The sequence below is a fragment of the Mesorhizobium sp. WSM4904 genome, from assembly GCF_029674545.1.
GTDB lineage: Bacteria > Pseudomonadota > Alphaproteobacteria > Rhizobiales > Rhizobiaceae > Mesorhizobium.
The window spans coordinates 3,635,573-3,858,564 of sequence record NZ_CP121354.1; the positions used below are offsets into that span (position 1 = coordinate 3,635,573).

The 222,992-nt window shown below is 63.6% G+C and carries 213 protein-coding genes, 4 tRNA genes, 3 pseudogenes and 1 riboswitch (2 of these 221 running past the window's edge); of the genes and pseudogenes, 119 read left to right on the top strand and 101 right to left on the bottom strand.

The window, feature by feature from the left end:
• On the bottom strand, positions 1 to 34 hold the 5' portion of the coding sequence (cbiB, locus tag QAZ47_RS17305) for an adenosylcobinamide-phosphate synthase CbiB (RefSeq protein WP_278201950.1). Its footprint begins 956 nt before the window's first position; the window shows 34 of its 990 coding nt (coding positions 1-34); the start codon lies at positions 32 to 34; its stop codon lies beyond the left edge, outside the window.
• Here cbiB and cobD point away from each other — a divergent pair.
• Both cobD and QAZ47_RS17315 read left to right on the top strand, forming a co-directional pair.
• Positions 33 to 1,088, top strand: coding sequence for a threonine-phosphate decarboxylase CobD (gene cobD / locus QAZ47_RS17310; protein WP_278201952.1), 1,056 nt, complete (start codon positions 33 to 35; stop codon positions 1,086 to 1,088). The genes cbiB and cobD overlap by 2 nt on opposite strands.
• Entirely contained in the window at positions 1,085 to 1,594 is a 510-nt protein-coding gene (locus QAZ47_RS17315) for a tyrosine phosphatase family protein (RefSeq protein ID WP_278072887.1), read from the top strand. Before cobD ends, QAZ47_RS17315 begins: the two co-directional genes overlap by 4 nt.
• Positions 1,595 to 1,694: 100 nt before the next feature.
• Here the strand turns inward: QAZ47_RS17315 and QAZ47_RS17320 are convergent, their stop codons facing one another.
• Positions 1,695 to 2,492 (bottom strand): creatininase family protein, encoded by a 798-nt coding sequence (locus QAZ47_RS17320; RefSeq protein ID WP_278201953.1) that lies wholly within the window; start codon positions 2,490 to 2,492, stop codon positions 1,695 to 1,697.
• Positions 2,493 to 2,560: 68 nt separating this feature from the next.
• The gene (locus QAZ47_RS17325) at positions 2,561 to 2,944 is read right to left on the bottom strand and encodes a RidA family protein (protein WP_278201955.1); all 384 of its coding nucleotides are present in this window, start codon (positions 2,942 to 2,944) and stop codon (positions 2,561 to 2,563) included.
• A 253-nt stretch (positions 2,945 to 3,197) separates the two neighbouring features.
• On the opposite strand from QAZ47_RS17325, the gene QAZ47_RS17330 reads away from it, so the two are divergent.
• The 7 genes from QAZ47_RS17330 (at position 3,198) to QAZ47_RS17360 (ending at position 10,390) form a co-directional block, all read left to right on the top strand.
• On the top strand, positions 3,198 to 4,202 hold the full coding sequence (locus tag QAZ47_RS17330) for an ABC transporter substrate-binding protein (RefSeq protein ID WP_278230157.1): 1,005 nt from the start codon (positions 3,198 to 3,200) through the stop codon (positions 4,200 to 4,202).
• A gap of 15 nt (positions 4,203 to 4,217) precedes the next feature.
• On the top strand, positions 4,218 to 5,036 hold the full coding sequence (locus tag QAZ47_RS17335) for an ABC transporter ATP-binding protein (protein ID WP_278201958.1): 819 nt from the start codon (positions 4,218 to 4,220) through the stop codon (positions 5,034 to 5,036).
• Positions 5,023 to 5,874, top strand: a complete 852-nt coding sequence (locus tag QAZ47_RS17340; RefSeq protein ID WP_278230158.1) for an ABC transporter permease — start codon at positions 5,023 to 5,025, stop codon at positions 5,872 to 5,874. Before QAZ47_RS17335 ends, QAZ47_RS17340 begins: the two co-directional genes overlap by 14 nt.
• Before the next feature lie 450 nt (positions 5,875 to 6,324).
• Complete coding sequence (locus QAZ47_RS17345) at positions 6,325 to 7,623, top strand: cytosine deaminase (RefSeq protein ID WP_278230159.1); 1,299 nt, start codon at positions 6,325 to 6,327, stop codon at positions 7,621 to 7,623.
• 2 nt (positions 7,624 to 7,625) lie between these two features.
• Positions 7,626 to 9,023 (top strand): FAD-binding oxidoreductase, encoded by a 1,398-nt coding sequence (locus tag QAZ47_RS17350; protein ID WP_278230160.1) that lies wholly within the window; start codon positions 7,626 to 7,628, stop codon positions 9,021 to 9,023.
• Between the two features lie 198 nt (positions 9,024 to 9,221).
• The gene (locus QAZ47_RS17355) at positions 9,222 to 9,803 is read left to right on the top strand and encodes an NAD(P)H-dependent oxidoreductase (RefSeq protein ID WP_278201963.1); all 582 of its coding nucleotides are present in this window, start codon (positions 9,222 to 9,224) and stop codon (positions 9,801 to 9,803) included.
• Positions 9,803 to 10,390, top strand: coding sequence for an NAD(P)H-dependent oxidoreductase (locus QAZ47_RS17360; protein WP_278230161.1), 588 nt, complete (start codon positions 9,803 to 9,805; stop codon positions 10,388 to 10,390). The genes QAZ47_RS17355 and QAZ47_RS17360 overlap by 1 nt, the downstream gene beginning before the upstream one ends.
• Positions 10,391 to 10,556: 166 nt before the next feature.
• Here the strand turns inward: QAZ47_RS17360 and QAZ47_RS17365 are convergent, their stop codons facing one another.
• The 4 genes from QAZ47_RS17365 to QAZ47_RS17380 form a co-directional block, all read right to left on the bottom strand.
• The gene (locus tag QAZ47_RS17365) at positions 10,557 to 13,004 is read right to left on the bottom strand and encodes an FAD-dependent oxidoreductase (protein WP_278230162.1); all 2,448 of its coding nucleotides are present in this window, start codon (positions 13,002 to 13,004) and stop codon (positions 10,557 to 10,559) included.
• Entirely contained in the window at positions 13,001 to 14,182 is a 1,182-nt protein-coding gene (locus QAZ47_RS17370; RefSeq protein ID WP_278230163.1) for a pyridoxal phosphate-dependent aminotransferase, read from the bottom strand. Before QAZ47_RS17370 ends, QAZ47_RS17365 begins: the two co-directional genes overlap by 4 nt.
• A gap of 164 nt (positions 14,183 to 14,346) precedes the next feature.
• Positions 14,347 to 16,800 carry an FAD-dependent oxidoreductase gene (locus QAZ47_RS17375; protein WP_278230164.1) on the bottom strand — a complete coding sequence of 818 codons (2,454 nt, stop codon included), beginning with the start codon at positions 16,798 to 16,800 and terminating at the stop codon, positions 14,347 to 14,349.
• A gap of 23 nt (positions 16,801 to 16,823) precedes the next feature.
• Positions 16,824 to 17,411 (bottom strand): XRE family transcriptional regulator, encoded by a 588-nt coding sequence (locus tag QAZ47_RS17380; protein WP_278230165.1) that lies wholly within the window; start codon positions 17,409 to 17,411, stop codon positions 16,824 to 16,826.
• Positions 17,412 to 17,640: 229 nt separating this feature from the next.
• Here QAZ47_RS17380 and QAZ47_RS17385 point away from each other — a divergent pair, with 229 nt between their 5' ends.
• Positions 17,641 to 18,345 carry a nitroreductase gene (locus tag QAZ47_RS17385; protein WP_278230166.1) on the top strand — a complete coding sequence of 235 codons (705 nt, stop codon included), beginning with the start codon at positions 17,641 to 17,643 and terminating at the stop codon, positions 18,343 to 18,345.
• Between the two features lie 35 nt (positions 18,346 to 18,380).
• Here QAZ47_RS17385 and QAZ47_RS17390 read toward each other — a convergent pair whose 3' ends face one another.
• The 5 genes from QAZ47_RS17390 to QAZ47_RS17410 form a co-directional block, all read right to left on the bottom strand.
• Positions 18,381 to 19,823: an MFS transporter gene (locus QAZ47_RS17390; RefSeq protein WP_278230167.1), complete on the bottom strand. Its 1,443-nt coding sequence runs from the start codon at positions 19,821 to 19,823 to the stop codon at positions 18,381 to 18,383.
• 149 nt (positions 19,824 to 19,972) lie between these two features.
• The gene (locus QAZ47_RS17395) at positions 19,973 to 20,560 is read right to left on the bottom strand and encodes a sarcosine oxidase subunit gamma (RefSeq protein WP_278230168.1); all 588 of its coding nucleotides are present in this window, start codon (positions 20,558 to 20,560) and stop codon (positions 19,973 to 19,975) included.
• Positions 20,553 to 23,546: a sarcosine oxidase subunit alpha gene (locus QAZ47_RS17400; RefSeq protein WP_278230169.1), complete on the bottom strand. Its 2,994-nt coding sequence runs from the start codon at positions 23,544 to 23,546 to the stop codon at positions 20,553 to 20,555. Before QAZ47_RS17400 ends, QAZ47_RS17395 begins: the two co-directional genes overlap by 8 nt.
• Positions 23,543 to 23,836, bottom strand: coding sequence for a sarcosine oxidase subunit delta (locus tag QAZ47_RS17405; RefSeq protein ID WP_278201975.1), 294 nt, complete (start codon positions 23,834 to 23,836; stop codon positions 23,543 to 23,545). The genes QAZ47_RS17400 and QAZ47_RS17405 overlap by 4 nt, the downstream gene beginning before the upstream one ends.
• Before the next feature lie 12 nt (positions 23,837 to 23,848).
• On the bottom strand, positions 23,849 to 25,108 hold the full coding sequence (locus tag QAZ47_RS17410; RefSeq protein WP_278201976.1) for a sarcosine oxidase subunit beta: 1,260 nt from the start codon (positions 25,106 to 25,108) through the stop codon (positions 23,849 to 23,851).
• A 205-nt stretch (positions 25,109 to 25,313) separates the two neighbouring features.
• On the opposite strand from QAZ47_RS17410, the gene QAZ47_RS17415 reads away from it, so the two are divergent.
• The 22 genes and pseudogenes from QAZ47_RS17415 (at position 25,314) to QAZ47_RS17525 (ending at position 49,622) form a co-directional block, all read left to right on the top strand.
• Positions 25,314 to 27,800 (top strand): mechanosensitive ion channel family protein, encoded by a 2,487-nt coding sequence (locus tag QAZ47_RS17415; RefSeq protein ID WP_278230170.1) that lies wholly within the window; start codon positions 25,314 to 25,316, stop codon positions 27,798 to 27,800.
• Positions 27,801 to 27,954: 154 nt separating this feature from the next.
• On the top strand, positions 27,955 to 28,218 hold the full coding sequence (locus QAZ47_RS17420) for a hypothetical protein (RefSeq protein WP_278072907.1): 264 nt from the start codon (positions 27,955 to 27,957) through the stop codon (positions 28,216 to 28,218).
• A gap of 198 nt (positions 28,219 to 28,416) precedes the next feature.
• Positions 28,417 to 29,856 (top strand): UbiA family prenyltransferase, encoded by a 1,440-nt coding sequence (locus tag QAZ47_RS17425; RefSeq protein ID WP_278201978.1) that lies wholly within the window; start codon positions 28,417 to 28,419, stop codon positions 29,854 to 29,856.
• Positions 29,853 to 31,211 carry an FAD-binding oxidoreductase gene (locus tag QAZ47_RS17430; RefSeq protein ID WP_278230172.1) on the top strand — a complete coding sequence of 453 codons (1,359 nt, stop codon included), beginning with the start codon at positions 29,853 to 29,855 and terminating at the stop codon, positions 31,209 to 31,211. Before QAZ47_RS17425 ends, QAZ47_RS17430 begins: the two co-directional genes overlap by 4 nt.
• Positions 31,212 to 31,336: 125 nt before the next feature.
• On the top strand, positions 31,337 to 31,771 hold the full coding sequence (locus tag QAZ47_RS17435) for an EamA family transporter (RefSeq protein ID WP_278201981.1): 435 nt from the start codon (positions 31,337 to 31,339) through the stop codon (positions 31,769 to 31,771).
• Positions 31,768 to 32,775 (top strand): NAD(P)-dependent oxidoreductase, encoded by a 1,008-nt coding sequence (locus tag QAZ47_RS17440; protein ID WP_278201982.1) that lies wholly within the window; start codon positions 31,768 to 31,770, stop codon positions 32,773 to 32,775. The genes QAZ47_RS17435 and QAZ47_RS17440 overlap by 4 nt, the downstream gene beginning before the upstream one ends.
• Before the next feature lie 22 nt (positions 32,776 to 32,797).
• Positions 32,798 to 34,267: an aspartate aminotransferase family protein gene (locus QAZ47_RS17445; protein ID WP_278201983.1), complete on the top strand. Its 1,470-nt coding sequence runs from the start codon at positions 32,798 to 32,800 to the stop codon at positions 34,265 to 34,267.
• An 8-nt stretch (positions 34,268 to 34,275) separates the two neighbouring features.
• The gene (locus QAZ47_RS17450) at positions 34,276 to 35,508 is read left to right on the top strand and encodes a hypothetical protein (RefSeq protein ID WP_278201984.1); all 1,233 of its coding nucleotides are present in this window, start codon (positions 34,276 to 34,278) and stop codon (positions 35,506 to 35,508) included.
• Positions 35,505 to 36,260 (top strand): annotated as a pseudogene (locus QAZ47_RS17455) (FkbM family methyltransferase). Before QAZ47_RS17450 ends, QAZ47_RS17455 begins: the two are co-directional and overlap by 4 nt.
• 92 nt (positions 36,261 to 36,352) lie before the next feature.
• Positions 36,353 to 36,469: riboswitch (TPP riboswitch) on the top strand.
• 104 nt (positions 36,470 to 36,573) lie between these two features.
• A complete protein-coding gene (thiC, locus tag QAZ47_RS17465; RefSeq protein ID WP_278230175.1) occupies positions 36,574 to 38,418 on the top strand; it encodes a phosphomethylpyrimidine synthase ThiC in 1,845 nt (614 codons plus the stop codon).
• 33 nt (positions 38,419 to 38,451) lie between these two features.
• On the top strand, positions 38,452 to 39,429 hold the full coding sequence (thiO, locus tag QAZ47_RS17470) for a glycine oxidase ThiO (protein ID WP_278230176.1): 978 nt from the start codon (positions 38,452 to 38,454) through the stop codon (positions 39,427 to 39,429).
• Positions 39,398 to 39,595 (top strand): sulfur carrier protein ThiS, encoded by a 198-nt coding sequence (gene thiS, locus QAZ47_RS17475; RefSeq protein WP_278072910.1) that lies wholly within the window; start codon positions 39,398 to 39,400, stop codon positions 39,593 to 39,595. Before thiO ends, thiS begins: the two co-directional genes overlap by 32 nt.
• 3 nt (positions 39,596 to 39,598) lie before the next feature.
• Positions 39,599 to 40,372 carry a thiazole synthase gene (locus QAZ47_RS17480; protein ID WP_278230178.1) on the top strand — a complete coding sequence of 258 codons (774 nt, stop codon included), beginning with the start codon at positions 39,599 to 39,601 and terminating at the stop codon, positions 40,370 to 40,372.
• Positions 40,369 to 40,974, top strand: coding sequence for a thiamine phosphate synthase (locus QAZ47_RS17485; RefSeq protein ID WP_278230179.1), 606 nt, complete (start codon positions 40,369 to 40,371; stop codon positions 40,972 to 40,974). Before QAZ47_RS17480 ends, QAZ47_RS17485 begins: the two co-directional genes overlap by 4 nt.
• A complete protein-coding gene (locus QAZ47_RS17490; protein ID WP_278230180.1) occupies positions 40,965 to 41,744 on the top strand; it encodes a hydroxymethylpyrimidine/phosphomethylpyrimidine kinase in 780 nt (259 codons plus the stop codon). Before QAZ47_RS17485 ends, QAZ47_RS17490 begins: the two co-directional genes overlap by 10 nt.
• Positions 41,745 to 41,889: 145 nt before the next feature.
• Positions 41,890 to 44,451, top strand: a complete 2,562-nt coding sequence (locus tag QAZ47_RS17495) for an FAD-dependent oxidoreductase (RefSeq protein WP_278230181.1) — start codon at positions 41,890 to 41,892, stop codon at positions 44,449 to 44,451.
• 88 nt (positions 44,452 to 44,539) lie between these two features.
• Positions 44,540 to 45,388 carry a DUF1194 domain-containing protein gene (locus QAZ47_RS17500; protein WP_278230182.1) on the top strand — a complete coding sequence of 283 codons (849 nt, stop codon included), beginning with the start codon at positions 44,540 to 44,542 and terminating at the stop codon, positions 45,386 to 45,388.
• A 145-nt stretch (positions 45,389 to 45,533) separates the two neighbouring features.
• Positions 45,534 to 46,154: a class I SAM-dependent methyltransferase gene (locus QAZ47_RS17505; RefSeq protein WP_278230183.1), complete on the top strand. Its 621-nt coding sequence runs from the start codon at positions 45,534 to 45,536 to the stop codon at positions 46,152 to 46,154.
• 279 nt (positions 46,155 to 46,433) lie between these two features.
• Entirely contained in the window at positions 46,434 to 46,775 is a 342-nt protein-coding gene (locus QAZ47_RS17510) for a beta/gamma crystallin-related protein (RefSeq protein ID WP_278072916.1), read from the top strand.
• A 168-nt stretch (positions 46,776 to 46,943) separates the two neighbouring features.
• Positions 46,944 to 47,894 (top strand): ABC transporter substrate-binding protein, encoded by a 951-nt coding sequence (locus tag QAZ47_RS17515; protein WP_278230184.1) that lies wholly within the window; start codon positions 46,944 to 46,946, stop codon positions 47,892 to 47,894.
• Between the two features lie 163 nt (positions 47,895 to 48,057).
• Positions 48,058 to 48,834, top strand: coding sequence for an ABC transporter permease (locus QAZ47_RS17520; protein ID WP_278230185.1), 777 nt, complete (start codon positions 48,058 to 48,060; stop codon positions 48,832 to 48,834).
• The gene (locus tag QAZ47_RS17525) at positions 48,831 to 49,622 is read left to right on the top strand and encodes an ABC transporter ATP-binding protein (protein ID WP_278230186.1); all 792 of its coding nucleotides are present in this window, start codon (positions 48,831 to 48,833) and stop codon (positions 49,620 to 49,622) included. The genes QAZ47_RS17520 and QAZ47_RS17525 overlap by 4 nt, the downstream gene beginning before the upstream one ends.
• Positions 49,623 to 49,635: 13 nt before the next feature.
• On the opposite strand, the gene QAZ47_RS17530 is transcribed toward QAZ47_RS17525, so the two are convergent.
• The 3 genes from QAZ47_RS17530 to QAZ47_RS17540 all read right to left on the bottom strand — a co-directional run bounded on the left by QAZ47_RS17530 (position 49,636) and on the right by QAZ47_RS17540 (position 51,573).
• Positions 49,636 to 50,637 (bottom strand): GlxA family transcriptional regulator, encoded by a 1,002-nt coding sequence (locus QAZ47_RS17530; protein ID WP_278072920.1) that lies wholly within the window; start codon positions 50,635 to 50,637, stop codon positions 49,636 to 49,638.
• A gap of 278 nt (positions 50,638 to 50,915) precedes the next feature.
• Positions 50,916 to 51,050, bottom strand: a complete 135-nt coding sequence (locus tag QAZ47_RS17535; RefSeq protein WP_082980636.1) for a hypothetical protein — start codon at positions 51,048 to 51,050, stop codon at positions 50,916 to 50,918.
• 337 nt (positions 51,051 to 51,387) lie between these two features.
• Entirely contained in the window at positions 51,388 to 51,573 is a 186-nt protein-coding gene (locus QAZ47_RS17540) for a hypothetical protein (RefSeq protein WP_278230187.1), read from the bottom strand.
• A gap of 220 nt (positions 51,574 to 51,793) precedes the next feature.
• On the opposite strand from QAZ47_RS17540, the gene QAZ47_RS17545 reads away from it, so the two are divergent.
• Positions 51,794 to 52,693 carry a LysR substrate-binding domain-containing protein gene (locus tag QAZ47_RS17545; protein ID WP_278072921.1) on the top strand — a complete coding sequence of 300 codons (900 nt, stop codon included), beginning with the start codon at positions 51,794 to 51,796 and terminating at the stop codon, positions 52,691 to 52,693.
• Between the two features lie 2 nt (positions 52,694 to 52,695).
• Here QAZ47_RS17545 and QAZ47_RS17550 read toward each other — a convergent pair whose 3' ends face one another.
• The 9 genes and pseudogenes from QAZ47_RS17550 to QAZ47_RS17590 form a co-directional block, all read right to left on the bottom strand.
• The gene (locus QAZ47_RS17550; protein WP_278230188.1) at positions 52,696 to 53,661 is read right to left on the bottom strand and encodes an alpha/beta hydrolase; all 966 of its coding nucleotides are present in this window, start codon (positions 53,659 to 53,661) and stop codon (positions 52,696 to 52,698) included.
• 243 nt (positions 53,662 to 53,904) lie between these two features.
• Positions 53,905 to 54,090, bottom strand: coding sequence for a hypothetical protein (locus QAZ47_RS17555; RefSeq protein WP_164772365.1), 186 nt, complete (start codon positions 54,088 to 54,090; stop codon positions 53,905 to 53,907).
• 185 nt (positions 54,091 to 54,275) lie between these two features.
• Positions 54,276 to 56,449 (bottom strand): annotated as a pseudogene (locus QAZ47_RS17560) (ASKHA domain-containing protein).
• Positions 56,388 to 57,362 carry a methyltetrahydrofolate cobalamin methyltransferase gene (locus QAZ47_RS17565; protein ID WP_278072923.1) on the bottom strand — a complete coding sequence of 325 codons (975 nt, stop codon included), beginning with the start codon at positions 57,360 to 57,362 and terminating at the stop codon, positions 56,388 to 56,390. Before QAZ47_RS17565 ends, QAZ47_RS17560 begins: the two are co-directional and overlap by 62 nt.
• A 143-nt stretch (positions 57,363 to 57,505) precedes the next feature.
• Positions 57,506 to 58,597 carry a methylenetetrahydrofolate reductase gene (locus QAZ47_RS17570; RefSeq protein WP_278230189.1) on the bottom strand — a complete coding sequence of 364 codons (1,092 nt, stop codon included), beginning with the start codon at positions 58,595 to 58,597 and terminating at the stop codon, positions 57,506 to 57,508.
• The gene (locus QAZ47_RS17575) at positions 58,594 to 59,193 is read right to left on the bottom strand and encodes a methylenetetrahydrofolate reductase C-terminal domain-containing protein (protein ID WP_278230190.1); all 600 of its coding nucleotides are present in this window, start codon (positions 59,191 to 59,193) and stop codon (positions 58,594 to 58,596) included. The genes QAZ47_RS17570 and QAZ47_RS17575 overlap by 4 nt, the downstream gene beginning before the upstream one ends.
• A complete protein-coding gene (locus QAZ47_RS17580; RefSeq protein WP_278230191.1) occupies positions 59,186 to 59,488 on the bottom strand; it encodes a virulence factor in 303 nt (100 codons plus the stop codon). The genes QAZ47_RS17575 and QAZ47_RS17580 overlap by 8 nt, the downstream gene beginning before the upstream one ends.
• 134 nt (positions 59,489 to 59,622) lie before the next feature.
• On the bottom strand, positions 59,623 to 60,405 hold the full coding sequence (locus QAZ47_RS17585) for a formyl transferase (RefSeq protein ID WP_278230193.1): 783 nt from the start codon (positions 60,403 to 60,405) through the stop codon (positions 59,623 to 59,625).
• A 63-nt stretch (positions 60,406 to 60,468) separates the two neighbouring features.
• A complete protein-coding gene (locus QAZ47_RS17590) occupies positions 60,469 to 61,044 on the bottom strand; it encodes a DUF4893 domain-containing protein (RefSeq protein ID WP_278230194.1) in 576 nt (191 codons plus the stop codon).
• A 120-nt stretch (positions 61,045 to 61,164) separates the two neighbouring features.
• On the opposite strand from QAZ47_RS17590, the gene QAZ47_RS17595 reads away from it, so the two are divergent.
• A complete protein-coding gene (locus QAZ47_RS17595) occupies positions 61,165 to 62,079 on the top strand; it encodes an NAD(P)-dependent oxidoreductase (protein ID WP_278230195.1) in 915 nt (304 codons plus the stop codon).
• Positions 62,080 to 62,084: 5 nt separating this feature from the next.
• On the opposite strand, the gene QAZ47_RS17600 is transcribed toward QAZ47_RS17595, so the two are convergent.
• Positions 62,085 to 62,714 (bottom strand): DUF1638 domain-containing protein, encoded by a 630-nt coding sequence (locus QAZ47_RS17600; protein WP_278202005.1) that lies wholly within the window; start codon positions 62,712 to 62,714, stop codon positions 62,085 to 62,087.
• Positions 62,715 to 62,766: 52 nt separating this feature from the next.
• On the opposite strand from QAZ47_RS17600, the gene QAZ47_RS17605 reads away from it, so the two are divergent.
• Positions 62,767 to 62,904, top strand: a complete 138-nt coding sequence (locus tag QAZ47_RS17605; protein WP_081296086.1) for an entericidin A/B family lipoprotein — start codon at positions 62,767 to 62,769, stop codon at positions 62,902 to 62,904.
• An 81-nt stretch (positions 62,905 to 62,985) separates the two neighbouring features.
• Here QAZ47_RS17605 and QAZ47_RS17610 read toward each other — a convergent pair whose 3' ends face one another.
• Positions 62,986 to 63,684, bottom strand: a complete 699-nt coding sequence (locus tag QAZ47_RS17610; RefSeq protein WP_278072931.1) for a B12-binding domain-containing protein — start codon at positions 63,682 to 63,684, stop codon at positions 62,986 to 62,988.
• Between the two features lie 270 nt (positions 63,685 to 63,954).
• Here QAZ47_RS17610 and QAZ47_RS17615 point away from each other — a divergent pair, with 270 nt between their 5' ends.
• The 5 genes from QAZ47_RS17615 to QAZ47_RS17635 all read left to right on the top strand — a co-directional run bounded on the left by QAZ47_RS17615 (position 63,955) and on the right by QAZ47_RS17635 (position 70,027).
• Positions 63,955 to 65,529 (top strand): trimethylamine methyltransferase family protein, encoded by a 1,575-nt coding sequence (locus QAZ47_RS17615; RefSeq protein WP_278072932.1) that lies wholly within the window; start codon positions 63,955 to 63,957, stop codon positions 65,527 to 65,529.
• A gap of 89 nt (positions 65,530 to 65,618) precedes the next feature.
• A complete protein-coding gene (locus tag QAZ47_RS17620; RefSeq protein WP_278202006.1) occupies positions 65,619 to 66,308 on the top strand; it encodes a 4Fe-4S dicluster domain-containing protein in 690 nt (229 codons plus the stop codon).
• Between the two features lie 103 nt (positions 66,309 to 66,411).
• Complete coding sequence (locus QAZ47_RS17625; RefSeq protein WP_278202007.1) at positions 66,412 to 67,143, top strand: dienelactone hydrolase family protein; 732 nt, start codon at positions 66,412 to 66,414, stop codon at positions 67,141 to 67,143.
• A 179-nt stretch (positions 67,144 to 67,322) separates the two neighbouring features.
• Positions 67,323 to 67,886, top strand: a complete 564-nt coding sequence (locus QAZ47_RS17630) for an RNA polymerase sigma factor (protein WP_278230196.1) — start codon at positions 67,323 to 67,325, stop codon at positions 67,884 to 67,886.
• A gap of 2 nt (positions 67,887 to 67,888) precedes the next feature.
• Positions 67,889 to 70,027 (top strand): VWA domain-containing protein, encoded by a 2,139-nt coding sequence (locus QAZ47_RS17635; protein ID WP_278230197.1) that lies wholly within the window; start codon positions 67,889 to 67,891, stop codon positions 70,025 to 70,027.
• A gap of 157 nt (positions 70,028 to 70,184) precedes the next feature.
• Here QAZ47_RS17635 and QAZ47_RS17640 read toward each other — a convergent pair whose 3' ends face one another.
• The gene (locus tag QAZ47_RS17640) at positions 70,185 to 71,645 is read right to left on the bottom strand and encodes a winged helix-turn-helix domain-containing protein (RefSeq protein ID WP_278230198.1); all 1,461 of its coding nucleotides are present in this window, start codon (positions 71,643 to 71,645) and stop codon (positions 70,185 to 70,187) included.
• Positions 71,646 to 71,814: 169 nt separating this feature from the next.
• Between QAZ47_RS17640 and QAZ47_RS17645 the strand changes: the two genes are divergently transcribed.
• Both QAZ47_RS17645 and QAZ47_RS17650 read left to right on the top strand, forming a co-directional pair.
• On the top strand, positions 71,815 to 72,033 hold the full coding sequence (locus QAZ47_RS17645; RefSeq protein WP_278230199.1) for a hypothetical protein: 219 nt from the start codon (positions 71,815 to 71,817) through the stop codon (positions 72,031 to 72,033).
• Between the two features lie 189 nt (positions 72,034 to 72,222).
• Entirely contained in the window at positions 72,223 to 72,501 is a 279-nt protein-coding gene (locus QAZ47_RS17650; protein WP_278230200.1) for a hypothetical protein, read from the top strand.
• 9 nt (positions 72,502 to 72,510) lie between these two features.
• Here QAZ47_RS17650 and bmt read toward each other — a convergent pair whose 3' ends face one another.
• Together bmt and QAZ47_RS17660 are read right to left on the bottom strand one after the other, a co-directional pair.
• A complete protein-coding gene (gene bmt / locus QAZ47_RS17655) occupies positions 72,511 to 73,533 on the bottom strand; it encodes a betaine--homocysteine S-methyltransferase (protein ID WP_278230201.1) in 1,023 nt (340 codons plus the stop codon).
• 115 nt (positions 73,534 to 73,648) lie between these two features.
• The gene (locus tag QAZ47_RS17660) at positions 73,649 to 74,506 is read right to left on the bottom strand and encodes a helix-turn-helix transcriptional regulator (protein ID WP_278202015.1); all 858 of its coding nucleotides are present in this window, start codon (positions 74,504 to 74,506) and stop codon (positions 73,649 to 73,651) included.
• Between the two features lie 229 nt (positions 74,507 to 74,735).
• Between QAZ47_RS17660 and QAZ47_RS17665 the strand changes: the two genes are divergently transcribed.
• Both QAZ47_RS17665 and QAZ47_RS17670 read left to right on the top strand, forming a co-directional pair.
• On the top strand, positions 74,736 to 75,746 hold the full coding sequence (locus tag QAZ47_RS17665) for a fatty acid desaturase (RefSeq protein ID WP_278230202.1): 1,011 nt from the start codon (positions 74,736 to 74,738) through the stop codon (positions 75,744 to 75,746).
• A 75-nt stretch (positions 75,747 to 75,821) separates the two neighbouring features.
• Positions 75,822 to 76,667, top strand: a complete 846-nt coding sequence (locus QAZ47_RS17670; protein ID WP_278230203.1) for a PhnD/SsuA/transferrin family substrate-binding protein — start codon at positions 75,822 to 75,824, stop codon at positions 76,665 to 76,667.
• Here the strand turns inward: QAZ47_RS17670 and QAZ47_RS17675 are convergent.
• The 5 genes from QAZ47_RS17675 to QAZ47_RS17695 form a co-directional block, all read right to left on the bottom strand.
• Positions 76,629 to 77,975, bottom strand: a complete 1,347-nt coding sequence (locus tag QAZ47_RS17675; RefSeq protein ID WP_278230204.1) for a Xaa-Pro peptidase family protein — start codon at positions 77,973 to 77,975, stop codon at positions 76,629 to 76,631. The genes QAZ47_RS17670 and QAZ47_RS17675 overlap by 39 nt on opposite strands.
• Before the next feature lie 15 nt (positions 77,976 to 77,990).
• On the bottom strand, positions 77,991 to 79,400 hold the full coding sequence (locus tag QAZ47_RS17680; protein ID WP_278230205.1) for a glycosyltransferase family 39 protein: 1,410 nt from the start codon (positions 79,398 to 79,400) through the stop codon (positions 77,991 to 77,993).
• 221 nt (positions 79,401 to 79,621) lie between these two features.
• Entirely contained in the window at positions 79,622 to 82,192 is a 2,571-nt protein-coding gene (locus QAZ47_RS17685; RefSeq protein ID WP_278230206.1) for an FAD-dependent oxidoreductase, read from the bottom strand.
• Positions 82,189 to 82,650: a DUF559 domain-containing protein gene (locus QAZ47_RS17690; RefSeq protein ID WP_278233818.1), complete on the bottom strand. Its 462-nt coding sequence runs from the start codon at positions 82,648 to 82,650 to the stop codon at positions 82,189 to 82,191. The genes QAZ47_RS17685 and QAZ47_RS17690 overlap by 4 nt, the downstream gene beginning before the upstream one ends.
• 420 nt (positions 82,651 to 83,070) lie before the next feature.
• Positions 83,071 to 84,648: a trimethylamine methyltransferase family protein gene (locus tag QAZ47_RS17695; protein WP_278202022.1), complete on the bottom strand. Its 1,578-nt coding sequence runs from the start codon at positions 84,646 to 84,648 to the stop codon at positions 83,071 to 83,073.
• A 212-nt stretch (positions 84,649 to 84,860) separates the two neighbouring features.
• Between QAZ47_RS17695 and QAZ47_RS17700 the strand changes: the two genes are divergently transcribed.
• Together QAZ47_RS17700 and QAZ47_RS17705 are read left to right on the top strand one after the other, a co-directional pair.
• Positions 84,861 to 86,930, top strand: coding sequence for a prolyl oligopeptidase family protein (locus QAZ47_RS17700; protein WP_278230207.1), 2,070 nt, complete (start codon positions 84,861 to 84,863; stop codon positions 86,928 to 86,930).
• Positions 86,931 to 87,136: 206 nt separating this feature from the next.
• Complete coding sequence (locus QAZ47_RS17705) at positions 87,137 to 88,516, top strand: aspartate aminotransferase family protein (protein ID WP_278230208.1); 1,380 nt, start codon at positions 87,137 to 87,139, stop codon at positions 88,514 to 88,516.
• 472 nt (positions 88,517 to 88,988) lie between these two features.
• Here QAZ47_RS17705 and mmsB read toward each other — a convergent pair whose 3' ends face one another.
• Both mmsB and QAZ47_RS17715 read right to left on the bottom strand, forming a co-directional pair.
• On the bottom strand, positions 88,989 to 89,873 hold the full coding sequence (gene mmsB / locus QAZ47_RS17710) for a 3-hydroxyisobutyrate dehydrogenase (RefSeq protein ID WP_278230209.1): 885 nt from the start codon (positions 89,871 to 89,873) through the stop codon (positions 88,989 to 88,991).
• 25 nt (positions 89,874 to 89,898) lie between these two features.
• Entirely contained in the window at positions 89,899 to 91,065 is a 1,167-nt protein-coding gene (locus QAZ47_RS17715; protein ID WP_278230211.1) for an isobutyryl-CoA dehydrogenase, read from the bottom strand.
• Between the two features lie 138 nt (positions 91,066 to 91,203).
• On the opposite strand from QAZ47_RS17715, the gene QAZ47_RS17720 reads away from it, so the two are divergent.
• Both QAZ47_RS17720 and QAZ47_RS17725 read left to right on the top strand, forming a co-directional pair.
• Positions 91,204 to 91,809 (top strand): dimethylsulfonioproprionate lyase family protein, encoded by a 606-nt coding sequence (locus QAZ47_RS17720; protein ID WP_278230212.1) that lies wholly within the window; start codon positions 91,204 to 91,206, stop codon positions 91,807 to 91,809.
• A complete protein-coding gene (locus QAZ47_RS17725) occupies positions 91,809 to 93,281 on the top strand; it encodes a cobyric acid synthase (protein WP_278230213.1) in 1,473 nt (490 codons plus the stop codon). Before QAZ47_RS17720 ends, QAZ47_RS17725 begins: the two co-directional genes overlap by 1 nt.
• A gap of 310 nt (positions 93,282 to 93,591) precedes the next feature.
• On the opposite strand, the gene QAZ47_RS17730 is transcribed toward QAZ47_RS17725, so the two are convergent.
• The 4 genes from QAZ47_RS17730 to QAZ47_RS17745 form a co-directional block, all read right to left on the bottom strand.
• Positions 93,592 to 94,011, bottom strand: coding sequence for a VOC family protein (locus QAZ47_RS17730; protein ID WP_278230214.1), 420 nt, complete (start codon positions 94,009 to 94,011; stop codon positions 93,592 to 93,594).
• An 89-nt stretch (positions 94,012 to 94,100) separates the two neighbouring features.
• Complete coding sequence (locus tag QAZ47_RS17735) at positions 94,101 to 94,934, bottom strand: AraC family transcriptional regulator (RefSeq protein ID WP_278230215.1); 834 nt, start codon at positions 94,932 to 94,934, stop codon at positions 94,101 to 94,103.
• Positions 94,935 to 95,018: 84 nt separating this feature from the next.
• Positions 95,019 to 95,189 (bottom strand): hypothetical protein, encoded by a 171-nt coding sequence (locus QAZ47_RS17740; RefSeq protein WP_278202032.1) that lies wholly within the window; start codon positions 95,187 to 95,189, stop codon positions 95,019 to 95,021.
• Between the two features lie 52 nt (positions 95,190 to 95,241).
• Entirely contained in the window at positions 95,242 to 96,027 is a 786-nt protein-coding gene (locus tag QAZ47_RS17745; RefSeq protein WP_278073057.1) for a TSUP family transporter, read from the bottom strand.
• 110 nt (positions 96,028 to 96,137) lie between these two features.
• On the opposite strand from QAZ47_RS17745, the gene QAZ47_RS17750 reads away from it, so the two are divergent.
• Positions 96,138 to 96,569 (top strand): TerB family tellurite resistance protein, encoded by a 432-nt coding sequence (locus tag QAZ47_RS17750; RefSeq protein WP_278230216.1) that lies wholly within the window; start codon positions 96,138 to 96,140, stop codon positions 96,567 to 96,569.
• Positions 96,570 to 96,584: 15 nt separating this feature from the next.
• Here the strand turns inward: QAZ47_RS17750 and QAZ47_RS17755 are convergent, their stop codons facing one another.
• The 5 genes from QAZ47_RS17755 to QAZ47_RS17775 all read right to left on the bottom strand — a co-directional run bounded on the left by QAZ47_RS17755 (position 96,585) and on the right by QAZ47_RS17775 (position 102,940).
• A complete protein-coding gene (locus tag QAZ47_RS17755) occupies positions 96,585 to 98,207 on the bottom strand; it encodes a dipeptide ABC transporter ATP-binding protein (protein WP_278230217.1) in 1,623 nt (540 codons plus the stop codon).
• The gene (locus QAZ47_RS17760; RefSeq protein ID WP_278230218.1) at positions 98,204 to 99,073 is read right to left on the bottom strand and encodes an ABC transporter permease; all 870 of its coding nucleotides are present in this window, start codon (positions 99,071 to 99,073) and stop codon (positions 98,204 to 98,206) included. Before QAZ47_RS17760 ends, QAZ47_RS17755 begins: the two co-directional genes overlap by 4 nt.
• Positions 99,070 to 100,017, bottom strand: coding sequence for an ABC transporter permease (locus tag QAZ47_RS17765; RefSeq protein WP_278230220.1), 948 nt, complete (start codon positions 100,015 to 100,017; stop codon positions 99,070 to 99,072). Before QAZ47_RS17765 ends, QAZ47_RS17760 begins: the two co-directional genes overlap by 4 nt.
• A 50-nt stretch (positions 100,018 to 100,067) precedes the next feature.
• Complete coding sequence (locus tag QAZ47_RS17770; protein ID WP_278230221.1) at positions 100,068 to 101,546, bottom strand: ABC transporter substrate-binding protein; 1,479 nt, start codon at positions 101,544 to 101,546, stop codon at positions 100,068 to 100,070.
• Positions 101,547 to 101,662: 116 nt separating this feature from the next.
• A complete protein-coding gene (locus QAZ47_RS17775) occupies positions 101,663 to 102,940 on the bottom strand; it encodes an acetylornithine deacetylase/succinyl-diaminopimelate desuccinylase family protein (RefSeq protein WP_278230222.1) in 1,278 nt (425 codons plus the stop codon).
• A gap of 270 nt (positions 102,941 to 103,210) precedes the next feature.
• Between QAZ47_RS17775 and QAZ47_RS17780 the strand changes: the two genes are divergently transcribed.
• The gene (locus QAZ47_RS17780) at positions 103,211 to 103,642 is read left to right on the top strand and encodes a L,D-transpeptidase (RefSeq protein ID WP_278072964.1); all 432 of its coding nucleotides are present in this window, start codon (positions 103,211 to 103,213) and stop codon (positions 103,640 to 103,642) included.
• A gap of 125 nt (positions 103,643 to 103,767) precedes the next feature.
• Here the strand turns inward: QAZ47_RS17780 and QAZ47_RS17785 are convergent, their stop codons facing one another.
• From QAZ47_RS17785 to QAZ47_RS17815, 7 genes are all read right to left on the bottom strand, one after another.
• On the bottom strand, positions 103,768 to 104,760 hold the full coding sequence (locus QAZ47_RS17785) for a lipid A biosynthesis lauroyl acyltransferase (RefSeq protein ID WP_278230223.1): 993 nt from the start codon (positions 104,758 to 104,760) through the stop codon (positions 103,768 to 103,770).
• A gap of 6 nt (positions 104,761 to 104,766) precedes the next feature.
• A complete protein-coding gene (locus QAZ47_RS17790) occupies positions 104,767 to 105,795 on the bottom strand; it encodes a zinc-binding dehydrogenase (RefSeq protein WP_278230224.1) in 1,029 nt (342 codons plus the stop codon).
• 139 nt (positions 105,796 to 105,934) lie between these two features.
• Positions 105,935 to 107,206, bottom strand: coding sequence for a beta-ketoacyl-ACP synthase (locus tag QAZ47_RS17795; RefSeq protein WP_278230225.1), 1,272 nt, complete (start codon positions 107,204 to 107,206; stop codon positions 105,935 to 105,937).
• Positions 107,207 to 107,223: 17 nt separating this feature from the next.
• Positions 107,224 to 108,411 (bottom strand): beta-ketoacyl-ACP synthase, encoded by a 1,188-nt coding sequence (locus tag QAZ47_RS17800; protein ID WP_278230227.1) that lies wholly within the window; start codon positions 108,409 to 108,411, stop codon positions 107,224 to 107,226.
• A 113-nt stretch (positions 108,412 to 108,524) separates the two neighbouring features.
• A complete protein-coding gene (locus tag QAZ47_RS17805; RefSeq protein WP_027167184.1) occupies positions 108,525 to 108,806 on the bottom strand; it encodes an acyl carrier protein in 282 nt (93 codons plus the stop codon).
• A 177-nt stretch (positions 108,807 to 108,983) separates the two neighbouring features.
• Positions 108,984 to 110,024 (bottom strand): slipin family protein, encoded by a 1,041-nt coding sequence (locus QAZ47_RS17810; protein WP_278230228.1) that lies wholly within the window; start codon positions 110,022 to 110,024, stop codon positions 108,984 to 108,986.
• Between the two features lie 349 nt (positions 110,025 to 110,373).
• Positions 110,374 to 110,441: transfer RNA gene (locus QAZ47_RS17815), tRNA-Ile, on the bottom strand.
• 349 nt (positions 110,442 to 110,790) lie between these two features.
• On the opposite strand from QAZ47_RS17815, the gene QAZ47_RS17820 reads away from it, so the two are divergent.
• Both QAZ47_RS17820 and QAZ47_RS17825 read left to right on the top strand, forming a co-directional pair.
• Positions 110,791 to 111,009, top strand: a complete 219-nt coding sequence (locus tag QAZ47_RS17820; RefSeq protein WP_278230229.1) for a hypothetical protein — start codon at positions 110,791 to 110,793, stop codon at positions 111,007 to 111,009.
• Positions 110,993 to 111,460, top strand: coding sequence for a hypothetical protein (locus QAZ47_RS17825; protein ID WP_278230230.1), 468 nt, complete (start codon positions 110,993 to 110,995; stop codon positions 111,458 to 111,460). Before QAZ47_RS17820 ends, QAZ47_RS17825 begins: the two co-directional genes overlap by 17 nt.
• Here the strand turns inward: QAZ47_RS17825 and QAZ47_RS17830 are convergent.
• Complete coding sequence (locus QAZ47_RS17830) at positions 111,457 to 112,005, bottom strand: histidine phosphatase family protein (protein WP_278230231.1); 549 nt, start codon at positions 112,003 to 112,005, stop codon at positions 111,457 to 111,459. The two genes, QAZ47_RS17825 and QAZ47_RS17830, sit on opposite strands and share 4 nt — an antisense overlap.
• A 164-nt stretch (positions 112,006 to 112,169) precedes the next feature.
• Between QAZ47_RS17830 and QAZ47_RS17835 the strand changes: the two genes are divergently transcribed.
• The 3 genes from QAZ47_RS17835 to QAZ47_RS17845 all read left to right on the top strand — a co-directional run bounded on the left by QAZ47_RS17835 (position 112,170) and on the right by QAZ47_RS17845 (position 115,870).
• Positions 112,170 to 113,120 carry an AEC family transporter gene (locus QAZ47_RS17835; protein WP_278207872.1) on the top strand — a complete coding sequence of 317 codons (951 nt, stop codon included), beginning with the start codon at positions 112,170 to 112,172 and terminating at the stop codon, positions 113,118 to 113,120.
• Positions 113,121 to 113,281: 161 nt separating this feature from the next.
• On the top strand, positions 113,282 to 114,739 hold the full coding sequence (locus tag QAZ47_RS17840) for an NAD-dependent succinate-semialdehyde dehydrogenase (RefSeq protein WP_278230232.1): 1,458 nt from the start codon (positions 113,282 to 113,284) through the stop codon (positions 114,737 to 114,739).
• Positions 114,740 to 114,841: 102 nt separating this feature from the next.
• Positions 114,842 to 115,870, top strand: a complete 1,029-nt coding sequence (locus tag QAZ47_RS17845) for an aldose epimerase family protein (RefSeq protein ID WP_278230233.1) — start codon at positions 114,842 to 114,844, stop codon at positions 115,868 to 115,870.
• A 79-nt stretch (positions 115,871 to 115,949) separates the two neighbouring features.
• Here the strand turns inward: QAZ47_RS17845 and QAZ47_RS17850 are convergent, their stop codons facing one another.
• Positions 115,950 to 116,870 (bottom strand): sugar kinase, encoded by a 921-nt coding sequence (locus QAZ47_RS17850; RefSeq protein ID WP_278230234.1) that lies wholly within the window; start codon positions 116,868 to 116,870, stop codon positions 115,950 to 115,952.
• Positions 116,871 to 117,025: 155 nt separating this feature from the next.
• Here QAZ47_RS17850 and QAZ47_RS17855 point away from each other — a divergent pair, with 155 nt between their 5' ends.
• Genes QAZ47_RS17855 through QAZ47_RS17870 form a run of 4 tightly spaced genes read left to right on the top strand, consistent with a single transcriptional unit; the run spans position 117,026 to position 119,376 of the window.
• Complete coding sequence (locus tag QAZ47_RS17855; RefSeq protein WP_278230235.1) at positions 117,026 to 117,469, top strand: FixH family protein; 444 nt, start codon at positions 117,026 to 117,028, stop codon at positions 117,467 to 117,469.
• A 7-nt stretch (positions 117,470 to 117,476) separates the two neighbouring features.
• Positions 117,477 to 118,682, top strand: a complete 1,206-nt coding sequence (locus tag QAZ47_RS17860; protein WP_278230236.1) for a cytochrome c peroxidase — start codon at positions 117,477 to 117,479, stop codon at positions 118,680 to 118,682.
• On the top strand, positions 118,679 to 119,065 hold the full coding sequence (locus QAZ47_RS17865) for a type II toxin-antitoxin system RelE/ParE family toxin (protein WP_278230237.1): 387 nt from the start codon (positions 118,679 to 118,681) through the stop codon (positions 119,063 to 119,065). Before QAZ47_RS17860 ends, QAZ47_RS17865 begins: the two co-directional genes overlap by 4 nt.
• The gene (locus tag QAZ47_RS17870; RefSeq protein WP_278230238.1) at positions 119,062 to 119,376 is read left to right on the top strand and encodes a helix-turn-helix transcriptional regulator; all 315 of its coding nucleotides are present in this window, start codon (positions 119,062 to 119,064) and stop codon (positions 119,374 to 119,376) included. Before QAZ47_RS17865 ends, QAZ47_RS17870 begins: the two co-directional genes overlap by 4 nt.
• Here the strand turns inward: QAZ47_RS17870 and QAZ47_RS17875 are convergent, their stop codons facing one another.
• Positions 119,377 to 119,829, bottom strand: a complete 453-nt coding sequence (locus tag QAZ47_RS17875; protein ID WP_278202054.1) for an Lrp/AsnC ligand binding domain-containing protein — start codon at positions 119,827 to 119,829, stop codon at positions 119,377 to 119,379. It abuts the gene before it with no gap.
• Between the two features lie 164 nt (positions 119,830 to 119,993).
• Between QAZ47_RS17875 and putA the strand changes: the two genes are divergently transcribed.
• A complete protein-coding gene (putA, locus tag QAZ47_RS17880; RefSeq protein WP_278230239.1) occupies positions 119,994 to 123,602 on the top strand; it encodes a bifunctional proline dehydrogenase/L-glutamate gamma-semialdehyde dehydrogenase PutA in 3,609 nt (1,202 codons plus the stop codon).
• Between the two features lie 41 nt (positions 123,603 to 123,643).
• On the opposite strand, the gene QAZ47_RS17885 is transcribed toward putA, so the two are convergent.
• Genes QAZ47_RS17885 through QAZ47_RS17900 form a run of 4 tightly spaced genes read right to left on the bottom strand, consistent with a single transcriptional unit; the run spans position 123,644 to position 127,768 of the window.
• Positions 123,644 to 123,958, bottom strand: a complete 315-nt coding sequence (locus QAZ47_RS17885; protein WP_278230240.1) for an antibiotic biosynthesis monooxygenase — start codon at positions 123,956 to 123,958, stop codon at positions 123,644 to 123,646.
• A gap of 58 nt (positions 123,959 to 124,016) precedes the next feature.
• Positions 124,017 to 125,105: a TonB family protein gene (locus tag QAZ47_RS17890; protein WP_278230241.1), complete on the bottom strand. Its 1,089-nt coding sequence runs from the start codon at positions 125,103 to 125,105 to the stop codon at positions 124,017 to 124,019.
• A 2-nt stretch (positions 125,106 to 125,107) separates the two neighbouring features.
• Complete coding sequence (locus tag QAZ47_RS17895) at positions 125,108 to 125,572, bottom strand: hypothetical protein (RefSeq protein ID WP_278230242.1); 465 nt, start codon at positions 125,570 to 125,572, stop codon at positions 125,108 to 125,110.
• Between the two features lie 6 nt (positions 125,573 to 125,578).
• Positions 125,579 to 127,768 carry a TonB-dependent hemoglobin/transferrin/lactoferrin family receptor gene (locus QAZ47_RS17900; protein ID WP_278230243.1) on the bottom strand — a complete coding sequence of 730 codons (2,190 nt, stop codon included), beginning with the start codon at positions 127,766 to 127,768 and terminating at the stop codon, positions 125,579 to 125,581.
• 199 nt (positions 127,769 to 127,967) lie between these two features.
• On the opposite strand from QAZ47_RS17900, the gene hemP reads away from it, so the two are divergent.
• Genes hemP through QAZ47_RS17925 form a run of 5 tightly spaced genes read left to right on the top strand, consistent with a single transcriptional unit; the run spans position 127,968 to position 132,095 of the window.
• Complete coding sequence (hemP, locus tag QAZ47_RS17905; protein ID WP_278230244.1) at positions 127,968 to 128,174, top strand: hemin uptake protein HemP; 207 nt, start codon at positions 127,968 to 127,970, stop codon at positions 128,172 to 128,174.
• A 57-nt stretch (positions 128,175 to 128,231) separates the two neighbouring features.
• On the top strand, positions 128,232 to 129,287 hold the full coding sequence (locus QAZ47_RS17910) for a hemin-degrading factor (protein WP_278233819.1): 1,056 nt from the start codon (positions 128,232 to 128,234) through the stop codon (positions 129,285 to 129,287).
• 11 nt (positions 129,288 to 129,298) lie between these two features.
• Positions 129,299 to 130,192, top strand: coding sequence for a hemin ABC transporter substrate-binding protein (locus QAZ47_RS17915; protein ID WP_278230245.1), 894 nt, complete (start codon positions 129,299 to 129,301; stop codon positions 130,190 to 130,192).
• 6 nt (positions 130,193 to 130,198) lie between these two features.
• Entirely contained in the window at positions 130,199 to 131,299 is a 1,101-nt protein-coding gene (locus QAZ47_RS17920; RefSeq protein ID WP_278230246.1) for an iron ABC transporter permease, read from the top strand.
• 7 nt (positions 131,300 to 131,306) lie between these two features.
• Positions 131,307 to 132,095: a heme ABC transporter ATP-binding protein gene (locus tag QAZ47_RS17925; protein WP_278230247.1), complete on the top strand. Its 789-nt coding sequence runs from the start codon at positions 131,307 to 131,309 to the stop codon at positions 132,093 to 132,095.
• Between the two features lie 115 nt (positions 132,096 to 132,210).
• Here QAZ47_RS17925 and rirA read toward each other — a convergent pair whose 3' ends face one another.
• On the bottom strand, positions 132,211 to 132,672 hold the full coding sequence (gene rirA / locus QAZ47_RS17930) for an iron-responsive transcriptional regulator RirA (protein WP_278072988.1): 462 nt from the start codon (positions 132,670 to 132,672) through the stop codon (positions 132,211 to 132,213).
• 212 nt (positions 132,673 to 132,884) lie between these two features.
• On the opposite strand from rirA, the gene QAZ47_RS17935 reads away from it, so the two are divergent.
• The 3 genes from QAZ47_RS17935 (at position 132,885) to QAZ47_RS17945 (ending at position 135,374) form a co-directional block, all read left to right on the top strand.
• Positions 132,885 to 134,180, top strand: a complete 1,296-nt coding sequence (locus QAZ47_RS17935) for a DUF445 domain-containing protein (RefSeq protein WP_278230248.1) — start codon at positions 132,885 to 132,887, stop codon at positions 134,178 to 134,180.
• 68 nt (positions 134,181 to 134,248) lie between these two features.
• Positions 134,249 to 134,677, top strand: coding sequence for a TIGR01841 family phasin (phaP, locus tag QAZ47_RS17940; RefSeq protein ID WP_278202065.1), 429 nt, complete (start codon positions 134,249 to 134,251; stop codon positions 134,675 to 134,677).
• 199 nt (positions 134,678 to 134,876) lie between these two features.
• Positions 134,877 to 135,374, top strand: coding sequence for a MaoC family dehydratase (locus QAZ47_RS17945; RefSeq protein WP_278230249.1), 498 nt, complete (start codon positions 134,877 to 134,879; stop codon positions 135,372 to 135,374).
• A gap of 9 nt (positions 135,375 to 135,383) precedes the next feature.
• Here the strand turns inward: QAZ47_RS17945 and QAZ47_RS17950 are convergent, their stop codons facing one another.
• Complete coding sequence (locus QAZ47_RS17950; protein ID WP_278230250.1) at positions 135,384 to 136,820, bottom strand: PLP-dependent aminotransferase family protein; 1,437 nt, start codon at positions 136,818 to 136,820, stop codon at positions 135,384 to 135,386.
• Between the two features lie 102 nt (positions 136,821 to 136,922).
• Here QAZ47_RS17950 and QAZ47_RS17955 point away from each other — a divergent pair, with 102 nt between their 5' ends.
• The gene (locus QAZ47_RS17955; RefSeq protein ID WP_278230251.1) at positions 136,923 to 137,816 is read left to right on the top strand and encodes a DMT family transporter; all 894 of its coding nucleotides are present in this window, start codon (positions 136,923 to 136,925) and stop codon (positions 137,814 to 137,816) included.
• 16 nt (positions 137,817 to 137,832) lie between these two features.
• Here the strand turns inward: QAZ47_RS17955 and QAZ47_RS17960 are convergent, their stop codons facing one another.
• The 4 genes from QAZ47_RS17960 to QAZ47_RS17975 are packed head-to-tail and all read right to left on the bottom strand — an operon-like array spanning position 137,833 to position 140,751.
• Positions 137,833 to 138,873: a zinc-dependent alcohol dehydrogenase family protein gene (locus QAZ47_RS17960; protein ID WP_278230252.1), complete on the bottom strand. Its 1,041-nt coding sequence runs from the start codon at positions 138,871 to 138,873 to the stop codon at positions 137,833 to 137,835.
• A gap of 55 nt (positions 138,874 to 138,928) precedes the next feature.
• Entirely contained in the window at positions 138,929 to 139,408 is a 480-nt protein-coding gene (locus QAZ47_RS17965; RefSeq protein ID WP_278202070.1) for a DUF4262 domain-containing protein, read from the bottom strand.
• Complete coding sequence (gene maiA / locus QAZ47_RS17970; protein ID WP_278202071.1) at positions 139,398 to 140,048, bottom strand: maleylacetoacetate isomerase; 651 nt, start codon at positions 140,046 to 140,048, stop codon at positions 139,398 to 139,400. Before maiA ends, QAZ47_RS17965 begins: the two co-directional genes overlap by 11 nt.
• A gap of 4 nt (positions 140,049 to 140,052) precedes the next feature.
• On the bottom strand, positions 140,053 to 140,751 hold the full coding sequence (locus QAZ47_RS17975; protein ID WP_278202072.1) for a fumarylacetoacetate hydrolase family protein: 699 nt from the start codon (positions 140,749 to 140,751) through the stop codon (positions 140,053 to 140,055).
• A 206-nt stretch (positions 140,752 to 140,957) separates the two neighbouring features.
• Here QAZ47_RS17975 and QAZ47_RS17980 point away from each other — a divergent pair, with 206 nt between their 5' ends.
• A complete protein-coding gene (locus QAZ47_RS17980; protein ID WP_278202073.1) occupies positions 140,958 to 141,641 on the top strand; it encodes a response regulator transcription factor in 684 nt (227 codons plus the stop codon).
• 111 nt (positions 141,642 to 141,752) lie between these two features.
• Here the strand turns inward: QAZ47_RS17980 and QAZ47_RS17985 are convergent, their stop codons facing one another.
• Both QAZ47_RS17985 and QAZ47_RS17990 read right to left on the bottom strand, forming a co-directional pair.
• Complete coding sequence (locus QAZ47_RS17985; RefSeq protein WP_278202074.1) at positions 141,753 to 143,093, bottom strand: hybrid sensor histidine kinase/response regulator; 1,341 nt, start codon at positions 143,091 to 143,093, stop codon at positions 141,753 to 141,755.
• 6 nt (positions 143,094 to 143,099) lie between these two features.
• Entirely contained in the window at positions 143,100 to 144,164 is a 1,065-nt protein-coding gene (locus QAZ47_RS17990) for an FIST signal transduction protein (RefSeq protein WP_278230253.1), read from the bottom strand.
• Positions 144,165 to 144,551: 387 nt separating this feature from the next.
• Here QAZ47_RS17990 and QAZ47_RS17995 point away from each other — a divergent pair, with 387 nt between their 5' ends.
• From QAZ47_RS17995 to QAZ47_RS18010, 4 genes are all read left to right on the top strand, one after another.
• Complete coding sequence (locus QAZ47_RS17995) at positions 144,552 to 145,052, top strand: (2Fe-2S)-binding protein (protein WP_278202076.1); 501 nt, start codon at positions 144,552 to 144,554, stop codon at positions 145,050 to 145,052.
• 107 nt (positions 145,053 to 145,159) lie between these two features.
• Entirely contained in the window at positions 145,160 to 147,508 is a 2,349-nt protein-coding gene (locus QAZ47_RS18000; RefSeq protein WP_278230254.1) for a xanthine dehydrogenase family protein molybdopterin-binding subunit, read from the top strand.
• Positions 147,509 to 147,624: 116 nt separating this feature from the next.
• Positions 147,625 to 148,422, top strand: a complete 798-nt coding sequence (locus QAZ47_RS18005) for a xanthine dehydrogenase family protein subunit M (protein WP_278230255.1) — start codon at positions 147,625 to 147,627, stop codon at positions 148,420 to 148,422.
• Positions 148,423 to 148,626: 204 nt separating this feature from the next.
• The gene (locus QAZ47_RS18010; protein ID WP_278230256.1) at positions 148,627 to 149,649 is read left to right on the top strand and encodes an acyltransferase; all 1,023 of its coding nucleotides are present in this window, start codon (positions 148,627 to 148,629) and stop codon (positions 149,647 to 149,649) included.
• A 57-nt stretch (positions 149,650 to 149,706) separates the two neighbouring features.
• Here QAZ47_RS18010 and QAZ47_RS18015 read toward each other — a convergent pair whose 3' ends face one another.
• The gene (locus tag QAZ47_RS18015) at positions 149,707 to 150,195 is read right to left on the bottom strand and encodes an SRPBCC family protein (RefSeq protein WP_278230257.1); all 489 of its coding nucleotides are present in this window, start codon (positions 150,193 to 150,195) and stop codon (positions 149,707 to 149,709) included.
• A gap of 197 nt (positions 150,196 to 150,392) precedes the next feature.
• On the opposite strand from QAZ47_RS18015, the gene QAZ47_RS18020 reads away from it, so the two are divergent.
• Positions 150,393 to 151,058 (top strand): class I SAM-dependent methyltransferase, encoded by a 666-nt coding sequence (locus QAZ47_RS18020; protein WP_278230258.1) that lies wholly within the window; start codon positions 150,393 to 150,395, stop codon positions 151,056 to 151,058.
• Between the two features lie 49 nt (positions 151,059 to 151,107).
• On the opposite strand, the gene QAZ47_RS18025 is transcribed toward QAZ47_RS18020, so the two are convergent.
• Positions 151,108 to 151,605: a GNAT family N-acetyltransferase gene (locus tag QAZ47_RS18025; protein ID WP_278233820.1), complete on the bottom strand. Its 498-nt coding sequence runs from the start codon at positions 151,603 to 151,605 to the stop codon at positions 151,108 to 151,110.
• A gap of 14 nt (positions 151,606 to 151,619) precedes the next feature.
• On the bottom strand, positions 151,620 to 152,381 hold the full coding sequence (locus QAZ47_RS18030) for a copper homeostasis protein CutC (protein WP_278230259.1): 762 nt from the start codon (positions 152,379 to 152,381) through the stop codon (positions 151,620 to 151,622).
• A 307-nt stretch (positions 152,382 to 152,688) separates the two neighbouring features.
• On the opposite strand from QAZ47_RS18030, the gene QAZ47_RS18035 reads away from it, so the two are divergent.
• Together QAZ47_RS18035 and QAZ47_RS18040 are read left to right on the top strand one after the other, a co-directional pair.
• Positions 152,689 to 153,120, top strand: coding sequence for an SRPBCC domain-containing protein (locus tag QAZ47_RS18035; RefSeq protein WP_278230260.1), 432 nt, complete (start codon positions 152,689 to 152,691; stop codon positions 153,118 to 153,120).
• 106 nt (positions 153,121 to 153,226) lie between these two features.
• Positions 153,227 to 153,682, top strand: coding sequence for a carboxymuconolactone decarboxylase family protein (locus tag QAZ47_RS18040; protein ID WP_278230261.1), 456 nt, complete (start codon positions 153,227 to 153,229; stop codon positions 153,680 to 153,682).
• A gap of 64 nt (positions 153,683 to 153,746) precedes the next feature.
• Here the strand turns inward: QAZ47_RS18040 and QAZ47_RS18045 are convergent, their stop codons facing one another.
• On the bottom strand, positions 153,747 to 154,178 hold the full coding sequence (locus QAZ47_RS18045) for a cupin domain-containing protein (protein ID WP_278230262.1): 432 nt from the start codon (positions 154,176 to 154,178) through the stop codon (positions 153,747 to 153,749).
• Between the two features lie 294 nt (positions 154,179 to 154,472).
• Between QAZ47_RS18045 and QAZ47_RS18050 the strand changes: the two genes are divergently transcribed.
• Positions 154,473 to 155,087, top strand: a complete 615-nt coding sequence (locus QAZ47_RS18050) for a hypothetical protein (protein WP_278202087.1) — start codon at positions 154,473 to 154,475, stop codon at positions 155,085 to 155,087.
• Between the two features lie 101 nt (positions 155,088 to 155,188).
• Here QAZ47_RS18050 and QAZ47_RS18055 read toward each other — a convergent pair whose 3' ends face one another.
• Complete coding sequence (locus tag QAZ47_RS18055) at positions 155,189 to 156,922, bottom strand: hypothetical protein (protein ID WP_278230263.1); 1,734 nt, start codon at positions 156,920 to 156,922, stop codon at positions 155,189 to 155,191.
• 1,962 nt (positions 156,923 to 158,884) lie between these two features.
• Here QAZ47_RS18055 and QAZ47_RS18060 point away from each other — a divergent pair.
• The gene (locus tag QAZ47_RS18060) at positions 158,885 to 159,208 is read left to right on the top strand and encodes a hypothetical protein (RefSeq protein WP_278230264.1); all 324 of its coding nucleotides are present in this window, start codon (positions 158,885 to 158,887) and stop codon (positions 159,206 to 159,208) included.
• Positions 159,209 to 159,814: 606 nt separating this feature from the next.
• On the opposite strand, the gene QAZ47_RS18065 is transcribed toward QAZ47_RS18060, so the two are convergent.
• A tRNA-Asn gene (locus tag QAZ47_RS18065) sits at positions 159,815 to 159,889 on the bottom strand.
• A gap of 14 nt (positions 159,890 to 159,903) precedes the next feature.
• Here QAZ47_RS18065 and QAZ47_RS18070 point away from each other — a divergent pair.
• The 7 genes from QAZ47_RS18070 (at position 159,904) to QAZ47_RS18100 (ending at position 166,992) form a co-directional block, all read left to right on the top strand.
• The gene (locus tag QAZ47_RS18070) at positions 159,904 to 160,110 is read left to right on the top strand and encodes a hypothetical protein (protein ID WP_278230265.1); all 207 of its coding nucleotides are present in this window, start codon (positions 159,904 to 159,906) and stop codon (positions 160,108 to 160,110) included.
• The gene (locus QAZ47_RS18075) at positions 160,097 to 160,357 is read left to right on the top strand and encodes a hypothetical protein (protein WP_278230266.1); all 261 of its coding nucleotides are present in this window, start codon (positions 160,097 to 160,099) and stop codon (positions 160,355 to 160,357) included. Before QAZ47_RS18070 ends, QAZ47_RS18075 begins: the two co-directional genes overlap by 14 nt.
• A 175-nt stretch (positions 160,358 to 160,532) precedes the next feature.
• A tRNA-Cys gene (locus QAZ47_RS18080) sits at positions 160,533 to 160,606 on the top strand.
• 125 nt (positions 160,607 to 160,731) lie between these two features.
• Complete coding sequence (locus QAZ47_RS18085) at positions 160,732 to 161,406, top strand: protein-L-isoaspartate O-methyltransferase (protein ID WP_278202092.1); 675 nt, start codon at positions 160,732 to 160,734, stop codon at positions 161,404 to 161,406.
• Between the two features lie 185 nt (positions 161,407 to 161,591).
• Complete coding sequence (locus tag QAZ47_RS18090) at positions 161,592 to 162,974, top strand: TolC family outer membrane protein (RefSeq protein WP_278073014.1); 1,383 nt, start codon at positions 161,592 to 161,594, stop codon at positions 162,972 to 162,974.
• A 237-nt stretch (positions 162,975 to 163,211) separates the two neighbouring features.
• Positions 163,212 to 164,030, top strand: a complete 819-nt coding sequence (locus tag QAZ47_RS18095) for a PopZ family protein (protein ID WP_278207875.1) — start codon at positions 163,212 to 163,214, stop codon at positions 164,028 to 164,030.
• Positions 164,031 to 164,208: 178 nt separating this feature from the next.
• On the top strand, positions 164,209 to 166,992 hold the full coding sequence (locus tag QAZ47_RS18100) for a valine--tRNA ligase (RefSeq protein WP_278230267.1): 2,784 nt from the start codon (positions 164,209 to 164,211) through the stop codon (positions 166,990 to 166,992).
• Positions 166,993 to 167,028: 36 nt separating this feature from the next.
• Here QAZ47_RS18100 and QAZ47_RS18105 read toward each other — a convergent pair whose 3' ends face one another.
• On the bottom strand, positions 167,029 to 167,262 hold the full coding sequence (locus QAZ47_RS18105; protein ID WP_278230269.1) for a hypothetical protein: 234 nt from the start codon (positions 167,260 to 167,262) through the stop codon (positions 167,029 to 167,031).
• 90 nt (positions 167,263 to 167,352) lie between these two features.
• Here QAZ47_RS18105 and QAZ47_RS18110 point away from each other — a divergent pair, with 90 nt between their 5' ends.
• From QAZ47_RS18110 to QAZ47_RS18120, 3 genes are all read left to right on the top strand, one after another.
• A complete protein-coding gene (locus QAZ47_RS18110) occupies positions 167,353 to 168,582 on the top strand; it encodes an OmpP1/FadL family transporter (protein ID WP_278230270.1) in 1,230 nt (409 codons plus the stop codon).
• Positions 168,583 to 168,873: 291 nt separating this feature from the next.
• Positions 168,874 to 170,598, top strand: coding sequence for a dihydroxy-acid dehydratase (gene ilvD, locus QAZ47_RS18115; protein WP_278230271.1), 1,725 nt, complete (start codon positions 168,874 to 168,876; stop codon positions 170,596 to 170,598).
• Positions 170,585 to 171,412 (top strand): tetratricopeptide repeat protein, encoded by an 828-nt coding sequence (locus QAZ47_RS18120; RefSeq protein WP_126088767.1) that lies wholly within the window; start codon positions 170,585 to 170,587, stop codon positions 171,410 to 171,412. Before ilvD ends, QAZ47_RS18120 begins: the two co-directional genes overlap by 14 nt.
• Before the next feature lie 41 nt (positions 171,413 to 171,453).
• Here the strand turns inward: QAZ47_RS18120 and QAZ47_RS18125 are convergent, their stop codons facing one another.
• From QAZ47_RS18125 to erpA, 4 genes are all read right to left on the bottom strand, one after another.
• Complete coding sequence (locus tag QAZ47_RS18125) at positions 171,454 to 171,753, bottom strand: hypothetical protein (RefSeq protein ID WP_278202098.1); 300 nt, start codon at positions 171,751 to 171,753, stop codon at positions 171,454 to 171,456.
• Between the two features lie 82 nt (positions 171,754 to 171,835).
• The gene (gene xth, locus QAZ47_RS18130; protein WP_278230272.1) at positions 171,836 to 172,630 is read right to left on the bottom strand and encodes an exodeoxyribonuclease III; all 795 of its coding nucleotides are present in this window, start codon (positions 172,628 to 172,630) and stop codon (positions 171,836 to 171,838) included.
• A gap of 7 nt (positions 172,631 to 172,637) precedes the next feature.
• Positions 172,638 to 173,030: a VOC family protein gene (locus QAZ47_RS18135; protein ID WP_278230273.1), complete on the bottom strand. Its 393-nt coding sequence runs from the start codon at positions 173,028 to 173,030 to the stop codon at positions 172,638 to 172,640.
• Positions 173,031 to 173,039: 9 nt separating this feature from the next.
• On the bottom strand, positions 173,040 to 173,387 hold the full coding sequence (gene erpA, locus QAZ47_RS18140; protein WP_278073023.1) for an iron-sulfur cluster insertion protein ErpA: 348 nt from the start codon (positions 173,385 to 173,387) through the stop codon (positions 173,040 to 173,042).
• Between the two features lie 70 nt (positions 173,388 to 173,457).
• Between erpA and QAZ47_RS18145 the strand changes: the two genes are divergently transcribed.
• On the top strand, positions 173,458 to 174,675 hold the full coding sequence (locus QAZ47_RS18145) for a deoxyguanosinetriphosphate triphosphohydrolase (protein ID WP_278230274.1): 1,218 nt from the start codon (positions 173,458 to 173,460) through the stop codon (positions 174,673 to 174,675).
• A 62-nt stretch (positions 174,676 to 174,737) separates the two neighbouring features.
• Entirely contained in the window at positions 174,738 to 176,495 is a 1,758-nt protein-coding gene (gene argS / locus QAZ47_RS18150; protein WP_278230275.1) for an arginine--tRNA ligase, read from the top strand.
• Positions 176,496 to 176,513: 18 nt separating this feature from the next.
• Here the strand turns inward: argS and QAZ47_RS18155 are convergent, their stop codons facing one another.
• Positions 176,514 to 177,440: a hypothetical protein gene (locus QAZ47_RS18155; RefSeq protein ID WP_278230276.1), complete on the bottom strand. Its 927-nt coding sequence runs from the start codon at positions 177,438 to 177,440 to the stop codon at positions 176,514 to 176,516.
• On the opposite strand from QAZ47_RS18155, the gene QAZ47_RS18160 reads away from it, so the two are divergent.
• From QAZ47_RS18160 to QAZ47_RS18210, 11 genes are all read left to right on the top strand, one after another.
• On the top strand, positions 177,405 to 180,272 hold the full coding sequence (locus QAZ47_RS18160) for an SPOR domain-containing protein (RefSeq protein ID WP_278230277.1): 2,868 nt from the start codon (positions 177,405 to 177,407) through the stop codon (positions 180,270 to 180,272). The genes QAZ47_RS18155 and QAZ47_RS18160 overlap by 36 nt on opposite strands.
• Before the next feature lie 132 nt (positions 180,273 to 180,404).
• Positions 180,405 to 181,424, top strand: a complete 1,020-nt coding sequence (nagZ, locus tag QAZ47_RS18165; protein ID WP_278202105.1) for a beta-N-acetylhexosaminidase — start codon at positions 180,405 to 180,407, stop codon at positions 181,422 to 181,424.
• A gap of 62 nt (positions 181,425 to 181,486) precedes the next feature.
• Positions 181,487 to 182,287: a ScpA family protein gene (locus QAZ47_RS18170; RefSeq protein ID WP_278233821.1), complete on the top strand. Its 801-nt coding sequence runs from the start codon at positions 181,487 to 181,489 to the stop codon at positions 182,285 to 182,287.
• Positions 182,284 to 183,039: an SMC-Scp complex subunit ScpB gene (gene scpB, locus QAZ47_RS18175; RefSeq protein WP_278230278.1), complete on the top strand. Its 756-nt coding sequence runs from the start codon at positions 182,284 to 182,286 to the stop codon at positions 183,037 to 183,039. The genes QAZ47_RS18170 and scpB overlap by 4 nt, the downstream gene beginning before the upstream one ends.
• A gap of 181 nt (positions 183,040 to 183,220) precedes the next feature.
• Positions 183,221 to 183,439, top strand: coding sequence for a twin-arginine translocase TatA/TatE family subunit (locus tag QAZ47_RS18180; RefSeq protein ID WP_278073029.1), 219 nt, complete (start codon positions 183,221 to 183,223; stop codon positions 183,437 to 183,439).
• A 44-nt stretch (positions 183,440 to 183,483) separates the two neighbouring features.
• Entirely contained in the window at positions 183,484 to 184,197 is a 714-nt protein-coding gene (tatB, locus tag QAZ47_RS18185) for a Sec-independent protein translocase protein TatB (protein WP_278230279.1), read from the top strand.
• Positions 184,194 to 185,057 carry a twin-arginine translocase subunit TatC gene (gene tatC / locus QAZ47_RS18190; protein WP_278230280.1) on the top strand — a complete coding sequence of 288 codons (864 nt, stop codon included), beginning with the start codon at positions 184,194 to 184,196 and terminating at the stop codon, positions 185,055 to 185,057. Before tatB ends, tatC begins: the two co-directional genes overlap by 4 nt.
• A 109-nt stretch (positions 185,058 to 185,166) precedes the next feature.
• Positions 185,167 to 186,471, top strand: a complete 1,305-nt coding sequence (gene serS, locus QAZ47_RS18195; protein ID WP_278230281.1) for a serine--tRNA ligase — start codon at positions 185,167 to 185,169, stop codon at positions 186,469 to 186,471.
• Positions 186,472 to 186,475: 4 nt separating this feature from the next.
• Positions 186,476 to 187,234 carry a 5'/3'-nucleotidase SurE gene (surE, locus tag QAZ47_RS18200; RefSeq protein ID WP_278073033.1) on the top strand — a complete coding sequence of 253 codons (759 nt, stop codon included), beginning with the start codon at positions 186,476 to 186,478 and terminating at the stop codon, positions 187,232 to 187,234.
• On the top strand, positions 187,231 to 187,878 hold the full coding sequence (locus QAZ47_RS18205) for a protein-L-isoaspartate(D-aspartate) O-methyltransferase (protein ID WP_278073034.1): 648 nt from the start codon (positions 187,231 to 187,233) through the stop codon (positions 187,876 to 187,878). Before surE ends, QAZ47_RS18205 begins: the two co-directional genes overlap by 4 nt.
• Before the next feature lie 288 nt (positions 187,879 to 188,166).
• Complete coding sequence (locus QAZ47_RS18210) at positions 188,167 to 189,696, top strand: peptidoglycan DD-metalloendopeptidase family protein (protein WP_278230282.1); 1,530 nt, start codon at positions 188,167 to 188,169, stop codon at positions 189,694 to 189,696.
• Between the two features lie 101 nt (positions 189,697 to 189,797).
• On the opposite strand, the gene QAZ47_RS18215 is transcribed toward QAZ47_RS18210, so the two are convergent.
• Positions 189,798 to 190,670 carry an ATP-binding protein gene (locus QAZ47_RS18215; RefSeq protein WP_278230283.1) on the bottom strand — a complete coding sequence of 291 codons (873 nt, stop codon included), beginning with the start codon at positions 190,668 to 190,670 and terminating at the stop codon, positions 189,798 to 189,800.
• 266 nt (positions 190,671 to 190,936) lie between these two features.
• Between QAZ47_RS18215 and yajC the strand changes: the two genes are divergently transcribed.
• The 6 genes from yajC (at position 190,937) to QAZ47_RS18245 (ending at position 196,809) form a co-directional block, all read left to right on the top strand.
• Positions 190,937 to 191,275 carry a preprotein translocase subunit YajC gene (gene yajC / locus QAZ47_RS18220; protein ID WP_067000009.1) on the top strand — a complete coding sequence of 113 codons (339 nt, stop codon included), beginning with the start codon at positions 190,937 to 190,939 and terminating at the stop codon, positions 191,273 to 191,275.
• Between the two features lie 55 nt (positions 191,276 to 191,330).
• Positions 191,331 to 193,880 carry a protein translocase subunit SecDF gene (gene secDF / locus QAZ47_RS18225; protein WP_278230284.1) on the top strand — a complete coding sequence of 850 codons (2,550 nt, stop codon included), beginning with the start codon at positions 191,331 to 191,333 and terminating at the stop codon, positions 193,878 to 193,880.
• Positions 193,881 to 194,111: 231 nt separating this feature from the next.
• Entirely contained in the window at positions 194,112 to 194,501 is a 390-nt protein-coding gene (locus QAZ47_RS18230) for an Mth938-like domain-containing protein (RefSeq protein WP_278202114.1), read from the top strand.
• Positions 194,502 to 195,356 (top strand): phytoene/squalene synthase family protein, encoded by an 855-nt coding sequence (locus QAZ47_RS18235; RefSeq protein ID WP_278230285.1) that lies wholly within the window; start codon positions 194,502 to 194,504, stop codon positions 195,354 to 195,356.
• 77 nt (positions 195,357 to 195,433) lie between these two features.
• A complete protein-coding gene (locus tag QAZ47_RS18240; protein WP_278202117.1) occupies positions 195,434 to 195,859 on the top strand; it encodes a hypothetical protein in 426 nt (141 codons plus the stop codon).
• Positions 195,859 to 196,809: a sterol desaturase family protein gene (locus tag QAZ47_RS18245; protein ID WP_278230286.1), complete on the top strand. Its 951-nt coding sequence runs from the start codon at positions 195,859 to 195,861 to the stop codon at positions 196,807 to 196,809. The genes QAZ47_RS18240 and QAZ47_RS18245 overlap by 1 nt, the downstream gene beginning before the upstream one ends.
• Positions 196,810 to 196,817: 8 nt before the next feature.
• Here the strand turns inward: QAZ47_RS18245 and QAZ47_RS18250 are convergent, their stop codons facing one another.
• The 5 genes from QAZ47_RS18250 to QAZ47_RS18270 all read right to left on the bottom strand — a co-directional run bounded on the left by QAZ47_RS18250 (position 196,818) and on the right by QAZ47_RS18270 (position 199,731).
• Entirely contained in the window at positions 196,818 to 197,141 is a 324-nt protein-coding gene (locus QAZ47_RS18250; protein ID WP_278202119.1) for a type II toxin-antitoxin system RelE/ParE family toxin, read from the bottom strand.
• Positions 197,125 to 197,415 carry a type II toxin-antitoxin system ParD family antitoxin gene (locus tag QAZ47_RS18255; RefSeq protein ID WP_278202120.1) on the bottom strand — a complete coding sequence of 97 codons (291 nt, stop codon included), beginning with the start codon at positions 197,413 to 197,415 and terminating at the stop codon, positions 197,125 to 197,127. The genes QAZ47_RS18250 and QAZ47_RS18255 overlap by 17 nt, the downstream gene beginning before the upstream one ends.
• Before the next feature lie 69 nt (positions 197,416 to 197,484).
• Complete coding sequence (trmFO, locus tag QAZ47_RS18260) at positions 197,485 to 198,894, bottom strand: methylenetetrahydrofolate--tRNA-(uracil(54)-C(5))-methyltransferase (FADH(2)-oxidizing) TrmFO (RefSeq protein WP_278230287.1); 1,410 nt, start codon at positions 198,892 to 198,894, stop codon at positions 197,485 to 197,487.
• A gap of 506 nt (positions 198,895 to 199,400) precedes the next feature.
• A complete protein-coding gene (locus tag QAZ47_RS18265; RefSeq protein ID WP_071096637.1) occupies positions 199,401 to 199,541 on the bottom strand; it encodes a DUF1127 domain-containing protein in 141 nt (46 codons plus the stop codon).
• Between the two features lie 49 nt (positions 199,542 to 199,590).
• Positions 199,591 to 199,731: a DUF1127 domain-containing protein gene (locus tag QAZ47_RS18270; RefSeq protein ID WP_071031999.1), complete on the bottom strand. Its 141-nt coding sequence runs from the start codon at positions 199,729 to 199,731 to the stop codon at positions 199,591 to 199,593.
• A gap of 233 nt (positions 199,732 to 199,964) precedes the next feature.
• On the opposite strand from QAZ47_RS18270, the gene QAZ47_RS18275 reads away from it, so the two are divergent.
• Together QAZ47_RS18275 and QAZ47_RS18280 are read left to right on the top strand one after the other, a co-directional pair.
• Complete coding sequence (locus QAZ47_RS18275; RefSeq protein ID WP_278230288.1) at positions 199,965 to 201,080, top strand: DUF2157 domain-containing protein; 1,116 nt, start codon at positions 199,965 to 199,967, stop codon at positions 201,078 to 201,080.
• A complete protein-coding gene (locus QAZ47_RS18280; RefSeq protein ID WP_278230289.1) occupies positions 201,077 to 201,658 on the top strand; it encodes a GDYXXLXY domain-containing protein in 582 nt (193 codons plus the stop codon). The genes QAZ47_RS18275 and QAZ47_RS18280 overlap by 4 nt, the downstream gene beginning before the upstream one ends.
• Before the next feature lie 139 nt (positions 201,659 to 201,797).
• Here QAZ47_RS18280 and QAZ47_RS18285 read toward each other — a convergent pair.
• Positions 201,798 to 201,882, bottom strand: a tRNA-Leu gene (locus tag QAZ47_RS18285).
• A gap of 356 nt (positions 201,883 to 202,238) precedes the next feature.
• Here QAZ47_RS18285 and tig point away from each other — a divergent pair.
• The 3 genes from tig (at position 202,239) to QAZ47_RS18300 (ending at position 205,087) form a co-directional block, all read left to right on the top strand.
• The gene (tig, locus tag QAZ47_RS18290) at positions 202,239 to 203,738 is read left to right on the top strand and encodes a trigger factor (RefSeq protein ID WP_278202124.1); all 1,500 of its coding nucleotides are present in this window, start codon (positions 202,239 to 202,241) and stop codon (positions 203,736 to 203,738) included.
• Positions 203,739 to 203,911: 173 nt separating this feature from the next.
• Positions 203,912 to 204,427, top strand: coding sequence for a hypothetical protein (locus tag QAZ47_RS18295; protein ID WP_278077658.1), 516 nt, complete (start codon positions 203,912 to 203,914; stop codon positions 204,425 to 204,427).
• Between the two features lie 279 nt (positions 204,428 to 204,706).
• Positions 204,707 to 205,087 carry a cytochrome c family protein gene (locus tag QAZ47_RS18300; RefSeq protein ID WP_278077657.1) on the top strand — a complete coding sequence of 127 codons (381 nt, stop codon included), beginning with the start codon at positions 204,707 to 204,709 and terminating at the stop codon, positions 205,085 to 205,087.
• 92 nt (positions 205,088 to 205,179) lie between these two features.
• Here the strand turns inward: QAZ47_RS18300 and QAZ47_RS18305 are convergent, their stop codons facing one another.
• Positions 205,180 to 205,455, bottom strand: coding sequence for a hypothetical protein (locus QAZ47_RS18305; protein WP_278230290.1), 276 nt, complete (start codon positions 205,453 to 205,455; stop codon positions 205,180 to 205,182).
• Positions 205,456 to 205,675: 220 nt separating this feature from the next.
• On the opposite strand from QAZ47_RS18305, the gene QAZ47_RS18310 reads away from it, so the two are divergent.
• Positions 205,676 to 206,494, top strand: a complete 819-nt coding sequence (locus QAZ47_RS18310; protein WP_278230291.1) for a DUF2189 domain-containing protein — start codon at positions 205,676 to 205,678, stop codon at positions 206,492 to 206,494.
• Between the two features lie 45 nt (positions 206,495 to 206,539).
• On the opposite strand, the gene QAZ47_RS18315 is transcribed toward QAZ47_RS18310, so the two are convergent.
• From QAZ47_RS18315 to QAZ47_RS18345, 7 genes and pseudogenes are all read right to left on the bottom strand, one after another.
• Entirely contained in the window at positions 206,540 to 207,013 is a 474-nt protein-coding gene (locus QAZ47_RS18315) for an aminoacyl-tRNA deacylase (protein WP_278202127.1), read from the bottom strand.
• Between the two features lie 129 nt (positions 207,014 to 207,142).
• A complete protein-coding gene (locus QAZ47_RS18320; protein WP_278202128.1) occupies positions 207,143 to 207,532 on the bottom strand; it encodes a cytochrome C oxidase subunit IV family protein in 390 nt (129 codons plus the stop codon).
• 25 nt (positions 207,533 to 207,557) lie between these two features.
• On the bottom strand, positions 207,558 to 208,277 hold the full coding sequence (locus tag QAZ47_RS18325) for a heme-copper oxidase subunit III family protein (protein ID WP_278202129.1): 720 nt from the start codon (positions 208,275 to 208,277) through the stop codon (positions 207,558 to 207,560).
• A gap of 10 nt (positions 208,278 to 208,287) precedes the next feature.
• Positions 208,288 to 208,992 (bottom strand): cytochrome c oxidase subunit 3, encoded by a 705-nt coding sequence (locus QAZ47_RS18330; protein WP_278230292.1) that lies wholly within the window; start codon positions 208,990 to 208,992, stop codon positions 208,288 to 208,290.
• On the bottom strand, positions 208,989 to 210,758 hold the full coding sequence (gene ctaD, locus QAZ47_RS18335) for a cytochrome c oxidase subunit I (protein WP_278230293.1): 1,770 nt from the start codon (positions 210,756 to 210,758) through the stop codon (positions 208,989 to 208,991). The genes QAZ47_RS18330 and ctaD overlap by 4 nt, the downstream gene beginning before the upstream one ends.
• A 21-nt stretch (positions 210,759 to 210,779) precedes the next feature.
• Positions 210,780 to 211,658, bottom strand: a complete 879-nt coding sequence (locus tag QAZ47_RS18340) for a cytochrome c oxidase subunit II (protein ID WP_278230294.1) — start codon at positions 211,656 to 211,658, stop codon at positions 210,780 to 210,782.
• Between the two features lie 153 nt (positions 211,659 to 211,811).
• Positions 211,812 to 212,004 (bottom strand): annotated as a pseudogene (locus QAZ47_RS18345) (hypothetical protein); the annotation flags it as partial.
• A gap of 412 nt (positions 212,005 to 212,416) precedes the next feature.
• Here QAZ47_RS18345 and QAZ47_RS18350 point away from each other — a divergent pair.
• Positions 212,417 to 213,421, top strand: coding sequence for a zinc-binding dehydrogenase (locus tag QAZ47_RS18350; RefSeq protein ID WP_278230295.1), 1,005 nt, complete (start codon positions 212,417 to 212,419; stop codon positions 213,419 to 213,421).
• 7 nt (positions 213,422 to 213,428) lie between these two features.
• On the opposite strand, the gene QAZ47_RS18355 is transcribed toward QAZ47_RS18350, so the two are convergent.
• Together QAZ47_RS18355 and QAZ47_RS18360 are read right to left on the bottom strand one after the other, a co-directional pair.
• Positions 213,429 to 213,923, bottom strand: coding sequence for an SDR family NAD(P)-dependent oxidoreductase (locus QAZ47_RS18355; RefSeq protein ID WP_278230296.1), 495 nt, complete (start codon positions 213,921 to 213,923; stop codon positions 213,429 to 213,431).
• 57 nt (positions 213,924 to 213,980) lie between these two features.
• Positions 213,981 to 215,252 (bottom strand): epoxide hydrolase family protein, encoded by a 1,272-nt coding sequence (locus tag QAZ47_RS18360; RefSeq protein ID WP_278230297.1) that lies wholly within the window; start codon positions 215,250 to 215,252, stop codon positions 213,981 to 213,983.
• 81 nt (positions 215,253 to 215,333) lie between these two features.
• On the opposite strand from QAZ47_RS18360, the gene QAZ47_RS18365 reads away from it, so the two are divergent.
• Entirely contained in the window at positions 215,334 to 216,245 is a 912-nt protein-coding gene (locus QAZ47_RS18365; protein WP_278230298.1) for a LysR family transcriptional regulator, read from the top strand.
• Positions 216,246 to 216,713: 468 nt separating this feature from the next.
• Here QAZ47_RS18365 and radC read toward each other — a convergent pair whose 3' ends face one another.
• From radC to map, 3 genes are all read right to left on the bottom strand, one after another.
• The gene (gene radC / locus QAZ47_RS18370; protein WP_278230299.1) at positions 216,714 to 217,466 is read right to left on the bottom strand and encodes a DNA repair protein RadC; all 753 of its coding nucleotides are present in this window, start codon (positions 217,464 to 217,466) and stop codon (positions 216,714 to 216,716) included.
• A 246-nt stretch (positions 217,467 to 217,712) separates the two neighbouring features.
• The gene (locus QAZ47_RS18375; protein WP_278230300.1) at positions 217,713 to 218,411 is read right to left on the bottom strand and encodes an OmpW family protein; all 699 of its coding nucleotides are present in this window, start codon (positions 218,409 to 218,411) and stop codon (positions 217,713 to 217,715) included.
• A gap of 455 nt (positions 218,412 to 218,866) precedes the next feature.
• Positions 218,867 to 219,694 (bottom strand): type I methionyl aminopeptidase, encoded by an 828-nt coding sequence (gene map / locus QAZ47_RS18380; RefSeq protein ID WP_278202141.1) that lies wholly within the window; start codon positions 219,692 to 219,694, stop codon positions 218,867 to 218,869.
• A 211-nt stretch (positions 219,695 to 219,905) separates the two neighbouring features.
• Between map and QAZ47_RS18385 the strand changes: the two genes are divergently transcribed.
• From QAZ47_RS18385 to QAZ47_RS18395, 3 genes are all read left to right on the top strand, one after another.
• Positions 219,906 to 220,307, top strand: coding sequence for a hypothetical protein (locus tag QAZ47_RS18385; RefSeq protein WP_278230301.1), 402 nt, complete (start codon positions 219,906 to 219,908; stop codon positions 220,305 to 220,307).
• Between the two features lie 113 nt (positions 220,308 to 220,420).
• Complete coding sequence (locus QAZ47_RS18390; protein WP_278230302.1) at positions 220,421 to 220,657, top strand: hypothetical protein; 237 nt, start codon at positions 220,421 to 220,423, stop codon at positions 220,655 to 220,657.
• A 206-nt stretch (positions 220,658 to 220,863) separates the two neighbouring features.
• A complete protein-coding gene (locus tag QAZ47_RS18395) occupies positions 220,864 to 221,169 on the top strand; it encodes a DUF982 domain-containing protein (protein ID WP_278077646.1) in 306 nt (101 codons plus the stop codon).
• Between the two features lie 4 nt (positions 221,170 to 221,173).
• Here QAZ47_RS18395 and QAZ47_RS18400 read toward each other — a convergent pair whose 3' ends face one another.
• Positions 221,174 to 221,860 carry an aspartyl/asparaginyl beta-hydroxylase domain-containing protein gene (locus QAZ47_RS18400; protein WP_278230303.1) on the bottom strand — a complete coding sequence of 229 codons (687 nt, stop codon included), beginning with the start codon at positions 221,858 to 221,860 and terminating at the stop codon, positions 221,174 to 221,176.
• A 100-nt stretch (positions 221,861 to 221,960) separates the two neighbouring features.
• Positions 221,961 to 222,992: the 3' portion of an efflux transporter outer membrane subunit gene (locus tag QAZ47_RS18405; protein WP_278230305.1), read on the bottom strand. 462 nt of this gene lie beyond the right edge of the window; 1,032 of the gene's 1,494 nt are visible here — the last part of the coding sequence; the start codon falls outside the window, past its right edge — the gene reads right to left on this strand; the stop codon is at positions 221,961 to 221,963.

Here is a 222,992-nt window from a genome sequence, read left to right on the forward strand (position 1 = left end):
CGGCGAGTGACAGGAAAGCGATCAGGATCGACATGAAGCTTCTTGACGGAGCGGTTGCTGCAGTGGATCACGGCGGATCCCTCGGCCGGGCGAGCGCGCTCTTCCCCCACGCGCCACGGCCTTTCGTCGACCTCTCGACAGGTATCAATCCGCACTCCTATCCGCTTTTTGAATTGCCCGCCACCGCCCTGTCACGATTGCCGGAATCCGAACGGCTGCGTGAATTGGCCGAAATTGCGGCCAAGGCCTATGGCGCGCCGTCGGCTGCGCATGTCGCGGCTGGGCCTGGCACGCAAATCCTCCTGCCGCGCGTCGCTTCACTGGTGAGGCCCGGCAAGGCGCGGGTGCTCGGTCCGACCTATGCCGAACACGCCAGGGCTGCCGCGATCGCGGGCCATGCGGTCGCGGAGGTGAACGAATTCACAGCGTTGGCGGACGCCGACCTTGCGGTGCTGGTCAATCCGAACAATCCGGATGGACGGGTGATCGAACGGGACCGATTGCTCGATCTCGCCGTGCGGCTTCGCGCGAGGGGCGGCCTGCTGGTCGTCGACGAAGCGTTCATGGATGTCGGCCCAATAGAGCACAGCCTGGCCGGCGATGTCGGGGAGGGCGGCATCGTGGTGCTGCGCTCCTTCGGCAAGTTCTTCGGCCTTGCGGGCGTCAGGCTCGGCTTCGCGCTTGCCGATACGCTGACGGTCGAGCGGCTCGACGTACAACTCGGGCCTTGGGCCGTTGCCGGCCCGGCGCTCGAATACGGTATCCGCGCGTTGGCGGACACCAAGTGGCAGGGCGACATGCGACGACGCCTTGCAGGCGATGCCGAGCGTCTCGACGCGTTGCTCGGCCGATTCGAGGTTCCGGTCGCCGGCGGCACCAGTCTGTTCCGCTATTTGTCTTTCCCTGACGCTCCAAACCTGTTTGCGGCACTTGGGCGGCGTGGTGTGCTGGTTCGCCATTTCGCCGCGCGGCCCCATGTTTTGCGCATCGGTCTGCCGGGCAGCGAGGAGGAATGGCAGCGCCTCGAAAGCGCGCTTGCCGACTGGGCCGCGCGGCGCGACGATGCGGCGAAGGAGACCGCGCCATGATTCACGTCTGCTCGCTGTCGAAGCTGGAAGAGACGGTGGCGAGGACTGGCGCCGAGCGGCTGCTGTCGCTGCTCGCGGCGGGCACCGAAGTGACACGTCCGGCCTCCATCCTGGCGGAGAATCATCTGCATCTGGTCATGCACGATATCGCAGTCGCGCAGGAAGGCATGACCATGCCGGGCGAGGAGCATGTGCGCGCGCTGCTCGACTTCGCCTATCGCTGGGATCGGGTAAAGCCCATGGTCGTGCACTGCTATGCCGGCATCAGCCGCTCGACGGCATCGGCCTATATCATCGCGGCAGCGCTGGCGCCCAAGCGCGACGAGGCGGAACTGGCGAAGACGCTACGCTTTCTCTCGCCGTCAGCGACGCCCAATCCCCGGCTGATTGCCGTCGCCGATACCTTGCTCGGACGTGACGGCCGGATGATTGCGGCGATCGAAGCAATCGGGCGCGGCGCCGACGCGTTTGAAGGGACGCCGTTCGAGCTGGATATCCAGGCTTAAAGCGCGTCGCGTTGAAACGGAGTCGGGCGACGCGCTTTAAACTCTTGTTTTTATGCATGTCGTTTCCGCAAAACCGCTGCGCACTTTTGCGCGACATGCATTAAAGCAGCCAGTCCGCAAGCTTCGCCTTACGAACGTCCCTGACAAGGCTGATGAAACCATCCGCCTGATGCTCTGCGGTCAGCCGGCCTTTTTCGGCGGTGGCGATGCTGGCGTCGCCGACCACGCCGTTCGGATTGAGGTCGCTGGCGATCCAGGCGAAGGCGTGCGTTCCGGTGTGGCGCAGCAGGGCGAATTCCTTTTCGGCGCGACCCACATGCGAGACGAAATTATCGGCCTTGGTCATGTCGACGAGGTCGGGCCGGAAGTGCAGCATCAGCGAGGTCTCGACATCGCCGCCATGGATGCCGTGGCGGTCTTCCAGCTCGGTATACATGCCGGCCGGCCGGCCGAAGCGCTGCCAGCTCGTCTTTACCGCCAGCATTTTTGCGCGCACGCGCAGTTCGCGCGTGATGATGCCCATGATCTCTTCGTTGCCGCCATGCGAGTTGACGACGATCAGTTTTCTCACCCCGGCGCGCGCGATCGACAGACCGAGCTCGGTCCATGCATCCACCAGCGTCGTGGCCGGCAAAGTCAGCGTGCCCGGCGCATGCAGATGCTCGTTCGACTTGCCGACAGCCTGGACCGGCAGGATGCGGATATCGAGTTCGCCGGGCAGGCGCGCGATCACCGTCTCCAACATGCCCATCATGATCGAGGTGTCGGTCGAGACCGGAAGGTGAGGGCCATGCTGCTCGATCGCCGCCACCGGCAGCACGGCGATCGTTGCCTCCGCGTCGATCGAGGCGTATTCGGTCGTCCGGTAATCGCCCCACCATACCCGTCTTTTTGTCATGTCGTCTCCCGAAGGTCTGTTTGTCCGGACTGGAGCGGTCTAAAGCGCTTGGCGTCCGCGGGCAACCGCTAGCCGGCTGCCAGCACTTCCACCTCGACCTTGAATTCCGGGCGGGCAAAGCCCGAAACGATCATAAGCGTCGAAGCGGGCGCCGGATCGGAAAAGAGGCGGTTGCGGACATCCATATAGGCTTGCAGATGCGTGCGATCGGTGACGAACGCATTGATGCGCACGACATCGTTCAGCGTCAGCCCGGCTTCGCTTAGGATTGCGGCGATGTTCTTGAAGCAGAGCTCGGTCTGCGCGCCGACATCGTCGGGGACGGTGTCATCCGCAGCGATGCCCAGCTGGCCCGAGCACAGGACAAGACGCTTCCCCACCGGGATTTCGACGCCGTGACTATAGCGGGCAAAGGGCGGCTTGATCGATTGGGGGGCGAGGTATTTGAGCATGCCATTCTCCTGTCCGCCGGCAGACTAAGGCCGGATTCACGAAAGCTTCAAGATGCGGTGCATGCCGCCCGGGCGATTATGGACAGGCGTCCAAAAAATAGGCACGATGCCTCCCGTACAGCATGACCCGTCCGGTCTCGGCAATGACTGCCGCGCAAGCAGGCGGCCCAGGCGGTGGCATGTGTCTTGCTTCTTGAACCAATGGTGTCGAGCCCAGCGCACAGCGCGCCGGAGCCAAGAGAGGGTGATGTTAATGTACGGAAAAGAAAAGATCCTGGCGGGTGCGATCGCGCTGCTTGCAGCCAGCACGCTGGGCGCCGCGGCCAACGAGAAGGTCACCTTCGGCACCAACTGGCTGGCCGAGCCGGAACATGGCGGCTACTACCAGGCGATCGCCGACGGCACCTATGCCGCCTGTGGTCTCGATGTCACCATCATGCAGGGCGGCCCTCAGGTCAGCGGCCGCCCCATGCTGCTTGCCGGAAAGATCGATTTCTACATGGGTGGCAACCTGCTCTCGGCCTTCGACGCCGTGCAGCAGGGCATTCCGATGCGCGTCGTCGCCGCCGACTTCCAGAAGGATCCTCAGGTCATCATGTCCCAGCCGGGGCAGGGGCTGGATAAATGGGAGGACCTCAAGAACGCCGACCAATACATCCTCGGCGACGAGGGTGCGCAGACCTTCTTCCAGTGGATGGTGACCGATCTCGGCTTCGATGCCGCCAAGCGCGTACCCTACACGTTCAATCCGGCGCCCTTCATCGCCAACAAGAAGTCGATCCAGCAAGGCTATGTCACATCCGAGCCTTTCGCCGTGCAGAAGCAGGGCGGCTTCGTGCCGAACCAGTTCCTGCTCGCCGACAACGGCTGGGATACCTACGCGACGACCATCGAGGTGATGCAGGACACGATCGACAAGCGGCCGGAGGTGGTGCAGTGCTTCGTCGATGGCTCGGCCAAAGGATGGTACAATTATCTCTACGGCGACAACAAAGCCGCCAACGAGATGATCAAGAAGGACAATCCGGACATGACGGATGAGCAGATCGCCTTCTCGATCGAGCAGCTGAAGAAGTTCGGCATCGTCGATTCCGGCGATTCGGAAAAGCTCGGTATCGGCGGGATGACCGATGCGCGCATCCAGAGCTTCTACGACAAGATGGTCAAGGCCAAGGTCGCGCAGCCGGGCATCGATATCAAGAAGGCCTATACCCTCGCCTTCATCAACAAGGGTGTCGGGCTGGAGCTGAAGAAATAAGGCGGCCTGCCTGAGATGATCCAGGAGAAAGTGGCGCAGAAAGCAGCATCGAGCGAGAGCCCGATGCTGCTTTCGCTGCGCAATGTCGGCAAGGTCTTTTCCAACGGCGTGACGGCGCTGAGCAAGGTCGATCTGGCGATCCGGGAAGGCGATTTCCTCAGCCTGCTCGGCCCGTCGGGCTGCGGCAAGTCGACGGCGCTGAGGCTGATCGCCGGCTTGTCGACGCCGACCTCCGGTCAGCTCGACTGGCGCGGCTCGATCGACCGGTCGAATATCGGCTTCGTCTTCCAGGAGCCGACGCTGCTGCCATGGGCGAGCGTCTTCGACAATGTCTGGCTGCCGCTCAGGCTGAAGGGCGTGTCGCGCGCAGGGGCCAAGCCCGCCGTGATGGAGATGCTGTCGCGCGTCCACCTCACCGGCTTCGAGAATGCCGTGCCGCGCGAGTTGTCCGGCGGCATGAAGATGCGCGTTTCGATCGCTCGCGCCATGGTGACCAAGCCGCGCATCCTTCTGATGGACGAACCCTTCGCGGCGCTCGACGAGATCACCCGCTTCAAGCTCAATAACGACCTTCTAGAGCTTTGGCAGGACGAGCGCTTCACCGTCGTCTTCGTCACGCACAGCGTCTTCGAGAGCGTGTTTCTGTCGAGCCGCGTCGTTGTCATGGCGGCACGACCGGGCCGGGTCCACGGGGAACTTGCCATCGAAGCGCCTTATCCGCGCGACGAGGCGTTCCGGACCTCGCCCGACTATGCCGCACTTTGCCGGCAGGCCTCGGACGTGCTGGTGAATGCCATCAACTCAACCGCCGGACCTCACCATGACGGCCACTGAAGACACCGCAATGCAGCTCGACGCGGAAGAGGCGCGCCGCGTTCGCCAGGAGCGGCTGGAGCGGATCGGCAAATGGGTGCTGCCCTTGGCGATCATGGTGCTGGCGATCTGGCTGTGGGACCGCATCTGCGTCTGGAACGAGATCCCGCAATACATCCTGCCGCGTCCTGGCGTGGTGCTGCAGACGCTGCATGACGATGCCGGCCTGTTGTTCTCGTCGCTCCTGGTGACGCTCAGGATCACCTTTCTCAGCCTGCTGCTTGCCGTCATCGGCGGCGTCGGGCTGGCGGTGCTCTTCGCGCAGTCGAAATGGGTGGAGATGTCGTTCTTCCCCTTCGCCATCGTGCTGCAGGTGACGCCGATCGTCGCGATCTTCCCGCTGATCAACATCTACATCAACAATCAGACGACGAAGCTTCTGCTCTGCGCCTGGATCGTCGCTTTCTTCCCGATCCTTTCCAACACGACGCTCGGGCTGAACTCGGTCGACCGCAATTTGCGCGACCTGTTCAAGCTCAACGGCGCGACGCGCTGGCAGCAATTGCGCTATCTGCGCCTGCCGGCGGCGATGCCTTATTTTCTCGGCGGGCTGAAGATCGCCGGCGGCCTGTCGCTGATCGGTGCGGTGGTGGCCGAATTCGTCGCCGGCGCGCAGGGACAGTCGTCCGGGCTTGCGTCCCGCATCATCGAGGCCGGCTACCGGCTCAACGCTCCCAGGCTGTTCGCGGCGCTGATCCTGATCTCGCTGACCGGCATCCTCATCTTCCTGGTGCTGTCGCTGGTGTCGCATCTCATCCTGCGCCGCTGGCACGAGAGCGCGTTGAAGCAGGAGCGGTAGGGTGCGTGATGTGATTGAGAATAGTGAGGGGCTGGTTGAGCCGAAGACACAGCGAACAGGCGTGCGGAGACATCGCGAACAGTTTTGTGCCGCCGCATTCTGGGGCGATCGTAACGGAATGGATCCTCGGGTCTACGCGTCCGCTTCGCTTCCGCTCCGCCCGTGGATGACGAAGGACAAGAAAGCGGATGCAATTCGCCAACGCTGGAGATTGGTAGGAGCTGCGGTATCCCCGACGTTTGCGATTGGTGCGGGCATCCTTCCTCTTCGTCATCCTAGGGCGGAGCGGGAGCGAAGCGGACGCGCAGACCCTAGGATCCATGCCGTTCCTTTCGAGCTTAGCGGCGGTGCAAAACTGTTCGCGATGTCTCCGCACAGCCGTTCAGCGTGTCTCCGACCCAACCGACCCCTTTGGGGAACTATGTTGCATAGGACAGCGGGGGGCAGGCCTTGATACCAACCTCTGGTTCTTATCGCCTGGCCAACGTTCGGCTTCATCGATCCCTCACGCCGGGTCTTGCCGCCGCTTTCGACCCGGACGGGTTTGCACTGGCCGCCATTACCATCGCCGATGGCAAGATCGCCGACCTTGCCGCGCACGACCGGGCAGTGGCACCGGCCGAGGCGATCGACCTTGGCGGCCGCATCGTGCTGCCGTGCTTCGTCGACTGCCACACCCATATCGACAAGGGCCATATCTGGCCGCGAAAGCCCAATCCCGACGGCACCTTCATGGGCGCGCTCAATGCCACCGGCGCCGACCGCGCCGCCCGCTGGAGCGCGGAGGACGTGGCGCGGCGCATGGATTTCTCGCTGCGCTCAGCTTACGTGCATGGCACCAAGGCCGTGCGCACGCATCTCGACAGCGTGCCGCCGCAGGAGGAGATCTCCTGGCCTGTGTTCGAGACGATGCGGGAAAAATGGCGCGGGCGCATCGAGCTGCAGGCCGCCTGCCTGCTCGGCATCGAAGGCGTGCGCGACAAGGCCTGGTTCGAGCGGCTGGCGAAACGCGTCGCCGCGGCCAAGGGCGTGCTTGGCGTGGTCACCTATATGGTGCCCGACCTCGAAGAACTGCTCGACAAGGTGTTTGCTGAAGCCATCAAGCACGGGCTCGACCTCGATTTCCATGCCGACGAAACCGACGATGTCGCGGCGATGTCGCTGAAGAAGATCGCCGAAGCTTCGCTGTGGAACGGTTTCGACGGCAACATCCTGGTCGGCCATTGCTGCTCGCTCTCGCGCCAGCCGGACCTGGAGGTGCTCGACACGCTGGACAAGGTGGCGAAGGCCGGACTGGCGGTCGTGTCGCTGCCGATGTGCAATCTCTATCTCCAGGACAGGCGCGGCAACAACACGACCCCGCGCTGGCGCGGCGTGACGCTGCTGCACGAGATGAAGGCGCGCGACATCAAGGTGGCGGTCGCTTCCGACAACACGCGCGATCCGTTCTACGCCTATGGAGATCTCGACATGCTTGAGGTCTATCGCATGGCGACCCGCATCCTGCATTTTGACCACCCGGTCGGCGACTGGCCGAAGGCGATAGCGGCGACGCCGGCCGAGGTGATGCGGCTCGACGGCGCCGGCACGCTTGCTGCCGGCGGCAGCGCCGACTTCGTCGTCTTCAAGGGACGGAGCTGGACGGAATTGCTGTCGCGGCCCGAATCGGATCGCATCGTCGTGCGCGACGGCAGGGCGATCGAACGCCAACTGCCCGACTATGCCGAACTCGACGAACTGATGGTGTAACGATGGATATCGCAGCGCTGAAGCGCGATCTGGAAGGGCTCAAGATCGACGATCATCCTGCGATCGTCCAGCAGAAGAGCCGCGACTTCTACTGGTACAGCCCGGTTCTGAAGCAGCAGCTTGACCACATCAAAGGCGACCTGATCGTCACGCCGAAGAATGAGGGCGAGGTGATCCGCGTGCTTGCCGCCTGCCACCGCCACGGCGTGCCGGTCACGCCGCGCGGCAGCGGCACCGGCAATTATGGTCAGGCGATGCCGCTGTCCGGCGGCGTGGTGCTCAATCTCGCCGAGATGAACGACGTGAAGACGATCGCGCCGGGCCGCGTGGTGACCGGACCAGGCGCGGTTCTGGCTGAGATCGACAAGGCGACGCGGGCGCACTCCAGCCAGGAACTGCGCATGTCGCCGTCGACCTACAATACCGCTTCGATCGGCGGCTTCGTCGCCGGCGGCTCCGGCGGCGTCGGCTCGATCCGCTGGGGCGGGTTGCGCGACCTCGGCAATGTCATACGGCTGAGGACCGTGACGATGGAGGCCGAGCCGCGCGTCATGGACCTCACCGGCGAGGAGGTTCTCAAGGTGATGCACGCCTACGGCACCAACGGCATCATCACCGAGGTCGAGATGCCGCTGACCGCCTCCTACGACTGGATCGATGTCATCGTCGGTTTCGACGATTTCATGGACGCGGCCGGCTTCGGCAACGACCTCGCCGTGCAGGACGGCATTTTGGCGAAGCTGATCACGCCGATCGCCGCGCCCATCCCTTACGACTATTTCAAGCGACACCAGAAATTCTTCCGGCGCGAGCAGAGCATCGTGGTGTGCATGATCGCGCCGCATGCCATGGACGCCTTCCGCGCCTTCGTCCGCAGCGGCAAGGGCGAGATCGTCTTCCGCGCCGACCAGGAGGCTGACCTCAAGGGGCTGCCGCCGGCTTACGAGCTGACCTGGAACCATACGACGCTGCGCGCCATCCGGGTCGATCCGACCATCACCTATCTGCAGGCGCGCTATCCGTCGCCGGACCATCTCGTCCACGTCAAGGCGATGGTCGACCGTTTCGGCGACGAGGTGCCGGCGCATCTCGAGTTCATCCGCTTCGATGGCGCCATCGGTGCAGCCGGCCTGCCGCTGGTGCGCTACACCACGGAAGAACGGCTCGACGAGATCATCCGCATCCATGAGGACAATGGCTGCTGGATCTTCAACCCGCACCGCTACACGCTGGAAGAAGGCGGCATGAAGCAGACCGACGAGGTGCAGCTTGCCTTCAAGCGCGAGACCGACCCGCAAGGCCTTCTCAACCCCGGCAAGATGATCGCCTGGGAGAATCCCGGTTACGACTACCGCTCGGGCAAGCCCTTCCTGTTCAAGGGCCTGCAAAAGGCGAGCTAGGTCGATGAGCGTGCGGCGCTGTACCCCCCTCTGGCCTGCCGGCCATCTCCCCCTCAAGGGGGGAGATTATTCGCTTCGCCGCCTTCGCCAATCTCCAACGTTGGAAGCGAGGCGCCGAAGCTGCCAATCTCCCCCCTTGAGGGGGAGATGCCCGGCAGGGCAGAGGGGGGTGCCTCGCGCTGATCTGCGAGTTTCTTTATGAACATCCTCATCCTCTACGCGCATCCGGTGGAGACCAGCTTCAATGCCGGCCTGCACCGGACGATCGTCGAGCGGCTTTCCGTGGCCGGCCACACCATCGACGACTGCGATCTCTATGCCGAGGACTTCGACCCGCGGCTCACGCGCGCCGAGCGGCTCGGCTATCATGGCCAGCGTGAGCCGAACGATGCGGTCGCCGGCTACATCGAAAGGCTTCAGACAGCGGAAGCGTTGGTGCTGTCGTTTCCGGTCTGGAACTACGGCTATCCGGCGATCCTGAAAGGCTTCTTCGACCGCGTCTTCCTACCCGGCGTGTCGTTCAAGCTGGTCGACGGCAAGGTTCGGCCGACGCTGCACAACATCCGCAAGCTCGCGGCCGTCACGACCTATGGCGGCAGCCGTTTTCGCGCCATGCTGATGGGCGATCCGCCGCGCAAGATCGTGAAGCGCATGCTGCGTGCCACCATCAGGCCCGGCGCTCCCGTCTCCTATCTCGCGCATTACTCGATGAACCTTTCGACCGATCAGACCCGCAAAGCCTTCATGAGGAAGGTGGCCGCCAGCATGGACGCCTTCTGATGCGCGTGCTGGTGGTCTATTGCCATCCGGTTCCGGAGAGCTATTGCGAGGCGATCCGCGACACGGCGATAGAAGTGCTGACACGACGAGGCTGGGACGTGCGGCTCCTCGACCTCTATGCCGAGAATTTCAATCCGGTGATGAGCTGCGAGGAGCGACGCTCTTACAACGATCGTGCGCCTGAGGATCCGGCTCTCGAGCCGCATTTCGAGCACCTGCAATGGGCTGAGGCGATCCTCTTCATCTATCCGACCTGGTGGTATGGCCTGCCGGCCATGCTGAAGGGGTGGTTCGATCGCGTCTGGGCAACCGACATCGCCTTCAAGCTGCCGGTCGGCAAGGGACGGATCACGTCGCTGATGCGGCATGTGACCAAGGTCGGCGTGATCACCACTTGCGGCGCGCCGACCTGGTGGAGCGTCGTTGTCGGCCAGCCCGGCCGCAAGACGATCCTGCGTGGCATGCGCGCGCTCTGCGCCACGCGCTGCAAGACCTTCTTCCTGGCGCATTATCTGATGGATTCCTCGACGCCGAAGAGTCGGGCGGCTTTCCTCGGCAAGGTAAGGGCGAGGCTGGAGAGGTTTTGAGCGCCGCTTCTCCCTTCTCCCTTGTGGGAGAAGGTGGCCGCGTCGCGGCCGGATGAAGGGTGCTCCAGGGAAAGCCAGCGTCTCATTCCGCTGGAACACCCCTCATCCGTCTCGGCGCTGCGCGCCGATCCACCTTCTCCCACAAGGGGAGAAGGGGAAGGCTGCGCTACATCTTCACCCTTTCCGCTTTCGGATCGTACATCGGCTTCAGCGATGCTTCCGCGGCGAAACGCGCACCGGCGATTTCCACCTCGTAGGACGAACCCAGCATGTCCGCCTCGCTCTCGCCCTGGCACGGCACATAGCCGAGGCCGATCGCGCCGCCGAGATGGTGGCCGTAATTGCCGGAGGTGATCGGGCCGACGATCCTGCCGTCGCGCAGGATCGCTTCGTTGTGGAAGAGCAGGGGCTCAGGATCCTTCAGGCGGAACTGCACCAAGCGGCGGCTTAGCCCGGCTTCCTTCTTTCGCAGCACCGCGTCGCGGCCGATGAAATCGGGCTTGCTCGTCTTCACCGCAAAGCCGAGGCCGGCCTCCAGCACGTTGTCCTCGTCGGTGATGTCGTGACCGAAATGGCGGAAGGCCTTTTCGATGCGGCAGGAATCGAGCGTATGCAGGCCGCAAAGCTTCAGGCTGACATCGGCGCCGGCTTCAGTGATCGCTTCGAAGACGTGGGCAGCCTGGTCGCTCGAGACATAGAATTCCCAGCCGAGCTCGCCGACATAGGTGACGCGATGGGCGCGGGCGAGCCCCATGCCGACCTCGATCTCTTGAAAAGTGCCGAACGGATTGGCCTCGTTGGAGAAATCGTTGGGGCTGACCTTCTGGATCAGCTTTCGCGAGTCCGGACCCATCAGGCAGATGACGGCTTCGGCGGCGGTCACATCGGTGATGACGACGAACTCGGCGGCCACATGCCGCCTCAGCCAAGCAAGGTCGCGCTGAAGCGTGGCGCCCGGCACCACGAGGAAATAGGCCGTCTCCGACAGCCGTGTCACGGTAAGATCGCTCTCGATGCCGCCCTTGGCGTTGAGCATCTGCGTATAGACGATCCTACCGGGCGCGACGTCCATGTCGTTGGCGCAGAGCCGCTGCAGGAAAGAACAGGCGTCGCGGCCCTCGACACGGATCTTGCCGAAGGAGGTCATGTCGAACAGGCCGACGCCGTTGCGCACGGCGAGGTGCTCCTCGCGCTGGTTGTCAAACCAGTTCTGCCGCTTCCAGGAATAGCGGTATTCGCGCTCCTGTCCGTCGCGGGCAAACCAGTTGGCCCGCTCCCAGCCCGCCACCTCGCCGAAGACTGCGCCGCGTACCTTCAGATGCTCGTGCAGGGGCGAGCGACGCACGCCACGCGAGGTCGCCATCTGGCGGTAAGGGAAATGATCGGCATAGAGCAGGCCGAGCGTTTCGGAGACGCGCTTCTTGAGGTAGCGGCGGTTCTTCTGGAAGGGCTGAGCGCGGCGGATGTCGACCTCCCAGAGGTCGAAGGGCGCCTCGCCGTCGTTGATCCACTGCGCCAGCGCCATCCCGGCGCCGCCCGAGGAGACGATGCCGATCGAATTGTAGCCGGTCGCCATCCAGTAGCCGGAAAGCTCCGGCGCCTCGCCGAGATAGTAGCGGTCGTCGGGTGTGAAACTTTCGGGACCGTTGAAGAAGGTATGGATGCCGGCCGTGCCCAGCATCGGCATGCGGTTGACGCCCATTTCGAGGATCGGCTCGAAATGGTCCATGTCCTCGGGCAACTGGTCGAAGCAGAAATCCTCGCGAATGCCGTCCATGCCCCAGGGCTTCGCCACCGGTTCGAAGGCGCCGAGCATCATCTTGCCGGCGTCCTCCTTGTAGTAGGCGCACTCGTCCGGCACGCGCAGCACCGGCAGGCGAGAGAGACCCGGGATCGGCTCGGTGACGAGATAGAAATGCTCGCAGGCATGCAGCGGGATGGTGACGCCGTTCTGCCGTCCAAGCTCGCGCGCCCACATGCCGGCGCAGTTGACGACGATGTCGGTCTCGATCGTGCCCTGATCTTCGCCCTGCGCCCAGGAGACGCCGGAGACGCGGCCATTTTTGGTGTGGACCTTGGTGACTTTCATGTTCTCGATGATCGTGGCGCCGCGCTGGCGCGCGCCCTTGGCCAGCGCCATGGCGATGTTGGCCGGATCGCACTGGCCGTCGAGCGGCAGATGCACGGCGCCAACCACGTCGGAGACGTTGAGATGCGGATACATCTCCTTGACTTCGCTCGGCGAAATCTCGCGAACGTCGACATCGAAAGCGCGGGCGAGCGATGCCTGCCTATAAATTTCGTGCTTACGCTCCTGGGTGAGCGCCACCGTGGTCGAGCCGACCTGGCGCATGCCGGTGCCGACGCCGGTTTCGGCTTCGAGCTTGACGTAAAGATCGGCGGAATACTTCGCCAGCCGCGTCATGTTCTGCGAGGCGCGCAACTGGCCGATCAGGCCGGCCGCATGCCAGGTCGTGCCGCAGGTGAGCTGCTTGCGTTCGAGCAGCACGATGTCGGTCCAGCCGAGCTTGGCCAGATGATAGGCGACCGAGCAGCCCGAGACGCCGCCGCCGATGATGACGGCGCGGGCTTTGCTGGGAATGGTCTTGGTCATGCGGCCTCGCGGCGATAGTTGGAAGCGAAGCGGCGTACGCGAAGCGCTGCTTCCTGAAGGACAGGTTCGGGTTGGCAGAGGCTGATTCGGATGTGGCCGGCTGCGGCCTCGCCGAAGCTCGAGCCCGGCATGACGCCGACCTTTTCCTTGTCGAGCAGCGCCCAGGCGAATTTCTCATCGTCAGGCTCGACGGCCGAGATGTCGAGCATGACATACATGCCGCCTTCGGAGCCGTGCACGGTGAGTTCATTTGCGCCGTGTATGGCATTGAGGAAGACGGTGCGGCGTGCGGCGTAGCGCTCGGCGATTTCCTTCACGCCGTAGTGGTTCTCCAGCGCCTCGGCGCAGGCGATCGAGATGAACGCCGGCAGGCCGTAGGTCGTCACCAGGTTGAGGTCGGTTATCAGCGCTATCATCGCTTTCGGGCCGGTCAGCCAGCCCATGCGCCAGCCGGTCATGCCGTGGCTCTTCGACATCGAATTGATGACCAGCGTGCGCTCGGCCATGCCGGGCAGCGAGCGCGGCGAGATGTGCTCGCCGCCGCCAAGCGTCCAGTAGACCTCGTCGGACAGCAGCCAGAGATCGCGTTCCTTGCAGATTTCGGCCAGCTCTTCGAGCCGTTCGCGCGAATAGACCGCCCCGGTCGGGTTGTTCGGCGTGTTGATCAGGATGGCGCGCGTGTTGGGCCTGAGCGCCGCGCGGATCATGTCGGCGTGCGGCTGGAAACCGTCCTCGGCCGGCGTCTCGACCACGGTGAAGCCGGCGCCGGCGGCACTGAAGGTGTTGGGATAGGTGGCGTAGTAAGGCGCGACGACGATGGCGTGATCGCCGGCATCGAGCACGCCCTGCACGGCGGCGTAGAGCGCGCCCTGGCCGCCAGCCGTGGCGATGATCTCGTCCGGTTCCGTCGGGATGCCGGTGCAAGCGGTGGAGGCCGCCGCCATCGCCTTGCGCAGGCGCGGCAGGCCTGGCAGAGGGGTGTAGTGATGGTTGCTGCCGCGGACGGCGTTGACGCAGGCCTCGATCGTCTCAGAGGGCGTGTCGAAGTCGTGATCTCCGACCGAGAGCACGATGATGTCCTCGCCGGCCGCCCTGCGGGTCCAGGCGGCGAAATGGACTTCCCAGCCATCCTTGCCCGAAGGCACGATGCCGGTAATGCGCTTCGATGGTTTTGGCATTCTAGAACCTTTCCCGACCATATCGGCCGCATTCTGACGGGCTATTTTGCGCCAATTCCGGCGCAAAGCCCCTTGTGCGTACCGCCGGTACGCCCTGCGGTTCTTCGCTTGATCTTGTCACAAAATTCCTCCGCCAGAATGGACCGCCACGGCCGGGAAAGGTCCTAAGCTCTCAACCTCTCATTCTTCGGATCCCAGAGCGGCTCGTCCTTCTGCACCACCGCCTTGAAGCGGTCGCCGAAGATCTCGACCTCGATCGCCGTGCCCGGCTCGGCAAGGTCGGCGCGGAGCATGCCGAGCGCGATGGATTTGTCGACACGGTGACCCCAGCCGCCCGAAGTCGTCTCGCCGACGATGCTGCCGCCATGCCAGAGCGTCGACATATAGGGCGCATCGCAATCGCCGGGGTTCTCGACGACAAGCGTGACGAAGCGCTTCTTCACGCCCTGCTGCTTTTCATTGAGCAGCGCCGCCTTGCCGCGGAAGTCGGGCTTGTCCCATTTGACGAAGCGCTCCAGCCCGCCCTGCAGGATCGAATAGTCGGTCGACAGATCGCCCTTCCAGGCGCGGTAGCCTTTTTCCAGCCGCAGCGAATCCAGCGCATACATGCCGAAGGGTTTTAACCCATGCTTCTGGCCGGCGGCCCAGACCGCGTCGAACACGGTGGCTGTGTCTGCCACCTTGGTGTGGATCTCCCAGCCGAGCTCGCCGGCGAAGGAGACGCGCACCAGCTTCGCCCAGCGCCCGGCGACGGTCGTTTCCTGATGGGTCAGCCAGGGCAGCGTCAGATCGGCGGCGCAAACCTCGGCAAGGATGGCGCGCGAGTTCGGGCCGGCGAGGATCTGTGTCGAGTATTCCTCTGTGCGATCGGTCAGCGTGAAGGCCGCATCGGCCGGCATGCGCGACTTCAGCCATTCGAAATCGTGCCACTGCGCCACCGCCGCGGTGATCAGCGTCATCTGGTCTTCACCATGGCGCACGACCGACATTTCGGTGACGATGCGGCCCTTGTCGTCGGCAAAATAGACGAGGCCGATACGGCCGGGTTTCGGCACGGGGCCGGTGACCTGCAGCGCCAGCCATTCGGCGGCGCCCGGACCTTCGAGGTTGAAGCGCGAGAAGCCGGGCAGGTCGAGGATGCCGGCGGCGTCGCGCACGGCCAGGCATTCCTCTCGCACACGCTGCTGCCATGGTCCGTCGCGGCGGAAGGTCAGCGTCGATTCCTCCGAAATGTCGTCGCCGGGCTTCGCATACCAGGTAGCGCGCTCCCAGCCGTTGTAGGCGTCGAACTGGCCGCCGAGCGCCTTGATACGATCATGCAGCGGTGAGTGTTTGCGGTCGCGCCCGGCCGGCCAGGCATGGCGCGGGAACTGGATGGCGTATTCATTGCCGTAGATCTCCAGGCCCTTGGCGACACAATAGTCAGGAGCGGACGCGAAGGCGGTGAAGCGGCGTGGGTCGCAGGACCACATGTCCCATTCCGTCTGACCCTCGGTCACCCATTCGGCCAGCACCTTGCCGGCGCCGCCGCCTTGCGCGATGCCGAAAGTGAAGACGCAGGCCTCGAAGGCATTCGGCACGCCGGGCATCGGTCCGATCAGCGGGTTGCCGTCGGGCGCGTAGGGGATCGGGCCGTTGATGACCTTGGAGAGGCCGGCGGTGCCAAGGATCGGCACGCGGGCGACGGCGTCGGCGAGATAATGCTCCAGCCGGTCGAGGTCGTCGGGGAAGAGCTGGAAGGAAAAATCCTCCGGCATGGGATCGTTATGCGTCGCCCAGTGCGCGCGGCAATTGCGCTCATAGGGGCCGAGATTCATGCCGGTCTTTTCCTGGCGCAGATAATAGGACGTGTCGACATCGCGCAGCAACGGCAGCTTATGCCCCTGTTCCTTCGTCCAGGCGGCCAGCTCAGGGATCTCCTCGAACAATATGTACTGATGGCTCATCACCATCATCGGCACTTCGCGGCCGAACATTTTTCCAACTTCGGCGGCGCGGTAGCCGGCCGCGTTGATGACGATCTCGCAGCGGATTTCGCCCTGCGGCGTCGCGACCACCCATTCGCTGTTCTCGCGGCGAACGCCGGTGACCGGGCAGAAGCGGATAATTTTGGCGCCCATGTCGCGCGCGCCCTTGGCAAGCGCCTGCGTCAGCTGCGCCGGGTCGATATCGCCGTCGCTCGGATCGTAGAGCGCGCCCTCCAGCTCGTGCGTCTCAATGAAGGGATAGCGCCGCTTGATCTCGTCGAGGCCGACGACATCGATGTCCATGCCCTGGTAGCGGCCCATGCCCTTGGCGCGCTGGAACTCCTGCATGCGCTCCTTGGTGTGGGCGAGTCTGAGCGAGCCGGTGACATGGTAGTTCATCGGATAGTCGACCGCTTCGGCCAAACCCCGGTAGAGCTCTGTCGAGTAGCGCTGCATGTTCATCAGCGACCATGACGAGGAAAAGGTCGGCACATTGCCGGCGGCGTGCCAGGTCGAGCCGGAGGTCAGCTCGTTCTTCTCCAACAGCACGCAGTCGGTCCAGCCGGCCTTGCAGAGATGGTAGAGCGAGGAGGCGCCGACGACACCGCCCCCGATGATCACCACGCGCGCCGTGGTCGGCAAACCGGCCATGTTTCTTCCTCCCAAGCTCCAACTCAATATACCGGCGGCGAAACCACCCAGATGACTACTGCCGGCTCGGCGCCCGGATTGCGCCAGCGAAACGGCTTGCCTTCGAAGCGGAACGAGTCGCCTTCGCCGAGCTGATGCCAAATGCCGCCGATCTCGATCTCGAAGGTGCCCGACACGACATAGCCCGCTTCCTCGGTCGGACGGCGCGCTTCGGTCTTCAGTTCGGCGCCCGGCGCGAAGACCGAGCGCAGCATCTCGAAGCTACCGCCGAGGTCGGGCGACAGAAGCTCCTCCACGAGGCCTGATTCGCTTGTGCCAAGCGAGCGGCGGCTGCCCGCGCGCACAACCACGCCGCGTTCCTTCTCGACAGGCACGTCATGGCTGAAGAACAGGCTGAGCGGCACGCCGAAGAGCTCGGCGAAGGCTCTGAGATCGCCGAGCGAAGGAACCGAAAGTCCGCGCTCGACCTGGCTGACCCAGCCGACGGAGCGGCCGAGCTTGAACGCGATCTCGCTGAGCGTCAGCCCGCGCGCCTTGCGCAGCGCACGGATATCGCCGGCAAGCAGCCGCTCGCCATTGTCCTGCTCCGGTCTGACGGCGGTCGAGGCCAATCGTGAACTCGTGAAAAAATATGAACAATTTTCATGTGAGGACAAACCAGTGAAAAAATCAAGCGGATTTTCATACGCTGCAAGATTTGCTTGCGCGATTTTGGCGCTTGATGCAAAGGCTGCCCTACGAACGGAGGGTGGGGCGTCCGATCGGGACCAATCTAGTTCTTGTGTCTGCGGATGGTCGTTTGCGGAAACCGGGTTCCGGCCATGCCTGAAGGGACGGCCCATGCTGGATAAGAATAGCCGGATCGCGCTCGATGCGGCGATCGTCGACGAGGCGATCATTTCGCGCCGATCCGTGCGCGCGTTTTTGCCCGACATGGTCGACGACGAGACGATCCGCGCCATCCTGACGGTGGCGGCGCGGGCGCCGTCAGGCACCAACATGCAGCCTTGGCGGGTCTATGTGACCAAGGGCGAGGTGAAGCAGCGCATCAGCGACGCCATCCTCAATTCCGGCATTCGTGCCGAGAAGGCGGAGTGGGACGAGTACCGCTACTATCCCGACCAGTTCTTCGAGCCTTATCTCAGCCGGCGCCGGGCCAACGGCTTCGGTCTCTACGGCGCGATCGGCATCGGCCGGCGCGAGGTCGACAAGATGCGCGCGCAGCACGATCGCAACTTCATCTTCTTCGACGCGCCGGTCGGCATGATCTTCACGGTCGACCGGCGGCTGAACAAGGGGTCGTGGATCGACTACGGCATGTTCCTGCAGAACATCATGGTCGCGGCGCGGGGCAGGGGGCTGCATACCTGTCCGCAAGCCGCCTTCGCACCCTACCACCGGCAGATCCGCCCGGTGCTCAACATTCCCGACGAGGAAGTCGTCGTCTGCGGCATGGCGCTGGGCTATGAGGACAACTCCAAGCCCGAGAATGAATTCCGCACCGACCGCGCGCCGCTCGAAGAATGGGTGACGTTCGCTGAGTAGCGCGGACAGGGACTGGTCGCCCTGACTGCTAGACTCTAGTCCGTGCTCATATGGGCACCGTGGCCGCTGACATGGGCGCCGTCCTGCGGTGTCAGCCTGAGATAAGCGAGCAGCGCGCAAAGCGTGATCAGGGCCTCGACGATGAACAGGATGCGGTAGTCGTTGACGCTGGCCTGGCCGCCTCCGGCAAGCAGCGACAGCAGCGCCGCCGCCAGGCCGACGCTGATCGCGACCGCCAGCTGCCAGAGGATGTAATAGAGCGCGCTGAAGCGCGAGAGCTGCTCCGGCGCGATGTCCGAGTAGGCGAGATTGCCGGTCGAGGCCCACTGCACGGAGCGGAAGAGGCCGAAGACGAAGATGTAGGTAAGCACGATCCAGGCGGGCGTGCTTTCCTGCATCAAGGCAAACCCCGCGACCAGCAGGGCGACGATCGGCGTGTTGGTGACCAGCACGCGCCTGAAGCCGAAGCGGTTGAGGATGCGCGGCATGAAGAAGCGCATCAGCACCGACCCGATCGCCGCCACGAAGGTCAGCGATCCGGCCTGGACGGCGCTCATGCCGAAGCCGAGCTGGAACATCAGCGGCAAGAGGAAAACCACCGAACTCAGCCCGATCGTGTCGAGACCGCCGCCGGTCAGGAAGCTGACGCGAAAGGTGCGGATGCGCAGCAGGTTGAGGTCGAGCAGCGGGTTACGGGTGCGCAGGCAGTAAAGCGCGGCGACGGTCAGGATGGCGATCGCCAGCCCGAGCTCCATGGCGATGCTGGCGCTCGCCGCATCCTTCGCGGCAAGCGAATCCATGCCGAAGACGAGCAGCGCCATGCCGCTGCCGACGAGCAGGAAGCCCGGAAAATCGAAAGGCGTGCGGACCGGCTTGGTGGTCGTGGGGAACAGCGAGGCGGCGAGCAGCGCGGCCGTCAGCGCGATCGGTATGTTGATGTAGAAGATCCAGCGCCACGACACGTAGGTGGTTAGCGCGCCGCCGACGAGCGGCCCGACCAGCGGGCCCGACTGGCCGGCGAGCGAGATATACATGTTGATCTTGAGCGTGCGGTCGCGCGGGAAGCTCGACAGGATTACGACCTGGCCGAGCGTGCCCATCAGTGCGCCGCCGAAACCCTGCAGCGCGCGCGAGCCGACCAGCATCCAGATGTTTTCCGACAGGCCGCAGAGCGCCGAGGCACTGGCGAAGACGAGCAGCGCAAAGCAGTAGACGTTGCGCAGCCCGAAGCGATCGGCCAGCCAGCCGCCGAGAGGCATCGTGATGATCAGGCTCGCGACATAGACGGTGATCAAAAGACCGAGCTGGCTCGGCGGGCGGTCCAGGCTTTGGCCTATGCCCGGCAGCGCGGTCACAATGACGTTCTGGTCGAGACTGGTCATGAACACGCCGCAGGCGACGGTTGCCGGCAACAGCAGCGACGGGTCGCCCGTCGGAGCAAAGCGGGTCGTGGCTGTCGCCGTAGTCTCTGCGGTCATGGAAGGAATTGTCGAAGTGGTTGCCTGAGCGGACTCCGACCAGAGCCCGTTCCTCATCTATCGTCTTCGCTGGTCCAAGGCTCAAGCAGCAGTTGTAGCCGTCGATAGTGCCAGGCACCTGCTGGACCAGTCGACTGGTCCTATTTGCTCTACTGAACCTCGTAGCCGACTTCCTCGCCGGCGTGGCACAAGGCTTTCCAGAACGACCGAGCAAACGATCGGAAGACGTAGATGTCGAACTGATCCGCGCCGGTGCGCTGGATCTGGGCGAAAACATCGTGATGGTTGGTCGAGCGGCCTGCGCCCAACGGGAAGGCCGGCAAGGCAAAATCGATGGCGAAGAATTTCGCCAGCACCCATTCCGCTTTCGGTCCGGCGACGCGGATCGCCGTGCGGCCGTGCGACAGGTCGGTGAGCGTGCCGACCGAAGGCGTGATCACTCCCGTAAACGCGGCGGCCAAGCCCTCCGCCTCGTCGACCACGGTGAACTTGCCCGGCGCGAAGCCGAACGCCGACTTCGCGCCATTGCTGACGCCGCCGCCGGCGCCGTCCGGAAGGGCAAGGCCCGTCACCTTGTATATGCCCGACATCAGGCGCTTCTCCTCGCCTGGCCACGCGGCAAGCTGCAGGATCGAGCCTGGCCGCGTTTCGGACAGGATGACATCGACGCCATGTTCGAAATTGCCATGCGAGCCTGGATGGTAGACGGGCTCCAGCGGCGATTGACGTTCAACCATGCATGCGGCTCCCGTCCGGATCGTAGAAATGGTTGGAGACGATCTCGACCGGCCCGAACCGGTTGCGCAGCGGGTCGGAAACGAAGGCGCGCGTGCCGTGGCGCGCCTTGCCGCCCCTGACCAGCGCCAGAGCGATGTATTTGCCGAGCGCCGGCGAATAGCAGCAGGCGGTGATGTGGCCGATCGAATCGTGCGGGTTCTCTTGGTCCAGTTCATCGACGATATGTCCGCCACCGTTGAGCGCGCGGTTGTCGAGAGCGATCACGCCGACCAGTTCCAGCCGGTCCGGAGCGATCAGCCCCTCGCGGTCCATCATGGCGGAACCGATGAAGGGTTTCTTCTTCGACAGCATCCAGTCGAGATGGAGGTCGCGCGCGGTGGTGCGGCCGTCGATCTCGGCGCCGGTGACGTGACCCTTCTCGATGCGCATGGTGCCCAGCGCCTCGAGCCCGTAGGTGACAAGGCCGAACGGCTTGCCGGCCTCGATGAGCGCTTCCCACACCCGTGTGCCGTAACCGGCGCCGGAATAGACCTCGAAGGCCATTTCGCCGGAGAAAGAGAGGCGGCAGATCATCACCGGCACGCCGGCGATCTGGCCATGGACGATGCCCATGAAGGGAAGCGTGGCGTTGTCGACGGCTGTGCCTTTGACACAAGAGGCAAGGATGGCGCGGGCCTTCGGGCCGCCGATCGCGGCACCAGCCCATTCGTCGGTGACCGAGGTGACGGTGACCTTCAGTTCCGGCCAGATGACGTCGAGGAAATATTCCAGATGCTGCATCACCTTGCCGGCATTGGCGGTGGTGGTGGTCATCAGGAATTCCTGCTCCCCGAGCCGCCAGGTGGTGCCGTCGTCGAAGGCAAGACCGTCCTCGCGCAGCATCAGGCCGTAGCGGGCCTTGCCGACGGCGAGGGTGGAAAACATATTGGTGTAGACGCGGTCGAGGAATTCGGCCGCGTCCGGTCCTTGCACGGCGATCTTGCCGAGTGTCGAGACATCGACGATGCCGGCGCTCTCGCGTGTCGCCTGGGCTTCGCGTACGTAGGCCTGCTCTACGGTCTCGCCGGCGAGGCCGTAGATCATCGGGCGATACCAGAGTCCGGCCGCATACATGGTCGCGCCGTTGGCGATGTGCCAGTCATGCATCGGCGTCAGCCGCTCCGGCTTCAAATCGCCGAAGCGCTCGGCCGCCAGCGAGCCGATCGAGACCGCCGTGTAGGGCGGGCGGAAGCGTGTCGTGCCGACTTCCGGTATCGGTTTGCCGAGCGCCTCGGCCATGATGGCTAAGCCCGGCACGTTGGAGTTCTTGCCCTGGTCGGTCGCCATGCCGAGCGTGGTGTAGCGTTTCAGATGCTCGACCGAAACGAAGCCCTCGCGATGCGCGAGCCGAACGTCCTCGGCGGTCACGTCGTGCTGGAAGTCGACGAAACTCTTGCCCTTGGCCTTGATCTCGAAGACCGGCGCCGGGTCGGGATCGCCAGGAACAGCCTCGACAACGGGCAGGGGCGCCGAGGACGGCGTTCCGCCGGCGGCCTGGAGGCCGGCCGCGCGGCCCTCGGCGATGGCTTCGGCAGTGGAAAAACTGCCGGTGAAGGCGCCGGCGCCGATCCAGCGCTGCGTCGGCTGCGGCGGCAGGAAGGCCTGCCTGGCAGTGTCCCATATGGCCTTTGCACCGGCCTGGCTGGCGAGATGGATTGTCGGCGACCAGCCGCCCGACATAGCCAGGCAGTCGGCATGGATGCTGCGTTCTTCGCCGCTGAGCGCACCGCTCATCATGTCGAAGCGTTGCACCTTGAGGCCGGTGAGCGCCTTGCCGCCTTCGGTCGCGATTACGGCATGGCCCGCAAACAATTCGGCCTCGGCTTCGCTCGCCAGCCTGCGCATCTCGTTCGAGACGTCGCCGCGGACATCGATGACGGCGACGACGGCAGCGCCTGCCTTCTTCAGGGCGACCGCCGAGCGATAGGCGCTGTCGTTGTTGGTGAACATTGCGATCCGTTCGCCAGGCAGCACGCCATATTCGTTGGCGTAGCGTTCGGCCGCATGTGCCAGCATGACACCCGGACGATCGTTGCCCGGAAACACCAGCGGCCGCTCGAAGGAGCCGGTGGCGAGAACCGCTGTCTTGGCGCGGATCGCCCAGTAGCGCTGGCGCGGCTCGCCTTTGGCCGGCACTTCCTTATGGTCGGTCACCCGTTCGAGGGCGGCCAAAGTGTTGCCGTCGTAGTAGCCCCAGACGGTCGTGCGCGGCAGCAGGCGGACATTGTCGTTGCCTTCGAGCTGGCCGACGACGCGCGCCGCCCAGTCGGCGGCCGGCGCGCCGTCGATGGTTTCGCCAGACCAGTTGGCCGAGCCGCCGAACTTTGCCTCGAGATCGGCCAGGATCACGCGCGCACCCTGGTCGGCGGCGGCCTTCGCTGCCATCAGGCCGGCCGGGCCGGAGCCGACGACCAGCACGTCGCAAAAGGCGTTCATGCGCTCGTAGCGCGCAGTGTCGGGCGCAACACCCGCCTTGCCGAGGCCGGCGGCGCGACGGATGAAATGCTCGCAGAACATCCAGAACCGCGTGCCCTTCAGCGGGCCGAATACCGGTCCCATGAAGGTCTTGTAGTAAAAACCGGCCGACAGGATCTTGCCGCCGAGCTGGTTGAGCGCGCCGATATCCAAAGCGAGCGAGGGGGAGCGGTTCTGGCTGACAGCGACCAGCCCGTCATAGATCTCGACCATGGTGGCGGGGATGTTGGGCTCGCGCACTTCACCGCGCAGCACCGTCAACAGGGCATTCGGCTCCTCGACGCCGGCGGCGAGCAGGCCGCGCGGGCGGTGGTACTTGAACGAACGACCGAACAGCGTCACGCCATTGGCGAGCAGCGCCGAAGCCAGCGTGTCGCCGGCATGGCCGGTATAGGGCGCGCCGTCGAAGGTGAAGCGGATGGTGCGCAGCCGGTCGATGCGGCCGCCGGTTTCCGTGCGGCGAGGGCTCACTGGTTGCCTCCCGCTTTATGGCCCGCGGATTTGTGTCCGCCACGGGCGAACGCCGTACTCAGGATTTCATGGGTCAGGGTATTGCGCACGACCCGCAGATGCGCGCGGCAGCCGCCGGAATGCTGCCAGATCTCATTGTGGTCTCCGGCCGGGTTCAACCGGTCGTAGACATAGGCATTCCAGGCATCGAGATCCTGCGAGGCCGGCTGCGGCCGCTCGCGGTTGCCGTCGCCCTGGTAGGTGAATTCGACGACGTCGCGCGGGCCGCAATAGGGACAAGTGATCAGCATATGATTGAAACCCTAATGCAGCCGCGGATTCGCGCCCTGGCCTTTGTCGTCGATGATCAGGCCACGATAAAAACGGTCGAGCGTGAAGGGGGCGTTGAACTCGTGCGGCTCGTCCTTGGCGATGGTCCAGGCGAAGCACCAGCCCGAGGCTGGCGTAGCCTTGAAGCCGCCGTAGCACCAACCGCAATTGAGATACATGCCGGGCAGCGGGCCGGTGGTGATGATCGGCGAGCCGTCCATCGTCATGTCGCAAAGCCCACCCCAGGAACGCAGCATGCGCACCCGCGCAAGGCCCGGGAACAGCGCCAGCATCTCGCTCATCACCTCATCGACGATCGGCAGGCTGCCGCGCTGGGCGTAGCTGTTGTAGCCGTCGAGGTCGCCGCCATAGACGAGGCCGCCCTTGTCGGACTGCGAGATGTAGAAGTGGCCCATGCCGAAGGTGAGAACGGTGTCGACGATCGGCTTCAGCGATTCCGAGACGAAGGCCTGCAGAACGTGGCTTTCGATCGGCATGTGCGAAATGCCGGCAAGCTGCATGACATGGCCGGTGCTGCCGGCGACGGCAAGCGCCACTTTCCTGGCGCGGATATCGCCGCGTGTCGTCGTCACGCCAATGACCTGGTCGCCGTCGCGCAGGAAGCCGGTGACCTCGCAATTCTCGATGATGTCGACGCCGCGCCGGTCGGCGCCGCGCGCATAACCCCAGGCGACCGCGTCGTGCCGGGCGGTGCCGGCACGTGGCTGCATCAGCCCGCCAAGGACGGGAAAGCGCGCCGAGCCCGAGACGTCCAGCGCGGGGACTAGCCGCTTGATCTGGTTGACGGTCATCAACTCGGCATCGACGCCGAGATGGCGCATCGCGTTGCCGCGCCTTGCATAGTCGTCGAGCTGGGCCGGCGTGTGCGCGAGATTGAGGCAGCCGCGCTGCGAGAACATGACGTTGTAGTTGAGGTCGTGCGAGAGGTTCTCCCACAGCTTCATCGAATGCTCGTAGAAGCGGGTGTTTTGCGGCAAAAGATAGTTGGAGCGCACCGCCGTGGTGTTGCGGCCGACATTGCCCGAGCCCAGCCAGCCTTTTTCCAGCACCGCGACATTGGTGATGCCGTGTTCCTTGGCAAGGTAATAGGCGGTCGAGAGTCCGTGGCCGCCGCCACCGATGACGATCACATCATAGGACGCCTTCGGGTCCGGCTTGCGCCACGCCGGCTTCCAGTCCTTGTTGCCGTTCAGCGCGTTCTTGAGCAGCGAAAAGGCCGAATATTCCGCCATTCTTCCTGTCGTCCTGTTGGTGCGAGGCGGCACACTATAGAGCAGCCCACAACCGCAAAGCCAAGATTGCGCCATCGCTTTTCGACAGGCCGACTTCGATCCATGCCATCGCTCCACGGATCGGGACGGCTTGCCGCCTGATATGGCGGTCTTTATCAAGGATGGAATTTTCGAAGATTTTTCGGCCGCGAGTCGCCCGTCCGTCATGATTTCCCGACTGCTACGCCTGATCCTGGTCGCCATCGTCGTCGTCGCGACGCAGCCGTCGTCCCACGCCATTGCGCAGGCGATTGGCCAGGGCTCCGCACAGCTCATCGCCGATCAAACCAAGGCCATGCAGGACCTGACGGCCAAGACCGACGGCCTGGAGAAGAAGATAAGCGATCCCGATGAAGACGATGCCGGGCTCGTCGATATCCGCCTGCAGCTCGAGGATATATCGCGAGCGGCGCTGAACAGCGCGCTGGCGTTCCGTTCGCGCCTCAACGACATCAACGATCGCGTCGAGGTTCTGGGGCCGCCACCCGCGCAAGGACAGCAAGAGCCCGCGATCGTCGCCAATGAGCGCGCGGCGCTCACGGCCGAGAAGGCCGAGATCAACGCGGTGGTCGCCAGCGCGCAGAACCTGTCGATCCGCATCAGCGGCCTGGTCGACAATATCGCCATCAAGCGCAGCGAGCTTTTCCGCAGCGTTCTGACGAAACGCTACGAATTGACCGATGTGCTGAGCCCGCAGGGCTTTTCCGACGCGCATGACCAGTTCACCGGCCTCTACAAGGCAGTGGCGTCCTGGCTGACCTTCGCGTTCAAGTTCAAATTTCAGGCAATCCTTGCCGCGACGCTGATGGCGCTGGCGCTGGCGGCCGTGCTCCTGATAGGCGGGCGGCGGCTGTTCGGCCGCATTTTCGAGCCCAATCCATCCGTGGAGGATCCATCCTACCTCAGCCGGCTGTCCGTGGCGTTCTGGTCGACGCTGCTGCCGACTGCGGCGCTCGGCGCGTTCTTGGCCTCCGCAGTGTTCTTCTTCAACTATTACAACGTGCTGCGCGGCGATATCGGCACATTCCTCAATGCGCTGCTCGCCGTAATCGCAGTGGTGTTCTGCGTCAACCGGCTGACCAATGCGGCGCTCGAGCCGCGGCTGCCTAACTGGCGGCTCATTCCAGTTGCAACCGGCCCTGCGCGCTGGCTGGTGAGGCTGACCACCGCCATGGCCGTGGTTCTCGGCATCAATTACTTCCTGTCGGTCGTCAACGAGAAGATGGGTTCCCCGCTTTCGCTGACGATCGCCAGGGGTTTTGTCGCCACCATCATCGTCGGCGTCATCCTGATCCTGATGGGGCTGCTGAGACCATTCAGGACGGCTGACGGCGCATGGCGTCCTTGGCCGGCATGGCTTCGCTTCATCGCGATCGGGCTCGGCCTGTTCACCATCGCTGCGGCGCTGCTCGGTTATATCGGCCTCGCGCTGTTCGTCTCGTCCCAGGTCGTGGTCACCGGCACCATCCTGGTCACCGCCTATATCGGCTTCCTGTCGGCGCGGGCGATCGGCGAGGAGGGCGGGTTCGCTGATACGTCGGTCGGGCGATGGCTGTCCGCCAATTCCAGCTACGAGGACACCGCGCTCGATCAGCTCGGCCTGGTGGCCAGCATCGCAATCAACCTGATGATCGTGCTGGTGTTCCTGCCGCTGATCCTTCTGATGTGGGGCTTCCAGCCCGGCGACATCGAGGCCTGGGCCTACAAGCTGGCAACGGGCGTCACCATCGGCTCCGTCACCATCTCGGTGCTCGGCATCCTCACCGGCATCGTCGTCTTCGTCATCGGCTATTTCCTCACGCGCTGGTTCCAGGGCTGGCTCGACGGGTCGGTGATGGCGCGCGGCAAGGTCGACACCGGCGTGCGCAACTCGATCCGGCTGGCCGTGGGCTATGCAGGCGTGGCGCTCGCGGCACTTATCGGCATATCGGCGGCTGGTATCGATCTTTCCAATCTGGCGCTCGTTGCCGGTGCGCTGTCACTTGGTATCGGCTTCGGCCTGCAGAACGTGGTCTCGAACTTCGTCTCCGGCCTGATCCTGCTTGCCGAACGCCCGTTCAAGGTGGGCGACTGGATCGTCGCCGGCGACATCAGCGGCACGGTGAAGAAGATCAGCGTGCGTGCGACGGAAATCGAGACGTTCCAGCGGCAGTCGGTGATCCTGCCCAATTCGAACCTCATCAACAATGCGGTCGGCAATTGGACGCATCGCAACAAGCTCGGCCGCGTCGACATCAGGGTCGGCGTCGCCTATGGCAGCGACGTCAAGCGGGTGCACACGCTTCTGCTCGATATCGCCCGCGCCCATCCGATGGTGCTCAAGAACCCCGAGCCCTTCGTGCTCTTCGCCAATTTCGGGACGGCCGCGCTCGAATTCGAAATCCGCGTGTTCGTGGCCGACGTGATGAACGGCAGCATCGTCCAGAACGACATACGCTTCGCGATCTTCGATATCTTCGAGGACGAGCACATCGAGATCCCGTCGACGCCGCGCGCCGTGGTCGAGACAACGAAGCACGAGTCGTGGCCGATCGACGACGACAAGATCGAGGCGGAATTTGCCGAGCGCGAGCGGCTGGAAGCGGAAGCAGCGGCCGAACGCGAACGGCTCGCCAAGATGAAGCGAAGGGGCCGCAAGCCCGATCCAGGCTAGACGTTGCGCCATTTTCCGGTCGGTGAAACCAATTGCGGCATGAATGCGGCATTCAGTTGCGGTTCAGCTTGCATCTCATATAAGCTCTCATGCAAAGGGCGAGAATGCCTTGCGAAAATGCAACAGAGGCGGTGTGGAAACACCGGAAATTGCAATGTGGAAGTCTGTCGTTACCGCCATCGCTTTCTTGGCCCTGGGCGGTTCGGCTTTTGCCGCCAGCGCGGTCAACAAGGACGCTCAGACGCGGACGTTGATCGTGACCGAAGGCGGCGGCAAGACCGAGCTGGCGCTGGCCGCCGGCGAGACGGTGGAGTTCTGCCCGAATGGCTGCTTCGTCACCCTGCCCAATGGTGACCTCGAAGCGCTGACCGGTTCAGAAACGGTCGAGATCTCGGGCGGCGTTGCCCGGATCAAGTAAAATCCTTAGACGCGATCGGCGAAGGCCGGGCGAACGCCCGGCCTTTTATCGTTTCCGGTAGCCGCTGCTTAACGATAACACCGGAAATACCCCCGCACAGCGCGCCGCAACCGGGCGTTTTAACGTTCGCTCCGTCATGCCCCGTTATATCCATCGCGTAGGCGCCGAAATGCGGCGCGGGGTGAGCAGGGCGGGGCAATGGACGCGCGGTCGGACGGGAACGCAATTCCGCTTGCGGTCGATCTCGACGGCACGCTGATTGCAACGGACCTTCTGTGGGAAGGCCTGTTCATCCTGCTCAAGAAGAATCCGCTCTATCTCTTTGTCCTGCCGCTCTGGCTGACCGGCGGTCCGGCGCGGCTCAAGCAGGAAATCGCAGCGCGCATCGACATCGATCCGGCATCGCTGCCTTACCGGGTTGAATTGCTCGAGCGGCTTCGCGGCGAACACGAGGACGGCCGCAGGATCGTGCTGGCGACGGGCACGCCGCGCAAATTCGCCGAGGCGATCGCGGCGTATCTCGGCATCTTCGAGCGCGTGCTGGCGACCGACGGACCGCACAATTTGACTTCGGCCAGGAAGCGCGCCTCGCTGGTCGCCGCCTATGGCGATGCCGGTTTCGACTATGCCGGCAACAGCCGCCATGATCTCAATGTGTTCGATGCCGCGCGCAACGCCATCGTGGTGGCGCCGGACCGCAGCGCGCAGCGCTGGCAGGCGGCGCGCGGCGCCGAGACGATGCCGGCGCCGAAGCGAACGCTCAAGACCTACGTCAAGATGCTGAGGGCGCATCAGTGGCTGAAGAATTCACTGATCGCGGTGCCGATGGTGCTGTCGCACGAGTATTTCAACATCGGCATGATCTGGCAGTGCCTCCTGGCCTTCGTTTCGTTCAGCGCCGTGGCCTCCGCCATCTACATCGTCAACGACTTCTTCGACCTCGCGCTCGACCGTAAGCATCCGACCAAGCGCAACCGCCCGTTCGCCAGCGGTGTTCTGTCGATCCCGTTCGGCCTCGGCGCCGTCTTTGTGCTGCTCGCGATCGGCATCGCCACCGGCTGCCTGCTGCCGATCGAGTTCCTCGGCGCGCTCGGCGGCTATATGGTCGTCACCACGGCCTATTCGCTGTCTTTCAAGCGCATGCTGTTGATCGACGTGCTGACGCTCGCCGGCCTCTACACCATTCGCGTGCTGGCGGGAGCGGCGGCTACGGGCGTCGATGTCTCCTTCTGGCTGCTCGCCTTCTCGATCTTCTTCTTCCTGTCGCTGGCGCTGGTGAAGCGTTTCGTCGAATTGCGCACGACCGCCATCCCGGTCGGCGAGCGCATCGCCGGCCGCGGCTACCGCACCGAGGACCAGGAGATCGTCGCCCAGGCGGGCATGGCCTCGGCCTTCTCCTCGGCGCTGGTGCTGGCGCTCTACATGGACAGTGTCGCGGTGCGGGAGCTTTATCCGCACCCGTGGGTAATGTGGCCCTTGGCGCCGATCGTGCTTTATCTCACCATGCGCGTCTGGATCCTCGCGCGCCGCGACGAGATGCATGACGACCCGGTCGTCTTCATCATCCGCGACTGGCGTAGCCAGATCGTGGTGGCCATCGGCGCCGTGCTTCTGATCGCAGGAGGCTGGGGCTGGTGAGCGCCGGCGGCGAATATTTCGGCAGCTTCGGGCTGGCGACGCCGCCGGCGCGCCGGGCGATCCCGGCGGAAGAAGCCATCGCGCTGTTGAAAAGCGGCACGGCCAAGCCGGGCTCGCTTCTCGGCTACGGCAATGGCCGCTCCTATGGCGACAGCTGCCAGAACGACGCCGGCATGGTAGTCGACATGCGGCCGCTCGGCCACATTCGCGGCTTCAACGCCGAGACCGGCGTGCTCGAGGCCGATGCCGGCGTGCTGCTTTGCGACATCATCGCCCATGCCGCGCCTTACGGCTTCTTTCCGGCCGTGGTTCCCGGCACGCAGTTCGTCACCCTTGGCGGCGCCATCGCCAATGATGTGCATGGCAAGAACCACCACCGGCGCGGCACGTTCGGCTGTCATGTCGAATCCTTGACCTTACTGCGGTCCGACGGCCGGACCTATCGCTGCTCCGAGACCGACAACGCCCATCTGTTCAGGGCGACGGTCGGCGGCATGGGGCTGACCGGACTGATCTTGTCGGCGTCGATCCGGCTGATGCGTGTGCCCTCGCTCGACATCGTCGAGAAAACGACGCGGTTCCGCGATCTCGCCGAATTCTTCGATCTTGCCGACGCCGCCGACCAGGCCAATGAATATGCCGTTGCCTGGATCGATCAGCTCGCCGGCGGCCACGGGCGAGGGCGCGGCCTGCTGTTCACCGGCAACCATGCCGAGCACGGCTCGCATGCCGCCATGCGCGCAGGCAGTCGGCTCTCGGTGCCCGTGCAGCCGCCCTTCAACGTGCTCAACCGGCCGTTCCTGGCTGCCTTCAACGCTGCCTATCGATGGAAGAAGGGTCGCACGCCGGCTGCGCGCCAGGCGGGTTACCAGGGCTTCTTCTTTCCGCTCGACGGTGTGCGCGACTGGAATCGGCTCTATGGCCCGCGCGGGCTTTTCCAGCACCAGTGCGTGGTGCCTGAGGCCATGGCGCGGCGCACCGTGCCGGCACTGCTTGAAGCGGCGCGGCATGCCGGGCAAGGCTCGTTCCTGACCGTGCTGAAGCGGTTTGGCGCCGTCGGTTCGCCGGCGCTGCTCTCGTTTCCGCGGCCGGGCTATACGCTGACGCTCGATTTCCCCAACAGGGGCGAAAGGACGCTGCGGCTGTTAGCCGAACTCGACCGCATCACGATCGAGGCCGGTGGCGCCGTCAACCCCTATAAGGATGCCCGCATGAGGCCCGAAACCTTCGCGGCGTCCTTCCCGGAATGGCAACGGCTGGAGGCGCTTCGCGACCCGGCCTTCCTGTCGGATTTCTGGGCGCGCACAGCGAAAAAACTGGAGGCTCGGCGAGAGGCCGTGGTGGCCGCAGAATAGGTCGAATTTGAGTAAATCTTGGTAAATGAAGCGTTCATATCCGGGTTTTTACTAAAAATATACATGTGATTTCACGAAATATTTGCAGGTTTGTAGTAGGACCGCCCAAGGGCGGGGTGGCAACAATGAAATACATCTTCTTCATTCTCTTCACGGTCATGACCAATGCCGCTGCTCAGCTCATGCTGAAGCAGGGCATGATGTCGATGGGGCCGATCTCTTTCGACAACATCAATCCGCTCGTCAAGCTGCTGCAGATCGTCTTCAGCCCCTGGGTCTTCCTCGGCCTCTGCACCTTCGTCATCTCGATGGCCTCGCATCTCTACGTGCTGTCGAAGGTCGAGCTCAGCTTCGCCTATCCGTTCCTCAGCCTCGCCTATGTCGCGGTCGCCGTCTTTGCCTATTTCGTCTTCCGCGAGGACCTCAATGGCTGGCGCATCGCCGGTATCGCCTGCATTTGCGTCGGAACGATTTTGATCGCTCAAAGTGGCCGCGGGCACGAGAACCAGACCGCTTCCATCACTTCCGACAAGATCGGCACAAACGAGATCCTTCGATGAGACATGTGATTTTCGGCGGCGACGGTTTCGTCGGCCGGCATCTTGCTCCCAAGCTTGCTGCGGACGGCGAGAACGTCGTCGTTGCCGACATCGTCAAGAGCGACCTGCCGCACTATCGTTCGGTGCGCTTCATCACTTGCGATGTGACCGATCCGGCTTCGGTCGCGGCAGTGGGCCTCAAGGCGGGCGACATGGTCTACAACCTGTCGGCCAAGATGCTGTCGCCGATCCAGGTGCGCGCCAATCGGCACGACTTCTTCTTCCCGGTGAATTTCCACGGCACAGAGCACATCATCCAGGCGATGGACAAGGCCGGCGCCTCGAAGCTGGTCCATTACACGACCGACATGATCTACGGCCATACCGTGGTGCTGCCGATGACCGAGGACCATCCGGTCGCGCCGCTCGGCGAATATGGCCTGTCGAAGCTGAAGACCGAGGAGCTCGCCGCCGAATGGCGCAGGCGCGGCATGTCGATCTCGCTGTTCAGGCCGCGCCTGATCATCGGACCCGGCCGTCTCGGCATCCTGGAGAAACTGTTCAAGCTGATCGACTGGAACCTGCCGGTGCCGATGATCGGCTCAGGCAGGAATCCCTATCAGTTCATCTCGGTGTTCGATTGCGCGGAAGCCGCGCACGCAGCCTGGAAGGCCGGCGTGCCGAACGAGGCTTACAATCTGGGCTCGCTCAATCCGCCGCCGGTCAGAAAACTGCTCGGCGACCTGATCAGGCATGCCGGCTCCAAGTCGATCCTGCTGCCGACGCCGGGCTGGGCGGTCAAGCGCACGCTCGACCTGCTCGATCTCATGAACATGCCGATCATGGATCCGGAGCAGTATCTGATCGCCGACGAGGAATGCGTGCTCGACGTGTCCAAGGCCGAGCGTCAGCTCGGCTGGGTGCCGCAATATCGCGACGAGGACATGCTGATCGCCGCCTACAGCGAATACCGCGCCAAGAAGGACGGCCACGCCGTCGCCACCGAACACGTACCTGCCGAATAAGGCGACGAAGGGGGATTTCGAGATGACCGTCATTGCCAAGCCGGAACCCGGCGTGCACGCGCTGCTCGAAGCGCCGGCGCTGCTGCCCGCCACCGTCGCCAAGCCCGAGCTGATCAGCGTCGAGCAGGCCAAGGCGATGGACGTCGCCCGCATCACGGACCTGTTCAAGGCCCACCTCAACCCGGGCCAGCTGCATTTCATGAAGCTGCTCGGCTTCCACAAGGTCAAGATCGAGCGCGCCGAAGGCATGTTCTACATCGACCAGAACGGCCGCAAGATCCTCGACTTCTTCGGCGGCTTCGGCTCGCTGGCCTTCGGCCACAACCATCCGCGCATCCTCGAGGCCCGCAAGAAGTTCCAGGAGGAGAAGCGCCAGGAGATCGCCATCGCCTTCATGTCGCAATATGCGGCGGCGCTCGCGCACAACATCGCCAAGTGCTCGCCCGGCGATCTCGACATGGTGTTCCTCGGCTCCTCCGGCTCGGAGGCCATGGAAGCGGCGGTGAAGCTTGCCGAACGCGCCGCAGGCCCGAAGCGGCCGAAGGTCGTCTATGCCGAGAACTCCTTCCACGGCAAGACCAAGGGCGTGCTGGCGATCACCGACGGCCAGCTCTACCGCGCCGAGTTCAAGGTGGCGGACAATGCCGTGCGCGTGCCCTTCGCCGATATCGCGGCGGTCGAACGCCTGTTCAAAAGCGATCCGGAGATCGGCGTCATCGTGCTGGAAACCATCCAGGGCGGCGGCGGCATCATCCAGGCGCCGGCCGACTACTGGCGAAAGCTGCGCGCGCTTTGCGACCAGCATGGCGTGCTGTGGGTGGCCGACGAGGTGCAGTGCGGTTACGGCCGTTCCGGCCGTTTCTACGCCTTCGAGCACTACGGCGTCGTGCCGGACGTGACGGCGCTGGCGAAATCGCTCGGCGGCGGCAAGGCCGCGGTCGGCGCCATGATCGCCAGGCGCGATGTCTACATGAAAGCCTATGGCACGCCGAAGACGGCAATGATCCACGCCATGGCGACCTTCGGCGGCATGGGCGAGGCCTGCATCACCGCGATCGAGGCGCTGAACGTGCTCTATGACGAAGGGCTGATCGACAATGCTGCGTCGACCGGCGACTACCTTTTGCAGCGGCTGCAGACGCTGAAGGCGAAATATCCGAAGATCATCAAAGGTGTGCGCGGCAAGGGTCTTATGATCGGGCTCGAGTTCCACGATTTCTCGCAGACCTTGCCGATGGTGCTGCGTCCTGTGGTGAGTGTGCTCGACGACAAGCTGAAGGGTTCGCTCTCGGGCTTCGTCGGCTCGCTCTTGCTGCGCGACTACGACGTGCTCGTCGCCTTCACCGAGTATAATCGCAACGTCATTCGGCTCGAGCCGCCGCTGATCTGCCAGCGCGAGCATGTCGACCGCTTCGTCGACGCCTTCGACAGCCTCCTGTCGCGCGGCATCGTGGCGATCGTGAAGGATTTCGTGAAAAGCCAGGTCCGCTGAGACAGACGATGCTGACCAGGCCACCCGTCGCTCCCGCCAATCCGCTCGACCGGCTGACCGGCGCCGGTCTTGCCTGGGGCGAGGGGACTTACGCGAGATGGGCAGCCCCGATCGGCGCGGCGACCTTCTCGCTCTACATCCTGCTGACCGCCGTGACGGCCTGGTTCATGCCCGACGTCAATTGGGACATGCTGCCTTATCTGGCGATCGCCGAGGAGGGCCGCTATCCCGATCCGCAGGCGCTGCATGATTATGCCTACAGCACGATCAAGGCCGGCGTGTCGGCCGGCGACTACAAGACGCTGACCGACGATGGCGGCGGCTTCCGCAACCACATGGCGGAGAATGCCGCCGACTTCCACTCGCTGCTCGGCATGTACCGGATCAAGTTCCTCTATGCCGAAATCCTGTCGAGCCTCAGCCATGTCGTGGCGCCGGTTAAAGCGATGCGTCTGGTGCAGGTCTTCTCGGTGCTCTTGTTCGGCGCCGTCACGCTCATTTGGCTGCGCGCGGAAGGCGCGCTGGCGCTGGCGCCGGTCGCCGGCGCCATCCTGATCATGGCCGATTTCGGCGATGCGGCGCGGGCCTCGACGCCTGACCTTCTCTGCTCGGCGCTGTTCCTCGGCGGGCTGTTTGCCTATGTCCGCAAACACGAGGCAGCGACGGCTATCCTGCTTTTCCTGGCGTTCATGGCACGGCCGGACAACATTGTGTTCCTCGCCATCTTCGCCGTGCTGCTCGTGGCATTCCGGCAGAAGGCGTGGGGGGCGCTGGCCGGTTTCGCCGCCTCCTTCATCGCCTATTTCGCCATCTCGCACTGGGCCCAGCATCCCGGCTGGTGGCCGCATCTGTGGTTCTCCAGCATCGAGCAGCACTACAATATGGACAGCTTCGAACCGCCATTCTCGGTGGCCGCCTATCTCAAGGCCTTCGCCGCCTCGGTGGTGCGCGCCATTACCGTAGACAGCTGGGTCGGGATCTCGGTGCTCGCGCTCGCGGGCTGGTATGGGCTCGACCGTACAGGCTTCCGGTTCGACCGCCGCGCCGGCATCCTGCTTGCGGCGCTCGTGCTCGGCGTGCTCGCCAAGTTCACGGTCTTCCCGATCCACGACACGCGCATCTATTTCCCCAATCTTCTGCCGCCCTTCCTGATGCTCGCCGCGCCACTGATGGCGCTGTGGACCTCGGCGAGGCAAGGCCGGCACCGCGAGGCGCAGCAAGTTGCCGGAGACAAGTCATGAGCTCGGCTTCCAACCTAGCGCGCGTTCTGCTGTCGCTCGGATTGCCGGCCGGGCTGCTCGACCGCGGACCCGCGCTGCACGGGACGAAGTTCCTGGCCAAGGCGGCGCTCAAGGCGCGGTTCGGCGGCGGACGACCGTTCCAGATGGTCAATGTCGGGGCTTGCGACGGCGCGCTGTTCGATGACGTGACGCCTTGGCTGCACCGTATCAAGGGTGCTCGGGCGATGCTGGTCGAGCCGATCCCCTACAACCAGAAGCGGCTGCGCGCCAACTATCCGGATACGAGCCGCTTCGTCATCGAGCCGGTGGCGGTGACCAGGACAAAGGGCACCATCACCGTCCACACTTTCGACGCAGCCGCGCTCGAGGCCGGCACGCTGCCGATCGAGTTCATCGGCTGCTCCTCGGTCACCGACACCAATCTGATGTCCGGCAAGAACGCCTGGGGCGAGGCGGACGCCAACTTCAACAAGTTCGCGCCGCATCTGAAAGACATCGAGGTGCTGTCGGAGACATTGCAGACGCTGCTCGACCGCAATCGCATCACCCATATCGACGCTTTCCTGGTCGATTGCGAAGGCGCCGACTGAATGGTGTTCGACCAGCTCGACCTCCAGCGCTATCGCCCCGGCATGATCAAGATCGAGGTCGGCGCGCTGCCGGCTGCCGAGATCGGCCAGGTCGTCATCAAGCTCAAGACCGCAGGCTATCAGGTCGGCTTCCAGGCCGAGGACATTTGGGCTTTCGCCTGAGTTTTCGCTACCGAGCTTCCATGCACGATGGCGTTGAGCCGCAATGCCGGCCAAACGCGCTTGACAAGATGGCGCTGGCCCGTTCAACCTAAGCCATTCACCAGGGGAGTCCCGGCAAGGGGCTGAGATACTGCTGGCTTTTGCGGCGCAGTGACCCGTTGAACCTGATCCAGTTCATACTGGCGTAGGGACGGTGCAAGCGCTTTGCGGGCGTTCATGCCCGAAGACCTGTCTCAGGCAGGCAGACCGAAGCGTCTTTTCATCCTTCCGGCACAGAACTGGGTCTCCAATGCAACGAGCAAAGGAGCCTCAAATGAATGCCCTGACCCCCACCGTATCGACTGGACCGCTGCCGGCGTCGCGGAAGATCCACAAATCCGGCGCCATCCACCCGCAGATCAGGGTGCCGATGCGCGAGATCGCCGTTCACCCGACTGCCGGTGAACCGCCGGTGACGGTCTACGATCCGTCAGGCCCCTATACCGACCCCGCAATCGAAACCGATATCGAGAGGGGGCTTGCCCGCCTTCGGCAAGACTGGATCGTGGCGCGTGGCGATGTCGAATCCTATGACGGCCGCCATGTCAGGCCGGAGGACAATGGATTTGCGACAGGAGAGCGCCTGACGCGGGAGTTTCCGATCCGCAACCGTCCGCTGCGGGCCAAGGCCGGCAAGGCGGTAACGCAGCTTGCCTATGCGCGCGCCGGGATCATCACGCCCGAAATGGAATTCGTTGCCATCCGCGAAAACCTCGGCCGCGAGATCAAGCGGAGCGGGCTGCAACGGGACGGCGAGGCGTTCGGCGCATCGATACCGGACTTCGTCACACCGGAATTCGTACGCGACGAGGTGGCGCGCGGCCGCGCGATCATCCCCGCCAACATCAACCATCCCGAGAGCGAGCCGATGATCATCGGCCGCAATTTCCTGGTGAAGATCAACGCCAATATCGGCAATTCCGCCGTCACCTCTTCGATGGCCGAAGAGGTCGAAAAGATGGTCTGGGCGATCCGCTGGGGTGCCGACACGGTCATGGACCTGTCGACCGGCCGCAACATCCACAACATCCGCGAATGGATCGTGCGCAACTCGCCGGTGCCGATCGGCACGGTGCCGCTCTACCAGGCGCTGGAGAAGGTGGGCGGTGTCGCCGAGGATCTGAGTTGGGAAGTCTATCGCGACACGCTGATCGAGCAGGCCGAGCAGGGCGTCGACTACTTCACCATTCATGCCGGCGTGCGGCTGCATTACATCCCGCTCACCGTCGGCCGGGTTACCGGCATCGTCAGCAGGGGCGGCTCGATCATGGCGAAATGGTGCCTGCACCATCACCGTGAAAGCTTCCTCTATGAGCATTTCGCGGAGATATGCGACATCGCCAGAGCCTATGACGTGTCTTTCTCGCTCGGCGACGGCCTTCGTCCCGGCTCGATCGCCGATGCCAATGACCAAGCCCAATTCGCCGAGCTGGAAACGCTTGGCGAATTGACGAAGATCGCCTGGGCAAAGGACTGCCAGGTGATGATCGAAGGCCCCGGCCATGTTCCCATGCACAAGATCAAGCAGAACATGGACAAGCAGCTCGCCGTCTGCGGCGAGGCGCCTTTCTACACCCTGGGACCGCTGACCACGGACATAGCGCCGGGCTATGACCACATCACGTCCGGCATCGGCGCCGCCATGATCGGCTGGTTCGGCACGGCCATGCTCTGCTACGTGACACCGAAGGAACATCTCGGCTTGCCGGATCGCAATGACGTCAAGACCGGCGTCATCACCTACAAGATCGCGGCGCACGCCGCCGACCTCGCCAAGGGGCATCCCGCGGCGAAGATCCGCGACGACGCGCTTTCGCGGGCACGGTTCGAATTCCGCTGGGAAGACCAGTTCAACCTGTCGCTCGATCCCGAAACCGCGCGCTCGATGCACGACGAGACCTTGCCCAAGGAAGCGCACAAGGTGGCGCATTTCTGCTCGATGTGCGGACCGAAATTCTGCTCCATGCGCATCTCCCACGACATTCGCGCCGAAGCGCAGAAGGAGGGGATGGCGGCGATGGCGCAGAAATACCGCGCGGGCGGTGATCTCTACATGCCGGTCGAAACGCCCGGGGCGGAAGAACAAGCTTTGGCGCAGGACGATCAGGGGACGGACTGAGCCGTGCGCCGTGTCCTTGTCAAAGGCGCCGGTGTGGCAGGCCTCACCGTCGCCCATGAATTGGCCGCGCGGGGTGCGTCGGTCACCATTGCCGAAATTCGCAGCCAGATAGGCGGCAATGCCTCCTGGCTCGCCGGCGGCATGCTCGCCCCCTGGTGCGAACGCGAAAGCGCCGAAGAGACGGTTGTCACTCTCGGCAGAATTTCGGCCGACTGGTGGGAAAGGGTGCTGCCCGGGCTCGTGACGAGGGCCGGCACTCTCGTCGTCGCCCATGTGCGCGACGCCTTCGAGCTTGCCCGCTTTGCGGCCCGTACCCGTAATCACGAGTCCGTCGACGAAGAGGCGATCGCCGCCCTCGAACCCGATCTCGCCGGTCGCTTCCGCAAGGGCCTGTTCTTCGCCGGCGAAGCTCATCTCGATCCCCGTCGGGTTCTCGAAGCCCTCGCCAGCAAGCTGTGTGCGATGGGCGTCGTCTTCCTTTTCGAGGTGGACGAAGTGGCCCTTTCCGGCTTCGATCAGGTGATCGACTGCACGGGCATCGCGCGGGGCGAAGACGATTTGCGCGGCGTGCGCGGCGAGATGCTGATCCTCCACACGCGGGAGGTCTCGCTCACCCGGCCGGTTCGTCTCCTCCATCCGCGTCATCCGATCTATGTCGTGCCGCGGGCCGATCATCACTTCATGGTCGGCGCGACCATGATCGAAAGCGACCATGACGGGCCGATCACCGCCCGTTCGCTGATGGAGCTCCTCAATGCGGCCTACGCGCTCCATCCAGCGTTCGGTGAGGCCGAAATCATCGAGACAGGAGTGGGTGTGCGCCCCGCCTATCCCGACAATCTGCCGCGGGTGAAGCGTCGGAAGGAGGGCGCGATCACGATCAACGGCCTCTACCGGCACGGTTTCCTGCTCTCACCGGCCATGGCCGAGCAGGCTGCCGGCCTTCTTTTCAATTCATCTGCCGACCTGGAGTCTGAAAATGAAGCTGATCGTCAATGGCGAAGCGCTTGAGGTCAGGGCGACGACGCTCGCCGCTCTTTTGAAGGAGCTCGACTATGAAGGCGGCTGGCTCGCCACCGCGCTGAACGGCGATGTCGTGCCCGCGGCCGAACGGGCAGAATTGCGGGTGAACGAAGGCGATCGGATCGAAATCCTGTCGCCCATGCAGGGAGGCTAACCGATGTTCGATCTTCTCGGGACAAAATTGGCCTCGCGCCTGCTGCTGGGCACCGCCCAATATCCTTCGCCGGCGATCCTTGCCGATGCCGTCAAGGCGTCGGGCACCTCGGCGGTCACCGTTTCGCTGCGCCGGGAAATGGCCGGCGGCAGGGCCGGCGAGCAATTCTGGTCGCTGATCCGCTCGCTCGGTGTGAGGGTGCTGCCCAACACCGCCGGCTGCCATTCCGTCAAGGAAGCCGTGACGACCGCGAAGATGGCGCGCGAGGTCTTCGGCACGTCCTGGATCAAGCTCGAAGTGATCGGCAACCACGACACGCTGCAGCCCGATGTGTTCGGTCTGGTCGAGGCCGCGCGCATCCTTTGCGAGGACGGATTCAGCGTGTTCCCCTATACCACCGACGACCTTGTCGTCGCCGAGCGGCTGCTGGAGGCAGGCTGCAAGGTTCTGATGCCGTGGTGCGCGCCGATCGGCTCGGCGCTCGGGCCGGTCAACATCATGGCGCTGCGCTCGATGCGCGGGCATTTCCCCGACGTGCCGTTGATAGTCGATGCAGGTCTCGGACGACCGTCGCACGCGGCAACCGTCATGGAGCTCGGCTTTGACGCCGTGCTCCTCAACACGGCGGTCGCCAAGGCTGGCGATCCGGTGGGCATGGCGCGCGCTTTCAGCAAGGCGGTCGATGCCGGCCGCGAGGCCTATGGTTCGGGACTGCTCGAGCCGCGCGACGTCGCCGTGCCATCGACGCCTACAATTGGCAGGGCGGTTTTCTCATGAAGCTCGATCCCTTCTACCTGATCGTCGACAGCGCCGCCTGGATCGAGCGCCTGGTGCCGCTCGGCGTCAGGCTGGTGCAGCTCCGCATCAAGAACATGGACGAGGGCGGGCTGCGTGCGGAAATCCGCAAGGCAAAAACCTTGTGCGCACGGCACGATTGCCAGCTCATCGTCAACGATTATTGGCGGCTGGCGATCGAGGAGAGCTGCGACTTCGTCCATCTCGGCCAGGAGGATCTGCAGGCTGCCGACCTCCCGGCGATACGGACGGCCGGCATCAGGCTCGGGCTGAGCACGCACGATCATGCCGAACTGCAGACGGCCATGGCAGCCAGGCCCGACTACGTCGCGCTGGGTCCCGTCTATCCGACCATCCTGAAGAAGATGAAATGGGCGCCGCAGGGGCTCGAAAGGGTTCGCGCCTGGAAGGGCGCCGTCGCACCCACTCCACTGGTAGCCATCGGCGGCCTCAATCCCGAGCGGCTCGATGGCATTTTCGAGGCCGGCGCCGACAGCGCCGCGGTGGTGACGGACATAACCTTGAACCCGGATCCCGAGGCGCGCAGCAGGGAATGGATCGAAAAGACCGACCCATGGCGCTGAACCGAGACCCGCACGTGCTCGTCGTCGGCGGGTCGGATTCCAGCGGGGGCGCCGGAATTGCGCGCGATATCGAGACGATCTCTTCAATCGGCTTGCGCAGTTGCGTTGCCGTCACCGCGGTGACGGTGCAGACACACCAATCCGTTACGGCAATCCACCATATGCAACCCGGCCTGGTTGCCGATCAGATGCGCGCGGCGCTGAGAGCCAACAAAGTGTCGGCGATAAAGATCGGCATGCTTTCAACGGGACGCGTCATCGCGGCGGTTGCCGCCGTGCTGCGCGAAAATCCGCGGATACCGACAGTTCTCGATCCGGTGCTGGCTTCCTCGTCGGGCAGGCAGTTGCTGGAGCCGGGTGCGATCGGAGCCTTGAAGCGCGATCTCATGCCGCTCTGCCGTCTTGCCACGCCGAACCTCATCGAGCTGGCGATCCTGACCGGTTCGGATTTGGCTGTGGACGACGATGATGCGCTGCGGCAGGGAGGGCGATTGCTTACGGAAGGGCTGCGGGCGCTGCTCATCAAGGGCGGCCACGCGACGGGGTCCAAATCAACGGATATCCTGTTGAATTCTGGACGAGAGCCTATCCACTTCGACATGCCCAGGCTCGCCGGATCGATGCGCGGGACGGGCTGCATGCTGGCAAGCGCGATCGCCGCGCATATGGCCGGCGCAAAACCGCTCGAGGACAGCGTGCGCGAAGGCAAGCGTTTTGTCTTCGAGAAGCTTGTGCGAGGTATCGAGCGCGAATTCGGCCCCGGCGCATAAGGAAATCCTCACCGGAGACACCCCGGACGAGGCGCGTTCGGCTGTCAGGGTCGCTCGGCCTTTTCCCAATGTCGCAAACAGGCTTCATTCACCCCACCGCTCGGCCCTATAGTCCGCCCGCTTTACCACTTTGGAGTCGCGGGCAATGGCAGAGTTTCCGAAAAAAGCGAAGGTCGTCATCGTCGGTCTTGGCGGTATCGTCGGCGCGTCGGTCGCCCATCACCTGATCGAGCGCGGCTGGGACGACATCGTCGGCATCGACAAGTCGGGCATCCCGACCGATATCGGCTCGACCGCGCATGCCTCCGACTTCTGCTACACGACCAGCCACGACTTCCTGTCCTGCTGGACGACGCTCTACTCCATCGATTTCTACGAGAAGATGGGCCACTACGCCCGCATCGGCGGCCTCGAAGTCGCCCGCGTCGGCGATAATGGCCGCATGGACGAGATCAAGCGCAAGATCGCTTCCGCCAAGGCTTTCGGCACCCGCGCGCGCCTGATCGAGCCGGCCGAGATCAAGGAGAAGTTCCCGCTGATCGAGGAGCATCTGGTGCAGGGCGGCCTCTGGGATCCCGACGCCGGCCTCGTCATCCCGCGCTCGCAAACGGTCGCCGGCAAGCTGGTCGATCAAGGCGTAGCCTCCGGCAAGCTCCAGGCTTTCGCCAATACCTCGGCCAAGGAGCTGATCGTCGAGAATGGCCGCATCAAGGGTGTGGTGACCGAGCGCGGGACGATCGAAGCCGACTATGTTGTCGTCTGCACCGGCATCTGGGGGCGGCTCACCGCGGCACTGGTCGGCGAGGACCTGCCGGTCATGCCGATCGACCATCCGCTGACCTTCTTCGGCCCCTACAACGAGTTCGCCGGCACCGGCAAGGAGATCGGCTGGCCGCTGCTGCGCGACCAGGGCAACTCGGCCTATATGCGCGACACCGGCGATCCGAAGACCGCCGAAGGCGGGCAGATCGAATGGGGCTATTACGAGGAGACCAATCCGCGCCTCTGCCATCCGCGCGACCTCTTGGAAAAGGACCAGGCGCGGCTGTCGCCGTCGCAGCGCGACCTCGATATGGAGCAGATCATGGCGCCGCTGGAGCGCGCCATGGAGCTGACGCCGATCCTCGGCGAGCTCGGTTACAATGAAGGCCATTCCTTCAACGGCCTGCTGCAGGTGACCACCGATGGCGGCCCGTCCATGGGCGAAAGCCAGAAGGTGAGGGGGCTGTGGTATGCCGTCGCCATCTGGGTCAAGGACGGCCCGGGCATGGGCAAGCTGATCGCCGACTGGATGACCGACGGCCGCACGTCGATCGACCATCACGCCATCGACTATTCGCGCTTCTACCCGCACCAGATGAAGGAGCAGTTCATCTGGGATCGCTGCACCGAGACCGCGATGAAGGTCTACAATCCGGCCGTGCATCCGCGCGAACCCTTCTCCAAGGGCCGCAACATCCGCCGCTCGCCATTCTGGGAGCGTGAGAAGGAGCTCGGCGGCTATTTCATGGAGCTGGGCGGCTGGGAGCGGGCGCACGGCTACGCCGCCAACGAGCATCTGCTCGAGAAATACGGCAACCGCGTGCCGGTACGCGAGAACGAATGGGACAACCGCCATTTCTGGCGCGTCTCCAATGCCGAGCACCTGGCAATGAGCGAGGATTGCGGCATCGTCAACCTCTCGCATTTCTCGATGTACGACGTCGAAGGGCCGGACCACGTCGCGCTGCTGGAATGGCTGTGCGCGGCCAAGATCGGCGGCGACAACAATATCGGCAAGGGCATCTATACCCATTTCCTCGACGAGGAAGGCATGGTACGCGCCGACTTCACGGTGATCCGCATGGCCGACCGCTGCCGGGTGATCGACGGCGCCGACGCCGGGCCGCGCGACTTCCGCTACATGCAGCGCACCGCGCAGGACAAAGGCTTCGATGTCACCGTCACCGACGTGACCGAGAAATACGTCACCATCGGCATTTGGGGGCCGAACGCGCGCACGACGCTCCAGAAGGTGGTCGAGGACCCGAATGGGCTGACGCCGGAGAACTTTCCCTTCGCGGCGATCAAGCCGATCAGGATCGGCGGCATGGATGTCACCGCCTTCCGCATCTCCTATGTCGGCGAGCAGGGCTGGGAACTCCATATGCGCTACGAGGATGGCCTGGCCGTCTGGGACGCGCTGCGCTCGACCGGCGTCATGCCGTTCGGCGTCGAGACCTACGCCAACACGCGCCGCATGGAGAAGAGCCTGCGGCTGCAGAATGCAGACCTCTTGACCGAGTACAATCTGCTCGAGGCCGATCTCGCCCGCCCGAAGGTCAAGGAGAACGACTTCTGCGGCAAGGCCAAACATCTGGAGTATCGCGCCCGCGAGCATCAACCGGCGATGCTCTGCACGCTGGTGATGACCGAGAACACCGATTCCAAGGGCGTCGCGCGCTACCCGGTCGGCACCATGCCGGTGATGGACCCGGCGACGGGCGAGACGCTGGTCGACGAGCTCGGCCGCCGCTCCTTCACCACCTCGGTCGCCTATGGCCCGACCATCGGCAAGAACATCGCGCTCGCCTACCTGCCCTGGGCCTACTGCCAGGAAGGCCGCAGGCTGCAGGTGGAGTATTTCGGCGAGACCTATCCGGTGGAAGTCGCAAGCGTCGGCTACAAGCCGCTCTACGATCCGGAGAACCTCAAGCCGAGAAGCTGAGCCTATGTTCGCCTGAACAGGCAAAAGGCCCGGTCGACGCCGGGCCTTTTTACTTTGTTCATGCCCAATTATCGCTTACCGTCACGTCATGTCCGCTTCCCGCCGAACAGGGCATTGGCTTTCGGGCGCCGCCGCGCTGGCGCTGCTCCTCGGCCTGACCGCGCGATCCGCCGCTGTCGAACCGGTCGATGTCGAGTTGGTGCTGGCGGTCGATGTGTCGCTCTCCATGTCGCCGGCCGAACTCGAGATCCAGCGCCACGGCTATGCGGCCGCGCTGACGCATGACAACGTGCTCAAGGCCATCGCCGACGGCGCCCACGGCAAGATCGCGGTCACCTATGTCGAGTGGGCCGGCACCCGATGGCAGCGGGTCGTCGTGCCGTGGACGGTGATAGCCAATCGCTCCGATGCAGAGAGGGTCGTGGCCCAGCTCAATGCCAGTCCGCCGGACAGCGCGCGGCGCACCTCAATCTCGGGCGCGCTTGAATTCGGCAGCGACCTTTTCGCCGAAAGCGGCTTTCAGGGCACCAAGCGCGTCATCGATGTTTCGGGCGACGGACCCAACAACCAGGGTGCCCCGGTCGACATCGCGCGCGACGAGGTGGTGAGGCAAGGCATCACCATCAATGGACTGCCGCTGATGACAAGGGGCGGTTTCAGCGGCGCCTTCGACGTCGCCAATCTCGACCGCTACTACAGTGACTGCGTTATCGGCGGGCCGGGCGCCTTCATGATTCCGGTCAACGACTGGACGCAATTCCCAGAGGCAATCCGCCGCAAGCTGGTGCTGGAACTTGCCGGTCCGGCATCGAGGCAATGGGCGGCCGAAGAGGCGGCTCACCCGCCTGTCGTGCAGGCCGACGACAGGCCGGCCGCCGATTGCTTGGCCGGCGAGAAGATGTGGCGCAACCGCGGTTGGATGCTGGACAACCGCTAGCAGCAATTCGTAGCGTTTCAGATCGAACTTCTGCTATGGCTGGAAAGCAAATCGCCCACGATGTCACCAGCAGCAGCAGTGTGAAGGCGCAACAGGCTGAGGGTCTCTCGCTTGTCGGCCCCTGTTGTCTTGGAGGAGCGCTAGGATGAGCACCGACCGAGACACAGTGCGGTCCTATGATGCGGTTGCGGCGGAGTACGCTGCCGAGGCCGCGGCGATGCCCGGATGGGTCGCGACAGAGATCGATGCCTTCGTGACCGGACTGGGTGGCTCCGGCAGGGTGCTGGAGATCGGAAGCGGGGGCGGGCGGGATGCACTCGAACTTGAGAAGCGGGGGATCAGCGTCCGGCGCACCGACATTTCAAAGGGTTTCGTCGAACTGCTTTGCGAGAATGGCTTCGAAGCCGACTTGTTGGATCCGCTGACCGACGACCTGGCCGACCCGCAGCGCCCCAGCACGCCATATGACGGCGTCTGGGCCTGCGCCTGCCTGATTCACGTCGCGCGCGAGGATTTCGGTAAGGTCCTTGGACGGCTTGCCGAGGTGACCCGAACCGGTGGGCGACTGCACGCCTCGGTTCGAGACGGCGATGGCGAGGATGTATCCACACATGGTGCCGCGCCCCGCCGCTATGTCGAGACGTACTGGCGCGAACCTGCCCTGCGGTCCGCACTCACGGACGCCGGCTGGGTCGTCCGCGGGATACGTCGGTGCATGGGAAGGCCTGATGATTGGTGGCTGAGTGTTCGGGCGAGTCGGGCGTGACGCGCACAGAGTTCTGGGCCCGCATGGAGGCGGTGTATCACGTCCGCATGCGGCACCAAAGCGGGGTCAGCTCGAAGTTCCGGTTCGGGTCGAGAGCCGAAATCAACTACCAAACAATTCCGGGAGAAGCGCAGCGGTTTTCCGTCTGGAACGTTATAGCAGGGCCGAGGTTGGCGGCTGGACGATCAGGCGCGAGTTTGCCTCCGCGCGCGGCACGATGGCAAAGTGCTCCTGGGGCCGGCGGCATCGCTCGAAGTCACTGAACGAGGAAGAACGACAATGAAACGCCTGCTCATTCCGACCGTGTTTGCGTCTCTGCTTTGCGCCGGCAGCGCCAGCGCTCAATTCTACGGCGAGGCCGCCTGCGTGCTGTTCGAGAATGCGAACTTCCGCGGACGCTCGCTCGAAATGGGTCCCGATGACGCCACCAGTTTCGGGGGCGGGTTCTGGAACGACCGCGTCTCCTCGGTGCTTGTGCGCCCGGGCTGCACGCTCGTCGCCTACGAGCATTCCGGGATGCGCGGCCGCTCGATCGAGCTCGACCGCAGGGTTCGCAATTTCGGAGGTTCCGGCTGGAACGACCGCATCTCATCGGCCGAGTGCTATTGCGACCGATATTGAAGCCGACAGCCCGGGCGGCGACCGCAACCGGTGAGGCGTGCAGGGCTTTTCAGGAGTTTTCCGGGCTCTGAGTTGGGACCATGGTCGATGACCGGTCCTGCTTCATTGACAAGCCTTTTGGGCTCTGTGAGACAATTTCGCCTCACCAGACAAAAAAGGGGAACCAAAATGAACAGGATCAGCATTTTCGCGGCGGCACTGACGGCTATCGTCGGATTGTCGGCGCCGGCGATGGCCGCGACGTCGCTCACCATCGGCATCAGCGGCTGGACCGGCTTCGCGCCGCTGACTTTGGCCAAGCAGGCCGGGCTTTTCGAGAAACATGGGCTCGATGTCACGCTGAAGAAGGTTCCGCAGGCGAGCCGTCCGCTGGCGATTGCGAGCGGCGACCTGCAATGCGCGGCGACCACGGTCGAGACCTGGATGGTGTGGAACGCCAGCGGCGTCACCACCAAGCAGATATTCCAACTCGACAAATCCTATGGCGCGGACGGCATCGTGGTACGCAACGACATCAAGACGGTCGCCGACCTCAAGGGCAAGAACGTCGCGTCCTCGGCCCCCGGCACGTCGCCCTATTTCCTGCTTGCCTGGGTGCTCAACAAGAACGGCATGTCGACCAAGGACGTGACGGTCGTCAATCTGGAGCCGGATGCGGCCGCACAAGCCTTCCTCGCTGGGCAGAACGATGCCGCCGTCACCTATGAGCCCTTCATTTCGGCGGTTCGCGACAAGGCCGACCAAGGCCATATCCTGGCGACCACGCTCGACTATCCGATGGTGATGGACACTGTCGGCTGCACGCCGGACTTCCTCAAGGCCAATCCCGATGCCGCCAAGGCGCTGGCCGACAGCTATTTCGACGCGCTCGAAATGATCAAGAAGGATCCGCAGAAGTCCTACGAAATCATGGGCGCCGACGTAAAACAGTCGGCCAAGGAATTCGAGGATTCCGCCAAATACCTGAAATGGGCTGATCGGGAAGCGAACAAGCAATTCTTCACCAAGGACTTCCAGGATTTTTCCAAGACGGCGGCGGAACTGCTGCTGCAGATGGGGCTGATCAAGGAAGCGCCCGATGTGACGACGCTTGCCGACACCAGCGCGGTGGCCAACTGACCGCGCATCTCCCGATCGACGGCGGCGACAAGCCGCCGTTCTTTCTCCTTGAAGCGCGTCACGATCTTTCAGGTTCGCTCCCTGCGCTTTTTTTATTTTGCGCATGTCTTTGTCCCGAAACCGATTCCAACTTTCGTGAGACATGTTTTAAGGACAGTGCCTGATGCTGCGTCCCTTGCATCCCGTTCCGCCGGGCGCCCGAACCGCGCTCGGCATCGCCTTCTTCGTGCTCTTCGTGGCGTTCTGGGCGTGGATCACGCTTGGCGGCCATGTGAACCGGATATTCCTTGCCGACCCGCTGTCGATGCTGAAGGACGGCTGGCGGCTTCTGGTCGAGGACCGTTTCTGGCTCGACATCCTGATCACCATCTGGCGCGTCTTCGGCGGCTTCGTGCTGGCCTCGATCATTGCCGTGCCGATCGGCATAGCCATGGGTGCCTGGAAGCCCGTCGAGGCGTTTCTGGAGCCGTTCGTGTCCTTCGCCCGCTACCTGCCGGCGTCCGCCTTCATACCGCTGCTCATCCTGTGGGCCGGCATCGGTGAACTGGAAAAGCTGCTGGTGATCTTCGTCGGCTCGGTCTTCCAGGTCATCCTGATCATCGCGGTCAAGGTCGGCAGCACTCGTCGTGACTTGGTCGAAGCCGCCTATACGCTAGGGGCGACCGACAACGGCATCGTCAAGCGGGTGATCATGCCGGCCAACGCGCCCGAGATCGCCGAGACGCTGCGGCTGGTGCTCGGCTGGGCATGGACCTATGTCATCGTCGCCGAGCTGATCGGCTCGTCGTCGGGCATCGGCTATATGATCATCAACAGCCAGTCGCGGCTGGCGACGGGGCAGATCATCTTCGGCATCATCGTCATCGGGCTGATCGGGCTCTTGTCCGATTTCGCCTTCAAGGCGCTCAACCGCTGGCTCTATCCATGGAGCCTGGCGTGAGCAAGCTTCTGATCGAAGGCGTTTCCCGGACCTTTGCCGGGGTGAGCGGCGGACAGCCGGTGCAAGCGCTCCAGCCTGTCGACCTCGCGGTCGCGGCCAATGATTTCATCACCATCCTCGGCCCGTCCGGCTGCGGAAAATCGACCTTGCTCAGGATCGTCGCCGGGCTGGAGGCGCCAAGCACCGGCCGCGTGCTGCTCGACGGCAAAGCCGTCACGCGTCCGGGCTCGGATCGCGGCATGGTGTTCCAGTCCTACACGCTGTTCCCCTGGCTGACGGTCGCTGAAAACATCGGCTTCGGCTTGCGCGAGCGGAACATGCCCGAGCGCGAGCGCAACGACATCGTTGCATCCTATGTCGATCTCGTCGGGCTGAAGGGCTTCGAGAACCATTGGCCGAAGCAGCTTTCGGGCGGCATGCAGCAGCGCACGGCGATCGCGCGCGCGCTCGCCAACGACCCTGCAATCCTTTTGCTCGACGAGCCGTTCGGCGCGCTGGACAACCAGACGCGCGGCCTGATGCAGGAATTGCTGCTGGGCATCTGGGAGCGGCGCAAGAAGACGGTGCTGTTCGTCACCCACGACATCGAGGAAGCGATCTTCATGGCTTCGCGCGTGATCGTAATGAGCGCGCGTCCCGGCCGCATCAAATCCGATGTATCGGTCGACCTGCCGCACCCACGCCACTACACGCTGAAGACCAGCCCGGAATTCTCCACGCTGAAGGCGCAACTGACCGAAGACATCCGCATCGAGGCGATGCGGACGGCGCAGACGCAATCCGTTTAGGTTTTGGACGGCCTCAAGCCGCCAAAAGTTGCTTGCGGTCGACGCGTTCCTGCTGCGGCGAGCGCGCGTAGAGCTCGCGGTAGCATTTGGAGAAGTGCGAGGCGGAGACGAAGCCGCAGGCCACCGCCACTTCCACCACCGGCATCGACGACTGGATGAGCAGATGCCTGGCGCGGTCGAGCCGGATTTCCAGATAATAGCGGGCAGGTGAACGCCCCATCTCGGTGCGGAACAGGCGCTCGATCTGCCGGCGCGACAGGTCGACATGGTCGGCAATCTCGATCAGCGACAACGGCTCGGCAAGGTTCGCCTCCATCAGTTCGATGATGGTGAGCACCTTGGAATTCTGCACGCCGAGACGGGCGCGCAGCGGCAGGCGCTGGCGGTCGGTCGGGCTGCGCACGCGGTCGGTCAGAACCTGCTCGCAGACGCGGTTGACGAGGCTCTCGTCGAAATCGTCGCCGATCAGCTTCAGCATCATGTCGAGCGCCGCAGTGCCACCGGCACAGGTGTAGACGTTCTGATCGATCTCGAAGAGGTCGGCAAAGACATTGGCTTTCGGGAATGCTTCGGAGAAGCCCGGCAGGTTCTCCCAATGGATGGCGCAGCGCTTGTTTGACAACAGGCCTGCGGCTGCCAGGACATGCGCGCCGGTGCAAAGCCCGCCGACCGCGACGCCGCGGTTGTATTCCTCGCGCAGCCAGGCGAAGGCCGACTTGTTGTGGTAGCGCTCGACATTGATGCCGCTGCAGACGATCGCCATGTTCGGCCTGTCCGGCCCGGCCATCTTCTTGCGCTCTTCCTCGAGCGAGGTGTTGACGGCGCATTCGACGCCGTTCGAGGCGCGCACTGGTTTGCCGTCGATGCTGGCCAAACGCCAGCTATAGGCCTCGTAGCCGAGCATCCGGTTGGCCGAGCGCAGCGGGTCGAGCGCCGTCGCGAAGGCGATCATGGTGAAGTCGGGGATAAGGAAGAATACAAACGATCTCTTGATCGGGTGCTTTACGGCATTCACGGGTGAACCTCACGCGGCCATGACGCGAACAGAATGTCGCTAATAGCATAGCGACATCAGGAAAAATAATTCTTGTCAATCGGGTAGGCGGCTAAGTGAAGATTAAATTTGCGACACGGGTCGCAAATGGGCAATCGCCGATGGCGCGCGCCTCTGCGGCTACCACCTCAGATACCCAATGAAGGCGCCGTCAAAATAAAAACGCCGCCTCGGCGAAGCCGGGCGGCGTCGAATTCCATACACGACGACGGCATCAGGTGCCGTCGGCGACAGCTGTCTCAGGCAACGAAGCCGAGGCGAGCGGCAGCCATGGCGCCCGTCTGGCCGGGCATGGTCTTGGCGAGGCGCTGACGCTCGAGGGCGGTCGTCAGGTTCATTTCGCGACGAGGGAACAGGCGGGCAAAGAGCTTCATCATCATCTCCATTTGGTTGCTCAGACGGGTCGCCTTCGCTTAATGGAGTGGGGCAGCTCGTTTTTGCTGCGGTCGATATAGGCTTGCTTGAGCAAAAACTAAATCGCAAAAGCGAAGCGCTTGACATGAAAAGCGACACGGATTGCGACATATTTGGGCAAAATGCCCGAAATCTACTATTGTTTACAACGCGTTAAATGGAAATCTGCCGTGCTATGCGAGTGGTTCATATGCGTCATGCGGCAGCCGCATGGCTGGGAAGAACCGTTTGAGTGCAAACAAAAAGGCCCGCCGGTCTGACGCCACGGCAGGCCTTCAGTACTCGATACACACTTAGCTACTTCGCTCCGGCCCAGGTTCCGACGCCGAGGCGCACACCGGTCTTGGCATCGGCGGCTTCCGGCCAGCCAATATCCTTCTGCAGCTCGATCGGCAGCGAATGGATTGCGCGTTCGGTCTGGTAGCGGGCGCGGGCGGCACTGAGTTCGGTCGCGAGCCGACCAATAGACGACAAGATAGACATTTTCTTTCTCCTCGATTCGGGCAGGGAGGCGCCCGGCAAATGCGTTACGTCAGGTCTGTTTCAGCTTCATTTCACGTCGATTGCAGGTCTGTGTCGTGGTCGCTTGATGGCTGCTTTTGGCAGCATCCTGCATCGATCGGTTGACTATGCGCCCGAAGTGATGTTCAATCAAACGAAATGGGATGATCGTTTGCATCAGAAAAATTGAAGGCATGCCCTAATGAACGCCCCACTTAACCACCCCCTTCCACTGCTCGACCTCGACGTGCTGCGCACTTTCGTGGCGATCGCCGAGACCGGCAGCTTCACCACCGCCGCCAATGCCGTGTTTCGCACCCCCTCGGCCGTCTCCATGCAGATCAAGAAGCTGGAGGACATCCTCGGCCGATCCGTCTTCGCGCGCGACGCGCGTTCGGTGACGTTGACCACCGATGGCGAGATGCTGCTCGGCTATGCCCGGCGGCTGCTGTCGATCAACCGCGAGGTGGTGTCGAAGTTCATCATTCCCGACATTGTCGGCGTCGTGCGGCTGGGTTCCCCGGACGACTATGGCGAACGTATCCTGCCGCATGTGCTGAAGCGCTTCGCGCAGTCGCATCCGTCGATCGCCGTCGATGTCACCATCGACCAGAGCATCAATCTGCGCCGCCGCATGGACGACCGCGCGCTCGACCTCACGCTGCTCACCAATTCCTACAAGACCAGCGCGCTCGGCGCCGAGGTGCTTTTGACCGAGCCGATCGTCTGGGCCGGCGCCAAGGGCGGCTGCGCGCATCTGCGCGAACCGCTGCCGGTGTCGCTGTGGGAAGAAGGCTGCGCCTGGCGGGCGGGGGCGCTGGAAGCGCTCGGCCGCGAGGGCCGCAACTACCGCGTCGCCTATATGAGCGCCCACACCGCCGGCCAGCGCGCGGCGATCATGGCGGATCTCGCCGTGGCGCCGCTGCCGAAGTCGTTCCTCGGCGACGATATGGTGGAGCTCGGCCAGAAGGACGGCATGCCCGATATCGGCACCTACAATCTCGCCATGGTGGTGGCGCCCGACGCCAGCGCGCCGGTGAAGGCCGTCGCCGATCACATCCGCGCGACGTTCGAGCTGTTCCGGGAAACCGGCAAGTTCTGAGGCTATTCGGCCGCCGGCGCGGTGCTGGCTGCGATCGTGGCCCTTGTCCTGCGCCGTGCGCCGAGGCGGCGTGGCATCGGGTCGCCAATGAGGAAGTCGACGATGCTGTCGCGCGCGCGTCGCGCTTCCGGCATCTCGATCAGCGGCCAGACATGGAACATGCCTTCCTCGTAAACGACGTCGACCTCGACGCCGGCAAGGCGTGCCCTTTCCGCGAAGATCAGATTGTCGGGGCTGAGCAGGTCGCGCGAGCCTGTGAGCAGCAGCGTCTTCGGCAGCACGGAGAGATCGCCGTAGAGCGGGCTGATGTGCCAGTCGGAGCGATCGATGCCGGCGCTGTAGAGCCGAATCGCCTCGAGCCCGCCGGGAATACCGAGCCAGGGATCGTTGCGTTCGGCCTCAAACACCTCCGGATTGGACAGCGACATGTCGAGGCCGGGCGAGATCAGCACGTGGCGCGACGGTGAGGGAAGGCCTTCCTCGGCGGCCATCATGGTGAGCACGACGGCCATGTTGCCGCCGGCGGAATCGCCCATGAAGATGATGTCCTCGGCATCGGTCTCTTCGAGCATGCGCCGGTAGACGTCGCCGACCATCCCGAACATGTCGTGGAAATTGTGCTCAGGCGCGATCGGATAGATCGGCACGGTGACGCCGAAACCCAGCCGCTCCGCCATCTCGGCGATCAGCACCCAGTGATAGGACGTCATCTGAAAGACGAAGGCGCCACCATGCAAATACAGGATGCGCCGGTTCTCGCCGGCTTTTGGCGCGATCTCATAGACCGGAAAGCCATCGACGCTTGTTTCGGAGATGTCGAGCCGGGCCTTCAGCAAGGCCGGCGGATGATAGTCTTCGGTCTTGCGGGCGTAGGCGATCCAGCGCTGCAGATTTTCGGGACTGGAAAAGGCCTTCTTGCGGCTGTGCCTGAGAATGAACGAAACGACGTGGCTTTTCAAACTGGGCATGTGAATACACGGACTTCGGCAGAGCCGACTAAGAGAGTTCCCCGCTATTCGAAGATTGTATCTCGGTTAAAAATGTCAAGGTTCGTCACGGGCACATCGGCGTGATGCGAGCCCTGAATCCATAGCAGGCGCGTCACCGTCGCCCTGGCAGCAACGCGGCGCGCAGCCTGTTGTCGCCGATCGCCGAGGCCGCGCGCCGGCCTCGGCGCTTGCCGAGCAGCTTGCATTTGTCGGCGAAGGTCATCAGCGCGGCGTGCCCAGGAGCAGCTTGTGAAGGGCAGCCTGCGGGTCGCTCGGCGGCGAGGCCGGCCAGCCAATATCCTTCTGGACATGCGCCGGCAGGTCGTTGAGCGCGCGGATAGCCTTGTTCCTGGCATGGGCCTGCCTGATGGTCACGCCGAAGCGGCTGAGATTGTCGAACATCGACATTGTGGTTTCCTCCGGAAGGTCGCGCCGGCCTGAAGACATTTCACGCCAGCCCTTCGATGGCGGGCTAAATGCACCCGACACGTTTCCAGCGGATTTCACGAAAACAGCGTTTCGGTTTCCGGATCCGGCGATCCGGAAACATTTGCATGCAAATGAAATCGAAGTACGTTTGGCGAGAAGCAGGCCTATTCGCGGCCGCGGCGTGCCGCGCGCTCCTCGCGTGAGCGCCGGCGCGGGGTGGCATCGCCGGCAGCACCGTCCTCGCTCGTTGCCTTGCGCGGCGGCAGCTTCACCGCGGCCGCAAGCTTCGGGAACGGGTCGACCTTGTTCGGCAGCGCCATGGCGTAGACGAAGTGCTCCTGGAACTTTGGCTCCAGCGCGGTCTCGATCTTCTCGATGCTGCTCACCGTCTCCTCGATCTCGCGGCGGTAGCCACGATTGAGGAGCGCCATGCGCGCGCCGGCGCCGGCGGCGTTGCCGACAGCCTTGACCTTGTCGAGGTCGCAGTCGGGGATCAGCCCCAGCACCATGGCGTATTTCGGATCGATGAAGGAGCCGAAGGCGCCGGCGAAATGGATGCTGTCGACATGGTCGGTGTGCTGCTTTTCCATCAAAAGCTTGGTGCCGGCATAAAGGGCCGCCTTGGCAAGCTGGATGGCGCGCACATCGTTCTGGGTGATGGTGATCTTCGGCTCGCCGTCCTTCAGCACGTAGGAGAAGGTACGGCCATTGGGGACGATACGCGGCGAGCGCGCGGCCAGCGATCCATCGACGACGCCGTCCTCGGAAATGATGCCGGACAGATACATTTCGGCCACCACTTCGATGATTCCGGACCCGCAAATGCCGGTGACGCCGGTCGCCTGCACGCTCTCGGCGAAGCCGGGCTGATCGGACCAGAGTTCCGAACCGATGACGCGGTAGCGCGGCTCCAGCGTATCAGGGTCGATGCGCACGCGCTCGATGGCGCCAGGCGCGGCGCGCTGGCCGCCGGAGATCTCCGCCCCTTCGAACGCCGGCCCGGTGGGAGAGGAGGCCGCCACCACGCGCGTGCTGTTGCCGAGCACGATCTCGGCATTAGTGCCGACATCGACGATCAGCATCATCTCGTCCTGGCGGTGCGGGCCTTCAGAGAGCGTGACAGCGGCGGCATCGGCGCCGACATGGCCGGCGATGCAAGGCAGCATATAGAGACGCGCGCCCTGGTTCAGCTTCAGGCCGAGGTCGGAGGCCTTGATGCGCACGGCGCCAGAGACGGCGAGCGCAAACGGCGCGCCGCCGAGCTCGGTCGGGTCGATGCCGAGGAACAGGTGGTGCATGATCGGATTGCCGACGAACACCGCGTCGAGGATGTCGTTGCGCTGGACGTTGCCTTCGGCGCAGACCTTGTCGACGAGGCCGGAAACGGCCTCGCGCACGGCGACCGTCATGCCTTCGCGGCCGTCGGGATTCATCATCACGTAGGAGACGCGGCTCATCAGATCCTCGCCGAAGCGGATCTGCGGATTAGAGGTGCCGGATGAGGCCGCGACACGGCCCGAGAGCAGCGATACCAGATGCATGGCAATCGTGGTCGAGCCGATATCGCAGGCAAGCCCGTAGGCCTCGTTCTTCAAGCCGGGCCACAGCGCGATGACGCGCGCGATATCGCTGTCGGCATCCTTGTGGATGGCGGCGGTGGCGGTCCAGTTGCCCTTGCGCAGGATGCCCTGCACCTGCGGCAGCAGATAGAAGTCGAATTCGAGGTTCTTGAGGCCCCAGTCCTTCATCAAGGCAATCTTGAGCCGGTCGAGGTCGCCGAGCGGCTTGTGCATGTCGGGTTCTTCGATCTCGACATAGCACATACGGATCGCCGTATCGCGGGCGATGACCCTGGTATCGGCGTCCTTGCGGATGGTCTGCGCGTTGATGACCGTATCCTGCGGCACGTCGATGACGAGGTCGCCGAGGATCTGCGCCGAGCAAGAGAGGCGACGGCGCTCCGGCAGGCCGCGCACGCGTTCGTAGCGCTCTTCCTTGGCGCCCTTCTGCGAAATGTGGTCGTTGGACGATATGATCTTGTGCTTGGCGAAATTGCCTTCCTGCACCTCGATCTGGCAGCGCCCGCAGGTGGCGCGACCGCCGCACACGCTCTCGACATAGACGCCGAGCTGGCGCGCGGCGTCGAGCACCGGCGTGCCGACAGGGAACCGCCCGCGCTTGCCTGACGGCATGAACAGCACGAGCGGATCGGTTATGTTCGGGGGAGGGTTCATACGCGAATACCTCCCTCTGTCGAAAAAGTCACAATCTCTACCTTATGCCCTCGCCATGCGGGCTTCACGGCCGCCGCGGCGACGGCCGCCAGCAGCGGCGCCATCGCCGGGGGCGGTTACCGCCACCGGCGCGGCAACCGCATGACCGCCTTCGGCCGGTTTGTAGTCCTTGTAGGTGCGGATCCAGTTGGTGCAATTCTCGTCGGTACCGTTGAGAACGTTGGCGCCGCGTACGGCTTCCATTTCCTGCGGGCGGACCGGATTCATGATCGCCGACGTCATGCCGGCGCCGATCACCATCGGGATGAAGGCGGCGTTGATGCCGTGGCGGTGCGGCAGGCCGAAGGAGATGTTGGAGAGGCCGCAGGTGGTGTTGACCTTCAGCTCCTCGCGAAGGCGCCGCAGCAGCGCGAACACCTGGCGGCCGGCATCGCCCAGCGCGCCGATCGGCATGACGAGCGGGTCTACGACGACGTCGTGCGCGGGAATGCCATGGTCGGCGCAGCGCTCGACGATCTTTTTGGCGACCGCGAAGCGGACATCCGGGTCCATCGAGATGCCGGTCTCGTCGTTGGAAATGGCGACGACCGGAACGTTGTATTTCTTGATCAGCGGCAGGATGGCTTCGAGCTTTTCTTCCTCGCCGGTGACGGAGTTGACCAGCGGGCGGCCCTTGGCCACTTTGAGCGCAGCTTCGATCGCGGCGGTGACCGAAGAGTCGATGGACAGCGGCAGGTCGACGAGGTTCTGCACGATCTCCAGCGTCTGCACCAAAAGCGCCGGCTCGGTCGCATTGGGGTCGACGGCGGTGACGCCGGCATTGACGTCGAGCATGGTGGCTCCGCAGGCGGCCTGCTCCAGCGCATCCTTGATGACGGTCTCGAAGTTGCCGGCCACCATCTCGGCGGCCAGCTTCTTGCGGCCGGTCGGGTTGATGCGCTCGCCGATCACGCAGAAGGGCTGATCGAAGCCGATGACGATTTCTCGGGTGGCCGAGGCGACGATGGTGCGGGTCATGCGATCTCTCCGTCGGGATATAAAGAGTTCTTTATATCGTTATCTGATTTTGTTCAAGGCGGATGGTGTCAGCCGCGCTCCTGGACTCTAAGTTCATGTATGTCGTTGCCCCAAAACCGGTTCCCACTTTTGGGCGACATACATCAGTGCGCGGTCTTCACCATATCCACCTGGGTTTCGGTAATCTCGTCGTGCAGTATGTGGTCGAGCCGCTCGGCAACCAACTGATCGTCGCGGCGGATCTCCCGCTTCCAGGGCTGGCGGCCTTTCAGCACGCCCGATTCATCGACGATCTCGGCGACATACTCCTCCTGGCGATAGGCCATCACATGGACGCCGGCGATGCCCGGAATTTCCTTCACCTCGTTGATGATGTCGATGCAGAGCTGCTTGCCTTCCTTCTTCTGGTCCTGCGCGCCCTCGAGCCGCTTGATCACCGCATCGGGGATATGGATGCCCGGCACGTTGGAGCGGATCCATTTCGCCGTCTTGGCGGAGGCGAGCGGTCCGACGCCGCACAGGATGAAGACTTTTTCCGTATGCCCCAAGTCCCGCGCCTTCTGCATGAAGCTTTTGAACATCGGCACGTCGAAGCAATATTGCGTCTGGACGAATTGCGCGCCGGCGGCGATCTTCTTGCCGAGGTGGATCGGGCGGAAATCGTAAGGCGGTGCGAAGGGGTTGACGGCAGCACCGAGGAAGACCTGCGGCGGCGTCGTCAGCTTGCGGCCGGACAGGAACTTGCCGTTGTCGCGCATGATGCGGATGGTTTCGAGCAGCGACATGGAATCGAGATCGAAAACCGGCTTGGCGCCCGGCTGGTCGCCGGCCTGAACGCCGTCGCCGGTGAGGCAGAGCATATTGGCGACGCCCATCGCCGCCCCGCCCAGCACGTCGCCCTGGATGGCGATGCGGTTCTTGTCGCGGCAGGCGATCTGCATGATCGGGGCGTAACCCATGCGGGTCAAAAGCGCGCAGATGCCGACCGACGACATGTGGCAGTTGGCGCCGGAGGCGTCGACCGCGTTGATGGCGTCGACCCAGCCGTCGAAGATCTTGGCGCGGTTGTAGACGTCTTCCGGATCGGCGCTGTCGGGCGGGTTGAGCTCGGTCGTCACCGCGAACTCGCCGCGGCGCAGCACGCGCTCCAGCCGGCCGCGCGAAGTGTGGCCCGGCAGGGGATCGAGCGGCAGGTGGATGCCCGCCGGATTCTCGTCGCGCTGGCGGGAGGTCATGCCGAAGCTCCGGGGTTCTGCACGTTCCGAGCCGCTTCACGCGCGGCGGCAGCCTGCGCGGTCACTCGCAGCCAGGCCGAGGTTTCGCGCAGCGACTGATCGACCGGCTTCTGCACGGTGAGGATCTTGTCGCCATGCACCATGTTGCGCGAACCTTCCCAGGCCTTGACCCAGACGCAGGGCATGTCCGGCTCGACCTCGCAATTGCCGTTGGCGCGCACGCCGCCGCACGGGCCGTTGCGAAGCTGCTTGGGGCAGTTCATCGGGCAGGACATGCCGGTGGAGGAAAGCACGCACTGGCCGCACATGCGGCAGTCGAACATGAAGCCCTTGACGCGCTTCTCGACGAATTTCACCGGAGCTTCGACACGACCATAGCCGATGCCCTTCCACAGAGGATGCAAAAGCAGGAAGACGTCGGCGAACCTGCTGTAGAACCATTCGAGCAACCGCGAGTGGCGGATAGACCATAATCTCACGGCAAAAGTGCGCTGGACGCGCCGCTGCGGCGACACGTCCGCAGGCTTGTAGTCGGACTTCGGCGCTGCCTTCTTGACCAATGTGGCCTGGGTAACCGCCGGCTGTTTCTCAGACATTTTCTTTCCCGCCAGCCTTGACCAGAGCGACCAGCCGCTCGCGGTCATATTTCGCGTCGAGTTCCTGATAGGCCTTCTCGACCTCGGCCTCGATGTCGTCGCCGACCGGAACCGGATCGGCCTTGCGCCATTCGGCCAGATAATCGTCGGTGCCGCCGGCCCCGGTGCGCATGGCGCACATGTCGATCGCCTCGGTGAAGCGCAGCGGCAATTCGCGCTTGGCGCTCTGCCGGCCCTTCTTGACGATGACCTGCGCAGGGATGTCGCGCCAATAGACGACGATCAGATCGGCCATGAATTCTCAACTCCTCGATGTTGGGAGCATTGCCGCATGCGCCCTTGGGCCGCTTGTTATGGGACGACGCGCGCGCCTTCAAAAGCGACGCTGTCGATGACGCAAAGCGAACGCTGGAAGCCGCAGCCGGCTGACTACCAGACGCGCTTCGTCAGGCCGGTCCAGAGATAGAACCAGATTGTCGGGTGAAACCACTGCTTCGAGGGCAGGCCGGGATTGATCGTCGCGAGCTTTCCGGCCAGCGCGTCGCTGACCGTCTCGACGCAGACGTCGCGCGAAAACGCGGCCTGCCTCAGCGCGTAGCTGGCGATGGTGTCGCCATGTTTCGGCTTGCCGCGCGCCTGCTTCAGCACGCCGCCGGTGTCGACGCCGGCATCGACCAGATGCACGGTGGTGCCGAAATTCCCTTGATCGCCGGAGGCAAGCGCCCAGTATCCGCCATTCATGCCGCGATATTTCGGCGCGATGCCGGCATGGTAGTTGAGCACCGGGCAGGGCATCTTCGCGAGCGTGTCTTTCGACAGCAGCCGGCAGCCGGCGAGCAGCACGACGCCCGGCTTGAGGTTTGCAATTTCTTTAAGGCATTCCGGCCCGTTGGCCGATGGGACATGGATGATCGCCTGCCCGGGGCGAGGCTCTGTCTCGAGCTTCTCCTCGGCTATCAGGCGCGCCGCATGGCCGGCGAGGAACCGCTTGCCGAGCCTGGTCAGCACCATGGTGCCCAGCTGGCCGATAGCGGAGACCCAGCCCTGGCGGCGGGCGCGGCCGAGCAGCAAACGTTTTTTGGATTCAGGGGTTTCGAGGATGACGCGGACGGGGCCGACGCGATCGGCGATGGCGTTGACGATCGCCCAGATATGCGGGCCGCCCTCGGTGACGACCACGATCGGTCGCGGACTGGATTCCGACGCTGCCATGGCAAGCACCCCCTCTCAAGTCGGGCGCATGCTAGTGCGAGCGGGTTAACCCTTGGTGAGCCGTCAGCGCTTGAATTCCATGATGTCGAGCTTCGATTCGTAGTAGGGCGCGGGGAATTCGATACGCCATTCGGTGGCGCTGTTGCGGAAGGCGTAGCCGACCTGGTCGCTTTCGGGACCGCTGCCATAGGGCTTGGCCTTGTCGTCATTGACCGAGAACGAGCCGAGATAGATGGCGCGCTTCTCGCCATCGTCGAAGAAGCGGCCGGCGGTGCGCTGCGAGCCGCTGATCTTTTGCAGCCGCCAGCCGGAGCCGTCGTCGGTCACCTTGCATTTGAACCAGCCATAGATGACGAGCGGGCTCAGGCCGCCGGCCTTGATGGTGCGGCATTTCCAATTGCCGGTCAGGTCCTTGTCGGAGAAAGCGACCAGCGGCTTGGCGAGCAACAGGTCGAGTTGCTTGACCTCGACCGGATTGCCGGCCTTCGCTTCCTCGAGGGCCGCCTTCCGCGTCTCGCCATATTTGTCGAGCCGCGCCTTGTCGGCGGCGGTGATCAGCTTCTGCACCTCGCCGTCGGCATGGGCCGGCAGGGCAAAGCCGATGAGGCAAAGGGCGGCAAGCAGCAGGCGAGGGGTCATGGATGGTTCCCGGATCGGAGGCTGGAATAGCGGTTTCTCGGTCTGGCGCACAACTTACCCGTTCGCCGATCGTTGTCATCCGTGCTTAACAGCGTGACGTCGGAAATGACGGTTTGATCGATGCGTATCTTGCTCACAGGATCATCGGGCTGGCTGGGCAGCGCGCTGGCGCCGAGGCTGCGCGGCCTTGGCCATCAGGTGATCGGCCTCGACCCGGTTGCGTCGTCGCAGACCGAGGTGGTCGGCTCGGTTGCCGATCGCGAGCTCGTGCTGAGGACCGTCGGCGAGAAGGGCATCGAGGCCATCGTCCATAGCGGCGCGCTGCACAAACCGAACATCGAGCGCTATGAGAATTCGGACTTCGTCGCGACGAACGTGCAAGGCACGCTCAACCTGCTCGACGCGGCGGTGGCGCATGGAATCCAGCGTTTCGTCTTCACCTCGACGACATCGCTGATGATTTCACAGGCGATCCGCGCCGGCTTCCAGGGCGGCGCGCGCAAGGCCGCCTGGCTGACGGAGGAGATGTCGCCCGAGCCGCGCAACATCTACGGCGTCACGAAGCTTTCCGCGGAGCATCTCTGCCGCCTCTATCATATCGAGCACGGCCTGCCGGTGGTGGTGCTGCGTACGGCCCGCTTCTTTCCCGAAGCCGACGACATGGCGCATGCGATCGAGCAATCCGACGCCAACACCAAGGCCAACGAGCTGCTGTTCCGCCGGCTGACGGTAGAGGACGCGGCGGAAGCCCATGTCGCGGCGCTGGAGAAGGCGCCGAGCCTTGGCTTCGACATCTTCATCGTCTCGGCGCCGACACCGTTTCGGCCGCAGGATTGCGCCGAGCTGATCGCCGACGCGCCTTCCGCCGTGGCACGTTATTTTCCTGATTATCCCAGACTCTATGCGAGGAAAGGCTGGACGATGTTCTCCTCGATCGACCGCGTCTACGATCCGTCGCGAGCGAGGGACAAGCTGGGCTTCGTCTGCAAGACGAGCTTTGCCGATGTGCTGGCGGCGCTCGAAGCGGAGGCGTGAGGCCGTCAGGCGCCGGACGCCGCCCGCGCCAGTTCGCCGGTCAGATCTCCATAGCCGGTCGAGCGGCGCTCATAGGCGAGGCCGAGCAGGGCAGCGGCTTTCTCGGCAACCTTGTCGAGCTCCGGATCGTCGGTCTGGGCGAGATAGATCAGCTTCTCGTAATTGCCGAAATAGTCCTTGATCAGCTCGGGATGCCGGTCGAGGCCGAGCGGCTTGATGAAGAAGGCATCGAACTGGCGGCAGAGGAAGTCGGTCATGTAGAACGACATCATGTCGCCGTCGGCGACCTTCGCATAGGCGTCCATGCCTTGGTAGAAGGCAAAGCAGTGCGGGCCGGCCATGCGCTCGACGCCGTGCTTTGCGATCACGCGGTCGAGCAAGCCGCCGGTGCCGCAGTCGGCATAGCCGACGAAGATATGCTGGTAGCCCTGCGCTTTGGCCTTCTCGATCGCCTTGTCCATCGCTGGCGCGATGCGGTCCGGATAGAAGTGGAACTCGGCCGGCAGGCAGGTCAGTTCGAGATGATCGAGCTTTAGCTGTTGCTTGACGGCCAAAATTTCGCGCGCAATCATCCCGCAGGCGATGACGAGCAGCCTGTCCGTTTGATTCGGTTCCGTTTTTTGCGTTTTGACCAAGTCTGACCGGCTTTCGCTGCGGGGCTAATATCTGTCGAGGGAGACACCGTTCATGAAACTGCTACGCATCGCGCCGATGGCCATCCTTGCCTGCGCGCTTGCACTCACCGCCTGCGCCAACACCATTCGGGGCGTCGGCAAGGATGTCAAATCGACGGCAAGGGCGGTCAAGGACACTGTCGCCAACTGATCGGCAGCCTTTCCATCATCTGGGAACAAAAAAGCCGCGCTGCAAGGCGCGGCTTTTTTCGATCCATCCTGATGCCTTGGGTCAGGCAGAAGCGCGCACGTTGTGCTTGCGCTTCATGAAGTCCTTGGCGGTCTCGACCGCCACGGCCGCGTCGCGGCAGTAGGCGTCGGCGCCGACGGCCTTGCCGAACTCCTCGTTGAGCGGGGCGCCGCCGACCAGCACGACATAGTCGTCGCGGATTCCCTTTTCCTTCATCGTGTCGATGACGACCTTCATGTAGGGCATGGTGGTGGTGAGCAGCGCCGACATGCCGATGATGTCGGGCTGATGCTGCTCGATCGCGTCCAGATATTTCTCGACCGCGTTGTTGATGCCGAGATCGATGACGTCGAAGCCGGCGCCTTCCATCATCATGCCGACGAGGTTCTTGCCGATGTCGTGGATGTCGCCCTTGACGGTGCCGATCACCATCTTGCCCTGCTTGGGCGCGCCCGTGGCAGCAAGCAGCGGGCGCAGGATGGCCATGCCGGCCTTCATGGCGTTGGCCGAGAGCAGCACTTCCGGAACGAACAGGATGCCGTCGCGGAAATCCTCGCCGACGATGCGCATGCCTTCGACCAGGGCTTCGGTCAGCACCGTATAGGGCTGCCAGCCGCGCTCTAGAAGGATATGCGTGCCTTCCTCGATCTCTTCCTTCAGCCCGTCATAGAGGTCGTCGTGCATCTGCTGCACGAGTTCCTCGTCGGAAAGCTCGGAAAGGATGATCTCGTCGTCGGACATTTTTTCTCGGGCTCCTTGCTGCTCGGAATGCTTGCTGCAGCTTATAAATCGATGCGCCAATACCTAACCCGCGAGGGCAAGGTAGCCATAGCTGATTTGCGACTTCCCGCAAAAGGAAAGCGACTGAAAAGTTGGCGCTTTTCTTGTCGATTTTGCGACAGGCGTTGGCGCTGGCGGGCCGTTTCCAGTAGGGTGCATGGCTACGATCCGGCAAGAAGCGGCGACAAACCGGCCGCGAGCCAATTCAGGTCAAATCTAGGATGGACGATCATGAGCGATAACGCGTCAGTCGAGCAGGAAGCGTCGGGCGGAAGACGCGGACGCGGCGCCAGCGGCGGCGCGGCGGCCAGACGCGCGGCACGCGCCGGCGGCGGCCCGGGCACCCAGCTCACTTATATCAAGCGCAAGATCAACGTCTACGAGGTCCTCGACGAGGAAGGCCTGGCGCTGATCGAGAAGAACACCGACACCGTGCTGGAAGAAATCGGCATCATCTTCCGCGACGACGCCGAGGCGCTCGCACTGTGGAAAGAGGCCGGCGCCGACGTGAAGGGCGAGCGCGTGCATTTCCCCAAGGGGCTCTGCCGCTCGCTCTTGAAGACCGCGCCCTCGATCTACACCCAGCATGCGCGCAACCCCGAGCGCTCGGTGCAAATCGGCGGCAAGGCGACTGTGTTCGCGCCGGTCTACGGCCCGCCCTTCGTGCGTGACCTCGACGGCAATCGCCGTTACGCCACACTCGAGGATTTCCAGAATTTCGTGAAGCTCGCCTATATGGCGCCGTCGATCCATCACTCGGGCGGCACGGTGTGCGAGCCGGTTGACGTGCCGGTCAACAAGCGACACCTGGATATGGTCTACAGCCACATCCGCTACTCGGACAAACCGTTCATGGGCTCGGTGACCGCGCCGGAACGCGCCGAGGACACGGTGGCGATGGCCAAGATCGTGTTCGGCGACGACTTCGTCGAGAACAACACCGTGCTGACTAGCCTGATCAACGCCAACTCGCCGATGGTGTTCGACGAGACGATGCTCGGCGCGCTGAAGGTCTATTCGCGCCATAACCAGGCCTGCATCGTCACGCCCTTCATCCTGGCCGGCGCCATGAGCCCGGTGACGGTCGCCGGAACGCTGACGCAGATCCTGGCCGAGGTGCTGGCGGGCGCCTCATTCACGCAGCTGATCAGGCCCGGCGCGCCGGTGCTGTTCGGCACGTTCGCCTCGTCGATCTCGATGCAGTCCGGCGCGCCGACCTTCGGTACGCCGGAGCCGTCGCTGGTCTCCTACGGCGCGGCGCAGCTCGCCCGCCGGCTCGGCCTGCCGTTCCGCACCGGCGGCTCGCTCTGCGCCTCGAAGATCCCGGATGCGCAGGCGGCGTATGAGAGCGCCAACACACTGAACTCGACGATCCTTGCCGGCACCAATTTCGTGCTGCATTCGGCAGGCTGGCTCGAGGGCGGTTTGGCCTCCTGCTACGAAAAATTCATGATGGACATCGACCAGCTCGGCATGACCCAAAAATTCTCCGAAGGCGTCGACCTGTCGGAGAATGGTCAGGCGATGGATGCCATCCGCCAAGTCGGTCCAGGCAGCCACTACCTCGGCTGTGACCACACGCAGGCGAATTTCCAGACCGCCTTCTACCGGTCCAACATCGCCGACAACAATTCCTACGAGCAGTGGCTGGCCGAAGGCGAGAAGACGGCGCCGCAGCGCGCCAACGAGCTCGCCCGCCGCTGGCTGGAAAGCTACGAGGCTCCGCATCTCGATCCGGCGATCGACGAGGCGCTGAAAGACTTCATCGCCAAGAAGAAAGCCTCGATGGCCGACGCCTTCACTTGAAAGGAGCCCGAGTCAGGCCGGGCTAAAGTCGCCAACATCATCCACAAGGAAGTCTGGCGGAGCGCGTTCTCCGACCCGGACCGGAAGGGATGATTCTTTCGCGCGGCACGATTGAAGGGGTCGCGGCCGCGCTTGCCGCCCATGGCCTGATCCCTCGCGGCGGCTTCCACTTCGCAAGCGACGAAGCCGCGCCTGCCGGGCTTTCGGGTGCGCCCGCAAAGTCCGCCCTCCTGGTCGGACAGGCGGGCGCCGCACCCTGGCCGCATTTCCAGCGCTGGCTCGAGGGGCAATCGCAACCCATCGCCGATCCGCTCGACACGTGGTCGCGCGAAGTGATCGGCAGGGTCGCGCAACAGTTCGCCGCCCGCGCCGTGTCGCCCTCCGATCGGCCCTATCTGCCATTCCAGCAATGGGCGATGCGGGCCGAAGGGCTGAGGCCGTCGCCGCTCGGCATCCTCATGCATCCCAAATACGGGCTCTGGCATGCCTACCGCGGCGCGCTGCTGTTCGAGGAGGAGGTTTTCCTCCCCGAGCCTCACGAATCGATTCATCTTTGCGACACATGCCTCGAAAAACCCTGCATGAAATCCTGTCCGGTCGATGCCTATTCCGAGCAGGGTTTTGCCCATGATGCCTGTCTCGGCCATGTGCGTGGTCCCAGCGGCGAGCCTTGCCGCACCGGCGGCTGCCTGGACCGCAAAGCATGTCCCTACGGCACGGACTATCGCTATCCGCCGGAGGTTCAGGCCTTTCACATGGCAGCGTTTGCGCGCCTTTAGGATCAAAGCCGCCAGCACGAAATCTTGAACGGCGGGCTCCGGGATTGTCTTGCCGGAGCGCTCCAGCCGGATATCCATCCCGCGACCGTCGACGGAGAGCATCATGGCCCGAAAAGACATCGAGATCGAAACCGAGGACGGCAAGGCAAAGGCCCGGCTTTTCCGACCGGCTGCCACGGCCAGAGCCGGCGTCGTCCTCTACATGGATATTTTCGGTCCGCGCCCTGCTCTCGACGAGATGGCCGAACGCCTGGCGGGGCACGGCTATGGCGTGCTGGTGCCCGACTTGTTCTACCGCAGTGCGCCCTACGGACCGTTCGATCCCAAGACCGCTTTTGGCGAGGAAAGGACGAAGGCTGAACTGACGGCGTTGAGAAGTGCGACGACGCAGGACATGACGACCAGTGACGGCGAGGCCTTCCTCGATGCTCTGGCGGCCGAAGGCTTTGCCGGACCTGTCGGCGTCGTCGGCTATTGCATGGGCGGCGCGCGGGCGTTGAACGCTGCGGCGGCTTATCGTGGCCGCATAGCCGCCGCAGCCAGCTTCCATGGCGGCAATCTGGCAAGCGACGCGCCCGACAGTCCGCACCTCAAAGCGGCGTCGATCAAGGCGCGCGTCTATATCGGCGTCGCCGGCGTCGACGGCAGCTTTCCGCCGGAGCAGTCGGCGCGGCTGGCCGAGGCCTTGCGCGTGGCGGAGGTCGACCACGTGATCGAGAACTATGTCGGTATGGCGCATGGCTGGTGCGTACCGGACCATGGCGTCTTCGACAAAGCCGGCGCCGAGCGGCACTGGAAGCGACTGACCACGTTCTTTGGTGAAACACTCGGATAGGCTTCGCCTTCAGATTGCGAAGATGGCGCGCTTGGCGCGAACCTTCGGATGTTCGCCCTGCCCCTCATCCGTCCTCCGGACACCTTCTCCCCCTGATTGGCGGGAAGGAAGTTATGCCTTCGCAAAAAAATCTTTCCATCGCCCCAAGGATTGGCCATTAGCCTTCGTCCAACAGGCAAATGACGGCGATGATGCTGGACGACAGCGAAGCCTCCGATGCCGAATTGATCGGGCGGGCGAAGGGCGGAGACAGGGGGGCTTTCGGCAAACTGCTCGAAAGGCACTACGGCTTCGTCTATCGCGCCGCCTATCGTTGGTGCGGCCGGAAGGCCGACGCCGAGGACATCGCCCAGGATGTCTGCGTGCGGCTCGGCCGGGCGATCCGCGACTATCAGGGCAACGGCGCCTTCACGACATGGCTCTACGCCATGACGCTGAACGCGTCGCGCGACATGATGCGCAAGCGCGCCCGCGACGCCGCCAAGACAGAAGCCTTTGGCACCTATGCGCTGATTGCGGGGGAGGACTCGGCGGAAAGCCAGGACCCGATCGAGGCGCTGTGGGCAGCGGTACGCATGCTGCCCGATAAGCAGCGCGATGCGGTTCTGCTCGTCTATGGCGAGGGCATCACCCACGCTGCGGCGGCGGACGTGATGGCGATCTCGGAGGCGACGGTTTCCTGGCACATCCATGAAGCGAAGAAACGGCTGAAGGTGCTGATGCGTTCAGCCGGGGAAGTGTGACCATGGTCGATGACAACGAACTCGACAGGCTGCGCGATCTGGCAGTTCCGGCGCCTGATGTCGAAGCGAAAGCGCGTACCTTAGCCGCGGCGATGCACGCCTTCGACGGCCAAGAAAATATTTCGACCGTCCCCCAAGGAACGCCGGCAGGTCTTCGTCTCACGGAGCGAGCAAGAACGCTCTGGAGAGAGATCATGCAACGGAAACTCATTGCCACGCCGGCCATCACCGCGCTGGTCGCGCTGCCTATCGCCGGATATGTCGCTTTTGAGATGTTGAAGGAGCAGCCGCCAGTCATCGGCGGCAACGAAGGCAAGGTGACCGAGACAGTGGCCGACAAGCCGGTGGCGCAGAAGCCTGCGAGCAATGGGCTGGCGACCAACGAACCGCTGGCGGCCGCGCCCGCCAAGAAGAAGACCGACGGCGATAGCGAGGATCGCGTCAAGGATGAGGCGCAGATCGCGCCGGCGGCGCCGAAGCCGGCAACCGAGGTGGACAGCCTGCTCAAGCAGGAGGCGGCGCCGGAAGCTATGCCAGCACCACCGCCCGCGCCGGCGGAGAGCGGCCAGCTTGCAGCCGGCGGACGCGCCAATGCGCAAGCACCCGCAGCCACCATGCGGTCTGCCGAGATGCCTGCCGGCACGGTCGCCGATTCCAAGCTGATGGTGCAGCCTTCGCCCATGCCGGCCGACCAGTTGCAGCCGCAGGAGGAAAACCGCGACCGCATCGAGACCTTCAAGACCAATCCGGTGCACGCAACCGCCCAGGATCCGGTCTCGACCTTCTCGATCAATGTCGACACCGCCTCCTATTCCTTCGTCCGGCGTTCGCTGAAGGAAGGTATTCTGCCCGACCCGGACACTGTCCGCGTAGAGGAGATGATCAACTACTTCCCCTATGACTGGAAGGGTCCGGATTCAGCTTCGACGCCGTTCAACTCGACCGTCACCGTCATGCCGACGCCCTGGAACCAGCGCACCAAGCTGATGCATGTCGCCATCAAGGGCTTTGACGTGAAGCCGGCCGAGCAGCCCAAGGCCAATCTGGTGTTCCTAATCGACGTGTCGGGCTCTATGGACGAGCCGGACAAGCTGCCGCTGCTGAAGTCCGCCTTCCGGCTGCTGGTCAGCAAGCTGAAGCCCGACGACACCGTCTCCATCGTCACCTATGCCGGCAATGCCGGCACGGTGCTGATGCCGACCAAGGCGGCGGAGAAGCAGAAGGTCCTTGCGGCCATCGACAATCTCGAGCCCGGCGGATCGACGGCCGGCGAGGCGGGCATCAAGGAGGCCTACAAGCTTGCGCAGCAGTCCTTCGTCAAGGACGGCGTCAACCGCGTGATGCTCGCCACGGACGGCGATTTCAATGTCGGCCAGACCGATGACGACGATCTCAAGCAGCTGATCGAGAAGGAGCGCAAGACCGGCGTGTTCCTCTCGGTGTTCGGCTTCGGCCGCGGCAATCTCAACGACCAGATGATGCAGACCATCGCCCAGAACGGCAATGGCACGGCGGCCTATATCGACACGCTTGCCGAGGCCGAGAAGGTGCTGGTCGAGGACGCATCCTCGACGCTGTTCACCATCGCCAAGGACGTCAAGATCCAGGTCGAGTTCAACCCGGCCAAGGTCTCGGAATATCGCCTTGTCGGTTATGAGACCCGCGCGTTGAAGCGCGAGGATTTCAACAACGACCGCGTCGATGCCGGAGACATCGGCTCCGGCCATTCGGTGACGGCGATCTATGAAATCACGCCCAAGGGCAGCGGCGCCGAGCAGGTCGATCCTCTGCGCTACGGCGAGGCGAAGGTCGACAATGGCGGGGTCGCCAATACGGACGAATATGCGTTCGTCAAGATCCGCTACAAGCTGCCGAGCGAGGACGTCTCCAAGCTGATCACCACGCCGGTGACCGCCGCCAACGAGGTGTCGTCCTTCAACGAGGCGGGAGCCGACCAGCGATTTTCGGTCGCGGTCGCCGCCTTCGGGCAGAAGCTCCGCGACGAGGATCAGGCGGCGAATTTCGGCTACGACCGCATCCTGGAGATCGCCAACGCGGCCAGAGGCGCCGATCCGTTCGGCTACAGAGCCGAATTCCTGTCGCTGGTGCGACTGGCCTCGTCACTGGGAACCAGGCCGTGAATCGATAGATTTGCGGGCGGACGGCTTGCCAATGTCCGCCCTCCACCTATGGCGAACAAAATTCTGCAGCGCAGTTGAATGACGCAACGAAACGCAGGCAGGTATCGATGCCTCGATGGGCAGCTATTGCACGTAACTGGTCGCAGCCCGGCGAATCCTATTGCTCTTCGTCGACGCGCCGCAGGATTGCGCGATAACGGTTGCATACGTCGGGATCCTCATAGAAGTCCACTTCCGTATCTACGATGTCGTCCAGGCTTAGTCCGCGATAATGCGCCTTTACCTTTGCCAGGACGTCTTGCGCTTGCCTGATTTCGCCGAGTTCGGAATGGCAGATGATAAGACGAATGAGCGACCACGGTGTTACAGTCGCCATTTTCGCGTAGCAGGCCGCCGCCTCGCGATATCGCCCGGCCGTCGTCAGCAGGACGCCACGGAAGTCGTCATACCATCCCACGGCGTATGGGTCGCGGCGCTGGGCTTCGGTTATTTCATCAAGCCCTTGCTCCGGCCTGTTCGTATGATTGAGGAAAATAGCGCGGATACTGAGAATGAATGGGTCGTTCGGATTGAGCGCAACCGCCCGGTCAAGGCTGAATTCAGCCTGCTTGAATTGGCGCAGGTACAAGTGAGCGAAGCCGGTGGCGAGATGCCCATAGGCTTCGTCGGGATCAAGGTCCAATGCTGTTCTGGCGATCTCCAGTCCGGAATGCAAATGACCGGGATTGTTGTAGTCCCAATAGTATTTGATGGACTCCACAAAGCTCAGCATGGCGTGGGCGGCGGCAAACTGCGGATCGAGCTTCACCGCCTGGCGCAGAAAGGGTTCTGCTTCAAGCACGGTTTCATAGACGGCCGCGAGTTGCAGCGCCCGCAGGTAGAACTCATAGGCCGACATATTGTTGGTCGGCCTGGCCCTGGCGCGCGACGCAATCGCGGTTCTGGCCTGGCGGGCCAGACGGGCTGCGATCATCCGGGTGATTTCGTCCTGGATGGCGAAAATGTCGTCGAGTTCCCGGTCGTAGTGCTCGCCCCAGACATGAGCCATCGCGGGCGCATCGGTCAGCTGTACGGTGATCCGTACCCGGTTGTTGATCTTGCGCACGCTGCCTTCGACAACGTACTGGACGCCAAGTTTCCTTGCCACCTCCGCCAGATCATTCGCCTTGCCGCGGAACTGACGGGAGGAGTTCCGTGCAGTAACCAGGAACTCCTTGAACTTGCCGAGCTCAGCGATGATGTCTTCGGTAATTCCGTCGCTGAAATAGTCTTGCTCCGGGTCGCCGCTCAGGTTGTCGAAGGGAAGTACGGCGATGGACGGTCTGGACGGCGCCGTAGCCTCTGCCAGAGCTAGGCAGGGCTTGGGACCGGCATATTTATAACCGCGCCCATGCACGGTCACGATCATCTCGGCAGGCAGCAGCTTTCGAAGCGCCGAAATGTGGACCTGCAGCGTGTTCTCCTCCACCACAAGGCCCGGCCAGACCGTAGCGAAAAGTTCGGTCTTGCCGATCACTTCATCCGGCTTATCGAGCAGCATGGCGAGGATGTCGAAGGAGCGGGCCGAAAGCTCAACCGGCCCATTTGGCCCCAGCAACCGCCGTTCGGCGCGCTTCAAACGATAGTTCCCAAATTCCAAGTCCATTGGCCAAGAACCCGTCCCCTCGCGGCCAGGATAGTCGAAGATGACCCTGAAGGCGAACTTCAGGGCTGTTCAGGACTCTTCAGGTCCGCGCCAAGGACCTGAGCGGGAAGCGGTGTCATTCTCACCATTGCGGGAGGACACCATGGCTGACATCCCCACCACCGCCCCGACTGCCCGCCGACGCCTCAATCTGCCGCGGCTGGTCTTTCCAAGGCTCGCAATCGGCGTATCGCTCAATGCCATGTCCAGCTTGATGGGCGATGCGCTCAAAATGGCCTACGTGGACTCCTACGCCAGTGTTCGCCGCCAGGCGCCGGCCGCCCCGGACGACGATCTCGAAGGCCGAGATCCCGCCTGGTGACCTGCAAGGTCCTCACCGAGTGGTGGTTCAGCGGGAGCTTCCGGTCAGCGCGGGATATATGGCTTGGGCCATTCGCGACAGGGCAGACCTGCCGGCCTCGCCGATCGTTAAATTGCGTGGCTTTTCCGGAACCTCGTCGCAATGACCTTCTGTTAGTCGAAACTGATAGAGGACTTTGAGGGGCTGGAATTGCATATCACCGGGAACGTGTCGTCGACTGCGGGCAATCTTCAGGCGCGAGCGCCATCCGCTCCATCGGCTGAATCCGCGCGTATCAGGAACGATGTCGATGCTGCCCGCAACACGGCGCTCTCCGCGCTGAACAACGACCGCTTCCGCGTGATGCTGGAGCAGATCAGCGACCCGCGCGCATCCGGCACGTTGATGACGATGAGCGCCGACAGCAACAACACCGTCGGTACCGACCTCAATACGGCGCTGTCGCGCTACGACGAAAACAGCAAATAGAAAGGAGCGTCAGGCGCGGCTGCGCCGGCGTTCGCGACGGCCTTCGCCAGCCTCGGCCGAACCGGCCGAGGCGATCTTGTTGCGCATCGGACCGATGCGCTCGACGATGGTCTCGACGGTCGGGCGCACGGACTTGGTGTGACCGTCGAGCGCCTTGCGCATCGCGGCGAGGTGAGCGAACGAGGTGCCGCAGCAGCCGCCAACGATTTTCGCGCCGGCATCGACCGCCAGCCGGACATAATCGGCCATCAGCTCGGGCGTGCCGGAATAGTGGATCTCGCTGCCGCGGAATTCCGGAATGCCGCAATTGCCCTTGACGATCACGGTGGCCTCCGGCTTGGCGTCGGTCATGTCGAGCAGCGAGGCCAGGATGTCGGCCGCGCCGACACCGCAATTGGCACCGACGCCGAGCGGAGCCTGAGACAGCCCATCGGCAACGCCGTGGATGTCCTTCGGCAATAGCCCCATCATGGTGCGGCCGGCCGTGTCGAAGGAGCCGGTGTAGGTATAGGGCAGGCCGACGCGGATCGCCGCTTCGGCCGCGGCGCGGATCTCGTCCGGCGCCGACATGGTCTCGATCCAGGCGACTTCGGCGCCGCCGGCCTTGAGACCCTCGATCTGCTCGGCAAACGCATCGACCGCGTCCTCATAGGTCATGGCGCCGAGCGGCATCAGCAGCTCGCCGGTCGGGCCGACGGAACCGGCGACGATCACCTTGCGGCCGGCCTTGTCGGCGACCGAGCGGGCGATTTCGGCGGCGCGCTTGTTCAATTCGCCAACCCGGTCCTGGGCATGATGCAGCTTCAGCCGGTGACGGGTGCCGCCGAAGGAATTGGTCAGGATGATGTCGGCACCGGCGTCGACGAAATTCTGGTGGAGTGTGGCGATGGTTTCGGGCGAGGTCTCGTTGAGCAGCTCGGGCGCTTCGCCGGCCTCGAGTCCCATCGCGAACAAATTGGTGCCGGTGGCGCCGTCGGCCAAAAGCACGCCCTTTTCGGCAATCAGTGCGTCGATCGGATTGGTCGCGGTCATGGCTTTGGCTTTCGTATCCTGAATTCGGATAACGATATAAAGAAGTCTTTATATCTAGTCAATGAATTTGCAGGTCGCGACAGCATCCTTGCGGCCACCTTCGCGATGGCAGCGTTCAGACAGAGCCCGAGGGGAAGGACATACCGGCCAGCCTCTGCGTGAAGCTCGCCGCCTCATGCGCGTTGATGTCGGCGGCGCGGATCAGATTGTCGAAATGGCTGGTCAGGGTGCGGACCGGCTGGGTGGCGTTCAACACCAGATACATGTCGCCGACATAGATCGCGGCGCGATAGGGACCGAAGATCGTGTAGGGGATCGAATAGCGCATGCGGCCGTCGTAGAGGAACAGCCGGAAGGTCGGGTAAAGGTCGTCGAGGAGCGTTGCCATGTGCAGCAATTGCCTGCGACGCTCGGCTTCCGGAAAACGGTCCCATATGCCGAGACCGCGCGCGAAGATCTCCAGCGTGTGGCGCGGCATGCAGACTTCCATGTCGGTCTCGGGCCGCCTGTTGTAGTCGATGCGGTACTGTGTTTCGCCCGCCTGCGCCTCGCGGCTCTTATTGGCGATGCCCGCCTCGTACTCGACCAGCGCCTCGGTGCGTAAGAGATCCGGAATGCCCGCCGGGACGTAGCGGATCTTCGTGCCGGCCGCCTCGGCATGCCATTTGGCAAGCAGCGTGCGGTCGAAGCCGTCCGGCGCCTCTTCGATCTCCAGGCTTTCTCTTATTTCGCCGGTGACGCCTTCGTCCTGGCTCAAGCCCAGCAGCCAGTCGAGCGACACCTTGAACTCGGCGGCGATGTTGAGGAGCGTCTCGGCGCGAGGCAGGCGGGTCGAGGCGCCTGACAGCAGTTGCGACAGCGCCGAACGGTCGATGCCGACAGCCGTCGCGAAGGCGGACTGATTCAAGTCGGAGCGTGTCAAGAGCAATTTCAAACGCTCCCGGAAGATCGTCGACAGATCACGCTTGTCCATGCCGCAGCTCCTGCCTGAGGGAGGAAAAATTTGCGCCAGCACAGCATTCGGCTGCTGCGAAGGCGCAAATGAATCTCCGAATTTGTTTACAATCTATAACATCTGCGGCCAAAAATGCGCAATCGCAACAGTTTGTGCGCTTTGTCGCGTTGCGACAACGAAAGCCTCCTGACACAATGTTGTCAGGAATCAAACTGGTTCCGGCGACTGGAAGGCAGTGGTCGATAGCATGACTGGCATAAGCAAGAGACGTAGCACCAAACCGGCCGTGGAATGGCCGACCGTATTCCTCGCACTCTTCTGTTACGGCGCGTGGCTCGCCACGGGTTTCCTGCTTTGGCCTTCCTATCCGCTGCTGGCGCTCGCCGTCCTGGCCGTGATACTGGCCCTGCAGTCCTCGCTCATGCACGAAGTTTCGCATGGCCACCCGACCCGCAACGCCAGGATCAACGAAGCCTTCGTCTTCCTGCCGATCGGCTTCGTCTGGCCGTTCCGCCGCTTCAAAACGATCCACCTTCGCCATCATGCCGACGAGCGGCTGACCGATCCGCTGGACGATCCGGAAAGCTATTACCAGGCGCTCTGGATGCATGAGGAACTGCCGCCGGCGATGAAGTTCCTGCTCAAGATCAACAACACCATGGTCGGCCGCTTCATTCTCGGCCCGTGGCTGTCGTCGATCGGCTTCTTCATCGACGACGCCAGGCAGATTGCCGCCGGCGACAAGACGATCCGCAACGCCTGGCTGCTGCATGCCGTCGGCCTTGTCGTGGTTGTGCCGATCGTGACGTTGGCCTTCGGCATCCCGCTCTGGCTCTACATACTGGTGCCGGTGTGGTTCGGCCAGTCGCTGATCTCGGTGCGCACCTATGCCGAGCACCAGTGGTCGGAACATCCGGAGGGGCGCACGATCATCGTCGAGCGGTCGCCGCTGTCGTTCCTGTTCCTCAACAACAACCTGCATTTCGTGCATCACAAGAGCCCGACGGTCGCTTGGTACAAGCTGCCGAAGATGTTTCGCGATCGCCGCGAAGAGTGGCTGCGGATGAACAACGGATATGTCTATCCGAGTTATTTCGCGCTGATCAAATCCTTCGCCTTCAAGGCCAAGGAGCCGGTGGTGCACCCGGTGCTGCGCCGTGCGCCGGAGCCCGGCCGCGCCTTCAAGCCGCGCATCAGGGCGCGTAATGTGAATGGACTTGGAACGGCTCCAGTGCCGGCCGAGCCGCCCAAAGAGTAATTTCGACTTTCCGCGACGGCTTTTTCTCGCGGAACGCAGGCGCCGATGGGTGCCTGTCATTGAAAGCTATTCGTCATGAGCAAGTTGGTTGCGGCCTTGCCGATGTATGACTGGCCCGAGGTGCATGGCGAGGTCGACGCGCAATGGGCGCAGCTGCGCGACGCTTTCCGGCAGAGGGGTATCGATGCGCCGAAGAAGATGGCGCGCAGCAATCGCGATTTGCCGCCGGTGCCAGACGGTATCCGCGACGATGCCGGAAGACTGATCGCGCCCGACCCGGCGACATTGCCCCCGGACGAGTTCGATTTTCACCAGCTTTGGCTGAGCCCTGCGCTGCTCTTCGGGCAAACCTGCTGGGGACCGATGGGACTCGGCCTGGCCGCGCATGTGCAGGTGATTGCCCAGCCAAGCTATGACGAGTTCGAAGGCGGGCAGGGCGAGCTCTATTCCAGCGCGCTGGTGATGCTGGCCGATGGCGGGCCGTCGGTCACCTCGCCCGAGGATGGCAAGGCCGTCATCCCGCTCGATCTCGTCCGCGGCAAGCGCTTCATCTTCAACAATCCGGATTCCATGTCCGGGCTGCTGGGGCTGACGCATGACCTGGAGGCGATCGGCGAAACTCTAGACATTTTCGCCTCGCGCAGCGAAAGCGGCGGCCACCGGTCGTCGATCGTCGCCATCGCCGAGGGCAGGGCCGACGTCGCTGCAATCGACTGCCAGAGCTGGGCGTTGGCGCAGCGTTTCGAGCCGGCGGCGAAGCATGTCAAGGTCGTCGGTTGGACGGCAAGGCGCAAGGGCCTGCCGTTCATCACCGCGAGGATTACGTCGGCCAATGTCGTCGCATCCATGCGCGAAGTCATCGCCGAGCTTGGCCTGGAAGGTTCAGTCGCCAAGCAGCCTTTCGTCGAGCGGATAGGCTGAGAGCTTTTCATTGCCGGTTTCGGTGATCAGGATCTGCTCCTCGATCTTCACGCCCTCGCGTCCACCCATCCTGCCGATGTAGCTTTCCACGCAAAGCGCCATGCCGGGTTCGAGCACGCCGTCAGGCGTGTCGTCCGTCCAGTCAACGGCATGCGGCAAGGTTGGATATTCGTCCGCCAGGCCGACGCCGTGGTAGAGCACGCCGTAGCGCGTCGGGAAGGAGTCTCCGGGCGGCACCGCCGAACGCTTGACGAGGTCGCGAAACGAGATGCCTGGCCGCAATAGGCTAGTGTTGTGCGCAATCTGGTCGGCGGCGATGCGGAACAGGTCTCGCTGCTCGTTCGATGGCCTCCCGTCGCCACAGAGCCAAGTGCGCGAAAGATCGGCGCAAAATCCATAGGGGCCGATGAGGTCGGTGTCGAAGGCGACGAGGTCGCCGTCCTCGATCACGCGCGACGAGCATTCCTGGAACCAGGGATTGGTGCGCGGCCCGGACGACAGCAGCCGGGTCTCGATCCATTCACCGCCGCGCGCGATGTTGCCGCGATGGAGCTCCGCCCACAACTCGTTCTCGGAAATGCCCGGCTTCAGCGCCGCTTCCATCTCGCCCATTGCCGCCTCGCAGGCGACGATCGCTCGGCGCATGGCAAGGATTTCGTCGGGCGACTTGATCAGGCGCGCGTTCTCCATCACAGCCTCCCCGTTGCCGACCGTGATGCCGCGGCGGGCAAGCTCGTCGACGCCGTCGGGGTTGATGTGGTCGACGGCGATGCGGCGATTGCCGCCGCCGTGCTCGGCAAGGAGTTCGGCGATGCCGGCTCCCCAGCGGCGAACCTTCTTGTGGGTCAGCTCGCCGCTATAAAGATACATCCACGACACAGCCGGTCGCACCTCGTCGACGACCCCGGCGTGATCCGACAAGTGCTCACAGGAGAAATAGTCGAACAGCACCACCGGGCCTTCGGTGGCGACGAAACAGTGGCGGGTCGGGTTGTGCGCGACCCAAAGCTGCATGTTGGTCGTATCGGTCGCGTAGCGGATGTTGACCGGGTCGTAGAGCAGGGCGCCGGCATAGTCGCGACGCCTGAGCTCGGCGCGGATGCGCTCGAGCCGGTATTCTCGCATCGCCGGCAGGTCGGGAACGGCAATGCCTGCGGCCGCCCATTCGGCTTCGGCCTGTGCGCCATAGCCCAGGACGTGCTGGTTGAGCGCGGCAGCCTTCTCGCGGGAAGCCTCGCGCAGCGCTTCGACGGAGCCCGGTTCGAACGGCATGATCTTGCGGTGGCGGCCGAAGCGAAATTTGTCCATGTGGTCCCCCTGCGCCTATTGCACCGCGATCTTGTGAAGCCTGGTGATCGTCACCTGACGGGTTCGCGGCGTGCCTCCGAGCAGCTGCGGCACCTCGATGCGCCGATGGATGGTGTCCATCACGTAGCCCGCCTTGGCGATCCTGTCGAAGATGACCCCGACGGGCTCCCTGTCATCAGCCAGGACGAGCACCGCCGGCTCGCGGATCGACTGGCTGAAGTCAGGTATCTCGTCGTCGAGTACGACAAGATCCGGATCGACCAGCCGCAGATTGCCGACCCAGAACCAGCTTGAGACCACTGTGCCTACCGGTCCGTCGGCGGTGATCTGGTCGTAAAGCGAACGATAATCCATCCGCACGATACGGCCGCGGTTGTCGCCGCCGTTCAGATGCATGTACCAGCTTGCCGGCAACGCCAGAATGGCAAGGACGGCGCCGACGAAGACGATCGTGCCTTGCGTCTTCCGGCCCCTGTCTCCCATGGCGTCGAGCCGCATGGCAAGAGCGACAGGCAGCAGAACAAAAACAGGGAGCATCCAGCGATCGCGAAATTGCGTCACGCCGCCAACAAGAACCACGACGAGCGTGAGCAACAAGGCGAGGGCAATCGCCCGCCAGACCAACTTTTCGGGCCACGATGCCGCCAGGGGCGGTGGCGTGGATTCCTTGCGTGCCAGGAAGAAGGCGAGGGCAAAGACTGCGATCGGAAGTCCGGCGAAGTTGAGTATCGCGTTGCCAAGGCCAAGAATGCCGAGAGATGCCGTTTTCGCCACGCGGCCGCCCTCAACGCCATCGAAGCTCCCGCCGTGCGCCAGCAGGTCTCCCAGATGCGTGAGGCTCCAGTAGAATGTCGGCAGGCAGGCAAGGATCGCCACAACCACGCTGATCAGGAAACGGCGATCGAAGATCGCCTCACGTGTCTCGCGAAGCGACAGCGCCGCAAGGAACAGCGCGGCGAGAAAGATCACGACATTGTATTTCGACAGCGTTGCCGCTGCCGCCGCCAGGCCAAGCAGCACATAGGCGGCCGTCGAACGCTGTTTCTGCAGCTCGACCACCGCCAGAAGCAGCAGCGACGAAAAGCAGAAAACCGCGATCGAATGGGTGAGGGCGTGCTGCATCTCCCACACGATCTGAGGAAAAAGCAGCAGGCCGAACATCGCCGCGGCGGCCGCGCGGTTCGAGTAGCCGAAGCGGCGCACCGCTGCAAAGGACGCGATCAACCCACCGGCCAGCAGGGTGTATTTGACGATCTTGAGCGCGAAGATGTCGGTGCCGACCAGCGATGCAGTGAGGATGCCGAGCCAGGTGTATAAAGGCGGCTGCGAGCTGCCATAGCCGGCCGCCAGAAAGCGCATCGCCATCAACTGTTCGGCGTCGTCGACGCCGACGCCCGTGCCCACGACGTGGGACGAGAGCGTCATCACCGCGATCTGGACAAGACAGTATGCAAGAGCAAACGCGATCGCGGCGCTGAATGGGCCGACCCGTTCATCGCAGAGCCAGTCGGTCCATTTCTCTAGCTGCCGCAAAGGGGTCGTCTTCTCACTGATGCGTTGGTGGCCGGTTGTTTATATAGCCGGCCACCGGCGCGATCCGAAAGCGGTACATTCGGGGCGAAACCGCGCACACTCCTGGAGTTGCTCTAGGCGCGCATCTTCTCGCCGCTCGGGTCGAAAGGCGGCTCGACATTGATGCGGGCCGGGCGGCGGTGGCCGAGGATCTCGATCTCGAACAGACCGGCGCTCTCGTCCTCGGCAAGGGCGGCCGGCACATAGCCCTGCGCCATCGATTTCTGGACATAGTGCGCATAGCCGCCCGAGGTGACCCAGCCGACGACGCGCCACTCACCGTCGACGATGCCGCGCACGGCCGAAGCGCCCTCGGCGGCCCTGGAGCCGCGCACTTCCTTGCCGGTCTCGTCGAAGCGCGGCGCGCCATAACCATGCGGCTTTTCTACCGTGCCGTAGTCCTTGCCGACCTTGGCCCAGATCGGCTCGTCGCCCATCACGTCGGCGTCCGCCGCATCGACGATGAAGGAGACACGGCGCAGCTTCGGCCCCTGCGCCTGCTCCTTGGCTGACGCCTCACGGCCGATGAAGTCGTTCTTCTCCAGCTTGATGAAGCGGTCCATCGAACCTTCGAACGGTCCGTAGATCGGGCGCAGTTCGCGGAACCAGGTCGGGAAGTTCTTCTCCAGGCGCATCGACAAGAGCGCGCGCATGCCGAAATCGACGATGCCGAATTCGGCGCCGGCGTCCTTGATCGCGTGATAGACCAGACGCTGGTAAGCGGGCGCCATCCAGATCTCGTAGCCCAAGTCGCCGGTATAGGTGATGCGGTTGACCATGCAGGGCGCGCCGCCGACCGCCATCTCGCGGAAATCCATGAAGCGGAAGGCCTTGGTCGAGACGTCGACATCGACAAGCCTCTGCAACAGGTCGCGTGATTTCGGTCCGGCGATGGACAGCCCGACCAGCGTCTGGTCGAAGCGATGGATGCGTACCGAACCGTCCTTCGGCAGGTGCTTCTCGAACCAGCGCATATGATATTTCTGTGCGGCCGACGAGCCCCAGATCATGAAGCGGTCCTCGCCGGTCTTGGCGATGGTGAAGTCGCCGATCAGCTTACCGAACTCGTTGACCATCGGGGTCAGCACGATGCGGCCGGCCTTCGGCATGCGGTTGGTCATCAGCCGGTTGAGGAAATCCTCGGCTGCCGGTCCCGACACCTCGTATTTGGCGAAGTTGGCGATTTCGGTGACGCCGACCCTTTCGCGCGTGGCGCGCACTTCTTCGCCGATCGGGGCGAAATCGTTGGAGCGGTGGAAGGAGACGATGTCCTTCGGCTCGGTGCCCTTCGGCGCAAACCAGAGCGGGGTTTCGAGTCCCCATGAATCGCCCATGACGGCGTTGTTGGCGAGCATGGTGTCGTAGAGCGGCGTCGTCTGCGCCGGACGGGCGGCAGGCAGTTCCTCGTTCGGGAAGCGGATCGAGAAACGCCGCGAATAGTTCTCGCGCACCTTGGCGTTGGTGTAGCGCAGCGTCGCCCATTCGCCGAAGCGGGCGACGTCCATGCCCCAGACGTCGAAGCCCGGATCGCCATGCACCATCCAGTTGGAGAGCGCGAGGCCGACGCCGCCGCCCTGGCTGAAGCCGGCCATGACGGCGCAGGCGCACCAGAAATTGGTCAGGCCCTGGACCGGACCGACCAGCGGGTTGCCGTCGAGCGCGAAGGTGAAGGGGCCGTTGATGATCTGCTTGATGCCGGCCTTCTCGATGCCGGGGAAATGCTTGAAGCCGATCTCCAGCGACGGCGCGATGCGGTCGATGTCGGGCTGCAGCAACTCATGGCCGAAATCCCACGGCGTGTTCACCGGCGACCACGGCTTGCAGGCCTTCTCATAGGTGCCGAGCAGGATGCCGTTGCGCTCCTGGCGGGTGTAGATCTCGCCCTTGAAATCGAGCACGCCGATCATCTCGCGGCCGGTAGACTTGTTGAATTCCTCGACCTCCGGCATCGGCTCGGTGAGCAGGTACATGTGCTCCATCGCCAGCACTGGCAGCTCAACGCCGACCATGCGGCCGATCTCGCGCGCCCACAGTCCGCCGCAGTTGACGACATGCTCGGCCTTCACCGTGCCCTGCTCGGTGACAACGTTCCAGGTGCCGTCGACCTCCTGCGTCAGCTCGATGACGCGGTTGCGCAGCACGATCTCGGCGCCGAGTTTGCGCGCGGCCTTGGCATAGGCATGCGTGGTGCCGGACGGATCGAGATGGCCTTCGACCGGGTCCCACATGGCGCCGACGAAATTCTTCTCGTCCATCAGCGGGAACATCGCCTTCGCTTCCGCAGGCGTGATCAGTTCGGTGTCCATGCCGAGATAGCGGCCCTTGGCGTGGGCAAGGCGCAGGAAGTCCATGCGCTCCGGCGTGTCGGCCATCATGACGCCGCCGGTGAGATGCAGCGAGCAGGACTGGCCGGAGAGCTCCTCGATCTCCTTGTAGAGCTGGACGGTATAGGCCTGCAGCTTGGCGACGTTGGGGTCGCCGTTGAGCGTATGGAAGCCGCCCGCCGCGTGCCAGGACGAGCCGGAGGTCAGCTCCGAACGCTCGATCAGCATGATGTCGGTCCAGCCGGCCTTGGCGAGGTGGTAGAGCACCGAGCAGCCGACGACACCGCCGCCGATAACAACCGCTTTTACGTGGGATTTCATGAAGATAGGTCCGTTTTTGAAGATACTGAATCGAGTGATTGAGGCGTGAAGACAAAGCGCAGATCGGGGGCGACGATGTTTTCCGCCAGCCTGCCGTCAAGCGCGGCAAGGATGGTTTCGCAGACGGAAGCGCGATGTTTCAGGCCGTCATGGTTCCAAAGGCGCAGGATCGAATAACCTTGCGCGCGCATGAAGTCGTCGCGGCGGCGGTCATAGGAACTGTCGGCGTGTTGGGACCCATCGACCTCAACGACCAGCCATTTTTCGCGGCAAGCGAAGTCCGCGAAATAGGGGCCGATGGAAAATTGACGCGTGAACCGGTAGCCGCCGAGCTTGCGCGCCTTCAGCTCAAGCCAAAGCAGTGCTTCGGCCTGATTGCCTGTCTGACGGAGGTCTCTTGCTCGCTGGGTGGTACCTTGTTTGCGGCGGCTTCGCGTTTGAGCAGCGCCTTCCCCCACTCCGTCGCCGCTTCGCGGCGCCACCTGTCCCCCCTCCGGAGGGAGAGGAAGGGTGCCACCGAGAGGAAGGGCGCCGGCTGGAATCGCCTCGCGCCTTTCCTCTCCCCCGTCGATCGGGGGAGGTGTCGAGCGAAGCTCGACGGAGTGGGGGTCGACCGTGCACCAAATCCGCTTGATTTCCTGCTCGCTGGGTCGCGCCCGCTTTGCGGCGGCTTCGCGTTTGAGCAGCGCCTTCCCCACTCCGTCGCCGCTTCGCGGCGCCACCTCTCCCCCCTCCGGAGGGAGAGGAAGGGTGCCACCGAGCGGAAGGGCGCCGGCTGGAATCGCCTCGCGCCTTTCCTCTCCCCCGTCGATCGGGGAGAGGTGTCGAGCGAAGCTCGACGGAGTGGGGGTCGACTATTCATCAGCCAACACAGAGGATCAGAAGTCCGTCGGCGCGCCGCCTTCGGCGCGGCGCTTATCGACGAAATCGTTGAGCTCTTCGCGAATGGCAGGGTCCATATAGGGCTCCTCGTAGGAAGCAAGGCGCTCCTTCCAGACCTTGTTGGTGCGCTCCAGCGCCGTCGGCGAGCCGGCCTCGGTCCAGGTTTCGAAATTACGCCAGTCGGACACGATCGGCGAATAAAAGGCGGTCTTGTAGCGCTCCTGCGTGTGCTGGGTGCCGAAGAAATGACCGCCCGGTCCGACCGACTGGATGGCGTCGAAGCCGAGAGCATCCTCGGAGAGATCGAGCGGGGTGAGGAATTCCGCCACCATCTGCAGAAGATCGATATCGAGGATGGTCTTTTCGTAGGAGCAGCGCAGGCCGCCTTCCAGCCAGCCGGCGCCATGCATCATCAGGTTGCCGCCGCCCTGGATAGCGCCCCACAACGAGAAGACGCTTTCATAGGCGGCCTGCGCGTCGACCGTGTTGGCCGCGCAGGTGTTCGAGGTGCGATAGGGGATGCTGTAACGGCGGGCGAGCTGACCGCCGACGAGCTGAGCCTTCATGTATTCCGGCGTGCCGAAGGCCGGCGCGCCGGACTTCATGTCGACATTCGAGGTGAAGCCGCCATAGCCGACCGGCGCGCCCTTCCTCACCATCTGCGCGAACGCGATGCCGGAGAGCGCCTCGGCGTTCTGCTGCACCAGCGCTCCGGCGATGGTGACGGGCGCCATGGCGCCCGACAGCGTGAACGGCGTGACGATCACCGCCTGGCCCATGCTGGCCATCTGGACGATGCCTTCCATCATCGGCACGTCGAGCTTGAGCGGCGAATTGGTGTTGATGATGGTGAAGACCGAGGGCTCTTCCATCAGCTGCTCTCGGCTGATGCCGCGCGCGATGCGGGCGATCTCGATGCCGTCGACATTGCGCTCCTTGCCGAGCGAATAGATGTGGAAGACCTTGTCGGTCAGCATGGCGAGGTCGCGGATGCATTCGAGGTGCCGGACCGAAGGATGGATGTCGATCGGTTCGACCGGATAGCCGCCGGTGCATTGCAGGATGTTGTGCATCTGCGCCAGGCGCAGGAAATTGCGATAATCGGCCTGGTTGCCGGGGCGCCGGCCGCGATCGAGGTCGGAGCAATTGGGCGCCGAAGCCATCATCGACAGGATGACATTGTTGCCGCCGAAACGCAGATTGTGTGCCGGATTGCGGGCGTGCAACGTGAATTCCGGCGGGCAGTGCGCAATCAGCTCCAGGATCATGTCGCTGTCGAAGCGGACGCGCTCGCTGCCTTCGCTGACGTCGGCGCCATGCGCCTTCATGATGCGGCGCGCTTCCTCATGCAGCACGTCGACGCCGATTTCCCTCAAAACGCGCAGCGAGGCGAGGTGGATCGATTCCAGCTCGTCGTCGGAGACCAGCTTGGTCGGCGTCAGCGGATTCTTCAGCTGCCGAAAGGGCGGCTGCTCGAAGGCCGCCGATCCGCCAGCGCGCTTCCCCGCACGGCCGCCGCGGCGGGCGCGATCTGTTGCCAATGCCGGTTCGGCGGGATGAAGGGCGGCGGTCATGAGAAGCCTCGTGAGGATGCGAAAGTGGCCGGCATAATGGACCGGCGGCAATGCTGCCGGTGAGGAGGCGGCGACCACTAGGGCGAGGGAAGCGACATGACGGAACGGCAGCCGTCGCCCCGGTCTGCTGACCCAGGTTCGGGGCGACGCTGCTCTTGAATGTTGGCGCGACGAACGCGATGTAGGCAAAGCCCCAGACGCCGGAGACCCGCATGACCAGCACAATGACCAAAACCCAGCCCGAACTGGCGGCCGAGGATCCCTTCCTCTGGCTGGAGGACCGCAATAGCAAGGAGGCGCTCGACTGGGTTCATTGCCAGAATGCGGTGACGGTTGCAGAATTGCAGGGCGACCCTTCCTATCAGGGCGCGTTCGAAACCGCGCTCGACCTGATGACCGCCGAGGACAATATCCCGGTCGGTGCGGCGCTCGCCGGCCATGTCTACAATTTCTGGCAGGACAAGACCAATGCGCTTGGGCTGTGGCGCCGCGCGCCTGTCGCTTCCTACAAGACCGCCAAGCCGGAGTGGGAGACGATCATCGACTTCGACCTGCTCTCGGCCAAGGAAGGCGTGAAATGGGTGTTCGGCGGGGCGAGCCGGCTCTATCCCGATTTCGACCTCTGCCTGCTCTCCATGTCGCCCGACGGCGGCGACGCCAGCGAGATGCGCGAGTTTGACATCGCGACGAAATCCTTCGTCGAGGACGGTTTTCGGGCACCCGCCTCGAAGTCGGGTTTTTCCTGGCTGGACAAGGATACGGTGATCGTCTCGGCGGCTTTCGAGGAGGACGACAAAACGCAGTCAGGCTATCCGCGTGTGATCAAGCTCTGGCGGCGCGGGACGAAGCTGGAGGACGCAACGCCGATCTTCGAAGGCGAGAAGCATCATCTCGCGGTCGGCGGCGGCGTGGAGTTCGACGGCGACAAGAAGCATGTGCTGCTTGGCAAGACGATCGACTTCTTCACCTCGCACAGTTTTCTGCGGCTGGCTTCGGGCGAGAACCGACGCATCCCGCTGCCCGATGACGCCACCGACACGGCGATCTTCAAGGGACAGCTCGTTTTCGGCGTGCGCAGCCCGTGGACGGCGCCGGACGGCACACGCTGCCTGCCCGACGGGCTCTATTCCGTCGATTTCGACCGCTGGATCGAAACCGGTACGTTCGAACCGATCGAGACGCTGCTCAAACCGGAGTACCGCGTTTCCATCGCCGGCCTCGCGAGGACAGAGGACCGCCTGTTCATCAACCTGATGGACAATGTGCGCGGCAAGGTCGTCGTTTGCGATCGCACGGACAAGGGCTGGTCGCTGAAACCGGTCGGCCTGCCCGATAACGGCAATGTCGGCATCAGCCATGCCGAGCATTTCGGCGCAAGCGTCTCGTTCACCTTCACCGATTTCCTGACGCCGAGCTCGATCATCTGGTCGGACGACGATGGCGAGACGCTGACGACCGTGAAGGCGCAGCCGGCGCGGTTCGATGCCTCGCCTTATGTTTCGGAGCAGTTCGAGGCGCGCTCGAAGGACGGCACGATGATCCCGTATTTCGTCGTGCGGCGCCGCGACCAGACAGGGCCGGCACCGGCGCTGCTCTATGGCTATGGCGGCTTCGAAGTGCCGCTCCTGCCAGGCTATGCCGGCATCCGCGGCAGGCTCTGGCTGGACAAGGGCAACGCCTATGTGCAGGCCAATATCCGCGGCGGCGGCGAATTCGGTCCGGCCTGGCATCAGGCCGCTCTCAAGGGTAAGCGCCAGAACGCCTTCGACGATTTCGCGGCGGTGGCCGAGGATGTGGTCAGGCGCGGCATCACCACGGCGGCGCAACTCGGCATCCAGGGCGGCTCGAATGGCGGCCTGCTTACCGGCGTGTCGCTGACGCAGCGGCCCGAGCTGTTCGGCGCCGTCATCATCGATGTGCCGCTGCTCGACATGCTGCGTTACACCGAACTACCGCCGGGCGCGTCCTGGATCGCCGAGTATGGTGATCCCTCGAAGCCGGAGGAGGCAGCCTGGCTCGGCGCCTATTCGCCCTATCAGCATGTCGCCCCGGGCACCGGCTATCCGCCGGTGCTGCTGATGACGTCGACCGCCGACGACCGCGTCCATCCCGGCCACGCGCGCAAGATGGCGGCGCGGCTGCAGGAAGCCGGTCACCGCAGGACGCTGTTCTTCGAAGAAACCGAAGGCGGTCACGGCGGGCGCGGCGACCGCCGGCCGCAAGCGGCACAGACGGCGATGCGCTATGTCTTTCTACAGCGCGCGCTCGCCGGCACAGCTTGAATTTATGGCCATGGGCGGCTTAATGTGCCGCCATGGTCCGTATCAGCACATCAGGCGCCTTCGGGGTCGCGGTGACGCCGTCACCGCGCACGCTACGTGCCGAACTGTTGCGGCTGTGCGCCCGCATCGGCTACTCGCCGCCCCGTTTCCTCTGACGAATCCGCCCCGGCTTCTGCCGGATTGGTTCCAGAGGAAAGATCAAATCCATGACCTATCAGAACTATTCGCTGAAGCAGCTTCAGCAAATCGATGCCGCGCATCACCTTCATCCCTTCACCGACCACAAGGAACTGCGCGAGATCGGCTCGCGCATCATCACCCGCGCCGACGGTCCGTTCATCTACGATTCCGAAGGAACGGAGATCCTCGACGGCATGGCGGGCCTTTGGTGCGTCAATATCGGCTATGGCCGTGACGAGCTGGCCGACGCCGCTTATGCGCAGATGAAGGAACTGCCTTACTACAATTCCTTCTTCAAATGCTCGACGCCGACGCCGGTGCTTTTGTCGAAGAAGCTGGCGGAGCTGGCGCCCAAGCATGTCAGCCAGGTCTTTTACGGCTCGTCCGGCTCGGAGGCGAACGACACGGCGCTTCGGCTCGTGCGCCACTATTGGGCGTTGGAAGGCAAGCCGGAGAAGAACCGCATCATCTCGCGCAAGATGGCCTACCACGGCTCGACCATCGCCGGCACCTCGCTCGGCGGCATGGAGCCGATGCACAAGCAGCTCGGCGGCGCGGTGCCCAACATCGTCCATGTGATGATGCCCTATGCCTATGAGCTCGCGCTGCCCGGCGAAAGCGACCATGATTTCGGCATACGCGCGGCCAAGGCGGTGGAGGACGCCATCCTCGAAGCCGGCGCCGACAAGGTTGCCGCCTTCATCGGCGAGCCGGTGATGGGTGCGGGCGGGGTGAAAATCCCGCCGATGAGCTACTGGCCGGAAGTGCAGCGCATCTGCCGCAAATACGATGTGCTTTTGATGCTCGACGAAGTGATCACCGGCTATGGCCGCACCGGCGAATGGTTCGCGGCGCAGACCTTCGATGTGGAACCCGACACCATCACCACGGCGAAGGCGCTCACCTCCGGCTACCAGCCGCTGTCGGCGCTGCTGGTCGGCGACCGCATCAGCAAGACGCTGGTCGAGAAGGGCGGCGAGTTCTATCACGGCTACACCTATTCCGGTCATCCGGTGGCCTGCGCGGTGGCGCTGAAGAACCTCGAGATCATCGAGCGGGAAGGCCTGGTCGACCGGGTCAGGACCGACACCGGTCCCTATTTCGCGCAGGCGCTGCAGGAGCGCATCGCCGGCCACAGGCTGGTCGGCGAAGTGCGCTCGATCGGCCTGATGGGGGCGATCGAGATCGTCAAGGACAAGGCGACCAAGGAACGCTACCTGCCGTCGGGCAGCGCCGCCGTGGTCGTCCGCGACCATGCGATTGCGCAAGGCATGATGCTGCGCGCCACGGGCGACACGATGATTTTGTCGCCGCCGCTCATCTGGACGCGCGAGACCATCGACATGGCTTGCGAGCGCATCGCCAAGGCGCTCGACCTTGCCGATGCGGATCTGCGGAAGCGTTGAACGAAGCGGGTCGTCTCGTCGTCATCCTGGGGCGGAGCAAGGAGCGTAGCGACGAGCGCAGACCCCAGGATCCATGCCGTGACCTCGACTGAGGGGTGCAGCGCTGCAGAGTTCTGCGCCATTGCACCGCTTCGAAGTCACGGCATGGATTCCAGGGTCTCCGCGACGGAGCTTCGCTCCCGCTGCGCCCTGGAATGACGAGGTGAAGGGGCATTGCATAAACGCAAAAACCGCGCCCCAACGGGAACGCGGCTTTGCCAGATACGCATGGCGCTTCGCTACGAGAGACTTGCGAAACTTACGGGCTCCGGTACGCGAGACCTGATCCGGAGCGCCGGGCGGTTGCGATGTCCGCCTCGCAGTCCGTTTTAAAGGCACATCGTTACCGGTGCGTTATCGAGAGCTTAAGCAAATCTAAATTTGCCGGCTTTGCGTCGAAAAAATCCGCTGATAAGCCTTTGAAAGCAGTGGTTTAGATTTTATCGCCGCGCAGGAAATTAATAATGCCGGAAAAATCGACTCCGGCATTTCCTTGCGCGTTGAACAGCGCGTAGAGCTGCGTCGCCTCGGCGCCCAGAGGCGTCACCGCGCCGGCACTTTGCGCGGCTTCCTGCGACAGTTTCAGGTCCTTCAGCATCAGCGCTGCGGCAAAGCCTGGCTTGTAGTCGCGGTTTGCAGGAGATGCCGGAACAGGACCGGGCACCGGGCAGTAGGTGGTGAGCGACCAGCACTGGCCGGAAGAGGTGGAGGCGACGTCGAACAGCGCCTGATGCGAGAGGCCGAGCTTTTCGGCAAGCACGAAGGCTTCGGCGACGCCGATCATCGAGATGCCGAGGATCATGTTGTTGCAGATCTTGGCGGCCTGGCCGGCGCCGTCGCCGCCGCAATGGACGATGCGGCCGGCCATCGGCTTCAGGATCGGCTCGGCGGCGGCGAAAGCCGCGTCGGAACCGCCGGCCATGAAGGTCAGCGTGCCTGCGGCGGCGCCACCGGTGCCGCCGGAGACCGGGGCGTCGATCGAGGGCAGGTCATGCCTGGCGGCAATCGCATGCGCCTTGCGGGCCGATTCGACATCGATGGTCGAGGAATCGATGAGCAACGCGCCTTTCTTCGCCTTGGGCGCGATGTCCTCGTAAACCGACAGCACATGCTTGCCGGCCGGCAGCATGGTGATCACCACATCGGCGTCCTTCACCGCGGCGATGGCATTGGCCATGACGGTGACGCCATGCTCTTTCGCGACGGTGAGGTTCTCCGGAACTAGATCGAAGCCGTTAACAATGTGCCCCGCCTTTACGAGGTTGGCAGCCATAGGGTTGCCCATATTGCCGAGGCCGATGAAGGCAATAGTGGTCATCGTTGTTTCTCCGGACTCTTCGCCTTCAGCGGCCTATCAGCGCGCGCGCGATGATGACGCGCATGATCTCGTTGGTGCCTTCGAGGATCTGGTGGACGCGCAGGTCGCGCACCAGCTTCTCGATGCCGTAGTCATGCAGATAGCCGTAGCCGCCATGCAGCTGCAGCGCCTCATTGGCGACGTCGAAGCCGATGTCGGTGACGAAGCGCTTGGCCATCGCCGACCATTTGCCGGCATCCGGCGCCTTGCGGTCGAGCTTCGAGGCGGCGGCGTAGAGGAAGATGCGCGCCGCCTGCAGCTCGGTCTCCATATCGGCCAACCTGAACTGCAATGCCTGGAACTGGTTGATCTTGGAGCCGAACGCGTTGCGCTCGGCGGTGTAGGCAAGCGTCTTGTCGAGCGCCGACTGCGCGCCGCCCAGCGAGCAGGCGGCGATGTTGAGCCGGCCGCCGTCGAGCCCGGCCATGGCGATGCCGAAGCCGGCGCCTTCGGCGGCAAGCAGGTTCTCGGCAGGCACCTTGCAATCCTCGAAGATGACCTGGCGGGTCGACTGCATGTGCCAGCCCATCTTGTGCTCGTTGGCGCCGAAGGTGAGGCCCGGCACATCCTTGGGCACGACGAAGGTCGAGATGCCTTTCGGCCCGTCGCCGCCTGTTCGCGCCATCACGACATAGAGGTCGCTGTCGCCGGCTCCGGAAATGAACTGCTTGGCGCCATTGAGCACATAGTCGCCGCCGGTCTTCACCGCCCGCGTCTTCAGCGCGGCGGCATCCGAGCCGGAGCCGGGTTCGGTCAGGCAATAACTCGCCAGCCATTCCATCGAGGTCAGCTTCGGCAGGAAGCGTTGGCGCTGCTCGTCGCTGCCGAAGCGGTCGATCATCGAGGCCGCCATGTTGTGGATCGAGATGAAGGACGAGAAGGCCGGATCGGCGCGGGCAAGCGCCTCGAAGATCAGCACCGCATCGAGGCGGCCGAGCGCCGAGCCGCCGACATCGTCCTTGATATAGATGCCGCCGAGGCCGAGCGGCCCGGTCTCGCGGATCACATCGGCGGGAAAGTGCTTCGCCCGGTCCCAATCGAGCGCGTTCGGCGCGACGCGGTCGGCCGCGAAGGCCTCAGCCATCTCCTTTATGGCGCGCTGTTCCTCGGTGAGTTCGAATTGGCCAGTGCCCGCATCGACTGCCGCGTCCATGGCGTGCTCCCTGTCATTTCAGACCTTGTGGCCCGTCGTTTTTGGCTTTGCGCGCCGTTCAATCTAGACCAATGATGCCGCCGCGCAACCCGGCCCCCTGCGGACCGGCTGTGCATGGATTGATCAACGGAGCCTTGCGTGCCGACAATTTTCGACCAGTTGCTGGAGCGGTTCCACTTCTATCTCGCCGGTGTCGGCAGCGATCTGGTCGCGGACGCCGTCGCACGCATCAGTTGGAACATGCCGGCTCGTACGCTCGAACCGCGCGCGCTCGGTTGTCTTCGCCATCTCGATCGCATCGCCGAGCTTGCGCAGCCTCACAGCAAGCCGTTGGCGCGGTTCGTTGCCGATCATCGAGACGAGTTGCGCTGGGGGCAGACCTATACGGCCAGTGATTTCGGCCAAGCCTTCATCGACAATTACGGTTGGCTGGAGGCGTTCGGCACGCGCGGGCACTTCGTCAATGATGAGGTCGCGGCCGGCCTGCTGATCCTGGGGCCCGGCATCGTCTATCCCGACCATCACCACGTCGCCGAAGAGATCTATATTCCGCTGACCGACGGCACCGAATGGCGCATGGGCGAGGGGGACTTCCACGTTCGTGCGGGCGGCGAGGTCATTCACCACGCGTCCAACGTCAGCCACGCCATGCGCACGGGCAAGGAACCGCTCATGGCGCTCTATATTTGGCGTGGCGGACCGCTGGCGCAGAAATCGACGATCGGCTCGGAGGGCAGCAACTGATGGCAAAAGCGATCATGCTGCAAGGCACCGGCTCCGATGTTGGAAAGACTGTGCTGGTGGCGGGGCTCTGTCGTGCCGCCCAAAAGCGGGGCCTGAAGGTCAGGCCGTTCAAGCCGCAGAATATGTCGAACAACGCCGCCGTCGCCGATATCCCCGGCGACAGCAATGCCGGCGGCGAGATCGGCCGCGGGCAATGGCTGCAGGCGCTGGCCTGCGGGGTCCGGCCGACCGTGCACATGAACCCGGTGCTGCTCAAGCCGCAGAGCGACATCGGCTCGCAAGTGGTGGTGCAGGGCAAGGTGTTCGGCGAGGCGCGGGCGCACGACTATCAGGCGATGAAGGCACGGCTGATGGACGCGGTGCTCGATTCCTGGGCGAAGGTCGGCGAGGGCGCCGATCTGGTCATCGTCGAAGGCGCCGGCTCGCCGGCCGAGATCAATCTGAGGAGCCGCGACATCGCCAATATGGGCTTTGCGACGCGCGCCAACGTGCCGGTGGTTCTGGTCGGCGACATCGATCGTGGCGGCGTCATCGCCTCCGTCGCCGGCACGCATCTGATCCTGCCGGAGGAAGACCGGCGCATGATTGCCGGCTACCTCATCAACAAGTTCCGCGGCGATGTCTCGCTGTTCGACGATGGCATAAGCGCGATCGAGAAATTCACCGGCTGGCCGTGCTTCGGTGTCGTGCCATGGCTGAAGGCTGCCGCGCGCCTGCCTTCAGAAGATTCAGTCGTGCTCGAGCGCCTCGCTTCCGGCGAGAAGCGGGCGCTGAAGGTGGCGGTGCCGATGCTGGCGCGCATCGCCAATTTCGACGATCTCGATCCGCTCAAGGCCGAGCCGCAGGTCGAGGTGGTGTTCGTGCCGCCGGGCAAGAAGCTGCCGGAGAACGCCGGCCTAGTGGTCATACCCGGCTCGAAGTCGACGATCGGCGACCTTCTGAAATTCCGCGAGAATGGCTGGGATCGCGACCTCGTCGCCCATTGCAAGCGCGGTGGCCATGTCGTCGGCATCTGTGGCGGCTATCAGATGCTCGGCCGCGTGGTGCGCGATCCAGACGGTATCGAGGGCATCGTCACCGAGACTGAAGGCCTTGGCCTGCTCGACATCGAAACGGTGATGGAACCGGAAAAAACGGTGCGCAATTCAAGCGCCCATTCGGTGCAGTTCGGCCTGCCGCTCGAAGGCTACGAAATCCATCTCGGCCGCACCACCGGTCCGGACACGGCGCGGCCGTCGGCGATCATCAACGGCGTCGAGGACGGTGCCATCTCCGCCGACGGCAAGGTGATCGGCACCTATCTGCACGGGCTGTTTTCGGCGAATGCCTTCCGCGCCGCTTATCTCGAGAGCCTTGGCGTCAGAAGCGGCGGCGTCGACTACCGCGCCGAGGTCGAAAAGGCGCTGGACGAGGTCGCGGCCGAGCTGGAAGCGCATCTCGACTGTGGTGCGATTTTTGCGTTGGCGCGATAGGTCTGTTCCGCTGCACGGAAGCTGGGCTGGCCGCATGTGCCCCGAGCATAGAGCGTCTTGGCGGTTATCCGAGCCATCTATGCGGTCGTCATTCTATGGCGGAGCAAGGAGCGAAGCGACGCGTGCAGACCATAGAATCCATTCCGTGACGTCGAGGCGTTGCAGCCGTGCAGAATTCTGCTCTGCTGCGCCCTTCGATCGAGGTCACGGAATGGATCCTCGGGTCTCCGCGACGGAGCTTCGCTCCTGCTCCGCCCGTGGATGACGAAGTTCAGGCGCTGTCGCCAATCCCCAACGTCAGCGAGACGTCCTAACCCGTCTCCCCGGCCTTCGGCCAATAGGTGCCGAAGGACCAGACATTGCCTTCCGGGTCGAGGCAGATGAACTCGCGGCTGCCATAGTCGCGGTCGACCAGTTCCTGAATGATCTTGGCGCCGGCCTTCTTGGCTTTGGCATAGGCGGCGTCGGCGTCATCGACGGCAATGTAGATCGACTTGCCGCCACTACCGCCCGGCTCGCCGACCATCTTGCCGTAGTCGTCGTCGCGGGCCGTGCCGAGCATGATCATCGAGGAACCGAAGGTCAGCTCGGCGTGATGGACGAGGTCGCCCTCGCCATAGCGGGCGCGCACTTCGAAACCGAAGGCGTCGCATAGCCAGTCGATGATCTTGGCCGCGTTCCTGTAGCGCAGGGCAGGATAGATACGGGGGGCTTCGGCTGCCGTTGGCATGACAATCTCCTGTGCCGGTTGATGAAAGCCAGTCTTAGCCAAGGCTGTTTCCGCGTCTTGAAGAAATGTTACCTCGCCGAGGCGAGCGCTTATGCCAGCGCGGCGAGCGCGGTTGGCGTTTCGCCGGCGAACTGGGGGAATTCGCGCACCAGGTGCGCCTGGTCGGCATAGCCGCAATCGGCGGCGATGCCGGCCCAGTCGTCTTCCTGCCGCTTCGACAGCGAGAGCGCGTGGTTGAAGCGCACGATGCGCGACAGTGTCTTCGGGCCTATGCCGATCGCGTCGGAGAATTTGGCCGCCAGATGCTTGCGGCTCCAGCCGATCTCTGCGGCAAGCGCCGAAATGCGGGTGCGGCCGCCCGATGCGATGACCGTCCGGTAGGCCCAGGCGACTTCGGGCGAAAGCGGATTCGCCTCGGCAAGCCGGCTGGTCACGAACCCCTCGGCAATTGCGAAGCGTGCGTCCCAGTTCCGCGCTTCGCCCAGCCGTTCGCGCAAGGCGATGCCTTCGAAGCCCAGCGCATCGTCGAGGTCGACCATGCGGTCCTTGAACTCGCTCATCGGCAGGCCGAAGAATTGCCTGGCGCCGAGCGGGGTGAAATTGACCTGAACGCAGCAGGCGCCGCCGAAGGATTCGATCACGACAGGACCGGCATAGAGGCCGGCGGCGAAGCTGGCGAAACGGTCATTGTCGCCGGGATCGCGGCCGAGTCCGATGGCGAAGGCCTCGGCAAAACTGATCACCAATGGCACGGTGAGCGAGGCATATTCGACGATGCGGAAATGGCCGGGCCATATCTCCCGATAGCCGCAGATATCGGTGACAATGCCCGCCAGCAAGGCGGTGGGCTTACGCCGAACCATCTCGAAATGGAGGGCGGGAGAGCGATTGTCCTGCCGATGGCGCTCTGTCTCGTCGGACATGGCTCAAGCCTACCAGACCTTGCCTTCGAATCAAAAGCGCCCGGGCAGAGCCGGGCGCTTCGAGTTGCTGAGATCTGCCAGCCTTTATGCACCGCGCATCAGGCAGCCGGCGGCAAGCACGATATAGGCGATGAGCATGATCCAAACCGCCGCGAGAGGAATGAACGCAAGAAGGCCAAGAGCGGCGAGAAGGCCGATGATGGCGATGACCAACGAAACAATGAACACGATCTGGGTGGGCGCACTGAGATTCATGTCTGGTCCCTCCAACATGATTCGCAACACTCGAATTCTACCAGCAGGACTGTCACACACCAATTAGCTGGCGTAGGGGATTGGCCGGGTCGGCAAGCAGCTTTATCGCCAGCGCCACGCAAACGATCACCAGCAGCGGCTTGATCAGTTTGGCGCCGATCCTGATGGCGAGGCTGGCGCCGACGCGTGCGCCGAGAAACTGCGCCACGCCCATCATCAGACCGATCTTCCAGTAAACGACGCCGACAGCGGCGAAGACGACGAAGCCGCCTATGTTGGAGGCGAAGTTGAGCAGCTTGGTGTGTGCCGTCGCCTTGAGCACGCCGTAACCGGCGAGCGCGACGAAGGCCAGCATGAGAAACGAACCCGTCCCCGGGCCGAACAGGCCGTCATAGAAGCCAATCGCCGGTACGATCGTCAGGCCGAACAGAAACGGAGACAGGCGCTCGGCACGATCGACATCGCCCATGTTGGGCTTGAACGCAAAATAGAGAGCAATGGCGATCAGCAGGACCGGCAACAGAGCGCGCAGGAAATCGCCGGGCACGACCGTCGCCAGCAGGGCGCCGATGGCGCCGCCTACGAGCGCCAGCAGCGCGGAGGGGAGCTGGCGACGCAGATCGACCTGACCGTTCGCGGCATAATGGATGGTGGCCGAGCCGGAGCCGAACATGCCCTGCAGCTTATTGGTGCCGAGTGCCGCGACCGGTGAGAAGCCCGCGAGAAGCAGCGCCGGAATCGTGATCAAGCCGCCGCCGCCAGCGATCGAATCGACAAAGCCCGCGGCGAAAGCGGCGGCGATCAGTATGAAGACGGACTGCAGGGTAAGGTCGATCATCGGGCTGGGGGGCGAGGCGAGGAGGGAGCCGCAGCTTCCATCACGCTTGCCCAGTTTGCGCAAGACCGATTCCACGCTAACAATCAGGCGGAATCGCAAAGGGGAGGCTGATGGCGATGGCGCTGCTCGATCAGATACGCTCGATCTTCGACGGCGACCCGGGCGTGCGCAAGGTGGCGGACGATCCGGTGCTGTCGGCGGAGCTTTTGATGCTGTTCCGCATGATCCTGGCCGACGGCTCGGTCTCCGAGAGCGAAATGGCAGCCTTCCGGCGCATCTGCAAGGAAGTCTTCGGTATTCAGGAATCCTCGATCGACAGCGTCATCGAATATCTCAACGATTACGGCTACGAGACCAACGGCTCGCAGGCGATCGCGCTGTTCCGCGACCTCGACGTCGAGCGGCGCAAGCTGCTCGCGCGCCACATGGCCGAGATCGCCAAGGCCGATTCCAAGCTCGCCGAGAGCGAGGTCAAGCTTCTGCGCCGCACGCTCGACCTGCTCGACATCAGCCCAGTCGATCTGGTCAAGCCGGAAAGCTGAGCGCGAACCGGCTGCTCAACCCTGTTCATGCATGCGCCGCGCGATCGCGCGGTGAAGGTCTGGCGCCGCCGCGACCAACGCCTGAGCCGATTCAGAGCGAGGATTGTCGAGCACATCGCTGGTCCGGCCGCGCTCGACGATCTTGCCTTCATGCATGACCAGCACTTCATCCGACATGGCGCGGGCAACCGTCAGGTCGTGGGTGATGAAGAGATAGGCGATGCCGAGTTTCTGGTTGAGCTCGGCGAAAAGGTCGAGGATCTGGGCGCGGATCGAGACGTCCAGCGCCGAGACCGGCTCGTCGGCCACCACCAGCTTTGGGCGGGTGATGATGGCGCGGGCGATCGACAGGCGCTGGCGCTGACCGCCCGAGAATTCATGCGGGTACTTATCCATGTCGCGTGGGCCAAGCCCGACCTCATGCAGCGCATTCGCGACAATCTCGCGGCGCTCGGCCCGGGCCGGCTGTTTTTCCAGAAGGTGCAGCGGTTCGGCCACCAGCTTCTCGACCTTCTGGCGCGGGTCGAAAGAGCCGTAGGGGTCCTGGAAAACCACCTGCAAGTCACGCCGGGCCGGCTTCAGCGCCGCCTCCGCCTTACCGGTGATGGTCTCGCCGCGAAAGCGGATCGCGCCCGCCGTCGGCCTGTCCAGCGCCAGGATCATGCGGGCGAGGGTGGATTTGCCGCAGCCGGAGCGTCCGACGAGCGCAACAGACTGGGCGGGTTCGATAGTCAGCGAGACGTCGTCGACGGCGCGGACCGGCTCCGCTGGTCGGAACAGGGATTTGCGCCGGCCCGGATAATCGCGGCTGACGTTTTCGACCTCGAGCAGCGGCTTTGCCGAGCCGGCAAGATGGGTCTTAGGCCGCGCCGGCACGTGCATGGAAGCCAGGGCCAGCTCGCGGGTGTAGGGGTGAAGCTGCGCCGACAGCGTGCGCGCGGTATCGCCGGCCTCCATCACCTCGCCTTGCCGCAGGATGGTCAGGCGATCGGCCATCTCGGTCACCACCGCGAGGTCGTGCGAGATGAGCAGCAGGCCCATGCGGTTTTCGCGCACGAGATCACGCAACAAGTCGAGAATCTGCGCCTGCAGCACAACGTCGAGCGCCGTCGTCGGCTCGTCGGCGATCAGGAGCTTCGGCTTCAGCGCGCAGGCAATCGCAATGACGACGCGCTGGCGCTGGCCGCCGGAGAGTTCGTGCGGGTAGCGCGACAGCGGGAACTTTGTCCCCGGCAAGCCGACCCGGTCGAGCATTTTTCGCGCCCGTTCCTCGGCTTCGGCGCGGCTCGTCTTGGTGTGCCAGCGGATGCCCTCGGCCACCTGCTCGCCGATCGTCTTGACCGGATTGAGCGCCGTCATCGGCTCCTGGAAGACCATGCCGATGTCGTCGCCGCGCAGCGCGCACATCTGGTCCTCGCTCGCGGCCAGGAGGTCGATGCCATCGAAAGTGACGCGTCCGCTGGTGCGCGCCAGATGCGGCAGAAGGCGCATGACGGTCAGCGCCGTCATCGACTTGCCGGAGCCGGATTCGCCGACCAGGCCGACCACCTCGCCGGGCGCGATTGCGAGCCCGACCTCCTTCAGGATCGGCGTCTTGCCGATGGCCAGCGACAGGTTCTCGATCTCGAGCAGGCTCATCGCTGCCGCCGCGATTTCGGATCGAGGATGTCGGCGATGCCGTCGCCGAGCAGATTGAGCCCAAGCACGGTGACGACGATCGCCATGCCGGGAAAGATCGCCATCCAGGGCGCCGTCACCATGCGCGTCTGGGCGTCGAACAGCATGCGCCCCCAGCTCGGCATCGGCGGTTGCGCGCCGAGACCAACGTAGGAGAGGCCGGCTTCGGCAAGGATGCCGAGCGCAAACTGGATCGTGCCCTGGACCAGCAGCAGCGTCGCGATGTTGGGCAGGATGTGCTCGATGGTGATATGCGTCATGCCCTTGCCGGCGGCGCGCGCAGCGAGGATGAACTCGCGCGGCCAGATCGCCAGGCCACCCGCGCGAGCGACGCGGGCAAAGACTGGGACGTTGAAGATGCCGATGGCGATGATGGCGTTGACGGCGCCGGGGCCGAAGATGGCGGTGATCATGATCGCCGAGAGCAGCGCAGGGAAGGCGAAGACGAGATCGTTGACGCGCATCAGCGCCTCGTCGGCAATGCCGCCGCGCGCGGCGGCGAAAGCGCCGAGCGGCACGCCGACGCCTATGCCGATGCCGACCGCCACCAGTGCCACGGCGATCGAGTTGCGGGCGCCGACCATGATCATCGACAGGATGTCGCGACCGAAGTGATCGGTGCCGAACCAGTGCGCCAGCGACGGCGCCTGCGTCTTGTCGGCGATCACCAGCTTGGTCACGTCATAGGGCGTCCAGACGAAGGACAGCAGCGCGACCGCGGCTACGATCAGGGTGATCGCGAAGCCGATCAGGAACGAGCGGTTGCGGAAGGCTTTGGCCAGAGCCCCGGCAAGGGTTTCCTCGGGCAACTCAACGCGCATCGTCATTGCCGGCCTCTCAGCCGCGGATCGACGACGGCATAGGAGAAGTCGACCAGCAGGTTGACGGCGATCACGGCGGCGACCAAGAGCATCACGACGCTCTCGACGACGATCAGGTCGCGCTGGGTGATGGCCTGGAACACCAGCCGGCCGAGACCAGGCAGATAGAAGACATTCTCGATGATGATGGTGCCGGCGAGCAGGAAGGCGAATTGCAGGCCGAGGATGGTGAGCACCGGGATCATGGCATTGCGCAGCGCGTGGCGCCAGAGCACGGCGCGGTAGGGCAGGCCCTTGGCGCGGGCGGTGCGGATATAGTCTTCGCTGAGCACCTCGATCAGTGCCGAGCGGGCGACCCGCGCGAGGATCGCCGCTTGCGGCAGGGCCAACGCCAAGGCAGGCAGCAGCAGCGACTTCAGCGCCGGCCAGATGCCGGCGCTCCAGCCGGGAAAGCCGCCGGCCGGCACCAGCCGCAGCCACACGGCGAAGAGGTAGATCAGCATCAGGGCGAACCAAAAGTTCGGCACGGCGACGCCGAGCTGCGCCGCACCCATCGCAAGCGCGTCGCCGGCCCGCCCCTGCCGGCTGGCCGAAAACACGCCGACCGGAATGGCTATGACGGTCGAGAGCGTCAGCGCGACCAGCGCCAGCGGCAGGGAAACGACGACGCGCTCACGCACAAGGTCAATGACGGGAACCGAGTAGGTATAGGAGCGACCGAAATCGAGGCTGAGCAGCCCGCCCGCCCAGTGCAGGTAGCGCAGGACAAGCGGCGCATTCAGCCCCATCTGGTCGCGCAGCAGCTCGACCTGCTCGGTGCTGGCGTTGAAGCCCAGCATCAGGCGCGCGGGATCGCCGGGCAGGATCTCCATCACGGCGAACACCACCATCGAGGCCAACACCAGCGTGATGGCCGCGATGATGAGACGCTTGAGGAGGTAGGCGGTCATGGGAGGTGGTGCCGCGCGACGGCTGGAGTGCAAGTTTCGCCTTTAGGCCGTCAATCCGTCCACTTCACCTTGGTGAGGTCGTTGGCCTGGATCGGGGCGTTCTCCCACAGGCCCTGCAGCTTGGCGTCCCAGACGCCGACCTTCGGCAGCTCGTAGAGGAAGCCGACCACGGCGTCGTCGGCGAGGATCTTCTGCGCTTCGCCGAGCAGTTGCTTGCGCTTGGCTTCGTCGGAGGTGAGGTTGAGGTCGGCGATGATCTTGTCGAAGGTCTGATTGTCGTAATTGAAGTAGTAGTCCTTGCGCGAATAGATACCGATGTCGTTCGGCTCGGTGTGGGACACGATCGTGAGGTCGTAGTCCTTCTTGGTGAAGACCTGATCGAGCCATTGCGCCCATTCGACCGGAATGATCTCCAGGTCGATGCCGACCTCGCGCAGCTCGGAGGCGATGATCTCGCCGCCAAGCCGCGCATAGGAAGGCGGCGGCAGCTTCAGCGTCGCCTTGAAGCCTTTTTCGAGGCCGGCCTCCTTCAGCAGTTCCTTGGCTTTGTCGACGTTGTGCGGATAGAGGCCGGTGAGATCGACATAGTCCTTGTTGGCCGGCGACATATGCGAGCCGATCGGCACGCCGAGACCGGCCGAGGCGCCGTCGATGATGGCCTTGCGGTCGAGCGCGAAGGAGATCGCCTGTCTGACCTGCAGCTTGTCGAAGGGCGGCTTCTTGTTGTTGATCGAAAGAATCGTCTCGCCTTCGGTGGAGCCGATCACGACCTTGAAACGCGGGTCGCCCTTGACCTGGGAAACGCTGTCGGGATCGAAGAAGGGAAAGGCCTGGATGTCGCCGGAAAGCAGCGCCGGCACAGCGGCGGCGGCGTCGGGCACGATGCGGAACTCGACCTTGTCGAGCGCAACGGGCGCGCCCCAGTAGCTGTCCGACTTCACCAGCGAGATCGACGAGCCCTTGGCCCAGTTCTGGAACTTGAAGGGGCCGGTCCCAATCGGCTTTTCCTTGTTGGTGTCGGCGGATTTCGGCGACACGATCACCGCGTCGCCCCAGCCCATGTTGTAGAGGAAGGAGCCCTGCGGGTTCTTCAACGTCACCTTGACGGTGGCTGGATCGACGACGTCGACCTTGTCGATCTGCGCGAACAGCCCTTTCTGGGCATTGACCGAATTGTCGGCGCGAGCGCGGTCCAGGGAGAATTTCACGTCGTCGGCGCTGAAGCCGCTGCCATCGTGGAACTTCACGCCGGTGTGAAGCTTGAATGTGTAGGTCTTGCCGTCATCCGAGATGGTCCAGCTTTCGGCGAGGTCGGGCAGAACCTCGCCGTTGGGGCCAATGCGGGTGAGGCCTTCGAAGACATTGGCATAGAGCACCTCGTCGATCGCGGCGGCCGCGCCCGCGGTCGGATCGAGATGCGGGGGTTCGAGCGGAATGCCGATGACGAGGTCGGTGCGCGCGGCAAACGCCAACGTGGCGGCGGCAAACGACAGCACGGCCGCGGCAAAAATGGTCTTCCACAATTTCATCGCTGAACTCCCATTGCTCAAAATATGCTCAAGCCAGCGGATAGAAGCGTGATTTGGCCCGGGAGTAAATTGCGTTTCGTGCTGCCGGACAGCGCCAAGGGAAATGTTTTTCCGGATCAGCCGGTCGCACCGCGCAGCAGCACGTTGAGGCCGATCGCCATCACCTTGGCCGATTCCACCATGTCGGCGATGCCGACCCATTCGTCCGGCCGATGGGCAAGATCGAGAATGCCTGGGCCATAGGCGATGCAGTCGTAGATATGGCCGATGCGGGCGACGTGCTTCTGGTCGTAGGTGCCGGGCGAAATCACATAGTCGGGCTCGCGGTCGAAGACCTCCATGATGCCTTGTGCGACAGCCTTCACCACCGGTGCGTCGCGCTCCGTCATCAGCGGCAGAACTTCCATCAGGTCGCGGATCTCGTAGTCGAACTTCTTCCGCTCGCGCTTCAGCCGTTCGAGGATGCCCGTGACTTCGCCCTTGACGGCGGCGAGGTCCTCCTCGAGCAGGAAGCGGCGGTCGATGGTCAGCCGGCAGGAATCGGGAACATTGGGCGAGGGCAGGCCCGGCCTGAAATCCTCGGTCTGGCCGCCATGGATGGAATTGATGTTCATGGTCGAGCGCCGGGCGCCCTCGGGCACCACCGGCATGCGCGTCACCTTGCGGTCGAGCGCCGGGAACAGCTCGTCCTCGAAGGCCTGCAGCACGGCGCCCATATGGCGCACGGCGTTGTCGCCGAGGAACGGCATCGAACCATGCGCGATCTCGCCCTTGGTCTCGATCTCGGCCCACCAGACGCCGCGATGGCCAAGGCAGATGCGATCCTTGTTGAGCGGCTCGGGAATGATGACGTGGTCGACCTTCGGCCTGGAGAAGTAGCCCAGCTTCGCCAGATGCGCGACGCCGCCGAAGCCGCCGGACTCCTCGTCGACGGTGCCTGAAATCTCGATGGCGCCGGAGAAGTCGGGATAGACCTCCATGAACGCTTCCGCGGCGATGACGGAGGCGGCGAGCCCGCCTTTCATGTCGCAGGCGCCGCGGCCGTAAACCCGGCCGTCCTTCACCAGGCCGGCAAAGGGATCGACGGTCCAGCCTTCGCCCGCTTCGACCACGTCGATATGCGAATTGAAGTGCACGCAAGCACCGGGCGAGCGGCCGTCGAAACGGGCGACGACATTGACGCGCGGGTAGCGGTCGGTGTCGCCGGGCGTGCCCTCGGCGCGAATGAACTCGGCCTCGAAGCCGAGCTTTTCCAGCCGCGCGCCAAGATACTCGGCGCATGGCCGGTAGGCCTCGCCGGGGGGATTGACGGTCGGAAAGCGGATCAGGTCGGCGGCCAGCGCGACCAGGTCGTCGACCCGGTCGTCGACTGCCCGAAGGAGTCGTTCATTCATCCGACGGATTGAAGAAGCAATGCCGCGGTTTTGCAAGCCGCCACTCGCTCACCGTCAAACAATAATCAGCCGAGCAATCATCCGTCAGGCTCAAAGGTTAAACCGTCGAGAGTGTGTGCCCTATCGGCAACCATGGCGGGAAAATCATTCAAATTCGCCGCATCGGATTGGCGGTTTCGTCAACGAGTGTGTGGTACTTAACGCACCTGCCGGCAAAATGATGGAAAAGAACCACGTGATGGCAAGGGGCAATCGAAGGGGTTTGATCGCATGAAGAAGTCCGTTCTCATGGCAGCCGTGCTGGCAACCGCGCTGCTTGGCACATCTTTTGCCGGCCGGGCGGCCTCGCTGGTCGCCAACATCGACGTTTCCACGCAGACGATGACCGTCAGCAAATATGGCCAGGTGCTCTACCGCTGGAACGTATCGACCGCGCGCAAGGGCTACTTCACGCCGCGCGGCAGCTACCGGCCGCAATGGACGGCGCGGATGTGGTACTCGCGCAAGTATGACAATTCGCCGATGCCGTATTCAGTGTTCTTCCACGGCGGCTACGCCATCCACGGCACCGGCGCGGTGAAATATCTCGGGCGGCCGGCCTCGCATGGTTGCGTGCGCCTGCACACGGCCAACGCCGCGACCTTCTACGCGATGGTCAGGGAAGTCGGCTACGGCAATACGCGGATCGTCGTGACGAACTGATCCGGTCTGGACAGTTGGTTAGGGCAGTTCATCGTTTCACGGAAACGCTGAACTGCCCTAACTATTTGTTTTCAAGCAATTCCGGACGGAAAGCCGCCGCGCACTTTTCCTGGAATTGCTCTAAATTATTGGCCGGTTGTCTCTCTTGCATGCCCGCGCTTGCGCCGGCGGCCGCTCATCTCCCAGCGCTTGTGGAACCACATCCACTGTCCAGGATCCTCGCGCACCCAGCGCTCGACGACGTCGGCGAGCAGCTGGGTGGTGGCGTGGACGTCGACACTGCCGCCTCCGGTGCGCGGCAGCGTCAGCTTGTCTTCGATCTCGAGGCGGAACCGGTTTCCCGGCAACCTGACGCAGCGGGCCGGATAGACATCGCAGTCATAGTGGCGGGCGAGCATGCCCAGCACGGGATTGCTCTGGCAGGGGCGGCCGAAGAAGGTCGTTTCGACGCCGTTCGTGAATTTCTGGTCGACCAGCACGCCGATATTGCCGCCGTTTTCCAGAATGGAGGCAAGGGCGAACGATGCGCCTGTCGAGGAGGGCAGCAAGCCTCCCATCGTCGAGCGGCGTGTCGAATGGATGTAGTCGGCGAGGTATGGATTGTTGGGCGGGCGAAACAGCGCCGTGATGTTCATGCCGAAGGTGGCGGCCGCCACCGGCAGCAGCTCGAAATTGCCGAGATGGCCCGTAAACAGGATATGCGGCTTCTTCTCGCCGGCGATCGCGACGAAATGGTCGATGCCGCGGACCTCGACCCGGCCCGGCTTGGTGGCGTTGGGATCGAAGTCGAACAAAGCATCGAGGAAGATATACTCGGCCGCCAGGCGAGCCATGTTGCCCCACATGTCGGACGCAATGGCCTCGATCTCGGCATCGCTCTTTTCCGGATAGGCGAGGCGCAGATTGTTGACCGCCACCCTATGCCGCCCGACCAGAGGCCCAATGCGGCGGGCGACGCGGTCGGCGAAGTTGAGCGCGCTGTCCGGCGGCAAAAGCCGCAGCAGGCCGATCATCGTCATGGCAAGCCGCGCGACCAGCCAGTGCTCCATCTGGCGCAGCCGCCGGCCGTAGCGGAACATGAAGTCCCGGCGGGCTTTCTTGAGCACCTTGCCGACCATCTTGTCCTAGGAAACGCGCAGGATGATCTTGCCGAAGACGTCGCGGCCTTCCATGCGCTTCAGCGCGGCGTCGATGTCGTCGAAGCCGACCTCGGTATCGATGACCGGGGCGACAAGGCCGGCCGCCATCTTCTGCATCGCATCGGCCATGTTCTCCATGCGGCAGCCGAAGGAGCCGAGCAGTTTCAGTTGTTGCTGGAAAAGCTGCATCAGGTTGACTTGCGTCGACACGCCGGACGTCGAGCCGCAGGTGACGAGACGCCCGCCACGCTTCAAGGACAGCATCGAGCCGGCGAAGGTATCGGCGCCGACATGCTCGAACACGACATCGACGCCCTTCTTCTTCGTCAGCTTGCGCACGACGCCTTCGAAACGGTCCTCGCGGTAGTTGATAACATAGTCTGCGCCAAGCGCCTTCGCCTTGTCGATCTTGTCGTTCGAGCCGACTGTGGTGATGACCGTGCAGCCCATGCGCTTCGCCAGCTGGATGGCGGCGGTGCCGATGCCTGAGCCGCCGGCATGGACGAGGATGGTCTCGCCCGGTTCCAGCTTCGCATTGTCGAACAGCATGTGCTCGACCGTGCCGAAGGTGACGGGCGCGACGGCGGCGCCGATTTCGGTGACCCCAGGGGGCGCGGGCACCAGGAGGCGGGCGGGCAGGTTGATCTTTTCCTGAGCGAAGCCGTCGAGATGAAAACCGTGGACGCCGGACACATGCTCGCAGAGATTGTCGCGGCCTTCCCGGCAGGCGCGGCAAAGCCCGCAGGTGCGCGCGCCATAAATCGACACCAACTGCCCCGGCAGAAGGTTGGAGACACCTGGTCCGACCGCCTCGACTTCACCGGAGGCCTCGGCGCCGACGACCAGCGGCAGCTTGCGCTTGGCGAAGGCCATGCCGCGCCAGCCCCAAACGTCGATGTGGTTGAGCGCCACCGCCCTTATGCGGAGCGTCACTTCGCCTAGCGATGGCGGCGGAGGAGGCAGCAGGTCCACCGTTTCAAGGCGGCGGTCCTCGATAAGTTGCAATGCGCGCATTTGGCCTGTCGGTACTGTGGAAGCGGAAATGTCCGCTAAAGCGCGTCGCGCAGAAACGGATTCAGGCGTCGCGCTTTAGCTCTTTGTTTTGATGCATGTCGTTCTCCCAAAACCGCTGCGCACTTTTGGGCGACATGCATTAGACCGGTTCCCGCGCCATGACAAGGCAGGTGTTCTGGCCGCCGAAGCCGAAGGAATTCGACAGGACCGTGCCGACTTCGGCGCTGCGCTTCGCGTTCGGCACGACATCGAGCACGATTGCGGGATCGGGATTGTCGTAATTGATCGTCGGCGGAATGACGCTTTCGCGCATCGTCATCAGCGAGAATGCGGCCTCGACCGCGCCGGCGGCCGATAGCGTGTGGCCGATCATCGACTTGTTGGACGAGATCGGCATCGAGCCGATCCGCTCGCCGAAGACGGTCGACAGCGACAGATGCTCCATCTTGTCGTTTTCCGGCGTCGAGGTGCCGTGAGCGTTGACGTAGTCGATCTCGTCTTCGCTGAGGCCCGCATCGGCAAGGGCGGCGCGCACCGCTGCGATCGCCGGCGAAGCGTCGGGTTTGGAACGGGTGCGATGGAAATCGTCGGCCTTTTCACCACAGCCGCGCATGATGCCGAGGATGGTCGCGCCGCGGGCAAGGGCTGCCTCCAGCGACTCCAGCACCAGCGCGCCGGAGCCTTCCGCAAGGACGAAGCCGTCGCGGTCCTTGGAGAAGGGTTTTGACGCCTTCTCGGGAATGTCGTTGTGGGTGGAGAGCGCCGAGAGCAACGAGAAGCGGATCAGCGCCTCGGCCGTGGCTGAACCGTCGGCGCCGATCGACAGCGCCTTGTCGCACTCGCCGCGCCGGATCGCCTCGACGCCAAGCTGGATGGCAGTGGCGCCGGAAGCGCAAGCGGTCGACAGCGTGATCGGCAGGCCGCGCGTGCCGAAACGGTCGGCCAGGCGGTCGGCGATCGAGCCGAACTGCGTGGTCTCGAAGATGTCGAGCTCCTTCAACGCGCGAGCCACGCGCAGCAATCTCTCCGAACCGCTTTCCTTCTTGTCGGAATTATAGAGCGAGAAGCGGTCGGCCCAATCGAGCTCGACCGGCGGCGAGGCGAGAAACAGCGGTCCGCCGAAATCGCCGGAATCGAGGCCTGCCTCCGACATCGCCTCCTGGGCCGCCGTCTCGGCCAGCTCGTAGGTGAGGGGACTCGCACCCTTGGAGCTCGACGGCAGAAAATCGACCATGCCGGAGATGCGGGTGTTGAGGTGATCGACCGGAAAGCGGGTGATCGGATGGATGCCGGATCTGCCTGAGGTCAGCGCCGCCCAGTTATCGGTCTTGCCGACGCCCAGCGACGTGACGACGCCGATGCCGGTCACGGCAACGATCGGCCTGCCCATGTGATCGCGGAGATTGGCCATGTTTTTATTGCCTCGCTCTAAGCGGCTTTGATCAGCCCCAGGCCCTCGAATTGGTGATAGCCGATCGCCGTTGCAAGGACGGTCGTGGGGGCGCCTTCGAATGGCCGCTCGGCCGTGGCATCGAAGGCAGGATAACCGGCCTTGCGATCGACGGCGAGCGCGGCGAGCGCCACGGCGAAGGGGAACTGCGCTTCCTTCATGTGGCCAGTAAGCGTCGAGAAGGCGCGCACGGCAAGCGCCGGGTTGGCGTCGAGCGCCGCCTTTTCGGCCGCCGTGGCGGCATGGGCCCCCGAGGCGCCGGAAATGGTCAGCAACGCGCCATCGGGCAGAGCCGCCTGCTTGAGCAGCGCGGCGATTTCGGCATTCAGCTCGCCGCGCCGGCGCCTGGCCCGGCCGGAAACCACGGGACCGAGCTCGGCGTAGATCTTGCGACCGCGGCTCATCGCGTGCTCGCGCTGTTCGAGCACAAGGAAGGCACCGCCCGAGCCGGTCACCACGCCGCCGCCTTCCGCCCCCTGCCGCTGCCAGACCGGCCTCCAGGGACCGCGGTGCAGATAGCCGGCGAGCTCGTAGCCCAGCAGCATGTCGGAATGTTCGGTCTGGAACGCGCCGCCGACCAGCACATGCGTCGACTGGCCGGAACGGATGCGCGCGGCGGCCGTCTCGACGGCCGAGACGCCGGCGCCTTCCTCGCCCATGAAGGTGCGGGACGAGCCGGTGACCTTGTGCACGATCGAGATGTTGCCGGCGAGCAGGTTCGAAAGCTGGGCGAGGAACAGCGTCGGCCGCAATTCGGTGGTCAGCTTCTCGTTGAGCAGCACGTCGCGGTCGTTGCGGCTCTCGGAAGCGGCGAGGATCGCGCCGTCGACGGCCTCGTCACGCTCGCCGCCGCCGGCCGCCACCACCATGTCCATGGTCGTGCTGAGCTCGTCATTGCCCTTGATGCCGGCATCGTCCAGCGCCAGGCCGGCAACATAGGTGCCAAGCCGCTGCCAGGTTTCCATCTGGCGCTGGTCGCCGCGCTTGGCGATCTGCAGGTTCCAGTCGATCTCGGGCAGGGGGTGGATGGTGTAGGGAGCGAAGCGGGTCGCATCGAGCACCGGCTCGATACCCGGCCGGGTCAGCTTCTGCCAATGCGCGTCCGGACCTTCTCCCAGCGAGGAGACAAGGCCGATGCCAGTGATGACGACGTCGTGGGAATTCATAGGCGGCCGTTGCGGGTCAGGTTGCTTCCGATTTTGCGCATGATCCTTTCCGAAAATCGTTGCCGATTTTCGGGGTCATGCGCTGGGCACATCAAGACCACGCCCGGGCCGTCTCAGGCGGCCTTGGCCGCGACCAGCGCGTCGATCTTGGCGCAGAGGTTCTTCATGACGAAGTAGTCGTCGGTCGAGGCCTTGCCGTCATTGACCTCCTGCGTCCACTTCTCAAGCGGCACCTTGATGCCGAATTCCTTGTCGATGGCAAAGACGATGTCGAGGAAATCGAGGCTGTCGATACCGAGATCGTCAATGGTGTGGCTTTCGGGCGTGATGGTGTCGATATCGATCTCGCTGGTGTCGGCAATGATCTTGGCGACTTTCTCGAACGTCGTGGACAAGGGCTCTTCCTTCGGTTGCGGGCGGAATCTGTCCGCATCTTGTTTGGGCGCTGTCTAATCGGTTTTTCCGGGCAGGAAAAGGCCGAATGCACGGCGCGCAGATGGGATGCCGGCTTTCGGAACGCAAGAAGGGCCGCCGGTCGGCCCGGCGGCCCTTCCCGTTAACCTTAAGTCAGCTCAGCTCTCGCGGAGCTTGACCAGGTCGTTGAGCAGCCCGCCCGTACCGTTATGGACGGTCAGGCGCTCGACCTTGCCGGCGATGGCTTCGAGAGCCACCTCGGCCTGCTTCTCGGCCGAAACCACCTGGTTGAGGATTTCGCGCATCTCGCCCGGCAGGATGACATCCTTGAGCGCGATATCGCTGACCTCGAGGCCGATCGCGGCCATGTCGGCACGGACCTTGGCCGCCGCCTCCTCGTCGACCGTCACCTTCTTGTCGAGGATCTGGTCGAGCGTGAGCGCGCCAAGCGTCTTGCGGAAGGCGTACTGCAGGGCGCGGTAGAGGGCTTCCGAGAAGTCCTTCACCGTGCTCACCGCCGTCACCGGATCGACGACCCGGTATTCGGCGACGATGTTGACGCGGATCGTCACGCGATCCTTGGTCAGCATTTCCTGCCCGGCGACATCAAGCGACTGCCGCTTGAGGTCGACGACCTTCACCTGGACCATGCGCCCGACGTTCCAGAAGGCGTGCACGCCCGCGACAAGCGCGCGGGTGTAGACGCCGTCCACGAACAGCAGCCCGACCTGGCCGTCCGTGACCGGATGGAGGAACATGTGTTCCGTCTTCCGGGCCTGGCCGATCCGGCGCATCAAGGCCGGATCGACGGCCAGATCGGCCGCCGTGTCGACGGACGTCACCTTCCACGGGCCGGCATCCGTCCACAGCACGAGTTTGCGGTCCGGAGCAAGAACGGCATGGAGGACGCCGTCGCGCTCGATCACGGCAATGTCGGCGCGCCCGGTGCGAACGACCGTGAAGTGACGCGCGGCCACATCCGGGAGCTTGTCGAACAATGCCTTCTCGTATGCCGAAACGAATTCCGGGTTCTTCAGGTCGTGCCTGGAGACTTCCAGGTTGCCGCGCCGGTTAGCGAGCCAATGTTCGCCCGGCATCAGGACAGCCTGGATCTCGCCCTTGTAGAGGGCGATGGCACGTTCGTTTTCCTTCACGAGGACGCGCTGGCGTCCAAGTAGCTTTTCGAGAATGGTCTTCATTGTCTTCACTCCTGTCGGGCATGGCCCCATGCGAGGCGTCACGTCATGCGTCGATCGTCCTTTCGTTTCTCGTTTCAACTCCCGGCACGAATGATCCGGAGACCGGTGGCATCGCCAGGCGGCGGGCTTTCGGGAGCGGATCGCGGGGCGGCGAAGCGGGCGCCGGAAGCCGAAGCTTCCTTGCCGGCCGCGTCGCGCCTTGATCGTCACCGCGGGCCTGGCCGCGAGCCGACGGCGCAGGACATCGCCGTCCGGCGAGGCCGATGCCTTGCCGTCCTTGAAGTCCTCGCATTCCGGTCCCCGGACCGTTTTGGATAACACCACCTGAAGGTGTCGGCTTATCAGGCCGTTGGAGAAGGATTCGAACCTTCGACAGTCAGATTATGAGTCTGATGCTCTAACCAATTGAGCTATCCGTGTCGTGGGTGTGGGAATCGAACCCTGCCTCCGGACCCAAATCCGGCGCTCTCCATAAGCTACACCCGCAAGTCCCGACACTCCAAAACGGCGCCGTACACAACGCGGCAAAGCCGTCTGCGCGGGCGGAGGCGAAAGCTCCAACCGTTGTGCTCGCTTCGGTTTTCGTGACCGGGAGCGCGCCTTTAGACCCTGCGACGGGTTGTCGCAAGCGGCATTGTTGCGGCGGATTCGCGGCTTCTTTCGGTTGTTGCATTTCGGCAACGATTGCGTGTACCGATGTACCATGGTACAAAAGGCCATGATTGTAGAACGTGTTCAGACCGGGGTTCGCCTGGAAAAGAGGTTGGTGAAGGTGCTCAAGGCGCTTGCAGAGCATCGCGACATGAGCCTTGGCGATCTCATCGAGGGCATCGTGCTGCACGCCTTCGAAGGCCAGGCGCCGTTCTCGCCGGCAACCTTGGAAACGATTGATCAGCTGAAGCGCATCTACGGGCTGGAGCTCGGCGCGACGGACAGCCATCGCCTCGTGGAAACGACTGGGAAAGCCGATGACGAACCATCTTGAGCGCAACCACAGCATTTTCCTTGCCGGACCGGTCGAACGCGTCTTCCCGTTGTTCACGCCGATCGGGGAAACGCTGTGGGTCGACGGCTGGGATCCGGAGTTTCTGCATCCGCAGGATGGGGAGACGCGCCGTGGCATGGTCTTCCGGACCAGCCATGGCGACGAGACCACGCTCTGGGCCTGCACGGATTGGGAGCCTGAGGCGCATCGAGTGCGCTATGCCAGGGTGACGCCGGATTCGCGTTTCGGATTTGTCGAGGTGGCCTGCCGCCAGGCCGGCACCGGAGGCACACAGGTGTCGATCGCCTATACGCTCACAGCCTTGAACGAGGCGGGACGGTCATATCTGTTCGAGCTGACGGAGGATGCGTTCGAGCGCATGATCGAAGGCTGGAAGGTCCGCATCGACGCATGGCTGCTGGAGAATGCGTCGGCCGACCTGGCCAGCTAGAACGTAACCCGGCCGAGCACCTTGAGGCCGTCGCCCTCCGGCGCCACAACCACTGCCTCGCCCTCGCGCGGCGCGATGCCGGTGAGCGCCTCGATGTTTTCCAGATGCGTGACCAGCACGAGATTGTCGGAACCGGAATATCCGCGGATCTCCTTCATCACCGCCTCCAGCTGGGCAGCCTTCTCAGCCGGATCGGTCTTGACCAGGTCGAGCGGTGCAAAAGGTTCGGGTTCGGCCTCGAAAGCGATGCGGGCGGTATCGAGGCAGCGGCAGTAACGGCTGGAGAGCACGCGCTCGATCGGGGCAGCGCGCGCCGCGAAGAGGGCGCCGATGCGGCTTGATTGCTGCTTGCCGCGTTCCGACAGGTTGAGCTGGGTGGCGCAATTGCCGATGTCGAAATTCGCCGGGTCGGTATTGCCGGTGACGAAGGCATGGCGAAGCAGCACGACATGGCCGCCATCGCGCAGCAGCGCCCAGCCCGCGTCGGTCGCGTGGGCGAGCGTAGGAACAGCAAGCAGGAAAAGCGCCAGGGCAAGTCGCAGCATCAGAAGTCCTTGAGACGGCCCGAGAGACCCCGGGTCCGATTGGCATATAGGAATCGCAAAGCGAGCCGAAAAACAAGCTGAGGACCCGGCGGATGGGGAAGCCAGCCCCGATTGCACCGCGATCGGGGCTCGCCTATGACGAGAAAAATGTCTCTGCCCCGAAAATGACCCCGCTCACCGAAACCGTCCTCTTCGTATTCAGCCTCGTCGCGCTCGGCTATCTGGCCGGGTTCGCCGGTTATCTGAGGCCGGCAAGCGGCGAGGGCATCTCCGAATTCGCAGTCAACGTGGCGATGCCGCTGCTGTTGTTCCAGACGATGGTGAAGTCCGATTTCCACGGCGTGGCGCCGTGGTCGCTATGGGGCGCCTATTTTGCGGCGGTCGCCGTCACCTGGACCGCAGGTCATCTGGTCACGACGCGCGTCTTCGGCCGGGACGCCCGCGCCGGCGTCGTCGGCGGTGTCTCCTCGGCTTATTCCAATGTCGTGCTGCTCGGCGCCCCCTTCATCCTCGGCATTTTTGGTCAAAGCGGCTTCGAGGTGCTGTCGCTGCTGGTCTCGGTTCACCTGCCGATCATGATGATGGCCTCGATCGTGCTGTTCGAGATGTTCGGCCGCGGCGGCGACGAGCAAGTGCATCCGCTGCGCGTCATCAGGAATTTTCTCAGGCGGCTGTTCGTCAACCCGCTGATCGTCGGCATTCTGGCGGGGCTCGCCTGGCGCTTCACCGGCGCGCCGCTGCCGGCGCTGATCGGGCGGCTGGTCGACGCGCTGGCCGACACGGCCGGGCCGGTGGCGCTCTTTGCGATGGGCCTCAGCCTGCGCCGCTTCGGCATTTCCGGCAACGTCCGGCCGGCGCTCGCGCTGTCGGTACTGAAACTCTTCCTGATGCCGGCCCTGGTGCTCCTCCTGGTCTGGCTGCTCGGCCTGCCGCCGCTGACGGCAAAGGTTGCGGTGGTGGTGGCGGCGCTGCCCTCCGGCATCAATTCCTATCTCATCGCCGTCCAGTTCAGCACCGGCCAGGCGCTGGCCTCGAACCAGATGACAATCGCCACCGCGAGCGCGGTGCTGACCACGTCCTTCTGGCTGACGGTGGTCGTCCACGTTTTCGGCTGACAGGGGGCAGGCGCTCGCTTTTGCTGGCCCAACCCCTATATGCCATCTTGTGATTGCTTGCAGGGCTTTCCCTAGGTAAGAGCATTGCGCCAGCGTGCGGCCCTGCACGCCTATCGAATATCCAGAAAAACGGCCGATCAGCGCGCCGAACGGAGGCCACCATGCTTCAGAAAACCAGTCATTTCATGCGCCAGGCCAATCTCATCAACGGCGAATGGGTGAAAGCCGACAGCGGCCAGACCATCGACGTCAACAACCCGGCTACGGGCCTCAAGATCGGCACGGTGCCGAAGGCCGGCAAGGCCGAGACCCGCCGCGCCATCGAGGCCGCCGAGGAAGCCTTCAAGACCTGGCGCAAGACCACCGCGCTCGAACGTTCGAAGCTCTTGCGCAAGCTGCATGACGCGATGATGGACAATCAGGACGTTCTGGCCGAGCTGCTCACCATCGAGCAGGGTAAGTCGCTGTTCGAGTCCAAGGGCGAGATCGGCTCGGCTGCGGGCTATATCCTCTGGTTCGCCGAGGAAGGCCGGCGTGTCTATGGCGACATCGTGCCGTCGCCGTGGGGCGACCGCCGCATCCTGGTGACCAAGGAGCCGGTCGGCGTCATCGCCGCCATCACGCCCTGGAATTTCCCGTCCTCGATGCTTGCCCGCAAGATCGGCCCGGCGCTTGCCGCCGGCTGCACGACCGTGGTCAAGCCGGCTTCGCAGACGCCTTATTCGGGCCTCGCCTGGGGCGCGCTCGCCGAAGAGGTCGGTTTCCCCAAGGGCGTCGTCAACATCCTGACCGGCTCGGCCGGCGAGATCGGCGACGAGCTCTGCACCAATCCGCTGGTCAAGAAGATCACCTTCACCGGCTCGACCGAAGTCGGCAAGATCCTGATCCAGAAGTCGGCCTCGACGGTCAAGAAAGTGTCGATGGAACTCGGCGGCAATGCGCCGTTCCTGGTCTTCGACGACGCCGATGTCGATCGTGCGGTCGCCGGAGCCATCACCGCCAAATACCGCAATTCCGGCCAGACCTGCGTCTGCACCAACCGCTTCCTCGTGCAGGCCGGCATCTATGACAAGTTCGTCGAGAAGCTCGCCGCCGCCAGCAACAACCTGAAGGTCGGCTCCGGGCTGGAGGAAGGCGTGCAGCAGGGACCGCTGATCGACGAGAAGGCGGTCGAGAAGGTCGAGGAGCTGATCGCCGATGCGACGTCCAAGGGCGGCAAGATCGTCGCCGGCGGCAAGCGCCATGCGCTCGGCGGCTCGTTCTTCCAGCCGACGGTGATCGCCGAGGCCACGCCGAAGATGCGCTTCATGAAGGAGGAAATCTTCGGACCGGTCGCGCCGGTGTTCAAGTTCGAGACCGAGGAAGAGGCGATCGCTCTGGCCAACGACACAGAGTTCGGCCTCGCCTCCTATTTCTACACCGGCGATCTCGGCCGCGCCTTCCGGGTGATGGAAGGTCTGAAATACGGCATGGTCGGTGTCAATGAAGGGCTGATCACCACGCCCGAGGCGCCGTTCGGCGGCGTCAAGGAATCCGGTCTCGGCCGCGAAGGCGGGCATCAGGGCATCGAGGACTATCTCGACACCAAATATGCCTGCTTCGGCGGCCTCGGCCTCTGACAACCATCCATGGAACAGGGCGGGCGGATTGGCCTGCCCTTGCCGGACGAGACGCAGCCGGCCTAAATCCACGGATCATGAAGCGAGGTTTCGGGCACTGCGATGAAGGACGGCGAGGTCTTCGGCACGACGCAAGCGGGCGAGGCCGTTCGCCGCTTCACCATCAGGGGCGGCGGCCTCACCGCCAGTATCATCGGGCTCGGCGCGATCATCCAGGACCTGCGGCTCTCCGGCCACGATGCGCCGCTGGTGCTGGGCTACGACCGGTTCGAGCCCTATGAGACCGACCGCGCCTATTTCGGCGCCGTGGTCGGCCGCTTCGCCAACCGCATCCGCGACGGCCGCTTCACCATCGCCGGCAAACGCTACCAGACGGACCGCAATTTTCTCGCCAAGCATACGCTGCATGGCGGCTCGGAAGGCTATTTCCACCGGCCGTGGACGGTCTCGCTGCACGGCCGCGATTTCGTAACGCTGACGCTGCACGATCCCGACGGCACGATGGGCTTTCCCGGCGCGCTGGACGTCACCTGCACCTACCGGCTGAAGATCCCCGGCACGCTCAGCATGGAGCTGACCGCGACCTGCGAGGAGCCGACGCTCTGCAATCTGGCGCAGCACTCCTACTTCAATCTCGACGACGGCGGCGCCGGCGACATCCTCGACCACCGGCTGATGCTCAATGCCGGCGCCTATACGCCGGTCGACAGCGAGATGATCCCGACCGGCGCGGTGAAGCCGGTCGACGGCACGCCCTACGACTTCCGACAGGCGCGGCTGCTGCGCATGGAAACGGAAGGGGAGCAGCTTCCTTACGACCTGAATTACTGCCTCGCCTCCAGCCGTGGACCGCTCCATCAGGCGGCCTGGGTGCAGGGCGCCAGTTCCGGCGTCGAGATGGAGGTCTGGACCACCGAGCCTGGCCTGCAGCTCTATATCGGCCAGTATGTCGCGCCATCATCGCCTGGGCTGGATGGCCGCCTCTACAAGCCGTTTTCCGGTTTCTGCCTCGAAGCACAGACATGGCCGGATGCGCCGAACAGGCCCTATTTCCCGCAGGCCACATTGTGGCCTGGCCAGATCTACCACCAGGTGACGGAATACAGGTTCCGCCTGCCACAGCTCGTCTAAAGCGCGTCGCGATCTTTCAGATTCGCGCCATGCGCTTTAGGTTTCTGATTTCACGCATCCCACTTTCGGGAGACATGATTTAGCCTTCAAAGGCTGTTCTTAGAATCTCGAAGGGCGCCAGAGCGCCGCGCACCTGAACGACGGCTGCAGCCACGCGATGCGCGCGCCGAACCGCGTCGGCGGGCGCATGGCCGGCAAGGCGCGCGGCGAGATAGCCGCCGTTGAAGGAATCGCCGGCGCCGGTGGTGTCGACGGGCGTGGCGACATGCACGGCGTCGACTGTTTCCGAGACGCCGTGCACGGCAATCAATGCCGGCTGCTCGCCATTCTTGACGACGACTTCGCCAAGCCGCTTGCCAAGCCGCTCGGCGGTCGCCTGCGGTGTCCCATCGCCGAACAGCATTTGTTCGTCCGGGAATGTGGGCAGCGCAATATCGGCGACGGCGAGCGCTCCCAGGATCGCAGCCTGCGCGGTTTCACGGCTTGACCAGAGCCTGGGACGGTAGTTTGGGTCGAAGGCGACGAGCGAGCCCGCCGAGCGGGCGGCTGCGATGGTCGCAAGCAGGGTCTTGCGCGCCGCGTCGTCCAGAATTGCCAGGGTGATTCCGGAAAAATAGACAAGCGCTTGGTTTTCAAGGCTTTTGGCAAGTGCCGCCGGATCGGAGGCGAGCTGGCGCGCTGCTGCGTCGCTTCGCCAATAGGTGAAGGCGCGCTCGGCTCCGGTGAGCGTGATGGCGTAGAGCCCGGGCCTGGCGCCGGCAATGACCGGACTGTTGCCGATGCCGATGCCGTTTTGGGCGAAGAAGCCGATCTGATCGCGCGAGAAAGGGTCGTCGCCGAAGGCCGACACATAGGTCGCCGGCCGGTCCGGGCTCAGCGCATGCAGCGCCCACAGCGTGTTGAAGGTGTCGCCGGCAAAGCCCATGCGCCAATTTGGGCCGCTCTGGCCCGACAGTTCCAGCATGCACTCGCCGATCGACGCGATACCATTGGCTTCCATGCGGTTAGTCCTCCTAAAGCTCTGGTGCTGTAGCTTTTTGCGAGCGGCAGCGCCATGCTTGGCTCGGGCCGTTTTTTGCGCCAGAAGCGATTTCCCACAAGTGGGGTGGGATGCTGCACCCAGCCCGCGACGTTATCAGCCGAAGAGGAACCGGTTTGGCATCGATATGGCGTTACATTCTTGCGGGTCTCGGTCTGGCTGCCTTGCTCGTCGGCATCCTGGCGGTCGTCTATCTGACGGCGCCGCATTCGGTGCCAGGTCCCGACACGTCGCGTTCGAAGAGGACGGCGAGCGGCCTGTTCGTCGCCAGCTTCGAGCCGGAACGCGGCGTCATTCGACAAGGCGAGCTGCAGTCCTGGCTGCTGACGCTGAAAACCGCCGCCGGCGCCCCGGTGGAAGGTGCCGCGATCACCATTTCGGGCGGCATGCCGCAGCACAATCACGGCCTGCCGACCAGTCCGCAGGCGACCGACTATCTGGGCGAAGGACGCTACCGCATCGACGGCGTCAAATTCACCATGAGCGGCTGGTGGCAGCTGCGCTTCGCCATCTCGGCGGCGGCGGGTTCCGATTCCGTCGTCTTCAACATCGTGTTGTGAGTGGCCGATGAGGCGTCTTGCCCGCGTCGCAAGCCTGGCCGCTCTTGCCGCGCTCGCCTTGCTTGGCGGCTGCGGCAAGCCTGAGTTCAGCGATGCCGAGAAGAAGACCATCGCCTCGCTGGCGCTGAACACGCTGCCGGCACTGAAATCTGACACCACGAACCAGTATGCGAACGTGCCGGCCGCGGCTGCGCTCGGATCGACATTGTTCTTCGATGTCGGCATGAGCCGCGACGGCACGGTGTCCTGCTCGACCTGCCACAAGATCGACCGCCAGTTCCAGGACGACCTGCCGCAAGCGGTCGGGGTGGGCCGCACCAATCGGCGCACCATGCCGCTGGCCGGCGTGGCGCGCGATCCATGGTTTTTCTGGGACGGGCGGCGCGACAGCCTTTGGGCGCAGGCCCTGACGCCGCTCGAAAATCCGCTGGAGCAGGCCGGCAACCGCGCCGCTTTCGCGCATTATATCAAGAACCGGTTCGGCGAGCGCTACGAGCGCATCTTCGGGCCGCTGCCCGATCTCTCGACTGTGCCGGCCAATGCCAGCCCGCTCGGCACCGATGCGGAGAAGGCGGCGTGGAACGCCATGCCGGCCGGCCAGCAAGAGGACGTCAACCGCGTCTTCGCCAATATCGGCAAGGCGATCGCGGCCTTCGAGCGATCGATCGAGCCTGAGCAGACGCGCTTCGACCGCTTCGCCATCGATCTTGCGACCGGCGCCAAGCCGCAGGGTGATGCTTCCTTCTCGGCAGAAGAGATCCTCGGGCTGAAGCTGTTCGTCGGCAAGGCCAATTGCGTGACCTGCCACAACGGCCCGCGCTTTACCGACAATGCTTTCCACAACACTGGCGTGCCGCCGGTCAGGGATCTGCCGCCGGATCGCGGCCGGGTCGATGCTGTAGCCCAGGTCCAGGCCGATCCGTTCAACTGCTTCGGTAAGTTCCGTGACGGAGACGCCAGCGCCTGCCGAGAGTTGCGTTTCATGGTGAAGGACGGGCAGCAGCTGGTGCGCGCCTATAAGACGCCGTCGCTGCGAGGCGCGGCTGCCCGCGCGCCTTACATGCATGCCGGGCAGTTCTCTTCGCTCGAACAAGTCGTCGCGCACTATTCGAAGGCGCCGGCTGCCGTCGAGGGCGTTTCGGAGGTCCATCCGCTCGATCTTTCCGACCATGAGCGGGCGGCGCTGGTGGCATTTTTGAAAACGCTTGATTGATCCATTTAGCAGTCGATAGCGGTCGAAAGAATATTGCAAAAAAGGTATATTTTGTTCAATGGGCTGGGTGGTGGAATTCCTCCAACGTCAATGTGAGGCAGGAGCTTGAGGCTCAACCCAAAGATATTCTCGCCAGCTTCCTGCAGATATCGCGTCTGATCGAGGCGCATGGCTTGCAGAAAGTCCACGAGCCCTATGTGAAGCATCTGGAGGGCCGGCTCTGGGAAATGCGGATAAAAGGCCGCGATGGTATCGCACGCGCGGTCTACGTGACCGCAGCCGAGCGGCATGTCGTCGTCGTGCGGGTGTTCACCAAGAAGGCTCAGAAGACCCCGCGAAGCGAGATCGAGCTGGCTCTGAAGCGAGCAAAGGAGGTTCTATGAGCCGGAAAGCAATCCCTGTCGAGGAAGCTGCGAAAGACTGGCTCAAGGATCCGGAATTCGTCGCCGAATACGAGGCGCTGGAAGAGGAGTTCGCGCTCGCCGAGGCCTTGATAAAGGCTCGCGGTGAAGCCGATATGACACAGGAAGAGGTTGCCGCCGCCATGGGAACAACGCAGGCCGTGATTGCCCGCTTGGAGAGCGGCCGGAACATGCCTTCGACCAGAACCTTGCAGCGCTTTGCCAAAGCAACTGGATCGAAGTTGCGCATCAGCTTCGAGCCCGGCAAACCAAAGTCGCGCGCCGGTCACTGACTACCTATCCTTCACCGTCTCCATCGCCACGAAGGTCGAGGTCTGCGCAACGTGCGGCAGAGCCGAGATGCGCTCGCCGAGCACGCGGCGATAGGCGGCGATGTCGGTGGTGCGGACTTTCAGCAGATAATCGAAGCTCGATGCCATCATGTGGCATTGCTCGATTTCCGGCACGCCCTGCACCGCGCGGTTGAAAGCGTCGAGCGCGGCCGAGCGCGTATCGGAAAGCTTCACCTGCACGAAGGCGACATGGCCTTCGCCCATGCGCTCGCGGTCGATGATGGCGCGGTAGCCTCTTATATAGCCGTCCTTCTCCAGCCGCTTCACCCGCGCCTGCACCGGCGTCTTCGACAGACCGACCTTCAAAGCCAGTTCCGACATGGAAAGCCTGCCGTCGCGCCCGAGCGCGGACAGGATGTTGCGATCTATGCGGTCCAATTGGTCTTCGATCATCGATGCGGTGGTCTAAATGACAGGAAATATATCCACATGATAGTTCGATCGAACTATCCTGTCAATTTCTTTGGACCGATCGGAGTCTGCAGCTATGCTAGCTTGCGTCATTCGGTCCGGCGACCGCCAGACCGCTCGCTAACGCTTGCTTTCATGGACCCGACATGCCGCTTGACGCCATCCGCCAGCAGATCCGCGCCAACTACATGCCCGACGAAGACGAGGCGGTGAAGCGATTGTCTGCGGCGGCCGGGCTTTCGGCGGAAGAGCGCAAGGCGATCTCGGCCCGGGCGGCCGACCTGGTGCGCGCGGTGCGCGGCTCATCGGACCCTCGGTTGATGGAGGTTTTCCTCTCGGCCTACGGCCTGTCGACCAAGGAAGGCGTGGCGCTGATGTGTCTGGCCGAAGCGCTGCTGCGCGTGCCCGACGCCGAGACGATGGACGATCTCATCGCCGACAAGATCGCGCCGCATGACTGGTCGGCGCATTCGGGCAGCTCGAGCTCCATTTTCGTCAACGCCTCGACCTGGGCGCTGATGCTGACCGGCCGCGTGCTCGACGAAGGCGAGGGCGGCATCGAAGGCACGCTGCGCGCCATGGTGAGAAGGCTCGGCGAGCCGGTTATCCGCAAAGCCGTTGCGGCGGCGATGCGTGAGATGGGCGAGCAGTTCGTCCTCGGCCGCACCATCGCCGAGGCCGTCAGGCGCGGCCGACCGATGACACAGAAGGGCTATCTCTATTCCTTCGACATGCTGGGCGAGGCGGCACGCACCGAGGCCGATGCGCTGCGCTATCACAAGGCCTATGCCGACGCGATTTCCTCGCTCGACGCCGGCTCCAACGGACCCGACATCCGCTACAATCACGGCATTTCGGTCAAGCTCTCCGCGTTGCATCCGCGCTACGAGGTGGCGCAGAAGGAGAAGATGCTGCCGGTAATGGCCGAGCGGCTTCTGTCGCTGGCGCTTGCCGCGCGGCATTCGCGCATGGGCCTCAACATCGACGCGGAGGAGGCTGACCGGCTCGATCTGTCGCTCGACGTCATCGAACGTGTGCTGGCCGAGCCGGAGCTTGCCGGCTGGGACGGTTTCGGCGTCGTCGTTCAGGCCTATGGCCCGCGCGCGGCCTTCGTCATCGACTGGCTCTACGCGCTCGCCAAGAAATACAACCGCAACATCATGGTGCGGCTGGTGAAGGGCGCCTATTGGGACACCGAGATCAAGCGGGCGCAGACGCTCGGGCTCGCCGGCTATCCGGTCTTCACGCGCAAGACCAACACCGACGTCTCGTATCTGGCCTGCGCGCGAAAACTGCTGTCGATGACCGACCGCGTCTATCCGCAATTCGCCACGCACAATGCGCACACGGTCGCCGCCATCCTGTCGATGGCGAAGGATCGCGATTCCTTCGAGTTCCAGCGCCTGCACGGTATGGGCGAATCCCTGCACGAGACGGTGCGCAAATCCGAAAGTACCCGCTGCCGCATCTACGCGCCGGTCGGCGCGCATTCCGACCTGCTCGCCTATCTGGTGCGACGGCTCTTGGAAAATGGCGCCAACTCGTCCTTCGTGCATCAGTTGACCGACGAGGAGGTCGAGCCGGAGCAGATCGCCCGGGATCCACTCGAGGCCGTCGAGAAACAGGGTCCCGCCGCCAATCCCGCGATCGCGCGTCCCGCCGCAATCTTCGGCGCCGGCCGGCGCAATTCCAAAGGCTTCGACATCAGCGACTCGGTGACGCTCGCAGCCATCGACAGGGCGAGGGCTGAGTTCTCCGGTACGGACCGCTGGCATGCCAAACCTGTCACGCGCGCCGCCGGCTACGGCAAGCAGCGCCAGATCGTCAATCCGGCCAAGCCCGCCGAAATCGTCGGCACCGTGCATGAGGCGGCGGCCAAGCAGGTGGCGACCGCCGTGCGCATCGCCGTCGACGCGCAGCCGGCCTGGGCAAGACGCCCGGTTGCCGGGCGCGCCGCGATCCTCAACCGCGCCGCCGATCTCTACGAGGCCAACGCCGCCGAGTTCTTCGCGCTCGCAACGCGAGAGGCCGGCAAGTCGCTGGCCGACGGTGTCGCAGAGGTGCGAGAGGCGGTCGACTTCCTGCGCTATTACGCCGCCGAGGCGGCGAATGCCGAGGCGGGCACCGAAGCGCGCGGCGCGATCGTCTGCATCTCGCCCTGGAATTTCCCGCTGGCGATCTTCACCGGCCAGATCGCTGCGGCGCTGGTCACCGGCAATTCGGTGATCGCCAAGCCCGCCGAGCAGACGCCGCTGATCGCGTTCCGCGCTGTCGAGATGCTGCGCGAGGCCGGTGTGCCGGAGGACGTCATCCAGCTTCTGCCGGGCGACGGTCCGTCGGTCGGCGCGCCGCTCACCGCTGATCCGCGCATCGCCGGCGTGTGCTTCACCGGCTCGACCGAGGTGGCCAAGCTGATCGAGAAGCAACTGGCCGAGACGGCGGCGCCCGACGCCATGCTGATCGCCGAAACCGGCGGGCTAAACGCCATGATCGTCGACTCCACCGCGCTGCCCGAGCAGGCGGTGCGCGACATCCTTGCGTCCGCCTTCCAGAGTGCCGGCCAGCGCTGCTCGGCGCTGCGCGTGCTCTATGTCCAGAAGGATGTCGAGAAGAAGATGCTGGAGATGCTGAAGGGCGCGATGGAAGCGCTCAATGTCGGCGATCCCTGGGTGATCTCGACCGATGTCGGCCCGGTCATCGATGACGAGGCGCAGGCCTCGATCAGCGATTATTGCACGAAGAAGGGGCTGGAAGGCCGGCTGATCGCCAAGCTGGAGGCGCCGAAGAACGGCCGCTTCGTCGCGCCGCATGTCTTCCGCGTCAAGGGCATCGAAGAGATGGAGCGCGAGGTGTTCGGCCCGGTGCTGCATGTCGCGACCTTCGACGCCGACGACATCGACGCGGTGATTGCCGCCATCAACCGCAAGGGCTACGGCCTGACCTTCGGCCTGCATACCCGCATCGAGGGCCGCGTCCAACATTTCGTCGACGGCATCCATGCTGGCAACATCTATGTCAACCGCAACCAGATCGGTGCTGTCGTCGGCTCGCAGCCTTTCGGCGGCGAGGGTCTATCGGGCACCGGACCGAAAGCCGGCGGGCCGCATTACCTGCGCCGTTTCCGGAAGGGACCGGAAGCCGGCACGGAGGTTGGCGAAGGCCATAAGGTCACCGCCACCGAACTCGCCGACAATGTGCCGGATCCGACTTTTGGCGGCTGGTCGACACGGCCGGATCGCGTGGCGATCCTGCGAAAGCATCTGCGCGGCAAGGGTGCTGCGGCGATTGCGGCGGCTGCGAGCCTCGATTTCGGGCAGGTCGACCTGCCCGGCCCGACCGGCGAGGCCAACACGCTGTCGCTGGCGCCGCGCGGGCGGGTGCTCTGCCTCGGACCGGATGCCGACACGCTGCTTGCACAAACGATCCAGGCTTTAGCCGCCGGCAATGCCGTTCTGGCGGTGGCGCCCGGCGCGCCGGCAGCGCTGTCGGCGCTGACCGGCAAGGGGCTGCCGCTCGCGGCGATCGACGGCCGGCCCGATCCCGTCGAGGCGCGGTCGCTGCGCGTCGACGTCGTCGCTTTCTCCGGCATGCCGGAGGCGGCGCGCGTCGTGCGCAAGGTGATCGCCGAGCGCGCCGGGCCGATAGTGCCGCTGGTCAGCGAGGTGCTCAACCCGGCGGCCTACGCCCATGAGCGCGCCGTCTGCGTCGACACGACGGCGGCCGGCGGCAATGCCAGCCTGCTTGCGGCCGCATAGCGGCAGCGAAGATTATCAACGGCTCCCCGCGACAGCGGCGGTCAGGCGCCTTCGACGACCGAAAAACCCTCGAATTGAGGATGGCCGAGATAGTGCACCTTCGAGGTGCCGGCGTTGCGGTGGGCGGCGCGAAAATTCTCCGACTTCGTCCAGGCGACAAAGTCATCCTGGCTCGCCCAGACCGTGTGCGAGGCGAACAGCGTGTAGCCTTCGGTCTCGTTGACCGGACCGCGCAGCAGGTGGAATTCCCGAAAACCTTTCATGTCGGAGAGGCTGGAGTCGCGGTTCTTCCAGACGTCCTCGAAGACTTCTTCCGAGCCGTTCTGGACCTTGAAGCGGTTCATGGCGATGTACATTGGTATTCCTTTCGAAATGGATGAATCCTGACGGGTTAAGACGGCTTCAGCGGTGGGCCTAAAAGGGCCCGATCCGCGCTTTGAACAGCCAACTTGACCTTCCGGTCTCGGGTGGAATGGGAGGGAAGGGGGCCTGCTTGCGCACCAGCGTCAGGGCGAATTCATCGAGCTCGGCAGACCCTGAGCTTTCGGCGAGCTGCAAGTCGCTGATGCTGCCGTCGGCCCCGACGATGAAGACCACCCTGGCATTGTTGCGAGCCTTGGCCTGGACCGATTTCGAAACGCGACGGTTGGCGCGGGCAAGCTTCTTTTGAATTTCGCCACTGTAGCGGGATTCCAGGGCGTTGCCGGCGGCGGCCTTTACCTTGCCCCTGCTGGCGATGACCGGCGCATCGCGCGCATCGCCATCCGCTGTTTCCGCGCCGCGCGTTTCAACGGGTTGGCCTGACCCTGCCGATCCGGCTCGCGCTACGGCCGGGGCCGGCGGTTGCTCGGGCTCGGCGGGGCGCGCTTCGGCGCTTCGAGGTTCGATCGCGGCTGTCGGATCGCTGTCCTTGGGAACACTCTGATCGGCCTGGCGCGGCGCGGCGGTCGCCAGGATATCCGGCGTGGGGGTTGGCTCTTTGACGGCTTCTGGCTTGGGCTGAGACGTCACCGGTTCGCTTGCCGGTTGCGGCGCTTCGGCTGGCGGAGTCGGCTCTACGGCCCGCGGTTTCACCGGTTGCGGATCCGGCACCAAGGTTACATCCACCGCGCCGGACGCGGCGTCATTCAAGGCGCTGCCCTGGGCGTTGGCGCCTGACTGGTCGGTGCCCTCGGCCTGGATCGCGTCTTGAGAGTCGAATGTTCCGGCGGGCGCGATCAGAAACGCCGCCGCCACGGCGCCATGGAGCAGGCCGGAGGCGACGATGGCCACTGGCCATTTGCGCGGCCCGGCCGTTTGCCGCGGCTGCACAAGCTGCTCGGCCGGCGTGACCGCCAATTCGCTGCCTGCGTCGGAGAGGTGATCGATGTCCTGCATATCTGGCGCCGAGACCTGCCGCGCGCGATAGGGAGTTGTCAAATCAAGATCGGTTGCCGCCCATGGCAGCGTGCCGGGAGCGGGCCATGCCATGGTGTCCTGCGGGAGGGCCAGATGCAGTCCCATCTCTATACACCAAATGCGATGCCGGTCTTGGTCGAGGTTTTCAGACCGCGCATGCAAGCCGCTGGATCGACGCCGGTGCCGACGCATTCCGTCGCGCTGTTGATCAGCACGCGGCCGATCTTTCCGCAATCGGCGCCGGCGAGGTCGAAGCGGGTGACCTTCGTCTTGCCGGCCGGCAGATCCTTGAAGTCGAGCACGGTGAGGCGATCGACAACGCCGACCTCGTTGAACAGCGCGATCTCGAAAGCCGCCTTCGAGAGGTCGGCGCCGAGCGCGTTGTTGACGACGAAGGCCAGCCGGCAGCCCTTGTCGGAGGGCTGCGCGGCGTTGAGCTCCAGGTTCAATGTCGGAACTGGGGCCTGAACCGAGGCCGGTGCCGGCGTGGACTGGGCCCACGCCGGCGCCGGGCCGAGCGACACCGCCAGCGCCGAGGTCAAGAGACGAAGCGATGTCGTTGAGCGTGGCATGTCCGGTCAGCCTCCGAAGCGCATGGTTGCCGCCAGCTTCAGGGTGACGCCGGGTTCGTAGAGAACCGCGGTCGTGCTTCCGTTGAGCGGGTTGGTGTATTTGACGTCGAACAGATTGTCGGCACGGAAGTCGACCTTGAGATTGTCGGTCGCCTGGTAGCTCGCGAAGGCATTGACCAGCGTATAGTCCTTGGCCACCGGATTGCCCCTGGGCTTGCCGTTGTACTGCACTTCGCCGCCGACGATGAGCTTGTCTTCGAGGAAACGGAGACCGAGCTGCGCCGTCACCTGCGAAGAAGGGATGCTGGCGAGGTCGGCCCGCTCGCCTTCATAAGAGATGGTGTGGCCGTTGATGATCGAGGCCGAGAGGCCGGCAAAGCCCCAGCCGGCGTCGTAGACGCTTTCCAGCTCGAAGCCGTTGATCTTGGCCTTGGCAAAATTCTGGTACTGGAAGCAGATCGGGATGCCCGGGCCGAACGGGCAGCCGCTGGTCGGATCGAAGGCCGAGAGCGTGACGCCGTCGATATAGTCCTCGACATTGCTGTTGAAGTAGGCGGCCTTGAGCCGCAGCGCATCGCCGGCCTCGAGAATATCGTTCTGCTTGTAGTTGACACCGAACTCGACGGTCTTGCCCGTTTCCGGCTTGAGATTGGGGTTGGGCAGGAACGGGAAGGTGACGCCGGCGGGGTGATTGCCACTGATCAGCGTCTCCGTCAGTGAGGGTGACCGGTAGCCTTCCGCGTAGGTGCCATAGAACTGCAGGCCCGCGAGGGCAGCGCTTTCGAAAGGCGAGACGCCGACGGTGATGCGCGGCGACAGCCTGTCACCCGATGTCTCGTGGTCGGAGTCCTTCAGGCTGTAATTGTCGTAGCGCAGGCCGGCGATGATCTCGAGCCATTCCCAGGTCAGCTTGTCCTGGATGTAGGCGCCGGAGACGTTGCGCTTGCCCGACGGCGTGTAGAAGCTGTCGCCACCGGCCGTGCCGCCGGTCTCGACGTCATCGCCGACCCAGTCGCCGCCATAGGTCAGCTCATGCGCGATGCCGGCGGTCTCGAAGCGCGACGTATTCCAGATGTCGATGCCGGTCGTCCCGACATCGAAGGTCGACAGCGAGCCGGCGGGCAGCACCACGGGCAGACCCGTGCTGGGGTCGAACCGGTTCTGCGGAACGAGCGTCGTCAGATCGAGGTTGGTCTTGTTGTAGGAGGCGTTGATGTGGAGATCGAGCCAGCTCTTGGCATCGTCGGTGATGTTGTAGCGGGCGGTGAAGGTGTTCGACTTGAGGTCGACATCGTTGGCGGGAACGCCGCTGCTGGTCTCCGTCCAGCCGTCGCTCGAGCCGACCCAGCCGAGTTTCAGCTCACTGTTTTCGCTCGGACGAATGGTGGTCTTGAGCAGACCGCTCAGCACATCGAAGCCGGTGCCGGCCACGGTGTCGCCGCCGCCATTCTTGTAGTCGCCGTAGTCGCGATAGACGATGTTGCCCAGAACATCCCAGTTCTCGTTGAAGCGGTAGGCGCCGCTGGCGCTGGTGGTCCAGCCCTTGCCGTTGCTTTCATAGCGGCCGGTAACGGAGGCGGCCCAGCTTTCCTCCGGCTTGAGGAAATCCTCGGCATCCTTGGTGTCGAAGAAGACGACGCCGCCGATGGCGCCGGAGCCATAGGTGTTGGCGACCGGGCCGCGGATCACGTCGACCGATTTGATGAGCTCGGGATCGACATAGAAGGTCGACTGCGTGCCGTGGTCGGAGCGCTGGAAGTCCTGCCTGGCGCCGTCGACGATCACCGCGACGCGGCCGAAATCCTGCAGGCCGCGGATGTTGATGCTGGAGCTGACGCGCCGCGCGTCGGCCTGGACGGCGACTCCCGGAACGCCGAGCAGCATTTCGTTCGGCGTCGTCGCCATGCGGCGGTCGAGCTGTTCCCTATCGACATGGCTGGCCGATGCCAGCGACTGGATCGCCGTTTCGCCAGTGCGGCTGATGACCAGAATCTTGTCGAGCAGGGTCGAATCGCCTGCAGGCTTCTCGTCAGTCTTCTTTGCTTGATCCGTCTGCTGGTCAGCCGCCGGCTGCGTGGCCTGTTGCGCTTTGGCCGCCGGCATGCCGAGCGCGATTGCCGCAGCGCCGGCAAGCAGCGCCGCCATTCCCTTCGCCATCGACCGATCTGTCGGCCGTCCCCAATTCACCAACCCCATGTCCCAGCTCCAAATTTTCAGGCTCGATGCTGGCTGGCGCGGGGCTCGCTCGCATTTTTGATCACATCCGGCGTCTTAAATGTTGACTCATTTAGTCCAGTAATGCACGACTAGTAAACATGATTATTCGAGTCAAGAATTGAATCGGCATTTTACGAGGCGCCTGCCAGGTGGCCGGCACAGGAAAGGACCGAACGAGATGAACACGTACAATCCCAACGACTTCCGCTATCGCGTCCGCCGTTCAGACGACACGCCAACGCGATTCGAGCGCGTGCCGATGGCGGTGCGCACGCTCTCCAGCAACACACTGTTCCAGGGCGAGCACGAGATCGGCATCGAGCATCACGGCGCGCTCTACCGCCTCAAGATCACCCGCCAGGGCAAGCTGATCCTCAACAAGTAAGCGCGGCCAGCGGGCGGCCGCCAAACAGAGCAGACAGGAAGTGGGCAGGTGGACGACATGGACCAGCGCGTGAAGCCGTCGCCGGACGAGATCCGGCGGGCGCGGGAAGACAATCCGAAGCTGCGAGAGCGTGATCTTGCGGCCCAACTCGGCATTTCGGAAGCCGAGCTGGTCTCGGCGCATTGCGGCCAAGGCGCCGTGCGCGTCGAGCCGCGCGTCAACGATCTGCTGACCGGCCTCGAAGCGGTCGGCGAGGTGATGGCGCTGACCCGCAACGAGAGCGCCGTGCACGAGAAGATCGGCGTCTATGACAAGATCGTCACCGGCAACCACAATGCCATGGTGCTTGGCGAGAACATCGACCTGCGCATCTTCCCGAAGATGTGGGTACACGGTTTTGCCGTCGAAAAGCGCGACGGCGGCGAGATCCGCCGCAGCCTGCAGTTCTTCGATGCGGCCGGCGAGGCGGTGCACAAGGTGCATCTGCGGCCAGCGTCGAACCTCTACGCCTACCAGAAGCTGGTGGCGGACCTCGAAGCGTCGAACCAAGAACCAAGCGTCACAATCACCCCAAGAGCGCCGGAAGGCGAAGTGGAAGGCTCGGTTGCGACGATCGACGACCTGCGCGACCGCTGGAGCCGGATGACCGACGTGCATCAGTTCTTCGGCATGCTGAAGACGCTGAAGCTCAGCCGCCGCGAGGCGGTGCGCATGGTCGGCCAGGACTATGCCTGGCTGCTCGACAACGATGCCGTCGGCGCCATGTTCCACCACGCCGCCGAAGACGAGATGCCGATCATGTGCTTCGTCGGAAACCGCGGCTGCATCCAGATCCATTCCGGACCGATCAAGTCGGTCAAGCCGATGGGGCCGTGGATCAACGTGCTGGACGAGACCTTCCACCTGCATCTCAGGACCGATCACATCCAAGAAGTCTGGGCGGTGCGCAAGCCAACCAAGGACGGCCATGTCACCTCGCTCGAAGCCTATGACGCCAAGGGCGGCATGATCATCCAGTTCTTCGGCAAGCGCCACGAAGGCGAGGGCGAGCGGGAAGACTGGCGCTTCCTCGCCGAGAACCTGCGCCGCATTCCCAGCCCGACCGCTGCATGAGGCAAGGCCCGATGTGTGTTGTCTTCCGTTTCCGCTCGGCGCTTGCGCTGATGTTTGGCGTGCTGCTTGCTTTCACCGCTCTGCCTGCCGGAGCCGGTGAAAACACGGCCGTCTTCTCGGATACGTCGCGGATCGCTTCGATCGGCGGCTCGATCACCGAGATCGTCTACGCGCTTGGCGAGGAAGGCCATCTCGTCGCCCGCGATTCAACCAGCTCTTTCCCGCAGGCCGCGCTCAAGCTGCCCAATGTCGGCTACATGCGTGCGCTGTCGCCGGAGGGCGTGCTCTCGGTCAATCCAAGCGGAATCCTGGCGCTGCATGGCAGCGGCCCGAAGGAAGCGGTCGATGTGCTGAAAAAGTCGAGCGTGCCCTTCATCGAGGTGCCCGAGCGCTACAGCCGTGAAGGCATCCTCGAAAAGATCCGCATCATCGGCAAGGCGCTGGGCGTCGACGCCAAGGCCGAGAAACTGGCGACCGAGATGGATGCGAAGCTGAAGTCGGCAGAGAAGCAGACGGCTTCGATCAAGGAGCGCAAGCGCATCCTGTTCGTGCTGTCGACGCAGGGTGGCAAGATCCTGGCCGCCGGCAGCGACACCGCCGGCGACGGCATCATCAAGCTCGCCGGCGCGGTCAACGCGGTCGACGGCTTCTCCGGCTACAAGCAGATGTCGGACGAGGCGATCGTCACCGCCAGGCCGGATGTGATCCTGACGATGAAGAACGCCGGGCCGCCAATCTCGGAGGACGAGCTGTTTGCCAATCCGTCGATCGCCTCGACGCCCGCAGGCGCCGCCCGCAAGGTGATCGGTATGGACGGCGGCTATCTGCTGGGTTTCGGGCCGCGCACGGCCGAAGCCATCCACGATCTCGCCGTCTCGCTCTACGGCAGCCAGGTCACGGACTGAGCGGCCATGGCCGAACAGTCGATTGCCGGTCCGGCAGGTGGGGCGATGGCATCCGCCGGCGACCGATCGGCACGGGCAAGGGTCGTCATCCTGCTTTTGTCGCTTGCGCTTGCGCTGTCCGTGTTCCTCTCGCTGATCTCGGGCGCTTCGGACGCGTCCGCCGTCCGAGTCATTCGTGACTGGCTCACGGGAGCCGTGCCAGTCGATGCGGCGCTCGCCGCCCGCGATCAGTTGATCGTCTTCGACATTCGCATGCCGCGCGTCCTGCTTGGCGTGCTGGTCGGCGCCGCTCTCGCCGTTTCCGGCGCGGTAATGCAGGGCCTGTTCCGCAATCCGCTTGCCGATCCCGGCCTGATCGGCGTCTCTGCCGGATCGAGCCTTGGCGCGGTAGCGATCATCGTGCTCGGCAGGACCTGGCTCGCACCTGTCACGCTCGCTCTCGGCTCGCTCGCCTTGCCGCTGGCGGCTTTCTTCGGTGGCTTGGCGGTGACATTGTTGCTTTACGCCATCGCGACGCGTCAGGGCCGGACATCGGTTGCCACGATGCTGCTCGCGGGCCTCGCCATCGCCGCCCTTGCCATGGCGCTCACCGGCATCCTGATCTTCATGGCCGACGACCGGCAGTTGCGCGACCTGACCTTCTGGCAACTCGGCTCGCTTGCCGGCGCGACATGGCCGAAGATCGGCACCGTCGGCCCGGTAATCGTACTGGCACTGTCCGCGATGCCGCTCCTGTCGCGGGGCCTCAACGCGCTGGCGCTCGGCGAGGCAACCGCCGGCCATCTCGGCATCCCGGTGCAGCGGCTGAAATACACGGCCATCGTCGGGGTTTCGGCGGCGGTCGGCGCGTCGGTTGCCGTCAGCGGCGGCATCGGCTTCATCGGCATCGTCGTGCCGCATCTCTTGCGTCTGGCGATCGGTCCCGACAACCGCTACCTTTTGCCGGCCTCGGCCTTGCTCGGCGCCTCGCTGCTGCTGCTCGCCGACGCGGTCGCCCGCACGATCGTCGCTCCGGCCGAGCTGCCGATCGGCATCGTCACGGCAGTGACCGGTGCGCCGTTCTTCCTGTGGATACTGCTGCGCAGGCGCGGCATCGTCGATTTGTGAGCTGTCCATGATCGATGCACGCGACATCTCGGTGGCGATCGGCAACAAGCGCATCGTATCCCATGTCGATTTCACGGCGCCGCCGGGCGAGGTGACGACAATCGTCGGACCGAACGGCTCGGGCAAGACGACGCTCCTCAAGGCACTGACGGGCGAGATCGCCTATACCGGCACGGTCACGCTCAACGGCCGCGATCTATCGACCATGAAACCGGTCGAGGCGGCGACGCAGCGCGCCGTGCTGCCGCAGTCGACCAGTCTGTCCTTTCCGTTCACTGTGCGTGAGATCGTTCGCCTCGGCATGATCGGAGGCCGTTCGGGCGTGCTTCCCGGCGAGGATGCGCGCCTGCCTGAGCGAGCGCTGGCGCGTGTCGATCTCGACGGTTTTGCCGGGCGCTTCTACCAGGAACTTTCCGGAGGCGAGCAGCAGCGTGTGCAGCTTGCGCGCGTGCTGTGCCAGGTCTGGACGCCGGTGCTGGAGGGCAGGCCGCGCTATCTCTTTCTCGACGAGCCGGTTTCCAGCCTCGACGTCAAGCACCAGCTCATCATCATGGACATCGCGCGCGATTTCGCCCGGCGAGGCGGCGGCGTGGTGGCGATCCTGCACGACCTCAACCTGACGGCAATGTATGCCGACCGCATCTCAGTGCTGCATCGCGGCCAAGTGGCGGCTGCCGGTTCGCCGAAAGACGTGCTCAACGACGAATTGATCGAAAAGGTCTTCGACTGCCGCCTCAAGGTCGGCGTGCTGCCTTCGGCAAGCGTGCCGTTCGTGCTGCCGCAATCGGCGGCTTAGGCGTAGCTGCGTCGCTGCGCTCCTCGCTCCGCCTGTGAATGACCAAGTCATGGACGGCGGCGCGCCCGGGAAGCCGTGGGCGGCGGCGCCCTCGAAAACCGAGCCCAGGGTTCGATTACGCCGCCGGAGCGCGCTGCTCCAACAGGTCGATGCCAAGCAGGTGGCGCACGTTCGGGCGAGCCGCGACGAGGTCGGCGATCGTGTAGCGGGAGAGCACGGCGAAGAAGGCGTTGAGCGCCTCGCGCAGCGCCGAATTCAACGCGCAGCTGTCAACCAGCGGGCATTCGGCGGCGTCGTTCTCGAAGCATTCGGCCATGGCGAAGCTCTCTTCCGTGACGCGCACCACATCGAACAGGCTGATCTGCTCGGCCGGGCGGCCGAGCCTCACGCCGCCGTTCCTGCCGCGCACGGTCTCGACCAAGCCTGCTTCGACCAGCGGCTGCAGGATCTTGAACAGGAACAGCTCCGAAACCGAGTAGGCGGCGGCGATCTCGGGGATACGGCTCAGCCTGTCGGTGTTCGCAGCGCAGTACATCAGTATGCGCATCGCATAGTTGGTCTGGCGCGTGAGCCGCATGGTATCCTCGCGAAAATATTAGCTTGAGCCGAATATGGCCCATAGTTTGGAACAATTCCAGACTGGACCGCCACATAGCTGAATAATCGTGTCAACTTTTTGTGCATGCCGGTGCGCATGGCCGGCCCGATATGCCTCATACGCTTTGAGCGGGCGTTTCGCCGGCGCAGGCACTAGATAAGTCCGGGTGCAAAATAGGAAACGGCCTTTCCATGTCACGATCAGCTCCGGCCCTCGCGCCGGTTCGATTCGACGCCGATGCGCAGGCAAAGCTCTCGGCATTGCGGCGGACCAAGATCATCGCCGCGACCGCGCTCGCTTTGTGTGTCCTCGTCTTCTCACTCGCCAAGTCTTTCCAGGGCAATCATCCCTGGCTCGGCTTCGTCGCCGCCTTTGCCGAGGCGGCGATCATAGGCGGGCTCGCTGATTGGTATGCGGTCGTCGCGCTGTTCAGGCGGCCGCTCGGCCTGCCGATCCCGCATACCGCCATCATCCCGGAAAACCAGCACCGCATAGCCGACAATCTCGGCCGTTTCATCGAGGCCAATTTCCTCGCGCCGGAGCCGGTGCGGGAAAAGCTCTCCGAGGTCGACTTTGCAGCTCTCGTCGCCGACTGGCTGGCCGATGCCGAACGCGCCGCCGACTTGTCGCGGTTCGTCGCCCGGCTGGTGCCGCAGACACTTGCCGCGGTGGAACAGTCCGGGCTGCGCGACTTCGTCACCAGCCGCATGCTGGAGCAGATCGAGAAGGTGCCGCTGGCGCCGCTTGCCGCCGACCTGTTGTCGGCGCTCACCGACGACCGTCGTCATCAGAAGCTGTTCGACGAGTTCACCAGGGTTGTCGGGCGTTTCCTGAACGACGAGAAGGCCCTGGCGACGATGCGCGAGAAGATCCGCGAGGAACTGCCGTCGCTGTTCAACCTGTTTCGTGCCGACGCCTATCTCCTGAAGAAGATCGTCGCTTCGGCCGGGTCGCTGCTGGAGGAGGTGCGGGCCGATCCCGATCATCCGATGCGCGGCGAATTCGACCGTTTCGCGCTCGGGTTCATCGAGCAGCTACGGACGTCGAAGCAATATGCAAGACGCGCCGAGAAGCTGAAGCGCGATTTCCTTGGCCGTCCGGAAGTCAGGGCGCTGGCCGGCGACACGTGGGCAAGCATGCGCCTGTTCATCGAGCAGGACGCCAAGGCGCCCAATTCGATGATCCGCGAGCATCTTGCCAACATGTTCGTCGAGGTCGGCCGGCATCTGGCCGACGATGCGCAGATCAGGGCCGACATGAACCAGGGCTTCGTCGTCGCGCTCGCCTCCTTCGTCGAAAGCCAGAAGAGGGGCGTATCGAAATTCATCGCCGACCAGGTCAAGCGCTGGGACCTGGCCCAGTTGACGCGCCTGATCGAGATGAACATCGGCAGGGACCTGCAATATATCCGCTTCAACGGCATGGTGATCGGCGGCCTGGCCGGTTTGGTGCTCTATACGGCCGAGCGGCTGTTTCTCCTCAATTGACGCGGGCCGGGCGCGCACTATTCTCCCTAGCGGGCGCCGCAAAAGGCGGCAGATCGGGAGGCGACGATATGGCAAGACGACCGGAATCCGACTCTTTCCTCGACATCTTCAGCAGGTTCGGCCGCGACCTGAAGCTGCCCAAGGTCGACGTTCAGGCGATCCTCGATCATCACCGCAAGAATCTCGAGGCTCTGGAGAAGTCGGCCAGGGCAAGTGCCGCCGGCGCGTCGTCCGTTCTGTCGAGGCAGCACGAAATGGTGCAGGAAGCGCTCAGCGAAATCACCCGGATGGCACAGAGCTACCAGGCCCCGGGCAATCCGCAGCAATTGATGACAAAGCAGGTGGATTTCGCCAGGAAATCCTTCGAGACAACGCTGAAGAATGCCGGCGAGGTCGCCGACCTGGTCCGGAAGTCCGGCACCGAATCGATCGAAATCCTGCGCGACAGGATCAAGGACGCGATGGCGGAAATCCGGGCAGGCTACGACGGCAAGTGAGCCATCCGGTTTCCAGTATTTCCGAATCGGGTTCGTGCGTTGAACAACCGGAGCGCGGGGCTGCGCGTTTCCTGCCAGCCGTAAAACCGTCAACTCCAGGAGCGAAATCGCGTCTAGGCGTGAAATCGCCGCGCCGCGAATTGACAGGAGCCGCCGGTTCATGGTCGGGAGACTGGCAGAAGCCACCAGGAAAGCAGGAATGACGGAAAATCGGCCGAGAACGCCGCCGACCTTCGAACAGTTGCGGACAATGGCCGGCCAGGAGATCGGCGTGTCGGACTGGACGACGGTCGACCAGCAGCGCATCGACCAGTTCGCCGAATGCACGGGCGACCATCAGTGGATCCATGTCGATCCGGAGCGTGCGAAACGACAGAGCCCGTTCCGCACCACGATCGGGCATGGCTATCTGACGCTGTCGATCATCGGAGCATTGGCGCTCGAGATGGGCATCGTGCCGGAAAACACCCAGGCCGCCTTCAACTATGGCTTCGACAAGGTGCGTTTCCTGGCGCCGGTGAAGTCCGGCGCGCGCATCAGGCTGCGCACGACGCTGCTTTCCATGGAGGACCGCGGTCCCGGCCAGTATCTGATGAAGGCCGCGAACACCGTCGAGATCGAAGGCGAGCAGAAGCCGGCGCTGACCGCCGAGACGCTGGTGATGATGTATGAGCGCCGCAAACGGGCAGGCGCATAACGTCTGCAGCTATTCAGGTGATGCCCGCCTGTGATGCGCTTTGCCGCGGGACGCCGCCATTGCGCTCTCAAGCACCCTGAAGATGTGCTCATCCCCGCACTGGGCAACGTTGAAGCGCATGAAGCGGCCGGCGGTGTGCGACAGGCTGAAGGCGTTGCCGGGCGCCAGCACGACATTGGCCGAAAGCGCATGGCGCGCGACATCGGCGGCGTCGATATCGTCGGGGAGGCGGCACCAGAGGAACATGCCGGCAGGCTGGTCGATCCAGGGTACGATGCCCATCGCCTTCAGCCGGCCGGCGGCCTCGGCCATGGCGCGCGACAGGCGGGTGCGCAATTGATCGACGTGCTTGCGGTAGCTGCCGTCCTTCAACAGGGTCAGCACCAGTTCGGCGGACAGCCGCGCACCGCCGAATGTCGTGGCGATCTTGAGATCGGTCAGGCCTTCCATCCAGTCGGGTGGCGCTGCGATGAAGCCGCAGCGCACCGAGGCCGACAGCGTCTTGGAGAAGGAACCGATCTGGACGACGCGCTGCAACCCGTCGAAGGCCGCGAGCCTTGGGGCAGGGCTATGCTCGAAGTCGGCGAAAATATCGTCCTCGACGATGGTGAGGTCCGCCTGGTCGGCAAGCTTCAGGAGCCGATGCGCGGTGACCGGCGACAGGATCGCGCCCGTCGGGTTGTGGATGCCGGAATTGGTGATGTAGAGGCGTGGCCGGTGCTCGGCGAGCGCCTCGGCGAAGAGTTCGATGTCCGGTCCCGAAGGTGTGTAAGGCACGCCGACGACCTTGGCCTGGTGGGCGCGCAACAGCGCGTGAAAGTTGAAATAGCAGGGATCGTCGACCAGGACCGCATCGCCGGGCTCGATCAGGAAGCGACACAGAAGATCGATCGCCTGGGTGCCACAATCGGTTAACATGATTTGGTCGGGCGAAACCTCGATGCCGTGACCGGCCATGCGCCTTGCCAGCAATTGGCGTAAAGGCGGCAGGCCGAGCGGCGTGCCGTAATCGGCAAGCGCCACGTCGTCCGCGCGGGCGGCGGTGCGCAGAGCCCGGCGCAAGGCGGCCTGCGGCATCCAGGACGCCGGCAGCCAGCCGCAGCCAGGTTTCAGCATCTCACCTGCTTCCAGCGATTGCCTGGAAACCCAGAGTGGGTCGACGGCGCGGTCAAGCCGAGGGCCGATCTCGGCCAGCGACAATGGCGCAAGCTGGCCGGCGGCATAGAAACCGGAGCCCGGGCGCGAACGGATCGTGCCTTCCGCCGCGAGGCGCTCATAGGCTTCGACCACAGTCGACTTCGAAACCTGCATGGATTTGGCCATGGCCCGTATCGACGGCAGGCGGGCTCCCGGTGTCAGCGTGCGCGCCGCGATCCGCTGGCGGATCACCGCCATGACGGTTTCGACGAGAGTGGCGCCACTGGCATTTGGGCCGGATACGTCCATCTGTACTTCCCCGCGGACCATTACAGTTTTGTGGAATTGTACCCCATTGTCTCTGGCAATGCCATGTGCCGCACCAGTACGGAAGCGCAAACGGAGCGGATGATGGACAAGAGTTTCAACGGCTGGCTCAACGGCTTCATCGGCGTGCTGATCTTCAGCGGCTCGCTGCCGGCGACGCGCGTGGCGGTGGTGGATTTCGACCCGACCTTCCTGACATCGGCCCGCGCCGCGATCGCCGGCCTGCTCGGGATCGCGATGCTGTTCCTGTTCCGCGAGAAGCGACCGGCGCGAGGCGATCTGGTTTCGCTCGTAGTCGTCGCGCTGGGCGTCGTGGTCGGCTTTCCCTTGCTGACCGCGCTGGCGTTGAAGCACGTCACCGCTGCGCATTCCATTATCTTCGTCGGCCTGCTGCCGCTGGCGACCGCGATCTTCGGCGTGCTGCGCGGCGGCGACCGTCCGCGCCCGGCCTTCTGGTTGTTTTCATGCCTGGGCAGCGCGCTCGTCGCGGGTTTTGCCTTGTCGCAAGGCGTGACCGCGTCACCGGTCGGCGACGGCTTGATGCTTGCCGCCATCATCGCCTGCGGGCTGGGCTACGCCGAGGGCGCGGCGCTATCGCGCAAGCTCGGCGGCTGGCAGGTGATCTGCTGGGCGCTAGCGCTGTCGCTGCCGGTCATGCTGGCGCTGAGTCTTGCGACGCTGCCGCCGTCCTTCGCCAGCGTTGGCTCCGGCGCGTGGATCGGTCTCGCTTACGTCTCGCTGTTCAGCATGCTGATCGGCTTCGTGTTCTGGTATCGCGGCCTGGCGCAGGGCGGCATCGCCGCCGTCGGGCAGTTGCAGCTCTTGCAACCCTTCTTCGGCCTGGCGCTGGCGGCAACGCTGCTGCATGAGCGGGTCAGCCCATTGATGGTGGTCGTCACGCTTGGAGTGGTGGTGTGCGTGTTCGGGGCGAAGAAGTTTGCAAAGCCGGGTCCGCCATTGCGCGCAGCCGAGCGATGAGGGCGTTGCTTCCTGTTCAAAACTTCGTCACCACACCGATGCCGATGCCCTCGAAGCCGCCCATCGCCATCAGAGCAGCCGGCGCCTCCTCGAGGCTGATCCTTTTGCCCACCAGCAATTCGGGTTTCAGCTTGCCGGTGCGGATCATCTCCATCATCGCGGAATAGCGGTAGGCCTGCATGCCGTGGCTGCCGAGGATTTCGAGCTCGAAGGCGATCACCTTGTCCATCGGCACCTGCGGGCGGGAATGCTCGCCCAGCATCAGCCCGACCTGAACATGGCGGCCGCGCCGGCGCAAATTGGCGATCGAGTTGAAGCATGTCGTCGGGTGGCCGAGCGCGTCCATCGACATATGCGCGCCACCATTGGTGATCTGCTTGACCGCCTTGACCACGTTCGGCGTCGTCGAGGCATTGATCGTCGCCACCGCGCCGATTTTTTGGGCGAAGTCCAGCTTCTCGTCGGTGAGGTCGATGGCGATGACGTTGGCGCCCATGGCGCTGGCGATCATGATGGCCGAGAGACCGACGCCGCCGCAGCCATGCACCGCAACCCATTCGCCCGGCGTCACCCGGCCCTGGTCGACGATGGCGCGGAAAGAGGTGACGAAACGGCAGCCGAGGCTGGCGGCGGTGGCGAATTCCATCTCGTCGGGAAGGCGCACCAGATTGGTGTCGGCATGCTCTATGCCGACATATTCGGCGAACGAGCCCCAGCCGGTGAAGCCAGGCTGGGTCTGATGCTCGCAGACCTGGTGATTGCCCGATGTGCATTCGAAGCAGCGGCCGCAGCCGACGGCGAACGGCACGGTGACGCGGTCGCCTGCCTTCCAGCGGCTCACCTGCTTGCCGGCAGCAACGACGACGCCCGCCAGCTCATGTCCCGGAACATGGGGCAGGGTGATGTCGCTGTCATGGCCCATCCAGCCATGCCAGTCGCTGCGGCAAAGGCCTGTCGCCTCGACCTTGATGACGACGCCATCGGCCGCCGGCTTCGGGTCGGGAACGGTCTGGATCGTCGGCGCCTCGCCGAATTTTTCGAAGACGACAGCTTTCATGGGAGTGCTTTCATATGTTTCAGTTCAAAAGACAGTACGGGTGAGGTGTCCGAAGCTAAGTTGGCGATGGTGGTTGGTCGAGAAGTGGCTGCCGCTTGCGAAACCACTCGTCGGCTTCGGCGTCCCAGGGCCATATGCCCGAGGTATTCGGATACACGAGTTGCATGACGCGGAAATCCGCACCGTCGTAGAACCAGATGTCCCAACCGAAATGTTCGGGATATTGGTCCGGATGAACGGAGCCGAACTGACAGTCAAAGCCGCCGCCCAGGAAACCTGACGCTCGCTGTCCGATGCCGAACTTTTCGCCGTTTCGCACCCGCCGGCAATATTCGTTGATGATGCTTTGGGAAAGCTCTGGTTTCAGCCCGATAATGACCAATTCGGGAACCTTGAAATTGTGCTCTATGCCGACCGAATAGGCGAACGGCGGATGCTCGTCTTCTGCCAAGACATACAAGATGTGGCAGCCATACGCCTCAATGTCGGCGAGCGCCTTTGCCTCGTCTGCATCCTTGGCTTCTCTATTCGGCATCGATCTGGTTCTGCGGTGCCGCCTTCTGGAAGGCGGGAAGCGCCATGCAGGCGGCGTGGATGCGCGAGATCTCCGGGTAGGGCGCCATGTCGATGCCGAAGCGGGCGTTGTTGGTGACCTGGGCGGCAAGGCAGATGTCGGCGAGCCCCGGTGTCTCGCCATGGCAGAATGTGCCGGTCTCAGGCGACGAAGCCAGCAGCTTTTCAAGCGGCTGGAAGCCTTCGTTCACCCAGTGCCGGAACCAATTGACGACGTCGTCGTCGCCGGCGCCGAACAAGCTGCGCAGCGAGGTCAGCACACGCAGATTGTTCACCGGATGGATGTCGCAGGCAATCATCTGCGCCAGCATCCTGACGCGGGCGCGCCCCAGCGCATCCTTGGGCAGCAGCGGCGGCTCCGGCACCGTCTCGTCGAGATATTCGATGATCGCCAGCGACTGGGTCAACAGTGTGCCGTCGTCCAGCACCAGCGCCGGCACCAGGCCCTGCGGGTTGACCGCGAGATAAGCGGGCTCGAGATGTTCGCCATGGCGCAGATGGTGCGGCACATAGGTGTAGCTCAGCCCTTTCATCTCCAGCGCGATCCGCACCCTGTAGGAGGTGGAGGAGCGGTAGTAGTTATGAAGGACGAGATCGCTCATCGGATCAGGGTCTCGGCTGGCCGATGGCCACCTCTATGGCGCCTATGCCGTCGACGCCGCCGGTGATCCTGTCGCCCGCCCGAACCTCGCCGACGCCGGCCGGCGTGCCGGTGAAGATCAGGTCGCCTGGCCGAAGCTCGACCGCCTCGCTGCAGATCGAGACGACATCGGCGACCGGCCAGATCAACTCGGCCAGGTCGCCGTCCTGTTTCACGTCACCGTTGACAGCGAGCCAGATGCGGCCCTTTTCGGGATGGCCCGACTTCGCCACCGGAAGCAGGGGACCGCAGGGCGCGGACTGGTCGAAGGCCTTCGACCAGTCCCAGGGGCGGGCCGCCTTCTTCGCCTGGTCCTGCAGGTCGCGGCGGGTCAAGTCGACGCCGACGCCGTAACCCCAGACATGGGCAAGCGCCTCGGCGCGGGCAATACGAAACCCAGCCCTGCCGATCGCCACGACCAGCTCGATCTCGTGGTGGAGATTGGCGGTCAAAGGCGGGTAGGGGATCTCGGCGCCGCTGTCGACCACCGCGTCGGCCGGCTTGGTGAAGAAGAAGGGCGGGTCGCGCTCGTCATTGCCGAGCTCGCGCGCATGCGCCGCGTAGTTGCGGCCGACGCAGAAGATGCGGCGCACGGCAAACCGCTCCGCCGAGCCGGCGACGGCAACCGAAGCAATCGCTGGCGGTGGAAGGACGAATTCTGGCACGGGCTGCCTCTGTGTTGGCATGAATCGTCCGCACCTTCGGCCGATTTCGACGGGCGGGCAAGGCTCTATGACCTCGAACACATTGGCCCTGTCGTTTCAGTGACAATGCCGTGTAGTTGGGCGATATACTATTTGCCAATAAGCTGACCATGGTCACGGGACTATCCTGTGCCCGACAAAACCGAACCAATGCCCGAACTTGTGCAATGACCGCCGTCAACGAGCGCGCCCGCTTCCTGATCATTGACGACCATCCGCTGTTTCGCGAGGCGCTGCATAGCGCCGTGCAGATGGCGTATCCGGATGTCGACACTGTCGAGGCGCGCTCGATCGCCGAAGCGATCGATCTTCTCGCCGACGCAAAGCCATTCGACTTGGCGCTTCTCGACTTGAGCATGCCCGACGTGCACGGCTTCGAAGGACTGCTGCAGCTCAGGACCCGTTATCCGCGCCTGCCGGTGGTGATCGTTTCGGGCTATGAGGAACCCAAGATCATCTCCGAGGCGCTTTCCTACGGCGCCGCGGGTTTCATCCCGAAATCGGCAAGGAAAAGCGATCTCGCCGCCGCCATCCGCTCGGTGATGGACGGCGCGGTCTATGTGCCGGAAAATTACGAAGGCCAGTCGCCGGACGCCGACAGCACCGACCGCGCCGACATGGTACAGCGGCTGGCGACGCTGACGCCGCAGCAACTGAGGGTTTTGCAAATGCTGCGCCAGGGCATGCTCAACAAGCAGATCGCCTATGAGCTGCAGGTGGGCGAGACCACGGTCAAGGCGCACGTCTCGGAAATCCTGCGCAAGCTCAACGTCTACAGCCGCACGCAGGCGGTGATCGAGGTATCGAAGCTGGACAATGCGGAGCTGTTCAGGGATCAGACCGGGTTTTGAGCGTAGTTTCTATAGCGGTTCACCGTTTCACGGAAACGGCGAACCGCTCTATCTCTTTGTTTTGACGCAATTCCGGACGGAAAACCGTTACACACTTTTCCTGGAATTGCTCTAAGCCAGCAGATGCGCCAACAGCGCGCGCAGCTGCGCGGGCTTCAGAGGTTTGCGCATGAGCTCGATGCCGGCGGCGCGGGCGGCCTTGGCGACGAGCTCCGAGCCGTCTGCCGTGACGATCAGCGCCGGCACGGGGCGACCGAGATAGTCGCGCACTTCGGCGATGGTTGCGGTGCCGAGATCGCCACCGTCAAGATGCTGGTCGGCGATGACGATGTCGGGCACCCAGTCGGTATCGCCGATCAGGTCGAGAGCGTCGTCCGTCGAGGTAGCGGCACGTACCAGGCACTGCCAGCGCTCGAGCAGCGAGGTCATGGCGCTCAGCACGTCGGTGTCGTTCTCGACCAGCAGCACCTTGGTGCCGAACAGGCCGTAGCCGCGCGGCCGCTCCATGTCGGCGGCGCCTGCGGCCGGCTCGGCTGCGGCGCTCATGCCGACCGGCACGTCGATGTGGAAGATCGTGCCGCGCCCGACCTTTGAGGAGAAGGTGACGGGGTGGCCGAGTGCGGCCGCCATGCGGCGCACGATCGCCAGGCCGAGGCCCAGCCCGCCCGCAAGTCCTGCCTCGGTCAGGGTCGAGATGCCGCGATGGAACTCCTCGAACACCGCCTCGCGCTGGTCGTCGGGAATGCCGCAGCCGGTGTCGGCGACGTCGATGCGGATGATGTCACCGCGATGCCTGGTGCCGACCAGCACGCCGCCGGAGCGGGTGTAGCGCAGCGCGTTAGAGAGGATGTTTTGCAGGATACGGCGCAGCAACGTACGGTCGGAACGCACGACGACATTGACCGGCCGGAATTTCAGCGACAGGCCCTTGTTCTGCGCCTCAGGCAGGAAATCCGAGCGCAGCGAGGAAAACAGCGCCTCCAGGCTGACGTCGACGATTTCCGGCTGGACCACGCCGGCGTCGAGCTTGGAGATGTCGAGCAGCGTGCGCAGCAGGTCTTCCATCGTCTCCAGCGAGCGCTCGACCTGCCGCACCAGTTTCTTGCCTTCCGCACTGGTCTGCACTTCGGCGAGCGCCGAGACCGACAGGTGCGCGGCGTTGAGCGGTTGCAGCACGTCGTGGCTGGCGGCGGCGAGGAACCTGGTCTTGGAAAGATTCGCCAGCTCGGCATTTTCCTTTGCCGCGCTGAGCTCGATGTTCGACCGCTCGAGCCGGCGCAGCGTCGTATGCAACTCCTCGGTGCGGGTGCGCACCTGGTTCTCCAGCGAGATCGCGGTCTGGAACAAAGAGAAGGCGTTGACCTGCTGGTCCATCGAACGTTCGACGCGGCTGACGAGAGCGGCGTTGATCTTCTTCAGCTTCTCGAGGTCGTCGATATCGCGAAGCGGCATGGCGGTTCACTCGGCCGCCCGACGCTCACCGAAGGCGATGCCGGTGAAGGTCTGGTTGAGATGCATCGAGCGGTATTGCTCGCCATAGGTGCCGAAGCCGATGACGTTGTTGGTCCGGTAGAGCTCGGAAATATCGCGGAAGACCTGGCGGTTGCGCGCGTCGAGCCGGCGCAGCACGCAGTCGAAGCCAAGCACCATGTCGATACCGCCGAGCTTGCGCTCGACATCCAGCAAGGCGGCGCGAGTCGCTTCGACCATGTTCTTGGGCTGGGCGATGGATAGAACGACGCCGTCGTCGATGGCGCAGAAGAAGGACAGCGAGCCGTCGGCATGCATCCGCTGGATCGAGCGGCAGTAATATTCGCCGCCCACCTTCACCACGACGGGGTGCGAGGCAAAGCTTAAGGGTGTCAGCATCTGCGGCACGATGCCGACGGAGGCGGCATATTCCTCCGCAGCGTTGGTGGCGTTGAATTCGCGCACGATGCGGTGGTCGGGATCAGATTGAGTGACCACCAGCTTCTCGTCGGTGGGAATGAAATTGTCGGTCTTGAAGACGTGGAAGGGAATCTCGGTCGCGATCAGCACGACGATGGCGCTGTCGGAAGCGACCTTGCCGTTCGAGATCAGACTGGTGGTCTCGAATTTCAGGTTATCGCCGGCCGAACCGCCGATCAGCGGAATGTCGTCCAACCCCCAGTGGATGGCCGAGGTCACCGCTTCCTCGGCATAGGACAGCCCGTCGATAAAGCAGAGCGCGAAAGTGTCTTTGGCCCGCCCAGGTCCGACACGGTTGCGCAGCGAACGTCTCAGCTCGGCAACCTCGCCGGTAATCCGGTCCATGCTCGACGAAGAGAGGTTGTCGACCATGATGCTTGCCGTCGAAAAGGACGCGGTAGGAAGCAGCAGTGCAAGGACATGGCCTTCCTCGAGGCCCTGAGGGGTGATTTCACCGGCGGTCGAGCAGCCGGCATAGTCAAGCGAGGGTGCATGTGTCTTGAGCGCTTCCGACAGGCCGGCCGCATCGACGAGGCTCTGGGAAAAGAAAAGCAACGCAAAGCCGGCGTCCATGGCTGCGGCCTCCGTCGCGACCATCCGGGCGAAAGCGTTCGCGTCGGGCTCATCCGTGGTGAGCGCCGAAAGGCCGCAAGCATAGCGCGTCCGTGAACTGGCCAGCGACTTCCTCCCTGCATTTCCTCCGACGCTTTTTTGTGTGCGTTCAGCGCGCTTGCGTCGAAAGGCATTGTTGTCTTCAACCGTCATTTTGGCAATGGGCGGGCCTCGTGCTGCGTGACCGAAAGTACAATATGCGGAGTTTCGGACGAACTGCATTCTCGCAGCGTGGCGCTTTGGGGGCACTTCTTCCGGTGCATTATACGGTATAGGAATAGCGGATAGCCGGGGCAGCCGGGCAATAACCCGCGCCGGGACTACCAAGGTAATACCTAGGGAGGATTCATGTCGGACATATCGTTGACGGTGAACGGAAAGCGAGTCAGCGGCGTTGCCGAAGACCGAACGCTTCTGGTTCATTTCTTGCGGGAGAATCTCGGTCTCACCGGGACGCATGTCGGTTGCGACACCTCGCAATGCGGGGCCTGCGTCGTGCTTGTCGACGGCAAGGCTGTGAAGTCCTGCACGATGCTCGCGGCGCAGGCCTCGGGTTCGAGCGTCGTGACGATCGAGGGACTGGCAAACGGCGCTGACCTGCACCCGGTGCAGGCAGCCTTCAAGGAGCACCACGGTCTGCAATGCGGCTTCTGCACGCCGGGCATGATCATGGCGGCGACAGACATAATCGCCCGCCACCCGCAAGGCCTCGACGAGGCCACGGTGCGCGCCGAGCTCGACGGCAATATCTGCCGCTGCACCGGCTACCACAACATCGTCAAGGCGATCCTCGCCGCATCGCAAGCAATGGCGAAAGGGTCCAAGGGCAAGGCCAGGCAGGCAGCTTGATAGGGAGTAAGGGAATAGGGGAGTAAGGGAGTAAGCAACTTGGCGCTTATTTCCTACCCCCTTACTCCCCTACTGCCCTATTCCCCTAAATTCCGGAGGAATTTCTAATGGGTATCGAAGGTGTCGGCGCCCGCGTGGCGCGCAAGGAAGACAAGAGGTTCATCACCGGTGGCGGCCGCTATGTCGACGACATGGTGGTTCCCGGCATGAAGCATGCCGTGTTCGTGCGAAGCCCGCACGCGCATGCCGAAATCAAGAAGATCAACGTGAAGAACGCGCAGGCGATGCCGGGCGTCGTCGGCGTTCTGACCGGCAAGGAGCTCAAGGCCGACGGGATCGGCAATCTCATCTGTGGCTGGATGATCCACTCCAAGGACGGCACGCCGATGAAGATGGGCGCCTGGTCGCCGCTCGCGGTCGACAAGGTGCGCTATGTCGGCGACGCCGTCGTGATCGTCATCGCCGATACCAAGGGCCAGGCGCGCGACGCCGCGGAAGCGGTCGAAATCACTTACAAGGAACTGAAGGCGGTGGTCGAGGCGACCAAGGCGCTCGAAAAGGGCGCGCCGCAGGTCCATGCCGAGGCCGAGAACAATCTCATCTTCGACTGGGAACTCGGCGACGGCAAGGCAACAGACGCCGCAATCAAGTCGGCCGCCCATGTCACGCGCATGAAGATCGTCAATAACCGGCTGGTGCCGAACGCAATGGAACCACGCGCGGCTCTGGGCCACTACGACAAGGCCGAGGACCACTATACCTGCTGGACGACCTCACAGAACCCGCATGTCGCGCGGCTGGTGCTGAGCGCCTTCTACAATGTCGCACCAGAAAACAAACTTCGAGTGATCGCGCCGGACGTCGGCGGCGGCTTCGGCTCCAAGATCTATATCTATCCGGAGGAGATCGTCTGTCTCTGGGCGTCGAAGAAGACCGGGGTTCCAGTCAAATGGGTCGCCGACCGCACCGAAAGCTTCCTCTCCGACGCGCATGGCCGCGACCATGTCTCGACGGTGGAGATGGCCTTCGACAAGGACAACCGGATCACCGGCCTCAAGGTCGACACAATAGCCAATCTCGGCGCCTACATGTCGCTGTTCTCGTCCTGCGTGCCGACCTACCTCTATGCCACGTTGCTGTCGGGCCAGTACGACATCCCGGCGATCCACGCCAATGTGCGCGCCGTCTACACCAACACGGCACCCGTCGACGCCTATCGCGGGGCAGGGCGGCCGGAGGCCACCTATGTCCTCGAGCGCATGATGGAGACCGCCGCGCGCGAGCTTGGCGTGTCGCCGGCGGAACTGAGGCGCAAGAACTTCATCACATCGTTCCCGCACCAGACGCCGGTGATCATGAACTATGACGCCGGCGACTATGGCGCCTCTCTCGACGCGGCGATGAAGGCTGCCGACTATGCCGGCTTCGCCAAGCGCAAGGCGGACGCCGCCAAGCAGGGCAAGCTGCGCGGCATCGGCATGAGCTGCTACATCGAGGCTTGCGGCCTTGCGCCGTCGGCGGCGGTCGGTTCGCTCGGCGCCGGCGTCGGTCTGTGGGAATCGGCGGAAGTGCGCGTCAATGCGGTCGGCACGATCGAGGTGCTGACCGGCTCGCACAGCCATGGCCAGGGCCACGAGACGACCTTCGCGCAGCTGGTCAACCAGCGCTTCGGCGTGCCGATCGATTCGGTCTCGATCGTCCATGGCGACACCGACAAGGTGCAGATGGGCATGGGCACTTACGGGTCGCGCTCGGGCGCCGTCGGTATGTCGGCCGTCGCCAAGGCGCTCGACAAGGTCGAGGCCAAGGCCAAGAAGATCGCAGCGCATCTGCTCGAGGCGGATGAAGGCGACATCGTCATCGAGAATGGCGAGGTCAAGGTCGCCGGCACCGACAAGAGCCTACCCTGGTTCCAGGTCGCGCTTGCTTCCTACACCGCCCACAACCTGCCTGCCGGTATGGAGCCGGGCCTGAAGGAAACGGCCTTCTACGATCCGTCCAACTTCACCTTCCCGGCCGGCTGCTACATTTGCGAGGTCGAGATCGATCCGGAAACCGGCCTGACGGAAATCGTCCAGTTCGTCGCTGCCGACGACTTCGGCAACATCATCAATCCGATGATCGTCGAAGGGCAGGTGCATGGCGGTATCGCGCAGGGCGTCGGCCAGGCGCTGCTCGAAGGAGCGCATTATGACGCCAGCGGCCAGCTTTTGACGGCAAGCTACATGGACTACACGATGCCGCGCGCCGACGACCTGCCGTCGTTCAAGGTCTCGACCTCGAACACGCCATGTCCCGGCAATCCGCTCGGCGTCAAAGGCTGCGGCGAGGCCGGCGCCATCGGCTCGCCGCCGGCGGTAATCAACGCCATCACAGACGCGCTCGGCGTCGTCGATATCGCCATGCCGGCGTCGCCGTCGACCGTGTGGTCGGCGATCCGCGCGAAGAAACACTGAAAGAGCGAATAGCGAATAGGGAGTAGCGAATAGAGGAAAAGCGCGATGCGAAGGGATGGGTCCTATTCGCTATTCGCTACTCGCTATTCGCTTTTTTCCCGAAGGGAGGAAGACAAATGTACTCAGTCAACTACCATCGCGCCGCCTCGGTCTCCGACGCCGCCAAGCTGTTGAAGAGCGGCGATGCCAAGCTGCTCTCCGGCGGCATGACGCTGATCCCCGCCATGAAGACGCGGCTTGCAGCGCCCTCCGACCTTGTCGACGTGTCGAGGCTGAAGGAACTGCAGGGCGTCAAGGTGTCCGGCAAGACGGTCACCATCGGTGCTGCGACGACGCATTATGAGGTCTCTGCCGACGAGAAGCTGAAGAAGGCCTGCCCGGCGCTCGCGCATATGGCCTCGCTGATCGGCGATCCGGCGGTACGCTACAAGGGCACGATCGGCGGCTCGATCGCCAACAACGATCCGGCGGCCGACTATCCGGCGGCGCTGCTGGCGTTGGGAGCGACCATCGTCACCAACAAGCGCGAGATCGCCGCCGACAAATTCTTCAAGGGCCTGTTCGAAACGGCGCTGAAGGACGGCGAGATCATCACGGCGGTGACCTTCACTGCGCCCGCCAAGGCCGCCTACCAGAAATTCCGCAACCCGGCATCGCGCTACGCGATCGTCGGGGTGTTCGTGACCAAGGGCAAGGATGGCGTGCGGGCAGCAGTGACCGGCGCCGGCGACGACGGCGTCTTCCGTTCCAAGGAAATCGAGGCGGCGCTGGCGAAGAATTTCGACGCCTCAGCGCTCGATGGCGTCAAAATCTCCGCCAAGGGTTTGATGAGCGACATCCATGCTTCCGCCGACTACCGCGCCAATCTGATCGCAGTGATGGCGAAGCGCGCGGTGAGCGCGGCCAACGCCTGAACACTCCGTCCTGAACGAAAGGAAGGGCCGCCGTAGCGGCCCTTTTTCCTGTGTATTCGCAACTGGTTGGCCGGAATTACCTGAGAATTCACGTCTTCGCACTTGCACAAGATTATCCCGCATTGCAAAATAAATGCGGCGGGAAACGGAGCGGTTCCGGGCGCGGCTGTCCGTGCCGGGGCTTCGAGTTGCGAAGGGACGGGTATGACCGACATCTCCGCGACGGCCGGTGTCCTGCCACGGGCCGCAGCCGACAGAGCGGCACGGACAAGGCTGGCCTATCTCGACGGCTGGCGCGGCCTGTCGATCGCACTGGTGCTGATCGGCCATTTCTTTCCCGTCCCCGGCATCAATCTCGGTGTCTTGGGCGTCGAGTTCTTCTTCGTGCTCAGCGGCCGGCTGATGGGCGAGATCCTGTTCATCGAGCGCTTTCCGCTGAAGAAATTCTTCAAGCGCCGGTTCTCGCGCATCTATCCGGCACTGCTGGTGTTCGTGATTGCCGCCATGATCGGCCTTTCGGGCACCTTCATCGCCTTCAAATGGAAGGCGGCGCTGACGGCGCTGACCTTCACCTACAACTATGCCGGCATTCTCGTTAACCGCGCCGGCGCGCTCGACCATATCTGGTCGCTCGCCATCGAGGAGCATTCTTATGTCATCCTGGCGCTGATCAGCGTGGTGGTGGCAGGGCGCGCCACTGTCGTACGGCTGCTTGTGGCATTGTCGCTGCTGGCAATGGCCAACGGCGCCATCTCCTACTGGCTTCTCGGCATGGACTACGAGACCAGCTACTGGCGCACCGACGTGCATATCGCCTCGATCCTGCTTTCGGCGGCGATCTGCCTGCTCAAGGCCGATGGACGGCTGCCGGCATTCCTCAGGAACCAGCATGTGGCGCTGGCGGCGGCCGCGGGCGCGGTCCTGCTGTTCCTCGATCCGGTGTCGACGCCCGTGCATTATCTACTGGGCGTGCCGTTGCTCGCGCTCGCCGTCAACACGCTCGACTTCGCCGGTGGCTATCTGACCGGATTGCTGTCATCGCGGCCGATGGTGATGCTGGGGCTGTGGTCCTACTCGCTCTATCTCTGGCAGCAGCCCTTCTACAAATTCGTCTACGATCGGGACGTCACACCGATCCCGATGCTGGCCGCGGTCTTCGCCTGCGCGCTGGCAAGCTACTACATCGTCGAAAAACCCGCCCGCGGCTGGCTCAACCGCAACTGGTGAGCAGAGCCCGTCCATTCCGATAAATCGGGATCGTTCCTTTCGGGATCATGCTCCAGGTCAAGCCGCCTTGCCGGTCTTCCGCGCGGCGAGATAGCGGCGAAGGCCGGCTTCGCCGCGCGGAGTGGTCCAGCGGTGGTTCCAGGCAAAGGCCGGCCTGAGCAGGGGCGCGAGGAGTTTGAGGATCGGCCTTTCCACGATAACCTGCCAAGTGAGCTTCACATGCGTGCCGGTTCCGGACGGCGACAGTTCGGCCCGCCACAGGCCATCGAAATCGCCGAAGGTCTTCACCACTACCAGCCTGCCCGGCTCGAGCTCGGCGGCCTCGATGATGAAGTTCAGCTCGTAGGGCAGGGCGCCTCGCGCCCTGGCTCTCGCCCGCGATCCGACGACGCCCTTGCCTCTTTTGTCCAGCGGCTCGACTTCCTTGTAGGCATCGCCCCACCAGAGCGGTAGCAATTCGGCGTCGGACAAAACGTCCCACACTTCCTGCGGCGTCCCTTCCGGGATGTCCCAGCTCTCGTCGAAACGGAAGACGTTGCTCGGCATGACGGTCGCCCCCCTTGTGGCGAAAAACCGCTTACATTAGCGGCGACTGTTTTATCGTGCTAGCGCCTCTCGCTGCCAGGGAGCGTTTTCCGTTCTTTTGAAATCGAAAAACTCACTCCGACTGTTTTGTTTCGATTAGATTTGGCTGCAAAATGCCCTAGTTGATTTACTCGCCCCAATGCACTTCAAGAACCCGCATGAGCAAGCCTGATCCCGACGAAGTCTCCCGTCAATTGGCTGCCCGATCGCTCGCCAACGACGATCCGACCGGCTGGTTTGAGGAGCTCTATCGCGCCGCGGAAGCCGGCGAGGCACAGGTGCCATGGGAGCGGGCAGCCCCCAATGCATTGCTTGCCGAATGGTTGGCCAGCAGCGATGGCCATGGCAAGCGCGCCGTCGTCGTCGGTTTTGGCACTGGCCAGGATTCAGAGTTCATCGCCTCTGTCGGCTATGACACCACTGCCTTCGAGGTTGCCGCCACCGCTGTCTCGGCTGTGCGGCGGCGTTTTCCGAATTCGAGGGTCGACTATGCCAAGGCCGATCTCCTCGCCCTGCCGGCTCAGTGGGTCGGCCGCTTCGATCTCGTCGTCGAGTGCCTCACCGTGCAGTCTCTGCCGCGCCCGCTACGCGCCCAGGCAATCGCTGCCGTTGTGAGCCTCCTCGCTCCGGGCGGCAGGCTGATCGTTATCGCCACCTCGATGTCCCCCTGCGGCGACATGAACGCAGGTCCGCCTTGGCCGCTGACCGAAGCCGAGATCGGCATATTCAGCAAGCCCGGAATCACTATCGTGAGACAGGAACATTTCCCCTTCGCGGACGGCTTTGGACGGTGGCGCATCGAGTTCGCGCGTGAAAGTCTGTAGAGCGGTTCAGCTTTTCGCGGAATCGCTACTGCAGTTTCCTGAAATTGCCCTAGCTGGTGACGGGTTTGGCGTAGTAGCGCACCGACTTCTTGCCACCATGGATCACGGCATCGCCCACCTCTGTGAAGCCGAGCGCGGCGTGGAAGGCATCCGAGGCAGGGTTCGGCGGATCGGCATTGACCTCGCAGGTGACGATCGTGTGGCCGGCGCGCCGGACATGCTCGAACAGATCCTCGTAGAGGCGGCTTGCATGGCCGCGGCCGCGCGCTTCGGCGGCGACCACCACTCGGTCGACATAGACGAAGCGCGGATAGCGCTCGCGGAACCACACAAAATTCGGGCTGTCGTAGCGGGCGTCCTGATCGAAGCACATGATGAAAGCTTCGAGCGCGCCGATGCGGCGCGTGTAGAATGCCTGTCCGATCAGGAACGACAACCGGTCCGGCTCCAGCCAGGACAATTCGGCGGCATGCTCGTTGTTGAGAACGAGAATGGCCGCCTCGTCGGCGGGTGAGACGCGTTCGATCGGCGGCCTATCCTTCGACATAGTCAGTTCCGGCATCAGGCCCTCGCGGCCGCGATCGTCGCCGCCACCAGGGCCTCGTCGGTCACCGTATTGCGGTATTCGCGATCGAGATCGTTGCCGCCCATGCCGACATGCGGATTGCGGTAGCGCATGGCGCTCGGCACGTCGGCGAGAGCGGCGAAATGCATTTCTCGCAACCCGGTTCGTTTGCCGACTTCACCTATGTTGTCGGGCGCCAGCGCGCCGCAACCGAGGATGATGATGCGTTCGCCGGCCTGGCGAACGAGCCGCGCCAGCAGGGTGACGCCTTCCAGCGCCGTATCGCGCTGGCCGCTGGTCAGCACACGGCCGACCTTGCAGCGGATCAGCGCTTCGAGTGCCTCGGCCGGATCACGCGTCATGTCGAAGGCGCGATGGCAGGTGACGTTGAGCGGGGCGGCGGCGCGCACCAGTTCGCTCATGCGCGCCTCGTCGATGGCGCCGTCGGCGGTCAGGCAGCCAACGACGACGCCCGCCACGCCAAGGTCGCGCAGGGCTTCAACATCGGCGAGCATCGACCGGTATTCGGCCTCGCTATAGAGAAAATCGCCGCCGCGCGGACGCACGATGACATGGAATGGGATGGTCGCGCGTTCGAGCGCGGCGCGCACCGTGCCGAGGCTCGGTGTTATGCCGCCTTCCACGAGGCTGGCGCAGAGTTCGACCCGGTCGGCGCCGGCGGCCTGCGCGGCAAGCAGCCCGTCAATGCCTTCGACGCAGATTTCGATCAGGGGTTTTGGGGCGTCGGTCACCGGCATCCATCCATGTTGAAGAGAGAGCGCAGCCCTAGCATTGGGGTGATTGCGGCGAAAGGCGCATCGATCGGTCCAGCACTGGAGCATGTCACGTCCAGGCGTCCAAAGACCGTTGACATCAATAACTCTATGGTTATAAATAAATCCATAGCTGACAGGTTATTGATCGGGTGGGCGAATCCGCGAAGGAGAGCTTTGAGCCCGGCCAGAGATCCCTGCAACAGCCTGGCAGCGGCATGTCTTGGCTCTTGAGACATTGTTGGAGAAACCGGACAAGGAGGATGCAGTGAATGACATCGGAGAAAGAACGATGGCAACCGAGACCAAATCGATCCTTGTCGAGCGGCTCCTTCCGCACGCGGTCGACAAGGTGTGGCGCGCGCTGACGTCTCCGCACCTGGTCGCCGAGTGGCTGATGGAGAACGATTTTGAACCCATTGAAGGCCACCATTTCACTTTCAGCGCGAAGCCGGTGCCCGGCTGGTCAGGCGTGGTCAACTGCGTGGTGCTGAAGGTCTCGCCACCGCGTCTGCTCGTCTACAGCTGGGGCGACGGAAGTGAGTCCGACAGCGGCTTGAAGACCATTGTGACTTGGTCACTGACGCCCGAGGGGCCGTCCACGCGGGTGCGGATGGAGCAATCCGGTTTCAGGCCGCAAGACGAGCCCGGCTACAAAGGCATGGGAAGCGGTTGGCCACGCATCCTGGAGCGGCTCGAGCAAGTCGCGGCTGGGCAGGGCTGACATTTCCGGCGTTGCGCCTGCCGAAGGCGCGCAACAGCAAACCAGACCTGAACCCTGATGTAGCGCATTCCAGGGCTTGTAAAGACACGTCCAAAGGAGATGGACTATGGAAGCCAGATTGAAGAACCCGGTGATGCTCATCCCCGGCGCCCTGCAGGCGCTGCTGGCGCTGGACAAATCGACCGAAGCCGCCGAGCTGCCCCATGTGACACGCAAGCTCATCCACCTGCGCGCCAGCCAGATCAACGCCTGCAGCGTCTGCGTCGACATGCACGCGCGCGAGCTCAAGAAGGCCGGCGAGAAGGACGAGCGGATCTTTGCCGTATCCGCTTGGCGGGAAACGCCCTACTTCACCGGCGCGGAGCGCGCCGCCCTGGCGCTGACGGAGGCCGCGACGCGATTGGCCGACCGCTCGGACGCCGTGCCCGACGACGTCTGGGACGAGGCAGCTCGCCACTATGACGACAAGGCGCTTGCCGCGCTGGTGATCCAGATCGCGCTGATCAACGCCTTCAACCGCCTGAACGCGCCGACCCGGCAGCCGGTGGGCGCCTGGGGCTGACATGGATGATCGGGCGTCCGCCTTGGGGCGGCGCCCGACCGCGGACAGCCGAGCCGTTGCCTGGCTACTGCTTCAAGATCGTATTCTTGGCGCCTTGTTCGACCTGGTCGATCACCAGGAGCTTCACCGGATCGGTGCCGATATTGGTGGCCTGGTGCCATTGCCCGATCATCTCGACGATGAAATCGCCGGTCTTGTAGGTGTTGCTGCTGCCGGTCTCGACATTGGTGACCTTGAGCGTGCCTGCCTCGACATAGGCGTAACGCGGGAAGGGGTGCTTGTGGACCGGGAGCGTCGCGCCGGGCGCGATCTGATAGGCTGAAACCTGAACATCGACATTCTTCTGCGGCAGCGTGATTGGCTGGCCGGAAGCGGTCGTCGTCTTGGACGCCAGCGGCGTCACCACGACAGGTGTGCCGGAACTGTCCAGCGCGTTGGCGGTGCCCGAAGAAAGCGCTGCTGCCAGGAGCAGCGCCGATGCCAGGACATTGCGCACGATTTCCTCCCAAAATGGTCGGCAGAATCGCGCAGGCCTCATCCGCGCGCAAGTGGGAGGCGGCATGATCAGATCGTGCCCAAGCCCTGCTGGCGATCCTTGAACGGTGCCGGCCATCGCCACGCGCCAGGTTCTTGATACACCGGATTCATCCCCTAATTATTCCGTGGGCGCCGTAGTCGCGGATTGCTTGGGGGCAGCGACGGTTTGCGACGTTCTGACCGCTTGTCGCGGAAGGACGGCCGGGCCGACGCAACTTTGGAGGCTCCCGTGCGTCGATTCCCTCGATCCAGCTTGGCATATTTCGCATTCGCTTGCTCGATCGCGATGGCTTGCGCGGGGCCAGCAGCCGGCGGCCCGCGCGGCGGAGGGCATGACGCTGGCGACCATCAAGGCGATGGCGGCAATCATGACGAAGGCGGCAACGGCGGCCCGCACAAAGGACCTGCCGGCGATCCCGTCGGCGACATTAGCGACCCGTTGTCGAACGATCCGCCGCCGAACGATGACGGGATCAGCACCACTACAACGGCGGCAGCACCGTCAACTCCAGCCGCCACTGCCGACCCGCCCGCAGGCGGCGGACATTCGCTCGACCTTCCGCTCGCCTTGCAGCCTGCCGAAGGCGGCATTGTTCCACCAGCGGTTCATCCAATCGAAGTGCTGCCGGGCGTCCCGGATAGCGTCGTTCGCGCCTGCCATGACGCGGTCGTGCAGGCCGCCGCCTCATTTGGCGCGATCAGTGTGGGCGTCAGCAGCGCAGGTTCCATACATCGGTTAAGCCGGACTAAGATGTCGGCCCCGATTCAGGTCAGCATCGACTATGTGCGCGACGGCAACGTCGAGACGCGTCAGGCGGCGATCGGATGCGAATTGAACGCTAAAGGCAACGTGATCGGCCTGACATAGCGTACGGCCACGTCGTGGCCTTTCCCTGCCTTCGCCGTGTTGCGAGAGGGGCGCGGCAAAGACCAGAGCCTTTACCGTGGGCCCGTGAAGTCGTCTGGAACTCAGTCCAACGTCGGGCGGCTCGGCCGGAGGGAAAACGGAAGCGTGATAGAACGCACGCGGATCACCCGCGAATTGCGAACTTTGTTGCGCGCAGTCTTCTGGCTGACAGCCTTTACCTTGCCTGCGCCGGCCGATGCGCGGCCAGAGCGCGGCTTCAGCGGCGGATCAATCTGTGCTTCGCGGCTTTCGGCCCTGAGCTTGTCATTATCCGCGCGCACTGCGGCCAGCTCGCGGGCGAGAGAAACAGTCGCTTCACGTTGGTTTTCCAGAGCCTCCTTGAGCCTGATGGCTGCCTGCCCCAAAAGGTCTCGGGCTGCGTCGCGCTCGAGGCGGGCTTTGTCGAGGTCCTCCTGGGCCGAAACTGCCGAAGCGCGTTCTCGCCCCAGAGCCTGCGCCGTCTCGGTTGCAGTCTGCTCGGCATGCTCTCTCGCCGAGACGGCCCTGGCTCGTTCTTGTACAGCTGCATCGCGCTCGATGCGGGTTTTGTCGAGGTCCTTCTGGGTCGAGGCTGCTGAAGCGCGTTCTCGTGCCAGGACCCGCGCCGCCTCGGCCGCGGTCTGCTCGGCACGCTCTGTTGCCGAGACGGCCCTGGCTCGTTCTTGTACAGCTGCATCGCGCTCGATGCGGGCTTTGTCGAGGTCCTTCTGGGTCGAGGCTGCTGAAGCGCGTTCTCGTGCCAGGACCCGCGCCGCCTCGGCCGCGGTCTGCTCGGCACGCTCTGTTGCTGAGACAGCCTTGGCTCGCTCCTGGTCAGCCGCGTCGCGCTCGACGCGAGCTTCGTTGAGATCCTTGCGGATCGAAGCCGTTGCAGCCTGTTCCCGTGCCAGGGCCTGCGCCGTCTCGGCCGCGGTCTGCTCGACACGCTCTGTTGCCGAGACCGCCTTGGCTCGCTCCTGGTCAGCCGCGTCGCGCTCGACGCGAGCTTTGTTGAGATCCTCGCGGATCGAAGCTGTTGCAGCCTGTTCCCGTGCCAGGGCCTGCGCCGTCTCGACCGCGGTCTGCTCAACCTGCTCCCGCGTTGTGGCTGCACCGGTCCGTTCCCGCTCGGCCGTGTCCGCGACCGCGGCCTTGGACAGCTCCATTGCGGCGATGTCGCCACGAAGGTCCTTCGATTTCCGGCGTTCCTCGTCAAGCATTCCGCTCGCTTGCGCCAGCGAAGCCTCGGCCTTGGCGCGATCCTGGGCGGCCTTGGCCTCAAGCTGTTCAATTTGCGCCCGCGCTTGCGATAGGTCTCGCGCCATCCGTTCGGTTTGCTGACGCTCCAGGCGAGCAGCGGGCATCTGTATGAATGCGTAGTTGAGGGTCTGGCCCGCCAGCGCGCGGGCGTCTTGCGCAATTCGCCGCAATGCGTCGAGCGTGTGGGCTGCCGCGAGTTCGTTGCGCAAACGCTCCTCGCTGGCTTTGCCGGCGGCTGCCATGCTTGTCCTCAGCGCGTCGATCTGCTTGCGCGACTCGGAGAGCGCGCTCTGCAGAGAGGCGCTCCTGGCACGCTCTTCTTCCGCAGCTTGGTGCTCCTGGCTGGCCAATTCCCTCGCAGCGGATGCCTGAGCAAGAGCCGCCTCGACTTGCGCCTTGGCGGCCGTAGGATCCGGTCCAGGCAATTCGACATTCGTGCGCCCATCTTCCTGGGCTGGTTCATGCACACCTGACGCAGCATTTGCCGGAAGCTCGACGGGGCGCGAAGGATCGGGATGGTCCAGGACCTGCGAAATGATGGGGACGTTCTCGACCAAGTTTTGTCTCGTCATCGCGTAACCGAGCGGCACGGCCAGACAGATTGCGGCAACACCCAGGCGTAACGCGACACTCGTTGGCCTGTGAACGCGGGGAGGCGAGGCCATAGCGAAGCTGGTCGCCGAAGCGAAAGCATTGGGCTGCACCCCAGGCGGGCTCTCGCCTGCCTCGGACGTCGTGTCGAAATCGAAATACTCGTTTCGCAACCCGGACTGCCGATCGTCGAGATCATCCTGAGGTCTGCCATCAGGGGCCGGGGGCACGGCAGCCTGGGACGAAGCAGGCTTGGCTGCAAGGTCGGCCGGGCGGTCCCAAGCCCAAGAAGCCTCATCGAGGGGAGTAATCCTGCTTTCGCTCAGGTACGCATTTGGTATCGCGTGCCGTCGCATAGCGATGAGGATGCGCCGGAGTACGAGACAGACGCCTATCAAGACAAATATCGTCATCCCGCCCAGGAGGGCGAGATCCGTGTTATCTGCGTAAATTCCGGCAAGATGATTTGACATCGCAGTGCCTGTGCGGTCTTCGGTGTAATTTAATCTCGTGAGGCTTTGTGTGCGTCCTCGCCTTGGTGCTGCCTAAAGCTTCTGCCTGCCCTCGAAGCTGTCGCTGCTTCGGGCTCCCAGTGCTGCGCGAATTTGTCATTGCATCGCGCAGCATAGGACGTGCGCCGACAGATGCCCGCGCGGATGATTCTTGCCTGAAACGAAACCAGAAACGCCGTGACCGCCGATTGTCGGCGGCCGAGGACGTGCAGAACTCCGAAAGGCCGGCCCGCGCCTCGCCATCCTCAATGTCCCGAGAGTTCTCCCACGGTGCGTGCCATTCCGCCATTTCGGAGTCTGGACGGTCCATCGTGAGGGTAAGCTAGGTCACGGACCCCGGCGGTCAACCATCTCGGCAGCACTTCGGCCATGCGAAACGGCCATGGTGCCTGCTCTTCACGGCGGGACTGAGTCCTATCTCTCCCTATGGCGTCTTCAGTTCCTCGTCGGCGCCATGTGCTGAAAGAAAGACTCGCCGGGCGAGGGACCCCAATACCTCAAGCCCGGCGAGAGGTTACTTCCTGATCCCCCGATCAGGACCGATGGGAGGAGCACCGGCAATCTCTTCGATGCAAGACAGGTGCCAGCATTTTGGTCCAGAAACGAAACACTCGGAAGGGTGGCCGGCGCCTCTCGTTGGGGAGATTGCCTGAAGTGCGCCGGCCTGGCGGCCTATTAGGTCCGCCGCATATGCAAATCGGCTAACTTACCTCGAAAGGGTATGGTGCGATCGCGGAAGGCACGCCTCCTAACGTGACCCGGTTGCGGACCACGAGACAAATGCGGCTTCGGCGCCGTTGGACAGCGGCGGCCAGCACGCGCTCAGCGCGAGATTGCGCGGCGCGCGGAGGCCGGCCCGGGGCCGCGCATGTAGTAAAGTTCTGGTCGGTAGCTTGGTGCAACGAATTCGCGAAAGGCCGATACCAACCGAGCGATCAAGGTCCACATCGAACGCCCCCTATGACCTTGTGACGGCCGGCGGACATGGCGGCAAAATCCGCGACGCCGATACGGTCGCGAGCGAAGGACCGCTCGAACAAAAGACTGAATGGGATTGGATCGCTGTCACAAGTCTCCATGCGGTCTCGGACGAAAAGAAGGCTATCCCGAGGGCCGTGGCCAAAAATGCTGCGGGAAGGCCAAACAGAACCTTACGCTTCGTCATTGTCCCAACCTCGCACACGCCGGTGTTGATATGGAACAGTGCCTAAATTCCCGGCGTGCCTGAAATTACGACCGCAAGAACCGTGCCACGCTTGCAGTCGAACGAAGGAACGATTTCCGGCGACATCACGGACCAATGTCCCACCGTGATATCAGCGGGCAGGGACGTCGGTCGCAGGGTCGAATGCCACGTATGGCCCTTAGCCGGTTCATCAGAAATTGCTAAGACTCGCCGACTTCGGGGAGTGTCGTATGGATCCGCTGCGCATTTACCTAGAGGCCAAGCGCTGGGCAGACTCGGTAGCGCCGCCGCCTAGATACAATCCTTTGCTGGCAGGTGCGTTTGGGGCGACGATAGCCGGTGGCGTGGTCGCGATTTTTTGCTGGCTTGTCGGCAGCAGCCACATGACAGGGGCGACCATCGTCACGATGATTTTGGCATTCGCTCTGCCGTACTTCCACCTGCGGAGCAAGGACTCGAACAATGCGGGGGCCTTTGCGTCAGTATTCAGCATCCTATTGGAACTGGAGAGGAAGAGAGAAGCAGGTCGTCCAGAGACCTCTGCCGAAAAATGACCGGCGCCTGTCAGTGGAGGTTGCCTGAAACGCTGGCGCCGGCCAGGGAGTGCGCACGCGCAGCCATAGCTGAGTCCTGACGCAGGGTCACTCGTCTCATTTCAGAACAGATTCCTGGCATCTGTCTTGCACAGCAAGGCTTGCCGGTTGATCCCGGTCCTGATCGCGTACTCTGGTCAGGTAGTAGGCTCGCCGGGCTTGAGGGAGTTGGGGTCTCGCCCGGCGAGTTCCTTCTATACGTTGTCGCTAATGTGACCGGAACACATCCAAAGAACGGCCGGGACGCATCCATACGGACGATGCCTCTCGGCCAGCACAACACAATATGGCCAGACGGCCATCAGCGCGCTTGCGGCGATCCCGACATCCATTGCCGCTCCGTCAGCATCGGAAAAATCCGGAGTTGCCGTGGCTCGCGGCCGAGCTTCCGGCCGCGGAGGCAAAATTCGCCGAGGCCCGGGAACATGATAAGGGGCCAGGGAAGATGATAAATGGGTTGCAAGCGAAGTTCAGGCTAATGCGATGTAGCCCACATTGTCGTCCAAGAGTGACCGTGCCGGCAGAGCGGCAGGATCGGCTTTCCCAGCAAAGTTATCGATGAAATGTTGGCTCCCCGGGCCGGATTCGAACCAGCGACCAACCGGTTAACAGCCGGTTGCTCTACCACTGAGCTACCGGGGAACGGAGGCTCTGATGTGAGTGGCGCAGCCTATAGCAAACACCTTTCGGCTTTGCAAAGCAGCAATTCGCAATTTTTCTCCAGTTTTTCGTGCGGCCATTTGTGGCATCGTTTCGGCGTGCCCACATATGAACGGCTTCACACTGGCGCGGAACAAAGCGGCCGGTTGTTGCCTTTGGTACCGATGACGCAGATGGATCTGGTTTTGAATGACGGCAACTGACGACGACAATGCACCGGCGCGGAAGATCACGGTCTTGGGCCGCGAGTTCGCGATGCCGCGCTCGCGCGGACTGCGGATCGCGATCGGCGTGCTGCTCACCGTCGGCGGGATTCTGGGCTTTCTGCCGATTCTCGGTTTCTGGATGATTCCGCTGGGCCTGTTGGTCCTATCCTACGAATTCACGCTGGTGCGTCGCCACAGGCGGCGCTTCGTCGTCTGGTGGGAACGCCGCCGCCGGCCTGATTGAGAGCCTGCCAGGAGGCCGCCATCAAGCTCCGGCGACGCTGCCGAGGTCGGCCGCAAGCGATCGGCAACCACTTGTCTGCGATGACGCATGGAAAGCGCCGGGAATGACCTGCCGGTGCTTGACGACCTTCCACCGCCAACATAATGAGTTCGCTCGGAACGCCGGGAGCATGGAAGGCCTCGTGGCGGAGTGGTTACGCAGAGGACTGCAAATCCTTGCACCCCGGTTCGATTCCGGGCGAGGCCTCCAATGCCCGGACTCCGGCGCCGTCGCGCCGGAGCGTCAGGTTCCGGTCGAATTGGCTCGCGGACTTTACCTGGGAATTGGATCGGGCGCGGGTGGTGAATTGGCGCGGAAAGCGGGTTGGTTGGGACATGAACGCTGATTTCTCCGAACGCCGCGTGAGGATGGTCGATGGCCAGATCCGCACCACCGACGTGACCAGCGCGCCGCTGATCGAAGCGATGCTCTCCGTGCCGCGCGAAGTCTTTGTCAGTGCCAGCCAACGCGATCTGGCCTATATCGACGAGGACATCCGTATTTCCGACGGCGTCAATGGCGGCAGCGCCCGCTACCTGATGGAACCGTCGCCACTCGCCAAGCTGCTGCAGCTGGCTGAGATCAGCGACAGCGATAGCGTGCTCGATGTCGGCTGCGGCACGGGCTATTCGGCCGCCCTGCTTTCCCGAATCGCGAAATCGGTGGTTGCATTGGAGAGCGATCCGGCGCTGGCGGAAGCCGCGAAGTCGACACTTTCGATACTTGGTTGCCAGAACGTGACGGTGGTGACCGGGCCGTTGCCGCAAGGTCATGCCGCCAAGGCGCCCTATGACGCCATCTTCGTCGGTGGCAGCGTCGAGGAGGTGCCGGCGGCATTGCTCGACCAGCTCGCGGAGGATGGACGGCTGGTTGTGGTCGAAGGGCGGGGCAACTCTGGCGTGGCCCGGCTATTTTTCAAGGCTGGGGGGGTTGTAACCGGAAGACGCGCCTTCAATGCGGCAATTAAGCCACTACCGGGGTTCGAACGTATCCATGCGTTCGAATTTTAAGCGTTTTTGCCTTGCGGCGAAGGCGCTGTCATGATCGCTTGCGCCTGAACAATCGTTGCTGATTTGCCTGACCGGGGATTTTCGGGGGGCGGTCAGCGGGGGAACGATAACAACGCGACGCGGGCTGATCCATAAGGAGAGGCTGCGTGGCGTGGTTCCCATGCAAAACGAATGAGGGATAATACGTGCCGCCCCTACGCAAGACTTTTCTAACAGCCATGCTCGTTTCGGCGACAGCGCTTTCGCCATTGGCCGCATCGGCAGAAACCATCACCGGCGCGCTCGCCAAGGCCTATCAATACAACTCCCAGCTGAATTCCGCCCGCGCCGGCGTGCGCGTCACCGATGAAGGCGTGGCCATCGCCAAGTCGGGCTACCGGCCGACCGTCACCGGTTCCGGCAGCATCGATTACACCAATACGCACGGATTTGGTTCCAGCAGGAGAATAACGACCGGCAGCTTCGGCATTCAAATCAACCAGCTGCTGTTCGACGGCTTTCAGACCAAGAACAACGTCGCCGCCGCCGAATCGCAGGTGAAGGCTTCGGTCGAGAGCTTGCGCAACACCGAAGAGAACATCCTGTTCAACGCGGCAAGCGCCTATATGGACGTGATCCGCGATCGCCAGATCGCGGTGCTGACCGAGCAGAACCTGCAATTCCTGACCGAGCAGGCGCGCGCCGCACGGTCGCGCTTCGAGGTCGGCGAGGGAACCCGCACCGACGTCGCCCAGGCCGACGCTTCGCGGGCGACGGCGGTGGCGCAGCTCGCCAGCGCCCGCGCCACGGCTCTGGCCAGTGCCGCGACCTATCACCAGATCGTCGGCGACGAGCCGGGCAAGCTCAAGGCTGCCGCGCCGCTTGGCAAGCTATTGCCGGGAAGCATCGATTCGGCCTTCACCATCGCCGCTGCCGAGCATCCGGCCATCCTTGCCACCGAACATCTCGTCGACGCCGCGGCGTTTTCGGTGAAATCGGCGGAAGGCGCGCTGCTGCCGCAGGTCTCGGCTTCCGCGGGCATTTCGGACAACTACAGCCACACCGTTCCCACCTCCCTCACCAACCCCAACGGTAGCTCGACGTCCGCCAATATCGGCGCCACGCTGACCATTCCGATCTATTCCGGCGGCCGGACCTCGGCGATCGTGCGGCAGAACAAGGAATCGCTCAGCCAAGCGCGCATCGAAGTCGACGTCAGCCGCGACCAGGTGCGCCAGGCCGTGGCGTCGGCGTGGACGCAGTACACCGCCGCCCGCGAAAATGTCGACGCCAACCGGCAGGTGATCGCCGCCGCGCAACTGGCGCTCAACGGCGTCATCGAGGAGCGCAATGTCGGCCAGCGCACCACGCTCGACGTGCTCAACGCGCAGAATGCGGTGATCACGGCCAAGATCAATCAGGCGAGTTCCGAGCACGACGTGGTGGTGGCGAGCTATGCGATCCTGTCGGCGATCGGCCGCCTGTCGGTCGACCGGCTCGGTCTGGCGGTCACCAAGTACAAGCCGGAAGAGCATTACAACGCCGTCAAGGACAAGTGGATTGGGCTGCGCACGCCGGACGGCCGCTGATCCTTCCTGTAAGCTTCCAAAAGCGCCGCGTATCCGATGGATGCGCGGCGTTTTTGCATCTGAAAGCCAACCAGTCGGCTGCTGACGTCGGAGGCGGCTAATCTGTTGAAATCCAATGTCTCCCCAGATTGGGGATTCTCGGATGACGATCGGTCGGTTACGCTGTCGCCATTGATTCGAATTCCGGCCGGCCGGAATGGAAATCTGCAATGGGTCACAAGGGCGGCGGATGTGACGATGGCGACGGCAAGCAGCGCACAGCGCGAACCTTCCATGGAAGAGATTCTCGCTTCCATCCGAAGGATCATCGAGGACAGCGACACCGGCCGCAAGCAACCGGCGGCCGAGGGCGGTGACGTGCGCCAGGACCTCCAGCCCACGCCGGCGGCACCGGCCGCCGAGGTTGACGCCTTCCGTTCAGAGCTGAACGCGGAATCCGCTCCCCGGAAGCCGGTGAGTCTTGCGGAGATTCAAGCCCAGCTTGCGGCGTCCGATCCGGCGGCCGCGCGCGCCGAGACGCGCTCCGAGCCGATGAAGACCGCATCTGCACCCACAACCCTGGCGGAAGTCGGGGCCAGGATCGCCGCCGAGCCCGACACGCCGGCGGTTGCGGGGGCGGCGGCGAGCTTACCGCAAAGCGCCGATACCATCGTCGCCGACTGGCGGCGCGAGATCGCTGCCGTTGGTGGAAGCTCCGTCAAGGCGAAGGTGGCAACCCGTCCTCCGGGAGTGGCACCCGAAGTCGAGATCGATGAGGAGGATGTTGCCGCGCCAACGGTCGAAACCGCAGCGCCCGGCAAGGTTTCCGGGCTGTCCTCGACCGACTTGCCGCCGGCGCGGCCGGCGATCCTGTCCGAGCATGCGGGCCGTCAGGTCGCGGCGGCATTCGGCGAGCTTTCCGACGCCTTCGCCAGCCGCAGCAAGAAGACTTTCGACGAGATGGCCGAGGAGATGCTGCGGCCGATGCTGCAGGATTGGCTCGACAACAATCTGCCGACGCTGGTCGAACGGCTCGTGCGCGAGGAAATCGAGCGCGTGGCGCGCGGCGCGCAGTGATTTCGCCCGGCCGTTCGAGGTAAAGGCGCCGCCATCGGGCGGGAAATGCGGCTGCGGGATTGCCGTCGATCGCGGCAAGCCTATCTGGGCGAGGCAGGCCTATCCTTCTCGCGGTTGACTCGGCCAAGAGCTTCCGATTTACACCGGACGCTTGTTACCGACAGTTCGGACTTCCTCCATGCTTGATAAAACCTACGACGCCAAGACCGTCGAGCCGAAGATCGCCAAAATCTGGGAAGAGGCCGACGCGTTTCGCGCCGGCGCCGGCGCGGAGGAAGAGGCGGAAGCCTTCACCATCGTCATCCCGCCGCCGAACGTCACCGGCTCGCTGCATATGGGCCATGCGCTCAACAACACGCTGCAGGACATACTGGTGCGCTTCGAGCGCATGCGCGGCAAGAACGTGCTTTGGCAGCCCGGCATGGACCATGCCGGTATCGCCACGCAGATGGTGGTCGAGCGCCAGCTGATGGAAAGGCAGATCCATCGCCGCGATCTGACGCGCGAGGAGTTCATCGAAAAAGTCTGGGAGTGGAAGGCCGAATCCGGCGGCGCGATCTTCAACCAGCTGAAGCGGCTCGGCGCCTCGGCCGACTGGAGCCGGGAGCGCTTCACTATGGACGAGGGCCTGTCCAAGGCGGTTCTGGAGGTCTTCGTCACCCTCTACAAGGAAGGGCTGATCTACAAGGACAAGCGCCTTGTGAACTGGGATCCGAAGCTGTTGACGGCCATTTCCGACCTCGAGGTCGAGCAGCACGAGGTCAACGGCAATCTCTGGCACTTCCGCTATCCGGTCGAGGGGGCGGTGTTCGACCCCGCGAACCCGAAGACCTTCATCACGGTCGCGACGACCCGCCCCGAAACCATGCTCGGCGATACCGCTGTGGCCGTGCATCCCGATGACGAGCGGTTTCGCGATCTGGTCGGCAAGAACGTCATCCTGCCGATCGTTGGCCGGCGCATCCCCATCGTCGCCGATGAATATTCGGATCCGGAGAAAGGCTCAGGCGCGGTCAAGATCACGCCCGCGCACGACTTCAACGACTTCGAGGTCGGCAAGCGCCACAAGCTGCCGGCGATCAACATCCTGACCGTCGATGCCGCCGTCAAGCTCAAGGATAACGAGGACTTCCTCGCTGGTCTTGAAGTGACGCCGGAGCGGCAGGCCGTCTGGGATGAGCTAGACGGGCTGGACCGCTTCGCCGCACGCAAGAAGATCGTCGAACTGATGGAAGCGGGCGGCTTCCTCGACAAGGTCGAGCCGCATCGCCACACGGTGCCGCATGGCGACCGCGGCGGCGTGCCGATCGAACCGTTCCTGACCGACCAGTGGTACGTGAACGCGGCCGAGCTCGCCAAGCCGGCGATCGCCTCGGTGCGCGAGGGCCGGACCAATTTCGTGCCCAAGAACTGGGAGAAGACCTATTTCGACTGGATGGAGAACATCCAGCCCTGGTGCATCTCGCGGCAGCTGTGGTGGGGTCACCAGATACCGGCCTGGTACGGGCCTGACGGTCGCGTCTTCGTCGAGAAAACCGAGGAGGAGGCTTTAGCCGCGGCGATCGAATACTATCTGGCGCTGGAAGGGCCGTGGAAGGCCTGGGTCGAGGACAGACTGGAGAATTTCCAGCCGGGCGAGATACTGACGCGTGACGAGGATGTTCTCGACACCTGGTTCTCCTCGGCGCTGTGGCCGTTCTCCACACTCGGCTGGCCCGACCAGACGCCGGAGCTCAAGACCTACTACCAGACCGACGTGCTGGTGACCGGATTCGACATCATCTTCTTCTGGGTGGCCCGCATGATGATGATGGGCCTGCACTTCATGGACGAGGAACCGTTCCACACGGTCTATGTCCATGCGCTGGTGCGTGACAAGAACGGGCAGAAGATGTCGAAGTCGAAAGGCAACGTCATCGACCCGCTCGACCTGATCGACGAGTATGGCGCCGATGCGCTGCGCTTCACCTTGACCGTAATGGCGGCGCAGGGACGCGACGTGAAGCTCGACCCGGCGCGCATCGCCGGCTACCGCAATTTCGGCACCAAGCTCTGGAACGCGACACGCTTCGCCGAAATGAACGAGGTCGCCAGGAACGACGACTTATGGCTGAACGATGCCAAGCTCGCGGTCAACCGCTGGATCCTGACCGAGCTGACGCGGGCGGCGCGCGCGATCACCGAGGGCATCACCTCATACCGCTTCAACGAGGCGGCGGGCGCCGCTTACCGCTTCGTCTGGAACCTGTTCTGTGACTGGTATCTGGAGTTGCTGAAGCCGGTGTTCATGGGCACGGACGAAGCCGCCAAGGCGGAAAGCCGGGCCTGCGTCGCGTTCGTGCTGGACGAGATCTACAAGCTGCTCCATCCGATGATGCCGTTCATGACCGAGGAGCTCTGGGCGCAGACGGCGGGCGAGGGCAAGGAGCGGGAGTCGCTGCTTTGCCATGCCACCTGGCCGTCGCCCGATTTCGAGGATGACGACGCGGCCGCCGACATCAACTGGCTGGTCGACCTCGTTTCCGGCATACGCTCGGTGCGCTCGGAAATGAACGTGCCGCCGGCGGCGATCGCGCCCTTGGCGGTGATCGGCGCCAACGCAACGACGCGCGAGAGGCTCGAACGCCATGATCAGGCAATCAAACGTCTGGCCCGCGTCGGCAGCATATCGCTGGCGGAAACGCCGCCCAAGGGCTCGGCCCAGATCGTCCTCAACGAAGCGACCGTCTGCCTGCCGCTCGGCAGCCTGATCGATCTTGCGGCCGAGGCTGCGCGCCTGCAGAAGGAACTGGCCAAGGTGACCGAGGAGATCGCTCGCCTGCACAAGAAGCTCTCGAACGAGAAGTTCGTCGCCAACGCGCCCGAAGAGGTGGTCGAGGCCGAGCGTGAAAAGCTGGCCGAATATCGCGAGGCGCAAGAGAAGCTTTCGGTCGCCCTGACCAGGGTTCGCGACGCCGGCTGAGGGCGAAGATTCGCCCCGCCGGAAGGCCGCTTTCCCTCACGGCACCTGCTGTGGATACAGCCATGCCGTTGCGTTAATTTTGACGTAAACGGAAACTTTGCGCCCCATTGTTGCCATAATGTAACAATGGGGCCTTTTTCCCGCAAAATGGCTTGTTTTTGGGCCGTATCGAAAGGTTTTTGCAGCTTTTTCCTGCCATTCGACGCCTGTCAAGCCGCGATTGGGCTCGATTTCGCGGCCGGGCACGATGGCGAAAATGCGTGCTGTCAAGATGTACGTGTACAACTCTTGAATTCGTAGTTGCGCCGTTAACCCGAATTGGCTCTAGCTTGATCCCGCGTTTTTCGGGGAGGGATTTCCATGAATATTTTGCGTCTTAAAGCGCTGCTGGGGGCAGGGTGCTTTTCGCTGGCTTTGGTCGGAGCGGCGATGCACCCGGCGCATGCCGGCGGCCTGGAGCGCGGCGGCTACGACATCGACCTGCTGTTCGATCCGGCGCCGTTCGCGACGGAGGCGGAAGCGACTTTCGTGATGCCGGATCGCAAATATAAAAATGCACGCGGTCCTGGGGGAGCCGACCTCGGTTTCGGGACCACGGCCGATGGCGCCGAGGATTATTGGGTGCCGCGCATCGGCGCCAAGGTGCAGGTTGTTCAAGGCGTCGACTGCATGGTCGACTACTCGCAGCCTTGGGGCGCGCATACTGCCCCCGGCGTGTGGAACGGTGCGTTTTCCAACATGGAAACCGACATCAAAAGCGACAACTACGCGGCAACCTGCTCTTACAAAATGGATGCGGGCAAAGGGCAGCTTCGCTTCATCGGCGGTGTTTTTTATCAGAAGGTCTACGGCTTCAAGGAAGACTTGGTGTCACCGTTGGTACCCGACTTCGGGGGTACTGGTCGTGTCGATCTGACCAGCAACGGCTGGGGCTGGCGCGCCGGCATCGCCTACGAGATCCCCGACATCGCGCTGCGTGCGAGCCTCGTCTATAATTCGAAGGTCAAGCTCGACAACATCTCGGGCACGCTCGATCTGACGAATGTCGGCATGGGTACGATCCCGATCTACGGCTCGACGCAATACATGCCGGACGTGGTGGAATTGAAATTGCAATCGGGCGTCGCGCCAGGCTGGCTCGCTTTCGGTTCGATCAAGTGGGTCAACTGGAGCGTGTTGCAGAGTGTGCCGATCTGCCCTGTGGGTGTTCCCGCAGCGCTTTGCTTCACGAATTCTCCGGCAGAGGTGACCTCGCTTGACCTGATGTATCGCGACGGCTGGACGGTTTCAGGCGGCATCGGCCACAAGTTCAACGATCAGTGGAGCGCCGCTGGTCAGCTTTCCTGGGATCGCGGCACCTCGCATGGTTATGGTGCCCAGACCGATACCTGGACGTTGGGCGGCGGCGTCGCCTACACGCCGAAGCCGAATATCGAGGTTCGGCTGGCCGGTGCTATCGGCGTGATGACCAGCGGCCATTCCGGAATACTGATTGGCGAGAACGGCAAAGTCGTTGGGGCGGATGCCAGCTATGACTTCGGCAACGACTTAGTCACTGCGATTTCAGGCGGCATCAAGATCAAGTTCTAGACGTCGGCATTCCACGAAAAAAGGCCGGGCATCGCCCGGCCTTTTTTCGTTGTGCAATCAACGGTCTGGCCCGATTGGCCGATCCTATGTTGCCGATTCTCATCACAACCGGCGCCCTTCACGATTGTGACGTTTTGGCAACAGTTTATGAACAACCCCTGCTCTAGAAGTCTCGCCGAGGGAACTGCCTATTTCCCGCCATAAACCCGGAGCAACCCGGATAGGTCTCGGGATGCGTGCCAGGTTGGCGCGGCGATGGGACCGGCCGCGGGGTGTGCGGCAAGGACGAGTATGGACGCCAGGGTGATCTCCAAGGCCAAGCTGCCCAGCCGCTACGTGACCGAAGGTCCGGCGCGCGCACCGCATCGCTCGTACCTCTATGCAATGGGATTGTCGGCGGCCGAGATCGCGCAGCCGCTGGTCGGCGTCGCCAGCTGCTGGAACGAAGCGGCACCCTGCAACATCTCGCTGATGCGCCAGGCGCAGGTGGTCAAGAAGGGCGTGGCGGCCGCCAACGGCACGCCGCGCGAATTCTGTACCATCACCGTCACCGACGGCATCGCCATGGGCCACCAGGGCATGAAGTCATCGCTGGTGTCGCGCGAGGTCATCGCCGATTCGGTCGAACTCACTATGCGCGGCCATTGCTACGACGCGCTGGTCGGGCTTGCCGGCTGCGACAAGTCGCTGCCCGGCATGATGATGGCGATGATGCGGCTCAACGTGCCGTCGATCTTCATCTATGGCGGCTCGATCCTGCCCGGCAGCTATCGCGGCCGCCAGATCACCGTGCAGGACGTGTTCGAGGCGGTCGGCCAGCATTCGGTCGGCACGATCGGCGATGACGAGCTGCTCGAGATCGAGCAGGCGGCCTGTCCGTCGGCGGGTTCCTGCGGCGCCCAGTTCACCGCCAACACGATGGCGACCGTCGCCGAGGCGATCGGCCTTGCCTTGCCCTATTCCTGCGGCGCGCCGGCGCCCTACGAAATGCGCGATCGCTTCAATTTCGCTTCCGGCGAAAAGGTGATGGAGCTGATCGCCAAGAACATCCGGCCGCGCGACATCGTCACCCGCAAGGCGCTGGAGAATGCGGCGACCGTCGTGTCGGCCACCGGCGGCTCGACCAACGCGGCGCTGCACCTGCCGGCGATCGCGCATGAGGCCGGCATAAAATTCGACCTTTTCGACGTGGCGGCGATCTTCGAGAAGACGCCCTACATCGCCGATCTCAAGCCCGGCGGCAAATATGTCGCCAAGGACATGTTCGAGGCCGGCGGCATTCCGCTCCTGATGAAGACACTGCTCGACCACGGCTATCTGCACGGCGACTGCATGACGGTCACCGGCCGCACTTTGGCCGAAAATATGGAGCACGTTGCCTGGAATGACAGCCAGGATGTGGTCCGTCCCGCCGATCGGCCAATCACCAAGAGGGGCGGCGTCGTGGGCTTGAAGGGCAACCTTGCCCCCGAAGGCGCGATCGTGAAGGTCGCCGGCATGTCGGAACTGAAATTCTCAGGCCCGGCGCGCTGCTTCGATTCGGAAGAGGAGTGTTTCGAAGCGGTCACGCAGCGCAATTACCGCGAAGGCGAGGTTCTCGTCATCCGCTATGAAGGCCCGCGCGGCGGGCCGGGCATGCGCGAGATGCTGTCGACGACGGCAGCGCTCTACGGCCAGGGCATGGGCGGCAAGGTGGCGTTGATCACCGACGGGCGCTTCTCAGGCGCCACACGCGGCTTCTGCATCGGCCATGTCGGGCCGGAGGCGGCGGTCGGCGGACCGATCGGGCTCATCAAGGATGGCGACGTGATCTCGATCGACGCCGTGAAAGGTACGATCGAGGTGGCGCTCTCTGATGCGGAACTCGCGGCACGGGCAAAGGAATGGAAGGCGCGCAAGACCGACTATCAGTCCGGCGCGATCTGGAAATATGCGCAGACCGTAGGGTCGGCTCGCGACGGCGCGGTCACCCATCCGGGCGGTGCGAAAGAAACACACTGCTATGCGGACATTTGAGGTGTTGAGGTCGTCGGTCTTTTCGGCACTGGTCGCGGTAGCGACCTTGGGCGCCGTCGGGCAGGCCATGGCCTTCGACGACAAGGTGTTCGACGACAAGACCGGGGTGAAGCCGCAGTCGAGCCCGTGGGCCGTGTTCCAGTTCGGCTTCTCCGCCTACAAGAATGGCCACAAGGACCAGGCGGTCGAGGCCTATAAATATGCCGCCGAGAACGGCCAGATCGGCGCCACCTGGAAGCTTGCGCGCATGTATGCCGAAGGCGACGGCGTGGCGCGCGACGATTATGCGGCCTTCAAGTTCTTCTCGGAGATCGTCGACCAGGACGTCGAGCCCGGCTCGCCGGAGGAAAGCTATGTTTCGGACGCCCTTGTCGCGCTCGGCGACTACCTGCGCAAAGGCATCCCGGGCAGCCCGGTCGAGGAAAACGAGGTCGCGGCGCAGGAATACTACATGCGCGCCGCCGCCAACTACCGTAATCCGAACGCCCAGTTCGAGATCGGCCAGATGTTCCTCAAGGGCGAGGGCGGCGTGAAGGCCAGCGTCAAGCAGGCCGGGCGCTGGCTGCAGCTGGCGGCTGAAAAAGGCCATGCCGGCGCGCAGGCGACGCTTGGCAATCTTTTGTTCCAGAGCGGCAAGGTCGTGCGCGGCCTGGCGATGATGACGGCCGCACTCGAGCGTGCTCCGCCCGCCGATCAGCCCTGGATACGCAGCATGCAGGAAGAGGCCTTCGCCGCCGCCGGCGAAGCCGACCGCCGCACGGCGATTTCGCTGGCCGACGACATCCTGACCAAGGGCAACAACGGCGACCAGTAAGCGGGCCAGATCTCCCCCTCAAGAGGAAGATCAGCAGCTCTTCAGTTCTCGGTCGGCTCCGTCGGCACCAGGCTGGGCGCCGGCGTCGAGATCGAGGTAGGATGCAATTTCGGCGCCTGGCTCTCGCCTGGGCACTCATCCTTGACCTTCGTCCAGGACGTGTTGTTGAGGACCATGTCGCAGCGCGCGAGGTGACTTTCGCCGGCGACGGTCAGGCAGGCCGTCTCACCGACCTTGAAGGATTTGCCGTTGGCAAGGCATGCCTGCGCGGCCGCCACCGACGCCGGCGCGGCAAACGCCAGCGCAAGGCCGGTCAGGCAAAGGACAAATCGGACAGCCATCGAACCCCCGCAACAATGCGCATCAAACGCGCAATTTGTGGCGATATCAGGGTCTTACGAAAGTCGCCTGCAGCTGGTGCTTTCAGGCCGGCTGCAAGTCGAGATCGATCGCCACCGGCACATGGTCGGAGGGTTTTTCCCAAGCGCGCACATGTTTTTCGACCGAGGCCGAGGAAAAGCGGTTGGCGGCTTCGGGCGACAGCAAGAGGTGGTCGATGCGGATGCCGTTGTTCTTCTGCCAGGCACCGGCCTGATAGTCCCAGAAGGTGTAGACATCGGGCGAGTCGGTCACGGCGCGCACGGCCTCGGTGAAGCCGAGATTCTTCAGACGGCGGAAGGCCTGCCTCGTCTGCGGCTGGAACAGCGCGTCGTTCCGCCAGTTTTCGGGGAACCTGGCGTCGGCAGGCTCGGGGATGACATTGTAGTCGCCGGCCAGCACCAGCGCTTCCTCGAGCCTCAGCCGCTCTTCCGCCCAGCGCTCCAGCCGCGTCATCCACGACAGCTTGTAGGAAAACTTCCGCTCGTCATCGATCGGATTGCCGTTCGGCAGATAGAGCGAGGCGACGCGCAAGGCGCCTTTGTCGGTCGAGAAGACGCCTTCGATGAAGCGCGCATGGTCGTCGGCATCGTCTCCGGCCAGACCGCGATTGACCTCGTCGAAGGGGAGCTTCGACAGGAGGGCGACGCCGTTGAAGCTCTTCTGGCCGTTGGTCTCGACATTGTAGCCGAGCGCCTCGATCTCGGCGCGCGGGAACTGATCGTCGAGGGTCTTGATCTCCTGCAGGCAGACGATGTCCGGCGCGCTCTCGGTCAGCCAGTGGGTGAGGTTGCCGATGCGGGCGCGGACGCCGTTAATGTTCCAGGTGACGATCTTCATGCGGACCTCAATCTTCTTCCGGCGCAAGGCGCTCGACGAGGCCAATCGTATTGCCTGCGGGGTCCTTTAGAAAGGCCATCCATTCGCTTTCCCCCGCCGGACCGAAGCGGCCTTCGGTGTCGCGGTGCACGAGCGTGGGCGGTGCGGTGAAAGGGATACCGGCGGCTTTCGCCTCGGCGTGGAAGGCCTCGAGACCGGCAATGTCGAGATAGACGGTGCCCGGCGGAATACCGTCGGTGAAGAGCAGCCGCACATCGCCGGCCATGATGAAAGCGATGCTCGGCGGATCGTAGCGCGCATGCACGCTCATGCCGAGCACGCCCTGCCAGAAGGCCAGCGTCGCATCGAGATCGCGCCCGGCCGACAGCGCGACCTGGCGGACCGCGCCGATCGCGGGCATCGGAATTCGTCAGACGGAGAAGCTGGTGCCGCAGCCGCAGGAGGCGACGGCGTTGGGGTTCCTGATCTGGAAGGACTGGCCCATCAGGTCGTCGACGAAGTCGATCACCGAGCCGCCCATATAGACCAACGAGAGATCGTCGATCAGGATCGTCGCGCCATCCTTCTCGATGGCGACGTCGTCGTCGTTGCGACTGTCGACCAGATCGAACTTGTAGGAAAAGCCCGAGCAGCCGCCGCCTTCGACGGAAACGCGCAGCGCCGTCTTGCCCGGCTCGCCGGACAGGATCCTGGCGATCCGCTTCGCGGCCGCTTCGGTCATCTCGACCTTCATGGCAGTCTTGGCATCCGCGCCCATCGGCGTCACCTTGCTTTCGGTTTCCCATGATAGGTATGAAGCGGGCGCGGGCAAGTCAACTGGTGGGTGAATGGGCAAGGATGCTCTCGGCGATATCGGATTTGGCTACCGGCCGCGCGCCGTCTATGCGAGCGATCCGGCGCGCTCGCGCGGCCGGCTGTTCGACGAACCGGAAAGCCCGACCCGCACGCCGTTCCAGCGTGACCGCGACCGCATCATCCACTCCACCGCCTTCCGCCGGCTGAAGCACAAGACACAGGTGTTCGTCGCGCATGAGGGCGACCACTATCGCACCAGGCTGACGCATTCGATCGAGGTGGCGCAGATCGCGAGAGCCCTGGCGCGGGCGCTGCGCGGCGACGAGGATCTCGCCGAAGCCGTCGCCCTGGTGCACGATTTCGGCCACACGCCGTTCGGCCATACGGGCGAGGAGGCGCTGAACGAGAAGATGGCCGCCTGGGGCGGTTTCGACCACAATGCGCAGTCGCTGCGCATCGTCACCAGGCTCGAGCGGCGCTATGCCGATTTCGACGGGCTGAACCTTACCTGGGAGACGCTGGAGGGATTGGTCAAGCATAATGGGCCGCTCACCGATGCAAACGGGAAGGGACTGAAAGGCCCGGTGCCGCAGGCGATCCGCGACTATTCCGAACTGCACGACCTCGAGCTCGATCGCTTCGCCGGCATCGAGGCGCAGTGCGCCGCGATCGCCGACGACATCGCCTACAACACGCATGACATAGACGACGGCCTGCGCTCCGGCTTCCTGACGCTTGAAATGCTCGATGACGTCGGCCTGCCGGGCTCGATCCTGATGGGCGTGCGCGCCCGCTATCCGCAGCTAGACGACGTTCGCACCGGCCACGAGCTGATGCGCCGGCAGATCACGTTGATGGTGGAGGATGTCATTGCTTCCACTGCAGCCAATATCGAGCGCCTCAAGCCGGGCAGCGCCGATGCGGTGCGGGCGGCGGGCGAGACGATGGTGACCTTCTCGGCCGATATGGCCGCGGCCGAAAAGGAACTGAAGGCCTTCCTCTACAAGCATCTCTACCGGCATTCCGAAGTGATGCGCGTGCGGACGGACGCCGAACAGATCGTCCGCGATCTGTTCGAGGCCTATTTCGCCGACCCGCGCGCCATGCCCGACGGATGGCGCGAAGGGCTCGACAGGGCACAGGATCGCATCAAGGCACGCAGCGTCGCCGATTTCCTGGCCGGCATGACCGACACCTATGCGCTCAAGGAGCATAGGCGCCTGTTTGACCACACGCCCGATTTGAGCTAGGGCGAGCCACGATTTTTGCCGGCCAAGCAGCCGGTCGCCTCTTAAAGCCCAGAGCACACCCGATGAATATCTTCGCCGATTTCAACGCGCGGATCGTAAAAGCTGTCGAAGCTCTTGATCTGAAAGACAAGGATGGCGCGTCGCCGGATCTGTCGCGCATCGCGGTCGAGCCGCCGCGCGATGCGAGCCATGGCGATCTCGCCACCAATGCGGCGATGGTGCTGGCGAAGCCCACCGGCCAGAACCCGCGCGTGCTGGCGGAAAAGCTGGCCGAGGCCCTGCGCGCCGATGCCGACATCGCATCGGCCGACATCGCCGGCCCGGGCTTCGTCAATCTCAGGCTGAAGGACGGGTTCTGGCAGGCGCATCTCGCGGTGCTGCTCGGCGAGGGGCGCAATTATGGCCGCTCGAAGATCGGCGGCGGCCGCAAGGCCAATGTCGAGTATGTCTCTGCCAATCCCACCGGCCCGATGCATGTCGGGCATTGCCGTGGCGCCGTCGTCGGCGACACTTTGGCCAATCTGATGGCCTTCGCCGGCTACGACGTGACCAAGGAATACGTCATCAACGACGCCGGCTCGCAGATCGACGTGCTTGGGCGCTCGGCGATGCTGCGTTATCGCGAGGCGCTTGGCGAAAACATCGGCGAAATCCCGGCCGGTCTCTATCCCGGCGACTATCTGGTCCCTGTCGGCCAGGCGCTGGCCGAGGAGTTCGGCCTCGGACTGCTGGAGATGCCGGAAGAGGAAGCGCTGGCGATCGTCAAGGACCGCACGGTCGACGCGATGATGGCGATGATCCGCGAGGATCTGGCGCTGCTCAACGTGCATCACGACGTGTTCTTCTCCGAGCGCACGCTGCATGCCGACAACGCCAAGAAGATCCGGGCGGCGATCGCCGACCTGACGCTCAAAGGGCATATCTACAAGGGCAAGCTGCCGCCGCCCAAGGGCGAGAAGCCGGACGATTGGGAAGACCGCGAGCAGACGCTGTTCCGCTCGACCGCCGTCGGTGACGACATGGACCGAGCTCTGGTGAAGTCGGACGGCTCGTTCACCTATTTCGCGGCCGACGTCGCCTATCTCAAGGACAAGGTCGAGCGCGGCTTCGTCGATCTGATCTATGTGCTCGGCGCCGACCATGGCGGCTACGTCAAGCGGCTGGAGGCGCTGGCGCGCGCGGTCGCCGGCGACACGGTGAAGCTCACGGTGCTGCTCTGCCAACTGGTGAAGCTGTTCCGCGACGGCGAACCGGTCAGGATGTCGAAACGGTCGGGCGATTTCGTCACGCTGCGCGACGTGGTGGAAGAGGTCGGCCGCGACCCGATCCGCTTCATGATGCTCTACCGGAAGAACGATGCGCCGCTCGATTTCGACTTCGCCAAGGTCACCGAGCAGTCCAAGGACAATCCGGTGTTCTACGTGCAGTACGCCTCGGCGCGCTGCCACTCTGTGTTCCGCCAGGCGAGCGAGCAACTGGGCGAGGCGAATTTCGACCGAAACCGGCTCGTGGCCTCCGTCGCGTCGCTGACGGATGAGGGCGAAATCGGCCTGATCCGGAAGCTGGCTGAATATCCACGGCTAATCGAATCCGCGGCACTTGCATTGGAGCCGCACCGGCTGGCATTCTACCTTTACGATCTGGCTTCCAGCTTCCACGCACACTGGAATCGGGGCACCGACAACCCAGACTTACGTTTTGTTAAGGTTAACGATCCACAATTGACGTATGCCAGACTAGGGCTGGTGCAGGCTGTTTCGGATGTTTTGACCTCCGGCCTGACGCTGATAGGAGCTGATGCGCCTACCGAAATGCGTTAGGTTTGACTAAAAAACCTGTCACCTTTTGCCCACATTGCGCTGGTAGGGCCAACCCTGCGCGACGTCCATGGCGTCCGACTGTGTGCGAGTTTGGGAACAATAATGGCAGACAGAACCCAGCTGAAAGTAGCCGAAAACAACCACATCGCTGACGACGATCCGTTCGCGGAACTGACCCGGATCATGGGTTTCGACCCGCGTCAGCCGGTCAGGCCGCAGACGCCGGCGGTCGCGAAGGCTGCGCCGGCAAACCAGGCTGCGGAAGACACAGATTTCGACATCGACCTCGAAAAGGAGCTGATGGGCGAATTCGACGTTGCCGAGGAAAGCGCGCCGGTCGCGCAACAGGCGGTCCAGCACGAGCCGGCTTACGACGCCGCCACCGCCGCTCTCACCGACGACGAGCTTGCCGCTTCTTTCGAGCAGGACTTCGTCTTTGACGACGCGGCCGATCACGCCCACTTTGCCGCGCCCCGCGCGCCGGAGCCTGCCGCCCACATTGACTTCGACGATGATTTCGACAAGGCGGTCGCGGGCTCCTTGGAAGTCTCGCCTCTTGAGGACGAAGTCTCGCCTCTTGAGGACGAGGTTTCGCCTCTTGAGGAAGATCTTTCCATCGACCAGGAAATGGCAGCCTCGCTGGATGACGGCTTCCGGTCCGGCCATCACGAGGCCGATGCGGGCCACGGCGCCACCGCGGCAGTCGAGCCTGCGGCCGAGGCGGCATTCGATGCCGATTTCGACAACGCGGTCCAGATGTCGCTCGAGGACGAGCTGGCGTTCGATGACCGCGAGATCGAGCAGACCGGGTCCGCTGACGTTCAACCGGTCGAAGCTCACGCCGCCGACCAGCCGATCGCCGCTGAGGATTTCGACAGCCAATTCGATCAGGCGCAGTTTGATCAGGAAATGGCCGATGTCGACACGGATTTCGATCAGCCGCACGACCTGACCCTGGAACGGGAATTGTCGGTCGAGAACGAGCAGCCACAGGCTGTCGATGACGAGCAGCCGCAGGCTGTCTCGAACGAGCAGCCGCAGGCTGTCGAAGCACCTGTGGAGACAGCGCGTTTCGCCGCCGATCCCGAGCCCGTTGCCGATATCGAGCCCGTTGCCGATCACGAAGCAGCGGCGGAACAGGTCATCGAAGACGATTTCGAGCTCAGCTTCCGTGACGCCCTTGCCGAGGAGCCGGAAGTCCCCGCCACTAATCCTGAACCGGTCGCCGATCACCAGACCGCAACCGATCAGGCCTTCGAAGACGACTTCGAACTCAACTTCGGTGACGCTCTTGCCGAGGAGCCGGAAGTTTCCGCAGTCGGGCCCGTCGCGGCTGAGCCGTCATTCGAGGATCCTGCTCCGGCCGTCGCGGCCCTGGTTCCGCCGGTCGCCGCAGTCGAACCGGCCAAGCCGGTTGCCGCCTCTGCCGAGCGAAGCCTGGAAGACGAGCTCAATGCGCTGCTCGGCGCCATGACCGCGCGGCCTATCCCGGTTGCGCCTGTTCCGGCCGCCCCCGCTCCAGTCGTCAAGGAACCCGCTCCGGCACCGCAACCGGCCAGCCACGCCGGCCCGCAGGCTGCCGTCGCCGACGATCTCGACTGGGACCTCGATGAGCACGAGCCGGCGCGCGACGAGCAGACCGCCCGGCCTGCCGATCTCGATGGGCTGCTCGCCGGCGAACTCGACCAGCAGGGCTTCGAAGACACGGCGGTCGAACAGAATGCCGAGCCGAGCATCGATTTCGACGACGAGGCATTCGATGCCGCCTTCGCCAAGGGCATAGAGCAGGACGCGCCGGTCGCGCCCGCCGAGCCGGACCGGTCGTGGAGCCGCGTGACGCCGGTCGCCGCGCCGGCGCAAGCGTCGTTCGCGCCGCAACCGCAGACGGCTTCATCGCCGCAGATCGCGGCTCCCGCCTATCGCGACGAGCCGGTGAAAGACTATTTCGCCTACGCCAAACCCGCTTCGTCGCCGCAGATGGCAGCGCCTGCCTATCGCGACGAGCCGGCGAAGGACTACACCGCTTACGCCAAGCCAGCCTCGGCGCCGCAGCCTCGCCATCAGGAGGAAATGCCCGATGTCGAGACCGTCGACGTGCCGGAGCGCGTCGTGGCGCTGGCCGACGATCTCGATATCCCGGAACTCAGCTTCGAGGAAGATCAGCCGGCGGCACCCGCCTATGATGATCTCGATGCCGAGTTTGCGGGCCTGCTCAACGAGATGAACGCGACCGAGATCGCAGCGGCTCCGGTGCAGAGCCGGGGTTATGACGACGATTCCTACAATACCGGATTCAAGGCCGGCTACGATCGTCGCGAGTTGCGTGCGGAGACGACCGCCGCTCCGGCGGCTGCGTCCCATGCCGCGGCCGCGAGCGAGTTCGATGCCGATGATTTGCCCGGCAGCCGTCCGGTTTCGCAGGCTGACGACTTTGCAGTCGACGAGCTCGACTACGATCCCGAGCTCGATGAGGCTATGACCGTGCCGGGCTTTGCCGAGCGCGAAGCCGCAAAGCCGCGCAGCCGCGGCTTCATGGTCGCCGCGCTCGTCGGTGCCGCGGTGATTGCCGGCGGTCTCGGTGCTCTTGCCTTCTCCTTCGGCGGCAAGGGCGGCGGCGAGGCGCCCGTGATCGTCAAGGCCGACAATTCGCCGATCAAGGTCAAGCCGGACAATCCGGGTGGCGCCGTGGTGCCGAACCAGGACAACAAGGTCTATGACGCCGTGGCCAAGGGTGGTGCGGCCAAGCCCGCCGAGCCGGTGCAGCAGAAACTGGTGACAAACGTCGAGGAGCCGATCGACGTGGCGTCCAAGGAGCCGCCGCAGAGCCGGATCGTCGACCTTTCGCCTGATGACACCGATGCAGCGCCGGGCACGGACGCAGCGGGCAATGCGAACGCGGCTGCGCCGGCTCCGCAGGTGGTTGCACCGGCTCCGGACGCAGTTGCGCCGGCTCCGGACGCAGTTGCGCCGGCTCCGGACGCAGTTGCGCCGGCTCCGAACACAGTGACGCCAGTTGGTGCGCAAGCGGATGCGCCCAAGAGCGCCCAGCCGGCTGCTCCGGCGCCGAAGTCGGAGGACCGCATCGCGCAGGTGCTGCAGGAGGCCGACAAAGGGACCAGCAACGATGTCGTCGCCGTTGCGCCGCGCAAGGTCAAGACCATGATGGTGAAGCCTGATGGCTCGCTGGTTCCGCACGAGGATCCGGCTCCCGTCGCGCCGAAAGTCGCGGCGACCGAACCAGCCGATCCGGTGCCGCAGCGCGTGGCTCCGGCAGGGCAGGGCGACGCCCAGCCTACGGGAACCGTCACGCCGGCGACCGATCAGACAGCCGATCAGGTCGATTCCGGTCAGGACGAGACCGCCAAGCCGGCGAAACCCGCTGCCGCGCCGAAGGCCGAGGCCAAGGCTCAGTCGACCAACACGCCGGCGAAGGTGCCGGTGGCGCCGCCGCGCCCGTCCGACCAGCCGGTCGACATTGTCGGCGAGGTCAAGCCCGACAAGGTCGCCTCCATCGATCCTGCTGCTGCAGGCGGTGGCTCGTGGTCGATGCAGGTCGCCTCGCAGCCGACGGTTGAAAGCGCCCAGTCGACCTATCAGGACCTGCAGCGCCGCTACGGCAGCGTGCTTTCCGGGCACAAGGCCAACATCGTCAAGGCGGAGATCGCTGGCAAGGGCACGTTCTACCGCGTCCGCGTTCCGGCGCAGTCACGCAATGACGCGATCAACCTGTGCACCAGCTACAAGGCGGCCGGCGGTACCTGCTTCGTCTCACGCTGACCGTTCGAACATCTCAAAGCCGGCGCCGCCGCAAGGTCGCGCCGGCCTTTCGTTGTGGACGGCTCACGGCTTGCGGGCGCCGTCAGGCAGGGGTGATTCCCTTTGCTTGGCCAAAGCTTTAAGGTTTCATTCATGACCGAATCAAAATCCATGATCCTCGGCTGCGCCGGGAAATCCCTCACTGAAGAGGAAATCCGCTTCTATCGCGATGAACGGCCATGGGGCTTCATCCTGTTTGCCCGCAACATCGGTGAGACTGGGCAGATCCGCGACCTGGTCGCCTCGATGCGCGACTGCGTCGGGCGTCCGGATGCCCCGGTCTTCATCGACCAGGAAGGCGGCCGGGTGCAGAGGCTGCGTCCGCCGCTGGCGCCCAATTATCCCGCCGGCGGCGCGCTCGGCGCCCTTTGGCGCGACGACCGCGAGGCCGGCCGCCGCGCCGCTTGGCTCTTGGCGCGGCTGCATGCCTTCGATCTGCTGCGCCACGGGATCACTGCCGATTGCCTGCCGGTGCTCGATGTGCCGGTCGAAGGTGCCTCCGACGTCATCGGCGCGCGTGCCTATGGCAGGGAGCCCGAGGCCGTGATCGAGCTTGGCCGGGCTTCGGCCGAAGGCTTGATGTCGGGCGGCGTCCTGCCGGTCATGAAGCATATTCCCGGCCACGGCCGTGCCTTCGCCGATACGCATTTCGCGCTGCCGACGGTCGATACGCCGCTTGCCGAATTGCGGGGACATGATTTCGCCCCGTTCAAGGCGCTCAACCATCTGCCGATGGCGATGACGGCGCATGTCGTCTACAGCGCCGTCGACCCGGACAATCCGGCAACGACCTCGGCCAAGGTCGTCAACGAGGTGATCCGCGGCGAGATCGGCTTCGACGGGCTCTTGATGAGCGACGACACGTCGATGAAGGCACTTTCTGGGGATTTCCCGACAAAGGCGGCCGCGATCCTTGCGGCCGGCGTCGATCTCGTCCTTCACTGCAACGGCGTTTTCGAGGAAATGTCAGGGATCGCGTCGCGCACGACGGCGCTCGAGGGCAAGTCCCTGGCGAGAGCGGAGCGGGCGCTGACCTATATCAAGAGCCGCGACGTCGCCGACGAAACCGCGATACGCGCGGAATTCGCCACCTATTTCGAAGCGGTGGCCTGAACCGAAGGAAAGAAAGGCAAGTGGCGGAGACATTGGACAGCAAGGCCGCGAAGGCCGCACCGATGGACCGTCTGTGGGCCGAGAACGACGATTCACGTCTGACCGGCGATCCTTCTCTGGTGGTCGACGTGGCCGGCTTCGAGGGCCCACTCGATCTTCTGCTGCATCTTGCCCGCAACCAGAAGGTCGATCTGGCACGCATTTCCATCCTGGCGTTGGCCGAGCAGTATCTGGCCTTCATCGAGAAGGTGAGGGTGCTCAGACTGGAGCTCGCCGCCGACTACCTGGTGATGGCGGCATGGCTCGCCTTCCTCAAGTCGAAGCTCTTGATCCCGAAACAGCCGGGCGAAGAGGGTGAGAGCGGCGAGGAACTGGCGGCGGTGCTGCAGTTCCGGCTGAAGCGGCTGGAAGCGATGCGCGATGCCGCCGCGAGGCTGGTCAACCGCAACCGGCTCGGTCGCGACGTCTTCGCGCGCGGCATGCCGGAAATGGTGATCATCGAGAAGCGCAACGCCTATTCGGCCTCGCTCTACGATCTTCTGACCGCCTATGCGCAGCAGCGCCAGCGGCAGGCGATCAACAACGTGACGATCGCCCGGCGCGCCGTCTGGTCCTTGAAGGACGCGCGCGAAGTGCTGGCGCGGCTGGTCGGGACGGTCGGCGACTGGACGGCGCTCGACAGCTTCCTGATCCAATATCTGGCGGCGCCGGAGGAGAGGCGCACGGCGGTCGCCAGTTCCTTTGCCGCGACGCTCGAAATGGTGCGCGAAGGCAAACTGGAAGTGCGGCAGGATCAGGTTTTCGCGCCGATCTATCTGCGCGGCCGCGCACAAGGGGTCAAGGCAGTCGAGGTGGCATCATGAGCGAGCGCGCCAACGCTTCGGTCATTCCGTTCAAGGTCGAGGACGAGCCGGAAGACGAGATGGCCGAACAGGGTTCTATCGAGAACCCCGCCGAGCGGCTGCAGTTGTCGGAAGCCGTCCGCATGGCCGAGGCGATCATCTTCGCCAGCGCCGAGCCGGTCAGCGAAAGGCAATTGGCGGCGCGCCTGCCCGAGGGCGTCAACATAGCGGCGGCAATGGCCGATCTCCAGGAAATCTATGCCAAGCGCGGGGTGAACCTGGTGCGGGTCGGCGACGCCTGGGCATTCCGGACCGCCGGCGATCTCGCCTTCCTGATGAGCAGGGACTCGGTCCAGCAGAGAAAACTTTCGCGCGCGGCGCTCGAGGTGCTGGCGATCATCGCCTACCACCAGCCGGTCACCCGCGCCGAGATCGAGGACATCAGGGGCGTCGAGACCTCCAAGGGCACGCTGGACACGCTGCTGGAAACGGAGTGGGTCAGGATGCGTGGCCGTCGCCGCACGCCCGGCCGCCCTGTTACCTATGGCACCACCGATGCCTTCCTCGACCATTTCGCACTGGAGGAAATCCGCGACCTGCCCGGCATGGAAGAGTTGAAGGGCGCCGGGCTCCTGTCGACGCGCATGCCCTCCAATTTCTCGATCCCGATGCCGCCGGCCGATCCGGAGGCGCTTGCCGAGGACGAGGATGCCCTGACGGATATCGACCTCGAGGAGCTTGGGCTGCTCACGCCGCGCGTCACCGAAGAGTGAGCGCAAAACCGGCCGCGAATGGTCTATGGGGGAAAGCCTGCGCGGATTCGTAGCAAGGCGCTCACGCCGAAAATGCGTGACATCGGCTAGCCATTTTATCAACTTCATTGCGGTTGTGTTTGAATCCCTGAGCGAAAACGCATAGATCATCGCCGAGGGAAAACATTCGAGAGAGATTGTTATGGGTTCACTATCGATATGGCACTGGCTGATCGTTCTGGTCATCGTGCTGCTGCTGTTCGGCCGCGGCAAGCTGCCGGAGCTGATGGGCGACATGGCCAAGGGCATCAAGAGCTTCAAGAAGGGCATGGCTGACGACGATGCCGACGACAAGCGTACCGTCGAGCATCGTGCCGACGAGACCGTTTCGCCGGGCAAGGAAAAGGTCAGCAAGAGCTGAGCCCCAGGCTCTCGTTGGAACAGCTCTCGTTGGAATAGATCGCCATGTTCGAAGTCGGTTGGAGCGAACTGCTGGTGATCGCGGTCGTCATGATCGTGGTCGTCGGGCCGAAGGATTTGCCCAACATGCTGCGCACTTTCGGCCGCACAGCGGCCAAACTGCGCGCCATGGCGGCCGATTTCCAGAAGCAGTTCAACGACGCCTTAAAGGAGGCCGAACTCGACGACGTCAAGAGTTCGGTCGACAGTCTTCGCGGCCTCAATCCGATGACCGAAATCCGCAAGCAGCTCAATCCGTTCGAGCAGGCGGCCGCTGATGTGCGGGCGGGCGTCGATACGATGATGAAGCCCAAGTCGGCCGATGCGGCGGCATCGACGCCGCAAGCGGCCGAGCCGCTCAAAAACGGCGCAACCGAAATGCCTGGCGTCAACGGGACTGAAGCGGCTGCGGCCGCGCCGATCTTTCCGGCAATGACCGACGCGGCCGTGACCGCGCCGATTGTCGCGACGGCTACGCCCGCCCAGCCGTTGAAAAAGGCGGCGGCGCCGAAGGCGAAGGCGGCCGGTGCCGCGACGAAGGCAGCATCGACCAAGGCTCCCGCGGCGAAGATCCCGACAAAATCCGCGCCGGCTTCGGCAAAGGCGGTAGCGCCCGCCAAGAAGATGGCGCCCAAGGCTGAAGCCAAACCCACTGCGGCGAAGAAGCCGGCTGCAAAGAAGGTCGCCGACACCAAGAAGACGGCGGGAGCCGCCAAGTGAGCGTTTCGGATCAGGAAAGAGACGAGATCGAGAAATCGTCGGCACCGCTGATCGAGCACCTCATCGAGCTGCGCCGGCGGCTGATCTGGTCGCTGGGCGGCTTCTTCATCGCGTTTCTCGTCTGCTTCTTCTTCGCCAAGCGCCTGTTCAACCTTCTGGTCATCCCGTTCAAATGGGCGACGCAATGGGCCGGGCTCGACCCGCACAAGGTCGAGCTGATCTACACGGCGCCGCAGGAGTTCTTCTTCACTCAGGTGAAGCTTGCCATGTTCGGCGGCATGGTCATCGCCTTCCCGCTGATCGCCACGCAGATATACAAGTTCATCGCGCCAGGCCTCTACAAGAACGAGCGCAGCGCCTTCCTGCCGTTCCTGATCGCGTCGCCCATCCTGTTCCTGATGGGAGCCTCGCTGGTCTATTTCTTCTTCACGCCGATGGTGATGTGGTTCTTCCTCGCCATGCAGCAGGTCGGCACCAACGACCAGGTGCAGATATCGCTGCTGCCGAAGGTATCGGAATATCTCAGCCTGATCATGACGCTGATCTTCTCCTTCGGCCTAGTGTTCCAACTGCCGGTGGTGACCAGCCTTTTGACGCGCGTCGGACTCTTGTCCTCGCGGGCACTGGCCGAGAAGCGCAAATGGGCGATCGTCATCGCCTTCGTCGTCGCCGCGGTGCTGACCCCGCCCGACCCGATGAGCCAGATCGGCCTCGCCCTTCCGACCATCGTGCTCTACGAGGTCGCCATCTTCTCCTCGCGCATGATCGAGCGCAGCCAGGAGCGTGACCGCCTGGCACGCGAGCGGCGGGAGAGCGGCGGCACGGTTGCCGACAAGGCGCCGGACACCTCGTCAAGCTGAGACGACGCGGCGTCGGGGCCGGAAAATAGCGGCCTCTTCGGCATGCCAGCTTGCATCGATGACGGATGCGGTTTACGCCCTCGAACCTTAGTTTGAGGACGGATCAATCATGCTTGACATCAAATGGATTCGCGAAAATCCAATCGCTCTTGTCGATGCGCTGGTGAAGCGCTCGTGGTCGGCAGGCGAGGCGCAGTCCACCGTCGATGAGCTGATCGCCAGGGATGAGGCGCGGCGCGCGCATCTCAGCGAACTGCAGGTCAAGCAGGAGCGCCGTAACGCCGCCTCGAAGGAGATCGGCAACGCCATGCGTTCGGGCGACGCTGCGTTGGCGGAAAAGCTCAAGGGCGAAGTCAGCGATATCAAGGCCTTCATCCAGAACGGCGAGGCGCGCGAGCGCGAGCTCGACAAGGCGCTGAACGACGCTCTCGCGGTGTTGCCCAATGTTCCGCTCGATGACGTGCCGGTCGGCAAGGACGAGCACGACAACGTCGTCAAGCGCATCGTCGGCGAGGTGCCGACGCGCCCGAACTGGGTGAAGGAGCATTTCGAAATCGGCGAAGCGCTCGGCATGATGGATTTCGAGCGGGCGGCGAAACTGTCGGGATCGCGCTTCACGGTGCTGAAGAGCCAGCTCGCGCGCATGGAGCGGGCCATCGGCCAGTTCATGCTTGATCTCCACACGACCGAACATGGCTATGAAGAGATCCAGCCGCCTCTGATGGTGCGCGACGAGGTCCTGTTCGGCACCAACCAATTGCCGAAATTCGAGCTCGATCTGTTCTTCACGCCGCATGGCGACGGCCGCCTTGGCCTGATCCCAACCGCTGAGGTGCCGCTCACCAACCTCGTGCGCGAGGAGATCACGGCCCATGAAAAGCTGCCGCTGCGCTACACGGCGCTGACGCCGTGCTTCCGCTCGGAAGCGGGCTCCGCCGGCCGCGACACGCGCGGCATGCTGCGCCAGCACCAATTCTACAAGGTCGAGTTGGTCTCGATCACCGATCAGGAAAGCTCGCTCGCCGAGCATGAGCGCATGACGCAATGCGCCGAGGAAGTGCTGAAGCGCCTCGGCCTGCCGTTCCGCACGGTGACGCTCTGCACCGGCGACATGGGTTTTGGCGCGCGCAAGACCTATGACATCGAGGTCTGGCTGCCGGGCCAGAACGCCTATCGCGAAATCTCGTCCTGCTCGGTCTGCGGCGACTTCCAGGCGCGGCGCATGGATGCCCGCTACAAGGACAAGGACGGCAAGGGCAACCGCTTCGTCCACACCCTCAACGGTTCGGGCACCGCGGTCGGCCGCGCTCTTATTGCCGTCATGGAAAACTACCAGAATGAGGACGGCAGCGTAACCATTCCTGAAGTGCTGCGGCCTTACATGGGTGGCCTCGCCAAGATCGAATCGAAATGAGTCCATGCGCATCCTGCTGACCAACGATGACGGCATCCATGCCGAGGGGCTGGCGTCGCTCGAACGCATCGCCCGCACGCTCTCGGATGATGTCTGGGTGGTGGCGCCCGAGCAGGACCAGTCGGGCTATGCGCATTCGCTGTCGATCTCGGAGCCGCTGCGACTGAGGACGGTCGGCGAGAAGCATTACGCCGTGCGCGGCACGCCGACCGACTGCGTCATCATGGGCACGAAAAAGATCCTGCCAGGACCGCCCGACCTCATCCTGTCGGGCGTCAATTCCGGGGCCAACATCGCTGACGACGTCACCTATTCCGGCACCGTTGCCGGTGCCATGGAAGGCGCGCTGCTCGGCGTGCGCTCGATCGCGGTGAGCCAGGCCTATTCCTATGTCGGCGAGGACCGCGTCGTTCCTTACGAGACGACGGAGGCGCTGGCGCCGGCGCTGCTCAAGAAGCTGATCGCGACGCCGCTGCCGGACGGGGTTCTGCTCAATGTCAATTTCCCGAACTGCGCGCCCGACGAAATCGAGGGCACGGTCGTCACCTCGCAGGGCAAGCTGGTGCACAGCCTCTGGGTGGATGAGCGCCGCGACGGTCGCGGCCTGCCTTACTATTGGCTGCGCTTCGGCCGCGAGCCGGTCGAAGGCAAGAAGGGCACCGACCTCCATGCGTTGCGCAACCGGCTGGTGTCGGTGACGCCGCTGCAGCTCGACCTCACCGCCCATGAACTCCGCGACCAGCTGACCAAGGCCCTGTCATGACCATGGACGACCGCGAAGGTTTTGCCGCTTTCCTGCTCCGTCTGCGCGGCCGGGGCACGGCGCCGAAGGCGTTGATCGCCGCCTTCGAGGCGACGCCGCGGCGCGGTTTCCTGTCCGCGCAATTTCATTCGATCGCCTGGTCGGAGGGCATGCTGCCGATCGAATGCGGCGAAGCGATCGAGGGTGCGGACCTGCAGGCGGCGGTGATCGCGGCTTTAGCCATCGAGCCGGGCAACCGCGTGCTCGAGATCGGCACCGGGTCGGGATATACGGCTGCGGTGATGTCCAGGCTTGCCGCGCGCGTCGTGACCGTCGACCGCTACAAGACCTTGACCGAACAGGCAAAGCAGCGCTTCGAGGCGCTTGGCATCGGCAATGTCATCGCGCGCCAGGCGGACGCCTCCAATGGCTTGCCCAACGAAGGGCCGTTCGACCGTATCCTCGCCTGGGCGGCCTTCGACAGCCTGCCGCGCTTCCTGCTCGACCAATTGTCGAGCGGCGGCATCGTCATCGCGCCGATCGGCCCGGAAGAGGGCGAGCAGGTGCTGGCCAAGCTCACCAAGGTCGGCAGCCGTTTCGAGCGCGAGGACATCGGCATGGTCAGGCTGCAGCCGATCCTGCGCAGCGTCGCCGCGGTCATCTAGCGGGGTTGGATTCAGGTGAGGGCCGGCCTGCAAATGGCGGCTTCCTGCGCTTCCGGCCTTCGCCGGCGGAAGTATCCATAGCATAAGAGTGGCGTGGCAGTTACGCTCCGATCCGGCTCTCAGAGACGATCATTCCCGACTCGGCCTGACCTGAATCTCAGTCCGCCCCGAGGCACCCCAAAAAAGTTTTAAGAAAATTTTCGCCGGATTCTAATGGGTTAACCGGCCAGTAACATTAACGCGCTTTAATCAAGACCAGTTTGTACCGGGTCTGTGCGGGTTACTGCGATGCAATTCAATAGTTTGAAGGCAAACGGACGCAATCTGGCGCGCGGCTGCGCCGTCCTCATGATCGCCGGCGCGGCGGCCGGGTGCAGCTCGCAGGCCATGCGCTTCAATGGTGTCGACGACGTGTTCACCTCGTCCACCAACAACCAGCGCGCCATCATCAACAAGCAGGGTGTCGACCAGCCCTATCCGGGCGATACGGTCGCGCCGGCGCCGGTAGACGGCAGTCATACTCAGTCGGTGAGCCGCTCCAGCCTCGAGCCGGTGACCTCACAGCAGCTGCCGCCGCCCTCGGCGCCGGCAGCGCCCGCCAAGCCGATGCGTATCGCTTCAGCCCCGGCGCTGGCGCCAGCTCCCGCCGCGCCGCATCTCGACAAGGCGACTACCGGCACCATCGCGCCGGCCGCGAAGCCATTCAAGACCGCCGAGCCCGATGCCGTGCGCAACGCAAGTGCCGCGCCGCACGCCACCGAGATCGTGGTGAGGGAAGGCGAGACGATTTCCGGTCTCGCACGGCAATATCATGTGCCGGCCGATGCGATCATCAAGGTCAATGGGCTCGATGCCAACAAGGGCATCAGGACAGGCCAGAAGATCGTCATCCCCGCCTACGCCTATTCGAGCAAGGCCGGGCCGAAGGTTGCCGACGCCACCAAGCCCGTCACGCCGAAGCAGCCTGCCGGCGTGCCGGAGAAGGTTGCCGTTTTGCCGCAGCAGCCGAAGCTCAAGGATGGCAAGTCCGCCGCGCAGGTCGATGCATCGGCTGCCGCCAGCGGCTCGAAGAACGCCAAGCCCACGCCGCAGATGGCTGAGGCAAAGCCGGCGGGCGCCGGCGGCACCTACACCGTCCAGCAGGGCGATTCCCTGTCTTCCATCGCCCGGAAGACTGGTGTCAGCGCCACGGCGCTCAAGCAGGCCAACGGCATGAAGGACAGCCTCTTGAAGATCGGCCAGACGCTCAAGGTTCCGGCCGGCGGTACCGTTGCCGTCGCCGCCGCCAAGCCCGCCGCGACCAAGCCGGCCGTCGATCCGGTGACGACGGCGACCACGCCGGCGCCGGCAAAGACCACGCCATCAGAGACGCTCGCTTCCTACACGCCGCCGAAGAAGGACGCCAAGGTCATCCAGCAGGCCGAGGACGACGAAGCGGTGGCGCCGGATGCAACCGGCATCGGCAAGATGCGCTGGCCGGTGCGCGGCCGCGTCATCTCCGGCTTCGGCTCCGGCAAGGACGGCGTCGACATCGCGGTGCCGGAAGGAACGCCGATCAAGGCGGCCGAGAACGGTGTCGTCATCTATGCCGGCGACGGCCTCAAGGAGTTCGGCAACACGGTGCTGGTGCGCCATGAGAACGGCCTGGTCACCGTCTATGGCCATGCCAGCTCGATCGAGGTGCAGCGTGGCCAGAAGGTCAAGCGCGGCCAGGAGATCGCGCTGTCCGGGATGAGCGGCACGACGGACTCGCCGAAGCTGCACTTCGAGGTGCGCAAGAACTCCGCCCCCGTCGATCCGAGCGGCTATCTCGAATAGAACAAGAACAATTGCGGGCCGCCTGACCTCCAGTCCGGCCCGCCGTCTTCAGCCCGCTCCGCCAGGGGCGGGCTTTTTCAGTGCCGGCGACCAATCCTGGATCAATCCTTGAGCGGCCTGCCGAGGCGGCCGGCAAGATCCTGGGTGAACTGCCAGGCGACGCGGCCGGAGCGGCTGCCGCGCGTCGTCGCCCATTCCAGCGCTTCCGTGCGCAGCGTTTCGGGATCGATTGTCAGGTCGTGGTAACGGACATAGCCGTCGATCATATCGAGATACTCATCCTGCGAGCATTTGTGGAAGCCGAGCCACAGGCCGAACCGGTCAGACAGCGAAACCTTTTCCTCCACCGCCTCGGAAGGGTTGATGGCGGTCGAGCGCTCGTTGTCGATCATGTCGCGCGGCAAGAGATGCCGCCGGTTCGAGGTGGCGTAGAAGATCACATTGGCCGGCCGACCTTCGACGCCGCCTTCGAGCGCCGCCTTCAGCGACTTGTAGGAGGTGTCGTCATGGTCGAAGGAAAGGTCGTCGCAAAACAGGATGAAGCGACAGGGGGCAGCCTTGAGCAGACCCATCAGCTTGGGCAGCGTGTCGATGTCCTCGCGGTGGATCTCGATCAGCTTCAGCGGCCGGTCGAGCTTGTCCGAGACATTGACCTTGGCGTGCACGGCCTTGACCAGCGACGACTTGCCCATGCCGCGCGCGCCCCAGAGCAGCACATTGTTGGCGGCAAAGCCGGACGCGAAGCGTTCGGTGTTGTCGAGCAGGATGTCGCGGACGCGGTCGACGCCGCGGATTAGGCCGATGTCGACGCGGTTGACCTTGCGCACCGGCTCCAGATAGCCGGGATCGGCCTGCCATACGAAGCAGTCGGCCACGCCGAGGTCAGTCTCCGGAACAGGGGGCGGGGCAAGGCGGGAGACCGCCTCGATCAGGCGGTCGAGCTTTTTGCTCAGGGCGTCCAGGCTATCGGTCATTTCGAGGTCTTTTCGTTCAGGCATCTTGCAACGTGAAGCGGCTTCATGGCTACGCACCAAGGACCAACCGCAAGCTTTTGTTAGAGCACGATCTTTTCGGCCATCTCCAGGTGGCTTCCGGCTGCGACGCTCTAGCACGCGCCAAACGGCTGGAAAAGCAACGGATTCGACGGGTCGCGGAGTTGCATTGGCAACTTTACCGACTATATTCCGCCCAAATTTTCGCGGGGCCGTCCCGGCGTATTTCACCATCCAGGAGTTTCTTGATGTTCGTCACACCGGCATACGCCCAAGGCGTCGGCACCTCGCCCGATATGTTCATCAGCATTTTGCCGTTTGTCCTGATTTTCGTGATCATGTATTTTCTGATCATCAGGCCGCAACGCACGCAGTTGAAGAAGCGCCAGGAAATGCTGGCCGCGGTGCGCCGCGGCGATACGGTGGTGACCGGCGGCGGCTTCGTCGGCAAGGTGACCAAGGTGATCGACGACAATGAGCTGGAGATCGACCTTGGCGGCGGAACCAAGGTGACGGCGCTGCGCTCGACGATCTCTGACGTGCGCGTCAAGGGCGAGCCAGTGGCGAACCAGAACGCCAAGAAGTAATCATCACCTCGATGGCGGAACGCTGCCGCTTGTACGCCTGAACGGATAAGAACGAATGCTGTATTTCTCGCGCCTGAAGATGATCCTGATCTGGCTGGCCGTGGCCGTCACAGTGATCCTCGCCGCGCCCAACCTGTTCCCGGCAAGCACGCTGGCGCAACTGCCGAGCTGGGTGCCGAAGCGGCAGATGACGCTCGGCCTCGATCTTCAGGGCGGATCGCACATCCTGCTCCAGATGGATCAGAACGACCTGATCAAGGATCAGCTGGAGACGACGCGCGACGAGATCAGGACGCTGCTGCGCGATGCCAAGATCAATTATACCGGACTTTCAGGCTCCGGCCGCACCGTTCAGGTTCGCATCAACGATGCAAATCAAGTCGATGCCGCCAAGGCAGCGCTGAAGCCCATAACCAATCCAGTCAATGCCAGTCTATTCACTGGCGGATCCGTTCAGTCGATGACGCTGGACGATTCAGAACCTGGGCTACTGAGATTTACCGTCACCGACGCTGGCCTCAAGTATCGGACATCTACGGCGCTGTCACAGGCAATCGAGGTGGTCGAACGGCGCGTCAACGCGCTTGGCACCACGGAGCCGATCGTCCAGCGACAGGGTGACGACCGTATTCTCGTTCAGGTACCCGGTCTTCAGAATCCTCAGCGACTTAAGGATATTATCGGCCAGACCGCCAAGCTGACGTTCCAGATGGTCGATACGTCGGTGCCTGTCCAGGACGCGCTGAAGGGGCGGCCGCCGGCTGGCGACTCGATCCTCTACTCACAAGACGATCCGCCGGTGCCCTATTTGATCGAGAACCGCGTCATCGTGTCGGGTGAGGACCTGTCGCAAGCGACGCCAACCTACAATTCGCAGACCAATGAGCCGGTGGTCTCCTTTACGTTCAATTCGCGCGGTGCCACCCGGTTCGGTCAAGCGACCCAGCAGAATGTCGGCAAGCCCTTTGCCATCGTGCTCGACAATCAGGTCATCTCGGCGCCTGTCATCCGCGAGCCGATCCTTGGCGGAACCGGACAGATTTCCGGCAATTTCACCGCCGAAAGCGCCAACGATCTCGCCGTGCTTTTGCGCGCCGGCGCCTTGCCGGCAAAACTGACCATCATTGAAGAACGCACGGTGGGTCCGGGCCTTGGTCAGGACTCGATCCATGCGGGCAAGATCGCAGGCATTATCGGTTCGATCCTTGTCGTCGCCTTCATGTTCGTCGCTTACGGATTCCTCGGCTTCCTCGCCAATGTGGCCTTGGCCGTGCACGTTGCGATGATCGTGGGCGCGCTGTCGCTGCTCGGCGCAACGCTGACCTTGCCGGGTATCGCCGGTATCGTGCTCACCATCGGCATGGCGGTGGACTCGAACGTTTTGATCTATGAGCGCATCCGCGAAGAGCGACGGAACGGCCGCTCGGTGATCCAGGCGATCGACACCGGCTTCTCCAAGGCACTGGCGACGATTGTCGATTCCAACGTCACCTCGCTGATCGCGACCGTGGTGCTGTTCTGGCTCGGCACCGGTCCGGTCAAGGGCTTCGCCATCACCTACGCCATCGGCATCCTGACCACGGTCTTTACCGCCTTCACCTTCACCCGCATGCTGGTGGCGATCTGGTTGCGCCGGGCCCGCCCGAAGGAACTGCCGCGCGCGCCGGTTACCTTCATTCCGCCCGGCACCAAGATCCCGTTCATGGGCATCCGCCGCTGGACCTTCGCGCTGTCCAGCCTGCTGTCGATCCTGTCGGTCGTCGGGTTCCTGACCATCGACATAAATTACGGCATCGACTTCAAGGGCGGCTCGATGATCGAGGTGCAGGCGAAGCAGGGCAACGCCGATCTCGCTGACATCCGTGGCAGGCTGTCCGAGCTCAACATCGGCGAGATTCAGGTGCAGCAATTCGGTCAGCCGAACGACGTCCTGATCCGCGTCGGAACACAAGATGCCGGCGAGAATGCCGAGCAGACCGTCATCGACAAGGTGCGGGGCGAACTGCAGGACCAGTACGACTTCCGCCGCGTCGAGGTGGTGGGACCGACGGTCTCCGGAGAACTGGCGAAGCAAGGCACGATCGCGATGCTGATCGCGCTGGTCGGCATCCTTCTCTATGTCTGGTTCCGCTTCGAATGGCAGTTCGCGGTCGGCGCCATTGTCGCCACCGTGCACGACGTGGTGATGACCATCGGCTTCTTCGTCATATCGGGGCTGGAATTCAACCAGTCGTCGCTGGCGGCGATCCTGACGATCATAGGCTATTCGCTGAACGATACGATCGTCGTCTACGACCGCGTTCGCGAGGATCTTAGAAAATACAAGAAGATGCCGCTGCCGCAGCTTCTCAACAACGCCATCAACGAGACGCTGTCCAGAACCACGCTGACCTCGGTGACGACGGCCCTGGCGCTGCTGGCGCTGGTTATGTTCGGCGGCGAGGTGATCCGTTCCTTCACTCTGGCAATGTTGTTCGGCGTGGTGTTCGGCACCTATTCGTCGATCTTCATCGCCGCGCCGCTGCTGATCCTCTTCAAGCTCAGGCCGCAGGCCGCGACCGCCGAAGAGACGAAGCCGGCGAACGGCAAGGCCGTGGCAACCTGACGCCGCTAGATCAGGATGGCGTTTTGTTGAACCGTCATCCTGATCTAGTCTTTTGTTGGAGAGCATGATCTTTTCCGAAAAACCGGTTCCCACTTTTCGAGATCATGCTCTGGTGCCGGATGATTTCAGGTCGAGTCGACCTGAAATTTGAATCCGGCTCTAAATCAAAGAGATAGAGCATGATGTCTTCCGAAAACCGCTCCACACTTTTCGGCATCGTGCTCTAGACCCATGGCCAAAGGCATCATCATCCGCGAGGCGCATTTCCCGGGCAGGGCGCCGATCGAGGCCTATGGCAATGGCGGATTTCGCTTTGCCGACATGTCGCATCGTGGCTCGCTGCTCTGCCTGCCGTCCGGCATCCATGGCTGGGAGCCGGCCGATCCGTCGGCGCTGAAGACCTCCGACTTCGACAAGCTGTTCGCCCAGGCCGACAAGGTCGAGATCCTGCTGGTCGGTACTGGCAAGGATCTGCGGCCGCTGCCGGCAGCGTTGCGCACCGCGTTCAAGGAGGCCGGCATCTCGGCAGATCCGATGTCGACGGGAGCGGCCGTGCGCACCTACAACGTGCTTCTGGCCGAGGACCGCGCCGTGGCCGCGGCCCTTGTTGCTGTCGACTGAATGGCCGGCACGTCCAACATCGTCATGGACGCGGTGCGTGCCGCCGACCATGACCGCTATCTGTCGGCACTCTATGCGCCGGCCAACAAGCGCGACGCTTTGCTTGCGCTCTATGCCTTCAATGCCGAGATCGCCGGCGTGCGCGACCGCATCCATGAGCCGCTGCCGGGCGAGGTCAGGCTGCAGTGGTGGCGCGATGTCATCTTGGCCGAGGGCGAGGCGGAGACCGGCCATCCGACCGCCGATGTGTTGAGGGCGGCGATTACCGCCCATCACCTGCCGAAGGCCGCTTTCGAGAACATGCTCGAAGCGCGCGTCTTCGATCTCTACGATGATCCGATGCCATCGCGGACCGACCTCGAGGGTTATTGCGGCGAGACGGCCGCGGCGCTCATCCAACTTGCGGCAATGGTGCTCGATGCGACTGCTGCGCCAGGCTTTGCCGAATTGGCGGGCAGGGCCGGCTGCGCGCAGGCGATCACCGGTCTGCTGCTCCTGTTGGCGCTGCACCGTCGACGGGGCCAATGCTACGTGCCCGCAGACATCCTGGCGGCCGCTGGCACGACGCCGGAAGAGTTCGTCAAGGGCGATGGCGGGGCCGGCGCTGAGCGAGCAGTAGCAGCGACGATTGCGCTGGCGCGAGAACATCTCGGTGCTTTCGAGAAGGGCGCATCGGCTCTCCCCGCGTCACTGCGCCCGGCCTTTCTGCCGCTCGCCCTGACGCGCGCCTATCTCGACAAGATGGAAAAGGGAGCGCCGTCGCCGTTGAAGGGCGCTGCGGCGCTCTCAGCATTGCGCCGGCACTGGCTGCTCTTGCGTCATGCGACCCGGGGCCTGGGCACCCCTTTTACGTAAACGTCAATCGTGCTAGGTGTTCTGCCGGCTGGACTCGCCGCCGAAGAAGAGCGAGCCGCCGGAGGAGACGCCTTCACATGAGCCTGCCTGTCCTGGTCATCCTTGTGGTGGTCGGCATCGCGCTGTCGGTCGCGGCCGTGCACTTTACCGGCGGCACAATTACCGCCACCCTCGCCACTGCTGATCAGGCGCTCGCGCGTTTCGCCGACGATTTTCCAGACGAGAAGCCTGGCACGGTCAGGTTGACCGCGGACAGGCATGCCGCGTTTCTCGATCTTGGCCCGCAACGCTGTGGCATCGTCCAGAGTATCGGCGACTGCTTCCTGACCCGCATCGTCACACCGCAGGACATTCTGGCGTTCACAAGGGAAGGGAATTTGGTGTCGCTAAGGTTGAATGACTTCACCTGGAAAGGCGGCAAGTTTGCCTTCGCCAACGAAGCTGACGCGCGGGCGGTGGCAGCGGCGCTGCAGAACCATGATCAGATCCGAAAGGCTGCGTGATGGACGACTACAACTTCCCGCAGGTCACGCAGCTTGCCATCCCGTTCTTCGTCACGGCGATCCTGATCGAGCTCTGGCTGGTGCGCACGGGCCGCGCCAAGGGATCGTTCGAGACGCGCGACACGCTGACCAGCCTGATGATGGGAACCGGCAATGTCGTTGCCGGGCTGCTGCTCGGTGTCGTGTCCTACTGGGCGCTGCTATGGCTCTGGCAGTTCCGCTTCTTCAATCTCGGCCTGTCGATCTGGGTGTTTGTCGCCGCCTTCCTGCTCGATGATCTGCGCTACTACGTCTATCACCGCGTCGCGCACCGGGTACGCTGGGTCTGGGCCGAACACGTCAACCATCATTCCAGCCAGCACTACAATCTCTCGACGGCGCTCAGGCAGAGCTGGACCGGCCTCTTTACCTTCACCTTCGTCCTGCAGGCGCCGCTGGTGCTGCTCGGCTTCCATCCGGCGGTGATCGCCTTCGTCTTCGGCTTCAACCTGGTCTGGCAGTTCTGGATCCACACCGAAACGATCGGCAAGATGTGGGGCTGGTTCGAGTTCATCTTCAACACGCCCTCCCACCACCGCGTCCACCACGCCACCAACCCGCGCTATCTCGACGCCAATTTCGCCGGCACGCTGATCATCTGGGATCGCATGTTCGGTACTTTCGTCGAGGAGCTGGAGGAGGACCAGCCGCGCTACGGCATCGTCAAGAACATCGGCACCTTCAACCCGCTGAAGGTCGCCTTCCACGAGTGGATCGGCATGTTCAAGGATGCGGCTATGCCGGGACTGACGCTCAGCCAGCGCCTCAACTATCTCATCCAGCCACCCGGCTGGAGCCATGACGGTTCGCGCGACACATCGGAAACGCTGAAGGCGGCCTATGTGCGGAGAAATCCGGGTTCGGCGGGGAAGCCGGGATTGCCGGAGGCGAGCGCCGAGCCGGCTGAGTAGCTATTCTGTTAAGACGGCTCGCCGCCTCGCATCAAAGCTTCGTAGTCGCGCCCGCCATAGAAAACATTGACGATGCGCACGATACTGCTTTCGATGACATAGGTGATGACGGCGGAATGTTCGAACGGGACCATTCTCAGTCCCGGAACGATATAATCGAGCGAACGTCCGCCATGAGGAGCATTGCCGATACGTTGACAGCGGTCTTCGATACGCAGGACAAATTTCAGCGCGAGATCAGGATTCCCGCTGGCCTCGGCGATATGCCGGAAAATATCAGTAAGATTATTGTTGGCGCTTTCACGATACTCAACCTCAAGCCGCCGAATCATCGTTACGGCCTGAATATTGAGCGGCGTATCTTTCCAATCGGGCGCGAACCTCTTCCCCGGAAAGGTTTGGCCTCTTGTCCTCGAGCGAAGCCTTCACTCGCGCTCGGATCGAGGCGATGCGTTCGGCATGCTCTTCCTCTTCGCGCTGGAAGGCGCGCAGCGCTGCGCGGATGACTTCGCTCGCCGATCCGAAGGAGCCGTCCTCGACCTTTTCGCGGATCATGCGCGCCATGGCTGGCGTGACGGTGACGGACAGTTTCTCGGCGGACTCCATAGCATCGCTCCATGCATACAGTAGGATGATATCCTACTTTATATGGGTCGTCCAATCGGAATCGAAAGCTTATTCCGCTGCCTGTGCCTGAACCGGCAGCCCCAGCCACTGCCTGCAATCGGCAAGCGCGCGCGCCGTAATCGTTCTGCGCTTGGCGACGGTTTTGTCCTTACCGCGCAGGCGCTTGCCCTCGGACTTTGGCGCCTCGACCGGCGGGAACAGGCCGAAATTGATGTTCATCGGCTGGAAGGAGCGTTTGCCGGGTTCATCATCCGAGACGATGTGGCCGCCGGTGATGTGATTGAGCAGCGCGCCGAAGGCCGTGGTCGGCGGCGGCAGCGAGGGCGCCTGGCCGAGCCGGTCTGCGGCGGCGAAGCGGCCGGCGAGCAGGCCGATCGCGGCGCTTTCGACATAGCCTTCGCAGCCGGTGATCTGGCCGGCGAAGCGCAGGCCCGGCCGCGATTTCAGCTGCAGCGACGGATCGAGCAGCGTCGGCGAGTTGATGTAGGTGTTGCGGTGCAGGCCGCCGAGACGGGCGAACTCGGCATTCTCGAGCCCGGGAATGGTGCGGAAGATGCGCACCTGCTCGGCATGCCTTAGCTTGGTCTGGAAACCGACCATGTTGTAGAGCGTGCCCAGCGCATTGTCCTGGCGAAGCTGCACCACTGCATAGGCCTTGACCGACGGATTGTGGACGTTGGTCAGGCCCATCGGCTTCATCGGCCCGTAGCGCAGCGTCTCGACGCCGCGTTCGGCCATCACTTCGATCGGCAGGCAGCCGTCGAAATAGGGCGTGCCTTCCCACTGCTTGAACTCGGTTTTTTGTCCTTCCAGCAGCGCCGCCACGAAGGCGAGATATTGCTCTTTGTCCATCGGGCAGTTGATGTAGTCCTTGCCGGTGCCGCCGGGGCCGACCTTGTCGTAGCGCGACTGGTACCAGCAGACATTCATATCGATCGTGTCGAAATGCACGATCGGCGCGATGGCGTCGAAGAAGGCGAGCGCATCGGCGCCGGTGGCGTCAGCGATCGACTGTGCCAGCGAGGGCGCGGTCAGCGGACCGGTGGCGATGATCGCCTGTTCCCAGTCCTCCGGCGGCAGTCCAGGCACTTCCTCGCGCTGGATAGTGATCAGCGGATGCGCCTTGATCTTCGCTGTGACCGCGTCGGAAAAGCCGTCGCGGTCGACGGCAAGCGCGCCGCCGGCCGGGACCTGGTGCGCGTCGCCGGCGCTCATGATCAGCGAGCCGGCAAGCCGCATCTCGGCATGCAACAGGCCGACCGCATTGGTCTCGGCATCGTCGGAGCGGAAGGAATTGGAGCAGACGAGTTCGGCGAGCCCCTCGGTCTTGTGCGCGTCGGTGCCGCGCACCGGGCGCATTTCATGCAGCACGACCGGCACACCGGCTTGCGCGATCTGCCATGCGGCTTCGGAGCCGGCGAGGCCGCCGCCGATGACGTGAACGGGATTTTTGCTCATGAGCGCCGAAATAATCGCTCGACGCGGCGAATGCAATTGCCGGCTTCACAAGCCGATGCGGCAAGCCTGCCCTAGCCATTTATTTTACGCAATTCCGGACGGAAAACCGCTGCGCACTTTTCCTGGAATTGCTCTGAAAACAACAACACCCGCCGGGGGAGGAGGTCCGGCGGGTGTCGTTTTGGGGGTCGATCCTCGGGAGGAGGTGAAGATCGACCGTATTCGTCATCGCCGGGGAGGAGGTCGGCTTTGACGAAATTCCTTTCGCCTTTTTAGAAGGGCGAAACCTTCGAAGACGAACTACGTTCGCTTGGAAGACGAACTTCGTTCGCTTGGAAGACGAACTTCGTTCGCGTGGAAGACGAACTACGTTCGCTTCTGGAACAACGCCCGCCGGGGGAGGAGGTCCGGCGGGCGCCGTTTCGGTGGTCAACCTTTGGGAGGAGGTAAAGGTTGACCGTATCCGTCAGGGTCGGGGAGGAGGTCGACCCTGGCGAAATTCCTTATCAAACCGCCTTGCGGGCGATCATCTTGATCTCGTCGCGAACGATGCCGAGATCATGGAGCTGGCGGTTCGAAAGCCGACCCAGCTCGGAAACCGTCTCGCGATAAACGCGCCAGTTACGGTAGCTACGGATCAGGTTCATTGTCTTAGTCTTTCAAAACTGGTTCGGACCATTCGCGGTCCGAAGCGGATTAGACCGCCTTGCGGGCGACGTAGTGGATGTCGCTGCGGCTGATGCCGAGGTCGGTCAGTTCACGGTTCGACAGGCGGCTCAGCTCGGAAACGGTTTCCCGGTAGCGGCGCCAGTTGCGGTAGTTGCGGATCAGGTTCATGGTAGTTCTCGTTTCGTCTTTAGTTCGGATCATTCCGTTTGTGTACGAACGGAAAATAGGTGGGATCATATCGGTTTAAAAGTGCCATTGGCGCATGGCAGCAATGCAAATTGTGCAATGCAACATTAACGGCCATTCACGCTTGCGACACAAAGAAGGCCGAATCGGAAAATGCCGCTGCGTCAGCGGTTTGGCTGTTCCGGCTAAGAGAATGACCAAGCTTGGGGGAACGCATGGCGAGCTATGCGACAAAGGTGAGGGTCGATATCGCCCGCTGGCGGGAAGCGGGCCTGATCGATGCGGCGACCGCCGAGGCCTTGGCGCGCGACGTAACCGCCAACGAACGAGCGTCGCTGAGCTTCGGCTCGATCCTGGCGATAATGGCGGCGCTGCTGTTCGGCGCGGCGATCCTGATCTTCGTCGCGGCCAACTGGGAAGCCATTCCGCGGCTGGCGCGGGTGGCGGCGCTGTTTGCGGTCATCCTCGGCGGCTATGTCGGCGGCGCCGTTCTGAAGACACGCGACCATGCGGCGATCGCCGAGGCGCTATGGATCGTCGCCGCCGCGGCCTTTGGCGGGTCGATCGCGCTGATCGGCCAGATGTACCATTTGTCTGGCGACGAGGCTTCGGCGTTGCTGACATGGTGCGCCGGCACGGCGCTGGCGGCGGTCGCCCTGCGCTCCAGCCCGCTCACGGTGGCCGCGGTCGGGATCGCCGATGGATGGCTGTTCTTCAAGGGGTTCGGCTATTACTGGCACGCCGGGTTTCCGCATTTCTTCGTCGCCATGGCGATCGTTCTGTTCGCCATCTCGTTCTGGACGCGCAGCCTGGCGGCGCGTCATTGCATCATCCTTTCGCTGATCTTCTATCTTGTCCTTCTGGCCCTGGATCACAACACGCCGCGGGTCGCCATCCCGGTGGTCGCAGGTTCAGCGGCGCTGTTTGCCGCCGGCGTCTTTGCCGCCGGACCAGTCGACAGGATCCTGCAGCTCGGCGGCCGCTTGCCGTTGCATGCGCTGCTCGGATTCCTGACGGGCCTTGCAATCATCCAATTCGAGCTCGCGGATGAAAGCACCTACAACAGCGGCTTTGCCGTTGCCTCGATTATCGCGTCGGCCGGCATCGTCGCGGCAATCATGCTTGCGGGGCGCGAGAGCCGCGGGCTGCGCTGGCTGGCCTATGCCGGCTTCGCTTTCGAGCTGGCCGTCATCTACAGCGTCACCCTGCAGTCGATGCTGGATACGGCCGGCTTCTTCCTTGCCGCGGCCGTGCTGCTCGGCATCCTGGCGCTGGTCATCATCCGCATTGAAAAACGCATGAGGGCGTCCGCAGGAGGAGCAGCGGCATGACCGGGAACAGACTGATCATCTCGGCGCTGGTGCTGGCGCTCGTCCAGATCGGCTTCCTCAGCTGGATCATCGCCGGGCGCGCGGCGATCCTGCGCAACGGCAAGGAAGTTCTGCTCAAGGTCGAGCCCGTCGATCCGCGCGATCTCCTGCGCGGCGACTATATTTCGGTCAACAACAGCATATCGCGGATCCCGGTGAAGCTGATCGCCAACATCCCGCAAGGCAAGTTTTCCAGCGACGACACCTCGATCGTGGTGCGGCTCAAAAAGGGCGCCGACGGCTACTGGCAGCCGACGGCGGCGTGGTTCGGCAAGGCGCCGGCATCGGCAGGCCCGGACGAGGCAAACATTGCCGGCCATCTCGCCGAGGGCTGGGGCCTTCGTGATCCGGACGCGACGATCGCGCCTGAGTACGGGATCGACCGCTTCTATGTGCCGGAAGGCGAGGGCATGGCGATCCAAACAGACATGCGGGTGCGGCCATTCGGCATCAAGCTGGCGCTGGCGGCCGATGGGACGCCGCAGATCAAGGCGCTCATGGACGGCGACAGGACGCTGTTCGAGGAGCCGCTTTATTAAAGACCTGCGTGTGTTGAGTTGGCGCTGAGAATTCAGCGTGTGCATTGCCTGCGCCGGTCCTCCTCCGCCAGGGCTTCGGAGGTTTTGCTCTAACGAGCCTCAGGGTGGCTTGCCACGCGGAGCTCGTCAGAGCGAAGGGTGGTGCGGATGAAGGGACTCGAACCCCCACGCCTTTCGGCACTGGAACCTAAATCCAGGGCGTCTACCAATTCCGCCACATCCGCGCATCCCGGCAATCCCATGTAGCCATCATTCTGTCAATGTCAGGGTCCAATGGGTCGGGTCCAATCACCGTCATTCGCTAATTGCGAAGATGGTTGAAAATTAGCCTAGCCTGTGACAAAAGGCGTGTCGAATGTGACGGGACGCGACTATCCGCTTCTGCAGAATGTGAAAAGAAGTAGGAAAAACAAAGACTTCTTCACATTTTTGGAAGCATAGGTCAGGAGAGTTTGAGCCGCATTGGCGGTCAAATCACCAGGTTCCGTACCAAAAGCCATTTCCGGCAAGATTATACCGGCAGGCTGTGAACGGCTAAGGACCGTTTGGCAGCCTCATTGGTGAAAACAAAGGTTTTAGGATGCAGGTCACCGAAACGCTCAACTCCGGTCTCAAGCGCGAGATCAAGATCACCGTGCCGGCCGGTGACATGGAAGCCAAGCTGATGGCGCGGCTGAACGATGCCCGCGACAAGGTGCGGATCAACGGCTTCCGTCCGGGCAAGGTGCCGGTGCAGCACCTGCGCAAGATGTACGGCAAGTCGTTCATGGCCGAGGTCGTCAACGAGATACTCAACGACTCGACCCGTTCGATCATCTCGGGCCGCGGCGAGAAGGCCGCCATGCAGCCCGAAGTCATCATGACCGAGGACGAGAAGGAAGCCGAGAAGATCCTGGCCGGCGGCGCCGACTTCGAGTTCCGCCTCAACTACGAGGTCATCCCGGCGATCGAGATCAAGGATTTCTCCGACATCAAGGTGAGGCGTCAGGTTTACGACGTGCCGGAGTCTGAAATTGAAGACCAGGTGAAGCGGGTCGCCGAATCTGCGCGCAGCTACGAGCCCAAGGACGGCAAGGCCGCGGAGGGCGACCGCGTGAGCATCGACTATGTCGGCAAGATCGGCGGCGAAGCCTTCGCCGGCGGCGCCGGCACCGACCAGCCGCTGGTGCTCGGCTCCAAGGAATTCATTCCGGGCTTCGAGGACCAGCTGATCGGCACCAAGGCGGGCGACGAGAAGCTCGTCACCGTCACCTTCCCGGAGAACTACCAGGCGGCGCATCTGGCCGGCAAGGAAGCCACCTTCGACGTCACCGTCAAGGAAGTGGCCAAGCCCGGCGAGCTCGAGATCAATGACGAAACCGCCAAGAATCTCGGCCTGGAATCGCTGGAGCGCCTGCGCGAGATCGTGCGCGGTCAGATCGAGAACCAGTTCGGTTCGATGACACGCCAGAAGGTGAAGCGCCAGCTGCTGGATCAACTCGACGCCGCCTATTCCTTCGAGGCGCCGTCGAAGCTCGTCGAGGCCGAGTTCAGCAACATCTGGGCGCAGGTCAACCGCGACCTCGAGGCCGCCGGCCGCACCTTCGCCGACGAGGAGACGACGGAAGAAGAGGCGCGCGCCGAATATATGCGCCTGGCCGAGCGCCGCGTGCGTCTCGGCCTGGTTCTTGCCGAGATCGGCGAGAAGGCCGGCGTCACCGTATCGGACGAAGAGCTGCAGCGCGGCCTGTTCGAGCAGGTCCGCCGCTTCCCGGCCAACCAGCAGCAAGAAGCCTTCGAGTTTTATCGCAGCAACCCCGAGGCGATCAATTCGCTGCGCGCACCGATGTTCGAGGAGAAGGTCGTCGACTACCTGCTCGGCCAAATCTCGGTTGATGATGTCAAGGTCAGCAAGGAAGAATTGATGGCCGACGACGAGGAGGCCGAAACCGCGACCAAGGCGAAGCCGGCGAAGAAGGCTTCCTCGAAGAAGGCCGAGGCCAAGGCAAGTGAAGCAAAGTCGGGCGAGGCCGCCGGCGAGGCGGAAGAGCCCAAGAAGAAGGCCGCGCCGAAGAAGAAAGCCGCCAAGGACGCCGAGTAAAAAACGGCCCGATACGTGATTTGGAAAGGCCGCCCTCGAGGCGGCCTTTTTCGTTGTTGCCGCGCGGCAACACAATCGGCTTCGGATGAATGCCGGCTGCTGGCGATACCGAACGTTGATGATTATCTGCGCGGTATCGCATTTGGCGGGGTTGTTTGGAGGCGCGGGTGATCATGGCATTCAAGATGAGGGGCGTGGTTGTTGCCGCGGCGCTCTTGCTTGCCTCGGCTTGTGTTGCTCAAGCCGGACCCGATCTCGGCAACTGGCGCGTCGATGCCGCCGGCGGCCAGGTGACCGCATCGCTTTACGCCACCAACAAGCTGATCACCGGCGGCGGTGCGCTGGGCTACAGTCCGGTGCTGACGCTGGCCTGCCGGTCCGACGGTGAACCGCGCTGGAGCGAATGGCTGCAGCTCAACGACGCTGTTTCGGCCAGCCGCAAGATCACCATGTCGGTCATGGTCGACGGCGGCAGCAAATTCGACGAAAGCTGGTCCGTCGGCCCACGCGGCAAATTGCTGGTCAGGGAAGGGGATGACGGCATCAAGCGGCTGGTTTCCGCGAACCGGCTGTTGCTGTCATGGCGCTTCGGCCTGCTATCGGGACGCGGCGAGGCCGATTTCGATCTCGCCGGACTGTCGGAGGCAATCGGCCAGATCGCTGCAAGCTGCAAGACCGACCCGCCCTGATCGTGCCGTCCAGAACAGGCTTGCACGGACGACGACACCGAAAATGGGAGCTGGCGAAACCCCTGTTTCTGCCGCTTTTGCCGTTTCGGGCGGCTACCCCTCGCAGCCTAAACCTTCGCAAAAGCTGGCTTTTTCTACCCATTGAGATGATTCTGTGGTATGTAGATGCCGCAATTCCACTGAAGAGACACGGACATTCCGCTCTACCGTGCCGGGTACGCCAGCAGGCTGGTGTGGCGCGGATCGTCCGGCGTAAACGGCAATCAGGGAGGAAGTGCCATGCGCGCAACCGCGCTTTTCATCGTCTTGTCCGCCACGACCTTCTTTGCAAGCCCATCGCAGGCGCAGGACGCCGCCGCAGGTGAGAAGGTCTTCACCAAGTGCAAGGTCTGCCACATCGCGGATCAGGACAAGAATAAGGTCGGCCCGTCCCTGCATGGCGTCATCGGGCGCACGGCGGGCACACATCCCGATTTCACCTATTCCGCGGCCATGATCGCGGCCGGAAAGTCCGGCGTCAAATGGGACGAACCCACATTGACGACCTATCTTCACGATCCCAAGGCCATGGTCAAAGGAACGAAGATGGCGTTTCCAGGCCTCAAGAGCGACCAGGACATAGCCAACGTCATCGCCTACCTGAAGCAGTTTTCCAAGTAAGCGCGGCGCTCCCAGGCCCATTTGGTGGTCGCCTGCTTATTCCGAAGGAAGACGGTCGGCAGTTGCGCAGTTGAATATCGCGCCCGGCGCCGTCACGCCGGCAGCGCAAAAAATCCCAACAGCAGCAGAATAACTATGCCAAGGCCGAGTATGAGAAGCGTCCGCGTGTCCATGACGTTCACCTTCGCATCTTGAGAATACCGAAAAAGCGGCCCTGGAGCCAGAACGCTGATGCGGCTGACCATTAAGCGCGCCGCGCAGAAACGGATTCGGGTGACGCGCCTTAAGTCTCTGTTTTGATGCGTGTCGTTCTCCCAAAACCGCTGCGCGCTTTTGGGCGACATGCACCTAAAGCGCGTCGCGATCATTCAGGTTTTAGGTTTTTGATTTTACGCATGTCTTTGTCCCGAAACCGGTTCTCACTTTCGGGAGACATGCTTTCGCCGACACCGTCCGGAGGGCGACAAATCGGGCGCAAAGGAGTATGTTGATAGCGGGTGCAGGTCGCGGTTTTGCGTGGCCAGCCACGCAGAGCGGTAGCACCGTAAAGATCCGCGACCCTGCCGGACTTGGTCTGGAGGATTGGTCATGGCAAGCTTTCACGTGATTGCAGGGGCCAGCGAGACGCTGGAGCATACCAGAGTCAGAAAGATCGGCGTTTCCGACCTCTTTGACGCGCTTCGGCGCGGTGTCGAAGACTTCATGGTCAAACCCTCGCACATCGTCTTTCTGTGCATGATCTATCCGCTCGTCGGCGTGGTGCTTGCCACTTGGACGTCGGGAGCAAACGCGCTGCCGCTGCTGTTTCCGCTGGTGTCCGGATTTGCGCTGATCGGCCCATTCGCGGCGATCGGCCTCTACGAAATCAGCCGCAGACGGGAAGCCGGCCTCGATACATCCTGGCGCCACGCGTTCGAGGTCAGGAACTCCCCGGCGCTGCCGGCCATCGCCGCGGTCGGGATCATGCTGTTTGCGATATTCATCGCTTGGCTTTTGACCGCCAAGATTTTCTATGAGCAACTGTTCGGCCCCGAACCGCCGGCGTCACTGTCGAGCTTCATCAATGAGATATTCGCCACCGGACGCGGCTGGACTTTGATCGTGCTGGGTCACGCCATCGGGTTCGTATTCGCCGTGGTCGTGTTGTGCACCACCGTCGTCGCTTTCCCGTTGCTGCTCGATCGCGATGTCGGGGCCTATGAGGCCATCCACACTTCAGTGCGCGTGGTGCTGGCCAACCCCATTGTGATGGCCGTCTGGGGACTTATCGTCGCCGTTGGGCTTATCGTCGGCTCGCTGCCTGTGTTTGCGGGACTGGCGGTGGTGCTGCCGATTCTCGGCCATGCCACCTGGCATGTATACCGCAAGGTCGTGGAGCCGCCGGCCGCCCGCAGACCGGCGAATTGACGAACCGAACCCTGTGATGGCGCACCGGCGAAAGTGCCGGTGCGCTCAGAAGGCCCGATGGCTGAACCGCGCCTGACGCGCGCCCGTGGTCAGGTTGCGGAAATCCTTGCCGCTGACATGCACAAGCGTCTTGTGATCGCCGCCCTCGAAATAGACCTCGGCGGCATCACCGAGGCTTTCGTCCAGGATGACCGGCACGTCATAAGCCGCGCCGATCGGCGGTATAGCACCGATGTCGCAATCATCGAAAAGCGATACCACTTCGTCTTCGGAAGCGAGGCCGAGGCGCCTGTCCATGACGTCCTGCAGCTTGTTGAGCTCGATCCTGTGGGTGCTTGGGACCACGGCCAGCGCATAGCCGAGTTCGTGGTGAACGACCACGGACTTCGCCATGATGCTGCCGGGCACGTGGGCGGCAATGGCGGCCTGCCGGCTGGTGGCAGTTCGATGATGCCCGACGGTGTCGTAGGAGATTCCCTTGCCGTCGATAAAGTCTCTCAGTTTGTTTGCTATCGTCATTGTCCGCGTCCTTTGCTCGAGTTCACGGCGCATACGCCAAACCAAAATGGGCCGGCAGCATGTTGTTTCAAGGCTCCGGAACCGGCCGTTCCCGGCTGGTTGTGCTGCGGATGGACCCCGTATCGGGTGTCAGGGGCCGGGCCCGAAGAACGCGATACGGGTCAGCAGCGTATAGTCGGCCTCGAAGACCATCATCGTCACGAAAACCAGCACCAGTATCGGCGGCAGGATGATCGCATACATCATCGCCAGCCGCTCCCAGGCCATATGCATGAAGACGGCGACGATCAGTCCTGCCTTGAGCATCATGAAGATCAGGATCAGCGACCATCTGAGATAGCCGTGGATGCCGAAATAGTCGACCAGATAGGAGCAGGTGCTGAGAATGAACAGCCACGCCCAGACCACCAGATAAAGCTTGATCGGGTGCTCCTGATGCGTCTCCGACTTGGCGACGATCGCCGCGTCATGGGGATGCAGTGCGTGCTGCCCAAGACCGTTTGCGGTTGCTTCAGCCATGTCTGCCTCTCAACAAGTCTGCCTCTCACCAAAGATAGAAGAAGGCGAAAATGAACACCCAGACCAGGTCGACGAAGTGCCAGTAGAGTCCCATGATCTCGACATTCTCGTAGCGGCCGCGGCGGCTCGTGAAAAACCCGGGTCGTCCGATGTCGAAATCGCCGCGCCAGACTTTTCGCGCCACGATGATCAGGAAGATCACGCCGATGGTCACGTGGGTGCCGTGGAAGCCGGTGATCATGAAAAAGCACGAGCCGAATTGCGCGGCTCCCCAGGGATTGCCCCAGGGACGAACCCCTTCGGTGATCAGCTTGGTCCATTCGAAGGCCTGCATGCCGACGAAGGTCGCGCCGAGCGCGGCGGTCAAAAGCATCAGGATCGCGGTTTTGCGGCGATCGCGGCGGTAGCCGAAATTGACCGCCATCGCCATGGTGCCGCTGCTCGATATCAGCACGAAAGTCATGATGGCGATCAGGATCAGCGGGATTTCCGAGCCGCCGATGCGCAGGGCGAAGACCTCGCTCGGATTCGGCCACGGCACGCGCGTGGACATCCGCGCCGTCATGTAGGAAAGCAGGAAGCAACCGAAGATGAAGGTGTCGCTGAGCAGGAAGATCCACATCATGGCCTTGCCCCAGGACACGTTCTTGAAGGCGCGCTGATCCGAGGCCCAGTCGGCGGCGATCCCGCGCCAGCCTTGGGGGCGATCCAACTGGCTGGTGTGCGTCAGTGTCGTCTCGGCCATCGCCAGTCTCCTAGGTCAGCAGCCGTTGGCAAATGCTCACGAACGTCGTCGCCCAGCCGGCCAGAACGGCGAAGATGCAGAGCCAGACGAAAAGCAGGAAATGCCAATACATGGCGCAGAGCTCGACGCTGAGGCTGAGCCGCTCCGGCCGCGTTCCGTTCCAGGCGCCGGCGCTCGTCCTGCCAAGGCCGACCAGTCCGCCCAGTATGTGCAGGCCATGCATCGCGGTGATCAGATAGAAGAAGCTGTTGGCCGGGTTGGAGGCCAAAAGGTAGCCGTCATCGGTCAGTTGCCGCCAGGCCATCAACTGGCCGGCCAGGAAGGCGAGGGCGGTCAGCCCGGCCGTTGCAAGACCGAGCCTGACCATGTCCACCTGGCCTCTGCGCGCGGCGACCACGGCACATTGCAACGCGACGCTGCTCAGCACCAGCACCCCGGTGTTCAGCCAGAGCAGGCGCGGCAGCGGCAGCGGCCGCCAGTCCGACAGGCCCATGCGCATGAAGTAGGCGCTGGTGAATAGCGAGAACAGGCAACCGACGACAGCGAGGAAGACACCGAGGCCGATCTTGGCGGTGGGCAGGGCCGACCGGTCGAAGCCGACGAAGTCCCCGGCCACGCCTTGCTCCAGCCACGGCTTCGCCATTAGCCGCTGGTGCGAAAGCCACCAACCGGCAAAGCCGGCTATCACCAGCAGAAAGACCAGGATGACGCTCATGCCGGCTCCCTGGAGGGGCCGAAAGAGCCCGGCACGTTCTGCGGGATGAAGTCCTCCTTGGCCCCTGGCACGCTGTAGTCGTAAGCCCAGCGATAGACGATCGGCAGCTCCTTGCCGAAATTGCCATGCGCCGGCGGCGTCTCAGGCGTCTGCCACTCGAGCGTCGTTGCCCGCCACGGGTTGCCGCCGGCCTCGCGGCCATGGCGGATGCTCCAGATCAGGTTGAACAGGAACACCATCTGGGCGAAGCCGACGATGAAGGCCATGATGCTGATGAACGAGTTCAGATGGTGGGCCGATTCCGTCATGATATTCATGTCGGTCAGTTCGGCGTAACGCCGCGGAACGCCCATCAGGCCGAGATAGTGCATGGGGAAGAAGATCAGATAGGCGCCGAGGAAGGTGACCCAGAAATGGAAGCGGCCGAGCGTCTCGTCCAGCATCCGTCCGGTGACCTTCGGATACCAGTGATAGATCGCACCGAAGATCACCAGGATCGGCGCGACGCCCATGACCATGTGGAAATGGGCTACGACGAACATCGTGTCCGACAGCGGCACGTCGACGACGACATTGCCGAGGAACAGGCCCGTCAGGCCGCCGTTGACGAAGGTGACGATGAAGGCGAGCGCGAACAGCATGGGTATGGTGAGGTGGATGTCGCCGCGCCATAGCGTCAGCACCCAGTTATAGACCTTGATCGCGGTCGGCACGGCAATGATCAACGTCGTGGTGGCGAAGAAGAAGCCGAAATAGGGATTCATGCCGCTGACATACATGTGGTGCGCCCAGACCACGAAGCTCAGCGCGCCGATGGCGATGATGGCCCAGACCATCATGCGGTAGCCGAAGATGTTCTTGCGCGCATGCGTGCTGATCAGGTCGGACACGATGCCGAAGGCCGGCAGCGCCACGATGTAGACTTCCGGGTGGCCGAAGAACCAGAACAGATGCTGGAACAGGATCGGGCTGCCGCCATTGTGCTGCAGCTGCTCGCCCATCTCGACGATCGCCGGCATGAAGAAGGAGGTGCCGAGCAGACGGTCGAGCAGCATCATGACACAGGCAACGAACAGCGCCGGGAAAGCGAGCAGCGCCATCACGGTGGCGGTGAAGATGCCCCAGACGGTGAGCGGCAGGCGCATCAGGGTCATGCCGCGTGTGCGGCCCTGCAGCACCGTCACCACATAGTTCAGGCCACCCATGGTAAAGCCGATGATGAACAGGATGAGCGAAGAGAGCATCAGGATGATGCCCCAATCCTGGCCGCCCGGCGTGCCGCTCATGATCGCCTGTGGCGGGTAGAGCGTCCAGCCCGCGCCGGTCGGCCCGCCCGGCGCAAAGAAGCTCGACACCAGGACCAGCACGGCGAGCAGATAGACCCAATAGCTCAGCATGTTGACATAGGGGAAGACCATGTCGCGGGCGCCGACCATCAGCGGGATCAGGTAATTGCCGAAGCCGCCAAGGAAGAGCGCGGTGAGCAGGTAGATCACCATGATCATGCCGTGCACGGTGATGAACTGGTAATAGGCCTCCGGGGTGATGAAGTCGAACGTGCCGGGGAAGCCGAGCTGCAGGCGCATCAGCCAGGACAGCACCAGCGCGACAAGGCCTATCGCCGTTGCCGTCGCCGAATACTGGACCGCTATGACCTTGGCGTCCTGTGAGAAGACGTATTTCGTCCACCAGCTGTGCGGATGGTAGAGCTCGACCTCCCCGACTTCGGCGGGTGGAACGGCATCTGCGGGTGTGACGTCGACCATGGGAACACCTCCGTGCCCTGTTCAGCGGGCCCCGAGCGTTTCGAGTCTTGCCGCGACGTCCAAACCGGACGTCTTTCCGGACGATTGGTTCGCCGAGCCGGTTTGCTTGGGCGCGGACAATTGCGCAAAGGTCTGCTGCTGGCCGAGCCAGGCCAGATAGTCCTGCTCGGTGTCGACCACGACCACGCCATGCATCAGCGGATGTCCCTGGCCGCACAGCTCGGCGCACAAGACCTGGAAGGTTCCGGTTCTGGTTGGCGTGAACCAGAAATAGGTGACCGATCCGGGGATCATGTCCATTTTGGCGCGGAATTCCGGGATGTAGAAATCATGCAGCACATCGATCGAACGCAGCAGCACCTTGACCGGCTTGCCGACGGGAAGGTGCAGATCGGCGGCCTCGACCAAGACGTCGTCCTGGCCGTTGGGATCTTTGGGGGCGATGCCCAACGGATTGTCGGCGGTCACGTCGCGGTTATCTGAGGTACCGAGCTTGCCGTCCTTGCCCGGCAAGCGGAAGCTCCATTGCCATTGCTGGCCGATAACCTCGATATCGGCGGCCTGGCTGGGAACGTTGACGAAGCGGCTCCAGACGAAGAGACCGGGAACGAGCAAGGCGGTGACGCCGGCCGCGGTGGCGATCATCAGCCACGATTCGAGCCGCTTGTTCTCCGGTTCATATGCCGCGCGATTGCCCTCCCGATGCCGGAAGCGGAAGACGCAATAGGCCATAAAGAGCACGACGGCGGAAAAGACGATGCCGGTGATCCAGAAGCTGATGATGATGGTGTTGTCGATATAGTCCCAGTTCGAGGCGATCGGCGTCCACCACCATGGGCTCAGGAGGTGGAACAACACCGAGCCCACAACGATCAAAACGAGTACAAGCACAATGGCCATGTCCCGTCCTCCCGATATTTCACCGGAGCGCGAAGCATCCTATGGAAATACCAAGCCCCATCATGCTTGATTTCCTGTTGAAATTCCAGAGCCGACTATCTGATGAGGAGACGATGTCGTTCGCCCGGCAATCTCGAATGTCGGGCAAACGCCTCAAATCAGCAGCAGCGCCTTCATCGAGGCGTTGCCCTTGCGGCCGATGATGATGTGGTCGTGCACCGCGATACCGAGGGGCTTCGCCGTATCCGTGCTGGCAATCGCCGTCGGAGCGCGCCGGCATCTGGCGTAGTGGGCGCACACGAATATCGCAACGGGAGGACGCCGTAGGCTAGCCACCAGGTTCGTCCACAATCTCTGACCGATAGGAAAGCCCCCAATCGGCCATCGATCGTATGACCGGACGAAGAGTGTTGCCAAGGGGAGTCAGGTTATATTCCGTCTTCGGCGGGATCACTGGGTACTCCTTACGCGAAAGCAGTCCCCATTCCTCCAGCTCGCGCAGTTCCTTCGTCAGTATGCGGTCGCTGATCGGCGGACAGGCTCTTCGTATCGCGGAGAACCGTAGCGGCTCGTCGCGTATGAGGGCCCATACGATACGAGCCTTCCATCGTCCGCCGAGGATCTTCGATGTGAACGCCACAGGGCATGGGGTGGTGAGTTGCATGGCTTTTACACTAACAAAAATTTCCGTACTTGTAAAAGGTAAGTGTGAGCGTTGAGATGACTTTCGGAGTCCAACCAATAAGGAGAATTCGAAGATGAAAGCCGTCTGCGTCACCGAAACCCGCCAGCTTGAGGTTCGGAAGATTCCAACGCCCACCACCCCGCCGAGCGGACACATCCTGGTGGACATCGTCGCCTCCGCCATCAACCATGGTGACAAGGCCTTTCTTGCCAGACCGACGATCACGGTGGGGCTCAACACCAGCCTCCACAACATATGGGGGGCCTCAGCCTCCGGCAGGGTGAGCGCCATTGGTGCGGATGTCCCGGCCGACTTCGCGGGCAGGAATGTGGCGCTCTACCGTTCGCTGACGCCGAGCGCGGATATTGTCGGCTTGTGGTCTGAGCAAGCCGTCGTGCCCTATACCAGCGCTCTCATTCTCCCTGAGAGCGTTGCAGTCGAGGACTATTGCGGTTCTCTGGTTAATGCGATGACCGGGTACGCCTTTCTGGAAGAGATGGTGAGCGTAGGACACAAGGGCCTGATCGTCACGGCGGGAGCGTCCGCCACCGGGCTTGCCGTCGCGGCGATCGCTCGGAGAAAACACATCCCGTTGCTCGCCCTGGTCCGTTCCGAGAAGGCAGGCGAGGAGCTTCGCGGATTCGGTGTCGAGCATGTGCTGAGCACGGATACGGAAAAGTTTGAAAGCCGGTTCGCCAGGCTTGCGGAAGAACTCGGCACGACGGCGGTCTTCGACGGCATTGGAGGAGAGCTAATCAATCGGATCGTTCCGCATCTGCCGGTCAACAGCACCGTTTCGTTCTATGGCTTTCTCAGCGGAGCAATCCCGATCTCGGCTCCGTCCGCGCTCTTTCTGGCGAAGACCCTTACGATGAAAGGGTTCAGCAATTTTAACAGCAGAACCGTCAAAGACCCGCGGAAGCTTCGTGCTGCCCTGACATCGCTGGAAGAGATCATCGCCGACCCGATGTTCAGGACGCGACGGGGAAAGACGTTTAGCCTTGACCAAATCGGGGAAGCCATGGCCTATGAGGCCAAACCAGGTGCGAAGGCGGTTCTCGCAGCGGTCGCTTCATGAGATTCGCTCAGGGCGCAAGCTCCATTGCCAGCGGGCCCATCATCGCGTGAAGGGCACCGTTCGGTGCCGCATAATTGCTGAGCCCGGGTAGCGCCGTTCGAGCGGCGGCACTTGTCAGCCAGGTCACCGACTGTTGGACGTGGCCGAGGGCGGCGCGCAGGGTTCGCGTATACGCCATGTACTTTGAATCCATGGCGTCACGCATGTGCCCGTCGTTGAGCTGCGCGAAGGGTAGCGTGATCGACTGCGTCCCCAAGGTCAGAACCAGGTGGTCGAACGTGCCGATCTCACCGAAGAAATGGCGCAGATCAGCCTCATCGGCAGGTGAAACGGCATCGCCGCGCGCCAAGGGGCCAAGCAACTGAGCTCTGGCTGCCGCACGCTCCCGCTGTCGTCCGGTTATGATCACGCGAGCGCCAGCTTTGACGAACAGCTTCGCGGTGGCGTGTCCGATGTCGCCCGTCCCTCCGACGATGACTGCCGTCTGCTTTTGCAGGTCCATATACGCCGTTCCTCTCTGTCGAAGGTATCAACGTTGCTACCTTGGCGGTCTGCCCCGTCACTCAAGTCCGGCAGCGAAATCCCGAATGTCAGCGGCAAGAACGTCCGTCTGCTCGAGCATCGAAAGATGGCCGCCCTCATCGTGCTCGCGCCACAATCTGATGTCGGGGCGCGATCGCTCGACGAAGCGGCGCGGCATGCGGGGCAGGAGCGGATCGGGAAACGACGAGTAGCCGAACGGAACCGCTATCTTCTGCCCGGGCTGCAGGCCAAACGGCTCCGTGGCAAAGCCGGCGTAGGGCCAGATCGAGGTCGCCACCGTGTCGGTGACGAGAAACAGCATGACTTCGGTCAGCAATCGGTCCGGGCCGTAGATCGCGTCGACGCTGCGCTTGCGCGTGTCGCTCCATTTCTGCCACTTGTCGAGCATGTAGGCGGCCCAGCCGACCGGGCTGTCCGTCAGGGCATATGTGATGGTCTCGGGGCGCGTGAACTGGAGGCGAAAGTAGGCGCTCTCACGATCCATGTTCTCCACCTCGGCTTTCGCATAGGCCACTTCCTCGGGAGCTGGGTCCGCGACACCCGTTTGGCCTGACCCATACTCCGCGCCAGCATGGCGGAAGGCGATCATGTGGGCATGGATGCCTGCCAGGTGGTCGGGCGTGTCGATCGCAATCCAATCGGCGACCACCGCGCCAAAGTCGCCGCCATGAATGAGGTAACGGGCGTAACCAAGAACATCGGTCATCAGGCGATCGATTCGCCTGGAGATGAAGCGGAGGCCACGGATTTGATCGTCGGGGGCTTCCGAGAACGCGAAACCCGGCAAGGACGGCACGATTACTTCGAAGCCATCGTCTGCGAGCTTCTCCGCCAGCGGAAGCATGGCGGCAAATGTGTACGGCCATCCGTGCAGGAGCAGCAGCGGCGGATGGGCGCCGTGTCCGCCGGCCGGAGCAAGTCGAGCATAGTGAACGTTTCGGCCGTCAATATTGACCAGATATTGCGGGGTGCGGTTCAGCGACGCCTCGATCGACCGCCAATCGTAAGTGCCGCGCCAGTACGACACGAGCTTCGCGAACCAGTCCGCATCTACGCCATACCGCCAGCCGGCGGTCTTCGAGACCTTCGGCCAATGGACGGTCTGGAGCCGATCCCTGACGCGGGCGAGCGTTGCGTCGGGGATATGGATCTTGAACGGTTCAGCTTGAGACATGGTGTTCGATTCCTTTGATCCGGAATCGGCCAGCAGTGCATTGGGCATCAAGCTCGCCGCCATCAGCGCTGACGCCGAGGCGAGGACTGCTCTGCGATCTGCTTCAAGAGACATGGGTCCATTCCAATTGAGGGCCAAAGCCATAGCCTGAAATCATCGTTGCCATGAAGCAAATGGCATGTTTTCATGACAGTCATGAATGAGAAGAATTTTCGGGGCGTCGATCTGAACCTGCTGGTGATGTTCGTGACGGTGATGCGCGAACGATCGACGACGCGCGCGGCCGAGCGCCTGTTCGTGAGCCAGCCTGCGGTGAGCCACGCGCTGCGGCGGCTGCGAGCGATCTTCGACGACCGGCTGTTCGTGCGCGTGCGCCAGGGCATGGTCCCGACACCGCGCGCCGAGGCGCTCTACTGCGACTTGCTGCCGAGCCTCGAGGCGATCGAGCGCAAGCTGCAGGAACGCGACCACTTCGAGCCGGGGCCTTCCGAACGCGTGTTCCGACTGGGTCTGCCGAGCGCGCTGGACATCTGCGTCATGCCGCTACTGTTGGAGGCGCTCGCTAAGCAGGCCCCTCGCGTGAGTCTGGTTGTGCGGCCTGTGAGCCTGCATACGGGGCCAGCGCTTCTCGACAGCGAGGAGATTGAGCTGGGCGTGTCGGTATTTCCGAGGATCGAATCCTGGCACCGCCGCAGGAACCTGGGCCCGCGCAACTACGGCTGCGTGTTCAATGGCCGGCGGCTGGGAATCCGGCCGCCGATCACCCTCAAGCGCTACCTCGGCCTGCCGCACCTGCTGACCTCGTTCAGCGGCGAGCGAAGCGGCGTGGTCGACACCGCCCTTGCCAAGCAGGGGCTGAGCCGTCGTGTCCTGGTGGCGGGCGACCTTGCCGCGCTGCCGTTCTATCTCTCCAAGTGCGATGCGGTCGCAACGCTGCCCGACTACGCAGCCCGGGTGGTCGCGGCCCGGCTAGCATTGAGCTACAGCAAGCCGCCACTCGCGCTGCCGGATTTTTCGCTCTCCATGATCTGGCATGACCGGCACGACTACGATCCCGGCCACCGCTGGTTCCGCGACCTGGTCGGCGAGATCGTCATTGCCATCTGAAACTCGTCTCGCGATGCCCGTGGGAGGCTGAATTCTCGCCCTGGCGCGTCCGTGGTCCATGGGTACCGCTTGCTCAAGGTCCGGTGCCCGGAGTCGAGCTGACCCCGCTCTGACCGCAGGCCTGCGAACGGGCACCAAACGCATCTGTCGTCGTTCGGATGGCATGGCGCCACTGATCAGCTCCGCGAGGGAGCGGAGCACATGCTTTGGCGAGTGCGCGCGGTACTCGTCCGTTTGATTGGTGCGGTTGGGAGCGAAGGGAGCGGATCATCGCCGTGAGTTCGGGCCAACAGGATCATGCCGGAAGGAGCCCGAGTGTTCAGTGGAAGGCGGCAGTCTTCGCGCGCGATGGCACGCGCCAGATGTCATGTCTGGACTATGAACGGCTCGGGTGAACTCCCCGACTCGGCAATCGCATCGAAACCGAAATGTCTGCAATTGAGTCCGTTCTGCTCCAAGCAGACATCGCTAAATCAGCAGCAGCCCCTTCATCGAGGCGTTGCCCTTGCGGCCGATGATGATGTGGTCGTGCACCGCGATGCCGAGGGGCTTTGCCGTATCGATGATCTGCTTGGTCATCTCGATGTCGGCGCGCGACGGCGTCGGGTCGCCGGACGGATGGTTGTGCACCAGGATGATGGCGCTGGCGGAGAGTTCGAGCGCGCGCTTGACCACCTCGCGCGGATAGACGGGCGTGTGGTCGACGGTGCCGGTCTGCTGCACTTCGTCGGCGATCAGCCCGTTCTTCTTGTCAAGGAAGAGGATGCGGAACTGCTCACGCGTCTCGAAGGCCATCGCCGAGCGGCAATAGTCGAGAAGTTGCGGCCAGTTGGACAGAACCTCGCGGCTCTGCACCTCGCCGCGGGCCATGCGCTGGGCGGTCGCCGCGATGACCTTGAGATCGGTCGCCACCGCCGGGCCGATGCCTTTGACTTCCTCGAGCAGGGAAGGCGGCGCGCCGAGCACCTCGGCCAGCGAGCCGAAGCGGGCGATCAGCGCCTTGGCGATCGGCTTGGTGTCGATGCGCGGGATCAGCCGGAAAAGCAGGAGTTCGAGCAACTCATAGTCAGGCAGGGCATCCGGTCCGCCGGCGACGAAGCGTTCGCGCAAGCGGTCGCGATGACCATGATAGTGCGGCTTTTCGGCCGGCTCGGCCTTCGCAGGCCGCCGGATCGGCAGCTCCGCGAAAAATCCCCGCTCGTCGTCGCCGGTTTCCCCCATAGGCCGCCCGCTCTTGGCCGGAAAGGCCCGGCAAGAAGAAACTCTAAGCCGGCAGGCCGGGCCCAGTCGAGTTTTTTCGGCGCGGGCGCGAAATCCTGCACCGGCTTCGGTCGTGTCGTGCGCGCACTGCCGCGACGGTGATTCGAGGGCCTGCCTGCGTATTGAAGGTGACGAAGCGCCCGATGCGCGAGGAGGGCGCGCAAAGCACCTCCGAATAGCGACTCAGGCAACCTTCGTCCTGCCTTGTCAGAAGCGGTAGGTGATACCCGTGCCGATCAGCCACGGGTTGAGCTTGGCCTTACCCGTAAAGTCCGTGCCGCCGACCGTGACGTCGAATTTCGGTTCCAGGAAGAGCTTCTTGACGTCGAAATTGAAGCCCCAATGCTGATCCAGCATGTAATCGAATCCGACCTGCAGAGCGCCGCCGAATGTGTCCTTGACATGGAGAGCGTCGGCACTGCCGGCGTCCTGGTTGTAAAAGATCGTGTAGTTCACGCCAGCACCGACATAGGGCTTGAAGGCGCCGAAATCGGTGAAATGGTATTGCAGCGTGAGCGTGGGCGGCAGTACCCAAACCTTGCCGATCTTGCCCAATCCGCCGATCGTTCCTTCGCCGTAGATATTGGCGTAGGTGGTGCCGAGAATGAGTTCGGCGGCGAGATTGTCGGTGAAGTAATAGGAGATGTCCAATTCCGGCGTCACCGTGTCCGAATAGGAAAGGTCAGAGCCCGGGATTCCGTTGACGTTGCCCTTGTCGTCCGTGATCACGCCCAGGGCGCGCAGGCGAATCTGCCAAGGGCTGGATGCCGCTATGGGAGCCTCTGCTTGCGCAGTGTCCACCGATCGTACGTCCGCCGCCGCGGCCTGCTGCAGCCCTGCCACAACAAGCGCGATGGCAACTGTCGTGATCCCCCGCCGTCGCGGCCCCATCCAGTCTCTCACCATAATATCTCTCCTTGAAATTTCGAATTTGGTGCGCTGCAGCAATGACAGCCGCGGAGAGATGATCGGTTGACCCAGATCAATGGTGGAATGAAGTAGATTGAAGCAGCATTTTCTTCGATATCGCATGTAACAAAAATGCAACAATGACGATCGCGACAATGAGGCGGAGCCCGGCCTAGAAAGATCGAGTAGCCATGGGCGCAGAGGGCCGAATGTCGCGACGGCGTGAGCTCCAAAAGAAGAAGCCTCTTGCGCACAGCGATACGATGAGCGGCATACCCCTGCGCGGGACCATGGACGTCGTGGGGTAAACTTCAAGTGCTACGGTCGGGACGGTCCGGCGGCAAGAATCCTAGAGCAATTCCAGGAAAAGTGTGAAAACGGTTTTCCGTTCGGAATTGCGCCAAAACAAAGAGATAGAGCGGTTCGCCGTTCCCGTGAAACGGTGAAATGCTCTAGGCCGGCAGACCGGGGCGGTCGAGCTTTTTCGGCGACAGCGTGAAGATCTCGCAGCCGGTATCGGTGACGCCGATCGTGTGCTCGTATTGTGCCGACAGCGAACGGTCGCGCGTCACCGCCGTCCAGCCATCCGACAGCACCTTCACATGCGGGCGGCCGAGGTTGATCATCGGCTCGACGGTGAAGATCATGCCGGGCCGCATCTCGACGCCTTCGTTGACGGTGCCGTAGTGCAGGATGTTCGGCGCGTCATGAAAAAGCTGGCCGACGCCGTGGCCGCAGAAGTCGCGCACCACCGAGCAGCGCTCGGCCTCGGCATAGGTCTGGATCGCGGCGCCGATGGCGCCGGTGCGGGCGCCGGGCCTGATCGCGGCGATGCCGCGCATCAGGCACTCATAGGTCACCTCGAGCAGGCGCTCGGCGGCGCGCTTGATCGTGCCCACCGGATACATGCGCGAGGAGTCGCCATGCCAGCCGTCGAGGATATAGGTGACGTCGATGTTGACGATGTCGCCGTCCTTCAGCGGCTTGTTGTCGGGAATGCCGTGGCAGACGACGTGGTTGATCGAGGTGCAGGAGGACTTGGTGTAGCCGCGATAGTTGAGCGTCGCCGGCAACGCGCCGTGGTCCATGCCGAACTCGAAGACGAAGCGGTCGATGGTCTCGGTAGTGACGCCGGGCTTCACCATCGACACGAGCTCGTCGAGGCAGCGCGCGGTGAGGTCGCAGGCCTTGCGCATGCCGGCAAAGCCTTCTTCGCCATAAAGGCGAATCTGGCCGGTGTTTCTCAAGGGAGCCGTTGCGGCGTCGAGATAGGTAACCATTCTTGTCCGTTGCGGGTTGGCTCCTGACGCGAGCCGATGCGGGAATTTTCTCCAGATTTGGCACTGGAAGCGGCAAGGTTCAAGGACGAAGTGCCTTCAACCGGCTTGCTGCGGGGAATATTCGCTGGCGCAGAGCTGGCGCGTCCGGGTTTGTTGCAGGCTTTCCTTTCGCTGCCCCATGGGGTAGGGCGGTCTGGATATGGGAGATTTAATGCCGTTGACGGCATCGGCACGCGCAAGATCGACGCTGCAGCCATTCAGGACCGCATGCCTGGCCCTGATGGCGATGCTCGTGCTCGCGCTGCTGGGCTTCGCTCAGGCCGAAGTCTCCGCGTCCGCCGCCTCGGCCGCGGGCGGCCCCGGCCTCAGCGCAACGCGGCAGGGCGAAACGCTTGCATTGCTGAGGGTCACCGGCAAGGCGCAGGCCATCGAGGCCCGCGCCGGCCGGCCGCTGCCCTTGAAGCTCGTCGGCGGCAATCCCGGCGCGCTCGCCTCCGCATCCGATTTCCTTGTCGCCGGCCAGGCCTTGCCGGCGCAGGCGAACTTCGCGCCTGTTCCCGTAGCCGCGCCGCTCTCGCATGCCAACCAGCCTCGCGCGCCACCAACGGCCTGAACCCGGCGGCCGCTGACCGCAGTTTTCACACCTCAAACATTCCTTCGCGCCGCGATCTGGCGACGGCATGTGCCGCCCGCCGGTTGGGTGGCGCGTCCATTGGACATCTCACGATGCGACGTATCAAGACCTTCAAAACGCTCACGCGCGCTGCCTCGGCAGCCGCGTTTCTCACCGTCCAGGCAATCATCTGCGTCGGCACCGTCTACTGGGCCATTACCGAAACGCTTCGCATGGAGGGGACGGCCGCGATCGTGCTCGGCGTCATCTTCGCCATTCCGTCCGCCTATCTGCTGATGGTGGTCTCGCGCATGGCCTACGAGGCGGAGACGGATCCGGCCAACCAGTAGGCGCGAATGAAATTGGCGGAATACGGGACGGGGGCGATGCCTGTCGCATCGCCCCCGTCGAACGATGTGACCAGGGTGCCGATCCGCCGCACCCGGGATCGAGCGGCCGACCGTACTGAGGTCACATTCCTGTCCCAGAAGGCGTCAAAAGAATTTTTTCAGAACGAACGGCGCTGCTCGGGCTTCGCCAGTTCGGGAGACAGGGAATGGACAGACTGCAATTCGAGGTGCCGGTGCGCATCACGCCCGCGCCCGGCCTGCCGGTTGAGGAAATCTACAGCGTCGAGCAGGCGCTCGACTTCCTGCAGGACTGGCCGAAGCGCCGCCAGGGCAAGGTCTATGATCTCGCCTTCAACGCCTGCTTCGGCGCGACCGTCGATGTCGCGAGCTCGGAGGAAGCCTGCCGCGCCTTCATGGCTTTCTGCCGCGTCAGCGGGTTGCTCGCCCGGGATATGATGTTGCCGGTCAAGCGCGGCGGCAGCGCAAGAGGGTTTCGCGAGGCGAGGGCGTAAGGCTTCAGCCGGCGAAAGATACCCCTCTGTAGTGCATTCCCACCTGCACGCCGCGAACGATCAGCCTGGACAGGATCTCCATGTCCAGGGGCATTTCCGGACGCCACACATCGAGCAGCAGGGCAATACGCGCCTGATCGGCGTTGTTCATCACCTCGTGCTCGAAAGTGTCGTCCCAAAGCATGCACTCGCCGTCGGAGATCCGCCTGTCCTCATGGTTGATCATCATGATCGTCGCCGGCCGGCCATCCGCCTGTTTCGGGATGACCAGCCCGAGATGAAATCTCATGATGCCGCGAAAGGGACCGCGATGGGGCGGGATATGCTTGCGCGGCGCCAGGAATGAGACGGCCGCCGATTTGACCTCGGGGCATTCGGACAGCAGCCGGCCGAGGGTGGGCATTCGCGCGAGGTTTTCCGGAATCGTCATGTCGTAGGCCTTGAGCACGAACATGCGCCAATCGAGGCCGTCATTGGCCGAAATCTCGGCCTGCTCCGGCATGATGTCGTGGAAGCGCGGCACCCTGGTCAACTGCACCGCCAGGGCTTCGTCGCGAATACTCTGCCAGGCGGCCGCGAACTTCGTCGCGTTGGGGAAATGGGTGCTGATATCAAGAATCGCTGGTGCATCTATGCGCTTTTCATAGATACGACGCACCAGATTGGTTCCAAGATCGTAGACGTTCGACATCGCATTGCCTCGACCAGGTTATAGTATAGTGGATGATTGCTTTCAGCTATTGCTCACGGAGATTTGTTCCGAGGGCTTCAGATAGACGTCCGGCTTCATATCACTGCGTTTCCGATGCCAGCCGCGGACCGGCGCCGACATCGACGACTTCAGGCTTGGCGCTGTCGATCGTGCCGTCCCAGCCGCCGCCAAGCGCCTTGTTGAGCGCGATGTAATCGGTGGCCATCGACACGCGGCTCTGCAGCAGGGTGTCCTCGGCCGTGTAGAGCGACCGCTCTGCATCCAGCACGTCGAGAAGGCTTGTCTCGCCTGCTTTGTAGAGTGTTCTTTCGAGCTGGGCGGCGTCGCCATAGGATTTTGCGGAAGAGGCGAGCTTGCCGTTCCTGATCCGCTCCTGCGACAGAGAGACGGTGGCGTTTTCCACGTCCTCCAGCGCCGTCAGCACGGCGGCCTTGTACGCAATGAAATATTGGTCGCGCTGGGCTTTGGCGATCTCGACGGCCGCCTGCAACTGACCGGCGTTGAACAGCGGCACGCTGAGCGTCGGGCCGAACGACCAGCCGATGGTGGAATTCCTGCCGAGATCGCCGAGCTTGAGGGCGGTGGTGCTGATGTCTCCAGTCAGACTGACGCTCGGATAGCGCGCCGCCTCTGCCTGGCCGATCTTGGCCGTGTACTGAGCATATTGCCGTTCCGCCATCCGCACGTCGGGGCGGGTCAGCAGGATGTCGGCCGGAATGCCGGTCGGGATCGGTAGGCGCGGCGCCGGGATCGACCTGGGGCGCTTCAGCCGCTCGACCAACGCCGCCGGCGGACGGCCGGTGAGCACCGAAAGGCGGTGCACCGCTTCGGCGTAGTTCGCTTCCAGGGTCGGGACGTCGGCTTCCGTGCTGCTTGCCTGTCCCATCGCCTTGGCGACATCGGCAGCGGTTGCCGTGCCGGCCAAGGCCATGGTGCGGGTGAGCTCGGCGGTCTGCCTTTGCGATGCAGCCGAGCGCCGGGCAAGCGCGATGCGGGTCTGGTAGCCGCGGGCCTGGACGTAGTTGGAGGCAACATCGCCGATCAAGGTCAGCAGGGTCGAACGGAGGCTCTCCTGGGAGGCGTCCAATCCGTAGCGGGCGGCCTCGACACT

Excerpts from the sequence above, each read along its gene's own strand:
- cobD (WP_278201952.1), top strand. The coding sequence starts at position 33 with ATGAAGCTTCTTGACGGAGCGGTTGCTGCAGTGGATCACGGCGGATCC.
- QAZ47_RS17315 (WP_278072887.1), top strand. The coding sequence starts at position 1,085 with ATGATTCACGTCTGCTCGCTGTCGAAGCTGGAAGAGACGGTGGCGAGG.
- QAZ47_RS17320 (WP_278201953.1), bottom strand. The coding sequence starts at position 2,492 with ATGACAAAAAGACGGGTATGGTGGGGCGATTACCGGACGACCGAATAC.
- QAZ47_RS17325 (WP_278201955.1), bottom strand. The coding sequence starts at position 2,944 with ATGCTCAAATACCTCGCCCCCCAATCGATCAAGCCGCCCTTTGCCCGC.
- QAZ47_RS17330 (WP_278230157.1), top strand. The coding sequence starts at position 3,198 with ATGTACGGAAAAGAAAAGATCCTGGCGGGTGCGATCGCGCTGCTTGCA.
- QAZ47_RS17335 (WP_278201958.1), top strand. The coding sequence starts at position 4,218 with ATGATCCAGGAGAAAGTGGCGCAGAAAGCAGCATCGAGCGAGAGCCCG.
- QAZ47_RS17340 (WP_278230158.1), top strand. The coding sequence starts at position 5,023 with ATGACGGCCACTGAAGACACCGCAATGCAGCTCGACGCGGAAGAGGCG.
- QAZ47_RS17350 (WP_278230160.1), top strand. The coding sequence starts at position 7,626 with ATGGATATCGCAGCGCTGAAGCGCGATCTGGAAGGGCTCAAGATCGAC.
- QAZ47_RS17355 (WP_278201963.1), top strand. The coding sequence starts at position 9,222 with ATGAACATCCTCATCCTCTACGCGCATCCGGTGGAGACCAGCTTCAAT.
- QAZ47_RS17360 (WP_278230161.1), top strand. The coding sequence starts at position 9,803 with ATGCGCGTGCTGGTGGTCTATTGCCATCCGGTTCCGGAGAGCTATTGC.
- QAZ47_RS17365 (WP_278230162.1), bottom strand. The coding sequence starts at position 13,004 with ATGACCAAGACCATTCCCAGCAAAGCCCGCGCCGTCATCATCGGCGGC.
- QAZ47_RS17370 (WP_278230163.1), bottom strand. The coding sequence starts at position 14,182 with ATGCCAAAACCATCGAAGCGCATTACCGGCATCGTGCCTTCGGGCAAG.
- QAZ47_RS17375 (WP_278230164.1), bottom strand. The coding sequence starts at position 16,800 with ATGGCCGGTTTGCCGACCACGGCGCGCGTGGTGATCATCGGGGGCGGT.
- QAZ47_RS17385 (WP_278230166.1), top strand. The coding sequence starts at position 17,641 with ATGCTGGATAAGAATAGCCGGATCGCGCTCGATGCGGCGATCGTCGAC.
- QAZ47_RS17390 (WP_278230167.1), bottom strand. The coding sequence starts at position 19,823 with ATGACCGCAGAGACTACGGCGACAGCCACGACCCGCTTTGCTCCGACG.
- QAZ47_RS17395 (WP_278230168.1), bottom strand. The coding sequence starts at position 20,560 with ATGGTTGAACGTCAATCGCCGCTGGAGCCCGTCTACCATCCAGGCTCG.
- QAZ47_RS17405 (WP_278201975.1), bottom strand. The coding sequence starts at position 23,836 with ATGCTGATCACTTGTCCCTATTGCGGCCCGCGCGACGTCGTCGAATTC.
- QAZ47_RS17410 (WP_278201976.1), bottom strand. The coding sequence starts at position 25,108 with ATGGCGGAATATTCGGCCTTTTCGCTGCTCAAGAACGCGCTGAACGGC.
- QAZ47_RS17415 (WP_278230170.1), top strand. The coding sequence starts at position 25,314 with ATGATTTCCCGACTGCTACGCCTGATCCTGGTCGCCATCGTCGTCGTC.
- QAZ47_RS17420 (WP_278072907.1), top strand. The coding sequence starts at position 27,955 with ATGTGGAAGTCTGTCGTTACCGCCATCGCTTTCTTGGCCCTGGGCGGT.
- QAZ47_RS17425 (WP_278201978.1), top strand. The coding sequence starts at position 28,417 with ATGGACGCGCGGTCGGACGGGAACGCAATTCCGCTTGCGGTCGATCTC.
- QAZ47_RS17435 (WP_278201981.1), top strand. The coding sequence starts at position 31,337 with ATGAAATACATCTTCTTCATTCTCTTCACGGTCATGACCAATGCCGCT.
- QAZ47_RS17440 (WP_278201982.1), top strand. The coding sequence starts at position 31,768 with ATGAGACATGTGATTTTCGGCGGCGACGGTTTCGTCGGCCGGCATCTT.
- QAZ47_RS17445 (WP_278201983.1), top strand. The coding sequence starts at position 32,798 with ATGACCGTCATTGCCAAGCCGGAACCCGGCGTGCACGCGCTGCTCGAA.
- QAZ47_RS17450 (WP_278201984.1), top strand. The coding sequence starts at position 34,276 with ATGCTGACCAGGCCACCCGTCGCTCCCGCCAATCCGCTCGACCGGCTG.
- thiC (WP_278230175.1), top strand. The coding sequence starts at position 36,574 with ATGAATGCCCTGACCCCCACCGTATCGACTGGACCGCTGCCGGCGTCG.
- thiS (WP_278072910.1), top strand. The coding sequence starts at position 39,398 with ATGAAGCTGATCGTCAATGGCGAAGCGCTTGAGGTCAGGGCGACGACG.
- QAZ47_RS17480 (WP_278230178.1), top strand. The coding sequence starts at position 39,599 with ATGTTCGATCTTCTCGGGACAAAATTGGCCTCGCGCCTGCTGCTGGGC.
- QAZ47_RS17485 (WP_278230179.1), top strand. The coding sequence starts at position 40,369 with ATGAAGCTCGATCCCTTCTACCTGATCGTCGACAGCGCCGCCTGGATC.
- QAZ47_RS17490 (WP_278230180.1), top strand. The coding sequence starts at position 40,965 with ATGGCGCTGAACCGAGACCCGCACGTGCTCGTCGTCGGCGGGTCGGAT.
- QAZ47_RS17495 (WP_278230181.1), top strand. The coding sequence starts at position 41,890 with ATGGCAGAGTTTCCGAAAAAAGCGAAGGTCGTCATCGTCGGTCTTGGC.
- QAZ47_RS17500 (WP_278230182.1), top strand. The coding sequence starts at position 44,540 with ATGTCCGCTTCCCGCCGAACAGGGCATTGGCTTTCGGGCGCCGCCGCG.
- QAZ47_RS17505 (WP_278230183.1), top strand. The coding sequence starts at position 45,534 with ATGAGCACCGACCGAGACACAGTGCGGTCCTATGATGCGGTTGCGGCG.
- QAZ47_RS17510 (WP_278072916.1), top strand. The coding sequence starts at position 46,434 with ATGAAACGCCTGCTCATTCCGACCGTGTTTGCGTCTCTGCTTTGCGCC.
- QAZ47_RS17515 (WP_278230184.1), top strand. The coding sequence starts at position 46,944 with ATGAACAGGATCAGCATTTTCGCGGCGGCACTGACGGCTATCGTCGGA.
- QAZ47_RS17520 (WP_278230185.1), top strand. The coding sequence starts at position 48,058 with ATGCTGCGTCCCTTGCATCCCGTTCCGCCGGGCGCCCGAACCGCGCTC.
- QAZ47_RS17535 (WP_082980636.1), bottom strand. The coding sequence starts at position 51,050 with ATGAAGCTCTTTGCCCGCCTGTTCCCTCGTCGCGAAATGAACCTGACG.
- QAZ47_RS17540 (WP_278230187.1), bottom strand. The coding sequence starts at position 51,573 with ATGTCTATCTTGTCGTCTATTGGTCGGCTCGCGACCGAACTCAGTGCC.
- QAZ47_RS17545 (WP_278072921.1), top strand. The coding sequence starts at position 51,794 with ATGAACGCCCCACTTAACCACCCCCTTCCACTGCTCGACCTCGACGTG.
- QAZ47_RS17550 (WP_278230188.1), bottom strand. The coding sequence starts at position 53,661 with ATGCCCAGTTTGAAAAGCCACGTCGTTTCGTTCATTCTCAGGCACAGC.
- QAZ47_RS17555 (WP_164772365.1), bottom strand. The coding sequence starts at position 54,090 with ATGTCGATGTTCGACAATCTCAGCCGCTTCGGCGTGACCATCAGGCAG.
- QAZ47_RS17565 (WP_278072923.1), bottom strand. The coding sequence starts at position 57,362 with ATGACCCGCACCATCGTCGCCTCGGCCACCCGAGAAATCGTCATCGGC.
- QAZ47_RS17570 (WP_278230189.1), bottom strand. The coding sequence starts at position 58,597 with ATGACCTCCCGCCAGCGCGACGAGAATCCGGCGGGCATCCACCTGCCG.
- QAZ47_RS17575 (WP_278230190.1), bottom strand. The coding sequence starts at position 59,193 with ATGTCTGAGAAACAGCCGGCGGTTACCCAGGCCACATTGGTCAAGAAG.
- QAZ47_RS17580 (WP_278230191.1), bottom strand. The coding sequence starts at position 59,488 with ATGGCCGATCTGATCGTCGTCTATTGGCGCGACATCCCTGCGCAGGTC.
- QAZ47_RS17585 (WP_278230193.1), bottom strand. The coding sequence starts at position 60,405 with ATGGCAGCGTCGGAATCCAGTCCGCGACCGATCGTGGTCGTCACCGAG.
- QAZ47_RS17590 (WP_278230194.1), bottom strand. The coding sequence starts at position 61,044 with ATGACCCCTCGCCTGCTGCTTGCCGCCCTTTGCCTCATCGGCTTTGCC.
- QAZ47_RS17595 (WP_278230195.1), top strand. The coding sequence starts at position 61,165 with ATGCGTATCTTGCTCACAGGATCATCGGGCTGGCTGGGCAGCGCGCTG.
- QAZ47_RS17605 (WP_081296086.1), top strand. The coding sequence starts at position 62,767 with ATGAAACTGCTACGCATCGCGCCGATGGCCATCCTTGCCTGCGCGCTT.
- QAZ47_RS17610 (WP_278072931.1), bottom strand. The coding sequence starts at position 63,684 with ATGTCCGACGACGAGATCATCCTTTCCGAGCTTTCCGACGAGGAACTC.
- QAZ47_RS17615 (WP_278072932.1), top strand. The coding sequence starts at position 63,955 with ATGAGCGATAACGCGTCAGTCGAGCAGGAAGCGTCGGGCGGAAGACGC.
- QAZ47_RS17620 (WP_278202006.1), top strand. The coding sequence starts at position 65,619 with ATGATTCTTTCGCGCGGCACGATTGAAGGGGTCGCGGCCGCGCTTGCC.
- QAZ47_RS17625 (WP_278202007.1), top strand. The coding sequence starts at position 66,412 with ATGGCCCGAAAAGACATCGAGATCGAAACCGAGGACGGCAAGGCAAAG.
- QAZ47_RS17630 (WP_278230196.1), top strand. The coding sequence starts at position 67,323 with ATGACGGCGATGATGCTGGACGACAGCGAAGCCTCCGATGCCGAATTG.
- QAZ47_RS17635 (WP_278230197.1), top strand. The coding sequence starts at position 67,889 with ATGGTCGATGACAACGAACTCGACAGGCTGCGCGATCTGGCAGTTCCG.
- QAZ47_RS17645 (WP_278230199.1), top strand. The coding sequence starts at position 71,815 with ATGGCTGACATCCCCACCACCGCCCCGACTGCCCGCCGACGCCTCAAT.
- bmt (WP_278230201.1), bottom strand. The coding sequence starts at position 73,533 with ATGACCGCGACCAATCCGATCGACGCACTGATTGCCGAAAAGGGCGTG.
- QAZ47_RS17660 (WP_278202015.1), bottom strand. The coding sequence starts at position 74,506 with ATGGACAAGCGTGATCTGTCGACGATCTTCCGGGAGCGTTTGAAATTG.
- QAZ47_RS17665 (WP_278230202.1), top strand. The coding sequence starts at position 74,736 with ATGACTGGCATAAGCAAGAGACGTAGCACCAAACCGGCCGTGGAATGG.
- QAZ47_RS17670 (WP_278230203.1), top strand. The coding sequence starts at position 75,822 with ATGAGCAAGTTGGTTGCGGCCTTGCCGATGTATGACTGGCCCGAGGTG.
- QAZ47_RS17675 (WP_278230204.1), bottom strand. The coding sequence starts at position 77,975 with ATGGACAAATTTCGCTTCGGCCGCCACCGCAAGATCATGCCGTTCGAA.
- QAZ47_RS17680 (WP_278230205.1), bottom strand. The coding sequence starts at position 79,400 with ATGACGCTCTCGTCCCACGTCGTGGGCACGGGCGTCGGCGTCGACGAC.
- QAZ47_RS17685 (WP_278230206.1), bottom strand. The coding sequence starts at position 82,192 with ATGAAATCCCACGTAAAAGCGGTTGTTATCGGCGGCGGTGTCGTCGGC.
- QAZ47_RS17695 (WP_278202022.1), bottom strand. The coding sequence starts at position 84,648 with ATGACCGCCGCCCTTCATCCCGCCGAACCGGCATTGGCAACAGATCGC.
- QAZ47_RS17700 (WP_278230207.1), top strand. The coding sequence starts at position 84,861 with ATGACCAGCACAATGACCAAAACCCAGCCCGAACTGGCGGCCGAGGAT.
- QAZ47_RS17705 (WP_278230208.1), top strand. The coding sequence starts at position 87,137 with ATGACCTATCAGAACTATTCGCTGAAGCAGCTTCAGCAAATCGATGCC.
- mmsB (WP_278230209.1), bottom strand. The coding sequence starts at position 89,873 with ATGACCACTATTGCCTTCATCGGCCTCGGCAATATGGGCAACCCTATG.
- QAZ47_RS17715 (WP_278230211.1), bottom strand. The coding sequence starts at position 91,065 with ATGGACGCGGCAGTCGATGCGGGCACTGGCCAATTCGAACTCACCGAG.
- QAZ47_RS17725 (WP_278230213.1), top strand. The coding sequence starts at position 91,809 with ATGGCAAAAGCGATCATGCTGCAAGGCACCGGCTCCGATGTTGGAAAG.
- QAZ47_RS17730 (WP_278230214.1), bottom strand. The coding sequence starts at position 94,011 with ATGCCAACGGCAGCCGAAGCCCCCCGTATCTATCCTGCCCTGCGCTAC.
- QAZ47_RS17735 (WP_278230215.1), bottom strand. The coding sequence starts at position 94,934 with ATGTCCGACGAGACAGAGCGCCATCGGCAGGACAATCGCTCTCCCGCC.
- QAZ47_RS17740 (WP_278202032.1), bottom strand. The coding sequence starts at position 95,189 with ATGAATCTCAGTGCGCCCACCCAGATCGTGTTCATTGTTTCGTTGGTC.
- QAZ47_RS17745 (WP_278073057.1), bottom strand. The coding sequence starts at position 96,027 with ATGATCGACCTTACCCTGCAGTCCGTCTTCATACTGATCGCCGCCGCT.
- QAZ47_RS17750 (WP_278230216.1), top strand. The coding sequence starts at position 96,138 with ATGGCGATGGCGCTGCTCGATCAGATACGCTCGATCTTCGACGGCGAC.
- QAZ47_RS17755 (WP_278230217.1), bottom strand. The coding sequence starts at position 98,207 with ATGAGCCTGCTCGAGATCGAGAACCTGTCGCTGGCCATCGGCAAGACG.
- QAZ47_RS17760 (WP_278230218.1), bottom strand. The coding sequence starts at position 99,073 with ATGACGATGCGCGTTGAGTTGCCCGAGGAAACCCTTGCCGGGGCTCTG.
- QAZ47_RS17765 (WP_278230220.1), bottom strand. The coding sequence starts at position 100,017 with ATGACCGCCTACCTCCTCAAGCGTCTCATCATCGCGGCCATCACGCTG.
- QAZ47_RS17770 (WP_278230221.1), bottom strand. The coding sequence starts at position 101,546 with ATGAAATTGTGGAAGACCATTTTTGCCGCGGCCGTGCTGTCGTTTGCC.
- QAZ47_RS17775 (WP_278230222.1), bottom strand. The coding sequence starts at position 102,940 with ATGAATGAACGACTCCTTCGGGCAGTCGACGACCGGGTCGACGACCTG.
- QAZ47_RS17780 (WP_278072964.1), top strand. The coding sequence starts at position 103,211 with ATGAAGAAGTCCGTTCTCATGGCAGCCGTGCTGGCAACCGCGCTGCTT.
- QAZ47_RS17785 (WP_278230223.1), bottom strand. The coding sequence starts at position 104,760 with ATGGTCGGCAAGGTGCTCAAGAAAGCCCGCCGGGACTTCATGTTCCGC.
- QAZ47_RS17790 (WP_278230224.1), bottom strand. The coding sequence starts at position 105,795 with ATGCGCGCATTGCAACTTATCGAGGACCGCCGCCTTGAAACGGTGGAC.
- QAZ47_RS17795 (WP_278230225.1), bottom strand. The coding sequence starts at position 107,206 with ATGGCCAATCTCCGCGATCACATGGGCAGGCCGATCGTTGCCGTGACC.
- QAZ47_RS17800 (WP_278230227.1), bottom strand. The coding sequence starts at position 108,411 with ATGAATTCCCACGACGTCGTCATCACTGGCATCGGCCTTGTCTCCTCG.
- QAZ47_RS17810 (WP_278230228.1), bottom strand. The coding sequence starts at position 110,024 with ATGAAGACCATTCTCGAAAAGCTACTTGGACGCCAGCGCGTCCTCGTG.
- QAZ47_RS17825 (WP_278230230.1), top strand. The coding sequence starts at position 110,993 with ATGACGAACCATCTTGAGCGCAACCACAGCATTTTCCTTGCCGGACCG.
- QAZ47_RS17830 (WP_278230231.1), bottom strand. The coding sequence starts at position 112,005 with ATGCTGCGACTTGCCCTGGCGCTTTTCCTGCTTGCTGTTCCTACGCTC.
- QAZ47_RS17835 (WP_278207872.1), top strand. The coding sequence starts at position 112,170 with ATGACCCCGCTCACCGAAACCGTCCTCTTCGTATTCAGCCTCGTCGCG.
- QAZ47_RS17840 (WP_278230232.1), top strand. The coding sequence starts at position 113,282 with ATGCTTCAGAAAACCAGTCATTTCATGCGCCAGGCCAATCTCATCAAC.
- QAZ47_RS17845 (WP_278230233.1), top strand. The coding sequence starts at position 114,842 with ATGAAGGACGGCGAGGTCTTCGGCACGACGCAAGCGGGCGAGGCCGTT.
- QAZ47_RS17850 (WP_278230234.1), bottom strand. The coding sequence starts at position 116,870 with ATGGAAGCCAATGGTATCGCGTCGATCGGCGAGTGCATGCTGGAACTG.
- QAZ47_RS17860 (WP_278230236.1), top strand. The coding sequence starts at position 117,477 with ATGAGGCGTCTTGCCCGCGTCGCAAGCCTGGCCGCTCTTGCCGCGCTC.
- QAZ47_RS17870 (WP_278230238.1), top strand. The coding sequence starts at position 119,062 with ATGAGCCGGAAAGCAATCCCTGTCGAGGAAGCTGCGAAAGACTGGCTC.
- QAZ47_RS17875 (WP_278202054.1), bottom strand. The coding sequence starts at position 119,829 with ATGATCGAAGACCAATTGGACCGCATAGATCGCAACATCCTGTCCGCG.
- putA (WP_278230239.1), top strand. The coding sequence starts at position 119,994 with ATGCCGCTTGACGCCATCCGCCAGCAGATCCGCGCCAACTACATGCCC.
- QAZ47_RS17885 (WP_278230240.1), bottom strand. The coding sequence starts at position 123,958 with ATGTACATCGCCATGAACCGCTTCAAGGTCCAGAACGGCTCGGAAGAA.
- QAZ47_RS17890 (WP_278230241.1), bottom strand. The coding sequence starts at position 125,105 with ATGGGACTGCATCTGGCCCTCCCGCAGGACACCATGGCATGGCCCGCT.
- QAZ47_RS17895 (WP_278230242.1), bottom strand. The coding sequence starts at position 125,572 with ATGCCACGCTCAACGACATCGCTTCGTCTCTTGACCTCGGCGCTGGCG.
- QAZ47_RS17900 (WP_278230243.1), bottom strand. The coding sequence starts at position 127,768 with ATGGGGTTGGTGAATTGGGGACGGCCGACAGATCGGTCGATGGCGAAG.
- hemP (WP_278230244.1), top strand. The coding sequence starts at position 127,968 with ATGAACACGTACAATCCCAACGACTTCCGCTATCGCGTCCGCCGTTCA.
- QAZ47_RS17910 (WP_278233819.1), top strand. The coding sequence starts at position 128,232 with ATGGACCAGCGCGTGAAGCCGTCGCCGGACGAGATCCGGCGGGCGCGG.
- QAZ47_RS17915 (WP_278230245.1), top strand. The coding sequence starts at position 129,299 with ATGTGTGTTGTCTTCCGTTTCCGCTCGGCGCTTGCGCTGATGTTTGGC.
- QAZ47_RS17920 (WP_278230246.1), top strand. The coding sequence starts at position 130,199 with ATGGCCGAACAGTCGATTGCCGGTCCGGCAGGTGGGGCGATGGCATCC.
- QAZ47_RS17925 (WP_278230247.1), top strand. The coding sequence starts at position 131,307 with ATGATCGATGCACGCGACATCTCGGTGGCGATCGGCAACAAGCGCATC.
- rirA (WP_278072988.1), bottom strand. The coding sequence starts at position 132,672 with ATGCGGCTCACGCGCCAGACCAACTATGCGATGCGCATACTGATGTAC.
- QAZ47_RS17935 (WP_278230248.1), top strand. The coding sequence starts at position 132,885 with ATGTCACGATCAGCTCCGGCCCTCGCGCCGGTTCGATTCGACGCCGAT.
- phaP (WP_278202065.1), top strand. The coding sequence starts at position 134,249 with ATGGCAAGACGACCGGAATCCGACTCTTTCCTCGACATCTTCAGCAGG.
- QAZ47_RS17945 (WP_278230249.1), top strand. The coding sequence starts at position 134,877 with ATGACGGAAAATCGGCCGAGAACGCCGCCGACCTTCGAACAGTTGCGG.
- QAZ47_RS17950 (WP_278230250.1), bottom strand. The coding sequence starts at position 136,820 with ATGGACGTATCCGGCCCAAATGCCAGTGGCGCCACTCTCGTCGAAACC.
- QAZ47_RS17955 (WP_278230251.1), top strand. The coding sequence starts at position 136,923 with ATGGACAAGAGTTTCAACGGCTGGCTCAACGGCTTCATCGGCGTGCTG.
- QAZ47_RS17960 (WP_278230252.1), bottom strand. The coding sequence starts at position 138,873 with ATGAAAGCTGTCGTCTTCGAAAAATTCGGCGAGGCGCCGACGATCCAG.
- QAZ47_RS17965 (WP_278202070.1), bottom strand. The coding sequence starts at position 139,408 with ATGCCGAATAGAGAAGCCAAGGATGCAGACGAGGCAAAGGCGCTCGCC.
- maiA (WP_278202071.1), bottom strand. The coding sequence starts at position 140,048 with ATGAGCGATCTCGTCCTTCATAACTACTACCGCTCCTCCACCTCCTAC.
- QAZ47_RS17980 (WP_278202073.1), top strand. The coding sequence starts at position 140,958 with ATGACCGCCGTCAACGAGCGCGCCCGCTTCCTGATCATTGACGACCAT.
- QAZ47_RS17985 (WP_278202074.1), bottom strand. The coding sequence starts at position 143,093 with ATGCCGCTTCGCGATATCGACGACCTCGAGAAGCTGAAGAAGATCAAC.
- QAZ47_RS17990 (WP_278230253.1), bottom strand. The coding sequence starts at position 144,164 with ATGGACGCCGGCTTTGCGTTGCTTTTCTTTTCCCAGAGCCTCGTCGAT.
- QAZ47_RS17995 (WP_278202076.1), top strand. The coding sequence starts at position 144,552 with ATGTCGGACATATCGTTGACGGTGAACGGAAAGCGAGTCAGCGGCGTT.
- QAZ47_RS18000 (WP_278230254.1), top strand. The coding sequence starts at position 145,160 with ATGGGTATCGAAGGTGTCGGCGCCCGCGTGGCGCGCAAGGAAGACAAG.
- QAZ47_RS18005 (WP_278230255.1), top strand. The coding sequence starts at position 147,625 with ATGTACTCAGTCAACTACCATCGCGCCGCCTCGGTCTCCGACGCCGCC.
- QAZ47_RS18010 (WP_278230256.1), top strand. The coding sequence starts at position 148,627 with ATGACCGACATCTCCGCGACGGCCGGTGTCCTGCCACGGGCCGCAGCC.
- QAZ47_RS18015 (WP_278230257.1), bottom strand. The coding sequence starts at position 150,195 with ATGCCGAGCAACGTCTTCCGTTTCGACGAGAGCTGGGACATCCCGGAA.
- QAZ47_RS18020 (WP_278230258.1), top strand. The coding sequence starts at position 150,393 with ATGAGCAAGCCTGATCCCGACGAAGTCTCCCGTCAATTGGCTGCCCGA.
- QAZ47_RS18025 (WP_278233820.1), bottom strand. The coding sequence starts at position 151,605 with ATGTCGAAGGATAGGCCGCCGATCGAACGCGTCTCACCCGCCGACGAG.
- QAZ47_RS18030 (WP_278230259.1), bottom strand. The coding sequence starts at position 152,381 with ATGCCGGTGACCGACGCCCCAAAACCCCTGATCGAAATCTGCGTCGAA.
- QAZ47_RS18035 (WP_278230260.1), top strand. The coding sequence starts at position 152,689 with ATGGCAACCGAGACCAAATCGATCCTTGTCGAGCGGCTCCTTCCGCAC.
- QAZ47_RS18040 (WP_278230261.1), top strand. The coding sequence starts at position 153,227 with ATGGAAGCCAGATTGAAGAACCCGGTGATGCTCATCCCCGGCGCCCTG.
- QAZ47_RS18060 (WP_278230264.1), top strand. The coding sequence starts at position 158,885 with ATGGATCCGCTGCGCATTTACCTAGAGGCCAAGCGCTGGGCAGACTCG.
- QAZ47_RS18075 (WP_278230266.1), top strand. The coding sequence starts at position 160,097 with ATGACGGCAACTGACGACGACAATGCACCGGCGCGGAAGATCACGGTC.
- QAZ47_RS18085 (WP_278202092.1), top strand. The coding sequence starts at position 160,732 with ATGAACGCTGATTTCTCCGAACGCCGCGTGAGGATGGTCGATGGCCAG.
- QAZ47_RS18095 (WP_278207875.1), top strand. The coding sequence starts at position 163,212 with ATGGCGACGGCAAGCAGCGCACAGCGCGAACCTTCCATGGAAGAGATT.
- QAZ47_RS18100 (WP_278230267.1), top strand. The coding sequence starts at position 164,209 with ATGCTTGATAAAACCTACGACGCCAAGACCGTCGAGCCGAAGATCGCC.
- QAZ47_RS18110 (WP_278230270.1), top strand. The coding sequence starts at position 167,353 with ATGAATATTTTGCGTCTTAAAGCGCTGCTGGGGGCAGGGTGCTTTTCG.
- ilvD (WP_278230271.1), top strand. The coding sequence starts at position 168,874 with ATGGACGCCAGGGTGATCTCCAAGGCCAAGCTGCCCAGCCGCTACGTG.
- QAZ47_RS18120 (WP_126088767.1), top strand. The coding sequence starts at position 170,585 with ATGCGGACATTTGAGGTGTTGAGGTCGTCGGTCTTTTCGGCACTGGTC.
- QAZ47_RS18125 (WP_278202098.1), bottom strand. The coding sequence starts at position 171,753 with ATGGCTGTCCGATTTGTCCTTTGCCTGACCGGCCTTGCGCTGGCGTTT.
- xth (WP_278230272.1), bottom strand. The coding sequence starts at position 172,630 with ATGAAGATCGTCACCTGGAACATTAACGGCGTCCGCGCCCGCATCGGC.
- QAZ47_RS18135 (WP_278230273.1), bottom strand. The coding sequence starts at position 173,030 with ATGCCCGCGATCGGCGCGGTCCGCCAGGTCGCGCTGTCGGCCGGGCGC.
- erpA (WP_278073023.1), bottom strand. The coding sequence starts at position 173,387 with ATGGGCGCGGATGCCAAGACTGCCATGAAGGTCGAGATGACCGAAGCG.
- QAZ47_RS18145 (WP_278230274.1), top strand. The coding sequence starts at position 173,458 with ATGGGCAAGGATGCTCTCGGCGATATCGGATTTGGCTACCGGCCGCGC.
- argS (WP_278230275.1), top strand. The coding sequence starts at position 174,738 with ATGAATATCTTCGCCGATTTCAACGCGCGGATCGTAAAAGCTGTCGAA.
- QAZ47_RS18160 (WP_278230277.1), top strand. The coding sequence starts at position 177,405 with ATGGCCGATGTCGACACGGATTTCGATCAGCCGCACGACCTGACCCTG.
- nagZ (WP_278202105.1), top strand. The coding sequence starts at position 180,405 with ATGACCGAATCAAAATCCATGATCCTCGGCTGCGCCGGGAAATCCCTC.
- QAZ47_RS18170 (WP_278233821.1), top strand. The coding sequence starts at position 181,487 with ATGGACCGTCTGTGGGCCGAGAACGACGATTCACGTCTGACCGGCGAT.
- scpB (WP_278230278.1), top strand. The coding sequence starts at position 182,284 with ATGAGCGAGCGCGCCAACGCTTCGGTCATTCCGTTCAAGGTCGAGGAC.
- QAZ47_RS18180 (WP_278073029.1), top strand. The coding sequence starts at position 183,221 with ATGGGTTCACTATCGATATGGCACTGGCTGATCGTTCTGGTCATCGTG.
- tatB (WP_278230279.1), top strand. The coding sequence starts at position 183,484 with ATGTTCGAAGTCGGTTGGAGCGAACTGCTGGTGATCGCGGTCGTCATG.
- serS (WP_278230281.1), top strand. The coding sequence starts at position 185,167 with ATGCTTGACATCAAATGGATTCGCGAAAATCCAATCGCTCTTGTCGAT.
- surE (WP_278073033.1), top strand. The coding sequence starts at position 186,476 with ATGCGCATCCTGCTGACCAACGATGACGGCATCCATGCCGAGGGGCTG.
- QAZ47_RS18205 (WP_278073034.1), top strand. The coding sequence starts at position 187,231 with ATGACCATGGACGACCGCGAAGGTTTTGCCGCTTTCCTGCTCCGTCTG.
- QAZ47_RS18210 (WP_278230282.1), top strand. The coding sequence starts at position 188,167 with ATGCAATTCAATAGTTTGAAGGCAAACGGACGCAATCTGGCGCGCGGC.
- QAZ47_RS18215 (WP_278230283.1), bottom strand. The coding sequence starts at position 190,670 with ATGACCGATAGCCTGGACGCCCTGAGCAAAAAGCTCGACCGCCTGATC.
- yajC (WP_067000009.1), top strand. The coding sequence starts at position 190,937 with ATGTTCGTCACACCGGCATACGCCCAAGGCGTCGGCACCTCGCCCGAT.
- secDF (WP_278230284.1), top strand. The coding sequence starts at position 191,331 with ATGCTGTATTTCTCGCGCCTGAAGATGATCCTGATCTGGCTGGCCGTG.
- QAZ47_RS18230 (WP_278202114.1), top strand. The coding sequence starts at position 194,112 with ATGGCCAAAGGCATCATCATCCGCGAGGCGCATTTCCCGGGCAGGGCG.
- QAZ47_RS18235 (WP_278230285.1), top strand. The coding sequence starts at position 194,502 with ATGGCCGGCACGTCCAACATCGTCATGGACGCGGTGCGTGCCGCCGAC.
- QAZ47_RS18240 (WP_278202117.1), top strand. The coding sequence starts at position 195,434 with ATGAGCCTGCCTGTCCTGGTCATCCTTGTGGTGGTCGGCATCGCGCTG.
- QAZ47_RS18245 (WP_278230286.1), top strand. The coding sequence starts at position 195,859 with ATGGACGACTACAACTTCCCGCAGGTCACGCAGCTTGCCATCCCGTTC.
- QAZ47_RS18250 (WP_278202119.1), bottom strand. The coding sequence starts at position 197,141 with ATGATTCGGCGGCTTGAGGTTGAGTATCGTGAAAGCGCCAACAATAAT.
- QAZ47_RS18255 (WP_278202120.1), bottom strand. The coding sequence starts at position 197,415 with ATGGAGTCCGCCGAGAAACTGTCCGTCACCGTCACGCCAGCCATGGCG.
- trmFO (WP_278230287.1), bottom strand. The coding sequence starts at position 198,894 with ATGAGCAAAAATCCCGTTCACGTCATCGGCGGCGGCCTCGCCGGCTCC.
- QAZ47_RS18265 (WP_071096637.1), bottom strand. The coding sequence starts at position 199,541 with ATGAACCTGATCCGTAGCTACCGTAACTGGCGCGTTTATCGCGAGACG.
- QAZ47_RS18270 (WP_071031999.1), bottom strand. The coding sequence starts at position 199,731 with ATGAACCTGATCCGCAACTACCGCAACTGGCGCCGCTACCGGGAAACC.
- QAZ47_RS18275 (WP_278230288.1), top strand. The coding sequence starts at position 199,965 with ATGGCGAGCTATGCGACAAAGGTGAGGGTCGATATCGCCCGCTGGCGG.
- QAZ47_RS18280 (WP_278230289.1), top strand. The coding sequence starts at position 201,077 with ATGACCGGGAACAGACTGATCATCTCGGCGCTGGTGCTGGCGCTCGTC.
- tig (WP_278202124.1), top strand. The coding sequence starts at position 202,239 with ATGCAGGTCACCGAAACGCTCAACTCCGGTCTCAAGCGCGAGATCAAG.
- QAZ47_RS18295 (WP_278077658.1), top strand. The coding sequence starts at position 203,912 with ATGGCATTCAAGATGAGGGGCGTGGTTGTTGCCGCGGCGCTCTTGCTT.
- QAZ47_RS18300 (WP_278077657.1), top strand. The coding sequence starts at position 204,707 with ATGCGCGCAACCGCGCTTTTCATCGTCTTGTCCGCCACGACCTTCTTT.
- QAZ47_RS18305 (WP_278230290.1), bottom strand. The coding sequence starts at position 205,455 with ATGATCGCGACGCGCTTTAGGTGCATGTCGCCCAAAAGCGCGCAGCGG.
- QAZ47_RS18310 (WP_278230291.1), top strand. The coding sequence starts at position 205,676 with ATGGCAAGCTTTCACGTGATTGCAGGGGCCAGCGAGACGCTGGAGCAT.
- QAZ47_RS18315 (WP_278202127.1), bottom strand. The coding sequence starts at position 207,013 with ATGACGATAGCAAACAAACTGAGAGACTTTATCGACGGCAAGGGAATC.
- QAZ47_RS18320 (WP_278202128.1), bottom strand. The coding sequence starts at position 207,532 with ATGGCTGAAGCAACCGCAAACGGTCTTGGGCAGCACGCACTGCATCCC.
- QAZ47_RS18325 (WP_278202129.1), bottom strand. The coding sequence starts at position 208,277 with ATGGCCGAGACGACACTGACGCACACCAGCCAGTTGGATCGCCCCCAA.
- QAZ47_RS18330 (WP_278230292.1), bottom strand. The coding sequence starts at position 208,992 with ATGAGCGTCATCCTGGTCTTTCTGCTGGTGATAGCCGGCTTTGCCGGT.
- ctaD (WP_278230293.1), bottom strand. The coding sequence starts at position 210,758 with ATGGTCGACGTCACACCCGCAGATGCCGTTCCACCCGCCGAAGTCGGG.
- QAZ47_RS18340 (WP_278230294.1), bottom strand. The coding sequence starts at position 211,658 with ATGGCCATTGTGCTTGTACTCGTTTTGATCGTTGTGGGCTCGGTGTTG.
- QAZ47_RS18350 (WP_278230295.1), top strand. The coding sequence starts at position 212,417 with ATGAAAGCCGTCTGCGTCACCGAAACCCGCCAGCTTGAGGTTCGGAAG.
- QAZ47_RS18355 (WP_278230296.1), bottom strand. The coding sequence starts at position 213,923 with ATGGACCTGCAAAAGCAGACGGCAGTCATCGTCGGAGGGACGGGCGAC.
- QAZ47_RS18360 (WP_278230297.1), bottom strand. The coding sequence starts at position 215,252 with ATGTCTCTTGAAGCAGATCGCAGAGCAGTCCTCGCCTCGGCGTCAGCG.
- QAZ47_RS18365 (WP_278230298.1), top strand. The coding sequence starts at position 215,334 with ATGAATGAGAAGAATTTTCGGGGCGTCGATCTGAACCTGCTGGTGATG.
- radC (WP_278230299.1), bottom strand. The coding sequence starts at position 217,466 with ATGGGGGAAACCGGCGACGACGAGCGGGGATTTTTCGCGGAGCTGCCG.
- QAZ47_RS18375 (WP_278230300.1), bottom strand. The coding sequence starts at position 218,411 with ATGGTGAGAGACTGGATGGGGCCGCGACGGCGGGGGATCACGACAGTT.
- map (WP_278202141.1), bottom strand. The coding sequence starts at position 219,694 with ATGGTTACCTATCTCGACGCCGCAACGGCTCCCTTGAGAAACACCGGC.
- QAZ47_RS18385 (WP_278230301.1), top strand. The coding sequence starts at position 219,906 with ATGCCGTTGACGGCATCGGCACGCGCAAGATCGACGCTGCAGCCATTC.
- QAZ47_RS18390 (WP_278230302.1), top strand. The coding sequence starts at position 220,421 with ATGCGACGTATCAAGACCTTCAAAACGCTCACGCGCGCTGCCTCGGCA.
- QAZ47_RS18395 (WP_278077646.1), top strand. The coding sequence starts at position 220,864 with ATGGACAGACTGCAATTCGAGGTGCCGGTGCGCATCACGCCCGCGCCC.
- QAZ47_RS18400 (WP_278230303.1), bottom strand. The coding sequence starts at position 221,860 with ATGTCGAACGTCTACGATCTTGGAACCAATCTGGTGCGTCGTATCTAT.